Below are 230,686 nucleotides of genomic sequence, written 5' to 3'. Positions count from 1 at the left end.
TCTGATCACCCATCTCTTCTTGAAGTGCTACTGTATAATCCGTTACATTTTCGGCTTCCATTGTCTCGCTTTCTTCTACCATCGGACAGATCACATAGCACTGGCGTCCTTCTGCGATCTGTTTTTTCATGAAATTATAGGCTTTATTGCGATATCCGGTATCTACCACACAGTTTTTAATCGGAAGACGGTTCGCCGGAAGTTCGTCAATCACTGATATATCCAGATCACCATATAAAATAATCGCAAGCGTTCTTGGGATCGGCGTCGCACTCATAACCAATACGTGAGGTTCTCCACCCTTTAATGCAAATGTTTCCCGCTGTTTTACTCCAAATCTGTGTTGTTCATCAGTTATGACAAGCCCGAGGTTATCATAGCTTACAGCCCCCTGGATCAATGCATGCGTTCCGATAATAATTTTCGCCAGTCCGCATTCAATCCGGTCATATGCACGCCGTTTTTCTTTCGCTGTCATAGAACCCGTAAGCAGTTCAACCTTGATCGGGATATCATAATCTTCGAACATCTTCGTTATATTCTCATAATGCTGCCTTGCAAGCACCTCTGTCGGTGCCATCATTGCCCCCTGATAACCATTGAATGCCGCATTCATCAGCGCAAGTACCGCAACAATCGTCTTACCGGAACCGACATCCCCCTGTACCAGTCTTGACATTGTCTTGTCCGAACCAAGATCTTTCTCAATCTCTTTCCAGACTTTTTGCTGTGCACCGGTCAGTTCAAAAGGCAGATTTTCCAAAAATTTCTGTACCTCCGGCCGGGACTGCATCGGATAATTATTGTCCAGACGTTCATTTTTCTCCTTTAGTCTTCGGATCGACAAAATGAATTCCAGAAATTCTTCGAATACCAGGCGCTCTCTTGCATGATAAAAAACTTCCTTATCTTCAGGAAAATGTATTCCTCTCACCGCATAATTGTATTCTGCCAGACCATATTTCAAACGCAGTGAATCCGGCAGGATCTCTCTTGTAAGATCCAGACCATCCAGTGCCTGCTTCATGGCCTTCATAACCATGTTGTTGGATAATCCGGCCGTCAGACCATATACAGGCTGTAATGTATGCAGCTTCTCTTCGTATTTTGCAGAAGGATAGAACATCTCCGGATGTTCCATGACCAGATCGCCTGTTTTCTTACGGACGACTCTTCCACGCAGTGTGATCACGCCTCCGCCGGATAACGTATTTCTAAGGAAGGGCATACGGAACCAGATTACTTTTAACGTTCCGGTAAGATCTTTTACATGAAGTGTCGTTACCTGCATCCGGCTGCTTCCGGATACCTGTACACGTCCATAGATCGCACCAGTAACTGTTTGAATCTTATCCTCCTCCAGCTCACTGATGGGTACTGCTTCCTCATATACATCGTATCCATGCGGATAATAGCGGATCAGGTCGCCTACTGTATGAACATTAATCTTTTCAAAAAGCTTCTTCGTCTTCTCTCCGATTCCTTTTAAATCTCCGATGTCTGTCTTTTCTATCATACCCTTCTTACTTCTCCTATCTTATAACTACAATCTCACATTGCAAAATCATTTCCGGTTCATGTATGCAGAGAACCGAACCCATACACCTAAAGCATTGTCACTTCCGGTATATAAATTCGGTTCTATACATATCTGTTCCAATTGTAAAACTGAACAGATTTTGTTCATTTATAATTCTGCACCTTGTTTACTCTACAGCAAGAACATAATAATAGATCGGCTGTCCGCCAAACTGAATATCCACATCTACATCCGGATACAGTTCTGTGATCTCTTCTGTAAATTTCTCAGCATCTTCTTCTGATACTTCTTCACCATAATAGATACTGATCAGTTCTGAATCTTCATCTACCAGATTAGCGATCAATTCTTTTGTAGTCTCTTCCAGATCTTTTCCAACTGCAAGAATTCCGCTGTCACCGATACCCATGATATCTCCTTCATGGATCTCTTTATCATCAATGTGTGTATCTCTGACTGCGTATGTTACCTGTCCGGTCTTTACATTCTTGATCTCTTCCAGCATTGCCTCTTCATTTGTCTTGGCATCTGCGTCCGGCATGAAATTAATGATTGCCGTAATTCCCTGTGGAACTGTTTTTGTAGGGATTACAATAATCTCTTTTTCTTCTACCAGTGATTTTGCCTGGTTCGCTGCCAGTACAATATTCTTATTATTCGGGAGAATAAATACAGTGTCAGCATTTACCCGATCGATGGCATTTAACATATCCTCTGTACTAGGGTTCATGGTCTGTCCACCTTCGATGATATAATCTGCTCCCAGTTCTTTGAATATCTCATTCATACCTGCTCCGATAGAAACTGCGATAAATCCCATCGCCTTTCTCGGCTCTGCAGGCTTCTTTTCTTCGTGTGCTGCTTCTTCATTTGCCTGCTGTTCGGCAAGTTTCTCTGCATCACGGATCAGCTTCTCCTGATGTTCTTCACGCATATTATCAATCTTCATCTTGGAAAGCTGTCCATAAGTAAGTGCCTTCTGGATCGCAAGTCCCGGATCATTCGTGTGTACATGAATCTTGACCACATCATCATCTGCAACACATACGATAGAATCTCCGATAGAACTTAAGAATTTCTTGAATTCACGCTCATCGTCCTCCGTAAATTCTTTCTCTGTCAGAATGATAAATTCTGTACAATAACCGAATTTGATATCTGCGGTATCTTCTGCATTTGCTTTATTTACCGTTACACCTGTGCTTGGTTCAATTACACTGTAATCAATCTCTTTACCAAGGAATGCATCATATGCTCCTTTGATCACTTCCAGAAGTCCCTGTCCACCGGAATCTACTACACCTGCTTCTTTTAATACCGGAAGCATCTCCGGTGTCTGGTTCAATACATCCTGTGCATGCTCAATAACAGCCGGGATAAACACTTCCAGATCATCTGTTTCTTCTGCCATCTCTGCTGCCTTTGTCGCAATTCCACTGGCAACAGTAAGAATTGTTCCCTCTTTCGGCTTCATAACGGCCTTGTAAGCTGTATCTCTTGCTCTCTGGCATGCTGCTGCAAGTGCAAGTACATCAATCTCTTTTTCTTCTTTGATTGCTTTTGTAAATCCTCTTAAAAGCTGTGAAAGGATAACCCCGGAGTTACCTCTTGCACCACGCAGAGATCCTGAAGAAATCGCCTTTGCAAGATCTTTCATAGCCGGTTTGTTTAATGCTGTTACTTCTTTTGCCGCTGACATAATCGTCATAGACATATTGGTTCCCGTATCACCATCCGGCACCGGGAATACATTTAATTCGTTAATATAATCTTTTTTCGCTTCAATGTTCTGAGCACCTGCAAGAAACATCTTTGCAAGTATGTCCACATTAATCGTTTTCGTAGCCACTTCTTACGTTCCTCCTTAAATCCACAAACTAATCAATGACTCTGACGCCTTCAATATAGACGTTGATCTTATCTACCTGCATGCCGGAGAATTCTTCCACTCTGTATTTTACATCACTGATCAGATTATCTGTTACAGCGGAAATACTTACGCCGTATGCCACAATAATGTGGAAGTCAATACTGATATGGTTATCATCACTTATATTTACATGGATTCCTCTTGTCAGGCTTTCCTTCTTTAACAGATGAACCAGTCCATCTTTCATATTCACAGCTGCCATTCCTACTATACCAAAGCATTCTACAGCTACTGTTCCTGCATATTTTGCAATTACTTCAGGATCGATCGTAATAATTCCTAAATCTGTACTCATACATCCTTTCATAGCCAAAACCTCCACTTCTTTCATTATCTATCAAAATCAAAACACAATATATTTTATTATACCCTGTTCTATCTTCAATTACAATAGTTCTTGTTGCGCAAAAAAACTCAGATTCCACACAGCGAAATCTGAGTTTCAATACATCTTATGCACGCTCAACTTTTCCTGATTTCAAACAAGAAGTACAAACATACATCTTCTTTGTAGCTCCGTTTTCTGTTTTCACGCGAACAGATTTTACATTTGATTTCCACATCTTTGGTGATTTTCTATGAGAGTGGCTGACATTGTTTCCAAAGTGAGCACCCTTTTCACAAATAGCACATTTTGCCATGACTGCACCTCCTAACGCTCATAATAAGTTCTTTGTCCGAACTCGCAACAATAGTTATTCTAGCAGACTGTTGCAAGAATTGCAAGAGTTATTTAATATTTTTTTGTTTACATTTTATTTTTAGCAGCAAAACAGGCAATATCCCACCGCAATGCACAGAATAATACACAGGATCTGGCAGAATAAGCCCGGTAAGACCAGAGCCAAAACCATTCCTGCTGCCACCCAGAACAACGCAAATCCTACGATTCTCTTCACAGACACACACCTGCTTTTTATACATTATATGTATGCTGCTTCAAAAAATTCCGGTTATTTTTCTGCTTCGTCCAGGATCTTATTCACATCGTCTTCTGTAACATTGTCTTCTTTTCTGGATGTGAAACGATCCATCACATCCGGAACCATATCCAAAAGCTTAGTGATCGTATCCTGATTCTTGATATTCACAAGCTTGGTGTGACCATTCTGAATCACCAGCACTGCACTTGGTGTCATCTTTCCACCGATACCTCCGGCACCTTTTTCTTTCTTATCTGCATTGAACGCGCCCGCACCTACCGCAAATGACACATCCACCAGCGGTAAGATGATCGTATCTCCGATATGGATTGCATCTCCTACTACCGTCTTGGATGACACAACTGCGTCCATCCCATGGAACAGCGCCTCTACGGTTCCCTTAAAATTATTTTCAGCCATCTTTTTTCCTCCTCGTACTATCGACTTGCACTGTCTAATCTATACTTGTTCTGTTTATATTCGTCTGATCTATCATCGGATTATAATTGAAACTCCCGGATATCATGGTAAGTCTTTCGGATTTCCCTGCACCACACCAGATTCCACAGGAAACAAACCAGAGGCACCATGCGGAATCCTCCGCGGACCTTTATATCCCCTTTCAGAATCCTTCTTTCAAAATTCGGTTCTATCGATAAAAATTCTCCGATAAATGGGTAGATTATACTGAAAGCTGCAAGTGCCTGCCCTGTATGGCATGGATCCTCGAATCCAAAACGAACGGTACCTTTTATCACTTTTGGTTTCCAGCGTTTCAGCAGTTTCCCTGTTTCTTTTTTGGCCTTTGAAAAAGCTTTCTGATGTACCGGATCTTCCAGTTCTTTTATGATCTTATCTTTCTTTTCCGACAAACTCTCCAGCTTTTCTTCCGCATGTCCGACTGTATGCTTTATCTTATCACAGAACTTTACAATTGTACATTTGATCTTCTCAAATCTTCCGGTTTTTTCTTCCTTTTTTTCTATCTTATCCGTCTTCTCCGGTTTTTCACTGTTTTTTTCCGGTTGAACTTTTTCAGGTCTCTCATGAGTTTTTTGTAAAATGCTTTCTGGGCTTTTTTCAGTCTTTTTTCCGGACCTTTCTTCCATATCCTTCGAAGCTGCCTGGCCGCTTTCCACAATTGTTTTTTCTTCTGCAGACTCTTTTTCCACTTTCGGTAGTCCGCGACTGCTTTCCACTCTCTGTTCTTTCCGAGTCTCTTCCCGATCTGTATTTTCTTCTCCATGAGTTACCTCCTTTTTAGGTTCACTTCCAAAAGATTTCCATGCAATTCTTACACGCCATTTTAGTTCCTGTTCTTCAAAGGATGCATCTATCCGTATCAGGCGCAAAAGCCACGTCACGCGCCCGCGTACGGTACTTTCTTTTATCTCGCCGGGCATCGACGCCTCCATGCGGTATCTGACCGGAACACACAAAAGAATCACCAGAAGTAAAAGTATCAGTCCGAGAAGCACCGCAATTATGATCCCTATTATTTTTAAAATGATCAAAAGAATATGTAACACCATCTTATCTTCCCTGCTCTTTTTCTAATATATAAGACCGTATATCGCATGTACCTGTCTGGTCATATACTTCCTGTACAATCTGTTCTACCAGTTCCACCGCTTCATCATATCCTTTCGTGATCCCCACCACGAACAGTTCCTGCTCCGGGAATGCAGGCTGCTTAAACTGAATCGTCGGATAGATCTCGAGTTGGTTTCTCTCGCTGACTGCCAGTGTGATCACATGCACACCTGGCTGCAGTTTACCGGCTTCCAGCTTACGGATGATTTTTTCTTTTTTCTTTTCCAGCCCTTCTGTCAGGTACAGATGCTTATAGTATCGCATATTTTCCGTCCTTCTATACATTTCTTTTTAACTATATCTCTCATGATATCTGACCGATACCAGATCCTAACTCTAACGATAATACGAATCAAAAATCTCTTTTGCAACATTTACCGCTTTAGCAGTTCCATCCGAAGATTCAATAATCACGCTGACAACCAGTTCCGGATCTTCTACATTCGACATTCCAATGAACCAGGAGTGATCTTTTTCTTTATCCGAACTGTATTCTGCGGTACCTGTCTTTCCTGCCGCCGTATAACTCTGTCCACTTAATACAGATGCCGTACCGTAATCTACTACACTCTTCATATACTCTTTGATCTGAGACGCTTCTTCTTCGGTCATAAGCTGCTTATACTCTTCCTGATCCGTCTCTTTCATAACTGCACCCGATGCATTCGTTACCTTGTCAACCAGATACGGTTTCATCAGCTTTCCACCATTTGCGATTGCAGATGTAATCAACGCCATATGATACGGACTCACTTGCGTCTCTCCCTGTCCCATTGCCGTCATCATCTTCGTGCCATTCCCGGCTGAACCATCCAGTGTGAAGCTGCTCTTACTGTATGGAAGATCCGAAGGCAGTTTAGAATCAAACAGAACTTCCTCTGCCGTCTTTTTAAACTTCGACGGGTCTAACGAAAGACCAATATTAGAAAATGATGTATTACACGAATATGCCAGACTGTCCTGCAGATTTACCTGTCCGTGAACATGTCCATTATAACAATGAATCTTAATTCCGCTGTTCTCGATCGAACCCGTACAGTTATAAGAATAAGAGCTGTAATCCGGATTCTCCCGCATAAATTCCAGAAGTGTTACAACTTTAAATGTTGATCCCGGTGCATACTGCCCCTGCGTCGCACGATTCAGCAGCACACTGTTCGTATCTGAACTTAAGCTGTTCCAGTTCTCTTCCACTGTATTCGGATCGAAATCCGGCTTGGATACCATGGCAAGAATCTTTCCTGTCTTTGGTTCCATAGCTACGACCGCACCTTTTTTATCTCCCAGTGCCTGATATGCTGCTTCCTGAAGATCCGCATCCAATGTAGTCACAACCGTGTTTCCCATATTCTTTTTATCCTGGAATTCATTCTTAAGCTTAATCAGAAAATTCTCATCCGATGTCAGAAGATCATAATTTCCCAACGATTCGATTCCTGATTTTCCCTGCACATTGTAACCAACTACATGTGCAAATGCGTTTCCGTATGGATACTCTCTTGTCTCACTTCCATCTGTAGCCGTATCTGTCTTCGCAAGCACATTTCCATTCTTGTCTACGATCATTCCTCTGGTCACGCGCTTTGCATTGGAATTCTGTCTCGCATTATATGGACTGCGTATGATATCCTGACTCTCTTTCACCTGAAAATATCCGATATATCCAAGTAGCACCAGAAACAGTCCCACAAACACATAAGTAACTCTAGCGAATTCTTTGTTTCTTGCGCGCTTTGCCTTGAGCCGCTTCTTTTCGCGCTTTTTGGCTTCTTTTCGCTCTTTGCGGGTCATATTCTGTCTCTCGATATCTTGCCGCATTCTCCTGTCGGCTTCTCTTTGCTCGTAACCGTTCTTTCTTCCTTCTCTCAATATCCTCTTCCTCGTCTTCTCTTAAAATATACAGTCCCTGGATAATTGCAAACATGATCAGTGTACTGATCAACGAACTTCCACCATAACTTACAAGCGGAAGTGTTACACCTGTTGACGGAATGAACTTCGTTGCCCCTCCGATTGTCAAGAACACCTGGAATATGTAACAGGTACCAAGTCCTAGTGCTACCATCTTATAAAACAGATTATGCAGCTGCATTGCAATATTTAAAAACATTACATAGCAGCTTACACAGATCAGAATCAGGCACATTGCATAGATCAGTCCCATCTCTTCCGAAATTGCAGAAAAAATAAAGTCTTCTGCAGATACCGGAATCGTATCCGGCTGTCCCTGATAGAGTCCCGCACCAAACCATCCACCGGTTCCAATGGCAAATAATGACTGTGCCACCTGATAGCCGCCATTATCATAAGTTCCGAATGGATCTCTCCACACATTGACACGCGTCTTAACGTGCGTAAACAAATGATATGCCGCAACTGCTCCCAAGCTTCCTGCGCCAAGTCCGGCAAGAATATACAGTGGTTGATGGGTTGCCACATACAACATAACCAGATATACCACAAATATGATCAGTGCCGCACCAAGGTCTTTCGATACCACCAGGATCAGCACATGAAAAGCAGCTACGACCGTCGTCACTACGAGATCTTTAAATTCCGTCGAACGCTTAAAACTGGATGCTACAAAGAACACAAATACGATCTTCACCAGCTCCGACGGCTGAATATTGATTCCCGCAACCGTAAAACCAAGCATCGCACCATAGGATACTCTTCCGACAACCACAACCACCGCCAGCGATACAATTCCGACAATTCCATAAAGGATTCTCCATTCTGATAAGAAGCGGACCTTCCGGATGATGATCGGAATTACAAGACAAAGCACAATTCCCGCTGCTGCGATCAGATACTGCTTCGCCGCTTTATCATAATTTAATCTGGTGATCATGATAAATCCAATACTCAAAAGCATGCACATATTATTTACAACCAGACGCGATACTTTTGGATAAATAAAACTATATAACAGGATGGTTCCTCCAAGAAGCGTTACCTGCATCAGATATAGCGCCAGAATCTTTGTGTCCTTTTTTTCCAGATACATCATGAGAAATGCTGTCAGATGCATCACGAACATCAACACATTCTGCTTTCTGAGACACCGTTTCTTTTTATCCGGATCATAATACCCGAAAATGCTGAAGCACAGATATGTATACACTGTGATCATCAGAATCATCAGATATTTTGATAACTGTACAATTATATTTACCAACTCTTCACCTACTTTACTCCTCTTTTAAAATGTCCTCTTGTATAGTCCTGCATCGGAGGTTCTGTCTTACACCCTTTTTCGAATGCGAGCGTATATGCATGACAGATCTCTTTCACCTGTCCGCTGCTTTCTGTCGTAAAGTCCAGACGTAATTCTGCGGGTGCCAATGCATGTACCTCTTCTGCCTTATCGGCTAGGAACAGCGGAGCCGAATTATACATCACATTATAGCAGTCTCTGCAATATCGTCTGACTGCAAACTTCTTCTGATAACGATCCGAAATCGAAAGTACACCGCCTTTTCCATCACAGGAAGCACTGGTCTTCTGGATACATCCTGCACTGATCATCACCGGCTGATAACCATATGCGATAAACACCTGCTCCTCTATTCCAATTCTTGCCAGTTCACGGTCATTCAATTCCACTGATGCCGTTCCCCGGGCAATTCCCAATCGTCTCAATTCCTCTTTTGTCTTCCGATTAAATATATAAAGGTTATAATCACTGCGGATTTCTTTCTGATATTCATGCCGTTTCAGCCACGCATAGCTTTCCCAGTTCCGGATCAGAATACCATCATATTTTTTCTCGATCTCTGTATACATTTTTTCATATCTTTTGATCGTATTCTCTCTGAAAATATATGGCATGGCAAGGAAATACTGTACACCGTCTTCCCGTTCAAATTCTACATCCTCCTCCAGATAGATGTACCGGATTTTGCTGTTTACCACTGTATCAAGCTGAGCTTTGTTCTGTACACTTGCAGATATACAGCATTCTTTTTTGCCTGCTGTTTCTGTTACACCATCCGCATCGCTATCGAATCCCGCTGTTGCTTTTTTCATTCCACAACCGGCTTCTTCCCGTCTATACTGCATCTGTATCTGCTCCGTCAGTTCTTCAATACCTTCTCTTCGCAGTTCATTCAATGCCTGCATCGGGAGGAATACATTTCCTTCAATCAGAATCTCCAGATTATCAAATGTAAACTCTGTATTACCGGTTTTGCGCATCTGCTTTTCGATTCTTGCCGGATCTAACGGTTGCTTCTGTGCCGCCTGCACTTCCTGTCCGATACATTCTACAGTAACATCACCGCATGATACTGTTAGTTTAGCACGGTTTCCGACAGAAAGTGTTAAAATACCATTAATTTTTTCTTGTACTTTTATATCCTGCCATGGCTTTTCCTCTGCACTTCCATCTCTTCCATTCTTTGGACGCTTCAAAGATACCATGTCCTTGCCGTTATGCTGATAATAGTAGCCTTCACAATAACCACGTCTCTGATAAGTTGCAAGTAACTCTCTTTTGTCTGCCTCTGATACATGATACGAGGATTTTCCTTTGCCTTCTTTCTGAAGTTTCAGATACTGATCTGCATATTTACGATACATTTTTACAACCGTATATACATATTCCGGCTGCTTCATTCTTCCTTCTATTTTAAACGAATCAATCCCGGCATCGATCAGTTCCGGTAAAATGTCAATTGTGCACAAGTCTTTCAGACTCATAAGATCCGCCGGTTTCTTTCCTTCTGTCTGATAAGGCAGACGACATGGCTGCGCACACTGTCCCCTGTTGCCACTTCGTCCACCAATCATGCTGCTTAGCAGACACTGTCCGGAATAACAATAGCAAAGGGCTCCGTGTACAAAACATTCCATCTCCAGTCCTGTCTGTTTCTTCATATCACGGATTTCCTTTAAAGAAAGTTCTCTTGCCGGTACAACTCTCGTAATTCCGTATCTTTTTAAGAAGTCTGCTCCAAGTGTATTGGTGATCGTCATCTGTGTACTGGCATGCACCGGCATTTCAGGGAAATATTCTCCTATAAACTTAACCGCACCGATATCCTGTACAATCACTCCATCCAGTCCTGCCTTGTAATAAGGAAGCAGGTACGCATACAGTTCATTCAGTTCCCTGTCTTTCAGGAGTGTATTCACCGTCATATAAATCTTTCTTCCATGAATATGCACATATTCAATTGCCTGCACCAGATCTTCTTCCGAAAGATTCTGTGCATATGCTCTCGCCCCAAATTTTGTACCGCCAAGGTATATTGCATCCGCACCTGCGGCCACCGCTGCCCGCAGACACTCCATCGACCCTGCCGGAGCTAATATCTCTACATCTCTATTCATAGTATCCTATCCTGTCTTTTTCAACTCTTTCTTTTTATTCCAAACTTGTAAAAAAGGCTGTCATACGACAGCCTAATTTTTACTTATTATTCTTAATCTCTGTTTCCAGCTGTACGATCTTCATCTGAAGTTCCTTATTCTCTTCCTTCAGCTTGTCCATCGCTTTCTCTGCATTCTCCAGCTTGATCTGAACGGATATCAGTTCATGCTTTAAGTCATACATCTCTTTATCTTTTGCCTCGATATCACTTTCCAGTGTACCGCCCTGCTTCTTCGCCTTAAAGTAATCATCCGCAATGTTCAGCGCCAACAGAATACTTCTGGTCTCTGCGCTCTGCTTGCGATATCCCTCACTATTGCTGCATTCGTCCAGCTTATGGTTCAGATATGTAGAAACTTTCTGTAAATAGTCTTCACTTTCAAATCCACTTAAAGTAAAAACCTTTCCTCCTATTAATACTTCTGTATAGTTTTTTGATGATGCCATAAGAAGCCTCCTCGAACTTTCATAATTTCTGATAACTATTATAAACTAATCTGTAAGAAAAACCAACTATTTTATTCATTTTCCTTACAAATTCCCAGATGGGCATATGCCGCATCCGTCACGACTCTTCCTCTTGGAGTTCTCTGAATAAACCCATTCTTCAACAGATATGGCTCATATACATCCTCAATCGTACCCGGATCTTCTCCGATCGATGCCGCAAGCGTCTCCAATCCGACCGGGCCGCCGCCGAATTTCTCAATCATAGCCAGAAGGATCCCTCTGTCCGTCTGATCCAGACCTTCCTTATCCACATCCAGAAGATCCAGTGCATAATCCGCCACTTCTTCTGTGATGTAGCCGTTATATTTCACCTGGGCAAAATCCCGGACACGCTTTAACAGACGATTGGCAAGTCTCGGAGTTCCCCGCGAACGTCTCGCCATCGCATATGCACCATTTTCATCAATCCCGACTTCCAGAACCTTTGCCGAACGTAAAATAATCATCTTCAGTTCTTCGACCGTATAATATTCCATCCTGGTCACCACACCGAAGCGGTCCCGCAAAGGCGCTGTCAGCATACCTGCCCTTGTCGTTGCCCCTACCAGGGTGAATTTTGGGAGATCCAGACGGATCGATCTTGCCGAAGCGCCCTTTCCGATCATAATATCGATCGCATAGTCTTCCATTGCCGGATACAGCACTTCCTCCACCTGACGGTTCAGGCGGTGGATCTCATCTACAAAAAGGACATCCCCTTCCTGCAGGTTATTCAGGATTGCCGCCATCTCTCCCGGCTTTTCGATCGCCGGTCCTGATGTGATCTTCATATTTACATTCATCTCATTGGCAATGATTCCCGCAAGTGTCGTCTTTCCAAGTCCCGGCGGTCCATAGAACAAAAGATGATCCAGTGCCTCGCCCCTCGCCTTTGCCGCTTCAATATAAATCTTCAGCATTTCTTTTGCTTTTGTCTGACCAATGTAATCTTCCAGAAGTTGAGGTCTTAAATGATTCTCGATCCTGACATCTTCTTCCAGATTCTCAGTCGTCATAATTCTTCTGCTCATCTGTCTGCCTTACCTTCTACAACATATATTTCAGAGACTGACGGAGAACATCTTCCACACTCATTTTTTCCGTAATCTCTACCTGTCTGACTGCTTTTAATGCCTCGGTATTGCCATACCCGAGTGCAACCAGTGCCTGTACCGCTTCTCCTGTCATCTCATTTGCCATGCCTGCAGATGTATCTGCCGTGTTCTGCACTGCATTCGCGGCATTCTCAAGCGCATCCTCCAGCTTCAACTTGTCTTTTAATTCCAGAATCAGCTTCTCCGCCGTCTTTTTACCGATTCCCGGTGCCGCCTGTATTGCCTTTACATCATTCGACGCAACCGCAAATCTCAGATCATCGGGTCCGAGTGCCGAAAGAATCCCAAGACCGCCTTTCGGTCCGATCCCGCTGACACCGATCAGAAGCCGGAACACACGGAGTTCATCCCTGGTAAGGAAGCCATACAACTGCATCAGATCTTCCTTAACATGCAGATGTGTGTGGATCTTTACTTCTTTTCCAAGAGCCGGAAGCCTGCCCATTGCGTTCCCTGCCATGTAGATTCCATATCCGACACCGCCGACATCTACAATGACTTTGTCTTCTTCCATTCCTTCCAGAATTCCACGTATATATGTAATCATAGTTCCTCCATCAAAACTGTATATTCTTAATTCTCTTCAACATTTCCGCCGACACGATCCCGATCACCAGTCCGGTAATCAGTCCTGCGACCAGAAGCACCGGGAAATAATAACCGACACTGAATGTCTCCACCACAAGCATTGCAACGATCAGCTGTCCCACATTGTGGAACACTCCGCCCGCCACACTGATTCCCATCACACTGAATCCTTTGCTCTTCTTCAAGAGTGCCATTACCGTCAGACTTAACAATCCACCGGCCAGGCTGTAAATGATACTGAAATAATTTCCAAATATGAATCCTGACAGTAGTACTCTGACCACAGACAACAGATATACCTCCGTCAGCTTCATCTTATATAACGCGATCACGATCACCAGATTCGCAAGCCCGAGCTTCACTCCCGGGATTCCGAAATTGATAGGGATCAGCGTCTCCACATAGCTGAATATCAGCGCCAGTGCCGTAAACACTCCAAAATATGCCACTCTATTCTTCACAATGTCCCTCCTAATTTGCCACTGCATCGAATTCACTTTCTTCACTTCCGTCTACCTCAACCACTACTTTATTCGGCAGACAGATAATGCTCTCATGATTCTTTGAAGCTGCTTTCTGATGTACACACAACTGATCCGGACAGTCTGCATCTGTCATCTTCGCTTTTCCGTTCTTTATCGTAAGTATATTCGTACCGCCATTGATCCTAATCTTTTGATCCTTTGCGAGCGGATAGGTTCCTGTCACCTTACCATCCACCTTCACAGTCACGGTATCAGCTCCATCCCCGCCGGCAAATTCATGTACACCGAAAGCTGCACCGGCAATCAAAAGAACTGTCAATATAAGAACCGCATCTTTTTTCTTCCAATTCATACGTTCTCTCCTTGTCTACTAACGGTACTATTCTATCACAAGAAATTGTCCCATTCAACAAAAAAGAAAATATGTTTGGTTTGCATCTGTTTTTTTTCATGTTATACTACAAGTTATGTAAATACATGATAGAAAATCATCAACTACGAGGTTATTAGTATTATGAAATGTAAAAAAAATAATATCATAAAAAAACTCAGTGCGGTTCTCACTGCCTCTGCTCTTCTCTTGACCGGATGCTCCGGCGCAAAAAGCAGTACACAGACCGATCAGGATCTTACTTATACCGACATGCTCTTTGACACTGTCATCAAGATCCAGATCCTTGATCCTGCAGATGAAAGTATTCTGGATGGTCTGAAGAAACTTTGCAAAAAATATGACACAATCTTCTCCACCACCAATACAGACAGTGAACTTTATAAATTAAACCACGCAAACGGTCAGCCCTTCACTGTCTCTTCCGAAACGGCCAATCTTATTCAGGAGGGTATCCATTACAGCGAACTTTCCGGCGGTGCCTTTGATCTCACCATTGAACCGGTATCGGCTCTCTGGGATTTCAAGGCAGATAAACCAACGGTTCCATCTTCCGATGCCATTGCCCAGGCCGTAAGCCACGTTGATTACACAAAGGTCGACATTCAGGATAACACCGTTACACTGGAAGATCCCGAAGCCGGCATCGATCTGGGAGCCATCGCCAAAGGATACATTGCCGACCAGGTGAAAACATATCTCAAAAAGCAAGGGATAAAACATGCGATCATCAATCTTGGAGGAAACGTTGATGTCATCGGCACCAAACCCGACGGAAGCAAATACAACATCGGAATCCAGAAACCTTTCGATGAATCCGGTGAAGCTATCACCTCTGTACAGTTAAAAGACCAGACAGTTGTAACTTCCGGAATCTATGAACGGTATTTTAAGAAAAACGGAAAACTATATCATCACATCCTGGATCCACGAACCGGATATCCGTGCGAGAACAATCTTTACAGTGTATCGATCATCACAGACTCTTCTACAAAAGCAGATGCACTCAGCACAACCTGCTTTCTACTGGGATACGAGAAAGGAATGGAACTGATCCAGAGTATGGATGGAGTGAAGGCGATATTTATTACGGATGATGAGAAGGTGCATAAAATTGGGATTTAATTCAGGAAGGCATGATTACCCGGACCTGCATAAAAAGTAGGAAGCTGTTCCTGTTCAGGTTCCGTCGGTGGGAAATACTAAAGCGTCAAAATTATGCTAAAAACGGGCTTCCGAAATTTGCAACTCGCCATTCGGCTCAAACAGGCAAATTTCGAAAACCCAACGCATAATTTTGACGCTTAACTATTTCCAACACCTTCTTCACATTCACTGGAACAGCTTCCTACTTTTTATTCCGTGGGTATCAAATGCCTTACGAATGAAATGGCAAATGCGTAACCGCAGTGGCTTACGCTGGGTTACACTTCCGGGCATTTCATTTATTAATATCCGCTGCCAGTCACGACTTGAAGGAAACAATAGATAAGGATTATTGTGAATGTGGAATGCCGTTAGAAACAATTAGAGAGTCAGAAGCACCGTTAAATGAACGAAGCGAACGTGTTTGAGGCGAACGCCGAGTTTGAGCGTAGTTCCTTTGCTTTTAGGTGATTCTGACTCTCTTAGTGTTTCTTATGGTATGGAACCTGAACAAGAAGCCTTATCTATTGTTTCCTTCAAGGACTGAGAGGCCGCTTCCCAGTTAATAAATTAAATCCCAAACAAATTTAATAGCCCACCACCTGGCTAAATGCAACCACGCCGAACAGCATAAACAACACCAGATAAATTCCCAGTAATACTGCGAATATGATCAGCTGTGCTCTGCAGAAGTTTCTCCGGTTAATATTACCGTTACTTTCGAATGCCCATACAAAATACATGACTATTCCAACACACGGGATCAGTAATACGATCAATGTCAGTATCCAGTCTTTTAGATCCATTGGAGAGTTGTCTGACTGCTCATTTCTGTTCTGGCTGTACTGCTGGCTGTAATCGTATTGATTGTCCTGATATACGAATTTATTATCCTGTGAATCCTCTGATCCGGTTGCTTCCGGTTCTGGTTCCGCCTTCTCTTCCGGCTCTCCTGCCGGTTCTTCTGTTGATTCACCGTAACTGTAGACCTCTTCAGCGGTTACCTGCTTATTTTCTTCATCCATCTGTCATTCTCCTTTGCCTTACTTATTTTTGCGTCTATCTTATCATTTCAGGGCTCCGAACGCAACATCCATGAGCAGTCGAAGCAGATTATAGTGGTAATAACTCATTGGCGGCTGGTCCGGAAAATACCGATACATACGCCACACGTAGTAAATCACCATAAGAACCACACACACGACACAGCCTGTCTTAAACCATTTTCCAATCGGCTTCTTACAGATATAGCGCTTCCATGCAAATATCACCACACCTGCTGCGAATGCATAGATAAACGGATGCATCTTCCATGCTCCCTTGAAGTCCAGATGCAAAAGCCGGATTCCTGCTCTTGTAAGTCCGCATGCCGGACAGGGAAATCCCGTAATCCAGACCAAAGGGCAGATACCCGGCAGAAATTGACTTCCAAATACAAAATAGGCGATTATAAATATAACCGCCCATTTTGCCTTCTTTATATCATTTTTTAATAATACAAATCCGTCTTTCAATATCTTTTTCATCCTGTTATGAGATAACTTTCTTCGGACATTTTACTGCACAGGCACCACAGTCTTTACATTTTTCGTAGTCGATGTGCGCAATGTTATTTTCCACTGTAACAGCTTCAAACTTACATGCTTTCTCACACATCTTACATCCGATACATCCGGCTGTACATGCCTGCATAACTGCTTTACCTTTGTCCTGTGAATTACATTTTACCAGATGTTTCTGATCGTATGGCACGATCTCAATCAGGTGTTTTGGACATACAGCTACACATTTTCCACATGCTTTACATGCTTCTTTATCTACAACTGCTACACCGTTCACAATATGAATTGCATCAAATGGACATGCCTGAACACAGCTTCCGTCTCCAAGGCATCCATAAGAACAGGCTTTCGGTCCTCCGTCCTGCATCATGTTGACCATAGTACAGTCGTTCAGTCCGTGATATTCATATTCCTGTTTTGCTTTCTCACAGTCTCCGCCACATTTTACAAATGCAACTTCGTGTACCTGTGCACCTGCAGCAACGCCCATGATCTCTCCGACTTTTGCTGCTACCGGAGCGCCTCCGACCGGACATCCGCCGACTTCAGCTTCTCCTTTTACGATTGCTGCTGCAAGTCCGGAACATCCGGCATAACCACAGCCACCGCAGTTATTTCCAGGAAGAACGCCCAAGATGGCTTCTTCTCTTTCATCTACCTCTACCGCAAATTTCTTACCGGCAACGCCGAGGAATACACCAATGAATAATCCGGTGCCTCCTACGATAACTGCCGCAAGAATAATACCTGTAACACTCATTGTCTGCCTCCTCCTAAATTAATCCTGAGAATCCACAGAACGCGATCGCCATCAGACAAGCTGTGATCAGTACGATCGGAGTTCCCTGGAAGGACTCTGAAATATCATTGTATTCCATCTTCTCACGAATACCTGCCATGATCACGATCGCGATCAGGAATCCGACAGATGTACCAATACCATTGACAACACCTTCGATGATAGAATATTCTTTCTGAACGTTTGTAAGTGCCACACCAAGTACCGCACAGTTTGTTGTGATCAGTGGAAGATACACACCAAGTGCTTTATACAATGATGGCATACTCTTTTTCAGGAACATTTCTACAAACTGTACTAAAGCTGCGATAAACAGAATGAATACGATTGTCTGCAGATATTCAAACCCCAGCGGAACCAGGATGAATTTGTAAATCAGTCCTGTAAAGAATGATGATAATGTAATAACGAATACAACTGCTCCACCCATACCGGTTGCAGTCTCAACCTTTTTCGAAACACCCAGGAACGGACAGATTCCGAGGAACTGGCTGAGTACAACGTTATTTACGATAGCTGAACCAATTGCAATAATCAATAATTCTTTCATACTATGTACTCCTCCTACTCTTCATTCCCTGTTGGGAATACTTTGCTTCCGCATCCGCCGCATGATGCACAGTCTGTACCGCATCCCTGTGGCTCGGCAATCTTCTTGCCTTTCTTTGCTGCGCGTTTCTTAAGCTTGTTCATACCTGCAACTAAGAATGCAAGAACAAGGAAAGCTCCTGCAGGCAGGATGAAGATTGTTACTGGTACATATCCGCCTTTTCCTGCTGCTGCGTCTGCAAGTGGAAGAATCTGAACACCGAAGATAGCTCCTGTTCCGATAAACTCACGAACGATCGCGATACAGGTAAGACCAAATGTAAATCCAAGTCCCATACCAATACCATCGAAGATAGATGGAAGTACCGGGTTCTTAGATGCATAACTTTCTGCACGTCCAAGGATGATACAGTTAACAACGATCAGTGGGATGTAAAGTCCAAGTGAATCATACAGACTTGGAACGAATCCCTCTAAAAGGAACTGTACAATTGTTACGAAAGATGCTACGACTACGATGAACGCCGGCATTCTGACTGAATCCGGAATCACTTTACGTAACATGGAAATCAACATATTTGACAGTACAAGTACGACTGTAGTAGACAGTCCCATACCTAAACCGTTAATTGCGGATGTTGTTACCGCCAGGGTCGGACACATTCCTAACATCAGAACGAAGGTAGGATTTTCTTTGATCAGACCGTTATATACTCTTTCAGTACATTTATTCATGATATACTACCTCCTAATTTACTTAAATGCATTCTGATAATATCCGAGTGCTGTATTGACAGCTCCTGTTACAGCTCTTGAAGTAATGGTTGCACCACTTAAGGCATCAATCTGTTCTCCGTCGCCACCGTCTTTGGAAACTACGAATTTATCAGCTTTTTTATTCACATACTGATTATAGAATGAAGGCTCTGTAGCTTTCATACCAAGTCCTGCTGTCTCACTGATAGAAAGGATAGACACACCATTGATGGTTCCGTCTTTCTTAATACCAACTGTGATCTGGATATTGCCGCCGAATCCGTCTTTATCTGTTGTTGTGATGACATATCCTTCATCACCTGCTGTACAGACTTCATCAACTGTTGCATTTGTACCCATATCTTTTACAGCCTTACTTGCTGCTTTCTGATCTACATCTTCTGCTTTAAAATCATCAAGCTTCACATCTGAAAATACCGCCTGCCATGCTTCTTTCTTTGTCTTTTCCTGAGACTGGGCAATCGGATCTTTTGTGATCTCATATACAGCTCCGAGTAAGAATCCGGCAATTACAGTAATCAATGTAAGGATCAGTGTATTCTTAACAATCTTATTCATTATTTTTCTCCTCCTTTACCGAATGGTTTTGGAAGAGTAACTCTTTCGATCAATGGCACCAGAAGGTTACTGATGATGATCGCATAAGAAACTCCTTCTGCGGAACCGCCAAACAGACGGAACAGACCTGTTAACACGCCAAGGATAATACCGTATACATACTGTCCTTTCGGTGTGATCGGAGATGTTACATAATCAGTTGCCATGAACCATGCACCAAGCATCAGTCCGCCTCCGCAGAGATGTGCTGTGATGTACTGTGGATCAAAGAATCCGACATCCGGATTTGCAATATGTCCGAAGATTCCGATAAAGATCACAAATGTAACAATATATGTTCCAGGAATACGAATATCGATCACACCCATCAGGATCAGGAAGATGGCTCCGATCACGATAGCGATTACAGATGTCTCACCGATGGTTCCAGGAATCTTACCAATCAGCATATCCATTGTATTTACTGCGTTACCAGCTTTTAACTGTGCAAGTGGTGTAGCTCCTGTCACACCATCATATACAAAGCTTGTCATCTGGCTTGTAAATGAAAGCAGAAGGAAACATCTTGCTCCGAGGGCAGGGTTCATGAAGTTCTGTCCCAGACCTCCGAATAACTGTTTTACGATCAGGATTGCGAACACACTACCGATCGCACCCATCCACCATGGTGCTGTAGGCGGCATATTCAGACCAAGTAACAGACCTGTTACAGCTGCACTCCAGTCGTTGATCGTAATCTTTTTATGCATTAATTTTTCATATATGTACTCCGTCAGTACTGCTACAACTGTTGTTGTAACCAGCATTCCGAATGCCGGCAGTCCAAAGTTCCATACACCAAATGCAGACGCCGGCAAAAGTGCGATGGCTACCAGAAGCATAATATTGCTGGTAGTCGCTTTGGAACGAATATGTGGTGAAGATGACATTTTCAAATTGTTCTCACTCACTTTTGTTCACCTCTTCTTCTTTCTAGTTTATTTTTTCTTTCTACGGTTCGCCAATGCAATCTTTCTCATAGATCCGATTGCCTGTTTCAGCGGACGTTTTGCCGGACATACGAAACTGCAGGAACCACATTCCATACATTCGAGTCCTTCGTGTTTTGTAAACTTCTCTTCGTCATGATGTTCTGCATAATCCGCCAGTCTCGATGGGATCAGGCGGCTTGGACAGGCTTCTACACAACGTCCACAGTTGATACATGCAGATGGTTCCATCTTAGCCACTTCATCTTTGGTAAATCCAAGAATAGATGAAGAAGTCTTTGTTACAGGTACATCTAATGAGAACATAGAGAATCCCATCATCGGTCCGCCGGAGATCAGTTTCTCAGGCTCTGTTTTAAATCCTCCTGCTGCCTCTACAAGCTCCTGCTGATTGATGCCAAATGGTACTCTGAAATTGCCTGGCTCTGCAACAGCGTCCCCACTTACTGTTACAACACGTTCCATTGAAGGCTTTCCTTCTACAACAGCCTGGTACACGCTTACCATTGTTGCCACATTATCTACAACACATCCTGCGTCTGCCGGAAGCATTGCGGAATTAATTGCGCGCCCTGTTGTAGCGTAAATAAGCTGACGCTCACCACCTTGAGGATACTTGGTCTTCAGTGCCAGAACTTCCATACGAGGTTCATCTTTTGTCAGTTCTCTTAATTTTTCGATACAGTCTGGTTTGTTGTCCTCTACACCAAAGATTCCTTTCGCGTTGTCGAACAGACGGAGGATAATCTTCATTCCTCCAACCAGCTTTTCCGGAGTCTCGATCATTGTTCTGTAGTCAGCTGTGATATATGGCTCACACTCCGCACAGTTTGCAATGATGTAATCAATCTTTTCCGGTTCCTTTGGTGAAAGTTTTACTCTCGTAGGGAAACCGGCACCACCCATACCTACTACTCCCGCTGTTCCAATCGCATTCAGGATATCTTCCTTGCTCATGTCTTCTAACGGAGTTACAGCTGGATATTCCACTTCTTTGTATTCGCCATCATTTTCGATCACGATACTGTTCACTCTTCCTCCTGTCGGATTCAGATGTGGTGCGATTGCTTTTACAGTTCCAGATACAGATGCATAAATCGGAGCAGATACGAATCCTCCTGCTTCTGCTATCATCTGGCCTTTTAAAACATGATCGCCAACGGCTACCACAGGATTTGCCGGAGCACCGATATGCTGTGATACAGGGTACACCAGATCGCCCTTAGGTTTTACATCGACAATTGCCTTATCTTTAGCCAGGCTCTTGCCGTCATCCGGGTGAATACCACCCTTAAATGTTAACAATGCCATCCTTTTTTCCTTCCTTCCTATTTACTCTTTATATAATATACAGGAAATATAGACAAATTTCTATAGAAAGTGACTAATTTCATTGTATATTTTCATGAACATCTTGTTGCATTTTTAACAAATGCACATACGCACAGAAAACCTGCCAATGGCAGGTTTCCTTCTATCCTCAGGCATAGAAAGGATAGAGGCTTTCCTCTATCCTTTCCTGTCTGTATATCTGATTTGATATTACTCAGCGTCTGTCTCTTCTGCAGCTTCTTCCGGCTGTTCTAAAGCTTTCATGCTCAGGCTGATCTTCTTCTCAGCTTCATTCAGATCAACGATCTTAGCTGTGATTTCCTGTCCAACTGAAAGTACATCAGACGGTTTATCAACATGTGCTCTTGAAATCTGAGAAACATGAAGTAATGCATCTACTCCTGGAGCCAGTTCAACAAATGCTCCGAAGTCTGTCATTCTTGCAACCTTACCTGTAATTACTGTTCCGACTGCATAATCCTCTGCTGCATTAGCCCATGGATTTGTCTCTGGGAATTTCAGGCTGAGTGCGATCTTTGTATCATGGATATCTTTGATCATCACTTCTACTTTATCTCCAACCTGGAAGACCTTCTTAGGATTCTCAACACGTCCCCAAGACATCTCAGAGATATGAAGAAGTCCGTCTACTCCGCCAAGGTCGATGAATGCTCCGAAATCTGTAACGTTCTTTACAGTTCCTTCCATTCTGTCACCTACGTTAATCTTAGCAAACAGTTCTTTCTGTTTTTCAGCACGTTCAGCAACAAGAAGCTGTCTTCTGTCACCGATCACACGATTTCTTCTAGGATTAAACTCGCTGATTACGAATTCAATTTCCTGTCCCTGATATTTGCTCAGGTCTTTTTCATATGTGTCAGAAACAAGGCTTGCAGGAATGAATACTCTTGCTTCATCAACTACTACGCTTAATCCGCCGCCAAGAATCTGAGTTACAGGAGCTTTTAATACTTCATGATTCTCGAATGCTTCTTTTAATCTTTCATTGCCTTTTTCTGCTGCAAGTCTCTTATATGTCAGCAGAACCTGTCCTTCTCCGTCATTTACTTTCAGGACTTTTGCGCTCATCTTATCACCAACGGATACAACTGTTGTAAGATCAACGTTTGCTTCGTTAGTATACTCATTTCTTGTAATGATACCGTCTGCTTTGTAGCCTATATTCAAGATGATTTCATCAGGTTTAACGTCGATGACTGTACCATCTACAACCTCTCCATTTCTTATTGTCTTAAAAGACTCTTCCAACATTTGTTCAAAAGTTAATTCTGACATTATTTTGAACCTCCTCAATTATTTTATTGGGCGTGGATGCCCCTGCTGTAATACCTACTGATTCCACGGACCTTAATTGATTAATATCCAAATCGTCAAGTGTCTGTATATAGTACGTATTCAAACATTCCTCTTTGCAGATTTCAAATAGCTTCTGAGTATTCGAACTACGCTTATCACCTATCACAACCATAGCATCTACTCTCGCTGCAATTTGACGAGCCTCAGTCTGCCTTTCTTTCGTCGCATTGCAAATCGTATTTAAAACAACTATATCATACCTCTTTTTTGAAATAATTTCAACTAATTCTTTGAATTTATTGTAGTTAAATGTCGTCTGGGCCACGATACATACTTTCTGTTCTTTTTCAGGCAATTCAAATCTTTCTGCATCTTTCGGAGTCTGTATCACAGTCACCTGTTCTCCTGCCCATCCGCGAATACCTTCTACCTCCGGATGTTCGCCATTTCCGATGATCACAATGTACGATCCTTTGGCACTTTCTTCTGCAACAATCTTATGAATTTTCTTCACAAAAGGACAAGTCGCATCTACACATGTAATCCCGCGTTCATCCATGATATCATAAATGTATTTTGCTACACCATGAGACCGGATCACAACCACATCCGCATCCACTGTTTTCAATTCTTCTTCATCACTCAGGACTTCTACTCCATGGCTTCTCAGATCTTTGATCACTTCTTCATTATGGATGATCGGTCCATAAGTGAATATCTTTTCACTTTGATGTTTTTCTATCTGTTTATACACTGTATCTACTGCACGCTTTACTCCAAAGCAAAATCCTGCTGTTTTTGCCAGTTCAACATTCATATAGTGTAATTCCTTTCTGTACCACAGCTCTTTTTCAAATATATTACCATTATCTTCGTCTGCCGCTTTGTGCCGGATTGTCTATTTGCACAAATCTACGATTGCTTTTACCACTTCTTCGATCGTCATGTGTGAGCTGTCTACCAGCACTGCATCCTCTGCCTGCTTTAACGGTGCGATCTCACGGGTCATATCTCTGTGATCACGTTCTTCGATGTCGTGTGCGATTTCTTCCAGATTGCAGTCCTCGCCTTTTCCCTTAAGTTCGTCATACCGTCTCTTCGCCCTGGTCTCTACACTGGCGGTCAGATAGATCTTTACGTCTGCGCCCGGCAGGACACATGTACCGATATCTCTTCCGTCCATAATTACATCCTGTGTCTTCGCCAGGTTCTGCTGCAGTTCCAGTAACTTCTTACGCACTTCCGGAATTGCAGATGTTACAGATGCCATGTTCCCCACTTCTTCATTTCTCAGACGTGATGAAATATCATTACCATTCAGGTATACATGCTGCACACCATCTTCATAGGCGATTGTTACTTCTGCATCTTTACATGCTTCGATCACTTTATCCGTCTCTCCCGGTTCAATGCCCTTATTCAGGAAATGAATTGCAAGGCCTCTGTACATTGCCCCTGTGTCTACATAAATGTATCCCTTTTCTTTTGCTACAAGTTTTGCGATCGTGCTTTTTCCGGCTCCTGCCGGTCCATCTATTGCTACGTTATATCCCATGATACGTTCTCCTTATTTCTATTTTTATCACTCTATATCTGAATCCCCGTTCCGGCCGCATATGCCGTAGACCACGCGATCTGAAGGTTGAATCCACCTGTTACCGCATCCAGATCCAGTACCTCTCCTGCAAAATGTAATCCCTTCACCAGTTTGGATTCCATCGTTCCAGGATCAACTTCTTTGATTTTAATTCCACCTTTAGTTATGATTGCCTCGTTATAATCTCTTAAATCTGTCAATGTACACGTCAGGCCCTTAATCAGTCTTACAAATCCAAGACGTTCTTCTTTCGTGATCACATTGACCTTCTTCTCGGGATCGATCCCGCTCAGTTCAATCATAACCGGGATCAGTTTCGACGGGAACAGCTTGTGCACCGCGTTCTTAAACTGTCGGTTCTGATTCTCTTCAAATTCCCGGAGCACTCTGTGATCAAGCTGTTCTTCCGAAAGAGCTGGTTTCAGATCAATCTTAAGTGTCAGTTCTTTTGCCTTCAATTTCTTTCCCACATAACTGCTGGCACTTAGGATCAGCGGTCCACTCACACCGTAATGCGTGAATAACATTTCCCCAAAATCATCATACAGCTTTTTCTTGCCGTCAAGAATCGTTACATTAACATTTCGAAGTGAAAGTCCCTGCAATTCAGGCACCCACTCCTCTTTGCATTCCATCGGCACAAGCGCAGGCATACAATCCGTCACCGTATGTCCGAGACTTTCTGCAAACCGGAATCCATCTCCGGTTGATCCTGTTGACTGATAAGACAGCCCTCCTGTTGCAATGATACAGGCATCCGCATGAATCTGTCTCTGATCTCCAAGTATGATTTTTTCAAAATGTCCGTCTTTTGCGACAACCTTTTTCACAGCTGTCCGCAGATGTACTTTCACACCCAGGCGGTCCATCTCCCGCTCCAGCCCGCGGATCACGTCCGAAGAATGATCCGACACCGGGAACACACGGTCGCCGCGCTCAATCTTTGTCGGCACACTGATTCGTTCAAAGAAATCAATCACCTGCTGATTCGTGTATCCATAAAAACTACTGTATAAAAACTTTGCATTTGTTCTGACCGCATCGAACAGGCCTTCCATATCACAGGCATTGGTAATATTGCATCTGCCTTTTCCCGTGATATAAAGTTTCTTTCCAAGCTTTTCATTCTTTTCATATACCACGACCTGATGTCCACACCCGGCCGCTGCAATAGAGGCAAACATTCCTGCCGCACCGCCTCCGATGACAACTACTTTACTCATCTTCTATTTGTCCTTTTCTATTTGTCTTTTTCTTCATATTCTTTTCTGCCGGTTCTACTCTTTCTCATTTCCGGAAAGTTCGACTCTGTCGTCCACCATATTCAATTCATCTTTGCTATACACCTGATACTCATCCCAGATCTGCTCCAATGTCTCAAGTGTTGTGATAACCTCTTTCTGTTTCTTCATACAAAGAGCTACCACCAGCGCATTGATCACACTCAATGGTGCTACCAGCGAATCTACGATTGACGCCATATCACTTCTTGCGATCAGATTGCAGGAAGAATACAGTGTCATCGGAGAATGTACACTGTCCGTCAACGTGATCACTGTTGCTTTTCTATTACTTGCAAATTCCAGTGCTTTCAAAGTACGCATCGAATATCTGGGAAAGCTGATCCCGATCACCACATCATCCTCGCTGACACGGATCAGTTGTTCAAAAATCTCACTAGAACTGTTCGTATTAACCGCTGTCACATTCTCACAGATCAGATTCAGATAAAAACTTAAGAAACTTGCAAGTGGCGAACAGCTTCGTATCCCGATCACATAGATCCTCTTTGCTTTCAGGATCGTATCTACCGCCATCTCAAATGCTTCATGATCAATTGCTTCCATCGTAAGCTTGATCTTCTCAATATCCGAATGCAGAACCGATGTCAGAATCTCCCCCTGGCTGATCCGTCCATACGTCACTTCCATACGCTGGATGGAATTCAGCTTCATCCTCACCAGTTCTCCCAGAGCTTTCTGAAATTCCGGGTATCCGTCATATCCAAGGGCCGTCGCAAATCTCACCACCGTCGATTCACTGACACCGACCTCTCCCCCCATCTTCGCAGCTGTCAAAAAAGCTGCCTTATCATAATCCTCACGGATAAAATCCGCCAGTTTTTTCTGTCCTTTGCTGAATTTGTGATATCTTTCATCGATCATCTTCAGCAGTTCATTCTTTGCGCTCATGCGATGTACCTCTTTTTCAAACAATGGTTTTATTATATAGCTTTGTGGGGGAATAGTCAATCGGATGTCGGGTGTGTGGGGACGGGAGATGTGGAGGTTTGGGTGGATGGGCGCTTATGGACGGGAAGAAGATGTAACAAAGAAAGCTTGGGTAAAATCAGGCACCGAATACATTCGGCGAGAAATCTGATGATTTCTCACCTCAGGTATTCTTTCGCTCTGTGCCTGTAGCACAGAGCAAATCCTGATTTTACCCAAACTTTCTTTTAACATCTTCTATTCCCGCCAACGGATGCCCATCCACCCAAACCTCCACATCTCCCTCAGCCATACACTCCGACAACCGAAAGTGAATTTACTGTTACCACCAAGCTATTGGGGCTCCGCCGGAAAACGTTTTTCAGCTCGCTTTTTCCACTACTTTCTGAGAAGCCATACTCCCCGCTATCCTCCGTATATTTTCGCGAACAGCCAAGTGTAGAAGTGCCTGGTTTCATGCATTCGCAGGGTGCTTTGCAAGGAGTTGGTGAAAAAAAGACGATAAAATAAGATTTGGGATGTGCTACAAGCACATCCCAAAAGAATACCTGAGGCGGAAAATCATCAGGATTTTCCGTCCGAATGTATTCGGTTCTTATCTTATCGTCTTTTTTTCGCTTACGCCTTGCAAGCACCCGAAGTCGCATTGAATCAGGAACTTCTACACTTGACGTCCTCTCGAAAACCTATACAGGATAACTACCGTTTTCCGTATCCGCTACTGTCGCATCCACCTTTGTCTGCTGTGCTTCTCTATACTTGAAGAAGTCTACAGCAACCTGTGGGAACAGTGCGTAAGACAGTACATCTTCATCCTGTTGGATCCACTGTTCACATTCTTTGCGGAGTGTGTCTAACTCATCCGGAATCAGATCTGCCGGACGGCATGTGATGATCTCAGGATCATCGCCAAGTACTTTCTTGATCACGTCCGGATTCATAGGTTTTACTGTCTGTCCGTATTTTCCACTTAAGAGGTCTTTTGTCTCTTTTGTAGCAACTTTGTAACGTTCTCCCATCAGTACGTTAAATACAGCCTGTGTACCAACGATCTGTGATGAAGGTGTTACAAGTGGTGGTTCTCCAAGGTCTTTACGTACTCTTGGCACTTCCTCAAGTACATCGTAGAACTTGTCTTCAGCACCCTGCTCTTTTAACTGAGATGTCAGGTTAGAAAGCATTCCGCCTGGTACCTGATACAGAAGAGTCTTGATGTTAACACCAAGGTTCTTTGGATTCAAGAGTCCGCTGTCAAGAGCTTCGTCACGGATCGGGCGGAAGTAGTCAGCGATCTCTGCCAGAAGTTTCTGGTCTAATCCTGTATCATAAGGTGTTCCCTTGAATGTCTCAACCATAACTTCTGTTGCAGGCTGAGATGTTCCAAGTGCGAATGGTGAGATTGCGGTATCAATGACATCTACACCGGCCTCTACTGCTTTCATGTAAGTCATAGAAGCAACACCTGATGTGTAGTGTGTATGAAGCTGGATTGGAAGATCTACAGCTTCTTTCATTGCTCCGATCAGCTCTGTTGCCTTATACGGTGTCAGAAGACCAGCCATATCTTTGATACAGATAGAGTTTGCACCCATCTCTTCAATCTTCTTGGCAATGTCTACCCAGTAATCCAGTGTATAAGCATCACCTAAAGTGTAAGATAATGCGATCTGAGCTTCTACTTTTTCTTTGTTTGCAGCCTTAACTGCTGTCTTCAGGTTACGAAGATCATTTAAGCAGTCAAAGATACGGATGATGTCGATTCCGTTGGCAGCAGATTTCTGTACGAAATATTCTACCACATCATCTGCATATGGACGATATCCTAAGATGTTCTGTCCACGGAACAACATCTGAAGTTTTGTATTCTTGAATCCATCACGGAATTTACGAAGTCTTTCCCATGGATCTTCTTTTAAGAAACGAAGAGATGCATCGAATGTAGCTCCACCCCAGCACTCTACGGAATGATACCCAACCTTGTCCATTTTATCAACGATCGGGAGCATCTGCTCTGTTGTCATACGGGTTGCGATCAGAGACTGATGCGCATCACGCAGGATCGTTTCTGTAATCTCTACAGGTTTTTTTACTATATCTGCCATTTTCTTTCCTCCTAATTATATATCGCTTAAATTCCTACGCCAAAGATTGCCATGAATGTTCCGGCAGCTACGGCTGTACCAATAACACCCGCAACGTTTGGTCCCATAGCATGCATCAGAAGGAAGTTTGTCGGGTCTGCTTCAGCTCCGACCTTCTGTGATACTCTGGCTGCCATTGGAACTGCAGATACACCGGCAGAACCAATCAGTGGATTAACCTTACCATGTGTTGCAACACACATCAGTTTACCGAACAGTACACCTGCTGCTGTACCGAATGCGAATGCGATCAAACCAAGAATTACGATCTTGATCGTATCCATATTAAGGAATGCCTCGGCACTCGTTGTTGCTCCTACGGATGTTCCAAGCAGGATAACTACGATGTACATCATTGCATTGGAAGCTGTCTCTGTTAACTGTCTTACAACTCCCGACTCACGGAACAGGTTACCAAGCATTAACATACCAACCAGTGGTGCTGTTGTAGGAAGGATCACGCACACAACGATCGTAACGATGACCGGGAATAAGATCTTCTCAAGCTTAGAAACAGGTCTTAACTGTTCCATCTTAATCTTACGTTCTTTTTCTGTTGTCAGAAGCTTCATGATCGGTGGCTGGATGATCGGCACCAGTGACATATAAGAATATGCCGCTACTGCGATTGGTCCAAGTAATGCTGTCTGCTGTAACTTACCTGCAAGGAAGATAGAGGTAGGTCCGTCAGCTCCACCAATGATCGAGATTGCTGCCGCCGCTTTGTCAGAGAATCCCATAGCCATCGCTCCAAGGTATGCTGCAAAGATACCGAACTGAGCAGAGGCACCAAGAAGGAAGCTCTTAGGGTTAGCGATCAGTGGTCCGAAGTCTGTCATCGCTCCTACACCCATGAAGATCAGGGAAGGGAGGATTGACCACTCATCCAGTTTATAGAAGTAGTAAAGCAGTCCGCCTGTTCCATTTGCCGCATCTTCTGCATGAAGCATGATGTCCGGATAAATGTTAACCAGTAACATACCGAATGCGATTGGAACAAGAAGCAGAGGCTCGAATCCGTGTCTGATTGCAAGATAAAGGAAAACACATGCAACCGCGATCATGACTACATTGCCCCATGTAAGACTGAAAAACGCCGTCTGATGCACGAGGTTTCCTAATGTTGTCGTTATATATTCCATTTTTTAACCTCCAGTCGTGTTAGATAAACACCATATAAATGATGTTAGTTCAATGTAGCAAGAACAGCGCCTGAATCAATTGCATCGCCTACTGCTACATCAATGCTTGCAACGGTTCCGTCTTCCGGTGCTACAACTGGGATTTCCATCTTCATAGCCTCGATGATGACAACTGCATCACCCTTCTTTACAGCCTGACCTACATTTGCTTCGATCTTGAATACCTTTCCTGCTGCTCCGGCTTTTACTTCGATGGATCCGGCTCCGCCTGCAGGTGCTGCCTTTGGTGCTGCTGGTGCTGCCGCAGGAGCTGCCTTCGGTGCTGCTGCAGGTCTTGCAACTGGTGCTGCACCTGCTCCGTTTTCTTCTACTGTTACATCATATACATTGCCATTCACTGTGATTGTATAATTTTTCATTGAATTCATCCTCCTAATTAATTATGCGTGCCACTTATTTGATGGACGACGCTTGATGCTTCTTACTACGAAGCCGTCTGTGCTTCCACCAGCTTCTGCTTCATAAGCTGCGATCGCTGCGGAAATAACTGCTGCCAGTTCATCATCGTTAGATGCTTCTTCTACTACAGGTGCTGCAACTGCTGCCGGAGCCGGTGCCGCTTCCTGTGTGCTTTCTGCTTTTCCTTTGTTCTTGAATTTTGCTTCAAGAGCAGGGATATATTTGAACAGAGAGATCAGAATAGAGATAAAGATCAGGATTACGAATACAGTTCCCATACCAAGGATTGTATTAAGTCCTGCTTTTTCCATGATCTCGCCGATGCTGTAATGTGCATCGATCGTTGTACTGTCCAGATAAAGGTTCTCATCAAAAACAAATGTAATGTCTGCATCACGGTCTTTGAATTTTGCACTGGTCGTTACTTTCAGTTCATCAGAGGATGGCTCGAATTTGTAATCACCATGACTTACATATTCTCCACACTCTTTTGTTCCCTGCTGCCATGCATCCAGAGCTGCAAGGAAACTATCCTGCGTAAATGGAACTCCTGCCTGATTCAATTGAGACTCGATCTGGAAATCTGTCATCTTGTTCCACTGTTCGATAGTATCTGCATCTGCACTGTTGCAATACTCGATCAGAAAATCCGTTGCCTGTGTGATGGTTGATTTATCATACTGAAGATTTTCTTTCTTACTTCCGCAAGCGGTAAAGCAGAGCATTGCGACAAGCACACAAAGTAATACGCTTAATTTTTTCTTCACTTTGCCTCACCTCTCTAAACCGTACCGTGTTTCTTTACCGGACGATCCTCTCTTTTTGTGAATAACATCTCGAATGCGCCGATCACATATTTTCTTGTATCTGCTGCTTCGATGATTGTATCCACATATCCTCTTTTCGCTGCTGATAATGGGCTTGACTGCAGATTCTTATATTCTGCTGCTTTTTCTCTGATTGTTGCTGCATCAGCGTCTGCATACATGATCTTGGCTGCCTGGTTTGCGTCCATCATTCCGATCTCTGCTTCCGGCCATGCATATACCATATCTGCTCCGACTGCTTTGCTGTTCATTGTCACATAAGCACTTCCGAATGCTTTACCGATCACAACATTTACCTTCGGTACTGTTGCATCTGCAAATGCATAAGTAAGTTTTGCTGCTGATTTTGCAATACGTTTCTCATCGTATTCGCTTGCTGTAAATCCGCTTACATTTGTAAGTGTCAGTACAGGGATGTTGAATGCATCACAGAACTGTACGAATTCTGCAGCCTTTTCAGCTCCGTCAGCAGAAAGAGAGCCGTCAAATTCAGCCTCTACTTCAGCTTCTTCGTTATATACTTTTGAACGGTTTGCAACTGCACCAACAGTCATACCATTCAGTTTGATGAATCCTGCCACCATATCTTTTGCATATGCTTTCTTCACTTCGCAGAAGATGTTGTCATCAGAAATCATTGTAAGAGCGATCGCTGTGTCTTCTTTTGCATTAGCAAGGTCTGCACATACACGGTTCAGATCATCGTTACATTCTTCATAAGAAGAATCCTCTTCGTTGTTGCTTGGTAACATGCATACGAGAGAACGGATATCTGCAAGAATCTCTTCTTCAGATCCGATTCCGTCTACAAGACCGGTTGTCTCACTCTGGAATTTTGCGGAAGATGTATCACATTTAGAAATGTCATTTCCCGGAATTGCATTTGGAGTATTGGTAAATAATTTACCATTCTTTGTCTCCATGAATGTGAAATCTGTCAGAGCAGGTACGATAGAAAGTCCACCGCCACATGTTCCGAAGATTGCTGTGATCTGAGGAATCACTCCGGAAGCCATTGACTGTTTCTGATAAAGTTTTCCAAATGCCTCTAAAGCATCTGTAGCTTCCTGCAGTCTGAATCCGGCGCAGTCAACCAATCCGATGACCGGTGCTCCCATCTTCATTGCCATATCGTAGATATTAGAAATCTTCTTTGCATGCATCTCACCGATCGCACCATTTAAAACAGTAGCGTCCTGGCTGTATACGTATACCAGATTTCCATCGATCACTCCATATCCGGTGATAACACCGTCTGCTGGAGTTTCTTTTTCCTGCATGTTAAAATCAGTTGTTCTTGCTGTTACAGCTCCACCGATCTCAACAAAACTGCCTGCATCAAGTAAACTGTTGATTCTCTTACCTGCTGCATTGTCTGCTGCCATGTTGCCCATAGTCTAGCCCTCCATTTTCATTATTTTAAATTGGGTTTTTCCTGATTCTTGTATCAAAAGTAAAACCAAATTTTTTCCAATTATATTATACTGTTTTTGACACTTTAGCGCAATACCTTTATATTGTTTTTTGTTAAATACTTGACGAGTCGTTTCTTCCTATTAAAATGGCATTAAAATCTTACATTTCCGTGTCAAAAGTCAACCTTTTTGGCATCTATGGTTAACTTTTAAATATGCATTTTTCTGAAATAATATACTGTATTTCAGTATCTGCAGAACCTGCCACTGGCAGCTTCTTCCGAACGCCTGGCGATTGAAAAAGGCCATGTGTATATCCGTACATCTATGTACACACATGACCTTTTTGTCTGTTTTATTTCTGTTCTATGTTCAAAAATCAGCTTTAAAACTTCTTTACTTTCTTCCGTTTCATATTCTTGCATCTCGTCAGAAGGAACTCCGCCAGTTCGTCCGTATTGTTTCCTTCCAGTGCAGTCTTTGGAAATCCGATCATCGCTCTCGCCGATCCGACCGTCTCGGGATCTGCCTTCACAACTACACCGAATGCCTCTTTCGTCTCCAGGATCTTGGTAACATCTTGGTACGAAAATGATCTTGTCTTTTTCGCAGTTACACTGTCAAAGTGATCATCAAAAAAGTGGATTTCGGAACTCACCGGTCCACCGTTTAATCTGCATCGTCTGTCAAACTGATCTTCTGCATCCCCGACCGCCGTTGTCGATAACACCTTTCTCCAGATTGTTCTGTTCAGTATCACTGCCGCAACAAATGCCAGTGCCCAGACTACAATATACTTAATGACAAAAAAAGTCATTCCTCCCGGCGTACCGCCTCCCGGGTTTCCATATTCCCACATAAAATAGAACACAAGCGGTCCCATCACTGTCATCACGAACTTAATCGTAATATCACTGCTGTCCACTCGGAAAAGTTCGCAGATCTGCTTCAACGTATTCTGTGACTCTTTATATGCCACACGGTAATAATTCGCCATATCATTTTCCCCTTTACAAAATCTGTGTCTTATTATATCCTTATATAGTTGATTATTCAAGAAAATACTTTATAATTATTTGTAAATTATCTATAAACTCTTCTATGTGTTCTCTCTATAGGGTTTCTCTATAACCGCTTCTGTTTATTTTTGATTCCTATTATCATTTAGTGATTTTTGCTTACATTTTCCGTCTATATAATATGGTCGTTTTATTACATATCAACATATATATTCCTAACAAAATATAAAAAACCTTAACTTTTTCTTAAACAATCAGTTGTACTTTAGTCTGGTTTGTGATAAGATTAACTACGTTGAGAGTTTTAAACATGAGAGGTTTTTCCTCGTATTGTTAAAACCAAAGAAAAATTTCATATTGGAGGGTGAATCTCATGGAGAACACTAAGAAAAAATTACCATTTGGTTTCTATGTGTGCTGTCTGACTTATTCTTTTGAAAGACTTGCATACTATGCAGCTAAATGGGGGCTTACGATTTTCATCGCAGCCACTGCAGCAAACGGTGGTCTTGGACTTGACAAATCCGTTGGTGCTGCAATGAGTTCTAACCTGGTAGCATTTACTTATATCACACCTATCATCGGTGGATATATCGCTGACCGTTGGATTAGTCCTCGTATTCTTGTTCCTGTTGGTGAGATCCTTATGGGTCTTGGTTATCTGTGTGCATGGAGAGCAACAGAGGCTAACGGCATCGCAATGTTATGGGCAATGATCATTCTCGTTTCTATCGGAACTGGTTTCTTCAAAGGAAACGTATCTGGTATCAACGGACGTCTCTTCCCATTAGCTGATCAGGACGAACTCGACACTGTATTCAACTTACAGTATATGTTCGTTAACATCGGTTCATTCTGCGGAACTACTTTCCTTTCACTGGTTGGTAAGAGCGCCGGATACCGTGCAATGTTCCTTGTCTGCGGAATCTTCCTGTTTATCGACTGTGTATGGTGGTTCATCGGAATGAAATCATTCGGCGATGCCGGAAAGAAACCATTCCTTGTTGACAACCGTACAGAAAATGTTGACAAAGCTGACAAAGAGAAAGACAACGCTCCTCTTACCAAGCTTGAAAGAAACCGTGTTATTGCTATCTGTATCGTAACACTCTTCTCTGGTATTTTCTGGCTGATCTGGTACATGGCTTACATGCCTGTTTACTATGAATTCGGTCCAGTATCAGAAGCAGGACTTGGATGGGCTAACTGGAACATTGGTTCCTTCGAGATGCCTACTGCATGGTTCGACTCAATGAACGGACTTCTTTGTATCATCCTTTGTCCTGTATTCGCAGGAATCTGGGCTAAGATGAGACAGCGTCCACAGGGTGACTGGGGAATGTTCACAAAGACAGCTATCGGTATTATCGTTCTTGGTCTTTGTACAGCATCCATGGTACTTGCAGCTATTATTTCCGGACAGGGAACAAAAGATCCAGTTGGTATCTGGGTAATCATCCTGGCTGCTGTATGTATGACAGTCGGAGAAGTTATCTTCTCACCACTTGGAAACTCATTCATCAGCAAATATGCTCCAAAGAAACTTCTTGGAACTATGCTTGGTGTATGGCCACTGATCATCTTCTTCTCTGGTAAAGCTTATGGACCACTTTATAACTGGCTCGAAAACTTTGATTTCATCAAAGCTTATGGTGCTGTTACAATCATCATCATTGCCTGCGGTGTTATCATGCTTGCATTTACTAAGAAGTTCGACAAGATGGTTGAAGGTAAATAATTCGTGAATTAAATACCGTACATAAAAATAAGACTTGCTTATGCAAGTCTTATTTTTTACGATACTTTTTATTCCCTGTACTGTAACTTCTTTTAATCTGATTATTATTTTTCTTCGTCTTCTTCGTGCTTTCTTTCTTATTTGCCTTCGCACTGAATGAATCTCCGGATCCACGTGGTGTAATATTCTTCTTTGTACCAATCTCTTTCTGGTCTTCGAATGCAGGCTTCAGAAGTAATTCCGCACCAATCACAAAGCAGGCAACTTCTACTGCCAGCTGGATCATCTCCCCGTTCTTTCCGAGTCCTTCAAAGAAAGGATCCAGAACTCTTGCCCCGGAAAGGATCACCAGTGTCAGTCCGGCATAAGTAAACAACGAATAGAACATCATCGTCTTCCCCCTGCCTTCATTCTGCTGCATGAAGTAGTATCCTGCGATAAAAATCACACCGCCAAGGATCATCAATATGTACTTTAACATTTCTATCTCTTCCTCCCAATCATGTTTTCTGTAAAGTCTATTACATATTATACATGAAATCTATCCCGATTCCTATCTTTTCTATATATATTTTCAATTTTCTTATATTGTTAAATTTTACAACTTCTATACATCCTTATTCCTCCATTCAAAAGCACACCATACCTTATACCTCAGAAAAAGGGATGCACCACCGGCACATCCCCGTCACTTTTCATTACATATTCTATTTCTGATTTCTAAACTGCATCGGAGTCATATTATAAGCTTTCTTGAACAGTCTGTTAAAATGTTCCACATTCTGATATCCTACCGACATTGCAATATTCTCAACCGTCATATTGCTGCTCTTGAGCAGTGCTTTCGCTTTCTTCATGCGGATCTTCTTCACCAGATCCCCAAATGTCATTCCGGATTTTTCCTTAATGTATTTTGACAGATAAGGTTTAGACAGGAAGAATTTTTCTGCCAGGTCATCTAATGTAATGTCAATATAATTCGCCTGTACATAATTCATGATCTCGATCATTCTTGCATCCGTACATGCATCAGCACTCCCGAGTTCTTCAATCTTATTTACCGCAACGATCAAGGCTTCAATGGACGCTCTGATGATATCCGGATCGATTCCTACACCCCAGAATGTCTTTCCATTGCAGATAATTCCCACATAAGCCACAGCCTTAGAAGAAGATCCCTTTGTAAGCGAATGCTCCTCATAGAAGGATAATTCATAGCTGATGTTAAAATACTGCTTGATCGCATTACTTACTGCATCCAGACGTCCGTTTCCATTCGAAGTGATCACTTTGCTCTCTCCTGCATGATTGATCGTCACTTCCGCAGTGATTCCATCTACCTGTTTAAAATGGCACTCGTCGATGTGGAAGATGGATTTTGTATTAATATAATGATCTGAGAAGATCTGGTATACCCAATCTGGTGTCAGCTCTTTGTGTGCTTTATCCGATACATCTTTTACCATATATCCTACTTCTTCACGCATTGCCTTTGGAAGATTGATTCCGTGGCTGTGCATTAAGATGTAGTTTACGCCGCCCTTACCGGACTGGCTGTTGATACGGATAACGTCTGAATCGTATTCTCTTCCGACATCCTTCGGATCGATCGGCAGATATGGAACCGTCCATTTATCACATTTCTTCTCATCTCTCCATGCCATACCCTTGGCAATCGCATCCTGATGTGATCCGGAAAATGCAGTAAATACCAGGTCGCCGGAATATGGCTGACGGTCATATACCTGCATTCTGGTCAGACGCTCATATGTCTCGCGGATCTTTCTCATATTAGAGAAATCCAGTCCCGGATCTACACCCTGGGAATACATATTCATTCCAAGTGTGATGATATCAACGTTACCGGTACGTTCTCCGTTTCCAAACAATGTACCCTCGATACGATCAGCTCCTGCAAGAATACCCAGTTCTGCAGTTGCCACTCCGCATCCTCTGTCATTATGTGGATGAAGTGAAAGTACCACATTCTCTCTGTGTTTCAAATGCTTATGTACATACTCTAACTGGCATGCAAATGTATGAGGCATTGCATTTTCTACAGTTGTAGGAATATTAATGATTGCTTTATTATCAGCTGTCGGCTGCCATACATCCAGAACAGCGTTACAAACTTCTACGGCATAGTCCACTTCTGTTCCGTGGAAACTTTCCGGACTGTATTCAAATGTGAAGTTACCATCTGTCTCATTAGCCAGCTTCAGAAGTAATTTTGCCCCGTCGATCGCAAGTTGTTTTACCTGTTCTTTATCTTTTCTGAACACCTGCTCTCTCTGTGCAACAGAGGTAGAATTGTATAAATGGATCACTGCGTGAGGTGCTCCTTTTACAGCTTCAAATGTTCTCTTGATGATGTGTTCTCTTGCCTGTGTCAGGACCTGAACGGTTACATCATCCGGAATCATATCTTTCTCAATCAAAGTTCTCATGAACTGATACTCTGTCTCGGAAGCAGCCGGGAATCCAACCTCAATCTCCTTAAATCCGATATCAACCAGCATCTGGAAGAACTCCAGCTTTTCATCCAGACTCATTGGTTCGATCAATGCCTGGTTACCATCTCTTAAATCTACACTGCACCATTTCGGCGGCTGTTCTACCGAATCTTTTTTTGCCCAGTCATATGTGACCTCAGGCGGCATGAAATAACTTTTCTCATATTTCTGATAATTCTTCATAATTAAAAGCCTCTCCTTTTACCCAATATTTCAAATCTTATCATCTTGCAATAATAATCATCAATTTTGTTGTTCATTTTTAATACTTTTATATCCTAACATATCCCTACGCAAAAGGGAAGTGATAAATTTAATCACTTCCCTTGATGTTTTTTAATATGTTCGATTTTTCAGATTATTTCGGTTAATTCTGTTCCAGAGAACGTTTCTTGGTGATTGTAACCTTCTCATCATAGCAGGCAAATATCTCATCCACCCTGTCTTTCTTAAGTTTTGGTGTAAGTACACTCACTACCGGCACTACGATCAGTCCTGCTACCATCGCAATTGCTCCTGCATTAATCGGAGATGCAATAAAGTGGAAGAAGAGGTTCAAAACCGTAATTCCGACACCTGCCGCAAAACTTGCCCAGACCGCGGCTCTTGTCACACCTTTCCAGTACAATCCATACATGAACGGTGCAAGGAATGCTCCGGCCAGTGCACCCCAGGAAATTCCCATAAGCTGTGCAATGAATGTAGGTGGATCCATTGCAATCACTACTGATAATACAATGAAGAATACTACCATCACCTGCATGGTTCGTACCTGTTTCTTCTCACTCATATCTTTCATCACATTGTCTTTTAAGAAATCCAAAGTCAATGTCGAGCTGGATGTCAGTACCAGCGAAGCCAGGGTTGACATGGAAGCCGATAATACCAGCACTACTACGATACCGATCAGGATATCCGGAAGTGTTGATAACATATGTGGAATGATTCCGTCGAAGATCATATTGCCCGCCTCATCATGTAATTCCGGTGCATCAAACAATCTTCCGAATCCTCCGAGGAAGTAACATCCTCCGGAGATCACGATCGCAAATAATGTAGAGATCACCGTTCCCGTATTGATAGATTTTTCATCTTTGATCGCATAGAATTTTCCAACCATCTGCGGAAGTCCCCATGTTCCAAGAGAAGTCAGGATGACCACTCCAAGAAGATTCAACGGATCCGGCCCGAAGAATGAAGTAAATGCCCCCGGCTGTCCCATTGTCACCGGCACATCACTTGGGATCTCTGCCATGGTCTTAATTGCCTGAATAAATCCGCCCTGACCATTTAATACTGCCAGGATGACTGCAACAATGCCGCCCAGCATAATGATTCCCTGAATAAAATCATTGATCGCCGTAGCCATGTATCCACCGAGAATAACATAGATTCCTGTAAATACTGCCATTCCGATTACACAATATTTATAAGGAATGTTAAATGCCATTCCAAACAATCTTGACAATCCATTGTATACAGAAGCTGTATACGGCACCAGGAATATGAATACGATCGCTGAAGCCGTAATCTTCAGCGCCTTACTTCCATATCTCTCACCAAAGAAATCCGGCATCGTCTTGGAATTCAGATGCTGTGTCATTACCTTGGTACGTCTTCCAAGTACCACCCATGCCAGCAGACTTCCGATGATCGCATTTCCGATTCCGATCCATGTCGACGCAAGACCGTATTTCCATCCGAACTGACCTGCATATCCTACAAATACAACCGCAGAGAAGTATGACGTACCATACGCAAATGCCGTAAGCCACGGGCCTACCGATCTCCCCCCTAACACATAACCGTCTACACTTGTCGCATGCTTTCTTGCATAGATGCCAACCGATACCATAATTGCAAAAAATATCACCAGCATCAATAATTTCATCGCCATAACTTTTCTCCTCTACTTTCCTCATTTCTTTTTACTTGTTTTTGCTAATCCGCTTTAAAGCGTTGCGCTTTAAAGTATTAAAGTTTACGGTGTAAGAATAACACAGATGATACGGTATGTCAATCTTATTTTGCAGAAATATAAAAGGCAAAAAAACAGCTGCGATTCCTTTTTTTGCGGAATGTGCAGCTGCTCTTTTGCTTCTATTTCATCTTCTCCACTCTGTCCTGAATGGTCTTGTTAAAGTTTTCTACCTTTCTTTCATATGTAGAATTCATAAATTCAGACTTCAACATGAAATCTGCTGTTGCAAGATTGTTAGCTGTAGGGATATCGTAAAGAACGGCAATACGGGACAATGCTCTTACATCCGGATCGTGCGGCTGTGCCTCTAACGGATCCCACAGGAAGATCATAAAGTCGATCTGTCCTTCTACGATCTTCGCTCCGACCTGCTGATCTCCTCCGAGCGGGCCGCTGTTATATCCCTTTACCGGAAGCCCGGTCTTCTCTGCGATCAGACGTGCGGTTGTACCTGTACCGCATAAGAAATGACCTTTTAAGATTTCCTTATTCTTGTCGCACCATTCGATCAGTTCTTTTTTCTTACCATCATGGGCAACGAGTGCGATATGCTTTGCTTTTCCAATTTCAAATGTTACAAAATTATCGTTTAACATCTGTTGAATTCTCCTTCCGTTTTAACTCTCTTCGTTATCTTTATATATCAAACTTATATTTATAATAAAATGTATTTTATTATCTGTCAACTTTAAACTGAAAATTAAATTGTATTTTAGTTACAACAATTTGCCCTTCACTTTCAGAACGTCTCAACGATTTCCTGCATCTGATCAAACTGTTCTTCCATCTCTTTTACAAGCCTGAACTGTGTTCTTGCCCGAACAAGATTGTGTTCCGGATAAGTTGTTTTGAAATATACATCGCCCTGGAGGAAGTCAGCAAGAAAACGCATGCCGCATTCCAGTGTCATAAGTCTCGCTCCCCACGGAAGACTGGCGTTCTCCGCCGGTGTCAGTACATCCTTCGCCATCTCCAGATACCCTTTCACGTAGATGCGGTAAAGCTCTATATCAAAGTGTACCTTGTTCAGATCCTTCTCATCTTCTTCTGCTGTCGATGCCCCGAACCGGATGGAGTCACCAAAGTCATTTGCCGCAAGTCCAGGCATGATCGTGTCCAGATCGATGATGCACAGTCCCTCTCCTGTATTCTTATCAAACAAAATGTTATTCAGCTTTGTATCGTTGTGCGTCACACGGAGCGGAAGTATTCCCTCCTCAAGCTGCTTCATAAGGACACCGCAGTCATCCTCGCGTGCCAGTACAAACTCTATTTCTTCACGGCAAAGTCTTGCCCTGTTCTTCACATCTTTCCGCAGTGCGTCTTTGAAATCATGGAAACGCTTCACCGTATCGTGGAACTTCGGGATCGTCTCATAGAGGCTCTCAGCCGGATAATCCCCCAGCTGCTTCAGAAAATGGCCAAAGCTGAGTGCCGACTGATAGAACTGTTCCGGTCTCTCCACCATCTGATAGCACACAGAATCCGGTACATAATGCAGGCAGCGCCATGGCTGTCCGTCCGCATCTTCAAAATAGCTCTCTCCTGATTTTGTCTTAATATAAGATAATGCCTCTCTGTCCAGATCTCCGCCTGCCTCACGGATCATACCGCGCAGATACTCCGTAACGCCGAATATATTCGCCATTACCTGATCCGGGTTCTTGAATACATTAATATTGATGCGCTGCAAAACATAAAGCGGCGTATCCTTTCCATCTGCGCCCGGCATATAGACTGCATAAGTCTCATTGATGTGTCCTTCTCCGAATGGCTTCACATAACTGCACTGCTGCCCGAAACCAAATGCGTACACGGCATCTTCCAGACTCCGGCTGTCCACGCCCTCGATCTTCCTTCTGGTTGAGAAGATCACTTCTCCTGCCTCCACTTTGCGTCCGCTCTCGATCGTACAGTCTGACTTTACAACACTTCCCAGTCCGACATGCGCTCCGGCACATACCACTGAATTGTGATCTACGATTGCCCCGCTGTTCACCAGCACCGCACGCCCGATCCGGGTATTGGTATTTACCACCGCTCTCTGCATCACAAAGCAGCCCGGCTCCAGCACCGCACTCGGACTTACAACTGCAGACGGATGCACGATTGCCGGTACCTCATACCCCTCTTCCAGCAATTTGTCCGTCCAGTACAGACGCATCTTGTTATTTCCAAATGCTGCTACTGCCACCGGATACTCCTTATGCCTGATCTCATAATCACAGCACATTCCGATGACCGCTTCATCCTTCACCGCATCATCCAAAAATACAACCTTTTCATACCCCAGTGCCTGCGCAGTCTCCGCTACCATCCGGCCGAATCCGCCTGCACCGAGAATCAGCAAACTTTTCATTACGTATTTCCCCCAATTGTTTTTTTATTGATCAGTTATACTATATCATATCATAGAAGTGGACCCGGAGATAGTTATTTTCACAAAAAGCTTCGGAGAATCACAGGTAGCAGGATTCTCCGAAGCTTCTTTGTATTTATATTTATATTGGAAAGGGATTCCCTTTTAGGGACATATTTTAAAGATAGTTTAATCTTTCAAGGGTATTCAATACCATATAACGTCCGGCATCCGTTCCGTCAATGATACGTCTCGCACGTACAGAAGCCCTGTGCCGCCACGTGCACGCAGCTCATAATATTTGATATGTTCGTCGCTCAGTTTCCCATCATGTCCGGCGAAATCACTTCCCATAGGCATCATTACAACACGGTTTTTGAGTGTCATACCTCTGATCGTAAGAGGGCTGAATACGTGTGGAAAATTGTTTTTCATAGTTTACTAACCTCCATAAAAATATAATTGTATTTGTTTGCATTTCTCTATAATTTGATTATATGATTTTGTTAAATAAAAGACAAATTAGTATTTTTATGAAAGTTGATAGATTTTGTCCATGAATTTTAATCATAAAAAATGGCCGCTGCGCCAGCAGATTATTCACTACTGGTACAGCGGCCATTTTTCTTAACTTTTTTATTCTTTCTGATTTTTTTCAGGTATTAATTTCCCGGCGATCAGACACAGGATGATCGTGATCACCATATCCGGCAATGTATTTCCTACCGGCATATCTACATTCATAAGAATTCTGTACACAACGAATCCAATCACCCAGATGATCATATTCGGCACATATACTGCCCGACTGCTCTTGTCTTGTTTTAACAAGAAAAAGTCAGCAATCTGGATAGCGATCATCGGTGCAAATACAGAACCGATCAGATACAGGAAATTCGTTATATTATCCATCGGATATACAATTGCTGCGGCCGTTCCAATCACTGTCACAACGATAGCAACATGCTTTCCGTTCCATCTGCTTACAACCGTCTCACTGGAGATTCCAGCAGAGTATGCATCCAGGAAAGTGGTTGTAACTGTTGAAAATACAATGATCAGAAGTCCCAGGATGCCAAGACCTGCCTTTAACATGATCTGTGCAATGTCATACTCTCCGGTAATGATAGCAGCTCCCATACCAATCACATACATCCAGCAGCTTACAATTCCATATGTAACCGCACTGACTGCAGTTGCTTTCACAGGCTCCTTCGCCTCTCTTGTGTAGTCACTGATCAGCGGCAGCCACGATAATGGCATTGCAACCGCAAGCTCTACTGCTGCTCCAAATGTCATACTGTCGTCAGACGGTGTTCCCACCCCGCTTCCCGTAAATATCACCTTGCACAGAATCAGTGTCAGGATAAATAATGCTGCCATCGCAACGGTATTGATCCTGCCCAGATTCGTAATTCCAATCACAATCCACAGAATGATCAGTGCTCCGATCACCAGACACCAGATCCATCTACCGGTATGCATCACACCGTCTGCTGCCAGTGCCCCGTCATAGATCATGATCGCAGTCCAGCCGACAAGCTGCAACACATTCAGGACCGCAAACAGAACACTTCCTTTCTGTCCAAAGCTCATCTTTACAGTCTCCATTGCACTCTTTCTGACTTTTCCGCCGATCACTCCTGCCAGGAACAGCATCAGACAACCAATGATGTGTCCTACTATGATTGCCGCCAGTCCTTTTCCCATGCCAAGCGGGGCCAGATATGTTCCGGTCAGGATCTCTGCGATCGAAACCCCTGCGCCGAACCAGATCAGACCGTTTTCAAATAAGCCGGTACGCTTCTCTTCCATAATGTTTATTCCTCCTCGTCTTCCTTTGTAGTCTTATATAATAGTCTTTTTCAAAGCCTGTTCCAGCAGCTGCGTCTCATCATCGCTTAATTTCCACTCAAATACCTTGCAGTTCTCCTCAATTTTATCGCGGCTCTGCGCTCCTATAATACAAGAAGAAATAAAAGGTCTCTGCAAGGTCCAGTTCAATGCAATCTGCGACAATGGAACATTTCGTTTCTCACTGATCTGATCCATTGTTCTTAAAAGAAGCATTACTTTTGAAAACAACGGTTCTTTAAAATATGGGTAAAACCGGTTTCGGTTATCATCCACACCATATTCCTTGAGTTCTCTGTATTTTCCGGTTAAAATGCCTCCTCCGAGTGTTCCATAAGTCATAACTCCCATTTCCTGAGCACAGGCCCACCGGATCAGCTGCTCCCATTTCCGATCTACCATAGAATACTGTGGCTGATATGCTTCTATAGCACAATATTTTTCTGCTTCTTCCATCTGTTCTTTTGTAAAATTCGATACTCCGATATGCAGAATCTTTCCTTGCTTTTTCAATGTATTAATCGCATCCATTGTCTCTTCCATCGGAACATTCGGATCCGGCCAGTGGACCAGATATACATCGATATAATCTGTCTTCAGATTACGGAGTGATTCTTCGCATTCCCGCATGATCTTATCTGCCGACCCGCAGCGTACATATTTTCCATTAATAAATTCATTTCCACACTTGGTAGCCAGGATCACTTCTTTCCTGACGCCAAGTTTGTGCACAACTTCTCCGATATACTGTTCTGCCCTGCCTCCGTTGTAGGCGGGTGCCGTATCAATAAAATTGATTCCACAATCTACTGCTGCCTTGATCGCATCCATCCGGCTTTCGTCGGAATAAGAATCCCATCCGGCACCTCCGATTCCCCATGTACCAAGACACATCCTGGATACACGAAGCTGTGTCTTTCCAAATTCTGTATATTCCATTTTCTTCATCTCCGTTTCACTTTTCGCTCATTTTGTCAATCTATCATTTTTATATTTAGAATAATGATATCAGAAACTTTTTATGACTCAAGAGCTGAATGCTTTCTTCCAAGCTTGCCCGTTCCCGTCTCCAACGACTGTCAATACCGCAGCGGAATCTCCGACTTTTTCACACGCATTTCCAGATCTCTGCTTCCAAAATAATGCCGCAATCCCTTAACCGCCAGATCACTTATATTCTTCGTCCCAACGCAAACAAATTTTAAACAACTTATATCTCCAAGCTTCATTCTTATAAACGGAATAAATACTTCATCTTTTATCCGATATTCCACCGGAATGCTATTTTCCGGCACTTGATGCTCTCTTTTATGTACACAGAGGAACACCATGCGATATTCCTGTTCCTGTGCAAAACATTCCTTTTTGAAGAACATATTATACAACAGGCAGATCACTGAGATATGATCTACAAATAATTTGACATCCTCTTCTTCTGCGCTATCCAGATCATCCCAGCCATGAATGGTTTTATAATCTTCTCCATCCGATAACAGCCGCCGTTCTATGGTAACATGTTTTATACGTCCATCTCTTCTTCGTAGTACTTGATCAGTGCCTGAGTGCCGAGATCTCCGCAGCCTTCTGCCTGAAGGAGTTCGTAGTTGGCAAGCACCTGGCTTAATACGTCCAGATTGAGATTGCTCATGTTCGCTTCGGTAAGGGCGATCTTCATGTCTTTGACGAAGTGCTTCAGGAAGAATCCCGGTGCGTAGTCTCCTGCCAGAATCTTCGGTCCGAAGGTATCTAACTGCTTGCTTCCTGCCGCTCCGGTCGATACGGAATCGAGGACCGTCTGAAGATCCAGGCCTTTTGCCTTCGCATAGGTGAGTGCCTCGCAGACTCCAGATAAGGTGCCGGCGATCATGATCTGGTTCGCAAGCTTGGCGTGCTGGCCGCAACCGGATCCTCCCTGGTAGTTGATGTTGGTTCCCATCGCCTCGAATAACGGCATGCAGGCTTCGTAGTCTTCTCTGGAACCGCCGACCAGGATGGAGAGTGTACCGTTCTTCGCTCCGGTGTCACCGCCGGTGACCGGTGCGTCCAGTACATGGAAGCCTCTTTTGGTTCCTTCTTCTGCGATCTTCTGGTCCAGCATCGGGCTTGTGGTCGTCATGTCGATCAGGTATGTGCCTTCTTTTGCGCTCTCTAAGATGTTGCCTGCATCGAAGTAGACTTCTTCTACGTCGGTCGGGAAGCCTACGATGGTGATGACTGCTTCTGCGTCTTTTACGCAGTCTGCAATGGTGTCGTGGAAGGTGGCTCCTTCGCTGATCACGTCTTCGACTTTGGATCTGGTTCTGGCGTAGATGTGTAATTCGAATCCTGCTTTCATGAGATTGCGGACCATGGATCTGCCCATGATGCCTACGCCAATGAATGCTATTTTGTTCATTGATTTTTCCTCCGTGGTCTGATTACTCTTCTACTTTCTCCACTACTTCACCCTGTCTCTTGTAGATGCTGTGTGCCGGTACGAATCCTCTGACGCTTGACAGTGGGTAGATGTTGCTGTGGCTTCCGATCACGGTTCCCGGATTCAATACGCTGCCGCAGCCGACTTCTACTTCGTCTCCGAGCATGGCTCCGAATTTCTTAAGACCTGTCTCGATCCTTTCGTCTCCGGCTTTTACTACGACGAGTTTTTTGTCGGATTTGACATTGGATGTGATGGATCCGGCCCCCATGTGGGATTTGTAGCCGAGGATGGAATCGCCCACGTAATTATAGTGCGGCACCTGTACTTTGTTGAACAGGATGACGTTCTTAAGTTCTGTCGAATTACCTACGACTGCACCTTCGCCGACGATCGCATTTCCGCGGATAAATGCGCACTGACGGACTTCTGCGTTCTTTCCGATGATCGCCGGTCCGTGGATGTAGGCTGTCTGGAATACGGTTGCGGATTTGGCGATCCAAACGTCTTCGCCGACCTGATCGTATTCATCTGCCGGAAGGGTCTTTCCGAGTTCTTTGATGAAGCCGCTGATCTTTGGAAGGATTTCCCATGGGTAGGTGGCTCCTTCGAAGATGTCTTTTGCGATGGTTTCATCCATGTGGTTGTAGAGGTTTTTGATGGTTAATTGTTCTGACATATTGGTTCTCCTTTTTTATTTTTTAGTTTTTCCGGTCTTTCTCACCGGCTTCTTATAAAACTGCGCTGCCTTATCATAGCACGCCCGCATCTGATACTGATTGTTCAGACCTTTGACTGCAAGTGTGCGTCTTGATACAAAATCATCCAGCTTTTTCATATATTCATCTGATGTGATATCTCCATCTGCCACATACGTCAGACCTTTTTCCCAGCTTGCCGTAAGTTCCGGGTTCAGGAGCGGCCGGATGGAATGGTCTACGACATCGTAGATCATTTCCCCTAACATCGTCGGCGTGACGATCTGGGTCTTTTTATTGAGCGCCAGATATTTATTATTGAATAATTTCTTCAGTATCTCGCCTCTGGTGGCACTGGTGCCGATTCCGCTTCCTTTGATCTGGGCGCGGAGTTCTTCGTCTTCGATGAGCTGTCCTGCATTTTCCATGGCAAGGATTAGTGAACCGGAATTGTAGCGCTTCGGCGGCGAGGTCTTGCCTTCTTTGATATCCAGGGACTGTACCGAAAGGGTCATGCCTTTCTTGAGGCTCTGGATCCTGGCGAAGAAGGCTGCATCAGTGTCTTTGTCCTCGGTACTGTCTGCTCTGCTGTCTGTATTGTCGTTATTATCGTTATTGTCGTTCTTCCTGCCCGGCACGCCTGTAACTTTCAGATAGCCTTCTTCTGCCAGTACTTTGAAGCTTGAGAAGAAGGATTCTTCTTTGATCTTCGTCACGATCGATACTTTCTGATAGACAGCCGGTGGATAAAAGATGCTTAAGAATCGTCTTACGATCACATCATACACCCTCTGTGACAGATTCGGAAGTCCTTTTAGTGCTCCCATACCCTGTCCTGTCGGGATGATCGCATAGTGGTCTGTGATCTGTTTGTCGTTGACATATCTCGTCTTCTCCAGTCCTTTGTGGCTGCCGAATTTCACGATATCCTGAAGATATGGCTTTGCCGGTTCGTACTGCATCAGACCGTTTAAGTTCTTGTGGATCTCTTTTGCCACTGCTGTCGATAGGACACGGGCATCTGTTCTTGGGTAGGTGACGAGCTTTTTTTCATATAGTTCCTGGATGATCCGGAGTGTCTCATCTGGGCTGATCTTGAACCGCTTGGAACATTCATTCTGAATCTCGGCCAGGTTGAATAATAACGGCGGGTTCTTCTTTTCTTTCTTCTTTTCTATGGACACGATCTGGCAAGTCAGGGGCTGGCTGGCGTCTGACTCGCTGTTGCTTAGGAAGCGGATCAGTTCTTCTGCCTTTTCCTTTTCTTTGAATCCATTTTCCTTATAGAGATCGAAGGATTCGAACCATTTTGATCCTTTGACTGCCCGCCATTCGCCTTCGAATGTTGCCCCTTTCTCTCCGATGGTGCTTAGGACTCTGTAGAACGGGGTCTCTACGAATTCCCGGATCTCCCGTTCTCTGCGTACGACCATACCGAGGACGCAGGTCATAACACGTCCTACGGATACGACGGAATATTTCGTATTCAGGTAATTGGAGATGCTGTTGCCGTATTTTAACGTCAGGAGACGGGAGAAGTTGATTCCCATCAGGTAGTCTTCTTTGGCTCTTAGGTAAGCCGATGCTGCCAGGTTGTCGTATTCTTTTAAGTCTTTTGCTTCTTTGATCCCGCGCAGGATCTCTTCTTCTGTCTGGGAGTCGATCCATACGCGGCGGCGGTTCTTGCCTTTTACGCCTGCCTGCTGTTCGACCAAACGGTAGATGTATTCTCCTTCCCGTCCTGAGTCGGTACAGACGTAGATGGTGTCTACGTCTGTACGGTTCAGAAGTCCCGATACGATTCGGAACTGCTTAGATACCGCCGGGATGACTTCGTATTTGAACTCCTGCGGGATAAAAGGCAGAGTCTCAAGACTCCACCTTTTTAATGCCGGATCGTATTCTTCCGGATAGCTCATCGTGACCAGGTGTCCGACACACCAGGTTACGATTGCTTCTGCTGATTCGAGATATCCGTCTTTTCTCTGTGTATTGATATGCAATGCCTTAGCGAACTCCTGTGCTACACTGGGTTTCTCGGCAATGTATAATGATTTTCCCATGTTACTCCTTCCAGTAGGGTGAAACAGCGGCTTTTTCTTTTATCTTTTTCTGTGCCAGAGAGACCGGAAAAAGGTTATCACTCTTCCGCCGCCACAGTTCTCACGGGCACGCTGCTGACTTTTGTCGACTTCTTCTGCTGCTTTTAATGCTTCTTCCATGAAAGCTGCCTGAGAATCCACCGCTTTTATGCCGCCGGTCCGTTTCATATATGTGCCGTCTTTCTGCATGATCCTTGCTTTCACGTTATCATTTAACATAATCTTCAGATCATGGTTGATCTGACGTCTGATCTGCCCGTCTAATACCGGGCAGGCTACTTCTACTCTTTTTTCTGTATTTCTTGTCATCATGTCTGCGGAGCCGATATAAATCTTCTGTTCTTTTCCGGTTCCGAAGCTGAAGATACGTGGATGTTCCAGATAGCGGCCAACCACGCTCATCACCCTGACATTTTCTGTAAATCCAGGCACTCCCGGTAGTATACAGCAGATTCCTCGAACAATCAAGTCTACCCTTACTCCGGCGCAGGAGGCCTCGGATACTTTCTTTATGAAGTCCACATCTGTCACGGAGTTCATCTTCATAATGATGCGTCCTTCGCTTCCTTTTATGATTTCTTCGTCCATCATCTGTAAGATACGGCTCTTTAAGCTGACCGGTGATACGATCAGGTATTGATAGCTGCCCTGCAGATTGCCGATGGACATATTCTTGAAAAATTCTGCGGCGTCCTGTCCGATTCGCGGATCAGCAGTCATCAAGGACAGATCGGTATACATGGCAGCTGTCTTCTCGTTATAATTGCCGGTTCCGACCTGTGTGATATACTGGATGTCATTGCGGTTCCTGTATGTGATCAGACAAATCTTGGAATGCACTTTGTAACCGTCGAATCCATAGATCACACGGCATCCTGCTTCTTCCAGACGTTCCGACCAGTCGATGTTGTTCTGCTCGTCAAATCTTGCACGCAGCTCGATCAGCACGGTGACTTCTTTTCCATTTTCCGCAGCTGCGCACAGGTATTCTACCAGTCTTGCCTTCTTCGCCAGGCGGTAGATAGTGATCTTGATCGTCATAACGTTCGGATCTGCCGCGGCATCTTTGATCAGCTTCAGGAACGGATCCATGCTTTCGTATGGGTAGAACAACAGGATATCATTCTTTTTCACCTGTTTTAACATGTTTCCGTCCTGTACATGTGCTGATTTTTGCGGGGAGAATGGTTCGTAGACCAGTGCTTTCTTCATAGACTCCGGGAGATTTCCTGCGATGGAGAACATATAATCCAGTTTCATCGGCATCTTCGTGCGGAAGATCTGCTCCGGTGTGATCTTGAATTTCTTACAGAAGTATTCCTGCATTTCCGGTGTCAGTTTCTCCGCTGTTTCTAATCTTACTACCGCCATCCTGCGGCGTTTGTGCAGGGTACTCTGCATGAGTTTCCGGAAATCATCGGTAACCTCCAGTGCTTCATCGTCCGGAGATACGTCTGCATTTCTTGTCACGCAGATGTAGTTCGGGTCGGATACTTCGTACTGGTCAAATACCAGATCCAGGTATTCCATGATGACTTTCTCCATGCGGATATAACGAATGTCATGTCCCGGAAGCATCAGGATATCGGATACATAGGTCGGAACCGGTACGATTCCGAGGATTTGTTCTTTTTCTTTGTCGTCTTTATTCTTCCTGCTATTGATATGCTTCAGATTGGCTGTTACGTAGATATCTTTATTCATAAGATGCGGGAACGGGTGGCTGCTGTCTACGATCTGCGGTGACAGTACCGGCAGGATCTGCTCTTTGAAACATTTCTTAACATATTTCTTCTCGTCTGCCTCCAGTTCTTTAAAGTCCAGTCCGCAGACTCCGTATGGGGACAGTTCTTTCTTGATCCCGGCGTAGGTCTTGTCACGTTCTTTATATAACGGGGCAACTGCTGCGTAGATCGCATCCAGCTGCTCCTGCGGTGTCATTCCCGACCGGCTGTCTCTGTGTCTGTCGTCTGTCTGCACCATGTCATAGAGACTTCCGACACGGATCATGAAGAATTCATCTAAGTTACTGGTGAAGATGGCCACGAATTTCATACGTTCCAGCAATGGCACGCTCTTATCTCTTGCTTCTTCCAATACACGCTGATCGAATCTCAGCCAGGAAAGTTCTCGGTTCTGTGTGTAGTTTAATAGTTCTCGGTCCATAGGGTCTGCCTCCGTTTCTTGCCGGTGCCATTGGTGCCATTGGCACTTTGTAATCAGCGAATTTATTGTATACTTTATTATAGCAAAACCATCTTTTATTCTCAACACTGAGATGTATTGTGTTCAGATTTGTAATCTGATTTATAATCTGATTGATATCGGTAAGCGGGGTCGAATTTGCTGGATGTATAATGAAAAAAAGCGAGAACTACGCCTTTTCACATGTTGCAGTTCCCACCTTTTTATTATTATTTTATGCTCTCACCTTATGAACGATAAACAGGTGAGTATGAGTGTGCCACCAGGGACACTAAAAGAGCCTGTTTTCCCGTCCCCTGGCTACTTTGCCTGAATATATCCCTTGGCAGTCAGTGCTTCGGCGCAAAGTACGGCTCCGCCTGCTGCACCACGTACTGTATTATGAGAAAGTCCGATGAATTTGTAATCATACATGCTGTCTTCTCTCAGACGTCCGATAGACACACCCATTCCGTTCTCATAATTTACATCCGCTTTTACCTGTGGTCTGTCATCTTCTGACAGATACTGGATGAACTGCTTTGGAGCACTTGGAAGTTCTGCTTCCTGTGGGAATCCCTTGAAGCTTTCCAGTTTCTCGATCAGCTGTTCTTTAGTTGGCTTCTTCTCGAAGTTGATGAATACAGCTGCTGTATGTCCGTTGAGTACAGGAACTCTTAAGCACTGGCATGTGATCTTTGGTTCTTCTGCAAGTTTGATTTCTCCGTTTTCCAGTGTTCCGAGTACACGAAGAGGTTCTTTTTCACTCTTTTCTTCTTCTCCGCCGATGTATGGAATGATATTCTCGATCATTTCCGGCCAGTCTTTAAATGTCTTTCCTGCTCCTGAGATTGCCTGGTATGTTGTTACAACAACTTCTTTTGGTCCAAATTCTTTCCATGCTGCAAGTGCAGGTGTATAGCTCTGGATTGAGCAGTTTGGTTTTACTGCGATAAATCCGCGTGTTGTTCCGAGACGCTCTTTCTGAGTCTTGATAAGGTCAAAGTGTGCTGCATTGATCTCCGGAACTACCATCGGCACGTCTTTTGTCCAGCGGTGAGCACTGTTATTAGATACTACAGGGGTCTCTGTCTTTGCATATTCTTCTTCGATCGCTCTGATCTCATCTTTTGTCATATCTACGGCACTGAATACAAAATCTACAGTAGAAGCAACTTCTTCTACTTCATTTACATTCTTTACGATTAAGTTCTTTACACCTTCCGGCATCGGTGTATCCATTTTCCAACGTCCGCCTACGGCTTCTTCATATGTTTTTCCTGCTGAACGTGGGCTTGCTGCTACAGTTACAACCTCGAACCAAGGGTGATTTTCAAGCAATGAGATAAAACGCTGTCCAACCATTCCTGTTGCTCCTAAAATACCTACTCTTAATTTCTTATCCATCTTTGTTCTCTCCCTTTCTTTTTATCATTCCTTAATACAGCCTTACGCTACCTTCATCCGTATGACATGTACTAGTATTTATAAATGTATATTTTAATATTCTTCCATATATTTCTGATAAGCCGCAATTGATTTTGCCATAGCATCTTTTCCTGGTGCTCCTATGGTGACACGCTTATTCACACATGTCTCAAGATCGATTGCTTTATAGATATCTTCTTCAAATACCGGCGAGATCTTTCTGTACTCTTCCAGTGGAAGTTCATCTAACGGAATCTTCTTCTCAATGCATGTCAGTACCAGTTTTCCCACGATACCATGTGCATCTCTGAATGGTACACCGTGATTTACCAGATAATCTGCTGCATCTGTCGCATTGGTAAATCCGTGTTTTGCACTTTCTTCCATGCGGTCTTTATTAAACTGCATCGTCTTTAACATTCCGGCAAATAATGTGATACATCCTTTGGCTGTATCCATAGCATCAAATGCCCATTCTTTATCTTCCTGCATGTCTTTATTGTATGCAAGCGGAATTCCCTTCATCGTAGTAAGGAGTGCATTTAATGCGCCGTATACCCGTCCGGTTTTTCCTCTTACCAGCTCTGCGATATCCGGATTCTTCTTCTGCGGCATGATACTGCTTCCTGTACTGTACGCATCATCAATCTCTACAAACTGGTATTCATTCGAATTCCAGATGATGACCTCTTCACAGAATCTGCTTAAGTGCATCATCATAATGCTCAGTGCAGATAACAGTTCCAACAGATAATCTCTGTCTGATACACCGTCCATGCTGTTCAGTGTCGGTCCGTCGAATCCAAGTAATTCTGCTGTATATTCACGATCCAGTGGATATGTCGTTCCAGCAAGTGCTCCGGAGCCAAGCGGACATGTATTCATTCGTTTGCTAATATCCTTCAGTCTCTCATGATCTCTTCGGAACATTTCAAAATATGCCCCCATATGATGAGCCAGTGTGATCGGCTGTGCTTTCTGAAGATGTGTGAATCCTGGCATATATGTCTCGACATTCTCCTCCATTACATGAAGGATTACTTCCAGAAGTTCTTTTACCTGAGCATCAATCTCCTGAATCTCATCTCTGGTAAAAAGTTTCATATCTAATGCAACCTGGTCATTTCTGCTTCGTCCGGTATGGAGTTTCTTTCCCGGATCTCCGATGCGGTCGATCAATGTTGCTTCCACAAAACTGTGAATGTCTTCATATTTGTCTGATATCTCTAATTTACCGGATTCTACATCTTTCAGAATGCCATTTAATCCGTCTGTGATCTGTTCTTTTTCTTCTTCCGTTAAGATTCCCTGCTTTGCAAGCATAGCTACATGTGCAAGACTTCCTCTGATGTCCTGCTTATAGAATCTTTTATCAAATGTAATGGAAGCATTAAAATTATATACTAGCTGGTCTGTCTCTTTTGTGAAACGACCTCCCCATAACTGTGCCATATGGATTCTTCCTTTCATTTTTAAGTTTACTGTTTTCGATTTTAACACATTTCCGCATAAAAGCAAATATTATTACAGGAATTTACATATTTATTCATCACAAAATGCAGTTACTTACATGAATCCATGCAATTTCTTCTTACTTTTTATGCATTTTTATTACTATGCTTTTGCCCGTTGCTCTTCCAGACGCTGCCACATCGAGAATTCACATCCGCAGTAATCCTGCCTGTACAGGCCATACTGTGCGGATAACTCTACAGATCTTTTATATCCGTTCTTTTTCTTGAAATCGGATGTAAGATATGATACGCCATACTCTTCTGCAAGTTTTAATCCGATCTCATTCAATTTGGCTGCATTTTTCAAAGGACTGATGCTGAGTGTCGTCGTAAAGTAATCATACCCGCCTTCTTTTGCAATCTCAGCGGTCTCTCTTAATCGAAGTTCATAACATTTAAAACAGCGCACGCCGCCTTCTTTCACTTTTTCCAGTCCCTTTGCCATCTCATAAAACTTTTCTTTATCATAGCCGCCTGCAATAAACTGTACCGGATATTTTGTATCCATCTCTCCAATCAGTGTCTGCTGTTCAATGATACGTTTGCTGTATTCACTCTCCGGATAAATATTCGGATTATAGTAAAGTACTGTGATCTTAAAATAACTGCTCAGATACTCCAGTACATAACTGCTGCACGGAGCACAGCAGCTGTGAAGGAGAAGGGTTGGTACCTTTTCTTCTTTTTGCAGATGATCGATCAGTTTATCCAGTTCTTTCTGGTAATTTATCTTTGTTAACATCTAATTATCCTCTCTTCTCTACATATCAGCATTTTATCACACCCGCCCTTTTTATTCACCTATTTTCTGTTCCGGTCATATCATATTATATACTTCACATCCAGGAGGTTCCTATGGAACAGATTTTGAACCTACAGCATATTTCTTATACGTATCATACTTTAGAAGGGGAAACCCCGGCCCTGTCTGATATCTCATTTTCTTTGAACAAAGGGGAATTTGCCGCCATCGTGGGACCTTCCGGCTGTGGAAAATCCACGCTGCTTTCTCTGATCTGCGGTCTTTTGCCTTGCAGTGACGGACAGATCACAATCAATGGCAGACACCTGAAAGAGAGTACAACTAATGTAGGATATATGCTGCAACACGATGAATTGTTTGAATGGCGCACGATCTATAACAATGTGATCCTTGGGCTGGAAATCCAGCATGCTCTGACGGCCCGGACGAAAAAGCGGGCACATGAACTTCTTAACATCTATGGTCTGAGTGATTTTGAGAATTCCAGGCCTTCGGAATTATCCGGAGGAATGCGCCAGCGTGCTGCCCTGATCCGTACATTAGTTCTGGAACCGGAACTATTACTTCTGGATGAACCTTTTTCCGCCCTTGATTACCAGACCCGGTTACAGGTTGGCGATGATATCGGACAGATCATCCGAAATGAGAAGAAATCCGCGCTTCTTGTAACACACGATCTTTCGGAAGCCATTTCTCTTGCCGACAGGGTAATTGTTCTTTCCCGTCGTCCGGCAGCCATCATTCAGACTATTCCGCTTATCTTTCATCTGGAAGAAGATACTCCTATGAACAGACGAAATGCACCGGAATTCAAATCTTATTTTAATCTGATATGGAAGGAGCTAAATCAGGATGAAAAATCTTCATAAAAGCCCAGGTACCGGTGCTCCGGCGGCACTTTCCACCGGACACCGGCACTATCTCAGACATTATCATTTTCACAGACTGCTGGTTATATTCTTCCGGATCTTCCTTTTAACGGGATTTTTATTCCTTTGGGAATTTTGTGCGTCACACCAGATCATAGATTCTTTCATCTTCAGCAGTCCCTCCAAGATCATGAATGCTTTACTCTTAATGATTTCGGATCATAGTATTTTTCTACATCTCGGCGTCACCTTATACGAAACTTTCGTCAGTTTCTTTCTTGTTATTTTCGTCAGTATATTATTTGCAATTCTTCTGTGGTACAGTAATAACCTTTCGGAAATCCTGGAACCTTACCTTGTCGTATTAAACAGCCTTCCGAAATCTGCACTGGCCCCTCTTCTTATTGTCTGGCTTGGCGCTACAAAAACCACGATCATTGTAACCGGAATGTCCGTCGCTATCTTCGGCAGTATACTCAATCTGTATACCAGTTTCCGCTCTACAGATCCCGGAAAGATTAAGTTAATCTATACCCTCAGAGGGAACCATCTGCATGTACTGACCAAAGTAATCCTTCCTTATTCTATTCCGGCTATTATCAGTAACATGAAAGTTAATATCGGATTATGCCTGGTCGGCGTCATCATCGGTGAATTTCTGGCCGCCAAAGAAGGCCTTGGATATCTTATTATCTACTCAAGCCAGGTCTTCAAAATGGATTGGCTTCTTATGAGCATATGTATTCTCTGCGTCTTCGCGATATTTTTGTACGCTCTGATTGATTTCGGAGAAAAACTTTATTTTAAACATTTTTAAACCTCCGCATCAGATTCCCTGCCAAAACCATAAGATCAGCTGATCTCCTGCAAATAAGGTCATCATAATTCCCAGCACCAAAAACGGGCCAAATGCAAATTCATCCTTTCTGGTCAGCTTTCCACATTTCAACATAATAAGGCAATATCCTCCTGCAAGCATAACCGCACATGCCATCGAACAAATGATTTTCTCTTTTCCAAGCAGAAATCCGGAAACTGCCATGAATTTGATATCGCCTCCTCCAAATGCCCCGGGAATCAGAATGGATAAGACCAGCATCGGTCCTGCCACAGCTGCTGCCCCGGGGATCCGGTTGTATAAATCACTGTTCCCTGTCAGGACCATATCTGCTGCTGCGATCAGCAATATATAAATATGATATCTGCCGGGGATCTTACGGGTACTGTGATCCGTTAATGCCACCCGGCATAAGATTCCGAGATAACATAACAACCGTATCCCGTTCAAAGATATTTCAGTGGCTTTCGTATAGTTAAGAAAGCCATCTGCTATTGTTCTTACTTCTACCATCTCCTGATTCATTTACTGTTATTCTTTTCGGGCCATTTTTTGTATCAATAACATTTCCCGCAAGGTTTAAGGCCCTGTGCCTCTGCTTCTTCCTTTGTCTCTTTCTTTGCCGTATCCGGATTCATATTACCGCAGTGGTTCGTTTTATGGTATTTTGAACCGGTTGCCGATACCCATACCTGGTCTTCGGTTACTTTCTGCGTTGTCTGTTTCGTTACCGTCTGTTCCGTCACAGTCCCCTTATCTGATTCATCTCCCGGTGTATAATCATTACACGGTGCCGCACTCCAATTCAGATTTTTACCGTCACTTGTTACTGTGACCGTTCCCTGTTTGTCGGTTCTGTACACCTGGATTTCCATACTCTGAAGTTTATCCATCGTATCTTTGTCCGGGTGTCCGTATTTATTATCTTTCCCACAGCTGATCACCGCATATTCCGGTACGGTTTTCTGAAGGAAATCCCAGGATGTTGCCGTTGCTGATCCATGGTGTCCGGGTACCAGTACATCACAGTTTAAATCTATACCGGAATTGCACATCGCCTTTTCGCTTTCATGCTCTGCATCTCCCGTAAAGATAAAACTGTTCTCTTTATTTGTAAGTTTTATTGCAACGGAATTATTGTTACTTCCCTCAGCTTCTATCGTCTCCGGTGCCAGTATTTGAAACGAAGCACTTCCAAGCCTGTAAGATTTTCCTACCGGCGGATGCTTCATTTTCAATCCGTCTTCTTTCACAGCTTTTACAAACGACCGGTATAACTTACTGGTATGTACATAGTTACTGGATATAACATTTTTCACCTTAAAGCTCTTCAGGCATCCGATCAGACCCGCCATATGATCTGCATCATAATGGCTGCTGATCAGATAATCAATCTTCGTAACGCCCTGTTCTTTCAAATAAGCTACAACAAATCTTGAAGTCTTTCGATCTCCTCCATCATAGATCAGATTTTTCCCATCCGACTGAACCAGAATAGATAATCCCTGTCCTACATCAAGGAAATGCACTTTCACTGTCCCAGATGGAACAGTTGAGTTATTTTCCGCAGCCTGCGTCCGTACACTCACAGACACCCCTGTCATTGCCAGTACCATAAAGATCGAAAGCAGTGCCGATAACAGTCTTTGCCTCCATATTTTTTTCATTTTTCTTCTCCCCTTTCACACCCACAATTCTATTATACACGAAAAAAAGAATCCCTACATCAAGGATTCTTCTTTATATCTCATTCTGTATATAAGCTGGAAATCGGACTTGAACCGACGACCCCTTCATTACGAGTGAAGTGCTCTACCAACTGAGCTATTCCAGCATGCTCTTATAACAGGCACGAATATAATTATACCGTATTTTCACATATTTGCAAGTACTTTTTTAATTATTATACGTTCTTTTCCGAAAAAGATTTTAACAGATTCTCATATGCAAACCAGAAATTCTGCCACGACCGCTTAGGATTCTCTCTTCCATGCACGTCACGGCAGATCTGCCTGGCCTTACATATTTTCATCCAGCTATTTATCCTCTTTCATGTGCACCGTCACTTGTGGATATGGAATCTCAATTCCATTCTCATCCAGTTCCACTTTAATTTCTTCCAGCAGTCTCCATCTGGTCGCCCAGTACTCTTCGTTCTTCACCCAGGCACGGATACCGAGCACGACTGCACTGTCTGCAAGATCATTTACAAAGACATTCATCTGTTCTTCTTTTAGAATACTTGCATCTTCCGACAATAGCTTTTCGATCATTGATTTTGCCTTTTTGATATCGGCATTATAAGAAATGCCTACCCGCAGATCCAGTTGTCTTTCGTCTTTTGCCGTTGCATTGGTGATACTGTTATTCGTCAGCATTCCATTCGGGATTACGATGGTCTTATTGTCAATCGTACTTAATTTTGTATAAAAGATCTGAATTTCTTTTACTGTTCCTTCTTTTCCATTCGTATCTTCAATAATATAATCCCCTACCACAAATGGCTTTAACAGAAGAATCAGCACGCCTCCCGCAAAATTGGAAAGACTTCCCTGTAACGCAAGACCGATAGCCACACCACTGGATGCCAGTAACGCCGCCACCGATGTAGTATCAAATCCAAGACTGGAGATCAGGCAAAAGATCAGAATCCCGTACAATCCATATTTCAAAAGTGAGTCTACAAACTGTTCAACTCCTTTATCTGCTTCCGAACGTTCAAATGAACGCCTCACAATCTTCCTGATCCACTTTATCACCAGTCTTCCGATAAAGAAAGCAACCAGTGCCGCCAGCACTTCCAGTCCAAATGTAATCAGTCCCGGAATACTGTCCTGCAGATATTGGGTAATCTGATTTACCTGTTTTACCGCCTGCTGGGTAGCTTCGGTCACTTCCTGAGTCGTATCTGCGATCGTTGTTGTATCTGTCATATCGTTTGCTCCTCTTATTTCAGTGCCAGAAATGCACTTAGATTTCCTCTTTTATTTCCCGTTGTGCGATGTGAAAACAGAATATCCGGGTTACAGTGTGTACACACATTTGTCACAGCAATATGCTTCTTCAAAATTCCGGCTTCCTCGAATACCAATTCATTTGCTTTCCACAGGTTCAACTGATATTTACCGTTTTCTTTCTGATAGAATAATTCTGGCCAGTATTTTTCTTCAAAGCTTTTCTGAAATTTTACAATTACATCTTCACTTACCTCGTAACAGTCCTGACATATAGACGGACCAATGGCCGCAAGTATGTCTTTAGAATCCGAACCATATGTTTTTTGCATCAGTTCCACTGTTACTTTTCCGATCTTTCCAACCGTTCCTCTCCAGCCCGAATGCGACAGTCCGATCGCTTTTTTCACAGGATCTACAAAATACAGTGGTACGCAATCCGCATAAAATGTCACCAGACAGATTCCCGGTACATTTGTGATCATTCCGTCCGTTTCCATAAAACGTCTTCCCTTGTCCTCTGCTCTTACTACCGCCACATTTGTTGTATGTGTCTGGTTGGTAAACGTCATATCTTCCGGCTTTACTCCGATGGCTCTTGCAATCCTTCTCTGGTTTTCCTCAACATCTTCCGGATCATCGCCTCTTGTTGTGCTGATGTTCATAGTTGCCCAGCATCCCTTGCTGACACCTCCGAGTTTTGTAGAAAATCCATGATGCACGATTCCCGTTTCTTCTAACATTGGATAACTCAGAAACGGAACCCCATCTACTGTTTTTTCATCAAATATATGTTCCTGATTTTTATACTGTAATCCAAGACTCATTCTCTTCTCCTATATTTCCACATAATCAAATGCATTCTGATATAAAATGATCCTGTCATCTTCTATACTTACTACATCAAACCTGCACGGGATTTCATCTATTCCATTCACCGTCATATAATAAAGTGCACTTTTTGAGATAACTCTCTGTTTGGCATAATCTACCGCCTCTGCCGGAGTTCCTTTCCGGTCATCTGCCCGGTACTTCACCTCGCAAAACACCAGATAATCGCCATCTCTGGCTATTATATCGATTTCTCCGAGTTTGCACCGATAATTATATTCCAGAATTTCATATCCTTTTTCTGTCAGATATACTCCTGCCATTCTTTCATAATAACTTCCGGTTTCACGGTTATTTCGTCTTTGTCCTCTTTTCGACCCTGCCATTCTTTCATTCCTTTACACTGCTGATTCCATGCCTGGATACCGATTTTCCGCACTGTCTGCATCTTTATATATATTTCTTTATAAAAGTCCTTCTGTGTATCGGAGATGGTCCCAGTTCTTTCAGCCCCTCAATATGCTTCTTCGTTCCATACCCTTTATTACTTGCGAAATCATACCCCGGAAGTACTTTATCATACTCCACCATCAGCCGGTCTCTTGTTACTTTTGCAATGATACTTGCCGCCGCAATAGACACGCTCTTGGCATCACCTTTAATGATCGGCACCTGTGGGATCTCTACCTCCGGTATTGTTACTGCATCATTCAACAAAAGATCCGGCTGCACCTTTAGATTGCCGATTGCCATACGCATCGCCTCATAAGTAGCCTGCAAAATATTGATCTCATCAATTCTTGCCGGACTTACAACACCGATTCCCGTTGCAACAGCACGTTCCATAATCTCATCGTACAATGCCTCTCTTTTTTTCTCTGAAAGTTTCTTTGAATCATTCAGATACAAAATCGGGTCATCCTTTGGCAAGATAACCGCACCTGCCACCACCGGACCTGCAAATGGCCCACGGCCTACTTCATCAATACCGCAAATATACTGGCAGTCGCTGTGTTCTTTTTCATAAACACTCATTGCTTCTGTTCTTTCCAGTTCTTTTTTCAGTTTTTCCTGTTGCCTTTTTAGTTTTTCTTCTTCTCGTTTATTCATGACGGATCACTCCTATATTGTCAAATGGATAAATTCTTACCCATGCCCTGCCAATCAGATCTTCTTTTGTCAGTACGCCTACACTTGGATCCCTGCTGTCCATACTATGGTTACGATTATCTCCCATAACAAAATACTCATTTTCTTTTAATGTAATCGGATCTGCGGCAGTCTGTGGATCTTTGATCAATTCATTTCCATAGATATCGCTCAAAAGCCTCTCTCCGTCAATGTATACATATCCGTCTTTTATCTGCACAGTCTCTCCCGGCATTCCGATGATACGTTTGATATAATATGTATTTTCTTCGTATTTGTACGGAAATACAATAATGTCATAACGTTTCGGATCACGGAAGCGGTAACTGATCTTATCCACGATCAGATTATCCCCGTTTTGCAACGTTGTCTCCATGGAAGATCCACTCACTCTTGTTCTCTGCCCTACAAATGTTATGATAAAATACGTTAACCCTATGATCAGCAGAATATAGACAATCCATCCTCCAAGCTCTCTCAAAATGCTTTCTTCTGCATCTTCTCTTGAACGTCTAGCCATGTTCTTTTGTTGTTTCCCTTCTATACTTTCTGCCTCTGTTTTTAATATGCATCCGGGTACTCCAGTGTCAGTTTGCCCAAACGTCCGTTGCGGAAGTCATCCATCAGAAGAACCGAAGCTTTTTCTGTATCCAGTTCATTTCCACGAACCAGACAATGTCTGCTCTCTGCAATTTTTTCCAGCATTCCGTATGGATCCGTGTCTTCTTCTACATTATATTTATTCTCAAGTACTCCCGGATAATTTTCATTCATAAACTTTACAAGTTCTGCCGCAAGTTCTTCTGTCTGAAGGATCTCATCTTTGATCGATCCGATAAATGCCAGTTTCAGGCCTACTGCCTGATCTTCAAATCTTGGCCACAGGATTCCCGGTGTATCCAGAAGCTCCACATTTTTATTCAGTCTGATCCACTGCTTTCCTTTTGTCACTCCCGGTTTGTTACCGGTTTTTGCACATGCCTTTCCCGCAAGTGCATTGATAAATGTTGATTTTCCTACATTCGGAATTCCCACTACCATAGCTCTGACCGGACGATTCAAAATCCCACGCTTTCTGTCTCTTTCAATCTTTTCTTTACATGCTTCCTGGATCACACCATTGATAGATTTGATCCCGCCGCCTTTCTTGGAATTTACCTTCACAACAGAGAATCCTTTTTCACGAAAATATTCTGACCAGGCATCATTCCACTTATCTTCTGCCAGATCTGACTTATTTAAAAGGATCAATCTTGCTTTATTCTTTCCCAGTTCATCAATATCCGGATTTCTGCTGCTGATCGGAACTCTGGCATCAACCAGTTCAATAACCAGATCTATTAATTTGATATTTTCCTGCATCATGCGTTTTGCTTTCGTCATGTGCCCAGGATACCATTGAAAATGCATATATTATTTCTCCTTATCTTCTATTTCACAAATCCCCAGTCTTTTTTCGGGGATGCCACAAACCATGCCTTTCCATATATATAAGAACGTTTTACTTTTCCTATATCGGCACTACGGCTGTCCTCACTGTTTTTTCTGTTATCTCCCAGAACAAAATATTCATCACCGCCAAGTTTCAACTTCTCACCGGCAATTCCAGCTGTATCTATTTTTGTTGTTTTATAATCTTCTTCCAGTTTTTTACCGTTAATATAGACCTGATTCTCCACAATCTGTACCGTCTCGCCCGGAAGTCCGACAATCCTTTTGGTATAATAATGCGAATTCTCATTGCCTTTCGGTTTGAACACGATAACATCTCCCCTTTTCGGTGAAGAAGCATTGTACACAATCCGGTTTACCAGTACTACATCTGCATTCTTAAGCACCGGACTCATGGAATCTCCTACCGTACTGACCCGTTGTCCCCAGTACCACACAGCAACAAATGCCACCAGACAGGTGACCACGATCTTAAAAATCCAGGTAAATGTAGAAGCGATCATTTCAAGATTAAGATGTATCTTTTTCTTTGCTTTTGGAAGATTTCCGAAGCCTTTTTTCTTTGCTTTGCGTCTGCGATAACCGGTTTTCCGGGATCTTCTTCTTTTTTCAAAATCCAGATTACTTCTGCGTCTCATAAAATCCCCTTATACTGAAAACTTGCCACTGGCAACTTTTCTTACATACTTTGATATATCAGAAAAAGGACAATTACATTATGTAGTTGTCCTTTTTCTCATTTTGTTACATTTTCGATTATTTTACTAATTCTTTAACTTTAGCTTTCTTACCAACGCGGTCTCTTAAGTAGTTCAGTTTTGCTCTTCTTACTTTACCTCTTCTTACTACTTCGATCTTCTCAACGTTTGGTGAGTGTACCGGCCAAGTCTTCTCAACACCGATTCCGTTAGAAAACTTTCTAACTGTAAATGTTTCTCTTGCTCCGCCACCCTGTCTCTTCAGGACTGTTCCTTCGAAAACCTGTACTCTTTCACGGTTTCCTTCTTTGATCTTTCCGTAAACTTTAACAGTATCTCCTACGTGAAATTCTGGTGCTACTTCTTTTAACTGAGCAGCTTCAATGTTCTTAATAATATCGTTCATTATGTGTGACCTCCTTGTTTACTTGGATGTTCTTAATACATTCGTACCAGAGGACCATCTATTTCTTCACAACATGCTACATTTTATCATACCCTGCAACAAATTACAAGGATTTTTTTACTTCTTTTTGCACTTCTTCGGCCAGTTTTTTTTCTTTTTCTGTAAGTTCGGCTTTTTCAAGCAGATCCGGCCGGTTCTTTGCAGTGCGGATCACAGACTGTTCACGTCTCCATTTTTCAATATTGGCATGATGCCCGGACATCAGTATCTCCGGCACTTTTCTGTCATGCCATACTTCCGGTCTGGAATATTGCGGATATTCCAGCAGATTATCCTGAAAGCTCTCGAACTCGGCGGACACATCATTATGAAGTACCCCCGGAACCAGCCGGGATATCGCATCGATCATGATCATTGCCGGAAGCTCACCTCCTGTCAGGACATAATCTCCGATAGATACATAATCTGTAACGATCTCTTCCAACACACGTTCATCAATGCCTTCGTAATGACCGCACAAAAATACCAGATCTTCTTCCTGTGCAAATTCCTCTGCCATGGACTGGTTGAATGTCTTTCCCTGCGGAGACAGATAGATGACTCTGGTACGCTTCTGCTCTCCTGACATCTCTTTCTTCTCACCAGATGCCAGCTTTTCTTCTGTGGCTTTTGCCTTTCTTTCCGTAATCTGCCTTGCCAGTGCATCATAGCACTGATACACCGGTTCTGCCTGCATCAGCATACCTGCACCTCCGCCATACGGATAATCATCCACGCTGTGATGCTTGTTAAATGCATAATCTCTGATATTTAATGCCTCTATAGACAGAAGCCCTTTATTTACCGCACGTCCGATGATGCTGGTATTCAATCCATCCATAACCATCTCCGGAAATAACGTCATAATATAAAAATTCATAGATTATCCTCTTTCTAGATCAGACCATCCATCAGATGGATCTTCATCTTCTGATTTTCTATATCAACATCCAGGATACATTCGCGGATCGCCGGAACCAATACCTCGCCGTGTTCATCTGTATCGATCACATAGACATCATTTGCACCGGTCTCCATAACATCTTTTAATGTTCCGAACGGTTTATCATCCTCTGTTACGACCTCGATTCCGATCATATCGGCGATAAAGTATTCATCCTCTTCCAGTTCCACCGCATCTTTACGTTCTACAAGAAGTGGACATCTTTTATAACGCTCAATATCATTAATATTATCAATTCCCTTGAACTTCAGGATTACAAACTGCTTAAAGAATTTGACACCCTGGACTTCCAGAGATTTTTTCTCTCTTCCGGTGTCTAACAGTACATGTTTTAACGATTTAAAACGATTCGGGTCATCTGTGGTCGGAAATACTTTAACTTCCCCACGCACTCCGTGTGTCGAAGTAATGACACCTACCTGTAATAATTCTTCCATAAATACTCCTTTTTCACTTTCTGCGTTTCCGACGCTCCAGCGGCTTCTTTTGTACATATGATTCTGCCGTATAAGATAAGCGGGACAGACCACAAGCGGGCCTGTCCCGGGACAAAATGGGAATCCCCATTAGTTATTTAGTCCATGATATCTACGATAACTTTCTTATCTTCCTTTGCTGCTGCGGCTTTCACGACTGAACGGATTGCCTTTGCAATGCGGCCCTGTTTTCCGATTACTTTACCCATATCAGATTCAGCAACTCGTACTTCCAGAACTGTCGTCTTCTTCTCTTCGCGTTCATTTACAACAACGCTTTCTGGATCGTCGACTAATGCTTTCGCAATTACTTCAACTAATTCCTTCATAAATGCACACCTCCAGTGGCATAATTATTTTTCGATGCCTGCTGCCTTTAAGATCTTTGCAACTGCTTCTGTAGGCTGAGCTCCGTTAGCAAGCCATTTCTTAGCTGCTTCTTCGTCAACTTTGATTGCACTTGGATCACAGTTCGGATCGTATGTTCCGATCTCGTCGATGAATCTTCCGTCTCTTGGTGATCTAGAATCTGCTACGATGATTCTATAGAAAGGAGCCTTCTTCTGTCCCATTCTTCTTAATCTCATTTTTACTGCCATGTTAGTTTACCTCCGTAAAATTATAATATTTTCATAGTTTATTTTTATCTATATAACGCGGAATTCGCGGTATATCATGTTTAGAACGGAAATCCGAATTTCTTCTTCTTTCCCGGCTTGCCAAATTGTTTCATCAGTTTTTTCATCTCGTTGAACTGCTTGATCATACGGTTCACTTCGCTGATGTCCACCCCTGCACCTTTGGCAATTCTGTGCTTTCTGGATGGAGAAAGGATATCCGGATTGGCTCTTTCCGCCGGTGTCATGGAATGAATGATTGCTTCCATTCTTCCCATCTTCCTCTCGGCTTCTGCCGTCTGCTCGTCGTCTAATCCCTTCATCTTACCGCCCATACCTCCAAGGCCCGGCAGCATGTTCATAATATTTCCAAGACCACCCATGTTCTTCATCTGCTTGATACTTTCCAGATAATCGTCAAAATCAAACTGGTTCTTCTTAAGCTTCTGGGTCATCTCTCTGGCTTTTTCTTCATCGATCTCGGCTTCCGCCTTTTCGATAAGCGACAGGACATCTCCCATTCCCAGGATTCTCGATGCCATACGATCCGGATAGAACTGTTCCAGATCTGAAAGCTTCTCTCCCATACCTACATACAGGATCGGCTTTCCGGTAACTGCCTTTACGGACAGCGCCGCACCACCTCTTGTGTCACCGTCTAATTTCGTAACGATCACACCATCGATGCCGACCTTTTCATTGAACTCTTTTGCCACATTTACGGCATCCTGTCCGGTCATTGCATCAATGACGAGTATGGTCTGATGTACTTCTACTTCTTCTTTGATCTCTTCAAGCTCAGCCATCATGTCTTCATCAATATGAAGTCGTCCGGCTGTATCGAGGATCACGAGGTCGTTGCCATTCTTCTGCGCATGTTCGATCGCTGCCTTGGCGATGTTCGCCGGCTTGTGGTTTTCTCCCATGGAGAAGACTTCCACACCCTGCTTCTCACCGTTGACCTGTAACTGCTTGATCGCAGCCGGTCTGTAGACATCACATGCGACCAGCAGCGGTTTCTTGCCCTTTAACTTGAACTTTCCGGCAAGCTTTGCTGTCGTGGTTGTCTTACCTGCTCCCTGAAGACCTGCCATCATGATAACTGTGATGGCTTTTCCAGGCTGAAGCTTAATCTCTGTGGTCTCAGATCCCATCAGATTGATCAGTTCTTCATTTACAATCTTGATCACCATCTGCCCCGGGTTCAGACCGTTCATGACATCCTGACCGATCGCGCGTTCCTGTACGCTCTTAATGAAGTCTTTTACCACTTTAAAGTTAACATCCGCCGCAAGTAATGCACGTTTGATCTCTTTTAAAGCTTCTTTGACATCATCCTCTGTCAGACGTCCTTTGCTTCTCAGGTTTTTAAATACATTTTGAAGTTTTTCTGTCAAACTGTCAAATGCCATGCTATAACTCCTCTATAATTTCATCGGATATCTTCCGGATGTCTGCAACTAACTTTTCCGCATTCTCCTTTTCATATCCGTCCAGCAATTCATCAATCTGCTTTACTTTTTCTCTGATCGACACGAACTTCTCTACCAGATGAAGTTTCTCTTCGTAGCCTTTCAGTGTCTGGGAACATCTCTTTACCAGATCATGTACGCCCTGTCTGCTGATTCCCTCTTCTCTCGCGATCTCGCCAAGTGATAGGTCCTCAAGAACAAACTGTTCATACACTTCTTTCTGATGATCGGTAAGTAGTTCTCCATAAAAATCATATAATAATGCCTGTTCTAATATTTCATTCATGTCTTTCACCTGTGATATCATATAACACTTCTGTGCAGGTGTCAAGTATTTTTTCTTTACACCTTAATTTTTTCAAAATAAAATTGATTTCCCCGCAACTTTGTCGTAATATATCTGATGGAAGATATTGCCGTCTGCAGTATCTTCTAATCAGGTCCATATATTATAAGGGGAGAATATAATGGCAAAAAAGAATTATTACAAGATACTTGGTGTGTCACGAACAGCTTCTCCTGAAGAGATTTCTGCTGCCAAGAACAGACTTGCAAAAAAATATCATCCCGATGCCAACATGAAGGATGGTATCGATACAACTAAGAAAATGCAGCGTATTCTGGAAGCTTACCGCATACTTTCCGACCCAAAGAAGCGTGCTTCCTATGACCGCAAAGTATTCGGAAAGCCATCGTCAGACTCTGACCGGAATTTCGATCTGTTCAACCTGCATAATAATATAGAAGAAACAGATCCGGTCATCGGTACACCATTCGTGAATTACTGGCGGGCGGCAGACTCCTTATACGATATCACTTTAGAAAGCGAACAACTTTTCAAAGATAAGAATAAAGAAAATACACGATCGGCCCGCTTGTCAGACCTGGCAGCCCAGGCACTTAGCTATGCCGTAACCCTGCGCGAAGCCGAGATTCCTGAAAAGTACTGGCTGCCCGCGATCATGGACTGGCTGCTTTTCACCTGGTACAAGAACAGAAATCTTCCGGTATCTTATTTATTGAAACTTTACGATGAATATTCAAAAAAAGAACTCAACGGATTCAAACGTGTAAAAATCCAAAAAGAGCAGCTTCATTTCCAGCATTCTTTAAAACGGCTGGTTAATTACGGATAATTTTCATCTCACACATTTACACCATCTGCATATTATGTACTGTAAACATCATTATTGGAGGATTCAATATGAGCGATTTAGGTACAGCAAACTGTGGATGTGGCTGCGAAGGACGCGACAGATTCGGCGGAGACTGTGGATGTGGTGGATGTAACGGCGGATGCGGATGCGGCAACAACGGATGTGGCTTCGGCAATAACAGCTGCCTGTGGATCATCCTTCTTCTCTGTTGCTGCGGCGGTTTCGGCAACGGCTGTGGATGCGGCAACAACGGATGTGGCAACGACAGCTGCCTGTGGATCATCCTTCTTCTCTGCTGCTGTGGTGGTTTCGGCAACGGATGCGGATGCGGCAATGGCTGTGGATGCGGATGCTAGACAACATAATATTTCCTGCATAGGACTTAAGAGACGGAGTCATTTTTCCGTCTCTTTTTTCATATATATTTATAACGCTGATCCCGGGAGGAGTCACTATGGCCGGAAAACCTTCAAAACCAATGACACCATTTGATAAATTTGTCACACCCTCCTATTTATATAAATTGAAGCTGTTTCTTTCCTTTCTGCCTCCTTCCACTCAGCGCTTCCTTGCCGTCTATATCAAATTTTCCGAATTCCGGTATACGATGGATTATTTCCGCGGACTGCCGTTTCATGCATTTTCTTTTCAATCTATCGGTGAACTCGCACCCTATATGGATGAAAACGAACGGAATATGATGGACCAGATGACTTCTATGCTGCAGATAATGGAAATGATGGTGATGGCACAGACCGATTCTACGTCCGGAGGTTCCGATTCTTGCGGTCCTGCAGGACCTGTTGATCTTATGAAGACAATGATGTCCGGCGAAGATATGGAAATGTTCCAAAATTACATGGACCTGTTCGACCAGGAACTTTCCTCGCCTGGAACCTCTGCCATGAAAGGAGACTCTTCACATGAATGGAACAACGAATCATACAGCGAATGAAAACACTTCCGAAAACAATTTCTCAAACAGTTGGATGGATCATCCGTCCATGAAGGGAATGGACCCGGTCAAACTGGAGTTGATCCGGCTTGCAGCCAAACAGACCGCCGGCAAAAGCGGGAGATCTCTGGCTCCCGTTATGATGGCGCTCATCACCAGTGCAAACAAGAAAGGGATCCAGTTCACTCCACAGGAAATGTCTCTCATCCTCGACATTCTGAAAGAAGGACGTTCCAGAGAAGAACAAAATCAGATCGACCAGATGGTGCAGATGGTCCGTACACACATGAAAAACAATACTTAATTCCTTTTCGTTCTCAGATATGCACAAAGAAGAAGGACAGTTTAAAGCCCTTCTTCTTTGCGCATCATACGGAGTTCTCTTCTCTTTTCTCCCTTTTCCCATTCTTCTTTTTCTTCTTCCGTCTCAAGTTCCAGTCTTGGCGCCCTGACCGGTTTGTCATTCTTATCCAATGCTACCATTGTAAAATACGCATGATTGATCGGTGTACGCTCCCCACTTAACGCTTCTACATACGTATCCACCTTTACTTCCATGGATGTATTACCGACATAGGTTACCTTTCCTATGATCACAACTGTATCTTTGACATATGCACCGCGCAGGAAACTTAAGCTGTCTACAGATGCCGTAATTACATTTCTTCTTGTGTGACGTTTTGCCACCATACCCGCCACTTCATCGATCCACTGCATAAGCGCTCCTCCGAACAAACGGTCTGACGCATTCAAATGTTGCGGCCTTACCATATGGACTGTCTCCACGATTGAATCCGATACCTTTCTACTTTCTATTTCCACAAAAAACACCTCTCTTTTTCTTTTTAAGCTCTTTTATTATAGCACCGGATTTGTTATACTTAAACTAATTTCAATGTAAGTATTCTGAAATTCATGTATTTAGTTATATACAACATCAATTATTAGACAGGCTGCATTTCGCAGCAGAATGGAGTTTTCATGAGAAATATAAAATTAACGATCGAATACGACGGAAGCCGTTACCAGGGATGGACCAGACTGGGAAAAGATGAATCTGGCAATACCATCTCTAATAAAATTACTGAAGTTTTAAAAAAAATGACTGAAGAAGATGACCTGGAACTTTTCTGTGGATGCCGCACAGAAGTCGGTGTACATGCCTATGCACAGATTGCCAATTTCAAGACTTCTTCTTCCACAACGACACAGAACATCAAACATTACCTGAACCGTTACCTTCCGATGGATATCGCAATCATCGATGTAAAAGAGGTTCCAGAACGTTTTCACGCACAGCTGAACGCCACATCCAAGACCTATGTATACCGTATGACGATCGACGATGTACCGAGCGTCTTTGATCGCAAATACACTTACCATTGCTACCGTATCCCGGACAAACGTCTGATGCAGCAGGCCGCCGAGAAACTCACAGGACGTCATGATTTCCGCAACTTCTCCAGTGCAAAGAAAACGAAATCTACGGTCCGCGAGATCTTTGATATTGATATCTATGGTGACATTGAAGAAATGCAGATCCTGATCCATGCGGATGATTTTCTTCATAATATGGCACGTATCATTATCGGAACGCTAATGGATATCGGACTTGGCAACCGATCTGTGCAGGATATTGATGATATCTTTGCGGGAATTCTCGAAGCAAGTGCGCCTTGTGATCCGAAGGGATTGTATTTGCAGGAGATTACGTATTAAATTTAATTACTATTGAATGCATGAAGCGGTCGTTACCCGGACCTCCATAAAACTTAGGAACTCTTTCCTGTTCAGATTCCGTCGGCGGGAAAGAGTTCCTAAGTTTTATTCCGTGGGTATCGCATGCTATAATGATTCAACAGCGGAGCCGTAACCGTTGTGATACCGGAAGTATACAAAAAGCCGGAAAGTCAAGGTTTTCACCACAACTTTCCGGCTACACACAAAAGTTACAATTCCGCTGTTGAATTTTCAGTAGCATTGGCCAATCACGACATGAGAAAGACTTGGCGTTCTCATGGACCGAGAGGCCACGATACTGCATTAAACAGGATTATACAACAATAATCCGCACTCTTCTCGCCTTCAATACCTCTACTTCCTCCGGCAGAAATTCACGATCCGTAACCACTCCTGTATAGTCTTCCAACTGATTGATCCAGGTCATGGATTGTTTTCCGAATTTTGACTGGTCTACTGCCAGATAGGATCTTGCGCACTGCTTCGGAACCTGGCGTTTCAGCCACATCTTTTCATGTGTCGGTGTTGTTACCTGGAATTCTTCGTTGATGGAAGCTGCTCCAAAGAATCCCAGATCAAACCAGAAATCCTTCAGCATCTCTGTCGCATATCTGCCAAACAGACTTCCCGTCTCTTTCTGTACCATACCGCCACATATGTATACTTTCGCATCACTGTTTTTTAATACCTGTGCAATCTCCAGATCATTTGTCACAATGATAATATCTGGGATGTCCCGGATTAATTTTGCGATCTCGCAGGTTGTCGTCCCCGCATCCAGAAATACTGAATCTTGCGGATGTACAAATTCTACACATTTTCTTGCAATTGCTTCTTTACTGTTCTTATTACTGGTCTGCTTTGTCTCATAAGCAATCTCTTGTTTCGCGACCGCACCTCCATGACACCGTTCGATCATATTACCGCTTTCCAACTTCATCAGATCTCTCCGAATTGTCATGGAACTTACATTCAATTCTTTAGCCAGCTCATCTACCTGCACACTTCCATTCTCTTTGATCAATTCAACGATCATTGCCTGTCTTTCTGCCGCAAGCATATTATCTCCTCCCACATTACGCCAGATCTGCGATCTGCAGTCTTTTCATTTTTTACTTTATAAATAAATTTATAGAAATTATACAAATTCTGTCTCTATTGTCAGTGATATCTCATATTCCGGATACTGTTTCTTCATATAGTCTGTAAATGATTTTCGCAGTCCCTCCCAGTCTCTGAGCGCATAGTCCACAATAAAATCACAATAAAGAGTATTGGTTCCTTTGCTCAGATATAACGCATGAAAGCTCTTCACGTGCTCATTTACACGTACAAATTTTCCAATGTATCGACGGATATCAACGACACTTGAAGTATCCTCATCGACTGCATAGATTCCGAATACCATCGTCACATGATATTCTTCCATGATCCGAAGCTGCAGTCTGTGAATCTCTTCATATACCTCTCCAATGCTTCTTTTATGATCAATTTCGATATTCACCGAGCCCGAATAGCGATCCGGTCCATAATCGTGCAACATCATATCTATCGCACTGATCACCCCGTCTGTTGCACGGATTTCTTTATATAACTGTCTTGCAAGTTCTTCTTTTCCTGAACGGCCGATCAGATCCGACGCCGTATTCTTAAGCGCATCTACCCCACTCTTTATAACTACAAAGGAAAATACAATACCCGCATATGCATCCAGTGAAAATCCTGTAAATAAAAATATTACAGATGACAAAATCGTAAGTCCCGAGAAAAACGAATCATTCCTTCCGTCTTCTCCCACTGCCAGAAGTACTTCCGATTCCACTGATTTTCCTATCTTTATTGTATACATTCCAAGGCAGAACTTCGTCACAGCTGTTCCCGCCACGATCAGAACCATCAACATACTGACCTTCATATCCGATGGATGTAAAATTCCATCTATCGACTCTTTCAACATACTGATCCCCGCATACAAAATCAGAATACCGACCACCATGCCGGTCAGATACTCAATTCTTCCATATCCAAATGGATGCTTTTCATCCGGATGTTTCCCGGAAAGCTTTGTTCCTACATATGTCAGAAACGAAGATCCTGCATCCGTTGCATTATTGATTCCTTCCGACACGATTGCTATTGACGATGCCAGCGTTCCGATCACAATTTTCACTGCCGCGATCAGTAAATTAACTAAGATTCCTATCAAAGACGTTCTTATTATCCGTTCCTGACGGCTTGATTCCTTCATAATACACCTGTTCCTTCTTTCTTTTTCCTGTGTTTATGATAACATGTCGTTATTTCATTTACAAGATATTGCAGGTGCAGGGCACTCTGCCAAAGCTGTCACTTGCCAAAACATACAAAAGAAACGGCTGTAAGAGCCGACACGCATTCATTAACCTCCCAATGAAGCATATCCGTTCTTCCAGCCGTCTCAGGCTTTTCTTATTATACGATTCGTCTCAGATTACATAAATATATTAAGTATCAACACTTCAACCACACCGACAGCCCATGCTACCGTTGATGTTACAGACCAGATCGTTAACTGATCTTTCGCCTCGCTGACACCTAAGGTTCTGTTTACTACCCAGAAATAACTGTCGTTGAAGTATCCGAAGAATAAAGATCCTACGCAGCATGCCACTGCTCCAAGGATCGGGCTTACGCCTGATGCTGCGATGATCGGTGCTGTGATACTTGCTGCTGTCGTCATTGCTACAGTTCCTGATCCCTGAATGAATCTCATTGCTGTCGCGATCAGAAGCGGCAGGATAATGATCGGGATTGCTGTCTTTGCAAGCCCTTCTGCCATAAATGTTCCAAGTCCGGAGTCTTTGATGATCTGGCCGAGCGCTCCGCCGCCACCTGTTACTAACATGATGATTCCGGCTGATGCCATTCCTTTTTCCATCTCTGCAAGGGCTTCATGTCTGTCAAGGCTTCTTCCCAGTGTCAGGATTGCCACGATCAGTCCGAGTCCGACTGCTACGATCGGCTGTCCAAGGAATACAAGGATATTCATGAATCCTTCTGTCTTGCCCATTGCTGTTGCTACTGTGTTGATCAGAATCAGGATGATCGGGATGATCAGCGGCATGAAGGATTCCAGTGCTCCCGGAACTCCTGTCATATCCATTGCAAATGCTGCCTCGTAGTTAGGCTCCTGATAAGGCATCTCTACGATCTCGCCTTCGTCGTTCGGAATTCTGTAATATTTCTTAGAAAGGAATAATCTTGAGTATGCGATACATGCAATTGCCATCGGAAGTGCAAGTACCAGTGTCAGTAAGATGAATTTTCCTACGTCTACTCCGAAGATTCCGCAGACACCTAACGGTCCCGGTGTCGGTGGTACTAAGGAGTGGGTGATTACAAGTCCTGCTGCCAGGGCTGTTCCAAGTCCGATCACGGATTTCTTCGTTGCTTTGGAGATTGCCTTTGCGATCGGTGCCAGTACAACGAATCCGGAATCACAGAAGATCGGGATAGATACCAGGAATCCTGTCAGTGCAAGAGCTTCCTCTTCTCTCTTCTTACCGAACAGTTTTAAGAATGTATGTGCCATTCTCTTGGCTGCACCTGTTACTTCAAAGATCTGGCCCATCATAACACCAAATCCGATAATGATTCCGATACTTCCTAAGGTTCCGCCAAACCCGGAAGTGATCGAATTTACAATACCAAATGTCTTCTCAACACCGTCTACTTCGATTGTAATGTTTGTAAGTGGCATGCCGCCAATCACGCCAACTACAACTGTACTGATGATCAAGGCAAGAAATGCCTGGATTTTTGTCTTTAATACAAGGAATATCAGGACTGCGATACCTACCGCCAGACCAATCAACATCCTTTCCCCACTAAGTCCGTTTACCATAATGCAGACCTCCTATGTTCTCTCTTTTTATTACGGCAGTTATTTACCTGCCGCAATTCCTTTTCGTTTTATTTCTTAATTTTATTTTTCATGTTTTCCCGTGAAATTCGGTGCATATTTTGCTGCAAGTCTGATTGCTTCGATCATGCTGACCGCACTTACGATTCCTTTTCCTGCGATGTCAAATGCAGTTCCGTGATCTACCGATGTACGAAGGATCGGCATACCATTTGTGATTGCGATCGTCTTTTCGAAGTCCAGTGTCTTGGTTGCGATATGTCCCTGATCGTGATACAGCGATAATACACTGGTATATTTTCCCTGCGCTGCCTGATGGAATACTGAATCCGCCCCGATCGGACCTGCCACATCATAACCTTCCGCTTTCAGTTCTTCGATTGCCGGCATGATCTCTTCGACTTCTTCCCAGCCAAAGAGTCCATGTTCTCCGCTGTGTGGATTTAACCCTGCAATTGCCATAGTTCCTTCTTTCACACCGAGTCTTTCCAATGCCTTAGTACAGCGTTTTACATAATCAATGATCCTGTCTTTTTTGATCATATCCAGCATCTGCCTTAACGATACATGACGTGTCAGGAAGAATACTCTCATTCCATTCGTCTCGAACATTGTCAACGGATCTTCTGTATGTGTCAGTGCTCCAAAGATCTCTGTATGTCCGATATACGGAACTTCTGCCGCATGAAGGGATTCTTTGTTGATCGGAGTAGTAGCCACTGCATCGACCTTTCCCGCATTTGCCAGTTCAATACTCTTTGCAATGTATTCATACGCTGCTTTTCCGCACATAGCGCTGACTTTTCCATAGGCAAATGTATCCATATCCACGTTGTCAAGATTGATCAGGTTCAGGACTCCTTTTTCATCGACTGCCTCTTCCGGCTCTTTGATCTCATTGATCTTCAAATTCTCTCCTGTGATCTCGATTGCTTTTTCTACGATCTTCCGATCTCCGACGATGACACACACCGCAATCTGGAACACCTCATCGGATGCAATGGATTTTGCTACAATCTCCGGTCCTACTCCCGCAGGATCTCCGATTGGAATTGCAATAACTGGTTTCTTCATTTCTCTCACCCTTTCTTAGATATATAATTTTTCTTTCAAATAAGTAATACACTTATTGATCGCATCTTTATTTCCCTGACTTCCACCCTTGGTAATGATATGTACACCTTCAAACTCTCCTTTTAAGAATTGTCCGTAAGCTGCAAGTGGAAGTACTTCATCCAACAGACTTAAGCCTGCGGTATCGAACTTTTTACAGACAGCAACTGTGATATCCCCGCCACTTGTATACAGTCCTTTGAATGTATCTTCTGCCTTGAAGATACGATACGTGATCTCCGCGAATCCACTATTGATCATTTCTGTCACTTCATCCAGTGAACACTGATATCGCTCCATATACGGTGTAAAATCAATTCTGTTCTCCGGATAGATTCCGTCTCCTGTTACGGTTGATATATTATTCCTGTCACATTCACCCAGAATGGAATTGACCACCCTTCTGATCTCCAGTTCTCTGCGTTTTTCACCTTCCAGAAGTTCTCTTGTATGAACGAATTCATTATGCGTTCTCTGTGAAAGCCACAATTCTTCCATCTGGGCCGTGGTATTGGCATTCACGCTTCCTACCACTGCAAGGATCTTGGTCTTCTGTTTTTTCTTATTCGGCGTGATCAGCTTTCTGGATAACGTTGCGGTAAATACTCCCGGATCTACGGCAATCACTTTTAATCCGCTGGTGATCACTGCATCGGCGATCAAGTCCAGATCTTCCTGTGTAATACAGTCTAAAGTGATGATCCGGCTTCCTTCCTCCACACATTTTTTCATCAAATCAGCAAGATAATGCTTTCCATGCATCAGATCTTTCATATAGATCGTGGATACCTGATATTTACTCTGCTGCTTAAAAAGTTCTCCTACTTCTGATATCTTCACCGGTGTCTTCGGATCAACTGCAATATTCGTCTTATGTAACGGCAGTCCGTCCACCAGCATATATCCGCCACAGATAATTCTTCCCGAAGCCGGAAAACACGGTGCCACAATTGCTATATAATCCTCTCCCAGGCTGTCCAGCATCGCATCGGTCTCACTTCCGAGATTTCCGCGAAGTGTACTGTCAATCCGGTTGGCATATACTTTGACATCGTCATCCTTAAGCAGATTGCAGACATTGTATACCCGGTTATATGCGATTTTTGCATCTACTCCTCTGCTGTCTGTCGGGTATAATACACAGTCACAGTCCGACAAAGTAGACAGTTCGATCCGTTCTGTGTTCATAACTGTGTATGCTTTATAATTCATCTTTTTCAGTAATACTCCTGTTGCATTGGCCCCTGTCAGGTCATCTGCGATTACAACACACTGCGGCATAATTATTCTCCTTTTTTCACATTTTCAAACGTTTTATACTGTTCGTTTATGTTTATATATTATCTCTAATGTTTATTTTTGTCAATATAATCTATTTTTTATCAATCTTTTTGTTTGTTTTCACAATATATCATGTTTATTTTTGTTTATTTTTATTTAGCTAGCCACCAATACATTTCCTTACATACTTTGATATAAAAAAGCCGATCGGAAATTATGGGGCACTACTCATTCCACACTTTCCGGTCAGCTCATTTTTGTATATCAAAGTATACAAGAATTTCTGATATTCTTTACATAAATATATTAAGTATCAACACTTCAACTACACCGACAGCCCATGCTACCGTTGATGTTACAGACCAGATCGTTAACTGATCTTTCGCCTCGCTGACACCTAAGGTTCTGTTTACTACCCAGAAATAACTGTCGTTGAAGTATCCGAAGAATAAAGATCCTACGCAGCATGCCACTGCTCCAAGGATCGGGCTTACGCCTGATGCTGCGATGATCGGTGCTGTGATACTTGCTGCTGTCGTCATTGCTACAGTTCCTGATCCCTGAATGAATCTCATTGCTGTCGCGATCAGAAGCGGCAGGATAATGATCGGTTGCGTTTTGTCTATTTCGTCTTGTCTGTTTTTGACATGTTTTGTTATTTATTTTGCTGTCAGCACTTCCACAGCTTCTCTTAATGTTGTGATCTCACCTACGTTTCCAGGGAAGATAACGTATGGTGTCAGAGGGAATTTACTTTCTTCTCCTGTCTGCCATACCGGGATTCCAGGCTTGATCTGACCAAGAACATTCGCTTTCTTTACCGCCAGAGCTTTTGTTCCTACATCACTGGATGTAATTCCGCCTTTTGCGATTACAAAGCTTGGTGTTACACTTAAACGTCCAACCAGTGACTGTACTGCATCGGAGATCTTTACAGATAATCTTAACTCATCCTCTTTATCACCTGTATCAGCAGTAATCAGTGCTCTTGTTGTATAACAGCAGACTGTCTTTCCGGCTTTAATGCAAGTCTCTTCCAGATCCAGACATCTCTTTACTTCTTTTTCAAATGCTTCGTCATCTTTTACAAGTGTTGCATCCAGTTCGATGAATTCAATGTCTGTCAATTTCTTCAGTTCTTCCACCTGTTTTGTAGTCTTATCTGTATGAGAACCTACAACGATGATTCCTCCGTTGTCTGTCTCTTTTACCACCATCTGTTCTCTGCTAAGAAGCGGCTGATCGGTTACTCCGCCCATAACCTTTACGATAGCTGCCGCCGTACGGAACATGAATACTTTTCCCTTTGCCATTGCTCTGTACAATGCCACACAGAATACTTTTACATCTGCATAATCCACAGCATTTACAATGATCTTATTGAAGTCTTTCACTTCCATCAGCGCTTCTTCGATCTTGTCGATGTTCATATCGTGGATATCTTCCAGTGAAATGCAGGTAACATCGGAAGCTTTGTATGCCCCTTTTGTCTTCTCTTCTACATACTCCGGCATTGTCGCTGCACTGTAGCCAAATGTCTTATCTTTGGCAAACTCTGTCTCATTCGCAGGAATCAACTCTTCACCGTATTTTACATAATGTACATTATCAATCGTATATCTTCCGCCTTCTTTGAAGAACGGGCAGAGGATCTCACCGTCGATCGTCTTTCCTGTATTGGTTTCATAGTTCTTCTTCAGAAGCTCTGTCTCCAGTGGATAATGTCCACGAAGAGTAGAATCACTTCTGCTGATGAATATGTATTCTTTTCCGGTCTCTTTTGCGACTTCGTCAACCACTGCAGCGATCTCATTGTGTGCCTTGGTTGTCTGTTCCGCTGTAAATCCTCTGGAGTTGGTCAGGACATAGAATAAGTTATTCTCCTCATCAAATCCCTGACGGATTGTATCTTTTTCCCAGTTTGTGTATACGGAAATGTCATGTACCGTCTGAACTCCTGTCGGGTCATCGTCTAAGACAACGATCTTTTTATTATTCTTTTCAATTTCTTTCTTTAACAGTTCATCGATATAAGCTTCGTCAATCTTCTTATATGAAGTTAATACTTCTGCATTCAATGCCATGTTCATTCTCCTTTACTCTTCCGTCTTTTTTACTTCTACGTCAGCAAGTTTTTCGAAATACTGAACAATTCCGCCATGATCATCATTCATATGTCCGTGGATCTTCAGTGTCTGAAGGATTTCATAAAGCTGTGCTGTATATGGAATCGGTACATCGATCGAATGTGCTGTATTTACTACGTTCTTGATATCTTTATGGTTGATTCTGATCGGTCCGCCTGGTTTGAAGTTACGCTCGATGATCATCGGGATCTTGGCATCAAGTACTGCGCTTCCTGCAAGTCCTCCGCGGATCGCATGATATACTTTTTCCGGATCTGCTCCTGCTTTTGTAGCAAGTACAAATGCTTCAGATACCACTGCAATTGTGTTATTAACGATTACCTGGTTTGCAAGCTTTGTAACACTTCCGCTTCCGCTTCCACCAATCAGTAACGCAGAAGATCCAAGAATGTCAAAATACTCTTTCATTGCATCGAAGTCTTCCTGATCTCCTCCGGCCATGATTGCAAGTGTTCCTGCAACAGCTCCAGGCTCTCCTCCGGATACCGGTGCATCTACGAATCCTACACCTTTATCTTTCAGTCCTTCGTAGCATTCCTTTGATTCTACCGGTGTTACAGAACTCATATCACATACAACGGTTCCTTCTTTGATGGTCGATGCAACACCGTCTTCATCAAATAAGATAGATTTGGAAATTGCTCCGCTTGGAACCATGATGATAATTCTTCCACACTGCTCACCAATTTCTGCGTATGTTGCTTCTTTTGCTCCTGCTGCTACAACATCTGCAACTGCTTCTTTATTTAAATCAGATACCAGCAGCTCTACACCTGCATTCAATAAGTTCTTTGCCATCGGTCTTCCCATGATACCAAGTCCAATAAATCCTACTTTCATTTTCATACATCCTTTCTCTTTTTCACTCCACATGATCGTTTACTTTCACAACATAGTTTACACTTGTTCATTTCCGTTCGGATCAGTGAAATGTGTCGTTCTTTTTTGTTTCTGACTACACTTTACTACATACCGGTATACCGGTCAAGACGTTATTTTTCTTTCTCTTATTTCACCAGTTTTCCGCCTCTATTTTTGTCTATTTTTAACATATACATCGCTTTTCTTTCGTTATTTTCTTAACATTATAGACAACTTTTTTCACCCTTGTTTTCCTTTTCACTTGACCGATTTCAGCCCGTATTGTATGATATTTATAGCGAAAAACGCATGAATTTTGTTAAATAAATAATTATCGTGAAATATAAGGAGTTACTATGACACCACTCAATGAACAAGCTTATAATTATCTCCAGAAATTGATCATGGAGAATCATTTTTCCTATCAGGAAGTCTATTCCGAGACAAAATTATCAAAAGAACTTGGAATTTCGCGCACCCCGCTAAGAGATGCCGTGCACAGACTTGCACAGGAAGGTTATATTGATATTATTCCCAGCAAAGGATTTATGTTGCATCAGATGAACCGGAAGGATGTAAATGAAACATTTCAGGTACGTTCTGCACTGGAAACATACTGCACCGTTCAGATCAGTAAAGCTTCTTCTACCCGCAAAGCGAAAAAGCTTTTTAAAGAGCTAGACTGGATCATGGAGTGCATGAACGATATTATGGAAACTACACATTCTATCAAAGAATTTTCCGAATATGATTTTCAGTTTCACACAAAAATCATAGATTATCTGGAAAATGAACAGTTTTCAAATGTATTCGCCATGTTCATGTACCGCATGAAACGGCTGGCTGAACTCTCCCTTGCACATAAAGGCCGTATGGAACAGACTTACGAAGAACATATGGCAATTTTGGATTGTATGAAGAATGGCGATACTTCCCACATCTATGAGATTACATTGAAACATATGGAAACGCCCCGCGATATTAACCTGGAAGATCTATAGATATCAGAAAATCCTGAATACTTTAGCCTTTTCCTTTTGAACCAAAAACCGTGTAGCTATTTTTAGCCACACGGTTTTTCCATATATATTTCTTCTGTTTTCTTTGTATTTCCTATTTCCCGGAACCCATATCTTTCATAAAATGCTTTTGCAGTTTGTGTATGAAGCATACCATACAGATGCCCGTTTTCCTTCATGATCTGATTCATCATGATTGTTCCAAACCCCTGCCCACGATACGCTTCTTCTATGACCAGATCCATCAGGTAAAATGTCGTCACACCATCCGTCAGAACTCTCGCAAATCCGATCTGCCTGTCTTTTTCGCCTTCACTGATGCAGTCACTCAGAAATAATCCATACGGACAGGCATTCTCCATACTTTTTCTGATCAGCTCTTCCGTTCTGTCTTTTGCCCAGTCCGTACTGTGCAGAAGTGCTGCCACTTCTTCCAGATGCATATTCTCCACACCTTTTCTTATATAGTAAGACTGTCCCCTTTCTTCTCCCTCTGAGGCAATCTTATCTGCCGATATCCGTCGGATCACTTCACGCAGCTTCGCAAGATACGGATCTGCCTTACATTCTTTTTCTCCATAAGTCATCTGAAGATCATATTCTAGTGGAAGCCACGTTGCAATATCTGCCTCATTATGTTGGATCAATGCTTCCATCTTATCCAGTGCATGTACGATTTTCGCTTCCATCGTCTCTGCTTTTTCCAGTTCATCAAACAGCGCATCCAGTTCTTTTCGTTCCCTTTCCGGGAGCATCGCTGTCACATTGCTGATTGCACTTTCTTCTACTTCTCGGTCAGAATCTGTCTTCACAAATACCGGAATATCTCCGGTCACTGCTTCTCCCAGATCATGGAACAGGCTCATCCTCATCACCTTGTCCATATCACAATCCGGGAATTCTTCTTTTACCAGCCATGCAAACACGCACAGACGGTAGGTATGTTCTGCTACACTTTCCCGTCTGTTCTCTGCCGTTCTGGAATGGCGCATATTACATTTCAGGCGTTCTGCCACGCCCATAAAATCTAGTAATGTTCTTGGTTCCATTCTCTGTCTCATCCTGTTTTTATTTTTCTTACTCTGTTTATTTCCATAAACATTATAATCTGCTTTTATATTTATTCGTTCAGATACTCCAGCAGTCCCTGATATTCTTTCTTCATCAGTCTGTTTCCATGCATATAGAAATGCTGCAGCTTGTCATAATCCTTTTCCATACGGGACACAGTCGGGATCAGCGGACGGATCACGAATATCTTTCCTTCTTCTTCCAGCTTTTCGATCAGTTTCATCTGCTTGTTGTATACAGCATTTCTTGTCATGATCGTACGTACCAGATTCGGATATTTCTTATAAGCTCTTTTATAAAGCTGTTCCGTTGCTTTTACCGCTCTCTTCTTGCGGTAGCCCGGATTTCTCGTCAATACTACAACAATCTTGTCATTTCCTTTTTCCAATGCATATTCAATTGGAATGGAATCAGCAAGGCCGCCGTCCATATACGGGATTCCGTCTACATTTGCAATCGGTGCCGCAAGCGGCATACTGCTCGATGCACGGCAGATCTTCATCAGACGTTCCGCATCTTTATCTTCCGACAGATATTCTGCATCTCCCGTGATACAGTTCGTAACCACCAGCTCACATTCCATCTCAGATGCAAAATAAGTCTCAAAATCAAATGGATAAATTTCGTTCGGAAATTTATCGAACAGCATATCCATATCCATCAGGGCTTTTTCTTTCAGGGTCTTCTTTAAACCATATACATAATCGTATTCTTTCTCACGATGGATCACACATTCCCGGCTCCGCCCAGCCTGTTTCGACACATAATCAACCGCATTACACGCACCTGCCGATACGCCGATCACATTGGACATATACATGTCCTTTTCCATCAGATAATCAAGAACTCCAGATGTAAATACTCCGCGGTTTGCCCCGCCTTCCAGTACTAATGTTGCTTTTACCATAAGCCTTACCTCTCTTTAGCTTTATAATCTTCGTAAATTTGTCTGCGCATTTTTATCGTTTATCTACAGAACCTGCCACCGACAGCTCTGCGCATGATACTGCTATCATTATATACCCTTTTTCATAGAAGGAAAAGAGGAACTTCCCTTGCTATTTTCCTTTATCTCTGGTACTATATGCTAGTCAGCGTCTGCAAATCCGGGCGCAGTCACTATCAACGAAGATTCAAACGACAAGGAGAATACAAACCAATATGATTAGTACAAGTAATGTAACATTACGGGTTGGTAAAAAAGCCCTGTTCGAAGATGTTAATATTAAATTTACAGAAGGAAACTGCTACGGTCTGATTGGAGCAAACGGTGCGGGTAAATCTACATTTCTTAAGATTCTGTCCGGACAGCTTGAGCCGACGAACGGAGAGGTCATCATCACACCGGGTGAACGTCTTTCTTTCCTGCAGCAGGATCATTTCAAATACGACGAATATCCGGTTCTGGATACCGTTATGATGGGAAATGCAAGACTGTATGAGATCATGAAAGAAAAAGAAGCCATCTATGCAAAAGAAGATTTCACCGATGAAGACGGTATGAAAGCCAGCGAACTGGAAGGTGAATTCGCAGCCATGAACGGATGGGAAGCGGAATCTGATGCTGCCACATTATTAAATGGTCTTGGAATTCCGGTTGAAATGCATTATGAAATGCTGAAGAACTTAAATGGTCCGGAGAAGGTTAAGGTCCTGCTTGCACAGGCACTGTTCGGTAATCCGGACATTCTGCTCCTCGACGAGCCTACTAACCACTTAGACCTCGATGCGATCGCATGGCTGGAAGAATTCTTGATTAACTTTGACAATACCGTCATCGTTGTATCCCATGACCGTTACTTCCTGAATAAGGTCTGCACACAGATCGCCGATATCGATTATGGTAAGATCAAGCTCTATGCCGGTAACTATGACTTCTGGTATGAGTCAAGCCAGCTTCTGATCCGTCAGATGAAAGAAGCCAATAAGAAAAAAGAAGAAAAGATCAAAGAGTTACAGGAATTCATCTCACGTTTCAGTGCCAATGCTTCAAAGTCTAAACAGGCTACTTCCAGAAAACGTGCCCTGGAGAAGATTCAGCTTGATGACATCCAGCCATCCAGCCGTAAATATCCTTACATCGACTTCCGTCCGAACCGCGAGATTGGTAACGAAGTACTGACGGTAGAAGGATTAAGCAAAACAATTGACGGCGAAAAGGTTCTGGATAACATTTCCTTTACTCTGAACCACGATGACAAGGTTGCATTCGTCGGAAGCAATGAGCTTGCCAAGACAACGCTCTTCCAGATCCTTGCAGGAGAGATGGAACCGGACGAAGGTACTTATAAATGGGGAATCACTACAACTCAGGCTTACTTCCCACTCGACAGCGGAAGTGAATTCGACAACGATTACAGCATCGTAGACTGGCTGACACAGTATTCGGAAGAAAAAGATGCCACTTATGTACGTGGATTCCTTGGACGTATGCTGTTCTCCGGTGATGACGGTGTGAAGAAGGTACGTGTTCTTTCCGGAGGAGAGAAGGTACGCTGTCTGTTATCCAAGATGATGATCAGCGGTGCCAATGTACTGATCCTCGACGAGCCTACCAACCACCTGGATATGGAAAGCATCACCGCACTCAACAACGGAATGACAAAATTTCCTGGTGTACTGCTCTTCTCTTCCAGAGACCACCAGATCGTGCAGACCACAGCCAACCGTATCATGGAGATCGTACCGGGCGGTAAACTGATTGATAAGATTACGACTTATGATGAATATCTTGAAAGTGATGAGATGGCTCGTAAGAGACAGACTTATACGGTTCAGGAGGAAGATAATTAGATTGCTGTTAAATGCATAAAGCGGTCGTTACCCTGACCTCCATAAAACTTCCCAGCTACACACAAGGGTTATAATTCCGCTATTGAATTCATTATCATTGGCCTATCACGACATGAGAAAGACTTGGTATTCTGGTTCTGGCGTATATGGAGCGATGTTAGAACCAGAATACCAAGTCTTTCTCATGGACCGGGGTAAGCCACGATGATGAACTAAACAGCAAGCCGATCATGCAATCTATAATACACCTGATCAAACGCTTCCTGTCTTCCATCCCCCTTAGTTGTCGACAAAATGGCATGTCTTTTTCCATTTGGTTCTGTCAGGAACAGGGTTTTCTTCACATTTCCTTGTTTTCCCACTTCTACTTTTTCCATATGATGCAGATCGTATATCCATACATCCGCATCAACTACAATGACATAATCTTTTGCAACCAGAAGCTGTTCTTCTTTCAATTCAAGTACATCTGGTGCCACAATCTGGCGGTAGAATTCATTTTTATCTTCTATTTTATCCAGTTTACTGTTGAATGCTTTTCTTCCCTTTGTATTGACCACTGCATAGACTACCGCTACAATTCCCACAATGATTGCAAGCAGATTATTAGAGAAAGAACAGATCAGTGCCAGACAAAAAAGGCTGATCCAGATTATCATCCCCGTCTGCAACGACTTAATTCTTTTTGCAGTCAAATCTGCATACTTCTGTTGTCCCACTGTTTCAATTGCCATATTCATTCTCCTTTTGCTCTTATGATATCATGATTTTTATAACTATTTTTATTTATCAGCCCATGGTCTTACTGTTTCCTCGTAATATGTAACATTTTCAGAAAGAATCGTCGCCTCTCCATTCTTCATTTCTACTTCTGTTACTCCGCAGTTACTGTGTACCCCGATTCCCCAGTACTTCTCTAACGGCTCTTTTCGGATATTATTCAGCATTCCGGCCAGTGCCGCACCATGTGTGGTGATCAGAATATTTTCATATACACCCTCAGTCTTTTTATACAGACTCTTCAGAAATTCTCCGGTTCTCTTCTTCACATCAGCAAATGATTCTCCGCCTTTCCCAGGTACGAATCCTGCCGGATCATTAAAAAATTTGTGAAAATCCTCCGGGAGTTCCCAGTTATCTCTTGCACAGCATTTTCCTTCATATTCACCAAATGCCATTTCCTCAATTCTGGCATCTTTGATGATCGGGATATCTTTCCCATACAATATAATTCTCGCCGTCTCATGTGCTCTTGACAACGGACTTGAAATACACAGATCAAACGGGATATCCCGCAATCCTTCCGCTGTTTCTTCTGCCAAACGCTTGCCAAACTGATTCAGCGGGATATCTACCTGCCCCTGAATCCTTTTTACTTTATTCCAATCAGTTTCTCCATGTCTTACCAGATAAAGCTTCATTCTCCTAATTTTTCCTCCTAAAATACCCTTTTCCATCCATGAATACACTCCACAGACACTGTTAACCGCATTGACCTCTAATGCCAATATAAAACTCAGTATATCACACCTTTTCATCTTTTTATAGTCAAATTCTGCTGAAAATGCTATAATATTTCTGCATAATATTTTGAAAAATTTTGAAAAAAAAGAGGTGTATCAATTATGGAAAAAATTGCAAGTTTTACAGTAGATCACCTGAGACTTGTTCCGGGTGTATATGTTTCCCGTGTCGACCAGGTAGCCGGTAATCCGATCACAACTTTTGATCTGCGCATGACCCGTCCCAACAAAGAACCAGTAATGAACACAGCTGAGGTTCACACCATCGAACATCTTGCCGCAACATTCTTACGCAATCATGCAGAATATGCCGACAAAACGATCTACTTCGGACCAATGGGATGCCGTACCGGATTCTATCTGATCCTCGCCGGAAGTTATGAATCCAAAGATATCGTGCCGTTATTAAAAGAAATGTATACATTTATGGCAGAATTCGAAGGTGAAGTTCCCGGAGCCGCTGCCAAAGACTGTGGCAACTATCTGGATATGAACCTTCCGATGGCGAAATATCTGTCTAAGAAATATCTTACCGAGGTTCTTGAGAATATTACTGATGAACAGTTAAATTACCCGGCATAGTATTCTTTGGTATAAAAAAACACGCAGGATTTTCCTGCGTGTTAAAATTCTCTATTAAAATTAAGCTAAAGCAGCTTTTGCAGCTTCTGCAAGTGTTGCAAATCCTTCTGCATCATTTACAGCCATCTCTGCAAGCATCTTTCTGTTCATCTCGATGTTAGCTACTTTTAAGCCGTGCATGAACTTGCTGTATGACAGACCGTTCATTCTTGCTGCAGCGTTGATACGAGCGATCCAGAGCTGACGCATCTGACGTTTGCGCTGTTTTCTTCCTGCGTATGAAGATGTAAGAGCTCTCATTACAGACTGTTTTGCAACTCTGTACTGTTTAGAACGTGCTCCTCTGTATCCTTTTGCTAACTTTAATGTTCTGTTATGTCTTTTTTTAGCGTTTAATCCGCCTTTAATTCTTGCCATGTCTTATTCTTCCTCCTTCACAAATTGAACCTTATCTTAGAGATATGGTAATACCTTCTTCATGTTCTTTACATTAGTAGCATCAGCAATTGTTGCTTTTCTAAGATTTCTTTTTCTCTTTGTAGATTTCTTAGTTAAGATATGGCTCTTGTAAGCTTTATTTCTTTTTAATTTTCCTGTACCTGTCTTTTTGAAGCGCTTTGCAGCTGCTCTATTAGTTTTAATTTTTGGCATGATATGCTCCTCCTTCAACTTGTATTGTATTTTTAACGTTTTTCAGTTAAAACCATGCTCATGCTTCTGCCTTCCATCTTAGCCGGTTTTTCAATGACTGCGATGTCACCAAGCATCTGAGCGAAATCGTCCAGAATGTGTTTGCTCTGCTGAACATGTGCCATCTCACGACCTCTGAAACGCAGTGTAACCTTTACCTTGTTACCTTTGCTGATGAACTTCTTAGCATTATTCACTTTGGTATTAAGATCGTTTGTCTCAATATTTGGTGAAAGACGCACTTCTTTTACTTCAACGGTCTTCTGTTTCTTTTTAGCCTCTTTTTCCTTTCTTGCAAGTTCATATCTGTACTTACCGTAATCAATAATCTTACAAACAGGTGGCTGAGCCTTTGGAGCAATCTTCACAAGATCCAGATCTGCTTCCTGAGCAAGCTTCATAGCTTCTCTTGGACTCATGATACCTAACTGATCTCCATTCTCTCCAATCACTCGAATTTCTTTGTCTCTAATCTGCCCGTTAATCATTAAATCGCTAATTGTCGTGCACCTCCATCATAAAATAAAATAAGTGAATAGTTCGAGACTATCCACTTGCATATCTGTATCATCAGATCTATAATCAAATCTGTATTATACTCAATATCAAACCATTAGACACCCGATTGTGCTAAGGTGAGAGTGGATACTCTACTTTCTTTTTTGCCTTACGCAACATATAATTTACCATATGTATCTGCATCTGTCAATATCTTTTTTCAAGTTTTTTATTCTCAAGTTTTTTATTATCTCAGTTTTTATATGCTACATTCTGAAATTTTATTATCTGTGCACTCCCATGCAGACTACCGCAACCATTCCCGGCCCCGTATGACCGCCGATCACAGTGCCGATATCATTCATCATGATATTCGTTACTCCCATTTTCTTACGCACCAGCTCCGCTACATACTCTGCATCCTTCGGACAATTGCCGTGCGGAATCATCACCATGTCCGGCATCTTTCCTTCGCATGCATCGATTGCCATATCCACGATCTTATTCATTGCTTTCTTTCTGCCACGTTCTTTCTTGATGATCTGAAGTTTTCCTTCATTATCCAGATAAATGATCGGCTTGATCTGCACCATCGTTCCAAGAACTGCTGCCGTCTTCGAGATACGTCCGCCTTTCTGTAAATGATTCAGATCTTCTACCATAAAGAAATGGCAGATTTTTAATTTATTCTCTTCCACCCACTGTGCAACTTCTTCCAGACTCTTTCCTTCTTTCTGAAGTTCCAGTGCTTTATAATCAATCAGTCCTTCTCCCAGACTTGCACAGAGCGTATCGATCACAACGATCTTTCTTTCCGGATATTTTTCCTGCAGTTCCTCTGCTGCTATACACATGCTGTTATATGTACCGCTAAGTCCTGATGAAAAACTAAGATGCAGGATATCTTTTCCTTCTTTCAGGATTGGTTCCAGCATATCGATTGCTGCCTGCGGACTTGGCTGTGATGTCACTGCCATCTCCCCGGCCCTTAACATGCCGTAGAATTCATCTGCGGACAGATCATACATATCACGGTAAGTATTCCCGCCGATCGTACAGTTCAGAGGAACTACCGGGATTTTTCTTTCCCACACCCACTCTTTTGGCAGATCGGATGTACTGTTGATGGTTATTACATATTCACTCATATTGAACCCCTCCTCATCCTCAAGTCTCTTTCATCTTACCACTGTCTTACATATTACGCAAAACTTTTTTCATCGTATAGATAAATACAACACTTGTCGTCACAACAGAGATTACATCTGCGATTGGCTCCGCACGGTAGATTCCCATCACCCCCATGAATTTTGGCAAAATAATTGCAAGCGGGATCAACAGAATAATCTTTCTGAGAAGCGCAATGAACAGCGACACCTTTGCCTGTCCCAGTGAAATGAACGATGTCTGGCACGCACACTGGATTCCAAAAATAGAGATTCCCAGAAAATAAACCGGCATAACCTGGCATGTCAGTTTCAACAGTTCCTGATTATTCGTAAATAATCCGGTATAAATCTGCGGTGCAAGGATTGCAACGCCTGCAAGTAAAAGCGTTCCTGCCAGACATACCAGGATCATCCGTTTCATCGTATCCTTCACACGTTCCTTATTTCCTGCGCCGTAATTATAACTGATGATCGGCTGGATTCCCTGTGTAATCCCCTGCACCGGAATTGTGATCAACTGCATGATACTCATCAGGATCGACATCGAACCAACATACAGGTCTCCGCCGTATCTCTGAAGTCCTGTATTCAGCGTGATCGTCACAAGACTTTCCGTACTCTGCATGATGAACGGCGAGATTCCAAGCCCGGCGATCATCTTGATCACATCCGCTCTCAGGCGCATATTCTTTAGCGACAGGTGCATCACAGTCTTTTCTGAAGTCAGGAAATGTACCACCCATGCCGCGCTGACCGCCTGCGACAAAATGGTTGCGATTGCCGCCCCTCGCACACCCAGATGCAGCACGAAGATAAACACCGGATCCAGACAGATATTCAAGACCGCTCCGATCAGTACCGACAACATCGCCGTCTTCGCTTCTCCCTGTCCACTGATGTAGGCATTCAACCCAAGTGCCAGCTGTACAAAGATCGTTCCGATCAGATAGATAGATATGTAATCTCTTGCATAGACAATCGTTGCATCACTTGCTCCGAATGCATAAAGGATTGGTGTCTTACATATCGAAAAGAACGCCGTCAGAATCACAGAAAAAAGGATCAGCAGTCCTGCCGAATTGCCAAGGATCTGCTCCGCTCCCTGTTTATTCTTTTTTCCAAGCTGGATTGACGCAAGCGGTGCGCCTCCCATTCCGGCAAATGCACTGAATGCCGAGATCATCGTAAGGATGGGAAATGTTACCCCAACGCCGGTCAGTGCCACATCTCCATATCCCGGAATATGACCGATGTAAATTCTGTCTACTATATTATAAAGCACATTGATAAGCTGTGCCGCCACAGAAGGAACCGCCAGAGAAAACATCAGTTTCCCCAGCGGTGCACTTCCGAGTCTTTCGTCTCTGTGATTCATTTGTATCGCTGCCTTTCTCTTGCATATTCTTTTGTATACTTGTTCTCTTATATACTCACTTTAGTATAAAAATTATTATATCATTTTCTTATTTTTGTGTACACATTCATTGCCACTTTTCACATTACACTATTTCAGGCTCACATGCAGATAACTTCTTCCGGAAAGCGTCTTATTAAAGCAGATACTGCACACCACCAGAATACAGCCCAGTGCGAATCCCCACCAATTAAATAATGCGGTCAATACCAGTAATGCCAGACGCATGAATTTTAACGCATAACCAAGTTCAAAATTCGGCTGTGTATAATTGGCTACTGCCACAAAGGCCATGTATAACATGACTTCGCTGTTAAACCACCCCGATGCTACCGAAAATTCTCCCATAACCAGACCTGCGATCACACTGAGCGGAGTGCTTAACATACTTGGCGTATTCAGTGCCGCAAGCCTCAGACCGTCGATCGCTACTTCCAGCATCAAAAGCTGATAGATCAACGGTATATTCACTGTATCCTTCACCGCCACAAAGGCAAATACTTTCGGCAGCCAGTTCAGGTTCTGCATAAAAAGCAGAAAGACCGGCGTCAGAAATATCGTCATCAGATTGATCAGTGTTCTGGATATTTTCAGATAGACACTGGTCAGTGTCGGAAAATAATAATCATTGGCCTCTTCGATCATGTCGAAGATCGATGTCGGAAGTATCATCGCAGATGGTGAATTGTCTACCAGAATTACGACTTTTCCCTCCAGAAGACATGCCGATGCCGTGTCCGGACGCTCGGTGAACTTGAACTTCGGGAATGGATTGTACCATTTCCGTCTGAACAGACATTCCGCCAGACTCTGCTGATTCATCCGCAGATCATCCGTATCCACACTCCGGATCTTGTCACGTACATTTTTCAACAGTTCCTTGTCTACCCTGTCTCCCATGTAGCAGAGTGCCACATCCGTTCTGGAACTGTCCCCGACTTCCATCATCTCCATGATCAGCGCCGGATGACGGATTCTTCTTCTCATCATTGCCGTATTATATACGAGTGTCTCTACGAAACCGTCTCTGGAACCTCGGAGGGACTTATCTTTATCCGGTTCTTCCACACTTCTTACCGGATATGTCCTGCAGTCGATCACAATACATGCCCGGTATCCATCAATGAACACACACGTTTCACCAGACAGCAGGCTTTTCAGTATCTGATCAAAATCAAACAACACTTCAACCTCAACGTATGGAATGCATGCGTTGGCAAACTCCCACACATCCTCTGGCATCTCTTCTTCCTTCACCTTCAGAAGTGCATCCATGATCTTCAACATCGTCTCTTCGCTCGTAAAACCATTTACAAAATAAAAAGAAAAAACCCTTCCTCCGATCAGCAGATCTCTTTGAATGAGGTCAAAGCTTTCCTGGATTGGAAGTGTTTCATTCATATATGCTACATTTTCTTCTCTTGTCTTAAAAACCGGGATTTCCTGGCGCGTCATGTCCTTCTCACCTCTTATATACATAGACTATACTTTCCAGTATGCCCCGGTTCTTAATATTTCATGCAGAATCCGTCATTTCCGGCTATTTTGTCGTGCTGCCAAATCCACCGTTCCTTATCTCTTCCACTTCATCATCTACCGTAATTCCATATTCCATGAAGATTCCCTGCATAAATCCCGTTCCTGCCGGAATTTCCACTGTTTTCCCTTCATTTGTATCATTGGTGATCTTTGCGAAAATATGCCCCTCATTATCTGAATAATAATAATCGCTGTCGATGATTCCTACTGTATTATTCAACTGCAGGCGGAATTTGAATCCCAGACCGCTTCTTGGATAGCACTGAAGCACCCAGTTATCTTCCATCTTCGCACGGATTCCGGTTGGAATCTTAGCCGTTTCTCCCGGTTTTAAAGTGATGGCTGCCGGCGCATAAAAATCATATCCTGCGGATCCTTTTGTTGCGCGTTTTGGAAGTTTTAAGGAATCATAGACTTCCCTGATCTGCTCATCGGAAGCTTCTCCGATCGCATCTGTGTATCCTCCTTTAAACTGTTCAAAACTTACCTTTTCAAATTTCGCAATTCTTTTTGCCATGTGTATGTCCTCTTTCTTATATTCTTTGTATTTTTATACATTTCTTTTTTATCACCGGATCCTTCTCTTTTGTATCCGGCAGCCACAAAAGAAAGCACAGCCTTTAAAGCTGTGCTTTTTACTGGCATATTCAGTATAACATCTTTTAGTTGCCACACTCAATACTGATTTCATTAAATAACGCCAGGATATCATCTACCGACATCTTGTCTTTTTCTTCTCCTTTTTTATCCAGGATCGCATTTCCCTGATGCATCATCACAAGACGGTTGCCATATTCGATCGCATATCTTAAGTTATGTGTAACCATGATCGTTGTAAGATTCTTTTCTTTTACGATCTTATCGGTCAGCTCCATGATCAGTTCAGCGGTCTTCGGATCCAGTGCTGCCGTATGTTCATCCAGGATCAGGAACTCGATCGGTGTCATGGTAGACATCAGAAGTGCCATTGCCTGACGCTGTCCGCCGGATAATGCACCGACTTTGACGTCCATCTTATCTTCCAGACCGAGTCCGAGCTGGCTTAACTGTTCTCTGTAATACTCAATTCTTGCCTTGTTCGTTCCTCTGGAAAGGCCGAATACCTTTCCTTTATTGTCTGCCAGCGACATATTTTCCAGAATGGTCATGCTCGGGCAGGTTCCCATTGCGGGATTCTGATAGACACGGCCGATTCTCTGGTTCCTTTTAAATTCTTTCTGCTTTGTAATATCCGATCCGTTGATCAGGATCTGTCCGCCTTCTACCGGAATACTTCCACAGATAATATTTAACATCGATGTCTTTCCGGAACCGTTACTTCCTACAACAGATACGAACTCCCCTTTGTCGATCGTCAGGTTGAAATTCTGGAACAGACACATCTCATTTACGGTTCCCGGATTGTAATATTTATGAATTCCTTTTAACTCAAGCATTGGTGTTCACCTTCTTCTTTCTCTCCATACTGATGATAAGTACAATCAGAAACAGAACTGCTGTTACCAGTTTCATTGCCTGCGGATCAAAATTACGGAGTGCAATTGCCACACAGGCTTTATAAATGATTGAACCGATCAGTACCGCTGTTGTCGTACGCAGCAGCGTCAGTTTACGGAAAATGCTGGTTCCAATGATCACACTTGCAAGGCCGATGACCATTGCTCCGGTTCCCATTGAAATTTCAAATACTCGCTCCTCCTGTGTAAACACACATCCGGCCAACGCTACCAGGCCGTTTGAGATTGCAAGTCCAAGGATCTTGATATTGCCTTTATCTTTTGCAAGAGACACTACCAGTACGTCATTGTCACCAACGGCTCTTAACAGAAATCCGGACTTTGTATTCAGATAAAGGTCCAGCAATACTTTACAGATCACTGCCAGCACCAGGATAATGATCAATGTTGAATACAGTACAAGTGCATCCGGGATGATCTTATCCATCAGGTCATTTTTGAAAATAGTCTTCTGTGAAAACAACGGCACATTGGCCGTTCCCGCTATGTAAAGATTGATCGTCCACAGTGCTGTCATCATAATGATTCCCGAGAGAAGATCTCTGACCTTACATTTCACATGGATCAGTCCGGTGCAGATTCCTGCGACTGCCCCTGCAAGAAACGAAAGGATCAGTGTGATGTATGGATTCATTCCTCTTGTAAGAAGGGCAGCCGTGATTGCTGCCCCCAGAGGGAAACTTCCATCCACCGTAAGATCCGGAAAGTCCAATATTTTGTATGTGATATAAATCCCCAGTGCCAGGATCCCATAGATCAGACCCTGTTCTAATATCGATATGATGAAATTCATGAAAAAATGCCTCCCAATTTTTGTCTGTCTCAGACGTTTCTCTTTTTGTACTTTGCCCTTTCCGGCTTATTCTGCTGTAATCTCGTCAAAACTTTCTACTGCGTTATTTGCAAGATCATCCGGAACCGTAATTCCAAGATTCTCTGCTACTTTGTTATTTACATAGAATCCAGGCTCTGTGATCGTCTCAAAGTTCTGTTCAGAAGCCTTTGCTTCGCCTTTTAATACTTTTGCTGCCATCTTACCTGTCTGTTTTCCAAGAGCAATATAATCTATTCCTTCTGCTGCAAGACATCCGATCTTTACCTGTTCAATTTCACTTCCGAATACCGGGATTTTCTTTTCATTTGCCTTATCCAGGATAGTCGGAAGAGATGCAACTACGGTGTTGTCTGTCAGGTTGGTGATGCAGTCTACTTTGCTTAACAGATCATCTGCCGCAAGGGATACATCTGCCGTTGTTGTGATTCCTTTTTCTACAAGTTCGAAATCATATTTCTTAACCAGACTCTTATATTCTTCGATTGCTGATACAGAGTTTGCTTCGCTTGTTGTGTACATGATACCAATCTTCTTTGCATCCGGAAGCATCTCGCGGATCATCTTAAGCTGTTCTTCTACCGGAAGTTTGTCAGATGTTCCGGTTACTTCTCCTACTGGCTTTCCATCTTTATCTGCAAGTTCTGCTGCTACAGGATCTGTAACTGCAGTGTAGATAACCGGGATATCTGCTTTCATTGCTGCATTGTATGCACTCTGTGCACTTGGTGTTGCGATCGCACATACCAGATCTACTTTATCAGATACCAGACTGTCGGAAATCTGTTTTGCAGTTCCCATATCTGCCGCTGCATTTTTATATTTTACTGTCAGGTTGTCGCCTTCTTTGATTCCTTCGTCCTCCAGACCTTTTAAGAAACCTTCTCTGCAGTTATCAAGAGAACCATGCTCTGCAAACTGCTCAATTCCGATGGTATAAGACTCTTTCTTGTCACTTCCGGAATCGGATGATTTGCCACATCCTGCTGCCATTGCTGTTACCATTGCTGCTGTTAATAATACTGTTACCATTTTCTTTTTCATAATCTTTTTTCTCCTTTTCCTGTATGAAATATTGTTGTTGTCTACAGATTGCAATTGCCAGCCCTCTGTAACTGCTAGGAGAGAAAATCTTTCATCGATAACGTCTGTCATACCTTTTTTTGATAAAAAGAAAACCGCCCCAAACCAAAAGGTTTGAGGCGGTAATAAAATCTATTATTATCGCGGTACCACTCAAATTGACGAATCGTCCACTTTCTCATGTACTAACATACACTCCTGATTGATAACGGGTTCGGTTCCCGACAAGCCATACTCTCTTGAATTACATATATTCATAAATTCTTGATTTCAGACTGCCCTCGAAAGTCCATTCACTTATCAACTTCATACAGCAATCACACCACCTGCTGCTCTCTTGGATGTCATTGTATAAGCTACTCCTCTTTCTCAACGGTTTTGCTTTGTTATGGTTATACTTTACTGTATCAAAGTTGTTTTGTCAAGAAGTTTTTTACTTGTTTATCATTTCACTACCGGTACCGGTGTGTCATCTTTTGCATCCAGATTATGAATATATTTCTTCGTATCTTTTTCCACAGACAGTCTGATTCCTTTTGTAATGGTAAAACGCTGGATAAATCCTGTCTTGGCTGTCATATAAATATGTGTACCAAGCAGCAGAATGATCATTGGCCATCCCCAAACGACTCCATTTACGGTTATGACGATTGCATTCAATAACTCCATACCCTCTTTTCCTCCTTATTCCTTTATATGCAAAAAGACTCCGGGGATATTCCATCCTCGGAGTCTTTTGCCTACAATATTTTTTTGATATTATAACGCTCTGTGTAATGAACTTCAAGTTAATCTTGGTTCCTGCCTTGGTATTTTCTGCTTTCTGGCTAATCCTTATTTAATACCGTCTGCTTTTCCTGCTGTCATTTCATTTCTTCAACCTGACTCACAATTCCCTGAAAACGCCCTATTTCCAAGTAAAATCCGGTGTTCCTTCAAGGTCATATGGCGTAGCCTGATACACGTAATAATTTAACCAATTAGTATATAAATTATTAGCTGTTGCTCTCCATGTAAGTAATGGCCCATTCTCCGGATCATCGTCCTGATAATAATTCTTCGGAAGTTCAATCGGCAGTCCCTTGCTCTTATCGCGCTTATACTCTCCATCCAGTGTCACACGATCATATTCCGGATGTCCCATCACGAATATCTGACGTCCATTCTGTGCCATCGCAAGGAAGAGACCCACTTCATCCGATTCTGCCAGAATCGTGATTCTCTTATCTGCGCGCACTTTATCCAGTGGAGTCTCTGTGTGACGGGAATGTGGTGCCAGGAATACATCATCAAACCCACGTACCAATGGAATCTTACGGTTTAGCACTTTGTGCCAGAACAGACCGAACGCCTTCTTATCCAGCTGGACTTTATCGATTCCATAATGATAATACATTCCTGCCTGAGCTCCCCAGCAAAGATGCAATGTTGATACGACATTTGTCTTTGTCCAGTCCATAATGCGTGTCAGTTCGTCCCAGTAATCCACTTCTTCGAACGGCATCTGTTCTACCGGTGCCCCGGTGATGATGAATCCGTCGAATTTCCGGTCTTTGATTTCATCAAACGTCTGATAGAATTTGTTCAAATGACTCTTTGACGTATTCTTTGACTGATGTGAAGCTACTGCAACAAATGTCACATCTACCTGAAGTGGTGTATTAGACAGTGAACGTAATATCTGCAGTTCTGTCTCTTCTTTTAACGGCATCAGGTTCAAAAGTCCAATTTTGATCGGACGGATATCCTGATGTGTTGCACGGTGTTCATCCATTACAAATATATTTTCACTCTCTAAGATCTCCTTGACCGGGAGATCATTCTGCACTCTGATCGGCATAATCTTATTCCCCTTTTTCTTCTTTATTTTTTTCTATTTTCTGTTCTTCTGTTTCTGCCCCGTCATCTCTTTTTTGAAAATATGTACCGTCATTGTCTACATAACTGTCCCCGTTATAGCAGTCCGAATCTGTCGGCAGTTTCTTTTTCTCCAGCTGGTTATCCAGAAGGAGTTTTATAATATAATAGACAACCGCAAACGTCGGCACTCCAAATAACATACCAAGAATTCCGAACAATCCGCCCCCAAGAAGGATTGATACGATTACCCAGAATGCAGACAGTCCCGTAGAATTGCCAAGGATCTTTGGTCCCAGGATATTTCCGTCAAACTGCTGTAACAACAGTATAAATATCAGGAAATATATCCCTTTCATCGGATCTGCCAGCGCAATCAGGACAGCACTCGGGATTGCTCCAATATACGGTCCGAAGAACGGAATCACATTGGTCACCCCTACAATTACACTGACAAGCATTGCATACGGCATCTTTAAGATCGATGTACCAATAAAGCATAAAATTCCGATAATGATCGAATCTATCATCTTTCCAATAATAAATCCACCGAATATCTCATTCGTCTTTACTGCGATATGAATCAACAGGTTTGCACGTTCTGCAGGAAAAATCGCATAAGCTGCTTTTTTACTCTGATTAATGAACGTCTCTTTTCCAAATAAAATGTACACCGATACGATCACTCCGATCACCGCATGGAACATTTCCATAATCAATGTATACAGACCAACCGTCAGATGCGTCATCACTTCATTTACCTTATCCAACAGATCCGTACGCATCCACTTCTGAAGACTTGCCGAAGCTTCGTTCATTGCATTTTTCAATACTGCTGTCGCGGTCGAATCATCCAACTGTATATTATTGATCTCTTTTACCAGCTGATTGATCTGCGCCGGCAGTGTAAATATCAGATTACGGATACTTGTGATCAGTTCCGGTATCAGCATATTGATCAATGTCGATACAACCGTAATCAATACAACCAGCGCCACGATCACTCCTATACTTCTGGAAACCTTCTTCGCTTTTTCTTTCTTCTTCATGTGCTTTTCCAGCACTGGCACCAGATATGCATCTACGCTCTTCACGATTGGATTCAGAAGATACGCAATCCCGCATCCATACAATACAGGCTTTAAAATCGACAGGATCTTTGACAGTGTATTTGAAATCGCTTCTACCCTCAGCATGGCAAAATAAACCAGAATACAGGCAACAATTACCAGGAAATAGGTCATTCCACGGTTAAATTGCTGTCTTAATTTGGACGGTCCTTTTCTGCCAAACTTGGGACTGTTTTTATAGTATGTATTCTCTTCTTTGTTCATGAAATCCTCTTCTTCCCTGCCAGTTTTGGCATATAAAGCTATTATACCCTCACTGTAAATCTACGTCAACATACTTTGATACGACAAAAACCGGAGTAAAAACTTATTCTTAAGCTTTATTCCGGTTTTTCACACTTTTTTCTTTATCTGTACCTTTTATTCACTGATCGTATACATATGACTTGCGCATCTTTTCTTCCAAAGATTACGCACATCCACATTTGAACGTCGCGCATTCCGTCTCTTGACAGTGACAGGCATTCCCGCCTTCTACACTGATCTTTCCTGCATGACACTGACATTCTTTGTTATACATACAGTCTGTTGCCTTACAATCCACGTCACTTTTGGCAGATGCTTCTTTTCCCGCCATGTCCGAGTATGCATTCGAATAGGAGCTTCCACCTTTTCGCTCTTCAAAACTGTCACAGCTTGTCTCATCTGCTTTTTTTGCAGAATTTCCTCCTACTACGATACTGTCAAGATTACAGTAATAATTCTGGTTGTGTGTACAAGTCTGTACGGTACATCTTAAATCTGGCATAATATATCCTCCTTTCAAACTTCAAGATATATTATGCCAGTTCTCTTTATTTTTTATACATTTGTAAAACTAAATTAGTTTTCTTCTTTTACGACTTCACGTCTTGCTCTTGTTGCAATCTCTTCTGTAACAGATGCTACGAACTCATCCAGGCTCTTCTGTCCTTCGTCTCCTGCGAATCTGCTTCTTACAGATACCAGATTTTCTTCCTCTTCTTTTGCTCCTACTACAAGCATATAAGGAATCTTCTGCATCTGAGCCTCACGGATCTTATATCCGATCTTCTCTGCACGTGTATCGATTTCTGCACGGATACCTGCCGCATTCAATGTATCCAGTACTTTCTGTCCATATTCCAGATGTTTATCTGAGATTGGAAGTACCTTAACCTGTACCGGTGCAAGCCATGTAGGGAATGCTCCTGCGAAATGCTCGATCAGGATTCCGATAAATCTCTCGATAGATCCAAATGCTACACGGTGGATCATGATCGGACGGTGTTTCTCACCATCTGCTCCTGTGTATTCCAGTTCGAATCTCTGTGGAAGCTGCATATCCAGCTGGATAGTTCCGCACTGCCATGTTCTTCCGATAGAGTCTGTCAGATGGAAGTCGATCTTCGGTCCGTAGAATGCTCCGTCTCCTTCATTTACCACATAGTCAAGACCAAGGTCATTAAGCGCACCACGAAGACCTTCTGTTGCAAGTTCCCAGTCTTCATCACTTCCCATGCTGTCTTCCGGACGTGTAGAAAGTTCTACGTGATATTTGAATCCAAACAGCTGATATACCTCATCGATCAGAGCTACAACACCTTTGATCTCGTCACGGATCTGTTCCGGCATCATGAAGATATGTGCATCATCCTGTGTGAAACAGCGTACACGCATCAGACCATGTAACTGTCCTGATTTTTCATGACGGTGAACCAATCCGAGTTCTCCGACACGAAGCGGAAGATCTTTATATGAACGCGGTTCTGCTTTGTATACAAGCATTCCACCCGGACAGTTCATTGGCTTAATTGCAAAGTCCTCTCCATCGATCTGTGTTGTGTACATATTCTCTTTATAGTGATCCCAGTGTCCGGATGTCTCCCAGAGGTGTCTGCTTAAGATAATTGGTGTAGATACTTCTACATAACCTGCTTTTTTGTGAAGTTCTCTCCAGTAGTCAAGCAGTGTATTCTTAAGAACCATTCCCTTTGGAAGGAAGAACGGGAATCCAGGACCTTCTTCGCACATCATGAAAAGTCCAAGTTCTTTACCAAGTTTTCTGTGGTCACGTCTTTTTGCTTCTTCAAGCATGGTCAGATATTCGTCTAACAGTGCTTTCTTCGGATAAGAGATACCGTAGATTCTTGTAAGCATCTTGTTCTTTTCGCTGCCTCTCCAGTAAGCACCTGCAAGGCTTGTAAGCTTGAATGCTTTTACAGGCTTTGTTGTCATCAGGTGTGGTCCTGCACATAAATCAACAAATTCTCCCTGCTGATAAAAGCTGATCTCTTCTCCTTCCGGGAGATCTTCGATCAACTCTACTTTATATGGTTCGTCTTTTTCTTTGAAATATGCGATTGCTTCTTCTCTTGTCTTTGTAAATCTTTCGATCGGAAGAGCCTCTTTGACGATCTTCTTCATCTCTTTTTCAATCTTTTCCAGATCTTCTGCTACAAATGGTGTCTCGCGGTCTACATCATAGTAGAATCCATTCTCGATTGATGGTCCGATTGCAAGCTTTGTATCTGGATACAGACGTTTGATCGCCTGTGCCATGATGTGAGATGTTGTATGCCAGAATGCACCCTTTCCTTCTTCATTATCAAATGTAAGAATCTCCAGTTCACAATCTTCGCTTACAATGTGTCTGAGATCTACTACTTCACCATTAACTCTTGCAGAAGTCGCCACTCTTGCCAGACCTTCGCTGATATCTTTTGTAATATCCAGTACTGACATACTTCCTTCATACTCTTTGAAAGATCCATCTTTTAATGTAATTTTCATAATTATCATGTCCTCTCTTTTTATTTTTATATCCTATCCTCGGGCATGTATCTTCTTTCCTGCCCGTTCAGCAATCATCCGTAATCTGCTGCTTTTTTCTAAACGCATGGCATCTACAGGACCTGCCACTGGCCACTCCTTACGAACGCGTGGCGAAAAAAAAGCCCCTTACAGATAATCACTGTAAGGGACGAGTTATCTCGCGGTTCCACCCTGTTTGAACTGACACTTCACAGTCTCTATATTATTCACCAAAGACTTTTATGCCAGAACCTCTTAATTATGACGATAACGGAATCACCGGACTGTTTTGCAGCCACTCAGAGGTAGTTTTCAGAAGGTTCCAAAATAAGAAGCTTTCAGCCCGTGGCTTCTCTCTCTGGCATTTCTTTCCCAGCCTACTCTTCTCTTCAACGTGTTTTCTCATACATTTTCATTATAACACGGCATTTTGCTTTGTCAATATTTTTTCAGCCACAGCTTCCAGACCGCAAAACATTCCCGCACAAAATAATTTGGGAATAATAATGGATGGCAGCTTGCCGGTATCGGAAACGGCTCCTTAAATCCTGCACGTTTTGCATATACACACCCTCGATATACATGGAAATTATTTGAGACAATTCCTACCGGTGTATCTACATCTGCAATAAGGTTTCTGGAAAACTTCAGATTTTCCAGTGTGTTTACCGACACATCCTCCTGCACAATACGCCTGCGGTCAAGCCCTTCACACTCCAGATAACGTGCCATTGCATACGCTTCTGTTACTTCTTCATCTTTTCCCTGTCCTCCGGAGACGATCACATGTACTTCCGGATGCTCTTTCAGATACTCTGACGCGCAGTCCAGTCTTCGTTTCAGTGAATCGGTAATCTTCCGGCCTCTTACCTGCGCTCCCAGTACAATGATCCATCTTGTAGCGGATCCTGTTTTTGTGTCTTCTTCAAAGTGTTCTTTTCTTTTTCCCAAAGGGTTTCTGTGCATTCCTTTTATGATCTTTATCTCTGCGATCAGAAGAAAACATACCGAAATACCAATCATTGCTTCTACGATACACGGCATTCCATATAAACGGATCAGCGCACTCCCTGCAATTCCCACTATTCCGGTCGCCAGCCAGAATCTGGAAAAAGTAGAGTCCCATTTTTTCAGTGCGATACAGACCGCACTGTAATAAATGAGACTCAGGATACCTGTAACCAGAAATATTATCTGCCACAGCATTTTTTATATTTTTTTCCTGATCCGCACGGGCATGGATCATTTCTTCCGATCTTTTTAGGTTTGCGGATTGTTGTAGATTCCTTCTGTTCTTTGTAGAATTTCTTCAGTTCTTCTTCTGAGAAAATCTCTTTCCACTGTGGAAGTTCATACAACCAGTCAGCTTTTGCCGCTACCATATTCTTATACAGTCTTTCCTTGTCAAATGCAAGACTTACTACTGTATCTTCTTCTACTGTATCAAGATCGATCTCGATCAGAAGACTTTCATTGATACCATCCAGGAAACCGATCATTGTCAGAACTTCCTGTCCGAATTTCTCAGCCAATTCTTTTACTGTTCCTTTTACAACTTCATCCGGATTAGAAAGAAGCTTTTCATAAATTTCTTTCTCAATCTGGAAATAAGTTCCCCAGAATTTTTCTAACTGACTTCTGTCTGCAGTTTCGTCATAAGCGATGTTCTGCCACTGCTGATATAATGTACTCATATTTCTATACTCCTTTGTACGATATTCATTTGCAATTTTTCACTGCTCTCTATATAATATACTAAAGTCTTGATTCATTGTAAAGGATGATTATTATGAAAAATGCAAAACGTATTCTGGCACTTGCTGCCGCCATTTTATTATTTGGTATGTATCTCAGTACATTAATATTTGCCCTGATCGGGAGTCCGCATTCCATCGACCTTCTCTGGGCCTCTATTGCATGTACGATTGTGCTTCCGGTACTTCTCTATGGTTATATGCTGGTATTCAAGCTTACCCGGCATAATACTCCATCTGATGATTCAGCTGACAGCTTTCACAGCCACAGCTCGGATGATGTATCTAAGTTGTCACAGTCTCATGACCAGGCAAGCGATGATACCATATAAAACTCAAAGGGCATCAGACTTTCTTCGCGATCGTCTGATCCTTTTTTCTTATGTTTTCTTTCATCTTCTCTGATTTTCTTTCTCTTAGCAAGGTATTCTTCCATTGAAATCACTTCTGCTTCCTCTTTTGTCCAGTCTCTCGTATTCATAGTGCATACCTCCATCTTGATTATTTTTATCCCCTCTTACGTCTCTGGTGTCTGATTACACCGACGTTATTATTATATTTACGATGGTTTCATTATATGCATAGAATGTGTCAACATTATGGAAAAAATCTGAATAAAGCATAAGAAATTTCTTAAGGAAAACATAACAATCTACAGAACTTGCCACCGGCAACTTCTCTTTCATACTTTGGTATTAAAAAACAGAGATAGAGCAGCTCTCCTGTCTTCAAAAGACACATGGCCTGCTTTATCCCTGTTTTTCATCTCATGATTCGAAATATTTTATCTTATTTGGAAAATTTTGACTCTCTGTAAATGATATCATGTCTTTCCGGACCATTCGATACCATTGTAATTGGGTATCCAATCTGCTCTTCTACAAACTCAATGTAGTTTCTGCAGTTTTCCGGAAGGTCTTCGTATTTCTTAATTCCACGGATATCACTCTTCCATCCCGGAAGTTTCTTAAGAACCGGTTTTGCCTTCTCTAACAGATGTGTGGTCGGGAAGTCTGTTGTTACTTCTCCATCGATATCGTATCCTACACATACCGGGATCTCGTCCAGGTATCCAAGTACATCTAATACTGTAAATGCAACATCTGTGGTTCCCTGCATTCTGCATCCATACTTAGAAGCTACACAGTCAAACCATCCCATTCTTCTCGGACGTCCTGTTGTTGCTCCGAATTCTCCACCGTCACCACCACGGCGTCTTAATTCATCTGCTTCATCACCGAAGATCTCGCTTACGAACGCTCCTGCTCCTACTGCGCTTGAGTATGCTTTACATACAGTTACGATTTTCTTGATCTCATATGGAGGGATTCCTGCTCCGATTGCTCCATATCCTGCTAATGTAGAAGATGAAGTAACCATTGGATAGATTCCGTGATCCGGATCTTTCAGTGATCCAAGCTGACCTTCTAATAATACTTCTTTTCCTTCTTTGATTGCATTGTTCAGGAAAAGAGATGTATCACATACGAATGGTTCGATCATCTTTTTATATTCTTGAAGTTCATTATATAAATCATCAGGATTGATCAATGGTTTATGATAAAGGTGCTCCAGTAATACATTCTTCTGTTCTGCCACACGGACAACTTTCTCTTTTAACAGTTCATCATCAAATAATTCACTGACCTGGAATCCAATCTTTGCATATTTGTCTGAATAAAATGGTGCAATACCAGATTTTGTAGAACCGAAAGATTTTCCTCCCAGTCTCTCTTCTTCGTATGCATCAAAATTCTTATGATAAGACATTACCATCTGGGCACGGTCAGATACCAGAATCTTCGGCATCGGAACTCCCTGATCGATAATAGACTGCACTTCCTTGAATAACACCGGTACATCCAGTGCTACACCATTTCCGATAATACTGGTTGTATGACCGTAAAATACTCCTGATGGAAGTGTGTGTAATGCAAATTTTCCATAATCATTGATAATTGTATGACCTGCATTCGCGCCTCCCTGGAATCTTACGATGATATCTGCCTGCTCAGCCAGCATATCTGTAATCTTACCTTTTCCTTCGTCGCCCCAGTTGGCACCGACTACTGCTTTAACCATATCCATTCCTCCTGCGTTATTAACATGACTTATCAGTCTACTTTAGCGAGTCTAATCAAACCGCCTTAAGCATTATACTATACATTTTATCTTGGTTCAATAATATTTTTACAGAAAATACATATGATTTCCTGTATTCTTTACATTAAAGGCGCAACCAGTCTTAACACCTGCCCGGCTACCTTCATAAGAACTCCTCTGTTTCTCACCTCGGTCACTGTCACTTTGTGACATTTTGCCAGGGTATTCTGGAAGTCTTCTTCTACTTTCTGAACCTCCGGATTATCATAAATAAATACTCCGTTTTCAAAATGCAGATAGAGACTCCGGAAATCCAGATTGATACTGCCTACTGTTGCCGTATCATCATCAGATACAAATACTTTCGCATGTACAAATCCAGGTGTATACTCATAGATCTGCACTCCGCCTTCAATCAATTCTTTATAATATGTCTTTGCTACCGCGAATGCATACCATTTATCCGGAATATGCGGCATGATGATGATCACTTCAATACCACTTTTGGCTGCACGTATAAGTGTTGTCAGCATCTCATTATCCAGTATCAGATACGGAGTCATGATATGCACATACTTCTTCGCATGATTCAGGATATGGAAATACACCTCTTCTCCTACGTTCTCATGGTCAAACGGACTGTCCGCATATGGGATCACGTATCCCAGTCTGTCATTCAGTGATTCCGCTTTTTTTGTAAGATATTTTCCATAAGGCTCAACACCACGCATATCTACATCCCACATCTGCAGGAATATCATTGTCAGGCTCTGGACCGCATCTCCTCTTAACAGAACAGCTGTATCTTTCCAGTGACCGAATCGTTCTTTTTCATTGATATATTCATCAGCCAGATTCACACCACCTACATACCCTGTCTGCCCATCGATCACACAGATTTTTCTATGATCGCGGTTATTCTGGATTGTAGACACAAAAGGCCGGATCTTATTGGACATTTTGCACTTGATCCCGAATTTCTGAAGTTTCTTAGGGTAACTGTACGGCAGCAGATCAAATGCACACATTCCATCATACATGAACCTGACTTCTACACCTTCGTTCACTTTCCGTTTCAGGATCTCCAGGATTGTATCCCACATAATTCCTTCCTCTACAATGAAATATTCCATGAAAATGAACTTCTCTGCTTTTTCCAGCTCTTTAATCATAGAAGCAAATTTATCCTCTCCCACCGGGAAATATTCGACTTCCGTATTGCGGTAGGTCGGAAATCCAAGTTGATGTGACAGATAATAAGACAGCTGTGCATTTGCCGATTTGCTTGCCCAGAGTGCCTCTGTAACCTTCTCATCCTGATCCATATAAGGTTCTGTCTCCATACGAAGTGCCGCAAGTCTGTTCTGTACAAATCTCGTCTCCAGCTGCAGATGTACATAGATATAAAATACCGTTCCTATAACCGGAAGTGCCATCACACACAGCATCCAGGTCATTTTAAATGCCGGGTTCCCTTCTGTATTAATGATATATACAAGAACAACGATTTCCATCACGCTCATCGCACTGTATATAAAGGTTGCATACTCTTTCAGATAGTATGGAATTCCTAAGAATACCAGTAACTGTATCAGAATCAATATGACAAAAATCCCGGCACGGCTGAACACCATTTTAAAAAATTTCTTCTTTGCCACCGTCTTTTTGCTTTGTTCTTTCATACTTTTTCTCTCCTTTATCCAGGACCATACAATTCTCACCGGGTTTTTCCGTCCCAGGCTCCCTTCAGGTACTGATACAGCCAGGATATGATACAGTGTATCATATTTTTATTTTCTTCTCAACTTGCAATAATTTATTTTAATTTAATGGAAAAAAGCATATAATATGTGCTATGATAAGGAAAAGAACGGAAAGGAGTCAGATTATCATGGCAAAATGGAGCAAAAAATTATTAGGTCTTGCAGCAATCGGCAGTGCCGCAGCAGGTCTGGTTTATTATTTAAAGAAGTCAAAGAAAAATGAGGACGATGATTTCAACGATGATTTTGAAGACGAAGACTTCGATCTGGATAATGACCTCCAACCGGTTGACCGTGGATATGTCGATCTGAATGCAGCCAAAACAACTACCGAAGAGGACAATGCAGCAGATGACAGTACAGAAGATACCTCTGCGGACAACACAGAAGATACTTCCGAAGATGCTGATGCTAAGGACACTCCGGATACTTCCGAAGACACTGACGAAGACGACGGAGATGACGAGGATTAATCGGTATTTATTACCTTTACTGCAGAAGACATTTCTGTATCCAATAGTCTTTTTGCATACACAAGTATAAAAGAGCAGTATATGATATCAACAGGGTAATCTTTTTATTCTCCCCGTTTGATATTATATACCGCTCTTTTTTCTTTCTAAAATGTTGGAAACACTTTCTATTTTCTCCAGCATTGATTCAGAATTGCCACAGCTTCTTTGATATCTTCTTCTCTCATATTCGCATATCCCAGAAGGATGGTTGCTTTTTCCTTTTCATCTTTGCGAATCCGGTAATCAGAAAGCCCATATACCCGGATATCTGCTTTTTTCGCCTTCTCGATCAGATTTCTTTCTTTTTGTCCGTTTTTAAATGTTAACAGGATATGAACCCCTGCATGTTCCCCCGATATCTCACAGATATCTCCCAGTGGTTTCAAAGCTTCGATCAACACATCATGCCTGTTTTTATATAACGCCCTGGTCTTATTCAGATGGCGTTCATAATATCCTTCTTCAATAAAGTGCTGCACGATCGTCTGATCCACTTTTGATACCGTAGAATTCACAAAGCTTCCCTTCTTCCGATATGCTTTCAGAATATCTTTTGGCAATACCATATAACTCAGACGTATTGCGGGTGCGATGGATTTGGAGAATGTTCCAAGGTAAATGACTTTATCTTCCGCATCATATCCCTGTAATGCCGGAATCGGTTTCCCTTTATAGCGGAATTCACTGTCATAATCATCCTCTATAATATATCTTCCGTCTTTTTCATATGCCCATTTCAAAAGCTCCATTCTTCTTCCTATCGGCATAACAATCCCGGTCGGATACTGATGGGATGGCGTTACATAAGCAATATCAGCTCCCGTACTTTCAAGATCCTGTATTTTCATACCATGTCTGTCCATCGCCACAGGAACCGTCTCATACCCAAGTGTATGGATCACTCTGTATGCCTGTTTATAAGTCGGATCTTCAAATGCGATCATATGTTCTGTTCCGAGGATCATACCAAGCAACATCAGAATATAATCACTCCCCGCGCCGATCAGAACCTGATCCGGTGTACAGTCCACTCCCCGCGCCTGATACAGATAATTACTGATAGCACTCCGGAAACCATATTCGCCCTGCGGATCCCCTGTACGGAATAATTCTGTCCTGTCATCCATCAGGATATCTTTTGACAGTTTTCGCCACACATTATACGGAAAGCTGTTCAGATCAACTCCATTCGGCGTGAAATCATATTGATACACTTTTTTCTTTTCTATTTTCCGTTCGGACTTCTTTTCTTCTTTTTTCAGTTGATATAATTCATCAATCTGAGCCACGAAAAAACCGCGGTATGGGGCAGATTCAATATATCCTTCTGATAATAATTGTTCATATGCCAGTTCAACCGTACTGCGGCTGACTTCCAGATGCTTTGCCAAAGCCCTGGTAGACGGGAGTTTTTCCCCGTAAGGAATCCTCCCGTTCTGGATATCAGACTTGATATAATCATAAATCTGCTCATACAGCGGCTTCTTCGAACGACTGTCTAGATTTATCGTTAATTCATTCATTTTATTTTTCCATCTTAATCACAGTATCTTTATTAATGTATTCTACTGTTCATTATTTCTTATTTTTTAGGCAGCTTAAATGAACTCTTCAGCGATACGATACGGTTAAATACCAGATTCTCCGGTGTAGAATCTTTCGAATCGATACAGAAATATCCGTTTCTTACAAACTGGAAGCTGTCGCACGGACCTGCTTCGTTAAAGCTGTCTTCTACATAGCACTCCTTTAAAATCTGCAGTGAATTCGGATTCAGATTCAGGGAACCGTCTTCTTTATTATATACACCCTTCTCTTCATCGATCAGATTCTCATATAATCTTACTTCTGCTTTCTTTGCCTGTGGAGCACTTACCCAGTGGATTGTTCCCTTCACTTTACGTCCGGTAAATCCTGTTCCACATTTTGTCTCCGGATCATAAGTACAGTGAACAACCGTTACATTTCCTTCGGCATCCGTCTCGTAACTTACACATTTTACAAAATATGCATGCATCAGACGTACTTCATTGCCAGGGAAAAGACGGAAATACTTCTTCGGCGGCTCGATCATAAAATCATTACGCTCAATATAAAGCTCACGACCAAATGGCACTTTTCTCATACCAAGTTCCGGATTCTCCAGGTTATTCTCTACATCCAGATACTCAACTTCTTCCTCCGGATAGTTATCAATTACCAGTTTGATCGGATCAAGAACTGCCATCATACGAGGCTTCTTCATCTTCAGATCCTCACGGATACAGTACTCAAGCATTGCATAGTCTACAGAGCTCTGGCTCTTGGATACTCCACACATCTCAACAAACATCTTGATAGATTCCGGTGTGAATCCTCTTCTTCTGAGGGCTGCTATTGATACCAGTCGCGGATCATCCCATCCGTCTACGATACCATCCATAACCAGTTTCTTAATGTATCTCTTACCTGTAACGACATTTGTCAGATACAGCTTTGAAAATTCAATCTGTCTCGGTGCCGGATCAAATTCACATTCTTTCACAACCCAGTCATATAATGGTCTGTGGTCTTCAAATTCCAGCGTACAGATAGAATGTGTGATATGTTCGATCGCATCTTCGATTGGATGAGCAAAATCATACATTGGATAGATGCACCATTTATCTCCGGTGTTATGGTGTGTCATATGAGCCACACGGTAGATGATCGGATCACGCATGTTAATATTCGGCGATGCCATATCGATCTTTGCACGTAAGACTTTCTCTCCGTCCTGATACTTGCCGTCTTTCATCTCTTCGAAAAGTCTTAAGTTTTCTTCTACCGAACGGTCACGGTACGGACTGTTCTTTCCAGGCTCTGTCAGCGTTCCACGGTATTCACGCATCTCTTCTGCCGTCAGATCACAGACAAATGCTTTTCCCTTCTTAATCAGTTTTACGGCACACTCATACATCTGATCAAAATAGTTAGATGCAAAATAGAGATGATCTCCCCAGTCAGCGCCTAACCATTTTACATCTTCTTTAATAGACTCTACGAATTCCATATCTTCTTTCATCGGATTCGTATCGTCAAATCTCAGATGAAATGTTCCATTATACTTCTTTGCAAGTCCTGAGTTCAAAAGAATAGACTTTGCATGTCCGATATGCAGATATCCGTTTGGTTCCGGTGGGAATCTTGTACATACTTCACTGTACACTCCTTCTGCAAGATCTTTATCTATTTCCTGTTCAATAAAATTTTTGGAAACTGTTGTTTCTTCTCCCATGGTATCCTCCTTAGGTTTTAACTATACATTATGCTCATTATCTTATCATAAAAAATATGATGAAACAAGGGAAGATACTTTATTTTATCCCAATTACCTTTAGCGCAAATGTACGAATTTTAGAACAGACGGATTTTGCCCGGCCTTACAGATCCATCCATTTTCCTTTCCATACATACAAAAGCATCAGTAGCATTCCCAGAAGCCAAGACGTCGGATAACACATCATCACATGTCCGAGACTTCTTGTCCATGCCATTGTTCCCGCGATCCACATCACACGGAATCCACACAAAGATACCAGAAATACGACCATTGCCTGCATCGTCTTGCCTGTTCCTCGTATCGTTCCTCCCAGCACATGCAGAATTCCAAGCATCCAGTAAAACGGACAGAAATACCTCATAATATATACACCATACTCCACAACCTTCTGGTTCGTCGTAAAGACACCTATCACCTGTGGAGCAAATATCAGCAACATAATCCCGGTTAACACCGAATAGCCAGCCCCCATCACAGTAGATATATACATTCCTTTTCTGACCCTGTCCGGCTTTCTGGCGCCAATATTCTGTCCCGCAAATGTAGTTGCGGCCATACTGATGCTCAATACCGGAAGAATGTTAAATCCATCAATCTTTATATATGCCGCAAATCCGGCCATAACCGTTGCCCCGAAACTATTCACGCTCGTCTGTACGATCAGATTCGAAAGTGAAATTACAATATTCTGGATTCCCGTCGGGATTCCGATACGGATGATTTTTGAAAGCAGATGGTCATAGCAGCGGATTTCTTTAATCTTCAACTTATATACATCTTCACTTCTGATCAGAAATCCCCATATAAAAATGCATGATATCAACTGACTGATATCCGTAGCCAGTGCCGCGCCAACGATTCCAAGCTTCAGTCCGACAACCATGATCAGATCCAGGAATATATTTGAAATCGCCGCGATCATCAGGTATACCAGGGAACGTCTGGAATTGCCCACGGCATTCAGAACACCCGCCGACATATTGTAAACTACCGAAAATAAACTTCCGCCAAAATATACCTGCAGATAGATTACCGACTGTTCAAATACCTTGTCCGGTGTTCCCATCAGGCGCAGCATCGATGGTGTCATTGTAATTCCGATTACAGTCAGAAGCACTCCTGCTACCAGCGCGATCGCCATCGTAGTATGTACGGCCTTCCTCACGCCTTCTGTATTTTTGGCCCCATAAAACTGCGAGATCACAACACCTGCACCAGTCGATGCTCCTATGCAGAAACCGATCAGCAGGTTAATAATCGCACCGCTGGATCCGACTGCTGCCAGTGCGTTACTTCCCACATAGTTGCCGACAATAATCGAATCCACCGTATTATATAACTGTTGAAACAAATTCCCCAGAATCAGCGGGATTGCAAAAAAAAGTATTTCTTTCCAGATCACGCCCTCTGTCATTGTCTTCATCTTTTTCATGTTTCTCTCCCTCTTCTGTCTACCATGTTCTAAATTACTATTCTATTCCTATTTTCATTTTCCGGCAATATGTTTTCTTTATATTTCTTTTGATTTTCTCCCGGTATCACAAAAAATGTATTGACAAAATCACCTGATTCATTGTATAGTATCAATGTTGCATATCACTTATGCATGCTGCCTTGGCTCAGTCGGTAGAGCGTCGCCTTGGTAAGGCGGAGGTCGGCGGTTCGATTCCGCTAGGCAGCTTAAAAGAAAAGCTCTGTAAATCATGATTGATTTACAGAGTTTTTTATTTTTTAGTTCTTCTTTTCTTTTGCTTTCATTCTGTTCCTTCCGCTTTAACGATTGCCTTCGGCGTACTATACCACACTTTCTGATATGATCCTGTATCCTTTTTCAAAATTGCCTGCATCAGCCGGCATATTTCCATTACCTGATCTTCCATCTTATTGTCAATCGTTCCATACATTTCGCCCGACATAATCTTCTGGTGCATTTCTTCACTGTTATTAATCCCGATGATCACTGGAAGTTTCAGATTTTTTTCTTTGTAATAATCATACACCCCAAGTGCCATATCATCGTTATTGCAGATAACAGCCTCTACGTTCTGTACTGCCTCGTCATCTAATGCCGCAAACTTTTCATAAGCCAGCTCTCTCTTCCATTCAGCCAGGATATTTCCCTTCTGATTCAACGGAAGTTCTGCACCCGTTTCCAGGAATCCGCTTGTTCTGCGGATTGCATCAAAATGTGATTCTTCTCCTTCTACCAGTACATAATCCAGCATTCCATTTCCATTCCAGTCGAGTATTCTGCTTTGTTTTTTCCAGAGATCTTTCAACAGTTCCCCCTGCATCACACCGGCCGCTCTGGCATCCGTTCCTACATACCAGACATTTTTCGATATTTTCAAGTCCTTTTCATCAATCTCCCTGTTAAATAAGATGACTGGTATGTCTGCATCTTTGGCGTCAGTCAGTACACTTGCCGCCGATGCCGGTTCTACAAGATTTACAAGCATCACATCGTAAGCCTGAGCATACATCTCCTGCAACTGTTTTTCCTGACGGCTGCCGATCCCTTCTGCATCATAGATTTCATAAGATACTTTTTTCCCAAGTATTCTCGTCTGTCCTATCTTATCTTCCAGTTCTCTGATATAACTTTCCATAAATGTATCGCTACGGTCATATACTGCAATTCCGACATGTATATACCGGTCTTCTTTTTGCGGCAGTTTCCATGCGATCACAAGTCCGGTCAGAAGAAGGAGCAAAACGATCAGTATGAGGGTGTATTTATCTATCTTGCATTTTTTACCGTGTTTCATCTTCCGATCACCTTGAAAGCAGCGCATCATATTCACCGCTTTCCATCCTTTCTTTATCCAGTCTTACCGGCTTCAGACAAATATTCTTCATATCTTTTGTCTTTCCTTTCTTTTCTAACATCTGCATGCTTTCATAGCCAAGTCTGTATGTATTTTCTACATAAATGAATGGTTTTTCCCCATTTCTCACCTGCTCCAGCACTGCATCTTCTACCGGCAGACGATATTGTTCTTTCTTACTTTTTAAAGTAGCTGCATAATACTTAAACTCACTCTGCATCGTATCTGTCACTGCCAGAAGATTATTTTTCTTATAACCGCCTTCCTTTTTCTCCAGATACATTTCCGGATATACAAGAAGGATCCCTTCAGAGCCATTCTCCATTTCTTCTTTCACAAGTTCATCAAACGCTTTTTCCGTCAGTCTGCTTTTATACCATACATCCAATTTCACATGGTCATCATAAGCCTGGTCCCGTATTCCATCTAACAGGCCATACAGCTCATTCTGACTGTCTTTCGGTAAGATCACCGTAATCCTCGTCTTTTCCTCTGTGTAATTCTGGCCTGCCATCATCTGCATGGATACAAATGCGATCAAAAGAAGTAAAAGGATCAGCAATATATGTTTTTTTCTACCTTGCATCATCGGTTTCCTCCATCTTTGGAATTGTAATGGTCGCTGTCGTTCCTTCATCCAGTTCGCTCGTGATGGTTACGCCATAATCCTCTCCGTAGATCAGCTGGATCCGTTCGTTTACATTCCGCACACCAATCCCCGATCCGCGTTTGCTCGAAATTACTTTGTTGTGCATGATATGATCTATGGTTTCCTGTGTCATTCCAGGTCCGTTATCTGCTACATCAATTCCAATATCTCCATCCCTATCATAGATCCGGATGGTAATCTCTCCGTCCTCATACATTCCCTCCATGCCATGATAAATCGCATTTTCAAGCAGCGGCTGAATGGATAATTTCGGACACAAGTATTTTAACAATGCCGGATCTGCCTCTATCTGAAATTCAAATTTATCCTTAAATCGGATATTCTGAATTGCGAGATAACTGGATGCATGTTCCAATTCTTTCTCCAACGGAATCATATCTTTTCCCTGACTTAGAGAGATACGGAAAAACTTTGCAAGCAGAGATACCATCTTTCCTGCCCCTTCATATTCCTCACTTCGTATCATCCAGATGATCGAGTCCAATGTGTTATACAGAAAATGTGGATTAATCTGAGACTGCAGCAACTTCTTCTCCATCTGCTGACGCTCGCGTTCGTTCCTTCGGATTTCTTCCATCTGTTCCTGCAGCTTATCTGCCATGATATTAAAATGTGCGCTGAGATTTTTCAGTTCTCCGATTCCCTCTTCTTTTGCCTTAATATCATAATTGCCTTTTCCAAATTCCTGCATCGTCTGAAGCAGACGATAAACCGGATCCGTAAAGCTTCTAAAAAGTAAAATATCCAGGAAAATTAATATCACGCCAACCAGCAGCAGAGTAAACCATGCAACATAGTGCAGATTATAACTTTCAAAATCCAGACTGGACATCGAGTTTACGAGTACCACATTCCATCCGGTATATCCAATCTGCTGGCGCTCAATCAGCCATTTTCCTCCGCTTTGCTCTTCTATTTTATAATTCTTACAGGCCATTGCCTCTTTCACCGTTTTTTCCTGATACATTTCCGAAGCGATCTCTTTTTCAAATGGATGATACAGTAATCGCCGGTTTGTATCCAGAAGGTAACAGTATGCCGATTTTTGACTCTTATAATGCAGCAATACCTCATCTATCGAATCCGTATAATACTCCAGAAGCAGTACTCCGGACTTCATATTGCCATTTTCCACATATTCTATGTAACGGCTGATTTCATAAACGTATCTTGCCTTGTCCGGTTGTACCAGTTTCTTCTCTCCGTAATGAATCGTCTCTATATTCTTTTGTGCATTTTGAAACCAGGCTTCCTGTTTTACCTCTGCTTTATTCCTGTCCGGTAATTTTTCCGAATGCCACAGACTGCTTCCATCTGCATCGTAAATTGCAGCGCTATAAAGCACCTCTGATTCCCGCACCATGCGTTGTTCCATTTCTCTTTGAAACATTTCTGTTGCCGTATCATAGGTCCGGATATCCTGATAATAAATCGAGTTGATCAGTTCATTGATATTCTCTATCTCCGCTTCTAAATCCTGGGCCAGCGTTTTTTTCTGTTTTGATACTTTCTCAATAGTATCTCTTTGAAAATATCCCGAAAAATAATGCGAAAATAAAAACATACAGCTTATAATACAGACCGCAATGGAAACAGACATCACGAACGGGAACACAATGCGGATACTTACTTTTTTATCCTTCATCCGCATCTCCCCCCTGTTTTCTGTATTTTACCGGAGACATTCCACAATTTTTCTTAAATACATAGCTGAAATAATTCGGCTCCGGATATCCCACCATATTTCCGATCACCTGACTCTTATAATCTGTCTGTAAAAGCAGTTTTTTCGCCTCTTCCATCCGACGTCCGGTCAGATAGTTCACAAATGTTCCACCTGTTTCCTGTTTGAAGATTTTCGAAAAATACGATGAACTGACATGAAGCTTTCCACACACGGTCTCTACACTTAAGTCAGGATCCGGAAACCTCTCTTCTACGATCTTGCGCGCATGTTCTGCCAGGATGACATTATTATCAATCTGTTTTTTCTGAATCAGCGACCGGATCAGTTCACAGTAATTGACCAGCCAGTGATCCAGCTCTTCCCCTGTACTTAACGAGAGAATCTTCACTGCCATTTTCTTCGTTCCTGCAAATTCCATATCCGATGTGATCTGATATTTTTTGTAAAATCTAGAGAATGAAAATGAAATTTCCAGGATCAGAACCTGATATTCGTTTAACGAATACTGTCTCCTATGAAGCCATGCAAGCAGACTTTCCACCTGACTTTTTAACTCTTCTTCCGTATAATGTGTGATATTTTTCCCTATATTCTCTACTTTTGTATTCCAGTCTTCTTTGACATCCTGCACCGGCATGATGTCATTATAATACGTATAACTTTCTTCTACCGTTACCAGATTGTAATCCAGTGCCTCAAGTGCCTGTTCATACAATGACGGCATATCCTCAATTTTCTCCCTGCTGACACTGATTCCGCAGGAAATCCTGCTTTGGAAAATACGTTCGATCAAAACAACTGCTTCATCAATCGTCCTTGTGATTCTTCCGACATCATGCTTTTTATTACTGCCCAGAATGAATATCTCATTATCACTCATACCAAATTCGTATACACGTGCGATCTTTTCCAATGCCTCTTTTATGGTCTGCTTCACTGCCAGTTCGCTCAGTACATCCTTTTCATCCCTTCTGCCCACTTTCATGGCAACAACCGAATATACTGCATCTGTAAATTCCAGCTTCAGATTATCAATCTGACTTTGCAACTCATTTTTATTCATTTTTTCTGTTACCAGGCGAGTAAAAAACTGTTGCCGCAAAAGCGGAAGGCTCTCCATATAGGCATGTTCCAACCGGGCACGGTTCATTTTTTCATTGTATTCTTTATCGAGTTCTTCGTGCATCTTCATAAGAAGATTCTGCATCTCCTCATAGTTGATGGGTTTCATAATATATTCCGATACCCCATAACTGATTGCGAGTCTTGCATATTCAAAATCATCCCATCCGGAGAATAAGATTACTTTCGTGTTCATATAATCCTCATGGATATGCTTTGCCAGTTCCAGTCCATCCATAAATGGCATCTTAATATCACTGATCACCAGATCCGGATGCACCTCTTCCATCAGTTCCAATGCTTCTTTCCCATTCTGTGCCACTCCGGCCACACGAAATCCAAGTTTTTCCCATTCAATTCCTTTTTTCATTCCATACAGGATCTGCTGTTCATCGTCTGCCAGAATAATACTAAATACCCTCACGGTTCCTCTCCATTTTCCAACTTATTTTTCATGTCTTTCTTCTGTTTCTTCTCAATCAATGTATTTATTTACTGTTGCTTTTGTAACCTGTTAAGTATTCTTAGATTATATAATGTACCTGCGTATACAGCAATAAGGCAAGCCGATTTTAATTTAAAATCCAGCTTGCCTTATGATTATGTATTTCGCCTTTTATGCTTCCTCTCCGGAGCCATTAATCTTAGCCACTACTTTTTTCATAAATTCATCGCTTAATTTATATTTGTTCTTATATACGATGTATGCCAGAATGACTCCGATTGTCGGTACGATACACATCAGTACACGGATAGAATTCTGTGTTGCCAGCGACTGTACTGCATTCGGTACATATCCGGTAAGTTCCAGTACAAATCCGATTGCCAGTGAAGTAAATGCTGCGGTCAGTTTTACGATCAGTGTCTGTAAAGAGAATACCACTCCTTCATTTCTCGTTCCAAGAACATACTCACCATAATCAACAACATCTGCAAGGAATACAGTCGCACATCCAAGTTCCAGACCAGTTCCTGTCTTAACGATCACACCTGCAACTGCTGTCAGCGCAATGTTATTCGGGCATGCAATACCAACGATCAGTAATAAGATCAACCCGATTGGCGGGAGTACACATGCCATCAGGAACGCTTTCTTTCTGGATAACACCTTTGTTACCTTCGGAAAGATCAGAAGTCCGACTACTTCTGCAACCGATGCACTGATCATAAATGCAGATAACATTCCCGCATTATTACATACATAACTGAAGTAATAAGTTGCAACTCCCATGATTGCCTGAATTGCCACGTTATATAAAAGAATCAGTAATACTGCCCATCTTAACTGATCATTCTTCTTAATGACAGTAAAGAGGTCTTTGAATTTCATCTTGTCCTTTTCCTCAACATCATGCTGGATCTTCGGCAGATTGATCACACATACAGCCATTGTAAAAATAAATGTTGCTGCAATGATCAGTGCAAATCTGTGATATCCTGTGTAATCACCACCAAGTCCTTTAATAATCTGCACACCGAAGCCTGCAATGATCAGTGACTGTCCGATACTTGCAAAAATTCTTGGCAATACCGATACTTTTTCACGTTCCTGTGGATCAGAAGTCAGATTCGGAATCACTGACCAGTATGGAATATCCATGATGGTATAAGTCATTCCCCATAAAATATATACAACCGTCGCAAAGACGCAAAGCTTCACACCTGTCAGATGAAAATCTGTAAATACAGTTACAAATACGAACGCATTGATCAGCGTTCCGATTACAAGCCACGGAACAAACTTTCCAAAACGGCTTCTCGTATTATCCACGATCATTCCCATGAACAGATCATTGAACGCATCCCAGATCTTCGCCACGAAGAACATCGTTCCAATAAACGCCGGTGCAACTTTAATGATATCTGTAAAATAGATCATCGAAAATGTTGCGATCATTCCATAAATCAAATCCTTACCCAATGCCCCAAATGCAAATGTATACTTTACTCTTCCGGGAATCTTTCCCTGGTATACTACACTGCTCTTACTGTTATTTCCCATTCCTCTTTACTCCTTTTTACATTTTTCTGCACAGCTCTTTAGCATGAATAAAGTTTAACATTTGGGAATGCATATGAACATTTGATATTCTATTCAAAAAATATGAATTTCTATTTGGTATCTACCGAACCTGCCACCGGCAACTTCTCTTGCATACTTTGATATCTACAGGACCTGCCACTGGCAGCTCCTTACGAATACATGGCAATAAAAACAGGGCAGCCTGCGAAAAGACTGCCCTGCATATAAATTGTATTTCCACCTTATTAAAAATTTCTATTTTTCATATCCGTTTGGATTCTGTGACTGCCATCTCCATGTATCGGCACACATCTCATCCAGCCCTTTTTCAGCCTTCCAGCCAAGCACTCTTGCTGCCTTGGCAGGATCTGCATAACACATCGCGATATCTCCGGCTCTTCTTGGTTTGATCTCATATGGAATCTCTTTTCCACATGCTTTGCCGAATGCTTTTACCATATCAAGCACGGAATATCCAACACCCGTTCCAAGATTGATCACATCAAGTCCCGGATTGCTGAAGATATAGTTAATTGCTTTTACGTGTCCTTTTGCAAGATCTACTACATGAATGTAGTCACGGACTCCGGTTCCGTCCGGTGTGTCATAGTCATCTCCGAATACGCCGAGTTTTTCAAGCTTTCCTACTGCCACCTGTGAAATATATGGCATCAGGTTGTTCGGGATTCCCTTCGGATCCTCTCCGATACGTCCACTTTCATGTGCTCCTACCGGGTTGAAATAGCGAAGAAGAATAACATTCATATCTGGATTGGCCTTCTGTACATCCGTCATGATCTGTTCCATCATGGATTTTGTCCATCCGTAAGGATTCGTGCACTGTCCCTTCGGGCACTCCTCTGTGATCGGCATCTCCTCCGGACTTCCGTATACAGTTGCAGATGAGCTGAATACGATATTCTTAACCCCTGTCTGTTTCATAACATCCATAAGTGTCAGGGTTCCTGTTATATTATTACGGTAATACTCTAATGGCTTCTGTACAGATTCTCCGACTGCCTTCAATGCTGCACAGTGAATCACCGCATCTACACCCTCTTTTTCCATCATTGCCTTCAATGCAGTTTCATCCATTACATCTCCTTCATAAAATGTAATGTGCTTTCCAGAAAGCTCTTCTACTCTCTTTAAAGATTCTTTTGACGAATTGCACAGATTGTCATATACAACAACTTCATATCCTTCATTCAAAAGTTCCAGTGCTGTGTGACTTCCGATATAACCGGCGCCTCCGGTGATTAATATTTTCTTTGTCATTACGATACCTCCTATTTTTACCTTTACTGCATATATCATTATAAGAATCTGTAATTTTCCTGTACATACAAAAAACTCTACAAAATATACACTTTTTTTCTTCTGGACATATCGTATTTTAATTATATCTATTTTTCCTTTTCCAGAATCCTCTGCATCTTCCCTTTGATCCTCTGAAGTGCATTATCAATCGTCTTCGGACTCCGGTTCAGAAGCTTTGCAATTGTCTTATAATCGGTCCCCATCAGGTGTAAATACAAGACTCTGCGTTCCAGTTCACTTAAATCCTTTTCCAGCCGTTCTTCCAGCGACTTTGCATGTTCCTGACTGACAAGCAGTTCTTCCGGATTTGTCTCATGTTCTGATTCCATCATATCGATCAGAGAACCTTCGCCATCTTCCCTTTCATACAAAGAAATGTAACTGTTAAGCGGGCTGTGTTTCTTTCTGTTCGAAGCTTCGATTGCCGAATAGAGCTGTCTCGTCACACACAGTCTTGCAAAACTGAAGAAAGAAGCTTCCTGATCCACATCATAATCCTGAACAGCTTTGAAAAGACCGATCATTCCTTCCTGGATCAGGTCGTCTGTCTCTCCGCCGAGCAGATACATTGCATTGGCTTCTTTTCTGACCAGATTCTTATATTTTTCCATCAGATAATCTATAATCCCGGTTTCTCCCATGCGGAGTCTGCGGATCAGTTCTTCGTCTGTTAATTTTTTATACTCTGTCATACTTTCCTCCGAAGTCCACATTTCACTCTATACTTATCTGCTTATGGCAATCGCCTGTACTTCACTTTCTTACTGCATCCGCTGTCTTACGATCTCATATGCCAGCACACCTGCTGCTACCGATGCATTCAGGGAATCGATGTCCCCCTTCATCGGGATTCTGGCGGTAAAATCGCAAGTGTCTTTGACCAGACGTCCCACGCCTTCGCCTTCATTACCGATTACCAGACCGATCGGCCCCTTCATATTGACATCATACATGACATCGCCGTCCATATCGGCACACACGAACCACAGACCCTTCTTCTTCAGATCTTCCATCGTCTTTACCAGATTCGTTACTTTTGCAACCGGCGTATAATTCAGCGCACCTGCGGAAGTTCTTGCCACAGTTGCCGTCAGTCCGACTGCACGTCTCTTCGGAATGATCACGCCATGTGCACCTGCCTGATTTGCGGTACGGATGATCGCACCAAGATTGTGCGGATCTTCGATATTATCCAAAATGATCAGGAACGGATCTTCCCCTTTTTCTTCTGCAAGCTTTAACATATCTTCTACTTCTGCATACTCATATGCGGCAACACTTGCGATCACACCCTGGTGTTTTCCGGTCTCTGACAACTGGTTTAAGCGATCCTTTTCCACAAAGTTCAGGATCGTGTCATGCTTTCTTGCCTCACGGATGATGGATCTGACTGCGCCGTCCTGACATCCGTCCAGTACATACAGCTTGTCTACCGGTTTTCCGGAACGAAATGCTTCCATGACGGCATTTCTTCCTTCTATGATATTTTCATTTTCTTTCTTATCATACGATTTTTTATCGTGCATCTTCTTATCATGTACATTCTTATCGTGACTCATATTCGACACTCCTTATTGTTCTTTGATACTGTCCAGACCTATTTTAACCAGTTCCAGCATTCTTTTCCACTCTTTTTTCAGATACAGATAACCAAGCAGGGCTTCGAATCCCGTCGCACGTCTGTAATCTGTGATCGACTGGTTCTTCGCCGGCGATACACTCTTGGCATTGCGGCCTCTTTTATAGATGGCATGCTCTTCTTCTGTCAGATGTTCCTGCATCGTACGCATCATTTTCGACTGTGCGGATGCCTGTACATAAGAGCTGGTCTTCTGGTGCAGTTTCTGTACCTGACGGTTTCCTTCATTGATCACCAGCGTTTTGATGATCAGATCATAAATGCAGTCTCCGATATATGCCAAAGTAAGAGGTGAATATTCTTTGATATCCACCTCTTTCATCTGGAAAATCTCCTGCATATAAGTGTCAAATTCCCACTCTACGCTCTTTTCCATTGTACTCCTTCTCTGGTATCCTTTAAGATGATACCCTTCTCTAACAGTTCATCACGGATTGCATCGGCTCTTGCAAAGTCTTTAGCCTTACGTGCTGCCTGACGCTCCTCGATCAGTTTCTCGATGTCTTCGTCCAGAATCTCTTCTTTCTTATCTACGATCAGTCCCAGAACTCCTGTTAACTTCACAAGCAGATCGAATAATTTCTGAAGATATTCTTTGGAACTTTCTGCATCGGTTGTTGTATTGATATATTTTACAAGGTCAAAGATTGCTGCAACGGCATCTGCTGTATTGAAGTCATCGTCCATTGCCTTTTCAAATCCTGCAACAAACTCTTCTGTTTTTGCAAAGTTTTCTGCTTCTGCATCTGTGATTGCTTCTGCTTTTGCATTTCCCATAAGGAACTTCAGATTATCTGCTGCATTTACGATACGCTCCAGACCATTCTTGGATGCTTCCATCAGATCTGCACTGAAATTCAGTGGGCTTCTGTAATGTGCACTCAGCATGAAGAAACGAAGTACCTGCAGATCGTACTGTTCGCTGATCTCACGTACGGTACGGAAGTTTCCGAGAGATTTACTCATCTTTCTGTTATCAATGTTCAGGAATGCATTGTGCATCCAGTATCTTGCAAATTCTTTGCCATTGGCAGCTTCGCTCTGTGCGATCTCATTTTCATGATGTGGGAATACAAGATCCTCGCCGCCGGCATGAATGTCGATCTGCTCGCCTAAGTATTTCTTAGACATCTCTGAGCACTCGATGTGCCATCCCGGACGTCCCTCGCTCCATGGAGACTCCCATGCTGGCTCTCCTTCTTTTTTCGGTTTCCAGAGCACGAAATCCAGTGGATCTTCTTTTTCATCTTCTCCTGATACCAGAAGGGAACGCTCACCGGAACGCAGATCATCCAGATTCTTGTGTGAAAGTTTACCGTAATCTTTGAACTTTCTTGTACTGTAATATACGGTACCGTTCTTCTCGTAAGCAAATCCTTTGTCAATCAGTGTCTGGATCATATCTACCATACCACAGATTTCTTCGGTTGCCAGAGGGTTCTTGGTTGCCGGCTTGATGTTCATACCATCCATATCTTTTTTGCACTCTGCAATGTAACGTTTGGAAATCTCGTCGGCTGTTACGCCTTCTTCAATGGCTTTCTTGATAATCTTGTCATCTACATCCGTAAAGTTTGATACGTAATTTACATCATATCCTTTATATTCAAAATATCTTCTTACAGTGTCGAATACGATCATCGGTCTTGCATTACCGATGTGGATGAAATTGTATACGGTAGGTCCGCATACATACATCTTTACCTTTCCTTCTTCCAAAGGTACAAATTCTTCTTTTTTCTTTGTCATTGTATTAAATATCTTCATTTTCTGATATTTCCTCCTTTTTTTCTTCCGGTATCGGATTCTCTTTTAAGCACTGCATACATTTTTCCATCTCCTGGATCTGTCTGTGCATTCTTAAATTATCTTCCTGCAGGGCTCTGATATCATTTTCAATTGGATCCGGCAGATGTACCTGATCCATGTCGAGTCTCGGTATCTTCTCATCATTCATTTTAACAACTCTGCCCGGCACACCTACGACCGTACAGTTCGGCGGTACCTCTTTTAATACGACAGATCCTGCCCCGATCTTGGAATTTTCTCCAATGGTAAAAGAACCAAGTACTTTTGCCCCTGCGCTGACCATGACATTATCTTCTAACGTCGGATGTCTCTTTCCCTGTTCCTTTCCGGTTCCTCCAAGTGTGACTCCCTGGTACAGCGTGATATTATCTCCAAGTTCTGCGGTCTCACCAATGATCACTCCGCTTCCGTGGTCGATGAATAATCCTTTTCCTATCGTCGCTCCCGGATGGATTTCAATCCCGGTCTTTCTTGCTGCCCGTTGCGATACCCATCTTGCAAGGAAATAATGTTTCTTCAGATAGAGCTTATGTGCGATTCTGTAATGAAGAATCGCTTTAAAGCTGGAATACAGAAACACTTCCATATTTGACTTAATTGCGGGATCCCGCTCCCGTATTACCTGGATTTCTTCATTGACATATGATATGATGCCCATCTATGATCTCTCCTTTTTATAAGTTTACCGCCCAACCTGCATGCTTTAACATACAAGAAACAAAAAAACTTCGTCTCCTGCTTTACACAAGAGACGAAGTATATCCGCGGTTCCACTCTTTTTAAAGAATACAGTTATATTACCCGTATCCTTCCCTCAGTACACGTAACGTGTGTAATCCCGGATCCGGCTATGACACTTTTCATCTTTTTCACCGGACCGACTCCCGGACGCACTTCACAAAAGCTGTAATCCAAAACTGCTTTCAGCCGGTGACAGTTTCTCTCTTTCGACACATCGCATCTGCTACTCTTTCCGTTCAAAGTCTTTCTCATATAGAATATATATTATGCGATATCATCCTTTTTGTCAACCAGTTTCCAGCGAATCTCCGCTTTAAAAAGATCCGCCTCCGTCTCGATCCAGAATTTTCCTTTCTGAATCTCCACGAAACTTTTGACGATTGCAAGTCCAAGTCCAGATCCTTCGGTATTTCTTGACGAATCCCCTCTGACAAAACGTTCCGTGATCTCCTCTGGGTTAAATGTAAGCTCGTTTGCCGATACATTTTTCATCTGGAACACCGCATCCCCGTCTTCTGCCGCAATTTTCACATATACCCTCGTATGAGGCATTGCGTATTTTGCTGCATTTCCAATCAGATTTTCAAAGATCCTGTATGTCTTCTGTCCGTCCAGTGCCACGATCACTTTATCCTCCGGAATATCCAGCCGGAAGTCCAGATTCGCTTCCGTGATCTTTTCTTCCATTTCCAGCTTCACCTGTTTGAACAGATTCACAATGTCAATGTTGGCAATGTTCAGATTCACGGATTTGCTGCTTGCTTTACTGATCTCAAACAAATCTTCAATCAATGCTTTCAGTCTGAGAGACTTTCTATCCAGCACATCGATATATTCCTTCTGTCTCTCCGGATCCTGTTCAATCTTCAGAAGATTCACATAGGTGATGATCGCCGTCAGCGGCGTCTTAAGGTCATGCGAGACATTCGTTACCAGTTCAGTCTTCATACGCTGGCTTTTTACTTCCTCATCTACCGCCTTCTTGAATCCGCTCTGGATCTTCTCGATTTCTTCTTTAAATGGCTCGAATACACCCAGATTCTCATCGATTTCTACATCCAGATTGCCATCTGCGATCTCATTTGTCGCTTCCAGAAGTCTGTGATAATTCCGTTTCACCTCATTAAAATATTTTTTTAAAACAAAGTACAGGATTGCAGAATAAATGATCAGTGCCATAATTCCATATACCCAGACACTCGTCACAGCAAGGATGATAAAGTTCACCAGTACGATCCGCAGGATTGCCTTACTTCCTTTATCGGTAAAATCAATGTCTGTAACAATCTCATATACTCTGTTGGCCAGTTTTTTCACCTTCCGGTACAGTCTCCCACCGTCCCGTCCGACTCTTTCTGCGGCCGCCGGAGCTTCTTCCCTCAGCGCCTTCCACAGCCGCCATACCAGCGTCCGTTCCGTGACATACTTTCTGAGCCCAATCTTCTGAACCGCACTGATACACGTTGTCACCCAGTATGTGACCGCAAATACACCGACCCAGATTGCAAAATCCATTGGCTGCGGCAAGCCTTCTTCTCTGGTTATGATCCAATTCAGTTTATCATCCAGAATCCCAAGAGTAATTGACGCAACAACAAAAACAACCTCGAATGGCTGCCGGAAGATCTTTCCGTCACCAATTTTCAGTGTCTCGCTCTGTGCAAAAATCCATGCCGCCACGCATACTGCTGCCATGCAGGCAAGCATCATATACCATGCATCATTCGGAGCTTCATCCCCGAACCAGTACCATTGATTCAGATACTGTTCAATGCTGCTTTTCTTCATTCCGTAGATGTATGTGCGGTTTTTCGGCGTCTTCAGTTCTCCATGCGTAGCGTCCTCAACCGTCTCGCTCCAGTTGTCAATGATCTTTCTGAGAACAATACTCTGCGCTGTCTTTTCGCCGCTCTTTACAACTTTCACATCCGGGTTGCCATGCTCATCGTAAGTCAGCACCATACCAAATGCATATTCTTTAAAGCTGTCATCTGTCAGACCATTTCCGGTATTCGCCGTACTTCGTCCCAGAACCGTTCCCGATCCATCCTCGATCCGGTAATCCAGATAAGGATATAATGCTTCATAATCCTCCATCCACACATCTGCCACATCATTGATCTCATCCTGTGACATCTTGGCTTCTCCTGTCTTGGATGATATCTCCTGATTATAAAGGATATAACTGAATTCCAGAAAGCTTTCCAGATATTCCCTGTCCGAAAGCGACGTCGTATAAGTCTTCTGTGCTTCCTCGACCGCTTTTTCATAAATCACATCATAATTATACAGCATGACATATGCTGCACTTAATATTGTTACAATTATCAGAAAAATTCCCAGTTTACGCCTGCTTTTCAATTTTGTATCCAACGCCCCACACCACCTTTAAGTATTTTGGTTCTCTTGGATTTACTTCTATCTTTTCACGGATATTTCTGACGTGCACCATAATCGTATCGGTGTTGATCGCACGTTCATTCCATACCCGCTCATAGATCTCCTCCGCAGAGAACACCCGTCCCGGATTCTTCATCAGAAGCAGCAGGATCTTGTACTCGATCGGAGTCATCTTTACCGGTTCGCCGTCAACGGTCACTTCTACATTATCCTCATTGATCTCCAGTCCGCCGATCGTATGGATTCTGGAATTTTCTTCTTTATCTCCCAGCCTTTCCATAAAACGGCGGTATCTGCGAAGCTGTGAGTTGACTCTGGCGAGCAGTTCCATCGGGGTAAATGGTTTCGTTACGTAATCATCGGCTCCCATATTCAGTCCCATGATCTTATCCACTTCTTCTGATTTTGCGGAAAGAAAGATCACCGGGAAATCATATTTTTCCCTGAGCTTTACCACCATAGAGATTCCGTCCATCCTCGGCATCATGATGTCCACAATTGCCAGATGGATGTCTTCTTTTTCAATGACTTCCAGTCCTTCTACACCGTCAGCTGCCTGGAATACTTCATACCCCTGACTTTTCAGATATATCTCTACACCTTCTCTGATCTCCTTGTCGTCTTCTACAACCAGTACATGATTCATCTCCATCTTATTTTTCATCCTTTTTCCTAATTCCAGCTGTTTCCTCTGTTGTTATTATATTACCCGGCATTTCTTAAGGGGGACTTCAGAAAATTCTAAAGAAAAACGAAAGACACTTCCTTTTTTACACTGTCTCGTTCAGATAAACCCTTGACAATGGTATGATCTTACCAAGTTCTTCTTTCATACGTTCCGACATGACTGCATCACCATCCGCACAGATTTCTTCTGCAGTCTTTACACCGAATACAAGGCTTGCAAGTGCTCCCACTGTGATCGTTCCTTCACTGTTCTCCGGCTTTCCATCCATCAGCATCACACCCGAGAATTCTGTTCCCGTGATCATCACACAACGATTGTTCTCTTCGATAATTGGATCCGTTACAGTAAAGCATGTACCCATAAATGATTGCAGGCGCAATGACATCAGCATTCTTCTGACATCTACGATACGGATCATGATCTTTGGTTTGCCGCCGTCTACCTCTTCCGCTTCTGCCGCGATCTTGATATCTGTAATTTTACCGTCTTTTTTGTAAATCTTTAATATTCCGCCATCACTTGCATATTCCTTGATCAGGCGTTCATAATACGCTGTGCTTCGTTTTGCATAAACCTGATATGACTGTGTCAGTTGTGCTTCCATATAAGCCGCCATCTCTTCTGCATCCGCATTCACTGCATCCGTTATGACCACGCCTTCTTCTGTTTCCTCCTCCGGATCATAATATGACCGGTTCTGTTCACATACCGTTCGGAAATCAAAGGGCAGATAAATGCTCTCTGATGCAGGCATCAGGAATGTAAACGTCTCTCCGTCTGCGTACATATCATTCAATGCCTGTTTCAACAATCCTGCCATATATCCACGTTTCCTGTAAGATTCTCTCGTTGCAACGGCGACGATATAATTCACATCTTTTTTACTGCCGTTCACCGCGAGTTCATATGGATTCAGATGCAGCATGGCCTGTATTTCTCCGTCCTCTTCTACTGCATAAATCTGATTGTCTTTTAGTTTTTCTTCATAATAATAATCAACAAAACTTTTGCTGTCTTCTGAAAACACTTCTTCATACAGCTTTTTCGTATTCTGTTTTTCTTCTGTTCCCAGCTTTCTTATCTCCATTTTGTTTTTCCCTTTTTCTCTTATTTTTCTATCTGCTTCTGTGCATTTGCTGTCTATCCGCCTGCTTTTATCATTTTTGCGTTATCTAACTTTCCTGCACTTTCATACATCCGCCACAGCCGGCACATCCACCTTCTGAAGGTCCGACTCTGTAACTGTAATTAGCGATCGTATCCAGACTTGCAATTGCCTGTGAAGAAATCCCTTCTCCCGTTCCAGTAAAACCAAGTCCTTCTTCTGTCGTTGCCTTGATATTCACCTGATCCACCTCGATATGCAGTGCCTCTGCCACATTTTTCCGCATCTGTTCAATGTGCGGCGCCATCTTCGGCCGCTGTGCAATGATCGTTGCATCGATATTACCGATCACATATAATTTCTCGTCGATCATTCTTCCCACTTCTTCCAAAAGCCTGATACTGGACGCACCTTTGTACGCCGGATCTGTATCCGGAAAATGCTTTCCTATATCACCAAGCGCTGCAGCCCCCAAAAGCGCATCCATGATTGCATGTAATAATACATCTGCATCCGAATGACCAAGAAGTCCCTTCTCGTAAGGGATCTTCACCCCACCAAGGATCAGATCTCTTCCTTCTACTAACTTGTGTACATCATATCCCATACCTACGCGCATATATTCTCCTCCTTATTTTTGTTTATCTTTTTGTTAATCTTTTATCTCACTAGTTTGTCATTTTCTGGCGTAGCGCTTTCTTCTGTTTCTTCCATCGGTTCTTCTGATTCATTTTCTTCTGTTGCTTTTACTTCTTCCGTCTCATTCTCAGATTCATTCATACGGCCCCTAATGCTGTCGTCCCGGTATTCCTTTTTCACCATCTTGATTCCGGATCCTACCAGCCAGTAAAGACCAATCAATGCGAATATTACGCCTGCCGCTATATAAAGTATATAATTCTCCGGTCTATCCGCAAGTGAACTGTTGATCAGCTTTTCTCCTAAATATATTACATATGCACCCGCAACAATGCGAATGAATAAACTACTCTTTGGTACCATCTTCGTTAACCTCCTGTTCTTACCATATCTGTAGAATCCGCCAAAGCATCCGCAATGAACTGGCAGTGACAGTTCCTGCAGGCAGCAGTTTCTTTCGAACGCATGGCGATGTAAAATATTATAAACGATTTTACTTTTCTTGTATACTTTGTTAGGTAAATTGGGCATAAAAAAAGAACCGGATTCTTTTCCGACTCTCTTGCTGTGTATACCAATATACTTAGAACCTGCCACCTCCGAAAGCTGTCACTGGCAACTTTTACAGATGTATGGCAAAAAAAATAGCGGGAACTGGATTTGAACCAGCGACACCACGGGTATGAACCGTGTGCTCTAGCCAACTGAGCTATCCCGCCATAATGAGTAGCGGGAACTGGATTTGAACCAGCGACACCACGGGTATGAACCGTGTGCTCTAGCCAACTGAGCTATCCCGCCACAATCAATTTAGAAAATGTATGGGACCAATAGGGCTCGAACCTATGACCCTCTGCTTGTAAGGCAGATGCTCTCCCAGCTGAGCTATGATCCCATATATTTTGTCGTCTCTCTCGAACCGACTTCGTTAGTATAGCATTGGTTTCGTGGAAAGTCAACACCTTTTTTCAAATTTTTTAAATAATTTCTACAATTGATATTTAATTTATTAACTGGGTTGACCTCTCGGTCCTTGAAGAACGCAGTATAAGGCACTTAATTCTTCAGGCATCCGATACCCACGGAATAAAAGTCGGGTATCCTTTCCAGTGAATGTGGAGAAGGTGTTGGTAATACTTAAGGGGCAAAATTCTGCGTTAGGTATTCAAAATTTGACTGTTTGAGGCGTATGCCGAGTTTCAAATTTTGAATGCCTGCTTTTAGCAGAATTTTGCCCCTTTAGTATTACCCGCCGACGGAACCTGAACAGGAAAGGATTCCTAACTTTTATTCCGGTCCGAGTAGCCGTCGCCTGATAAATTAAATACCAATTCTATACGATTCCCTGAGCTGTCATAGCATCTACAACTTTTTCAAATCCTGCAATGTTAGCTCCGGCAACATAGTTACCTTCCATTCCGTAACGTTTTGCAGCATCGTCCATGTTGTGGCAGATGTTTACCATGATGTTCTTCAGTTTTGCATCTACTTCTTCAAATGTCCAGCTAAGTCTCTCGCTGTTCTGTGACATTTCAAGTGCAGATGTAGCAACACCACCAGCGTTTGCAGCTTTACCAGGTGCAAAGATCACACCATTCTCCTGCAGATACTGTGTTGCTTCTAATGTAGTAGGCATGTTAGCACCTTCGCATACAGCTACGCATCCGTTAGCAACTAACTGTTTTGCATCTTCAAGGTGAAGTTCGTTCTGTGTAGCACATGGAAGAGCAAGGTCAACCTTAACAGACCATACACCGCGTCCTTCATGATATTCTGAATTAGGACGGTAGTTCTTGTACTCTGTCAGTCTTGCACGTTTTACTTCTTTGATTTCTTTTAATGCTGCAACGTCGATTCCGTCCGGATCATATACCCATCCTGTAGAATCACTTGCTGTTACAACTTTAGCTCCAAGCTGCTGAGCTTTCTGGATTGCATAGATTGCAACGTTACCAGCTCCGGAAACTGCAACTGTCATTCCCTTGATGTCTTTTCCGTTGATCTTTAATAATTCTTCTGTTAAATAGAGAAGTCCATATCCTGTAGCTTCTGTTCTTGCTAAAGATCCGCCGTAGCTTAATCCTTTTCCTGTCAGAACACCTTCATACAGGCCTCTGATTCTCTTGTACTGACCGAACATGTAACCAATCTCTCTTGCACCTGTTCCGATGTCTCCTGCAGGAACATCTGTGTCAGCTCCGATATATTTGCAAAGTTCTGTCATAAAGCTCTGGCAGAATGCCATTACTTCTCTGTCTGATTTTCCCTTAGGATCGAAGTCAGAACCACCTTTACCTCCGCCGATTGGAAGTCCTGTCAGTGAGTTCTTGAAGATCTGCTCAAATCCAAGGAATTTGATGATACCAAGGTTTACAGATGGGTGCAGACGTAATCCTCCTTTGTATGGTCCGATTGCGCTGTTAAACTGTACACGGTATCCTGTATTAACCTGAACCTGTCCTTTATCGTCTACCCATGGAACACGGAATTTGATCTGTCTTTCAGGTTCAACAAGTCTTTCAAGAAGAGCGTCTTTTCTGAATTTCTCCTCGTTAGCCTCTACAACAACTCTTAATGACTCTAATACCTCTTTTACTGCCTGGTGGAATTCTGGCTCTGCAGGATTCTTAGCTACTACTTTCTCCAGTACTTCATCAACATATGACATAGCTTTCTACCTCCTAAAATAATATACGTATCCTTTTCAAAAGCGTCCCTGTCCAACAATTTGTCCAAATGCTGCGATCCAGCCGCCGGCTGTTTTTTCTACACGCTTTGGAATAAAAAAGCAGATGACTTACGCCATCTGTTTTTCTCTGACGCCTTTGTCCTTTACTATTGTAAAGCAAACAAGTGTATCTGGCAAGATTTTTTTTACAGTTTTTATTATTTTTTGCAACTTTTTACAAAACCCTTGCAGATTTTGCAAGGGTTTTGTGCTTTTTCTCATGTTTTATTCATTTTTATGAAACAGATTGTGCTCTAAATTGCATTTATTATAACACAAGGATGCCAATTTTCATCTCATTACCGGAAGTCTCAGACACCTGAACATTCATTATTTGAAGTATTTTACTCCTGATTCGAAGATCTTCATATCCTGTTCTCCGTAAATGTTCATTGCCACACTTCTGTTTCTTCTTTCTGAATGCGCCATCTTACCAAGTACACGTCCGTCCGGGCTTGTAATACCTTCGATCGCACAGTAAGAACCGTTGACATTCCATTCTTCGTTCATTGTGATATTTCCTTCCGGATCACAGTACTGTGTTGCAACCTGGCCATTTGCGAATAACTTGTCCAGCCATTCTTTATTTGCAACAAATCTTCCTTCACCATGAGATGCAGGGTTGGTGTATACTCCGCCAAGTTCTGCTTCTCTGAGCCATGGAGATTTGTTCGTTACTACTTTTGTATAGACCATCTTGGAGATATGGCGGCCGATCGTGTTGTATGTAAGTGTCGGTGAATCCGGCTGCTGTCCTGTAATCTCTCCGTTTGGTACCAGACCAAGCTTGATCAGAGCCTGGAATCCGTTACAGATACCAAGTGCCAGTCCGTCACGCTCATTCAATAATTTTTCTACCGCTTCTTTCATCTTCGCATTCTTAAATGCTGTTGCGAAGAATTTTGCTGATCCGTCCGGTTCGTCACCTGCACTGAATCCACCTGGGAACATGATGATCTGTGACTGTTCGATCGCTTTTTCAAATACTTCTACAGAATCAACGATATCAGATGCACTCATATTTCTGAATACTTTTGTGATCACCTTTGCTCCTGCTCTTTCGAATGCTTTCGCACTGTCATATTCACAGTTTGTTCCAGGCATTACCGGGATAAATACGGTCGGCTGAGCGATCTTGTGGTCACAGATATAAATATCAGATGTATCATATAATCCTGTCTCCACCTTCGCATCCTGTCCTTCCGCTCCGGAATTGGTCGGGAATACTTTTTCCAGTGTTTCTTCCCATGCAGATACTGCTTCGTCTAACGCAATCTTCACATCGTTATATTCAATAGCTGCGCTGTCTGTTACTTCACCAATTACAGTATAAGTAATTCCAAGTTCAGATACCTTATCAGCCGGTACTTCTGCGATGATATCTCCGAATGCCGGTGCAAATAAGTCTCTTGCGTCTACATCGTGCTCGATCTTCACACCCATGCCGTTACCGAATGCCATCTTGCTGACTGCTGCCGCAATACCATGTCTGTCCAGTGCATAAGCTGCTACGATCTTACCGCTGTGGATATCTTCTGTAAATTTACCGTACTGATCCATAACTTTCTCGTATACAGGAATGTCGTAATTATCTGTCTCAATACGAAGCCATACCAGTTTATCTCCGGCTTTCTTAAGTTCCGGTGTGATAATGTCTTTCTCTTTTGCAATGTCTACTGCGAAAGATACCAGTGTCGGTGGTACATCGATGTCTTCGAATGTTCCTGACATACTGTCCTTTCCACCGATGGATGGAAGTCCGTATCCAAGCTGTGCACTGTAAGCTCCGAGAAGAGCTGCGAACGGCTGACTCCATCTGTGTGGATCTTCTGTCATACGACGGAAATATTCCTGGAATGTGAAACGGATCTTGCTGTAATCGCCACCTGCTGCAACGATCTTTGCGATAGACTCTGTCACTGCATAGATTGCTCCGTGATATGGGCTCCATGTTGACAGATATGGATCAAATCCGTAACTCATCATACTTACGGTATCGCAGTCTCCTGTTAATACCGGAAGCTTGGCAACCATTGCCTGCGTCTCTGTCTTCTGATATTTTCCACCATGCGGCATGAATACAGAAGCTGCTCCGATGGATCCGTCGAACATTTCTACCAGACCTTTCTGTGAGCATACATTCAGGTCTTTTAACATATCAAGCCATTTTTCTCTTACGTCTTTTACTTCTTCTCTTACGAGGATGCTGTCTTTTCTGTTCGGGATATCAACCGCTACGGTTGTCTCCTGGTGTGCTCCGTTGGTATCAAGGAATGCACGTGAAAGATTTACGATCTCTTTTCCTCTCCATGAAAGGACCAGTCTTGGATCTTCTGTTACGACAGCCACCTTTGTTGCTTCCAGGTTCTCTTCGGATGCATATTTCATAAATTCATCTACATCTTTTGGATCTACAACAACTGCCATACGTTCCTGTGATTCAGAGATTGCAATCTCTGTTCCGTCAAGGCCGGCATATTTCTTAGGTACTTTATCAAGGTCGATCTGAAGTCCGTCTGCAAGTTCTCCGATAGCAACAGATACTCCGCCTGCTCCGAAGTCGTTACATTTTTTGATCAGCTTGCTGACTTCTTCTCTTCTGAATAATCTCTGGATCTTTCTTTCTGTAGGTGCATTACCTTTCTGTACTTCTGCTCCACAGGTCTCGATAGACTCTTCTGTATGTACTTTGGAAGATCCGGTTGCTCCACCGCATCCGTCACGTCCGGTACGTCCGCCGAGAAGGATAATGATATCTCCAGGATCTGAAGTTTCTCTGATGACTGCACGTCTTGGTGCTGCCCCGAGTACTGCTCCGATCTCCATACGTTTTGCAACATAATTCGGATGATAGACTTCTTTTACTGCTCCGGTTGCCAGTCCAATCTGGTTACCATAAGAGCTGTATCCGTGTGCTGCTTCTCTAACCAGTTTCTTCTGTGGAAGCTTTCCTTTTAATGTATCTTTTACAGATACGGTTGGATCAGCGGCTCCTGTAACACGCATTGCCTGGTATACATATGTACGTCCTGACAGTGGGTCACGGATGGCTCCTCCGAGGCAGGTAGCAGCTCCACCAAATGGCTCGATCTCTGTCGGATGGTTATGTGTCTCGTTCTTGAAGTTCACAAGCCACTCTTCTTCCACACCGTCTACTTCGATCGGCACAACGATACTGCATGCATTGATCTCATCGGATTCTTCCTGATCCTGTAATTTTCCTTCACGTTTTAATTTTCTCATTGCCATCAGTGCAAGATCCATCAGGCAGACAAATTTGTCTTCTCTTCCTTTGAAGATCTCGCTGTGATCAGCGATGTACTGTTTGTAAGTCTCTTCCATCGGCTCTCTGTAATCGCCGTCGCCGAATGAAACGTCTGTAAGTTCTGTCGAGAATGTTGTATGACGGCAGTGATCTGACCAGTATGTATCCAGAACGCGGATCTCTGTCATGGAAGGATCTCTGTCTTCTTCTGATTTAAAATAATTCTGGATATGCTGGAAGTCCTTAAATGTCATGGCAAGTCCGAGAGAATCATATAATTCTTTTAACTTCCTTTCTTCCATATCTTTGAATCCGTCAAAGATTTTTACATCTGCCGGCTCATCAAATACGGTAACTAATGTCTCCGGCTTTTCGCCCTGTGCTTCTCTGGAATCTACAGGGTTGATGCAGTGTTCTTTGATTGCTTCAAATTCTTCATCTGATAAGCTGCCTTCTCCTCCATGGATCACATAAGTTGTCGCGGTACGGATGACCGGCTGCTCGTCTTCTTTGATGAACTGAATACACTGAACAGCGGAATCCGCTCTCTGGTCAAACTGTCCCGGAAGAAATTCTACAGAAAAGATTCTGCTTCCTTCTTCTGCCGGAAATTCTTCTTTATATAATGTATCTACAGGTGGTTCAGAAAAGATGCCATTACATGCTTTCTCAAATGTCTCATCGGATACATTTTCCACATCGTAGCGAATCAGTACACGAACACTGTCCACGTCTTTGATTCCAAGATAGCTGCGGATCTCAGTCTTAAGCTCCTTGGCCTGTACATCAAATCCTGATTTTTTCTCCACGTACACTCTTTTTACATTGCTCATAAGTAATCCTCCATAAATGAATTTTTACACATTTTCTATTGTTAGTATAACACAACAATCATTATTTAATACAATTAATATATCTAAACACTTTTATAATCTGTACTTATTAATCCTTTATCATTTTCATTCCCATCAATCCATTTTTACAGATTTACGATTCCTCTGGCTTTTTATAATATTTTTTAATAACGAACAATACGATCCATATCACTACCAGCACCGCTCCAAATACCTCACTGATACGGATCACCATATCAGAAAAGAATCCTTCCGGCAGCATCCGGATCATATAATCAGTCTCCGGATTGAATATCCATAGATTATTGGTAAAAAACAGTTTATGAAAAATCGTAAAACACGTCGTAAAATCTATACTGAAAGCAATGCCAAGCAGTACACCTATGACCAGCCATACACCAAGTGCAATCGAATATGCCCTGCAAAAAAGTCTCTTCCAGTCTTTTTCCCGCTTTTTAAACATCATCAGTATGGCTGCAGCTACAATCAGGCAAACTCCCCCGACCTTAATACCTCCCAGGAATAGATTCCTGACATCTCGCATATGCAGCCGGTCTCTTTCATTGAAGAAATCCTGCTCTTTTCCTTCCACCGTTGTTACAACTGACAGCTTCTCTTCTTTTCCGATCAGATAGTTCATCATATGTTCTGTCACGTACATGACATGGTCGATGTTCATATCCAGATCTTCTGTCACTTCATATTTCTGGTATTCTTTTTTGTAAAATCCATAATGACTGTCTCCATATACTGCCGCCCAGATACTGAATGCAAGTGCTGCGATCACTGCACACATCATGGCCACAACCGATATGAGCGTTGTTAATTTCTTCAAGTTTTTTTCCTCCTGTTCTTCATTATTATAACACTTCTATTGTAAATACGGTTGTAATTTTCTTTCATTTCACTTATAATACAGTTAAGATTCATTAGGAGGACTTATCATGGATATTAACTATGAGTTATATAAAGTATTTTACTATGTAGCTTCCACCTTAAGCTTTTCGGAAGCTTCCAAGCAGTTGTTTATCTCGCAGTCGGCTGTCAGCCAGTCGATCAAGGCATTGGAGAAAAAGCTGGATCAGACCTTATTCATCCGAAGCACCAAGAAAGTACGTCTTACTACCGAAGGAGAGATTCTTCTGCGCCATATCGAACCGGCGATCAGCCTGATCAAGCGTGGGGAAAGCCAGCTTCTCGATGTCGGCGCACGCGGAGGACAGCTTCACATCGGAGCCAGTGATACGATCTGCCGTTATTTCCTGGTGCCTTATCTGGAACGCTTCCACCGGGAATTTCCGGGAGCGCATATCAAGGTTACGAATGCGACATCGATCCGCTGCGTAGAACTCCTGGAGACCGGGCAGGTGGATCTGATCGTTGTCAATTCACCGAATTCCTATCTCGGAAATGTTCCGAATGTGAAAAAGATCAAAGATTTCCAGGATGTGTTCATTGCCAATGAAGCATTTAAAGAATTAAAAGGAAAGAAGGTTTCTTTCAAAGAACTTCTGGACTACCCGATCCTTATGCTGGACAGAAAGAGTACAACCAGTGAATATCTGCACAACCTGTTTCTTCAGAATCAGCTGGATCTGGTTCCGGAGATCGAACTCAGCAGTAATGACCTTCTGATCGACCTTGCCCGCATCGGACTTGGAATCGCATTTATTCCGGATTTCTGTCTTTCCCAGACAGCCGATTCGGATTCTCTGTTCATTGTTGAGACGAAGGAATCGCTTCCGGAACGCGAACTTGTCATTGCGCATAACGAGAAGGTTCCGGTATCCAAAGCCGCACAGGAGTTTTTATCTTATTTTTAATATGTTTACAAACTCTTTTTCCTGCCAAAGTATCCCTGGAGAACTACCGGTGGCAGCTACTTTTATTTACTTTCGTATAAAATACCATGTGGCATATGTCCCTCATGGTATTTTTTTCTATCATATTGTTCTATAATATATTTTTCTATAAATAATATTTTTCTGATTCTGCTTACCTCTTATCCATCTGTTCTTCCTTCCAGAACCCTGCTATCTTTTCTTCGATATTTTCACTGTTACAGATCTGGAAATCATTCCACTCCCTCGGAAACACCTCCTGGCACCGCTGGTCCATAAAACGTTCATCCAAAAGTGCAATCACCCCTCTGTCCTGATCAGTCCGGATGACTCGTCCTGCCGACTGTAGCACCTTATTCATGCCCGGATACAAATAAGCATAATCGAATCCATTCAGATTCTTCCGGTCAAAATAATACTTTAAAAGTTCCCGTTCCAGACACACCTGCGGAAGTCCTGTCCCGATGATCATTGCCCCGATCAGTTTATCTTCCGTCAGATCAATTCCTTCTGAAAAAATACCACCCATCACACAGAAGCCGATCAGGCTGTGTGCTCTTTCCTGTTCGAATTTTTTCAGGAATTCTTCCCGTTCCTGCTCCGTCATATATTGGGACTGTACTGCAACTTCAATCTGTTCCTGCGGCAGTTCCATGAATGTTTCCCACACTTCTTCCAGAAATCGGTAAGACGGGAAAAAGGCAAGATAATTTCCTGTTCTTCCTTTTATCACACGCATCATATATTCTGCATACTTACGGTACATCTCCGGTCCGCGTCTGGTATACTTCGTGCTGACATCATTTCCCAGAAGCAGTAATCTTTTGCTTTGTTCAAATGGAGATTCTGCATAGATCGCATAATCATCCTTTGCCGCAGATAACAGTTTCTTATAATAATTGATTGGAAGAAATGTTGCCGAAAATAATATCGTACTATTTCCTTTTCCCATATATTCCTGCAGGCATCCCGCCGGATTGACACAGAACAGATGCAGGTAAAACTTTCCTTCTTCACTTAGTTCTGAATAAATCAGATAATTTTCATCCAGCCGGTCATGAATATATATGAAATTACGGATACCAAAGTAAAACTCCAGTACCCCTTTCCGTATTACTTCATCTTTACAGTCTTCTATAAACTCTTCCAGCTTTGTCATCAAAGACAATAGCTTAATATACACATGTGACACACTATTCAGTATCTGGCAGCCGTCACATTCTCTTTTTAACTCCAGAAGCTGCTTATTGCAGTTCTCCAACGCCGAGACAAGTTTCGGTTCTCCGTATTTTACCAGCTTTTTGATTTTCAGAAAATCTTCCTTGCAAATACTGGTGCTGTACATGGTTCTCCCACGTTCGACCAGATTGTGTGCCTCATCGATCAGAAACAGATATTCTCCTTTGACGCCGTCTCCGAAAAAGCGTTTCAGATGTGCATTCGGATCAAAGACGTAATTATAATCACATATAACCGCATCTACCCACTGCGATACATCCAGTGCCATTTCAAACGGACACACATTCCATTTCCTTGCCTGTTCTTCCAGTACTTCCCGGCTCATCTCATCTGTCGATGTGAGCAGTTCATAAACAGCAGCATTTACACGGTCAAAATGTCCTTTGGCATATGGACATGCATCCGGATTACAGATAGTTTCCTCACAGAAACAGATCTTTTCTTTTGCCGTCAATGTGATGACTTTCATCTTCAGATCCTGCTTCCTCAGGATCTCGAATGCCTGACTTGCCACCGTTCTGGTGATTGTCTTCGCCGTCAGATAAAAGATCTTTTCTCCCAGTTCTTCCCCGACTGCTTTCACCGCCGGAAATACGGCCGCCATTGTCTTGCCGACTCCGGTCGGTGCCTGAATAAATAATTTCTTTTTTCTCAAAATTGTCCTGTATACCGACGCAACCAGTTTCTTCTGTCCGTCTCTATATTCGAATGGGAATTCCACTGTTTTGATTGAAGCATTTCTCTTGGCTCTCCATTCCATCTGGTATCTTGCCCATTTTTCATATTCTGATACAAGTTCTTCGAACCATTTCTTAAGTTCTGCCCGGGTATATACCTCCTGGAATCTCCGGATTTCTTCGGTATCTAAATTACAATACGTCATCTGTACTCCGATTTCTTCCAGATTTTTCTGTTCTGCATAGATATAGGCATAGCATTTTGCCTGAGCCAGATGTAAAAGCTGCGGTTCTTTCAGACGTTTCAAATCCTTAAATACTCCTTTGATCTCGTCGATCACCACACGCTTCGGAAGTTCTATGATCCCGTCCGCTCTTCCTTCTACACTCAGGATAAATCCATCGCACGCTATCTGATACTTTAACGAGACCTCTGCACGGTACTCTGCCCCCTGCTGTCTCTGGATTTTCCGGTGTATCCGGCCGCCCTGCTGCATAGCCTCCTTATCTGCCCCGCCGGTCCGGTTGTCAATGTCTCCATGTCTCAATATAAATTCCACCAGATTCCGCACCGAAATGCGGATACACGGTTGTTCCAGATTCATGATCTGCTCTCCCCCAATCGTTCTTCATACATCGGTCGAACCGCTCCCGTCATCCCTGCGATCACATCGATCACCGTCATGATATCTCCGCTCCGGTTCTTCTGATAAGCATGGTAGCTTCCCTGAATGCAAAAACTCAACATCACGTTCATCGCCGTATCTTCTTCAAACTCCGGATATTTTTCAAAAATCATCTGCTTGATACTCCGCTCAATACTGTCCGCGAAATGATTTGCCTGACTGCCGGAAAATAATATTGCCGTCAGAGAATTCTGAGATATATAGGCCATCAGAAGTTCCCTTGCGAATTCTGCCGGATGCTCCAGAAGATATTCCGGATGCTGAATACTGTTCGCAATCGACTGTACCACTTCTTCTTCCATCGCATCTGACAGATCGTAGATATCTTTATAATGTGCATAAAAGGTAGACTTATTGATCCTTGCACTTTCACATAATTCTTTTACTGTTATCTTTTCCAGAGGTTTTCTGGAACGCAGTTCGATAAATGCATTCTTGATTCCCCGCTCTGTTTTCTCAATCCTAAGATCCATTTCATTTTCTCACTTTCCCGACACTTTTTCCCATTCGTCGGTTATCCACCCATTCGTCGGTTTTGTCGGTGGATACCTTCTCGCATTTCTCTTATAATATGATTATAGATCAAAAAAGCAACTACTGTCCATTATCTTTTCGGCAGTTAATTATTTACGTTGCATTTTTACGGAGGTTAATATGGATTTTTACGGATTTTACACAGGAAAAATATTCGACGCCTATGAATTTCTCGGCGCACACCCGGACAAAGACGGAACCACATTCCGTACCTTTGCACCTGCTGCATCACGCATTACAGTCATTGGGGAATTTAACGACTGGCAGGAATGGGAACTTAATAAAACTTATGACGGAAATTTCTGGGAATGTTATGCCAAAGGTGCAAAGCCGGGCATGATGTACAAGTACCGCATCTACAGACAGGACGGAAACTGCGTAGAGCACTGCGATCCTTACGGCTTCGGCATGGAACTCCGTCCGAACTTCGCGTCTATCATCCGCGACCTGTCCCATTACAAATTCAAAGACAGCAAATGGATGCAGAAGCGTTCAGTATGCAAGGACAAACCACTCAATATCTACGAACTGCATTTCGGCTCATTTAAGAAGCCTTCTGAAAAAGCAGACGACTGGTACACTTATGTAGAAATGATCGACATCCTGATCCCTTATCTTAAGGAAAATGATTATAACTATATCGAGATCATGCCGCTCAGCGAACACCCGTGTGACGAATCCTGGGGATATCAGAATACTGGATTCTTCAGCCCGACATCACGCTATGGAACTGCCGAAGAACTGATGAAATTCATTGATGCCTGCCACAAGAACGACATCGGTGTGATCATGGATTTCGTGCCGGTACATTTTGCCGTTGATCATTATGCACTGGCCGATTATGACGGAACTTCACTTTATGAATATCCACATCAGGACGTTGGTGTCAGCGAATGGGGAAGCTGCAACTTCATGCATTCCAGAGGCGAGGTCCGAAGCTTCCTGCAGTCTGCTGCGAACTACTGGTTAAGCGTATATCATGTGGACGGAATCCGTATGGATGCAATCAGCCGTATCATTTACTGGCAGGGTGAACCGGCAAGAGGTGTCAACAATAATGCAGTAGACTTTATTCGTGAAATGAACCGCGGATTAAAAACACTGCACCCGACAGCTATGCTCTCTGCCGAAGATTCTACTTCTTTCGAAGGCGTAACAAAACCTGCTGATCAGGGCGGACTTGGATTCGATTACAAATGGGATATGGGCTGGATGAACGATACACTTGACTACTTCCGCACCGCACCGGAATACAGAAGCCGCGATTATCACAAGCTTACGTTCTCCATGATGTACTATTATAACGATGTTTTCCTTCTTCCGCTTTCACATGACGAGGTGGTTCACGGAAAGGCAACCATCGCCCAGAAAATGCATGGAGAATACGAAGAGAAATTCCCACAGGCACGTGCCTTCTATATGTACATGTATGCACATCCTGGAAAGAAATTAAACTTCATGGGGAATGAGATCGGACAACTCCGTGAATGGGATGAAAAACGTGAACAGGACTGGGATATCCTGAAGTATCCAATTCACGATGCATTCCATCACTTCATGCAGAAACTGAATCATCTGTATATGACAACTCCGGCTCTTTCCGCAAAAGACTATGAAAACGCCGGCTTCCATTGGCTGGACTGTCATCAGGAAGAACGCTGTATCTACGCTTTTGAAAGAACGGATGGCAAAGAACGTATTGCCGCTGTCTTTAATTTCTCGGATGAGGATCAGAAAGGGTATGAACTTCCGGTGGAAGATGCGAAAGAACTGGAAGTGATTCTGGCTAGTGATGATGAAACTTTTGGAGGATGTAAGAAGTATACGAAGAAGAAAGTGAAGGTTACGGACGGGAAGGCTGTGCTGGATCTTTCGGCTTATTCGGCGGTGTATTATTCGATTGCTGTTTAATGCATTAAGCGAAGGCTGCCCGGACCGGAATAAAAGTTAGGAATCCTTTATTCCGGTCCGCGTAACCGGTCTGATGAACTAAATAACAATTTACTTCTTCTTCGGCTACGACTTTGATGAAGCCGCGCTCTTCCTGTGTAATGATAGATTTACCATTTGCGCTCATGATGAATTTACCACATTTTACGGCAATTCCTTTTTCTTTCGCCTTGTCTTCTGTCATTCCGGCAGATGCAATCTCCGGATCTGTATAAACGCATCCTGGAACGATACTCAGATCTATGGATGGTTCTTTTCCGGCAAGCTTTTCAGCTACAACCATTCCCTGTGCGCTTGCCGCGTGTGCAAGCTGTGCACCAAAGATCAGATCACCGATTGCATAGACTCCCGGGATACTGGATTCGAAGTTTTCGTTCATCAGCACACGTCCGCGTTCCATATCCGGTTTTACATTTTCTCCAAACAGTCCATCTGTATTCGGACAGCGTCCCACTGCACACAACACATACTCTGCTGTCACTTCCTGTTCCTTTTCTTTCTCTATATAGTGACAGGTACAGGTCTCTCCTTCTACTGTTACGCCCTGTACTGCCGCAGAAGTATGGATATCAATGCCTCGCTTTTTCAGGATCTGTTCCTGCCAGTTCGTATAACTTACGGAATACTGCGATCGCATTATCCAGCGTTTCTTTCGATTCGGTCTCGGTTGGCTCTACCATCAGTGCTTCATCCACGATCAATGGGAAATACATTGTAGGCGGATGAATACCATTGTCCAGCAGACCTTTTGCGATATCCATTGCCGAGATTCCGGATAAATTCACCGGTGAACCATGTGTCAGGTGTCCGCCATGTGCAAGGTTCAGGCCCATAACGGTATCGCCTGGTTCGAGAAGTGCCTGATACACTGCAGTATTGGCATTGGCTCCGGAATGCGGCTGTACACATACATGCTCACATCCGAATAATTCTTTTGCTCTTTCAATTGCCAGATTCTCCAGAATGTCTACATCTTCGCATCCGCCGTAATATCTCTTTCCCGGATAACCTTCTGCATACTTATTGGTCGGTACGGTTCCCATTGCCAGCATCACTGCCGGGCTTACAATATTTTCAGATGCAATCAGCTCCAGATTTCTTCTCTGTCTGCCAAGCTCTAATGCAAGTGCTTCCCCAACTTCTTTGTCACATTCTGTGATGTAGTTTGTTACATCTTCGATTCTGTTCATTTGTTTTTACCTCCTTCGGAATCTGCCTGCTTTTCGCGCCCATTCCCTATTTTGAGCACTAAAAAAGCAGGCAAAAAATACTTTCTTTTCAAAAGTGTTTTTTGTCTGCCTCTGTCCTTTTACCTGAAAGATTACTTCTTCGGTACAATTCTTATTGTTCTCCAGAGCGTCGTCCGAATTCGTTCCCTTTTACCTGAGAGTTTCTGCATGCCCCTTCAGCTCCTATGCTGCATGATATCTTTGCTTCCTTCTACGCATTTTATTAAAATAATACGTTTCACTTCATTTATGCACTTTGCACATATGTATCTCACAAATCCACCCATCAACCATGCAATTAGCACAACAAGTTATGTCCTTTAAGTCAACAGTAAATCCATAAGTTAATTATTTATCACAAAAGATGGTACCTGTCAAAGCATTTCAACTCTGCCAAATACCATCTTCTTATCTCCATCTCTTAAAGCTTATTCACTGCTTCCGCAAGATAATCATTGCTTACTTCTGCAAAGTTCTCATTCTCCACTGCCTCTGCAAGACTTGCATCGATCGGCATCTTACCGATGACCGGAACGCCGAGTTCTTCTGCCACTTCGTCGATGTGGCTCTCGCCGAATACGGAGATCTTACGTCCGCAGTCCGGACATACCAGATAACTGTAGTTCTCGACGATTCCGAGTACCGGGATATCCATCTGTCCTGCCATATTGTAGGCTTTCTTTACGATCATGCGTACCAGATCCTGCGGGGAAGTTACGATCACGATGCCTTCTACCGGAAGGGACTGGAATACGGTAAGCGGTACATCACCGGTTCCCGGCGGCATGTCTACGAAGAGATAATCCAGTTCTCCCCATGCAACATCTGTCCAGAACTGTGTGACAACACCTGAGATGACCGGACCTCTCCAGATAACCGGATCATCTTCTTCCGGAAGTAAAAGGTTGATGGACATAATCTTCGTTCCATCCTTTGCCTCACATGGGAAAATATTTTCTCCATCCCCTTTTGCTTTTTCATGGATTCCATACATCTTCGGAATGGATGGACCTGTGATATCTGCGTCCATGATACCTACAGAAAATCCCTGTTCTCTCATCAGCCTTGCAAGCGATGCGGTAACCATAGATTTTCCAACGCCGCCTTTTCCGCTGACAACTGCGATCACATGGTTGATGTGTGATTTTTTATTTTCCGGTTTGATCAGACTCTGCGGTTTGCTTCCGCATTCACCTGCATGGGAACAGCCCGCACAATCGGACGGGCTGCAGCCTGTTTTTTGTTCTTCTGCCATTTATCTTACTCCTCTACAGCCGCAATAAGTTCTACTTCACACAGAACTCCCTTTGGAAGTGTCTTTACTGCAACACAGCTTCTTGCCGGTTTTGATGTAAAGTATTTTCCATATACTTCGTTGAATGCTGCAAAGTCACTCATATCTGCAAGGAAGCATGTTGTCTTTAATACCTTGTCAAATGATGTTCCAGCTTCTTTTAAGACCTCTCCTAAGTTCTTACATACCTGCTCTGTCTGTGCTTCAATTGTAGTTGCTTCTACATCATTCACTTCCGGATTGATTGCGATCTGTCCTGCTGTATACAGTACTCCGTTGTGTACATATCCCTGTGAGTATGGTCCAAGTGCCTTTGGTGCTTTTTCTGTTGCTACGATTTTCATAATGTTATTTCTCCTTTGCTACTTCATATAATTTCTGTGCGATACACACATCAAATAATCCCATTCCAACCGATTTGAAATATGTTGTCTGACCTTCTTTGATCTCTTTTTCCCCCGATACGAGATATTCATGCATCAGTTTTACCCGGTCTTTTGTAAGTTTTCCACTTGCCAGAGGCTGGCTTAGATCTCCGCTTTCCTCACATGCGTATGGCAGTTCAATGTATACATTGTCCACCAGATCCAGTACTGCATCCGGGATTTCCCTCATTTCCGGCATATAAGAGCCGATCGCAATGATGCATTTTCCTCTCAGAAGTTCTTTATCATCCGGAAGAACAGGTGTGGTAGAAGGAGTTGTTGTACAGATGATATCACTGTTTCGTACAAGCTCTTCCACTGCTTTACATTGTACTACCTTTACGTCTTCCTTATCAATAGCTTTTTTCAGTCTTTCCAGATAATCTGTCAAATCACGGTCACTGTGGTTGAACACATATACGGTATGGATATCTCTTGCCGCACATGCATACACAGCCTGATGGAATCCCTGCATTCCTGCTCCGATGATTCCTACGGTGCGACAGTCTTTTCTTGACAGATGGCGGATCCCCACACCGCCGACAGCTCCGGTTCTCCATGCCGTTACCGATTGCCCGTCCATAACAGCAAGCGGCGCGCCTGTCGTATAATCATTCAGTAACACGATACCATCTATCGACGGCAGTCCCAGTTTGGAATTCTCCGGGAAGATCGACAGGATCTTTGTCCCTATGATATCCTTTGTGTAACATGGCATATACATGAGCTGCTTATTTTCATGTTCTACCGTCGGTCTTGGCGGCATATAGAACTCACCTGATCCATAGATCCGGTATGCCTCTTCGATCTGATCCATCATCTGATCCGGATCAACCATTTCTTCGATCTGCTCCTTGCTTAATACGATCATTTTACATTTCCTCCAGTTCTTTTTGTTCCCTTGTGACATCTCTCAGCCACTTGTATGTCAAATACCGCTTTAAAGTAATCGGTACTTTGATCAGTTCATCACTCATCAGTATAACATAGACGACCGGCACACTGGCATGCAAAATAAATGCCGCCACTGCCCCGAGTAAAATGGAGAATCCCCACATCGTCGATACATCCATGATCAATCCGAATTTCGTATCTCCGCCTGCACGGAATACCCCCACTACCATTGTGGTATTAAATGCCTGTGCCACAGTAAAATACGACATAACGAAGAACATGAAACTTAAGTAATTCTTTGCCGGTCCGGTCAGTGCCAGATTCGCATTGGCGATTGGTGCCGAGATCAGTATCAGCACACCACCCAGGATTCCAAGAATCAGACTTAACCACACGAAACGTTTTCCGTATGCTTTTGCCAGTTCCATCTTGCCTTCCCCGATCGTCTTGCCGAGATAGATCGCCGTTGCATGGGAAATCCCGAATGTTACGACTGTTGCCAGCTGTCTTGCCACCTGCGCAACCGAGTTGGCTGCCACTGCTGCGCTTCCAAGATGCCCGATCACCGCCGTATTCGCCGACGTTCCCAGTCCCCACATCAGTTCATTTAATACCACCGGCATAGAATAAACTGCGAAATCTTTTAACAGAACCTTATCGATCTTCACCATATCTTTAAGCCGGATCCTTACTACTTTATTTCGGAAGATGGCATAAACGAGAACCATCACTGTCTCGGCTGCTCTGGCACACAGCGTACCGATTGCCGCACCTCTTACTCCCATTACCGGGAATCCAAATAGTCCGAAGATCAGAACCGCATTTACCACAATATTCATCAGCAATGAAATCAGATAAATAAATGTAGCCACCATTACCCTCTCGATACTGCGCATAATATTCAGATACACCTGTGTCACCGCCATGAACACATAGGAAAATCCTACGATTCTTAAATACTTTACTCCTTCTGCAATAACTTCCGGATCAGAGGTATAGATCCGCATCAGTGTCTCCGGCATGCCAAGGGCTGCTCCTGCGAATACTACTGCAACGATGAGTCCGGCACTTAATCCCATACCCAGGACTTTCTCTATCGTTCTGGTGTCTTTCTTCCCCCAGTACTGCGCCGTCAGAACCGTTGCTCCGGAGGTCACTCCGTAAAAGATCAGTGTCATGATGTATTGGATCTGTCCTGCAAGAGATGCCCCGGATAACACTTTCTCTCCAACCTTTCCAAGCATGATCACATCCGTCGCCGTAACTCCGACATTGATCAGATTCTGGATTGCGATCGGGATGACCAGAGCGAATACATTCCGGTAGAATTGCTTCCAGTTGATTGTTTTTGTATATTTACTTTTTTCTTCCATTTATTTTTTCTCTGCTCCTATTTATTCTTATCACATTTTCTGCTTCTCTGCAGATAATACACCGCAAGCTGTGTCCGATCTCTTAATTCCAGTTTCTCGAGCACATTGCTGATATAATTCCGGACCGTTCCTTCGCTTAAGCAGACTTTCTCCGATATCTCTTTGTTACTGAGTCCCTCAGCAACCAGTGCTGTGATCTCCAGTTCCCGTTCTCCGATTCCGTAACTGTTCCAGTCAAATGTCTGCTCTTTTTCTTTCTGCTCTTTCTGAAGCAATCCCGGGATTCTGGACATAATCTCAGTTCCGAATACGGTCTGATTCATCTGCACCGCCTGCAATGCCGGAAGGATACTGCCGTAATCCTGTTTTATCAGATATCCTTTCACACCATATTTTAATGCTTTTACGATGTACGCATCATCGGAAAACGTGGTAAGCAAAAGAATCTTTGCATCCGTATGCCTTTTCAAAATCTGTTCTGCGGCATCCAGACCGTTCATGTCCTTCATACGGATGTCCATCAGAAGAACATCCGGCAGCAGTTCATCATATAACCGGACGGCATCTTTTCCATCCTGTCCGGTGCCGGTTACTTCTACTTCTCCTCCTGCTTCCAGAATTGTCTTTAACGCACTGGATACCAGGATATCGTCATCTACAATTACTATCTTCATCTTTTTCCCTCATTTTTAGGAACCGTAATAAATATACGGAAGCCATTTTCTTTCTGGATCTGCATGGTTCCGCCAAGCATGCGGACACGTTTTTTCATATTCTCGATCCCGATTCCGCTGCTTTCTGTATTTTCTGTTTTTCGAGCGTTTTCGGTCTTTCCGGCACTTTCCTTCTCGGCATATTCTTCCCAGTCTCCATCTGGCCGGATCCGCTCATCTGACGTTCCATTATCTTCTATGATCAGCTGATATAGTCCGGGATGTTCTCTTGCCAAAATCTTCACCTCATTTGCATTGCTGTGGCGCATCACGTTATTCAGTGCCTCTTTCGTAATGGCTATAAAGCTGTATTTGATCTCTTTTGGAATATCATATCCCATATCATAAGTAAGCTGTACCGGACAAAAACGGAATTCTTCTGCCAGCGATTCCATCACTTCTTTTAAATTTACCGACTCATCATGCAGATCGTGCACGCTCTGTCTTACATTCGTCATGGCTTCGTTCAACGTCTGATCCAGCTGCTCCATCGGGACTTTCAGATTCTCAGCCTGATTAACAGTCTTTAACGCTCCCACCATCAGGATGGATCGCGACAGCATATGTCCCACATTGTCATGGATTTCTCTGGCGATACGATTCCTTTCTTTCAGTGTGGCCAGATATACTTCTGTGTCCTGCTTTTCCAGCAGATCCTGATTCTTCTTTTCCAGCATCAGTGTCAGTTCTCTGCTGTCATCTCTGGCCCTTTTATATTCCTGCTCCAATTCATTTAGCCTCCTGGTCCGTCCATATAACAGAACTGCTGCTGCCAGCCCGGCAACAATAAGCATCTCTTTTTCCAGCCCGTAATATTCCCGGAACGCCGGCGCCTCACAGGCCACGATTATACCACCAACCCCTATATAAACCGGAGAATAAAAGCATAGCATATTATATAAAACTACCGGAAGAAACATCCACATTTCTTTAAAAACAATTCCGACTGCCACGAAAGCAATCGTCATAATGTAATGCAGATACTTTTCTTTCCCTACCAGATTCACACAGGTATAGATACACGCAAACAGAATAATGATAACCGCCGGAATCCCTGTTTCCGCTGTTACCAGAAGTCCTGCTCCGTAAAGGAACAAAAATCCTTCATCTGTTATCTTTCTCATTCTTTTCTCCTATATTACATTTGTCACATTCAATTTATGACCGGTGACACTACCATTATAATCAGCCATCCGCTATACTACAAGTAACAAATCATCAAGGAGGAAATCTTATGCTTGTACATATAGAAAATCTTGTAAAACGTTACGGTGATCTGTTAGCGCTTGACCACCTGTCACTCGACATCGAAGAAGGTGAGATCTTCGGACTGCTCGGACCAAACGGTTCCGGTAAAACCACCGCCATCAACTGCTTGCTCGCACTGTTAAAATATGACAAAGGAACGATCACGATCTTTGGAAAGGATATGAAGCCGGACAGCTACGATATCAAGCAGGATATCGGTGTTGTCATGCAAAACATTGCCGTCTTTGAGCAGATGTCCGTCTATGAAAACATCGATTATTTCTGCGGACTCTATATCAGAGACAAACAAAAACGAAGAGAACTCGTGGAAGAGGCCATCGCATTCACCGGTCTGTCCGATTTCCGTAAGATGCGCCCGAAGAAACTCTCCGGCGGACTTCTACGAAGACTGAATATCGCATGCGGCATTGTCCATAAGCCCAGACTCATCATCATGGATGAACCGACCGTTGCTGTAGATCCTCAGAGCCGTAATAAGATTCTGGAAGGGATTCTGGAACTCAACCGTCAGGGATCTACCATCATCTATACCTCTCACTACATGGAAGAGGTGGAACAGATCTGTACCCGTATCGCGATCATTGATCATGGCCGTGTACTTGCTTCCGGCACAACCGAGGAACTAAAAAAAATGATCAAGACCGGTGAGACGATCACGATCGAAGCGGTTGCGTTAACGAAAAACAACCTGGCAGATATCCGCTCCCTTTCACATGTATTTGACTTATCATACAAAGATCAGACAATGATCCTACGCTGCAGCGGTGCAAAACACAATCTGATCCGGGTACTGAATTACCTGCAGGAACAGGACATTCCATTCGGACGCGTCTTCTCCGAGCTTCCGACTCTCAATGATGTCTTCCTTGAGATCACAGGAAAAGAACTCAGGGATTAAAGGAGGGACACTTTATGTTACATTTATTAAAATATCAGTTCTTACAGACAATACGTTCCCGCTCTATCATGTTCTGGGCTCTCGCATTTCCGCTCATCCTTGGAACCCTGTTCTATGTGTCCTTTGGAAATACCGGTCTTGCAGGAACCGGAGAGACCGACTGGGAACCGGTTCCTGTTGCCATCGTCACAGTGGAAAGCAGTTCCGCAAATGCAGCATCTTTCCTGACATTTCTGAATGAAACGGATCAGGACATGATCGATATCCATTCTTACAAGACAGAAAAAGCTGCCAAAAAAGCGCTCCGGCGGGAGGAAATATCCGGCATCTATTACGTGAAGTCGGTTCCTTCCCTTACCATTGCTTCCAATGGCATTAACCAGAGCATTCTGTCTTCCCTTCTGGACAGCTATGAAAAGAATGCTGACATGATCCGGGATATTGCCACACAGCATCCGGAAAAGCTTTCGGACGCCCTTGCCTCTCTGAACGACTATCAGACACTGGTGAAAGAAAAGTCCTTAGGCAGACATTCCTTAGATCCGACACTGACTTATTTTCTCGCACTGATCGCATTTGCCTGCTTAAGCGGAGTCTACTTAAGCATCCATTCCACGGTTCAGCTTCAGGCGAACTTAAGTGCACTCGGAGAACGGCGCAGCATCACACCGACCCACAAACTTTCCCTGATTCTCGGCGATCTGCTGGTACTGGAAAGTATTCATTTCGTCAACATCCTGATCCTGGAGCTTTACCTTACCCAGGTACTTCATATCAGCCTTGGGCATGACATTCCGAAACTTCTTCTCATTACATTCATGGGAACCCTGATCGGTATCTGTCTCGGAATTCTGATCGGATGCGCCGGCAAACTGTCCTACAGTGTCAAATCCGGAATCGGTGTCCTCGTTACACTGTTACCGAGTTTCCTTGCAGGCCTGATGTTCGGTGGAATGAAAAATGTGATCGAACAGCACTGCCCGGTCATCAACCGGATCAATCCTGCCAGTGTACTGAGTGATGCATTCTACTGCCTCAGTGTCTATGATGATGCTGTCCGCTACCGCAGGTGTATCCTGATTCTTGTAATCATGTGTCTGCTTTGTATCAGCTTCTCATTTCTTATGATAAGGAGGGAACGTTATGACAGTATTTAAAGGATTTTTAATCATAACCAAACGCAATCTCCTGATGGTATTCATGTATCTGGCAATCTTCCTTACGATCGGAATCCTTGCCTCCGGCAGCGACAGCAATACTTCCGGCACCGGGTTCCATGCCCAAGCACTCACGGTAGGTGTGGTAGATCATGATGGGGGCGTACTTTCCAAAGGGCTTTCCACATATCTATCACAGTATCATACCATCAGGCAAATGCCGGATGACACTGCGAAACTCCAGGACGCACTCTTTAACCGGAATGTCTCTTATATCGTGACCATTCCGAAAGATTTTAAAGTCTCCTGTCTCCGTGAACATCAGGCATTGCCAGTATCCAAGATTCCAGGAAGCACAGACGGGTACTACGTCGATCAACAGATCAACACCTATCTGAATCAGGCACGTGTCCTGACAGACAGTGGTTATTCCGATAAAGAGGCAGCTGCATATATTCTGAAACATACAGACAGTTCTTCTCATGTTACAATGTTAAAATCTGCTTCTTCCGAAAAGACGCCGGGTTATGGTTACATGTATCAGTATCTGCCATATGTGTTAATCTCCATACTGTGCTATGTAATGGGACTGATCATGATCGCATTCCATCAGCCGGATCTGCAAAAGCGAATCCTTTGCTCGGCTGTGTCCATCAGAAGCCAGAACCTGCAGCTTGCACTGGGATATCTGGCAGTCGGATGCTCCGTCTGGATGCTTACAACATGGATCCCTGCTTTCTTCTTTTACCGGAAAGCATTTTTCCAGTCGCCAAAGATGCCATATTATATACTCAACAGTCTGACCCTGCTTCTGGTCGGTCTTGCTCTTTCCTTCCTTCTTGGTACATTTATCACCAAAGAAGATATCCTGACCGCCCTCGTAAATGTTGTCACACTTGGCATGAGCTTCCTGTGCGGCGTATTCGTTCCACTTGATATCATGGGAAAAGGCGTGAAAACTGTGGCTCATTTCCTTCCGGTCTACTGGTATGAGATCAGTAACAATCTGCTGAATAACTCTGCTGTTCTCACTCAGGCACAGAAACAACTCTTATACCGCAACTATGGAATCCAGTTACTTTTTGCCGCTGCGATCTTTTGTATTGCACTGGTAGTCAATAAAAGAGCAAGGCAGACAGCATAATGCTGCCTGCCCTGCTCTTTTTTTCTATCTCTATTTTATCTTTTTCTTCTGTATCCATTCCACAATCTTATAGCCCAGATATCCGGAAAGGCTTCCGAATACCACACCACCAATGATGTCCGTTGGATAATGCACATACAAGTACAATCTTGATAATGCGATCAGAACCGCAAGTACAAGAGCCGCTTTCCACATCTTCTTCTCTCCGGCAAGATACAATGCCGTAACCGAAGCAAATGAAGCCGCCGTGTGTCCCGACGGGAAAGAGTAATCCCGCGGCTTTGCGACCAATAATTGTACTGCTGTATTGACATCGAATGGTCTGGTTCTTGCCACCAGATTCTTTATGAGCACATTGCAGAGCAGCACATCCACCAGCAATGCCGCCATCATGATCACCCCTGTCTTTCTTGTCTTCGGAATGATCAGTAATAATACCGTCAGAATGATCCATATGATTCCCGCATCTCCAAGTCTGGTAATGAGCGGAACAACCACATCTCCTATTGGCGTTCTTAAATTCTGGATTATATCAAGAATATGTATCTCCATCTATCTTATCCTCTCAAATTGATTTTTCTTATTATTTATATTTTTTATATTTTCCCTCTATATTTTTCCATCTGTCTTTTCTGTCCTGAGTACCGGCATCCGGAATGTCTGGATCAAAAGCGGGATTACCATAATGAACCACACAATCGGTTCACAGATGATCACACCCGTATATCCAAGCCACGGAACCAGAGTGGCCGCAATCACAATCTTCCCTGCCATCTCAAGGCCGCTGGAGATCAGTGGTGTAATATGATCCCCTAATCCCTGCATCGCATTTCTTAAAATACAGATCAAGGTAGTCACAATATAAAACAGCGTATCAAACTTCAGATAATTTGTTGCATTTAAGATTACTGTCTTATTATGACTTCCGGTTACCAGATATACCAGCCATCCTCCGATCGTATAACTTGCAATGATCGTAAGTCCTGACCAGATCGCAGTGTAGACAATCGCCAGCCAGATGCCTCTCTTCACACGGTCGATCTTCCCTGCTCCCATGTTCTGTCCACAGTAAGTTGCCATCGTCTGTCCGAATACACTGAACATGATCATGAATATCTCCGTGATCTTTCTCGCCGCTGTATGGGCAATGATAATGTCTTTTCCAAGCTTATTGATCGCCGTCTGTAATGTCAAAGTACCGATATTAACCAGAGAACTCATAAATCCCATCGACATTCCGGCACTTATCATCTCTTTTACCATGATTGGACTTGTATCTTTAAATTCCTCTTTCTGAAGCCTTAATATCTCATATTTTCTGATCATATAGATCCAGCAGATCACAAATGCAATGATCTGTGCCAGTACAGTTGCAATTGCTGCTCCTTTTACGCCAGTCTTCAATACCACAACGAAGAACAGATCCCCCACGATATTCAGTGCTACAGATATCGCCAGAATGATCAATGGTGTTACTGCATCTCCGATTGCACGAAGCGTCGCCGCACAGGCATCATATAAAAATGTTGCAAGCAGTCCTGCTATGATGATCGCGATATATCCTTTCGCCACCGGAACCAGATGCTTTGGCACATTTAAGAAATGTAAGATCGGTTTCAAAAATAGCAGTCCTGCTATCGTAAATAAAATGGATATTCCAGTCCCGATCACAAGCGACATTGCAAAGGACTTTTTCATATCTGCGATGTTCTTCGCACCAAATTTCTGTGCGGTAATAATCGCAAATCCGTTGGATAATCCCAGTAAAAATCCGATAATCAGACCGCTCAGTGTGCTAGTCGCACCTACTGCTGCCAGTGCATCTTCTCCCAGAAATGAGCCGACAATCCTGGTATCTACCAGACTGTAGGTCAGCTGTAATAAGTTTCCTAAAAATATCGGTAATGCGAAACTTAGTATCAGTGCCGAGGGCTTTCCCTTCGTTAAATCTTTCATTCTTTCTCAATGTCCTTCCTTTTTCAGTATGATTTTCTCTTTACAAGAAAACATGCACCGCTCATTATAGATCATACTTCCGAAGAGAGCAATCTCTGAAAGAATTTTTTCCGCTTTCTTTCTGTCACCGGACTTCCGCTGCGGATAACCTGTGAACGGATTCCGATGTTGGTCAGTTCCTGCTGAAGCTTAACGGCTTTCTCCGCATCCATACCATCCCGAATCAGAAATGGTGCCATAGACAGGTCTTCCTTCGTTTCAAAATTATATTTTTTCGCAAGCTGTAAGAAGCCATTTCTCTGACCATAATATTCTACAATTCTCCCAAGTACAATGACCTGTCTGGATGGATAGCAGCACACCTCACATGTTTCTTCCAGTGGTGTGATCTCGTATTCTACTTCATAAAAATCAAACGCCTCTTTAAAATATTCCATGCCTTCTTCGTCCAGATTATCAAACAGTGTAGCTGGAAGGTTCGATACGATGCGGTTAGCCATCACTTTATCGAGGCCTGTCAGAAGCTGCAGATAAGCGGATATCTTCTGGTCTTTTCCGCTGCATTTTAATAAACGTATTTTATATGTTCTCATGTAATTTTTATCCTCTTTCTGTTTTCAGATATTTTTCGGTTATGCTCTGTTCTGACGCCATAATATCCTCTGGCGTGCCTGCTGCTACAATCGTTCCCCCGGCATCTCCACCTCCCGGGCCCATATCAATCATGTAATCTGCATTCTTCACCACATCCAGATCACGCTCGATCACAATGACAGGTGCTACATTTCGCTGTAGTTACCTATCATGTCCAGCTCTACCTGAACCTCCATGAAAGTTGTTCTTTCGGGTGGGTGGGGTATTGCTTTTGGATGTATGTGAATATTTCTTGTTGGTTCATGGGGGATTCCTTCTTTTTGTCAATAAAATAATCTCCCCGTTGGACACATCACTTGAGTTTGTGAGAGGTGTGGGGAAATCTGGGTTTGTGATTTTTTATGTTTTATATACTGTATTTTTCAATATGTTATAAATACATTTAATTAAAGATTCTTCTTTAAAACAGTTGCAATATACTCCTGATATCCCGCTTCTAAAATACTAAATGCACAACTGTTATCTGTTAATATCTGCTTACGATTTGTTGTAACCATCTCATATATCTTATTTGCCTTTTTCTGAATCCGTTCAGCATTGTCCATACAAAACTGATATTCTTTATTTAACAGCATACGATACTTTTCATCTTTAATATCTTTAATTACAAGTTTTTCAATGCTCATCCGGAACCGGAACCATATAATTAAATCTTAATGAACCTTTTACCTCTTTTTTATCTCCAGGTACACGAATTAAAATGTTCGCTTCCTGCTTCTTATCAAAAGAAGATACAGACACATAATAGTTCATTCCATTTATCTGCATAACCGCACCAAAAGCAAATTTATTACGATCTGTATATCTGATATTCGGTACTTTTGTAACTCCTCTTTTCTCTTTTTCATAATTTTACAGAAACTGATTGTATTTCTCATTTATATGATAAAAATCCATATTTATCCTCCGTAGCAAAGCAAAACAGGGAGATAAACACTTATCTCCCTGATAATTAACGGTTCGCATTCAAAGCTGCGAAGCACTTAAATTAAAGGTTCACATTCAAAGTAGTGAAGTACTTAAATTAAAGGCTTGCACTCAAAGTAGCAACGCACTTCAAATTAAACAAATCTCTTTGTTCAACTATATTATATTCAATTTCTGTAAAAAATCAATAAAATTTTTTCTTTATATTCGCTCTTTCCTGTTTGCAAGGATATTATTTTTCAATCTCTTTTACATTTTTTATTCGTGCAAGACTCATTTTCCAAATTTCGCCACTATAATAAACTTTTATATTATCTCCCGGCGATATAACTGAATAATCATATTTTTCTGGCCAATAACAGATTATTTCTTCTTGTATATCTGTTTCTAGTATTTAAAACTGCTCATTTTTTTCATTCTATTGCTCCGCTTTATTATTGAATCATTTTTTATTTGTGCTTTTTATTTCCGCTACCAGTTCTTCATACTTACGTTCGTCAATAATATTTTTCTGACTGATTGCATAGATATTGCTTATAATCAGTATCAACGCAACAACCGCCTGATCAACTGCACTGGCCAGCTTTGTTGCAAAAGATCTTACTGCTGAGATAATACTGTCATATCGTTCATGAAACCGGACTTCATCATACTCTATGGTATTATTTAACATGACAATCATCGTCATATTGAATGCTCCCTGCGAAAAGAAGATCAGGAAACCGATGATATTCAGTAAAACAATACTCTTTGGTAAAATGTAGCCTACACTCACAAAAAGCATATACCCTATGACTGTAATGATGGTAGCTGCAGTTATAATCTGATTTCGTGTGAATTTTGAGGAAAGCCACGCAAAAGATGCCTCTGATATCAGCGTTCCTAATCTACACGGACGGTACTTGACGATCTGATGTATACACAGTCGCAGGAATCACATTGTCTCACAATCCGTCAGCAGAATCCGATCACCAAACTCTGGTCCCTGTGCGAGATCCATTCCTTTAGTTCAAATGATGGTGCCAGAACTTCCGTATGGGTGCAGTGGAATGAAGTAGATGTCAGCTACGAGGTCCCTACCTCCTGATATCCAACAGCTTCCTCTAAATGCATAGTTCATATACATGGATATCGGCAAAAAGCCGGAGAATGTCTGTCTTACAGACACTTTCTCCGACTTTTATGCACTCTCTAAATATTTTTTTCAACTTTCACCAGCTGACAGATTGTCTCAACGGTACTTTCATTGTCCCAACAAAGTTCCTGTGTCTCCCGGTCTCCGAAATACACCGGAAAACGGAACTTTATGTGCTTCAGAAATCTGCCATCTGGCTGCTCCTGCTCATAAATATCCACCTGTTCTACAAAACTGTTAAGAAATTCTTTCTTCTCCAGGTCGGTGAACTTATCATATAGTTTATCAAAATACAAAAGAACTTGATAGACGTTTTCTTCTAATATTTTCTGTTGCCGGATATTCAGCAGGCGATTCTTAACTTCTTCTATACTGTTCTCCACGCCTTCAATTTCATCATACAGACGATATAAGCGTGTCTCCATATCCTGATATTTCTTTTCATAAAATTTATCCATGATGTCCAGGCTATCCATCTGCTGTCCAAGTCTTGCTTTTGCTCCGGTCAGCTGCCTGTGCTGTTTTTCCAGTCTTTCAATCTCTTTTTCTATTTCTTCTGTATCTATTCTTGAGCCGATTTTATTCAGAATGGCTTCTTCAAATTTAGGATTCTTCACCAGTTTCCGAATGACCTCTTCCACTGCATTGTTAATCTTCTCTTCGCTCCATTGTTTACGATATCCACATTTATGACCATCTACAAGGCGACGATGTTTGCAGGCATAATAGAAATAATCCTTATATAAAGTTCCGTCTTTCTTTTTCTTTCGATTCACGTTCCCATACATACCGCTTCCACATAACGGGCATCTCAATATTCCAGATAAAATATGCTCATGATCGAGACTATGTGTCTTTTCATATTTCACACCTGTTTTTTCTCGTTTTTGATGAGCCAACTCCCAGTCTGTTTCTGAAATAATCCCTTCATGGATACCATCGTGCAGCATATAATTTTCCTGTTTTACAATGCGATATTCATTTCTTGTTCCAGAAACTTTCTCGTTCTTCCTTCGTCCATAAGCCAACTTTCCGCAGTATACCGGATTATCCAGAACGCCTTTTATAAAGGAAGAAGCAAATGCGTCCAGTGTGTTATTTTGTCGCTTTTTCTTTTTATATCCATGCTGGTTCAGCCATGCAGCAATCGCAGAGATTCCCATATTAGTATGAATAAATTTGTCATAAATCAGACGAATAATCTCTGCTTCGTCCTCTGCGATCTGCAATTCTCCATTTACCAATTCATAACCATATGGTGCAAACCCGCCGTTCCATTTTCCTTCCCTGGCTTTCTGCTTACGGCCTTCCATTGTTTGAACAAGGCTATTCTCTCGTTCAATCTCTGCCACCGCAGACAGAACAGAAAGTTTCACTATCTCTTAGAGGATATTTCTTTAATTTAAATGGTATCTGGTAATATTTTTCCAATTTTTCGGGAAACCCATTTTATTCAATAATTCAACTTCACTTATATGCTCTACTTCTCTGTTTACTCGGTCAATCTCTTTTATGAGCTTTCTTTTAAATTCCAGAAAATCTTTTCCAGGTAATAGATATCTAAAAGCAATCACCACAGCAAACAAATCTTGTTTTCCTTTTTCGTACTGATTACCGCTCTGTGGTAATGAAAGTTTTTTATGAAGCGGTGTATCCGCAATAGCATCTACTGTTCTGTATGTAAACAGTCGTTCCCCATGGGCACATACATTCCTATACTTAGTGAGAACAGATAGAAACTGTTCCATCTGATGCTGATTCAAAGGTTCAAAGTTTTTTGATACTTTTGATTTTAAGGACTGCGGAAACATTCGGAACATTTTTGATAAGTTTCCAAACGTAAGTACATTTGCCAAAACCCATAATGGAATTTCACCATATGTCTTGCGGTAATAGTTGATATATGTATAATCTGTGGTCGTTGTTGCCCGTTTCAAGGTCGCTATCAACTTTACGATTGTTGCATGATTTCTTTTTGTATTATTATAATTATTAGCATCCAGGTACTGCTTCTGCTCTGCTCCATACATTTCAGTAAAATAGTATGACATCAAAGAACGCATCTGTCGCTCAATCTGCAGTAAATATTTAAAGAACAACTCTCTAAGCTCTGCATCAAACTTATACAGACTGACTATTTCTTCAAAACTTGTTCCTACTTTATATTTCTTTGTATTCGATATTCTAAAAAGATGTTTATATCCTCCCATAAGAGGAAAATATCCTATTTGACGTAACATCTCTTCCGCATATTCTCTGTCTTTTATTTTTATTCCCTTTTCATCACTGATCCAAGAAACCTGGTCACTAAAAGAAGAGAATTTTTTCGGTGTCTGCATATCATTTCTCCTTAAAACAAAAGAGGGAGAGACCCGCAGGCTCTCCCCCGCCTGTAGGCTTCGCAAGTTTCTACAGAACGATCACTGAGCTTAGTATACGTCATTTTAAATGTCCTGTCAATACGCCAAAACATTCTTAGCCATACCCGCTCAGAAGTATTCTATGCTGTTTTTTCTTCCTTATTCTGTTTTTCTTCCTCCAACTCCCGGAGGACTTCATCGCCGTACTTATCAATCATCCGTACTAGAAAATCAATGCACCGCTCAAATTCAATATTCTGTTGCATAAGCTCCTCCCGTTATTGTTTGATCTGAGCTTATTTTACAGAACCTGCCGGAAAACCACATTGAATAGAAATCCGAAAGAGGAATCTCCGAATTGCAAAAATTATCCAGCATCATCAAGGAATACCATTCCGATGACTGTCTGGATTATGCCAAAGTACAGGAAACCCTTGGAACCATTTATCTGATGACTGCCAATCTTCCGCAAGCCAAAACACATTTTAAAAGAGCTTTCAAAATATATGAAAAGATCTGGACTGATGAACCAGAAATGATTGAAGCAAAATATCAGGAAATCCAAGAGTTATATCCACAGATTGGATTTTGCATTGGAAAAAATCTATCCGGTCTTTTAACAAAATAAGCATAATTTACGGCGGGCAACTTGCCCGCCGTTATATTCAACTATTCGTCAAATAAATATATGCATCTTCCAAAGTGATATCATTATCCAGGACACAATTCTCATTTGGCTTTCCTTTGCTTAATACTTTCATATGAATTCCATTTTCTACATACTGCTTAGATGATATAGAATAATTGGCTTCTAACAAACGGGCTTCTTCTGCATTTTGTACCGTACAATTCCAAACACAGCCCTTTGCATTTTCCAGCAATCCACTCACGCTTCCGGAATATAAAAAATTCCCTTTTTTCATAATGGCAAGCTGTGTACAGGTTGCTGCTAAATCTTCTACTACATGAGTGGAAAACAGCACAGTTCTATCCTTTGAAAAATCAACCAGAAGATTGCGGATCCTAATTCTTTCTTCCGGATCTAACCCAGTTGTTGGTTCATCAATAATCAAAAAATCCGGATTATTAAGAAGTGCCTGTATGAGTCCGACACGTCTCTTCATACCACCAGATAATTGCCGCATTTTTTTATTCTGATGCTCTGTAAGAGAAGTCTTTTCCAGATAATAAGTAATTCTTTGTTCGAGGTCATTTCTGGATACTCCTGACAGTCCCCCCATATATACAAGACATTCTTTCACCGTAAGATTCGGATATAAGTCGATTTCCTGTGGAAGATAACCAATCTTTTTCTGTATTTTCTCATAATTTCCCTCGTTATACAGAATTCCATCAAGGGAAACCATTCCTTCCGTTTGTTTTAAAACAGTTGTAAGAACCCTCATCAAAGTGGTTTTTCCAGCACCATTCTCACCCAAAAGTCCGTAAATTCCCTTAGGTATTTCAAGAGATGCCTTATTTACTGCAACTACACCATTTTTAAATCTAACTGTTAAATCATTTATTCTAATACTCATAATCTATCCTCTTTTCTTTAAAGCCATTGGTAATACTGCAAATAAAAACAGCCCTGCTATAAAAGACACAAGCGTTCCATAAATCCAACTCTCGGACATTAATTGAGTAGGTTCACAAAAGCTGAAAGAAAACAATCCCAGATTTCCGAAAAATGAACTTCCCGCTTTTGATATAAGTCCAATGACAATTCCAAATAAACATCCAATACCTGCCCACATATTTCGAAGCAATGTACACAAAATCACAGAGCATATACTCCAAAGCCAGATGGTTCCGAACATTGCAATGGAAAACAAAAGGAATGTCTGAGTACCCGAAACGCATTTGTTTACACTGCCCGGTTTTTGCCAGAAAAATAAAACATATCCAACACAGGAAAGTATTAATAAATATAATATTTGAACGCACACTCTCTGTGATATTACTTTTAACTGCTTTTTTTGATTATACAAATGAAATACATCGGCACGCTTACTTTTTACTTCCATCAAATATGTGTCACTACAAAAAATAATTGTTAAAAATGCTATTGGCGACTGAATCGCTGAACCGATTTCTTCATAGTATATAATCGGATGAATAGCACACAATATCAGTATAAATGCACATGAATAAAAAATCTTATATAACGACAGGCAGTTTTTTAGTTCCGTTTTCAATGAACCCTCCTCCTTTTCCAGATTGTAACAGAAATACATACTAATATAACTGATGAAATTACAAGAATAATCTGATTTATGTTTGACATTTTGGCTACATGTGTTTCAAAAAATCTGCCAGGGAATCGCACCATAATAGAGAACGGTCTCATATAATAAATATCATTCTTCATGGTCAGCATATTTGAATATATAATGTGTAAAAACAAGATTGGTGCTGCCGGAAGCGGATTTTTAAATATTAATGCTGTAATTGTATAGACACAACATATCATCAAAAGATTCGGCACAATATAGATCAGAGAATTCACGCAAAAATCAATTGGTGTTACCGGAAAGCCCGATTCTAAAGACGTTTTCAAACACAGCATAAAGAATATAACATTCAAAATCACTAATACGCCCAACATACTAATGAATCCGCTTATTACTTTCCCGCATATGTATTGGATTGCCGTAACAGGCTTTGTATGTAATAATTCATAGGTATTTTTTCGTGTATCCTGAATAAATAAAAATGATAGCAATACGGTTGCAAAAAAGGCCATATGCAATCCTGCAAAATCCGTGAACTTTTTGGCAAAGTACCAGGAAAAAGAATGTTCGGATAATTTCCGCTCGATATAATGATTGATTTCTTCTGCTGTCCCCTTATGAATTTCAAGGTCCTCATAAGCATATATTGCATTATAATAGCCATATTGGGATTCCAAAAACTCAGAAGCAGTCTTTACATCCATATTCTGAATTTTTTTCACTACATCATCCGCTTCCTGCCTGCTAAATCCAAAACCATTTTTGGAGGTGTCCATTAACGTCTCTTTGATCGTATCTTCCCACTCCCTTCTTCTTTCTTTATCATCAGATGTGGGAATGTAGCCATCCATGACATCAGCATCTTCCAATGCTACGTCATTTTGTGTGATCTGTTCATTCTGTTTGATATAATGAATTTGCAAATACGATGACAGGCATTGATACATACTGGCAACTATAATAATCAAGCCAATCCACAAAACAGGGTTCTTTAAATAATCAAGTATACTTCTTTTTATGATTGTTTTCATTGTATCTCTTCCTTTCTTTATTTCTTTAACAACATCATACAAATCAATTCTCAATAAATTCACAACAAAAAAGACTAAAACCACTTTATTTGTGATTTCAGCCTTATAAAGTATTTTTATTCAGCTTTGAAAAGAGCTTCTACATGAGCACCGCCTTGTCTGGCATTATATATTTTCAAATTTCCTCCATGTTTTTCACAGAAAATACGAGAAATATACATACCAAGGCCAAAATGCTTTAAATCATCTTGTGGATTCTTATGATAAAATGGCTCTGTTACTTTTTCCTCAGTATCCACAAATCCTATTCCATCATCTTCAACAGAAATTATAAGAAAACCATCCTTTTTCTTTATCTGCAAAGCAATACTTTTTTGTGCATATCGAACCGCATTTTCCAGTAAATTGTCTGTCACTTCCATGACAAGTTCCTCATCCACTTTCACAATGTTTTGTTCCTGCACTCTTTCTACCTTACATAATTTACTTTCCTTCTTGGACAGCATGGCAGCTTCTGCCTCAATCTTTTTTGCCAGTTCCGATAATTCTATCTCTGAGCATTGCAGTTCCCTCTGTTCTAAATGGGACATTTTTCTCATGTTTTCCGTGAAATGCTCTATACGGTCAATCTGATACATGCCTGTTTGTAAGATATCAATAACATCCTCTGTTTTTATACTCTCAGCAGAAACAAACTCTAAGAGCATTTCCTGATACCCACGCAATATGGAAAGTGGAGAACGTATATCATGTGCAATTGCATTCCGCAAAGCCTTCTCGTCATCAATCATTCGCCACATCTTTCTGTTGTTATCTGCTAAATCACTTCGCATCATTTCAAATTCTTTACACAAAGTTCCCATCTCATCTTTATTTTCATAGGACACATGAAAATCCAGTTCATTATCTGCAATCATTTGTGAGGCATCTTTTAGTTCCTGTAGAGGTGTCTTTAACTTATTTTTATAAAAAAAGAATACCGCAGCAACACTCCCAACAATCGAAAAAATCAGTACCGAATATGTTTCCATAAAGTCACACATTTCCGAAAGATGATAGTCCAAACGATTCATCTGCGATTGATTAGGTCTTGATATCTCAATCTCGTATTTCTTTCCATATTGCTGAAACACGTCCGTATAATCTGCATAATCAATATATTTTTCCCATATTTTATTCTGCATATTTCTTGCAAAATCAACTGTAAATCCAGATAACAGAAATGCTGCCGTTAAGCTGATCACAAAATAAAGCAGAATTGTTTTTTTCAGTGACAAGTTTCTTATTTTTTCCATCGGTATCCAATCCCCCATACAGTTTCTATGTATTCTTTTTCTGAATAATCCGCTATTTTTTTCCTTATACGCCGTACTAATTCCGTTATCGTTCTACTGTCCCCTTCCGCATCATATCCACAGACTTGTACATATATACGTTCTTTATCAAACACCTGCCCTGGATGCATGGATAAGAATTCAATAATCTGATATTCAATTTTTGTGAACTCCATCTTGTGTCCAGCTATAGCTACTATTTTTTCAGAATAATCAATCAGCATTTCATCCATGAAACGGTATTCCGTTTTTTGTTGATGCCTTTCTTCTCTCTTTATGTTTGTGACAATCCTTGCTTCCAACTCCCGAAGACTAAATGGTTTCGTAATATAATCATCCCCACCTGAAAGCAACCCATTAATTTTATCATCTTCGTCAACTCTTGCTGTCAGAAATAAAATTGGACATAACACTTTACTGCGTATCAGACGACATACTTCAATCCCATCCATGCGTGGCATATTGATATCCAACAAAATAATATCCGGTTTCATTTTCATTTTATTTAATGCTTCCATTCCATCTGTAGCCGTAATGGTTTCATATTGTTTCATATTAAAATAACTACAAAGCATTTTCACCAATTCTTTATCATCATCGACAACTAAAATCTTGTATTTCATCCAAACCACCTCCAGTATCCATATTATACGATAAAAAACAATGAAATCACAACAAGAGTACATGAAGAACGTAAGCACAATATGACTGGATGAATCATTTTAATCCAATACTGAACAAATACAACACCGTTAAAAAGAAACTCAAAGCTAAAGTTACGGAACGGAAAGAACTGAATGTGCAAAAGGATAAAACCAGTATTTTGAATCCCATGTTTTCTCCCATCGTGCATGGGAACTTGAATATCAGAGGAAACAGGAAGTTTGATACCTTGTTTCTATTCCTTGCGAATTCTTTCAACAACACTTTCCCGACTCATCTTTTCAAACTGATACTTTGGTATCACATACGCAATCCCAACCAAAATTGGAATCATACGCACACATGGCACTATCGTAAGATGCGGCCGGAAGAAAAATGCCGTACCAAGCGTATTTATTAAAATCTGCTTTGCTCCAACCACAACTAACAATACTGCAATCATAAATGCGCCTCCCAAATATAGGAATCCCTCAGCCACTAGCATTTTCGATATCTGTTTTTTCGTCATTCCAACAACTTCCAAAAGTGCCAGTTCTTTTTTTCTGCTAATTACAGAAGTTGCTGTTGTATTAAAGAAATTCATAATGCCAATAAAGGCTAAAATAACGACAAGAAAACTACCGATCATATAATATTTACTGACAAACCGCCTAAAGCTCGCCTTCATATCCAATACAGAAAAAACATTTATCATATCATTTTCTTTCAAAACATTTTTATCAATATATTCTTTTACTTGCTTATCCTCTCCCTTCTTGGCATCAATAGCAGCATACATTGCTGATTGATTTTCTGTCTGGGTGATATACTCTTCTTCTGGGACCATTACTGTAATATAAACAGAATCTGCATACGGATAATCCAGGGAATATGGCATCATAGCTTCTCCGATCACCCCATAATCTTTCTGCTTTCCGTTTCCGTACTCCATTTTAAAAGTCTCGCCAGACTGATAATAAGAAACTGGTTGTTCTGTATATTTATCACTATAGTCCACAATCACATAATCCCCTCTTTTAAACGTATCCCAGGAACATTTTTCCCCTTTCCATTCTAACATATCAAACACCGCTTCACTAATTCCGAGGAAATGAACCTTTACAGTATTATCCGCTTTTGTTTCCTCCCAGATTTGCTTTTCATAATCTGTCCAGTTTTCTTTGTTTTTTTCTGCCAATGTCTCCCACGTTTTCAAAAGTGCCGGTTCCATCTTATGTCTTTCTTCCGAATAATACACATATCCTGTTTTCTCACTTTCCGGACACTTATTCAGAATCTCTTTGATTTCAGGTGTAATACCGTTGAAATTTGTATTCGATAAAGTGTCGGTCATCTGATCCAGTTGAAAATCAGATGCTAAAAATATATTCTGGTAAGACTCAAAATCATATCCCTGCACCAACATCACAATACAGTTGACCACTACCATAGAAAGAGCGATAGAAAGCATAACAATCAATCCCTTTTTCCAGTTACGGAACACATTTTGAACTGCCATTCCCCACCAGGTTACAGAAGTATTCTTTTTTATTTTCTTCTGTGACTGCTCTCCTTCTGCCAAATGTAGGGCTTCCACAGGCGAAACTCTTTCCACCATTTTACAAGCCTGTAGACTGGATAAATACACCGTTAAAAGTGTCAGAAGAGCTGCTGCAAAAAAAATCAAAGGATTAGCTGATACTACTGTCTGTGTAGTTTGTCCTGCCTGTGCACTGATTTGGGCATCTGCTGTCAGAGCCGGCGACATACAAAAACCTGCAAGATAACCGAAGATCAATCCGATTGGAATCCCCACTGCTGACAATTTCCATGCCTGCATACGTACAATTTTTTTCAATTGTTTTCCTGTTGTTCCCACGTTCTTCAATAATCCGTAGGCTCTAATATCCGTTTTCACGGATATATTAAAAATATTATAAATAATTAAGTAACCAGCCAATATCACAAACAGTACCATTACAATAAGGGAAGTGAATGAAAATGAATCCTCTTCAAAAAGATTATATGCCGGATTGATCTCCAATCCTGTCCCTGCTTTCGTAAATCCTGCTGTCTTAGATATATTTTCTGTTTTCTTTTCCAGATTCCAAAGATTCTTGTACCAGACAGAATACTCCTTTCCCCCATTATAGATACCATTTTCTAATTCTTTCTGTGTAACAGGATAACAATTCTCCTTCGCATAGGCTTCAGATACCCAGACCATCTGACCTAAAACAGCCTTATCACCCTGCCAAAATCCACATATCTGGAATGTATCTGTTTTGTATTGTTTCAGCATTGGATTTACTTCCCACGTCAGCGTGACTTCTTCCCCAATCTTTGGTGTAACTCCCAGTGCTTCCAGTACCAAGCTGCTGACTGCTACTTCATTTTCCTTCTCTGGCAGTCTTCCTGTAGTTGGCAGACAATTAAAGCTTTCTGCCATATTTTTATCTGCATATCTAACTTCTACTGAAAAACCAAAATGTTTATCTCTTCCTGCTCCCAGAAAAATGCCTGTTCCATATCGTTCCACCTCATCACTTTGTTCTATTGTTTTTTGCAATCTCTCCGCATCTTCTTCTGACAAATTCTGCGCAATAGCATGGGATGAATCCATAAATTGCTTAATTTCCGTTGCTCTTTTGGAAAGTATCATGGATACGCTCCCCACAAAGAGGCTTGTAAATAACAGTGATGTCAACATGATTGCAATAACGGCAATAATATTTCTTGCTCGGTTCATTTTCATAAAACGTTTCGTCAATAATCGTAACGTTTCTTTATTCTCTACTTTTACCATATAATCGCCCTCACTATACCAAACCACTGTCCGAAACAATTTTTCCGTCTTCAATCTGTAAAATCCTGTCAGCCATCTGGGCAATCTCCTCATTGTGAGTAATCATTACAATCGTTTGATGAAAACGCTTACTGGTGACTTTTAAAAGTCCCAATACATCCTGACTCGTTTTGGAGTCCAGATTGCCTGTCGGTTCATCTGCCAGCAAAATAGCAGGTTTTGCCGCTAATGCTCTTGCGATTGCCACTCTTTGCTGCTGACCCCCTGACAGTGCACTTGGAAGATTTCCCAGTTTTGTCCGAATACCCAGTGTATCTATGATTTCATTTACATAACCTTTTTCAATCTTTTTTCCATCCAGTTTTACAGGAAGAACAATATTTTCCCATACATTCAGCATCGGAACCAGATTATACTGTTGAAATACAAATCCAATATTTCTACGCCTAAAAATAGTAAGCTCTTCATCTGGCATATGGCTTAAATTCTGTCCGTCAACAATGACCTGACCGGATGTTGGATTATCCAAACCACCAATGATATGAAGCAATGTAGACTTTCCACTTCCAGAGGTTCCAACAATCGCTACAAACTCCCCTTTTTCTACTTCCAGGTTTATACCATCAAGAGCCCTGACTTCTGTTTCTCCCTGCCCATATATTTTTCGTAAATTTACTGCTTTTAATATATTCATGCCATCCTCCCATCAAAAAAGCCTGTATTGATCTTTACAATACAGACTTTATCATAACAATGTCTCCATCTGGTTTCTGAAATGTCACAGTTTTGATACTATTCCTTCTTTGCTATCGGAAGAAACACAGAAAATGTAGAACCCTTTCCTCTCTTTGATGTCACTTTTATATACCCCTTTTGTGCCTGAATGATCTCTCTTGCAAGGAATAAGCCAATTCCTACTCCTGGCTGGTCTGCCACTGACAGACTCCGATAAAACCTTCCAAATATCTTTGGTATTTCTTCTTTTTCTATTCCGATGCCATCATCAATGATATCAATCTTTACAAAAAAAGAATACTGCTCGACTTTTATCTGAACATTTCCCCCACATGCTGTGTATTTAATCGCATTGTCTACAATATTTCCGAGTGCCTCCACGGTCCATTTTGCATCACACATAGCATGTAAATCCGTGTCAAATAGACTCAGGGAAATATCCTTCTCCATTGCTTTTACATTAAACTGCTGCTGTACGGATGCAAACATCTGTGCAATAGCAGTATCCTCCGGATGTACTGCTATAATTCCGCTCTCCATTCGTGATAATTTGACCAGTGATTGTATCAGAAAATCCAATTTCTCCGTCTGCTCCAAAATGGTAGCTATCTCCTCTTGATTTTCATTACTCACTTCAGAGAGTATTTCTCCATAGACTTTCAGATTTGAAATGGGAGTCAGTGTCTGATGCGCAATATCTGAAATAAGTTTTTGTATCACTTCTTTCTGTTCCTGTTGATTTCTTTTTGCCAGAAAACTACTGTCTATATATTGTTTCATGCTGTTTTCAAGAGCAGAATACTTTTCTTCTGATATTTCTGTCCGTTCCAGTTCTCCATCTATTGCACAATCCAGCATTCGCTGCAGCCGGTTAAAAAGCTTTTTTTCTTTCTGATAAAAAAAGCTGTACCAAAAAACTCCGCTCAGGACAAATATAACTACAATCAACATAATTGTTTCTATCATCCATTCACCGCCCATGTATAACCAATTCCATAAACCGTCTTGACATATTCAGGCTTCTGCGTATCATCTTCTAATTTGTCTCTGAGGCGTTTGACTGCAACAGTCAGAGCATGAGCATCCACAAACTCTGTATCTCCCTGCCATACCTCGTCAATCAGATATTCCCGTTTCAATACTTTTCCTCTGTTTTCACACAGCACTCTAAGGAGCTTTTGTTCTGTCTTACTAAGTTCAATGGGTTCTCCATCTTTGAAAAATTCCATTTTATCGAAATAGAACTCAAATCCATTAAGCTCCATAGAATTATTAGCTGTTGCCTCTTTATTTCTAAGCTGCACAGACACTCTTGCACGCAAAACCATCAAGCTAAACGGTTTCGTAATATAATCATTTGCCCCAGCTTCCAATCCTGTTACAATATCTACTTCCATGTTATTTACTGTAATCAGAATAATCGGCACCTGACTGTTTTTCCTTATTTCTCTTACAAAATCAATCCCATTCCCATCCGGCAAGTTCACATCTAACAAAACCAATGTGATATCTTCCTTTTTCAAGATCTCTCTAGCCTCCTGCAAAGTTCTGCACTGATAAAAGAAATAAGCATCATTTTTTAAAGCCAGACGAATTCCATCATTTAATTTTTTGTCATCTTCAACAATCAGTAACTTTTCACTCATATTTTCTCTGCTTTCTTATAAATTACGCTAATTGTATCATTGTCAGTTTTATAAATCAAATCATTAAGTCAAAATCTCCGACAGAATTTATCTTATAAACAGCCAAAAGCTCCCGAAGGAGCTTTCTACGCTTTAAATATACACTTTTTCCATATATCTCATCCGTTACTATTTCACACCATTCGGATGATGTTTTTTCTCCCGGTACTTCAATTGCCAGATGTGAAAACCATTCATCTGGTGCTGCTCCATGCCAGTGTTTTACTTCTGCCGGAATATTGACACAATCTCCAGGTTTCATTTCTACTGCTTCTTTTCCTTCTTCCTGATAGTATCCACGTCCTGCAATGCAGATAAGAATCTGTCCGCCTCCGCTTTTTGCATGATGAATATGCCAGTTATTCCTGCAACCAGGTTCAAAAGTCACATTGAAAATTCCAACCTGTGACGTAGATACAGGAGCCAAAAAACTTTTCCCTGTAAAATATTGTGCAAATTTATCATTTGGCTCTCCAATCGGGAATATCATCTTTTTAGCATGAGCTCTCATTGCTTCATCTTCATATGAAAGATCACCTTCGTCTATACTCCAGACATCTTTTGCAAGATTGAATGCCGCCCATCCTTTCGGCCACCCTGCATAAAATGCTATATGGGTAATCACGGCTGCAATTTCTTTCTGAGTCACTCCATGAGCTTTGCATTTTCAAAATGATGTACTAAAGATGTATTAATCATTCCTGAAGCGATAAGTGCTGTGACTGTTATAATACATCTTGTCTTTACATCAATATCCTGATTATTCCAGTTTTCTCCAAACAAAACATCATCATTAAAATGTGCAAACTGTGGTGCAAATTCATTCAGCGCGTTTCTTCCTGCTGTCTGTACAATTTTTTCACTTTAATCACCTGTCCTTATTTTAACTTTGCTCCATCCTTAAAAGCATTTCCCACACGTTCTCCAAGTCTGTAATATCCGTGATGTACCGGATCATATGTAATTGGTGTAAACTTACTAAGATCAATTTCTCCGTCATCACCGAGATATTTCTCATCTGCACTTACATTTTTAATTTCCGCAAGATACTTGCTGCCATCAATGACTTTTACAAGTTCACACTCAAGAGTCAATGGAAGTTCATTGATGATTGGTGCATTTACAAATTCACCTTTCGTTGTAGTAAAGCCTGCTTTTTGCATCTTATCTGCTTCTTTATTTGCAGAAACAATTCCCACATAATCGCAGGCAACCAGATGTTCAAGATCTGCCACCCCTACTGTAAAAGCCTTATTTTTTATAATATTGTCTGTTGTCTTATGGGCAGACAAATCTACAATAATCTCATTTGCACCTACAATTCCGCCCCATGCAGCGTTCATTGCATTTGCCTTTCCATTTTCATCATAGGTTCCCAGAATCATAACCGGCTGTGGATATAAAAATGGCTTTGCTCCAAAATTTTTTCTCATTGTTTTATCTCTCCTTATGGTTATTTGTTTATATCAGTATTTATCTGCCCAATCCATTCTGTAATCACCTCTTCTGAAGTTTCCAGATGATCTTTTCCTTTGGAATCAAACTGAATCTGCATCTCATGTGCAAAGGCAGCTCCTTTGCAATTTTCCTTCATATCTTTTATAACATGCCCCGGCCATCCACCATTTGTCATAAATGGAATCACTGTCTTTCCTGTAAAATCATTTGTTGTCAAAAATGTAAGCACTGCAGGTGCCATCGTATACCACCACGTTGGAGTTCCGATAGCAATCACATCATAATCAGCAAGATTTACAGATATCGGATTGATCTGAGGCATAAAGCCTGCCTCTACCTCTCTTTTTCCCTGTTCAACCACATCTTCATGACTGCCGCTGTATGGCTCTGCTGTTTCGATTCTCGCAATATCTGCACCTGTCCCATTAGTCAGCTGCTCTGCAATTCTTTTCGTGTTTCCATTTGACCAGGAATAATATACAACTAACATTTTCTTCATTATCTCTATTCTCCTTTACTTATTTTAGCCCCTGTAAACAGATAGATATAACCCACCATGACTACCGCTAAGAAAGCCACTATTACCCCGATGGTTACCTTTTTCCTTGTTTTCATTGCTCACCTCTTTTATTTCTTCTGTATTTTTGAACCTCCAAACACCTGCGACATCGGCATATGGGCAAGCATCTCATCAATAGATTTTACTTCATCCTGAGTCAGCTTTATATCTGCTGATTCCATATTTTCTTCCAGTCTATTTACTTTTCTTGTTCCCGGAATTGGTACGATATATGGTTTCTTTGCAAGCATCCAGGCAAGAGAAATCTGTGCAGGCGTGGCATTTTTTTCTTCTGCAATCACTTTCATCCAGGACATAAATTCATTATTTTCCTTTAATCCTTCTTCTGTAAACTGTGGCATTGCGCTTCGATAATCTCCCGGCTTTTCAAATTCCCCATGGGAATGATATGCTGCTGTCAGTAATCCATTTGCAAGCGGCGAAAATGCAACAAATCCTATTTTCAATTCTTCAAGCACCGGGAATAATTTCTCATAATCCCTGTACATCATGGAATATCTGTTCTGAATCGCTGTAACCGGGCATACTTTATGTGCACGTCGAATAATCTCTTCACTGGCTTCTGATAACCCCCAGTGTGTGATTTTTCCCTGCTCCATTAACTCCTTCATAGCTCCTGCCGTCTCTTCAATCGGTACAGTCATGTCAATACGATGAATATAATATAAATCAAGATGGTCTGTGTTAAGTCTCATTAAAGATCCCTCAATCGATGCTTTAATCGTCTCCGGTCGTCCATCAGGAATCAAAGGTTTATTTACAGTTGTTGCAGTTTCATCAAAACGTATCCCACACTTTGATGCAAGGACAATTTTTTTTCTATATGGCCTTAACACTTCCCCAAGCAGTTTTTCATTGTGATGAGGGTCTTCTGTTGTTCCGTATATCTCTGCCGTATCAAAAAATGTGCAGCCTTCATCGATCGCTTTTTCAATCAATTCTTCTGCTTCTTTCTGTGTTGAAACAGTTCCATATGCATGACTCATTCCCATACATCCAAATCCGATTTCTGATACTTCTAAGTCTCTTCCTAAAATTCTTATCTCCATCTTTATCTTCCTTTTCTATATTTCAAACTTTACTGTAAGTATAAGAAAAAGAGACTCCGGACAGAAGTCTCTCTTTGTTAGGCAGTTTAAACCTAAAGGTTATGTCTTACTTATTACGATTCCTCCAAATATTTTTATATTCTTTTATAATCCAAGACTGTCTATCCATGAACTGATATCTGATTCAGACGCTCCACCATGGAATCGTTCCCCTTCTTTCCAGTCACCTGTTCCTGTCATCTCTTCCAGAAGATTACCGCTGTCACCGATTCCCGAAGTCGCTGCTGTACAGAATGGGATGACTGTTTTTCCTGTAAAGTCATTCTCTTTTACAAAGTTATCTACTGGCCATGCTGCAATTCCCCACCAGATAGGATAGCCAATGTATACCGTATCATATGAATCCCAGTTATCAACTGTTGTAGACACCAGTTCCACATCTCTTAAGCTCTCATCATCATGTTCTCTTGATACCCGGCTGTCATCATCTGTCCAGTCAAGGTCATCATCTGTATATGGCTCCACAGGCTCTATTTCAAACAGATCTGCCTCTGTAATTTTTGCTATCTTTTCAGCAACATCTTTTGTATTTCCTGAAGCTGAATAATATACAACCAATGTTTTTCCATTTCCTGTTGATGTATTTTCTGTATTAGAAGCAGACTGGTTTGTATTGCTTGCTCCACATCCTGCCATCAAACCGATTGCCATGATGCATGTTAAGAGTACTGCTGCTATTTTCTTTGTTTTCATTCTAAGGTCACCTCCTGTCGTATAAAATGTTTGTCACGCTAATTTCTATCGGATGAAATTGGTAAATACAAAATCCGGTGCCTTTGGCATTTCAATTCCCATTTTTGTCGCAACATTTTTACAGTTAATGAAATATGCCATATTGTTTCCAAGGATCTGCATAACCTGCATTCCTTCGAGATCCTGTTTTACTTCATCCGGATTCGTCCCATGTACCATATTCCAATATCTCGATGTGATAATCGGCATCTGCATAAGCCCCAAATATTTATTTACCTGATCCCACGTTGCAGTTGTTCCGGCCCTTCTTGCTGAAATTACCACAGCGGCAGGTTTCAGGCGGAATCTGTCGCCGCCACCGTTTAAATCGGCATAAAAGACTCTGTCCATAAAGGATGTGATTGCACCGCCTGCACCACCCCAGTGTACCGGAGTTCCAAATACGAATCCGTCATAATCCCCTGCTATTTCCAGAAATTCATTCACAATATCATCCAGGATGCATTTATTTTTTTCCTGACATTTTCTGCAGGCAATACACCCTGAAATCGGCTTGTTTCCAATCCAGAAAATATCTGTACTTATGCCATTTTCGTTTAATGCACTGGATACTTCACAAAGAGCTGTATAAGTACAGCCATTTTTGTGTGGACTGCCATTGACTAGTAATACTTTCATTGATTTTTCCTCTTATGCTTACCAGTTCCTTTTTTCTTTTGAACTGTCATTATTCTTTTTTCTTTCCTCAACCATCTTCACGAACCATTCCACCATATTCGGATCCTGATGCGAGAAGAAGGAGCTTGTCTTCTTGTCCAGTTCTGCAATAGTCTTCATATCTTCATCAGAAAGTGTGAAATCAAAAACATTAAAGTTTTCTTCCATTCTCTCAATGTGTGTTGATTTCGGAATAACCACTACCCCTCTCTGAATATGCCAGCGAAGCATAACCTGTGCCGGAGTCTTCTGATATTTTTCTGCAATCTCTGCGATGACAGGATTCTCAAAGGTGCCTCCTCTGCCCTCACCGAATGGTGCCCATGCTTCTAACCGGATATCATATTTGTCTGCCCATTCCTTCATCTCTTTCTGCTGATTGAAGATGTGGGTTTCCACCTGATTTACCATAGGTTTAATGCGGTTGAAGGATGCAAAATCAACCATTCTGTCTACATAAAAGTTGGAAATTCCGATTGCTCTGATTTTTCCCTCATCGTACAGATCTTCCAATGCATGGTAAGCACCGTAAGCATCTGAAAACGGCTGGTGAAGCAATACCAGATCCAGATAATCTGTCTTTAACTTTTTCATGGATTCAAGAACTGATTTCTTTGCTTCTTCATATCCATAATGTTCAATCCACACCTTTGTTGTAAGGAAGATTTCTTCTCTTGGAATGCCTGACTTTTGGATTGCATTCCCAACCTCTTCCTCATTAAAATAACTCTGTGCTGTATCAATCGCCCGGTATCCAACTTTTAAAGCGTCAAGCACACATCTTTCACATTCCTCTTTTGTTACCTGATATACGCCATATCCCAGTATTGGCATTTTTACACCATTATTTAATGAAACATATTCCATTGTCGTATCCTCCTTGTTTTCTTTCATTCATCTTACATTCATACTATAATACTGATAGATTCCTTTGAGAAGTTTCGATAAGTTTTTCAGTCTTAACCTTTCGGTTTATTCTGGTTCTTACTGATTGAACAGCCATCCCATAATTTCTTTGTCACGACAAAACAGATAGCCACCGCCATGCTGATAAATGACCGGTGTGAATAACATTCTTTATATTACTCTCTGCATTAAAACTTTCTTTTTCATTCATATTGATATCCTTCTCTGTCACGCTCTCTTGCTCTGTTTTTCCTGTTTCCAGCGTTTTTTCTTCCCCGATTGCCAGGTTCCGGACTGTTGTGCTACACCCACTGAATATGATAACAGTCATGATGATTCCTCCAAGAGCTATCCTCTTTATCTGCATATAGTATCCTCCATTTTCACTTCAGCTAAAGTATAACAAAACGAGACTCCATTAGAAGTCTCGTTTTGTTATTCAGTATTAACCTTTAGGTTTCTACTCGCATGTATTCAATTTTTATTTTACCTTGTTAATAGCATTTATCAGCCGCTTAACCTTAATGGACGGTTTTTTCGAATGAAGAATTCCAAACGGCATAGTATAATCCCACTCTACTGGAATGATTCTGATCAGTGGATGAACACTTTCCCAGCTCTTGAATGCCAGTAATACCTCATTATTGTTTTCGCATCGGTTAAATGCTTCTACATTGTACAGATTAAAGTCTACAATATTGATTTCAGGATGATTTTTCATCATATCATCCCTTAGCATATCGCCATAATAACTCCATCCTCTTCGCATGAGCATAAGATTTTCTCCAGCCAGATCATCAAGTGTAATTTTTTCTTTTTTTGCCAGCCTGTGATGAATTGATACCGCCACACAAAATGGTTCTCTTGAAATCTCAGTGCCATCACAGCCTCTGAGTTCAAGCATTGTTTCATCAAAGATTCCAGCTATCACATCAATATTCTTTCCCATATTAGCCAGTATCTCTCTTGCATTCTCTGGTGTATTTTCAAATGTAATCAATTTAAACTTCATCTCCGGATATATTTTCTGTATCTTAGGCCAAAGTTCCACAAAAACTTCCGGTGGCGTCATCGGAGATATTCCAACACGAATGATTTCTTCATTATGATTCATTGCTTCCTGCGCCCGTATCAACGATTCTTTTGAATATTGAATCAGATATTTTGCATCCTGATAGAGCGATTTACCAGCTTCCGTAATAATAAGACCTCTGTGTGTTCGTTCAAATAATTGCAAATCTAAGCTGTTTTCCAAAGAATTTATCTGTTTAATAACCGCAGGTGCACTTATATATAATTCTTCTGCCGCTTTACTAAAGCTTCCAGCTTCGACAACGCAGATAAATGTATCAAGTTGTAGATTATACATCATGTAATTCACTCCTCTTTGTGATTTTAAATCATCTGAAATGCTTTCAGTGCCCCAATAATTGCCTCTTCTTTCTCCTTCGGACATTGTGGTTGCTTTGCTCCCTCTGACCTAGGAATATTAAAATTCTCCGCTAATTCAATTCCACACTTTCTCTTTACCTGTGCAATATACAGATTAGATACCTTCATCCCATCATTATGCTCTGCCACATACTTCTTTATCTCCTCATAAGCAGCCTGTCTACGCTCCGCTTCGGTCCGCGCTGGGCAAAGGTCCCCTGGACCTTTAGCACCTCTCAGCCGCCGTTAAATCCATCTCGTCCATGTCAAGTCTCACATTCACATGATGCTTCGCTTCATGGAGTTTGGACAAAATGCATACCGTCTCCACGTGCGGTGTCGTTTTTCACTGCTTTAACAGTACGCGAACCCGCATAGTTACTGAGTTTTTACACCCTTTGACAGGTTGCTAATATCTGCAATCATAAGGTTAAGACATGGCGTACAGACCGTTTGACTTTGTAAACGTGTGGCGGGTACGCCGATATTTTGTAACACTTTTATAATACAAAATTATTCTAAATACTGCTACCAAATTTGGTAATATATCAGTACGCCGATTTGTTTTGGACATTTTTGCGAATGGCATTAACACTCTTTCAATGTTCACTTTTATTGAAACCGATATTTTCCTTTTCCATGTCCTGTTACAGGTACGATTACCTCACTATCAACCAACAGTTTTATTAACTTGGAAGCTCCTGATGGCTTTAATCCAGTAATTTCTTCAACTATCGTTCTTCCGAAACAATTTTCTTTTCCACATTTTGAAAATATTTCTACTGTATGATTTATTGTTTTTTCTGAAATCGTATCTGAGAAAGAAAGTAATTTATTTCGAATGTCCACTTTTGTGCTTTCAATGTCCACTTCTCCACTCTCAATGTCCACTTCTCCACTCTCAATGTCCACTTCTGCAAACCTTCCACTAATGTGCATCGTACGATTATGAAGTTCATTCTTCTCATCCAACAATAAATTTCTTAAAAACAATTCCAAATACTCGGTTGTTTCATGAACACCATTTTTCAAATCGTTATAATTGGCCCTAACAAGTGCATTTCTAAAATACCATGCATTCTCCGCAAAAATATCGTTAGTTGCATCAAATCCAAGTGTTCTAAGATACTTAATAAAAAATACTGCCGTAGTTCGTGTATTTCCTTCTCCGAATACATGTATCTGCCATAATCTTGATACAAAAAACGCCAGGTGGTGAATAATTTCTTCCATGCTCAAGTTTTTATAACTAAACTTCTTTTCCTCTGCAAAATCATAGTCCAGGGTTGCACGAAGTTCTGATGCACTTCCATAAAGAATCGTTGCTCCATTCAGCACCCACTCTTTTTTTGTAATATTATAATCTCTAAGTTTTCCGGCATGTCCATAAATCCCTGTAAATAACTTTTTATGAATAGAGATATACTCATTCGGAGTAAAACTAAATGCTTTCTCCGACAAAATTTTTGCTATTCTAACGGCAACTTTGTCGGCCTCTTCCGTACGGTCTTCTATATCTGCTTTTGGATTTTCTTCATAATACGTGTTGAGAAGTTCTTGCGCTTCATCAATCGAAATATCGCCTTCAATATTCTTTATTGCAGTATCAATCAAATACTTCGAAGTCTTTAATCCATCCACTGCTTGAAGTCCGATAGCTGTATGCCAGGCATAACCTTTGTCTCTTTTATTCGGTTCTGATTGTTTCATATACTCTTTAAAGGGATCTTTATCCATCAAATTGCCTCCATTCATTTTTACCAATACCAGCTCTTTCTGATACTGTCTTGTAAAGATTTTTCCTTTTCTTCAGCACTCTTTTCATGCTGACGTTTTCCCAGATATTCATCCTCAGTCGCTATAGACGGATCATACCAGTCAGCTTTCTTCAGAGCCCATTCAATCCATTCTGGAGTAATATCTTCATTTCCACTATCTATCATAGCCTGAATATATTCTCTTATTTCCTTTGCAATTCTATAGTCTTCAGCTTTGTTTACAAGTTCTTTTACAAGACGAATTTCTTGTTCTTTTCTTTGTCTATTTTCTTCTCTGCGTCTCTCTTCTTCAACTCTCTTACGTTCTGCCTCTTCACGTGCTTCTCGTACAATTCTATTCTCTTCTGCCTTCTCATACAGGGTAACCAAAATATCACCCAGTCTATCTTCTAATTTTTCAGAATCGTTATCTCTTATGTAGCTTCGCGCCCCAAACACAATACGAAGTTTACCATTATATACCTTGTCATACTTTCTAATTTGCGGTTTTGAAGCCCATCTATGATTTTTGATATCATCATTATATTTTACGAGCGCCTGTGCCTCTTGCTTAGTCATTTCATGCTTCACTTGGTCTTGACTCTCAACCATACAAAATCTAACAATATCTCCTCTAATTTTTACAGACAAATCACTATTAATACTTCCACCTAAAGATTCAATTGTTTTGAATACGGTATCTAATATTGCAATTGCACGTGACATACACTCATCAGACATTTCCTTAAAGAATTCAGGCTCGTTTTCTGGTTTGTTATGTCTTGAATTATAGTATGGTCTACTCTGTACTTCTTTCAGCTTTGACTTATAATCAGCAATATCCTTCTTGTATTGGACCAACATTTTATGCAATCGTGTATTTTGACTTATCTGCAGATTGCATGCATATTCTAATACTTTATTTCTTTCCGTCTCATCCAAATAATCAAGAATTCCATCCGGCCACTCAGGTATGTTGTCCGTTTTTTTCTGCGGTAAATCCTCCTCGGTTACTACGTCCAATTCTTCTGTTACGTCAGTATGCACTTTCTCTACTACTTCTGCCTTAGCTTTCCGAATACGCTTAACAACCGCGTCTTTCGTTATCAATGAAATTTCTGTATCTTCCAATCCAGAAAATTCTACAATCTCATTCGATACATCTTTTCCCATATTCTTCTTAGTCCAATAACCAGAAGAAGGAAAAGATATATTTTCTACTTTACAAGTTGCTATCAGTTTACCATAATTCAAGTTATATTTTCTGGCTACCCCTGCAACTGAAAGAGCCCATATTTCATCATAGAGCTGCTTACGAGTCAATTTAACTATTCCTTTTTCATTCTCCATCCTGGCAGCTCCTTTCCTGCATATTTTTTGTCAACATCTTTGTATTTTCCCAGCGAAAACGCATATTCATAAAGCTCTAATTCTGCTGATCCTCGTTTTCGCTTAATAGAAAAACCAAATCTTTTTTCATTTCTTCAAACTGTTCTATTATAGTATTTAGACTCTTTTCTATATTTTGAACTTGTACTTCTGATGTTTTCCCATATTTATATGCAATCAATCTCTCACCAATTATGTGATAGGACCAACTCTCAGAATATGTTCTATCTCTTTCTTCATTGTGAATTGCAAAACCGATCGGTAAAAGATCATTTCTCATGCCGATACTAACCGCCATAGGGGATATGCCTAGGTAATCTGCCGCTATCTTACATGTTATTTTACTCATATTTCTAATATCTTCATCTGTGTATTTAGGCATAATTTATCTCCTTTAATAAAAATATTTTTCCGCCCTGAACAAGAAAAACTTTTTAAGCTATAAGTAAGTCGCCTTAATCTAAAAAATCAAACTGAGATGCTTTTGATGCAGTTTTGAACCCATCATTTCTATCATGCTTTCCTTCTTCGTTTATTTCTGTTAATATATCTTTAATTTTACTTAAGCCACTTATCTTAAATTGAATTCTTATAGCAGTTCCATCAATACTAGTCCTATTTGAATTATAAATAATTTTCCCTTTAGAATCATTTGATAATTTTACAGCAGTATCACCACTAGCTAAAACAAAGCTCCCTCCGGTTTTCGCACAAATTCTACTAACCATAAATAAACCATAACCTGAGTTCTTCCAAACATTCCCCGTTCCAGCAAATATCTCATCATCAAAACTATTGTCAAAAGTTCTAGAAACACCTGGTTGCAACGCTTTAATTACAGCCTCCTCATTTGTAAGCCTTTCACTGGCGTAATTATAATTACTATTTATACTTTCCAATATTCCTCTTCCATCGTCAATTATCGCCAATTCTACTAAATCTTTTGTTGGCCAATACTGCGCACAATACCATCCGTTTAATGAATTACTATGTTCTGGAATATTTCTTATTATCTCTCTCAAGCAAAAAGTCATTGTTTTTTTTACTATTTTATCGTCTCTAGCAAGTACCGTAGCTAATTTTTCTGAAATATTTGTCACCAATTCTCCTACCGGTTTATTCAATTGGCGACTTTCTTTTAACACATTTAACAAATTAAGATCTGATATTGGTTGATAATTTCCATTTCCATATTCAAGGTCTAACTGTCTTCCCTTATCGATTCCAATAAATCTATAGAATCGCATATTTGTGGCATAATCATTATGTAAGTTTTGGGCCTTACAAGCCAATTCACTATGTTCAATTCTTCTTTTTCTTATTTTACTCCCGACACATAACATTGGAAACGGATCACAATTGTATACTTTTTTAAAATCAAATATATTTTCCTCATCCCACTTGTATGTTTCAAACTCCCTACAAAAAGCCAAGGCACTTCCATAATCCAAATTAGGGACAGATACTAAACCCATATTCATTCACCATCTTTCCATGCAAACTGTAACGCAGCACCAATTTTTTCAATTAATGATTCATCCGCAGGTAACCATTGAATACTATCCAATTCATCTCTGATAAGCCACTTCGCAGACTCTGCCTCCTTTAAGACAATTTTGCCAGATATAATTTCCGCCCAAAAACAATCCATCGAAAGGTGAAATGTCGGATAATCATACTCAATGGTATCAATCAAATCACCCACACGTATTGATGCTTCCAGTTCTTCTCTTATCTCTCTAACAAGGGCCTGCTGCGGTGTTTCACCTTCCTCTATCTTTCCTCCTGGAAATTCCCACTGACCCTTGAATTCTCCATATCCTCTCTCTGTAGCAAAAATCTGTTTCTTTTATAGAATCTTGACATAGGACCACTCCCATCAAAGCTTCCATAACAGCAGATGTGTTATTAGGCAGATATTCATTTCGAGCCACTATATCCCAGCCGGCATTTCTTAATTGCTTATCAATTTTTACACGAGCTTTTTCTTCCGGTAACATAGGCATACTCTTCCTTTCTAATCCATTCTCCCATATCTGTTGTCCCAAAATCAGGACTTGATATACTTCCCGGACTTAATTCTTTTATCCGCTGGTTTTACAGCATTCTTTGGAATGGCCCAAGTATTACCAAACTTCATAGCCCCTTCTATCATTCCTTCATTGCAGATTGTCTGCACTCTTCTAACTGATAGGTTCCACTTTTCTGCTGCTTCTTTAATAGTCATAAACTCCATATTTTCTTACCTCAATAAAGTTATAAAATGCGACATTTTATCCTAATTTCTATTATAAGCGCCAAGACGCCGAAAATCAATCTAAACCTACATAACTTTCGGCGTACAGTCTATTACTTCTCCGCGTACAAAATCCCATAAAAATAACCTTTCAGCGTACTCTATACGAACTACGCCAAAAGGTTGATTTTCACTACACCCGTATTCTATTTTTCATTTCATGCACATATTTTATAGGCTTATTTTCATAATATGTTCTAGCAGATATACCCCTCAACCCCGCTTAAACTAGGCATTTCTTAGAGAGGAGACAGACCGTCTCAACGGTATTCCCTTTGTCCCACAAAAGCTCCGTAACTTCCCCGCCATCCTTGAACACCGGAAAATTCAGACCAATCCGCTTTAGCGGATATTCAGACTCGTCATTCCTGTAAATTTCAATTTCCTTAATCAAGGCTGTGACCACATTTCTCTTTTCTTCGTCATTTATTATATTATAAACGCAGTCGAAATTCACCATGATTTTGTAAATATTCTCAAGAGTAATTGCCTGCTGCTTAATTGCATCTCGCCGAAGTCTGGCATCTTCGATTTTTTCCTCCAGCTCAACAATGACATCATATAGGGAATCTAACCGCAAGGTCATATCATGGAGCTTTCGTTCCCGGTATTTGCATCAGCAGGGAGACTGTCAATTTCCCGTTCCAATCTTGTTTTATTCAGATCAACTTCCTTCAGCTTTGCCTGATAGCCCTCCAGTTCTTTATCCACTGCTTTCGTGTCAATCTGAACACCAATCCGTTTTTTAATGGCCTGGGCATATTCCTCATTCCTTACGATCTCACGAATTGCCTCAATGACCATCGGTTCAATATCGGTCTTTTTCAGCATTGCCTTATATTCACAATGCTTACCCCGGACCATCCTATTCCGACTACATACATAATAGTAAATTTCTTTGTAAGTGCCATCTTTATTTGTCCATGCGTGTTTATTCGTATACATGGGACTTCCACAAACCGGGCATTTCAGCAGACCGGATAACAAATGAACTCGATCCCGCCCAATTTTTGACGGTTGCTTTACTCCGGTTCTAAGACGCTTGGCATGAGCCTTTTCCCATACCTCCTCACTAACGATTCCTTTATGCTGTCCCTCTGTCAGAATGTAATCGTCATTTCTTTTCATCTGGTAATCGTTTTTTGTGCCTTTGACTTTTTCCTTCGTTCTCCGTCCATAGGCAATTTTACCGCAATAAACCGGATTATCCAATATCAGTTTAATAAAATGTCCTGTCCAATCCTCTAATGTGCCATTCTGCCTCGGAATTTTCCGTATACCTTGTAAGTTCAACTGATTCGCAATACCACCCAAACCGATTTCCGATGAAGTATATAATTCAAAAATCTTCCGTATTGCCACAGCCTCTGTTTCTTCAATCATCAGCTTGTTATCTTCCAGTGTATATCCGTAGGGAGCAAAGCCACCATTCCATCCACCCTGCCGTGCCTTTTCGCGCCGCCCGTTCATCGTCTGCTCGATAATATTCTCACGCTCAATCTCAGCCACAGCAGATAGTACAGAAATCAAAAGTTTTCCGCTTGTCTGAGAGGAATCAATCCCTTCTTCTATGCAAATCAGATTTACACCATAAGATTGAACCAACTCCAAAGAGTTAAGTATATCTGCTGCATTACGACCAAACCGTGACAGCTTATACACTAAAATATAGTCAATGTCCAAGCCATCCTCAATATCTCTGAGCATTTTTTGAAAGGCAGGCCGTCCCTCAATGGATTTACCGGATTTACCGGCATCTTCATAAGTATCAACAACGATCATTTCCTCACGATCCGCAAATCGTGTCAGCATATTTTTTTGACCTTCCAGGCTGTATCCGTCCACTTGCATCTCTGTGCTGACCCTCGGATACAAAACACAGCGTTTTCCATATCGGTTCATAATTCATACCTCCAAAATTTACTTTTGGAAAATATCCTATGTAAAGCTGCGATTCTCACGCAGCTCCGTCAACCTCGCCCAGCACTCTCATACCATATTTCTCGATGATATGTGCCAGCGAAGTGATAAACGCTTCAAATTTTTGTTCCGCCAGAAGTTCTTCTGACCGGATTTCATCTGAAGGAATCAATGCGCTTTTATTCTGGATATTCTCCATTCAGAATCACCTCCGCAATTCCTAACGAAATTATAACTCTACTTGCACAGCCTGAAAATGATACGGCCTTTCGGCACTTTTATGTAATCCCCAGACTGCACAAGAGCGTCTTGTTTATATTTTCCATGTCATCCTTGTTTAGATGACCAATATATTTTTTTAACCTCGACTTGTCGATTGTTCTGATCTGTTCCAGCATAACAACAGATGGTTTCACCAAACCGCATCTGTCATTTAAGTGGTAATGCGTGGGGAACTTTCTGCTTTTTTTGCTTACACTGGTAATTGCTGCAATAATAATCGTAGGACTGAAACAATTTCCCACATTGTTTTGAAGAATGAGTACAGGACGAGAGCCACTTTGTTCGGAGCCGATACCAGGGCTTAAATCAGCCGAATATATGTCACCTCGATGGAATTTTTCAAACATCACTCTCGCCTCCTTAATATCTTAATACTTAAACAGCCGCACCAGTCTGAAAGAAATCTTCGGATAAAAACCTGGTGCGGCTACTGTTATTCTGTTCGGATTACTCGTCATATTTGCCACGCCCCCTGACGATGGGAACACAACAGGTCTCCGCTGGCGCGGCTGTCATAACTCCGCAGCATCGTTCGTATCGTGTGCCGCAGGGTTCCCCCCAAGTCTTTGGCGGGCCGTGAGGAAGTATCTTTAAGCCCCCGCGCCCTCATCGCGCCGGATGTGCCACCATCCTGGTCACAGGGACGTTGATCGCTCCGAAACAGCTTGTCCATCACCTCCTGGCTGCTCCATCTTCGCGGCGTCCTGCACTCGCTCATGCGCGGGTTATGTACCTGTTCTGCCGTGTATTCAGTTGTCAAAGGTCAGCGAAAGAAAAGCTCCTTCTTGACAGCCATGACAAAAACAGGCGATTTGTCCTGTCTGTACTGCGATTTATTTGAAAAAAATATTTTGCCTTGTCCCTTCATAGAAGCTGCGGACAGCGCAAGCTCCTTACAAGCACAATAAAATAGGTACTATCGTACCCAAAAACGCCTTTTATGAGGTTCTTCCCGCAAGGAAATGGGCACGATAAAATATAATTAAGGAGACGATAGTGCCTATGGAACTGATAAAAGAGCTGGGACGAAGGATACAAAAAGCGCGTAAGGAAAAAGGATTGACGCAGCAGGAACTCGCAGATCTGAGCCACGTTTCTCTAAAGCACGTTCAAGGCTGCGAAAGAGGGGTGAAGAATCCTTCTTTTGAGGTTCTGCGCGCTTTTTGCAAAGTCTTGAATTTATCTTTAGATTCCCTGATGAATCTCGATCTGCCTGAAGATGAGCAAGCCGCCAACGATATGCGGCAGCTTTACCTTTCGTGCCCTCCGGCTGCCAGAAAAGTGCTGTTAAACTCGACCCGTGCGTTGACTGATGAGCTAAAAGAGATGGTGCAGACGGCTGGGGTTGACCCAGATGAACATTTAGAGAATAAGTAAGCCGGTGGAGGAATAAAAACCCCCACCGGCTCTCTTTTTGCCGCTATGCGGCGGTCAGGTTATTGGGCCGTATCCAGCAACCGCGCCAGCTTCTTCAATCCGCGCCGGATGCTCTCCCACACGCGGCGGCGGTCAGCCCCCTCGATCCGGGCGATCTCGGCCACCGTCATGCCCAGGTAAAACCGGGCGTAGATACGCCGGGCCTGGATGGCGGTCAGCTGCATCAGCGCGGCATACACTTCCTCCCGCAGCAGCTTCTGCTCCAGGACTTCCTCCGGGGTGAGTGACCGGTTGAGGGCATCGTTTTCAATGCCATCCTCCCGGTTCAGAGAGTAGTGAGCCTTGTGCCGGAACTTCCGGCGTTCATAGGCGGCATCGTCCTGCTCCTGGCCCCGGATCGCGGCCACGATTTCCTCGGCCACGTCTACAAAGACATCGGTTTTATACACATCGGGATACAGTTCCCGAAGATTGATCTTCTGCATTATGTACCTCCATTTCGATTCACGGGTTGACGGGTGAACCGAAATGAAGGCGGTGAGCGACACCTTTCGGGGAAATTCCCGAAAAAACGACAAACAAAAGCGCCAGCATCCGAAGAACGGCGGCTGGCGCTGCTAAAAGAGGACTTATGACGCTTATGGACCAGCCACGATAGTGCCTGTTCATAAACAGATGGGGGCCGATTGACGGTCAGGCTTTTTTTGACAGGTAAATTCCTGCCGAATTATGTCGAAGCGGTCTTTGCTTCACGGCGGCTCCCTCCTAAAGCCGCCGTGTCAGCGTGTAGTCGTCACTCCTTTGTCGAGGGCATAAGGAACGGCGGCCTTGATGTTACTCAAAACCGCCGCAGTACCCTGAAAATCCATTATGGGCGCACGAAGCTACCTGCCCTGCAACGGTTTTTTTCTTTCCCCGTCTGGCGGGGCAGGATCGCTTGGCTTATTCGGTTTATTCTTGCTCTTGTGCGGCTGCCTCTTTCAGCCGCGAAAAGCTCTCATCGCTGATGATGTGTTCAATCCGGCGGGCGTCGGCCTCCGCAGTTTTTGGGTCAACGCCTGCGGCGATGATAAGCTGCTCGGTAAAAAAGCAATGGCGCTCGTAGATTTTTTCGGCAACCTCGCGGCCCACATCGGTCAGATGGAGAAAGTGATCTTCGTCCATTGTAAGAAAGTCGCCGTCCCGTAAGGTAGCCACTGCATGGCACACGCTGGGCTTTGACATCTCCATGTGCCGGGCCACATCTACGGAGCGTACCATACCGAGTTTCTTTTGAAGAACAAGGATGGTTTCCAGGTAGTCCTCCCCGGACGCATGAAGTTTCATCAGTACCTTTTATGAATTAAACGCTTAACTTCCAATTTGCAGAAGCTGTCTGCAAATCGACCAGCCTATGATAGAGGCCATTTTCTTTCATAAGTTCTTCGTGAGTTCCGTTTTCGGCTACAATACCATCTGACAATACAACGATGTTATCGGCAGCTTCCACCGTCCTCATTCTGTGAGCGATTATAAGAACTGTCTTGCCTTTTACCAGCCTGGATATTGCGTTTTGAATTTCAGTTTCGTTATCTACATCAAGAGAAGCAGTAGCTTCATCCAGAAGAATAACAGGAGCGTCTTTCAAAAGAGCACGTGCGATAGAAAGGCGCTGGCACTCACCGCCAGATAGTGTTGAACCATTTTCTCCGATCACCGTCTGATAGCCGTCCGACAATTTTGAAATAAATTCATCACACTGCGCTGCTTTAGCTGCGGCAATCACTTCTTCATCCGTCGCGTCCTTTTTACCGACACGAATATTTTCCATGATGGTGTTATTAAACAGCACAACATCTTGAAAAACGATAGAGAAGTTTTTCATCAACATGGTTGAATTTAGCGGAGCAATATCGGTTCCGCCCAACAGTATTCTTCCTCCGTCCAGAGGATAAAATTTGGCTGCCAGTTTTGCGACTGTACTTTTGCCGCCGCCGGACGGGCCAACCAATGCAGTGACCTGTCCCTGTTTTGCAGTAAACGAAACATCCCTCAGTACCGGTTTGCCCTTTTCGTAAGAAAACTGGACATGATCGAATGTAATATCGTACCCGTTTGTATGGATATTCTTCTCACCGGTTTCTTCCGGGTATTCCTCTATTTCTTTCAAGCGGTTCACCTGAAGCTGTACAGAAAACAGCTCTGCCATATTTGACATCGCCCCGGAAAGCGGATCGTACAGGCGGGAGGCAGCAATCAAAAACAGAATATAGGTAAACAGAGAGGTATCTCCACTTACCACAAGACTATTACCTACTACAATCACCGTTGCCAAACCGAGCCGTAAAAACATCTGGCCGGTTGTCAGCAGACTTGCCGTTGTCATTTCGGATGAAATCTGTGCTTTTTCCGCAGCATCCATCTTTGCGTCCAATTTGTGAAGATAATCTTCTTCCTGATTGCAAGCCTTTATATCCTGTACGGTTTCCAAGCATTCCTGAATGCCTTCTGCAAGCTCCAGTCTTGCGTTCATGTGCTTTTTGCTGAGTTTTTCCTGCCATTTCCGTGACAGAATAACGATTGCAAATGAAATCGGAGCTACCCAAAGAAGAGCCAAACCCATTTGCCAGTTGAAAATCAGCAGGCCGATACAAACAATCCCCGTAGAGATAACTGCTCCAAAGAATTGTGGAACCGTATGAGAAAATGCGTGTTCAAAGTTTGCACAGTCGCCCATAATTGTGCTTGTCAGGTCAGCAAGATCACGCTGGTGGAAGAAGGTCAGCGGAAGGGTACGCAATTTTTCCGCAAGCCCGATACGCCGCCTTGCGCTTTCATCATACGTTCCGAGATATGTCGCGGTGTACTGACAATAATGAAAAATAAAAACAACAGCTAAAATCACAATTCCAATCACAGTGTAAACGGCGGCACTGATCTCTGGCGCACTCGCTCCCAAAACAGGCGCAAGAAGCTGATTGAGGACGATAGCCAGAAGAATAACAGGAAACATAAGGCTGATATTGGCCAGCACCGAATAAACGATCCCTTTTAACAGGTCTTTTGCACCCTGATCGCTTAACGCATACTTCTTTTTTAACGCCTTAATCATGCTGCTCATCCTCCTTTCCGACCTTCCAGGCAATCGAGGTCTGGTAATCCTTCCACATAGAAGAATAAATACCATTTAAGGCTACCAATTCTTCATGCGTACCTCTTTCTGCAATCTGCCCCTCCTTGAACACCAGGATAAGGTCTGCGTCTTGTATCGTAGAGAGCCGGTGGGCAATCATCATAACCGTTTTGTTTTGGGTCAGCCGCTCAAAAGCGAGCTGTATCTGATGTTCATTTTCGGCATCTGCAAATGCTGTGGCTTCATCCAGTACAATAATAGGGGCGTCTTTTAAAATTGCCCTTGCAAGAGCAATCCTTTGATTTTCACCTCCTGAGAGATATGTGCCTCCTGTTCCAACGAGCGTATCAAGCCCATCCGGGAGGCGGTCAATAATATCTTTGCATTGTGCTTCATCAGCCGCTTTCAGGACTTCTTCCCTGGTAGCGTCCGGGCGGGCCGCCTTAATATTATTCAGCAAGGTGTCCTTGAACAGACAGGTATTCTGAAACACGAAAGCAACTCTTTTCATCAGTTCCTGCTTCTCAATATTGCGTACATCCACGCCGCCAATCGTAACGGAACCTGACTGAACATCATAAAATCGGGGAATAAGGCTTGCCGCTGTACTTTTACCGCTGCCGGAGGCACCAACAAGCGCCACTGTTTTTCCTGCCGGAACCTCAAAGCTGATATGGTCTAAGGCCTTCTCTTTGGCCCCTGGATAGGCGAAGGAAACATCCGAAAACACAATCGAAGCATCTGCCGGGATCAGGGGATGTTCCGGCTCCTTCAAGGGCTTTTCCTGCAAAATTTCATCCACTCGGCTGACTGCACTTTTAGCCGCCATAAGCTGCTCGCTGGCAAACATGATACGGTTCATCATAGTTGCACAGACCGGAGTAAACAAACTGTAAAACAGAAAATCCAGCACAACATTTTCATAAGCCGCCTGGCCGCTGACCCCGGACAAAATAAACATGGCGACTGGAATAAGTAAAACAAATGTGCCGTTCAGTGTTACTGTAAATCCCGTAAGAGGAATACGGCATTTTAAGGCATACCCGGAAGCAAATTTTTCGTATTCTTCTATTGCATCGTGAAAATTTTTGAAGGAATAAATAGTTTGCTGAAATACTTTTACAACAGGAATACCGCGAATATATTCCACAGCTTCTTTATTCATTGTTTCCAGTGCAGTCATATACTTGCCCATAAACTGCGCATTATCTCCGCCCATCATCTGTTTGAGAAAGATGACACTGATTCCCATAGGTATCAGGCAGCAAATTCCCAGCCGCCAGTCAAAAAGGAAAATCAAAATAATAACGGCAACCGGCATAACTGCGGCTCCGGTCAGATCGGGAAGCTGATGGGCCAGAAATCCTTCTGTAAGCCCTGCATTATCATCAATGATGTTTCTGAGCCGTCCGCTTGCATTTTGGCTGAAATACCCCAACGGCAGCGTCACGATATGATGAATTGCAGATTTTCTCATATTGGTGGCTGTACGAAACGCCGCCAGATGAGTACAGTTCAGGGCGATAAAATAAATTAAAATACTTGCCGCTGCAAACACAACCGCCATCCACGCATAATGGGCGCTCCCCGTTGCAAGAGATATATCCCCGGCAGCAAAAGCGTGGATTAAATCGCGGATGACGAGCCAAATGCAAACAAAAGGCAGCATAGATAAAATGGTACTGATTCCGGAGAGAACACATCCTAAAACAGTCAAAACATGGAATTTCCCTGCATATCCGAACATTCTGGACAGTTCTCCATTTTTTTGCTTCTCCATAAGCAAGTCTCCTTTCGCAATAATAGACGGGTTAGCATTTTATAACCCGTCTATTATCATAAAATCATTCAGTTGTTTCTGCCACTCCATACAGAGCGTATCTATCCAATCGGACACATAATTCATTGACACATAAGGCAGGAGTATAAGCGGGACAAATTTTCCTGTAATGGAAATGTTTCTACATGACCTTCATCAACGAAATGCAGAACCCGATTGCAAGTCATAGCGGCAAATTCATAATCGTGTGTAATGATTAAAATGGTCTTTCCTTTTTGCGCCAGAGCTTTCAAATGCTCCGATATTCTCATCATATTTTTGAAATCAAGACCGCTGGTAGGCTCATCCAAAATCAAAACGGGGGTATCTATCCAATCCGATACTGCGAGAGTGAGTCGTTGTTTCTGCCCGCCGGAAAGAGTAGCGGGATGCCGTTCTTTCCATTCAAACAAGCCATATAGTTTTAGCAGATCATCGCGTTGCTCCTGGGTACTGCCTTTTCCGTTTAATAGCAGTTCTTCTTCTACGCTGTCCCCAAACAACTGGCAATCTGTATTTTGCATAACAAAGTAGGCAAAATTCTTCCGTTTGCCTTTAGATACCTTTGTCCCGTTATATATGACCTGACCCTCTTTTTCCTTTTGCATACCACAAAGAATATTCGACAAAGTAGTTTTTCCTATTCCGTTATGGCCTACAATCGCAATCAGATCACCAGCATACGCCTGAAAAGATACATCATGGAAAACCGGATGTTTGCGATAGGAAAACGCCAAATCCTTTACCTCCATCGTCATATCTTTTTCTTTTACAGGGGAAATATCTACTTCAATATGGTGCAAATCTGCCGCTCGTATTCCTATGGCTCGTCTTTTTTCTTCTGGAATAGAGCGCAGTTCTCCCGCCGTCCATTCTTCTTTTATGCTCCCGTTTTCCATATAGAGAAAACGGTCTGCAAGGTCAGTAAGATAATAAAGCCGGTGTTCAGCAACAATGATTGTGTGGCCTTCCGCTTTAAGTCCACCCATCAAATTTTTAAGCGCCTCAACGGAATACATATCCAAATTGGCCGAAGGTTCATCAAACACATAAATTTCCGGATCAACAGCATTGACGGAGGCCACCGCTATTTTCTGTTTTTCCCCGCTGGACATCGGATAAATTTCTTTCCCTCGCAGCATATCTCCGTTAATACGCTTGATTGCACTTGAAACCCGCCTATCCAATTCTTCATACGGAACGCCATAATTTTCACACCCAAACGAAATCTCATCCTCTGTAATACTGGCAAAAAACTGGCTCTTTGGATCTTGAAAGATTGAACCTACTTTTTTCCCGATTTCATACAGAGGATATTCCGATATGTTGCGTCCCAACAGTGTGATGCGCCCTTTCAGTGTCCCTTCGTAAAATTGTTCGCCTAACCCGTTTACCAATCGTGTTAAAGTTGTCTTTCCGCAGCCGCTCCCTCCAGTCAGAACAAGAAACTCGCCCTCTTTTACATCGAGGCTGATATGATGGATACTATCTGTTTCGGCTCCCGGATATTCAAAAGATACATCTTCAAACTGGATAACGGATCGCCTTGCTTTATCATTTACCATTATGCTACCGTCCTTTCCAGCACAAAATAGAATGCAGTTACACAAACAGCAATCACGCACATAATCCAATCTCTTTTTTGAAATTCTATTTTTCTGCGGCAGGTATGTTTCCCAGGATTGGAAATCCCCCTGCTTTCAGCAGAAGCAGCAAGTTCTTCGGCTATTCTGGATGAACGGAAAATAACAGGCGTAACAATATACTCCATTGCGTCCAGAGGGTGTTTCCATGACAACAGCTTTCGCAGTCGAAGGGAGGAAAACACATCAGAAAATTCACTGCGCACAGTAGGGAAGAAACGCAGCATGAAGGTTACGGGCAGGGCAATTCCATTAGGCGCGTGGATTTTCTTAAAAACTGCTACAACTTCTCCCGGCGGCATACCAATCACGGGCTGCGCAGCCATAACCATCATCAAAATACGCAGCACCATGAACAGGAACATTTCCGGCATAAGAATGGTAATGCCCTGTCCTCCTGAAAGCAACCTCAACACGATAAAAATACCGCAGACGATCAAATATTTTATTGTCTGCCTGCCAAAGCCCTGAATAATCAGATACACGCTCAAAACGCCAAAAAGTGTGTATATCAAAATGTCGCTTGTGAGCACCGCCACAAGCGACATAGTGAGAACTATGACAAGCAATTTGGTTCGAAAATCAAATTTCATGCTCATAGTTTATTTAATCGCACCACTCTTTCTGAAATGCTTCACAATCAGTTTGTTACTAATCATGCAGCCAAGGACGGCCAGGATAGCGGTGACAGCCAGGCTCAAAAGGACGTACTTCGGATCGGTGTAATACTGGGTCTGAACCTGAACCTGCTGCTCGCTGACGCCGGTGGCAAGAAATGCGTCTTTGAAAAACCAAATTTCTGACATACCATGTGCAGCGCGAACCAGTGCCGTGATTACCCACGAAATAGACACACGCTTAATGTCATGGTAGGCATCCTTTCCGCACATGGAAAGCTCTGCGATGATACCGCCGCCCAAAAACCACGGAATCATAAATGGCCCCATCATCAATCCGGCGATAATCGCCCACATGATATTGTAGACAAGAGCGGGGCCATGCTTGCCGACTTTCATGCACATATAAACATAGAACGGTGCGAGGATAAGTGCCGCACCAGCGGCGTTAAAAATCATGGAATAGAACAGTGAAGCGCCGGTCAGGATCGAATAGACCATAAATACAACGAACATGACCGCACAGAAGATACCGATGATTGCCGCGTCTTTGACAGTGTACTTGTTACCTGTCGATTTTTCATTTTCCATTTGGAAATCCTCCTTTGTCTTGCAGAAAGTTAGCAACATCTAACCCGCTATTCAAAAAACAGGCCAGCTTCAAGCGGTCTTTCTGCTTTTATCTGACAAAGGATATTCTAATACAGCTCAGATTTCTTCGCCACTCCATACGGACCCGCTTCTATCCAAACGGACACTCTTTCTGAATTCCGTTGGAGAGCTGCCATACGTTTCTTTGAAGGCAGAAGTGAATTTATTCGGATTTTCATATCCGATTTTACTTGCAATCTCCGTTACTGACGACTCGGTTTCCAGCAACAATTTTTTGGCGACTTGAAGCCGATAGGTACGAAGATAAGAATAGACAGAGGTTCCATAGACGCCTCGAAAGCACTTTTTCAATGCTGTTGTAGAAATCTCGAATTTCTGGGAAAGCTGTTCAATCGTATGATGTGCTGTCAAGTCCTCCGTAATATAGGACGCTACTGCTTTAATCAATGCGACCTGATTTTGATTGAAATAATCCGTCTGTAAAACTTCTTCTGCCGTATTGAGATCACTTAAGAACAGAAGCAGTTCCAGCATTTTGACTTTCATGTATCCTGGTTTTCTTTTTTCCCGGACATGATAGAGTTCCGAAAAAATATGTTCAATAGACGGATTGGCCCGCATGATGCAGCAACGGTTTCCTTCGCAAATATATTTTTGTATGTAGTGCAAATCAATATTCAATAGCTCCATGATTTGCCGTACTTCCGGCAGCAATTCATCCAGATTGATGACGATAGAAATACCGTGATAGTGGTTCAGCGGAAAACACGAATTTGACTTTTTCTTCATCATGGAGCTGATCGACAAATCGCCTTCCGCCATATAGCAGCAACTATTTTCACCAAAGCTACACTCAAAACGTCCTATCAGACAATGGTTAATCTCTATCATGTTTTTAGCTGTGGCTTGATTTTGATTGCAATATCCCATGTGCATATCGTTATAGTAAAGCTCAATACCAGAAAAAACCTGATAGACTGTAATGCGTCCATGCCCTGTTTCATTTGACAGCCGAAAAATTTTACAGTCCTGCCGTAGTTCATCTTCTTCGAGAGAGCCGTATAACTTTGTCCCTTCAAATTCGTCTGGCAATTCAGACCGCAATAATACTTCAATCGTACCAGAGAGTGCTTGTTTTTCATAGGTCAGCACCACCCATTCCTCCTTTCGGTTCGTTATAGCTAACCATTCTAAGTATAGGCGCGAATAATGGCAGTGTCAAATGGTTTTCTGACAAAAAGAAAAAGTTCTAAATATAAATAAACTCTTGACAAATCATTTCCTCCACCTGTGCTTTCAGCGTGTTCATCAGCCCCACCCAGCGTATGGGGTCATGGGCTTTCAGTTCCTCGGTGACGCCCGCTGCCTCCATCATGCGGAATAGCGAGAACGGTGGTTATTCCGAAATTATTCTGATTCGGGATAATACTGGCAAGCAATGCCTGTGTTAATACACACAGGCCCGCAGAGAAGAAAATCCCTCCGTGATTTTCCTCTCCGCTTGCTTGTTGAGGGCAGCGCCCCCAAGCCCCTTTGAACACAGAATTTCATTCTGTGGCTGCGCGTTCTGCGAACGCTTTTGACCAGGACCAGCTTACCGCTGGCCGTGGTCTTTTTCTTTTTCAACATCCTGTTCTACCTCCATTTTCAGCACTCGATCTACATTTGCCTTTGCCGTTAAAAGCTCCCGCATTTCCTCACGGGAACGCCGGTACTCGGCATAGGTCTTTTTCTTTTCTTCCAGCAATTTCGCGTACTCCGTCTGCAACTCTTTGACCTTGGGGAGCTTCTTGACGCCCATCTCATCAAAGGCATTCTTAGCAGCTTGGTGGAGCAGAATTTCTTCCTCATGTTCCTCCCGGAATTTCTTAGAGTAACCCGCTTTGCGGTATGCTACATAAACCTCACGGGTCTTGGCATAATTTACGATGTGAGTACGCAGAACAGCAATCTCTGCCATGCGCTTTTCAGCTGCTTTGATCTGCGCCGAAAGTTCATTGTGATGTGCCGTGGCAGCCGTAGCCTTTTCTTCCAAAACCGCATACTCCAGCAGGTTATTCTCTGACAGGTAATTCATGGTCTGCGCCATTTGCTTCAGATTGAAAACTTTAGCCCATCGCGCATAGCCAGCACCTTTTCCAGCTTGCAATTTTGCCTGAATGTCCACCAGCAGATTGACCTTCGGCGGCTCTGCCTGTGTGACTGTTTTCTTTCGCGGGGTATGTGCTTTCTTCCCTAAGAGAACTGCCCGCAAATCTTCCAATCCATATCCTTCGCCCAGACTGTCCATGCGGGCGGCTTTCTCCCAAGCAGAGAGCTTCAGTCGATACGATTTTCCGCGCTTTGAGACTTCACAACCATACTCTTGCAACAGCTTCAGCAGTTCTTCAAAGTCAGCAGGACTTTGTGATAATGCGTTGTCAATTGCCACACGAAGCAGCTCTCGGTGAGAGGGCTTTGCCTGATCTCCCAGCCACTTGTTATAGCTTTTTCCGTGAAGTTTCGGATTCTCTACAATGGACAGTCCGTTTTCAATGCAGATGGTATCACTTAACCGGCGAACCGCCTTGGTGCTGCCCCAAAAGTTTCGGAATTTCCGGTCATATTCTAAGCTGACCGATGACCAGATAATGTGATTATGAATGTGCGACTTGTCTATGTGGGTGCAGACCACAAAGGCATGATTGCCCTTGGTAAACCGCTTGGCAAATTCTACACCCAGACGGTTGGCTTCTTCCGGCGTGATTTCACCGGGTTTGAATGACTGGCGCACATGGTAAGCGATCACATCGTCCGCACCGCGCACCCGCCCGGTGGCGGCGATATACTGCCGCTTCGCCAGCAGAAACTCTGCATCGGCGGTCCGGCTGTCACAGCCATAGCCGGTAATTAGTTTTCCGTTGTCGGTCTTTTGCGGATTTGCCACATAATCAATGATGTCGCTGATTGCCTGACTTTCGGTGCGGCCCTTGCCGATATGCAGGGGCATGATGCGTGTGGTTGCCATAGAAGGGCCTCCTTTCTAAAAAAGAAACGGCCTGCATGGTGCAGACCGCTTTCGTTATTCTATAAAATCATTCTCATCAAGAAAATCAAAATCGTCATCGGTGTCCTCTAACTGTTTTGGAGGAAACCTCATCTCGTATTGTTCTTTCGCCAGCGCACGGACTTCCGGGCGCTTATCTTCCATTCGGTTTTTCAGCCAGGAAATTTGTTCCTTTGATAATCGCCAGGGGAGATTTAGCAAGCGATTTATTGTCATTTGCTCCGCTTGTTTTTCCGGCGGCAAAGAAGCACAGGATTTACAGATATGAGCCGCATGGCCTTTGCCGGAAAATTTTTCGTTAGCCTTATATTCTCCGCAGACTTTGCAATAATGACCGTGTTTTTTCATAGGCTCGATCCCTTTTCACATAGAGCGTATAAACTGCGAACCGCCCCCATGATGATGCTCCACTCCAGATCTGCCGCATAGGAAAACTTCCTGCGGTAAGATTCCCAAAGTTTCTGCATCACAGGACTGCTTTCCACTTCATTCAAAACATCCACAGCTTCTGCAAGATGCCGTTCGGTTCCGCGTTTTTTGGCAGTTGCCAACAGTGCATCATAGAGCGTCTGCCGGTTCAATGTGTTCCCGTGGAGCTGATCCAGAATATAAATGTCATAGAAATCTCTCATGCGGGTGTTGGTGGTGGTTCTGGTGATGATTGTTTCCAGCTTTTCAGCCAGAACGGTTTCCAGGTTGTATGCCCAAATGTCAATGGAGCGATCTTCCAGCATCAGCTTGAAAGAGTAGCGTACCTCCCTGGGGGTAATGGCATCCCCTGTGGAAATGTCAATCTTCAAAGGTGTCACCACACCGTCAAAGGTTGTAGTCATGCTGACCCGAATCCCAGGATACTCCGCTTCATCCATAATCTCTGAAATGCTTTTCAGCTGAAATTTGACGCCATCATCAATCGGCACACTCACAATAGCAGAAATCAGGTTCTCGATCTCCTCTACATTAACATTGGCTCCTTTTACAGTAGCGTCCAAGTCCATCGTGGAACGGGCATCCAGTCCAACCATTGCCGCTACCAGCATCCCGCCTTTCAGAATAAATTTATCACGATATTCAGAAAGGGAAATACGCTCCAGAAAACGCTCCATCATATAGTTTCGCATTAAAAGCTGTGCATCCGCAGATTTTTCTCTGGAAAGATTGCGAATCAAATCTTTTAGCTGCCTTGCTGTTTTTATCATAAAAGCACCTCCAAATACTGCCGTAAAATTTTTTCAACCCGGAACATACCGGCATACCGCATCAAAGTCCGCAGATCCTTGTCCTTTCTTCTGGCATACATCTTCAGCGCACCTTGAAAAGTCTGTATTTCCATGCTGCTTCGGCTGCGGAGCAGATCGCAGATGGTGCGCTCCATATCATAGACAGGAACCGTATGCCCAAAAGGTGTTTGGCCAGTTGTCAGCCCTACCTCATATAGTTCTGGTTTGATGGTGTAAACAGAAAGGCCCTCTGCCTTTAAGCGAGTGGTGCTGTACCCTCTGCGCACCGTGATAGCGTATGGAGATGGTTCCCGGTCTGTCAAGTCATGGAAAAATAGCGCTGATTCATGGGAAAATACTGCCTGACCACATCGCAGATGTAACAGAAACATCGCATCAATCCAGGTGTCCTCGGAGACATAAATTCCGTGAGCAACCTGCTGAAGATTTTTCTCTTTGACATATTCATAAAAAATGGGTTTTACAATTCCGCTGGCGATTACCTGTGCGGTTTGCAGCATCCCATCATGCTCGGTCAGAAGTCTGTCTAATTGCTCAAACCGTTCTGATTTGGTCACATCCATCACTTCCTTTCGTGCTACTATTATACACGGATGTAGCACAGAAGTAAATACAGCAATTTAACAGACACTGTCTGGCATTTTTGTGACCGCACATTTTATCCATAAACCAAATCCTGAATGGCAAACTTCAAGTCCTGCACCTTGCCCAGCAGCCAGATGGCAGCCATCGGCAGACCATAGGGACTAATAAGGAATGCCATCACCAGCAGGATAATGCCGTTTTGCAGGGAACAGGTCAGCAGGACCGCCACGCCCAACAGGGCGATCACCATGCTGATAAGCCCCAGCACCAGACCGGAAACATAGACGATCCCCACACAAATCCAAACGAACAGGGTCAGCGCCAGAATCACCGGAACCATCACGATCTTCAACAGCAGTTTCAACAAAAATACCAATGCCCTCATTGTTATGCCTCCTCTCAAAATCACAGTTCCTGTTCCTGATTCCATTATCCCTGTCTCACAGCCAAAAGACAAGGATATGGGCAAAAAGAAAAAGCGGAGGAAGGCGCGGCGAAGAAACGCCGTTCCTCCCTCCGCAGATGGGGTATTTGTCCCGGTTACGAAAGTTTGGAGAGTTGTGTCAGTATCTCTTTAACTCCGTCCCATAACTGTTCCTGCCGCTGGGATATATCCTCCAAATCGACATCATAAATCCGCCCGGTCTCATGCACCTTGCGGGTCAGCTGGTTCAAGTTGTTGCTGCTTCGGCGCAGCAGGGATACCAGTTCTTTCAGTTCCGGCAAATCCAGCTGCACCACATAGCCGTCCACAGCCATTTTCCGCAGATAGGCGCTCAGGTTTTTTGTCCCAAACTGTGCCATTTTCTGCTGAATCAACTCCATTTCGTCAGCGGATACCCAAAACAGAACCGGCACATCCCGCTTGCGCTTGGGGCTGCTCATCGCTCCGGCTCCTGTTTCTTCGGGGCGGCAGGCTTATGGGCAGGCGGTTCCTGTTTGAGCTTTTGCAGGACAGAACTTTTCTGCTGTTCCTGCATGGTTTTTCTGGCCTGCCTGGTAAACAGGTCGGTCAGACCGGGATTGACCCCATCCACAACCAGATAGGCGCAGTGGCGGGAAGCGCCGCTGTCCTCCGGCATGGGAATGGTTTTTGCCCAGGCTTTATTGTCCTGAGAGATACGCCCGTCATGGTTCTTGTGCTGGATGGTGTTTGCAAGAATGAACTGTACCCGTTCCGTCCCGAACTTTTCCAGCACATCTTTGACCGCCGCCTCCGTATCCAGCCGGTTCTCTGCATAGTGGGCGCTGATGGTCTGCTCAATGGCTTCTTTGCAGGCGCTGTTCGCCTGATACGAACGGTTATATTGTGCCATCTCTCCATGCTCGGACGCATAGGCGGCAGAATGGGGGTAGAGAGGGGCAGTTCGTAATTCTTCCTGCGCCTTGCACACATCATCGGCACGGTTTTCAATGCTGTCCCGGATCACATCCATGTAGCCGGTCTCCAGCTTTTCAAAATAACGGTACACATCAGCCAGCGGCGAGGGGGAATCCAAAAGCGCCTGGGTCTGTGCGTCGGTCAGCTCCAGCTCCTCCATCGCCATCACGATGTCCTCCCGGACGGTGTACTCATAGGTGTGGTGCAGGATTTCTTCTGGGGGCTGGCTTTTCAACCAGTCCCTATATTTTTCCTGCTCAGTGGCCATCTTTTCATAAAGGGCCGTATTCAGATTATTGGTATTCATGTTATCGCACCTCCTCATGCTGTTTTGGTTTCTTGTCTATACTGCGGGGCGTCACCGGGCGCTTCAGGCTGTCCAGCACCGAAGGCCGTGTGCTTTTGGCAACAACAGCCTCGGCGTGTGCCTGTCCCTTTCCGTCGATGTTCAGCAAAGTATCCAGCTCCACCAGACGGTCATTTTTGCTTCGCAGTTCTTCTTCATAAAGGAATGGCTTTCCGACTTCCTCCTTTGCGGCAGCCTGCTGCTGATAGAGGTTATCCAGCTGGGCCTTTGCCGCCTCCAGACGCTGGGGCATCTGGGCGAGGGCATTGTCGATACGGGTAAGATTTCCGCGAGGGTCTGTACCAAGGGTTGCCCGGTGGGTCATCTGTCCTTTCAGCAGGAGCGTATACTCCTGTTTCCATGCGGAAAATTCCACGGATATGGCATAGCCCCGGTAGCTGCCGATCTGCACCGGATCGGAGGTTTTGACCTCCTTGCAGGCATCCAAAAGGGCTGCGCCGGCGTTCTCCTTATCGGTCAGCAGATCGCCGCGGATTTCCATACCAGCAAAACCGTCCTCCGGGTGCAGGTGCGCTGCCAAAACCTCCAGATCGGATTCAAAGCCCTTGATAAAGCCTTTGTGCTTTTCAATCTCCTCCGGGAAGTATTTGAGCAGCTGATCCTCCAGACGATACTGCTTGCTCTGGTGGTCGGCTTTCATCAGCTTTAGGCGGGATACCTCCACATCCAAATCCATACGCTCTTTGATACGGGGGTCTCCGGCACACAAAGCCTTGATCTCTGCAAAACTGAGGGCGGTTTCATCCACATCATCGCAGGAACGTACCGGTGATTTAGAAGTCATGATCTGACTGATGAATTTTTGCTTATTCTCCACCGTCTGCCAGAGGTATGCGTCAAAGGTTCCTTCGGTCACATAGCGATACACATGGACAAGAGGATTCTGGTTACCCTGGCGCTCGATACGGCCCTTGCGCTGGGCAAGGTCAGTCGGTCATTTTTTGCGGACAGTTCATACATGCTATCCTTTTCTGTTCTCTGCTCCTGCGTTTGCTCTCGTTTGATTTCTCCCTCCGTATCTTCTTGGCACAAGCAGGACAATACCTTGATGCACCAGAGCCCGGGACATATTCAACGCCGCACACCGTACAATTTTTAGCGGGCATTGCTGCCCACCGTTTTGTAGGTATGATATGTAATTCATCGACAAGCGGTGCAATGCTCCATAGCGGCGATTTGGTAAAAATTGAACTCATACTCGTAGTAGAGCAGGAAACGCCGCCTTTGTATCTCTGGAAGGCTCCCAACCGCCTTATAGAGCGTTTCATTCCGTTCTTCCTCAACCATGCGTTCATCAAGGCTCTTAGGCACACGCAACGCCCGTCTGTAAAGGGTTTCGTCCCATACCTCGTTAAACTCCCTGTGCCGCTCGTCCCATTAGAAAAGATTCCTGTTCCTGCGCTCCATCTGCCGAAACTCCATAAAGAACTGTTCCGACACTTCCAACTCGTGGGATTTGCCCTGCCCGTCCTTAAAGCTGATAAAATACCTTGTGCCGCTTTCCGTGGATTCCTCCCGAAGCGTGTATGCCTTAACCCTGTATGCCATCCTGTTGTCCTCCTGCAAAAAATGAGTGAGGGGATTTCCATCCCTCACCCAGTAGCCCGCAGGATGGCAGGCTGTTTTAGAAGCTATAAAATTTTCCGCAGCTTCTTCCGCAGATGGTCTAACCTCGCATAGATGGCACCAGTCGTCAAATGCACAAGCGGGGCAATCTCCTTTGTGGAATACCCCTGCATTTTCAGCAGGACGATTTTCAAGGTACGCCCGTCCACCGTGACTAATACTTGATAGAGATTTTCGCTCTCAATCTCTTCCAGTAACTCCGCAACCGTACCCACTTCCGCCTGCCGCTCCCTGCCTGCCATGTCCTCAAGATATTCCGCAACGTCATTCGTCCATCGGTAAAACCGCCTGTTGGAATTGAAGTCTGCCCTGTCCGCCATGCGTATCTGCTCAATGGTCGCTTCATCAACGCCGCACTCACGCAGCAGCTTTTCCTCCGCTTCTTTCCAGATACGCCATTTCCTGTCCTCCCGTCCGTGGTTGTATGCCATTCTTACTTCCTCCAATCAGAATTGATTGAGAGGGCAGAGAAAAGCCCCCTCATCTTCCCAAAGGAAAAAACAAGGGGGCTGAACGCCTTAAATTTTAATTTTCTATTATCTTTCTTAGTTTTATTAGGATTCTGGCTTTGCGTTTGTTTACAACGCTCTGGGTTATGCCCAACCTCGCCCCGACTTCACGCTCGGAAAGTCCGTCAAAAAAGATTGCCTGTATCAGCTCCTGTTCACTATCCGACAGCAAAGGCAGGGCGGCTTTCAGCCTGTCCACCATGACCGCATTGACAACGGTTTCTGCAATGTCCACCGCTTCATCAGTGATAAAGTCCAGAGGATTCCCCTCGCTGTCCGTAAATCCGTCGAGAGATAGCAGTCTATTCTTTGTATCTAATTTTTGCAGATAACGCCACCGTTCCTTGTCACGGTAGAAGTCTGTGTATTGCTCCCTCACGACTTCAAGCAGACAGCCTTGAATGGGGATAAACAGCTTGTCCATATAGGTCTGGTCGGATTCCCTGCAACGGCAGAACTCCGTGTAGGATAATTCCACATAGCCGCCACTTTCTCTGATATATACCTTTCTTGGTGCATATTTCACCATAAATACCTCCCATCTGAATTTTTGAAATGTAAAAAATCCAGATGGAGAGGCGGAGAACGACACCGCATATCAGAAACAGCCCTACGGCACTTTCCAACAAAAATCGACAAAAGAAAAACCGCAAAGGCTCTGTGACCTTTACGGTTATAGGAAATAGTAATTCTATTGTATGGAGATTGTACTTCTACTTTCAAGGTGAGAAGTACCGTTGCACTGGCAGAAATTTTTTTAACTGGTTTCCTGCCGTTCTCTGATATGCTATGTATTGATAAATTTTGCTTCGTATGAGCAGATAGATAACTGCCCGAAAAAAGGACATAAAAAAATCCCTCCAAATTTAAAAACAAATTCAGAGGGTAATTTAGGGTATAACAAAATAACCCACCCGAATATCGTTTTTTTTATTTGGTGAGTTTGTTCTTTCAAATACGAAACAAAAAGAGCCGATGATTCGTGAATTGTTCCACAATTTCATCGGCTCTGCGTCTTAAGCGTCTGGCTCTTTGATGACAGTTATCTTCAAGTTGTCAACTTTAATCAATCTTTCTTGTCTGCATTTTGGACAATAAAGGGGATAATTCTCCAAAACAGTGTCCTTCCTAATTTTATTACGGGTTTTGCTCCCACAAACAGGACACAATATCCATTCGCATTTCATCATAATTAGTCTCTAATCCTTTCAAATCTCATTTTATATGACTTTTGCAAGCTGTTAAGCTAACTTGTGGAACATATGCCGAACCTTATCTATACGGCTATTCGGGCGGCGGGGTTGGCAAATAAATTTACCAATAGCTGGCTGGTATCCTTTTAACTCTGTCAAGCAGACTCCCTGCCCATTTGTGAAATAAGTTAAATCGTTCCTGTATTCTTGAATACATCTAGCAGGGATTTCTCCTTTCAGAATGACCTCGTCATTCTTTATCTGAGTACTTACAATATCTGCACAATACCTTGGAGCATCATGATACGCCCGTGAGAGATATTCCTGCGGTGCATAAATTTCAAAGTGGAGATATGGCTCTAATAGTTCTGTCCCTGCTTTTTTTAAAGCCTGCTCCAATACGATAGGGGAAAGCAGCCGAAAGTCTGCGGGGGTACTTACAGGACTATAATACAATCCATATTCAAAACAGATTTTACAGTCTGTCACTTTCCATCCATACAGCCCCTGCTCGCAGCCATAAAGAACCCCCTCCATAACCGCATTTTGGAACGATTGATTTAAATATCCAAGTGAAACTCTGCTTTCATACTGCACTCCGCTTCCAATAGGGAGCGGCTCTATGGACAACCCGACAGAAGCCCAGAAAGGATTTGGCGGGACTTCTATGTGGATGGTATATTCTGCTTTTCTAAGCGGTCTTTCCATATATATAACAGTAGGCTCTTTTATTTCTGCCTCCACATGATATTTTTCCTCAAGGATGGCACAAATGACTTCCATCTGCACATTCCCCAAAAAAGAAAGTATAATCTCATGCGTTGTAGTATCCACATAATATTTTAAAAGAGGGTCGCCATCTGAAATTTCTGTAAGTGCCCCAAGCAATATTTCCCGCTGTTCAGATTTCTTTACTGCAATCGTTGTTTGGAGCATAGGGAGAGGATTTTCAATAAATTTTCTCTGCGGCAACAGTATTTCGTTCCCCAAAATACTGTTTAGCTGCAAAACATCATTTGGTAAAATTACAATATCACCAGAGCAGGCTGTATCGGATGAATATAATTCACCGTTTGTCGGAACACACATCTCTGTGATTTTTATTTTCTCTTTTTCAGATATTCTAATAACATCCCTCAAATGCAATGTTCCGCTATATATACGCACATAAACAAAACGCCGCCTTTTCTCTGAATATTCAATCTTAAAAACCTGCCCGCATAGTTCAGATTGACCTTCAGGCGTTGATGAATAAAATTTACTGGCAATTACTTCTATAAGCTGCCGAATCCCCAGATTGTTTTTAGCGCTTCCGTGATAAACGGGAAATAACGTTCCGTTTTGGAATCTCCTGTTTTCTTCCTGTTCCAGTTCTGACATTTTAAACGGTTTCCCTGACATATATTTCTCTAATAGTTCATCGTTTCCCATAATTACCGCATCCCACTGTTCCATATCGTCATTGTCCGTTACATTTATATGGGGATGCTGCCCAACCTTTTGCTTCACTATAATTTCCGAAGAAAGCTTTGCTTTCATTTCCCGATATACCATTGGCAAATCAATCCCCTCTTGGTCAATTTTATTGATGAAAAAAATTGTCGGAATCTTCATTATCTGTAGTGCATGAAACAGTATACGGGTCTGTGCCTGTATGCCATCCTTTGCAGAAACTAATAATACTGCTCCGTCTAATACGGATAAAGAACGGTATACTTCCGCCAAAAAATCCATATGGCCTGGCGTATCTATAATGTTGACTTTTACATCCTCCCACTGAAAAGATGTCACTGCTGTCTGGATAGTGATTCCCCTTTGACGCTCCAAATTCATTGTATCTGTCCTTGTTGTGCCTTCATCTACGCTCCCTAGTTCTGCAATTGCACCACTGGTATACAATAAACTTTCCGTTAATGTTGTCTTTCCTGCGTCAACGTGAGCCAGAATGCCTAAGTTAATTATTTTCATGTGATTTTCCTCCTATCAACACCCAAAAAAGGGCATAAAAATACCCAGTGATAAATACTCCTATCACTGGGTAAATAACTCCAATAGCCCCAAAACACTTATATGTTTTCGGGCATATAAAATTACATGATAAAAGTATTCTTAAACTGGGTACAAAAAACTAAGCCCCATATTAAAAGTGAAACGGGACTGCTACTTTTTGTTCCCACTATCAAATTGACAGTTTATTTAAGAATACCTTGCCGCATATTTATTAACTCCTTGTATAATACTGAATCTAATTATATTCCTTAACCCTTTATTTGTCAAGCTGACAAACTAAAGCAGAAAAAGCGGCAGGATTTCCCCCTGCCACTAATCATCTGTTTATGCAAAAATAATTTCCTTTTCCACAATCTCCCTCGCACAAGCCCTTATGTTATTGAGGCATCCTGTCCATTCTAAGGCGTTTTCTGCCTTTAGCTGTTCCGTTATGCCCTGTGCCTGTTTCATACCCTCTATGAGCCTTTCAAAGCGTTCCTGTGCCTGTCTGTTGATGTCGGCAAGGTAGGCGTTTAGCCTGCCGCTTGTAAGAAGATTGGTGTATGTAACTTTACGGTACTGTTTTAGATAATCTAAATGCCGTTGCCCCCAGATGCCTATTGCCTGTTCTTCTTCGGCGGGTACAGTTAAGCACGGTATCAAATAATCCCCTTGCCTTTCGTATTTGCCGCCCAGTTCCTCAAATAATGATTTGTTGCTCACTTTTCGTATTCAAATTATACCATAAAACTTGTGAACAATTCTACCGCAACTTTGGAATATATGAGAAAAGTCCGGACAGTTTTCTGCCCGGACTTCCTCGCTCAATCATAAATCAATTCCGCTTTCACAATCTCCTCTGCCTGTGCCTTGCAAGCGTTCATCTGCCGCACCCATTCCATTTGATTATCGGCTTTCAGTTGCTCGGTCACGCCGTACTGCTTTGCCAGTTGCGGCACGATCAGCTCCATTCGGTTTTGTGCCGCTTCGTCAATCTCGGCGCAATGCTCAAAGAGCCTATCGGATAGCACCAGCTCATTGAACAGTATCGGGCGGTGCATTTCCAGATACGCCTTGCGGAGTCTGCCGTAGTGTCCGAGGGGCTTTGTCTTGCGGATAATGATGTTCGGGATAAGATAATCACCGTTCTGTGTGTAAGTGATATTCATGCTGTTTGTACTCCTTTCATCGGCTCTCTCTGCGGTAAACTGCTGACGGGAACGAACACTCCCTTTGCAATGTCCTCTGCACGAATGGCGGCTTTCTTGGCTTCGATTTCCGCCTTTTTTCTCCCCTTGATTTTGTCCTCGTATCGCTTCTGTGCTCCGCTGGCTTTCCGTTTCAAGTAGTTCTGATGAAGCCTGTCCTTGCGTTCCTCACGCTTGCGGATTTCCTCCAATTCCTCCGGGGTCAGCTCCACTTCTCCAAACGTCGGGGGAACGAATCGCCCAACGAAATTGAAGTAAATCTCGACCTCCTGTGTGGTCTGTATACTGCCTTTACGGTCACGCTCATGCACAAGGATTTTCTCGATGAACTCATTGAGCATGGCAATGGTCAGCTTGTCGAAGTTCTCGTATTTGTCAATCAGAGCGATAAAACGGTCAGCGTTCTTTTCGTGCGTTTCATAGCTCTTGACTGCCTTTTCCAGAGCAGAGATTTCAGCGGTAAGCTCGGACTGTTCCTTTGCGTATTGAGCGTCCAGAGTGGCGTATCTGCTGTCGGACAGCTTTCCTAAAATGTTGTCCTCATAGATTTTGCAGAGCAGGACTTCCAGCTCGGAAATCCTCTGCTTAGCGGCAGCAAGGCGTATGCGCTGTTTCTTAACTTCTGTTGTTTGCTGGCTGGACTGCGCTTCCTGCACCACACGGACAAACTCGGCTCGGTCGAGCTTTGCATATTCGGCAATGGCTTTGAGCATTTCGGAAACAAGGGACAGTACCACATCTTCATTGATACGGTGCTGGGTCTTGCATAGCGTTCCGCAAGGAACTTTGGTGTACTGTGAGCAGGTGTATTGAGAAATGCGCTTGCCGTTGTTGGTGCGGTGGACATACATCTTGCCGCCGCAATCGGCACAATAAAGCAAGCCTGTGAGGGGAGCTGCTTCGCCCCAGCCGTCCGGGTAGCGTCTGACATTCCCACGGATTTTCTGCACAAGGTCAAAGGTCTGCTGGTCAATGATAGGCTCATGGGTATTCTCGAAAATTGTCCATTCGTCCTCCGGGACATAATGGCTTTTCTTGTCCTTGAAGTGCTTTCGGGTCTTGAAATTGATGGTGTGTCCCAGATATTCACGCTTTTCAAGAAGGTTGCAGATGGTGGAAGAACCCCAGCCGTACACATCTTTGAAAGTCTTATTCTTGTTCACGCCCTCGCCGTGCTGGGCAAGGTAAGCGGACGGAATGAGGACTTTTTCTTCTTTCAGCTTGCTGGCGATCTGATACGGACCGTAGCCCTCAATCGTCATGGCAAAGATGCGCTTGACCACATCAGCGGCTTCGGGGTCAACCAACCATTGGTCTCTGGCTTCGTTCCAGAGATAGCCGTAAATGACCGTGCCTGTAAGGTGCTTGCCGGACTTGCCTTTGGACTGGAAAGTGGAACGGATTTTACGGCTGGTATCTCTGGCGTAATACTCGTTCATAATGTTGCGGAAAGGGGTAAAATCATCGTCCCCTCTGGCACTGTCTACGCCGTCATTGATGGCGATAAGGCGAACGCCACGCTGACGCAGGATTTCCATAATCTGACCGACTTTCAGATAGTCACGACCCATGCGGCTCATGTCCTTGATACACAGGTACTCCACATTCCCGGCTTCCACTTCTTTCATCATTGCCAAAAATCCGGGACGGTCAAAGCAAGTACCACTAATGCCATCGTCCGTGAAATGGACAATGTTCGTAAACCCCTGCCGTGCGGCGAACTCCTCCAACATAGCTTTTTGATTGGAAATGGAATTGCTCTCACGCTGTTGGTCATCATCTTTGCCGAAGTCATCACGGCTCAGTCGTTCGTACAGAGCTGTGATTTTCTCGTTTTTTCTCATAACTTGTGCTCCTTTCTTCGGTTTTAGGTTGTGTGTTCTAAGAGACTTCCCAACCGCTTGATTAAGAAGTCTTTTAGAGCATACAACACCGGCGGCCAGCTTATATTTTTTATACTGACGCACCGCAAAGTGGTTTGGCTTCTCGGCTTCCAGTGCATCAAACATCAGGTCTACGGGATTTTTGAACTCCTCGTCATCCTCCCGGACTTCCATGGCGTTGATGAACTCGATGAGGGTGGAGAAGTTTTGCTCCTCCACTGGAGCTTCATAGTGGATATATCCAATCAACGCGCAATACAGCAATGTTTCCGCCTTGACCCAGAAATCGTCTCCGGCCTTGCCTTCGCCTTTGGTATTGGCAATCAGCGTTGTTACCAGCTTCAAGATGTCCTTTTCGCTATGGATATAGGCGAAAGGGTTATAGTGCATGGACTTCTTGAAGTTGATGGTATTTAGGACCTTGATTCGGTACGGCTCATAAATGACCTTGCCGCGCTTATCCTTCATGGGCTTTCCGTCCTTCCCCAGCTTGGGCGCACCCCTTTGGAGCATTTTTCCGCACTCCACCAAAATGGTTCCCTTCGGGTCAGTCACGACGTAGCTGCTGTGCATCTGCATCAGATTTGGTTTGAGCCAGAAACGGGTCTTACCGGAACCGGAGCCGCCGATCACCAGCACATTTTTGTTTCTGGCGGTCTTTGGGTCCTTGGGGCGGCTGTTCATGGTCAGGCTCTCGGTTTTTGTGAGAATGACATTGTTCTGGAACACCGGGTCGATGTAGGGAGCAATATCCTCACGGATTCCCCAACGGGCAGAGCCATACTCCATGCCGTGACGGTACTTCTTGGCGTTTTTACTTTTGAGATACACCGCCAGACGCAGGCCAGCACCGCAGCACAGCCCCGCCAGCAGATCCAACGGGTGCAGGCTGGGCCAGAAACTTTGCAACGCCCCAGGCAGGACAGCAAACAGGGAAAGGAATTTCTCCGAAGCATTTGCCCCCTGAGCCAGTCGCCATGCCTCCCCGAAGTTGGTAGCAAACAGCCCCATCAGGAGATAGGGCAGGTTCAGCAAAACGAGCTTTTTGATGTCAAACTGCTTTTTCATCGTTCCAGCTCCTTTCGCTTGGTGCGGTCCACCACGGCATTTTTGACCATCTCTTTGAACTGACTGAGTTTTGCCAGCACAGACGGGCGTTCCGTTTTCTCGGCCTTCTTGACCTTTTTGCTGGTGTACTCGGTAAATGCAGCAGTCAGCGCATCGGCGTCACGGCCTTTGAAAAAGATCAGGTACTTGGGTGGGGAGCTACTGCGGTCTTTCTTCACCGCATAATCCACACCATATTTCCGGGCGATTTTCTCAAACTCCTTGATAGAGGGGTCTGTGATCTCAATGTTGGATATTCCCTGATTCTGACCAATGAGCTGCTTAACGGTCTGTTTGCCGTGAGGTGTCACAGGAGCGTCACGGCTTCTCTGCTTTTGCAGCTTCTTTTCCTTGCAGTGGGCCATGTACTTGCTAATGGCGGCTTTGAGCAGCCTGCCAGTGAACTTTGTTCCGCTAACAACCAGTGTTAAAGTCCTATTTTCCACTTCTTCCTGCATTTTCATCGCCTCCTTTCCACAAAATGTGCAGGGGTGGTGCATTTCTTTCTAAGGCGGGACCACCAGCCGCCGGAGGAGGTATTTTTTCATCGCTCCATCCCGCGGCTCTTTTTCTTTACCGGCTTCTTATCCGGCAGATTCCACTCTTTCCGGAACTCTGCCACACCTTTGGGGTCAAATGCCTTCAGCTTCTCCAGATCAAAGGCAACAGCAGAATATTTTCCATAACCGGACTGAACCTGATAGGGAAGCACCTTCCCCAATTTGTTCTCTTTGATGAATCGCAGCAAATCCTTGCTGATGTCACCGGAAATAAACGCCTCTCCGGGGTCCAGGGAATATCCTGGTAGGTTCACCGTCATATCTGCAAACGCCTCTGCTCCATCTTCTGTATGGGTAATCATGCCGATATAAAGCCGCTGATTATTCGCATACATTCCAAGTTGCAGCGATATGGTTTCTTCCCCATATTCCCACTTAAAGGGTACTTTCTTTTCCTCATTCATATCGGATTCCTCCTATCGTATCTGTTCTTTGTGGTCATAAAACAAATCTCCATTTCTGACCTTTGCATGGCTGAGAATCTTGATCTGCCCATTTGCCTGACTGTCCAGAGCTTTTTCATAGCCTATATCTGACAAAAACAGGCGGGTGCGTTCTCCTTTCCAGCCAACCGGGGAGTCATGCGTCAGTACATCAAAAATAATCATGTGCCGGGTGTTCTCCGCAAATCGCTGGAGATCCATGTAGTCATGACCGTGATAGTTCTGCGCCCCGGCTTTCTGGCGCATTTCCTCCATCAGCTGCCCGATTGTTTTGCCTTCCTGCATAAAACCCACTTCCTTTCCGTTCTTATGAGACCAGCAAGATCATCTCCCGCAGCTGAGCAAAGTAGAGCTTTCCCTTTGGCGTAACCAGCGTGTAGGAGCCGGTATGCCCGTGATTGCAGTAGTCTTTCACACAGAACAGCCCCGTATTTTTCACATTGGCATAGGGCAGCACATTGCCGGATGCTGTGCGGTACACAAACCGTCGTTCTATCAGAAACCGAACAAACCGGCGCTCCGGGACATCCAACTCTTTGGCGGTTGTCCTGAGATTGGTGCTGTACTTTAAGTCGATGAACAGGTCATAGAAAGCGGCTTTGCCCTCCAGCTGTGCATTTTCCTTACGCAGAGAAATATTTGCTTCACGCTCAGCCAACAAGTCTGAGCAGAGCTTCATCAGAGCCTCCGGGGAAGTAGCTACCTCCCAAAGCTTCTCTCTTGTGAGATAGGCCCCGTGCTTGCGAATGGTAGGCAGAACCTCATCGAATACCCACTGTTCAAACTGTTCTGCCGATGGCAATTTGCTGTGAACAATCAGGCGGTACAAATCTCCTTCGGGGATAAAAGTCATACTGATTTTGCGGTCGGGGCTTTGTGGGTGAGGTGCGTCGCGTTTCACGACATACCTACAATGGCGGATAATTGCATCGCGGGAATTGCTGTACCCCAGCGCAGCGGCCACATCCGTTCCGCAGAACAGGTATTTGCCGTTTTCTTCGATGACCCGGATACTGCCAAACTCCGGGTTTTTGAAAATTTCCATCTGGTTCATGTCGTGCCTCCTTTGGCATGATAAAAGGCGGCCTTTACCAGCCGCCTGCGTGCATATCGTGGTTGACCAATGAAGTGAAGTGATTATTCATGGTGGTAGGCGCATTGAACAGCACCGCAAGCAGGTACTGCTTCATGTTGCGTACCTGGGTGGTGTTCTTTTGCAGACAGTCCATGACAAACTCGATGTGGGAGCTGTCCAGTTTCAAAAAACGGGAACGCACGATCTCGTGAGGAAAGTCTGCCCCAGAGATCCGGGTGGTCTTTCGTCTGGCACAGACCGTTTCTACCAACAGCTCTACGATCTCATTCAGGTCATCCAGGTAGAGAGGATAACGCTGCTTCAGACAGTCATACTCGATATTCTCCAAAATCAATTCCCGATAATTTTCTATCTCTGTGACAGACATCGCATCTCTTCCTTTCCGTTCCGGCGGTCTTGCCGCCGCTGTTTCCCGGAAGGGAATGGAATCGGTACTTGATCCATAAGTAATTGATTTTTCTGTATTTGATTTCTCTATATTTAATTCTGCGGGCTTTTCCGTATCCGGTTTATCCATATACGGGTTTTCCGTATCTGGTGAATCCGTATCCGGTTTTCTAAGCTGTGGCTGCTCGTATATGACATACTCTGTATCGCTGATGCGTCCCTGCCGGTCACGCAGCTTGTGCCGCACAATGTAACCGGCAGCCTCCAATTCCCGCAACGCAGCGCCTATGGCATCCACGCCCTCCTTACAGATCTTTGCAAGACCACGGGTGGTGTAATTCCAGTCTTCTGGCAAAGACAGCATCATGGAAAGCAGCCCCTTGGCTTTTAACGACAGGTTTGCATTTCGTAAATGATGATTGCTCATCACGGTATAATCACGGGTCCGTTCAATACGAAAAACGGCCATCGACCTCACTCCTTCCGAATTTTGGGTACAAAAAAACCGCAATCCTCATTCCAAAGAATTGCGGTGTTCAACACTTTTCAAATTTTCTTGCATAGAACCAAAACAGCGGCTTTCGAGGACGCGCCTCTGTAAATGGCTCCTCCTGGGCGAAAGGAAGTGTTTGCATCACTCGGTCAATATCCGTTGAATCCATGTCATGCTGAGATTTGCAATCTTCCCGGATTGCTTCTTGAATTTCCTTTACCGTACACATAGTCATTCCTTTCCTTTCGTTGTATGGGTTTATGAGCGGCGGCGTTTTCCCGGTTTGAAATCGAGGATATGTCCCTCAATCACACGAGCGTGACGCTTGATCTTAATCTCCCGGCGCTGCTGGCTTTGCAGGGCAGCCTGATACCCGTCCTCGGTCAAAAACAGCCGCATTTCCTCTCCGGGGCTGCCGTAAGCTGTGCTGGGACGCAGGACGGAAAACTCAATCATCCAGCGGGTGTTATCCCAAAACCTCTCTACGGCGAGAATGTTGTGTCCTTTCAGCTCACGGGCTGAAATATCCCTCATAGGCGGCTCCTTTCATCGTTCCTGATCTCTCTGACGCTTTTTCTGCCATGCCTCCAGCAGCTTGATGATGGTTTCCTGCATCCGCTGGGGCGTATAGCTTTTAGGGAAATACTTTCGCAAGGTGTCAGAGGTAAATGTCACTCGGTCCAGATCGCTTTTCTTTTCCTCACCCATGATGACACGCATCATATCGAGGGTCAGATGCCCCTCCTGACTGTATTTTTTGAGCCGCTGAGCTTGAGAAAGAGAAGGGGTAGCCTGTTCGCTGTCCATGGCATCCAGCAGGTCTACCTGTTCCTCCTTTTTGAGAAAGGACAGCTCATAGGCAGGGTTCAGGGCAATCTTCTTTTCATCCACCATATCCATCAATTCAGGAATCAGCTCTGTCAGACGGATATAGCGCTGAACTTGATTTCTGCTTGAACCAGCCTGCTGAGCCAATATTTCATCGGCTCTCAACTTCGTCCCAACTTGGGACGAAGTTAAATCAACTCGCTCTCCCTGATGTTTCATGGCATCCAGCTTCATCTTGTAGGCAAATGCTCTTTCACTGGGGAGCAGACTTTCTCGTTGCAGGTTGCTGTCAACCATAATGATCGTGGCGGCATCATCATCCAAATCCCGAACAATGACCGGCATGGTCTCCTTTTCTGCCAGCTCACTGGCTCTGTGCCGCCTGTGTCCGGCTACCAGCTCATAACCGCCCTCCGGGTCCGGTCGAGCAATCGCCGGAACCAGAACGCCATACTGCTTGATACTGTCTGCGGTCTCCATCATGGCTTCGTCATCCTTGACTTTGAATGGATGCCCTTTGAACGGATGCAGTTCCGACAGCGGGATTTCTACTACTTTTTCTCTCTGAGCATCGGCACGGCTCTCCTCCGTAGAAAACAGATCATCTACCGATGCCAGTTCTACTTTTTTCGCGCTGCTTTTCAAGTTTCAACACCTCCTTCGTCAGATTTCGATACCCCTCTGCCACCTTACCGCCAGGGTCATGGACGAAAATGCTTTTTCCCTCTGCGCTAATTTCCTTTGCACGGACAGAGTGTGGAATCTCCGTTCCAAAGACTTTGATTTTACTTCCATAGGTGTCCCGCAGCAAAGCAGCAATCTCTTTGGCAAAGTTGGTGCGGTTATCCACCATCGTCAGCAGTATACCGTCAATCTGGAGCTTTGGATTGATCTGCCGTTTTACCTTGCTGACCGTAGATAAAAGCTGTTCCAGTCCTTTGGCGGGCAGATACTCTGCCTGAACGGGAATTATGATCCTGTTCGCAGCCGCCAGCGCATTGACCGTAAGCATCCCCAACGAGGGCTGACAGTCAATCAGGATATGGGAATATTGTCCCTTCAGTGTGTCCAGATATTGCCGTAAAACCGTTTCACGGCTCATGGCGTTTACCAGAGAAACCTCCATACCGGAAAGCTGAATATCCGCAGGCATCAGGTCAACGCCTTCTGCATGATGCAGAATACCTTCTCCGGGGCGTATAGGCTGATCCATCAGAATTTTGCCCATTGCATCCGACAGTGTAAATGGCAGCTTGTCCGGTTGCGGATTTCCCAAGCTGATTGTCAGACTTCCTTGTGGGTCCCCGTCGATCAGAAGCACTTTCTTTCCGGCCTGTGCCAGACCTATTCCCAAGTTCGCACAGGTTGTTGTTTTGCCAACGCCGCCTTTCTGGTTGGCGATGGCGATGATTTGCGTGTTCAAATAAACCTCCTCCTTCTACAAAAAATATCCCTATTCCGAAAAATAGGGATGAAAAAAGCCGCTTACTCAAATAAATGAATAAACGGCTATGTAAGAAATATTCGATTGTAAGTAAAGTTTTATATCACTGCAAAATAACGAAGTGCATCTTTGATTGCTTCTACCTTTTCTGGTGTCGGATGTTTCCTCGGCTGTTTCAATTCTTCTACCGCATTAGGAGCATCATACATCGGCAATCCCAAATTTCGCTTTACCTCTGCGATATATGCGGTATGTACCTTGAAGCCGTATTTCGCTTCTATGTACTCCTTAATCATTTTGTAGGTCACTTTTTCTTTGGGCTTGTACGCTTCGGCTCTTTTAGCAATACTATCTACCGGAATCTTGCCCTCGCCCTCTCCAAACTCCACATCAATGTGGATATAACTGTCGGCTTTTTTGTGGGACAAAAGAACTACCGTCTCCACATGATAAGTTCCCGGGAACAAATCCACCCCGCTGATCTTCTCCACTTTATATCCACGTCCCTGTATCATCTCCAGATCCCGTGCCAGACTGGTCGGTTTGCATGCAATATATACCAGACGTTCCACGCCGAAATTCAGGATCTTCATAAGTGCCTTCGGATTCACGCCGTCTCTCGGTGGATCGAGCATGATCAGATCCGGAACTTCGCCCAGTTCATCAATGACTTTCAATACATCGCCTGCCCAGAATGTACAATTGTCCAGATTATTTAACTTCGCATTTTCTTTTGCTGCCTCTACCGCTTCTTCTACAATCTCCACACCAACCACTTTCTTCGCAACCGGTGCGAGGATCTGTGCGATCGTTCCTGTTCCACTGTACAGATCGAAGACAACTTTTTCATTCGTATCTCCGATGTATTCTCTGGCTGTCTCATACAAGACTTCCGCTCCCAGCGAATTAGTCTGGAAGAATGAGAATGGTGTGATCTTGAATTTTAATCCAAGTAATTCCTCGTAGAAATAATCCTGTCCGAACAGGACTTCTGTTCCTTCGTCTTTTACGACATCTGCAAGGCTGTCGTTCTTTGTATGCAGGATTCCGACCAATGTTCCATCAAAGTTCATTGCTGTCATCTTTTCCAGCCATGCATCCTTAAATGTCTGGATTTTTTTCATTGCCTCTGCTGGGTCAACTCCGAGTTCTGCCGTATCGGATGCTGTGACCAGATCCACCAGGATTTCTCCTGTCTTTACTGCTTTTCTTACCAGCAGGTGGCGGAAATATCCGACATGACGCATGCGGTGATAATATGGAAGGCCTGATTCTCTGGCACATTCCAGTGTACATGCAAGAATTTTCCTGTAATCTTCATCTACAATCTGACAATCCGTTACATTAACAATATCATGAAAACTTCCTCTTTTGTGCATGCCAAGTGCCAGCGGTCCGTCTTTGTATTCATCTCCGAATGAGAATTCCATCTTGTTACGGTATTCGGATCTGACCGGACTTGGTTTGATGCCTTCCCAGATATATTCACCATTTACCGCTTCATCCATCATCTTTTTCACCTGCTCATTTTTCATCGCAAGCTGCTCCTCATATGGAAGATTCTGGTACGTACACCCTCCGCACTGACCGAAATGTGGACAGGCTGACGGGATCTCGCTTGCTGACGGTTCCACCACTTCTAAAAGGCGTCCCTCTGCCTTTCCTTTCCGGATCTTATTCACAGAAAATCTTACTTTCTGTCCCGGCACGCCGTTCTTTACGACTACCCATCTGTCTTCTTCCGGCACGTATATGCGCCCTTTATTTGGAAATTCCACGGATTCTATAATTCCTTCGTATACCTGTCCTTTTTTCATATATATCCTTTCTGCTGTAACTCTTTTTCTATTCTCTTATTTCAAATCATCTACTGTTCCGGTATTCTATAAAAGCTTCCATATTATCCTTTATACACGGCCTTCAGTATCGTTCCTTCCTGCTCTACCCGTACATGTTTCAGACTCTTCACATACTGGTTAAACTGGGAATATCCATAATCGCGAATTTTAAAATCTTTGTATTTCTCATACATTTTATTACCAAGTGTACTGAGTTCTACTCCTGCTTTTCCGGCTTTTTTTACGATCTGCACAACATAGCTGTCAATATTTTCCTTCAGATCCTGATCTTCTCTTAAAGTAACAGACACAATGTTGCCATGCTTTACCATCTGTATCCTTGTAAATTCTTCTAGGAATTTGGACAACATATTATATCCGTAACTACGTACATCAAAATCCGGATACAGACTTACCAATCGGCTTCCAACTTCGCCCAGTCCAGTCGGCTTGTTAATATCCTGGTTTTCAATGATCATCTTGATGATCGCATCTTCAATCTTCTCCTTGCTACGTTTGTCATGTGATGTCTCATTCTTTGTGGTTCCAGGATTCTGTTCACTCATCAGATTTTCTAAGATTGTAAATTTATCACACGCTTTTCGAAATGGCTCCGGCGTCTTATTCTCTCCCATACCGATGACCATCTTTCCACTTTCTCTTAATCTGCTTACCAGCCTTGTAAAATCGCTGTCACTGGATACGATACAGAAACCGTCGACATCATTGGTATACAAAATATCCATTGCGTCAATGATCATAGCCGAATCAGTTGAGTTCTTCCCCTGTGTATAGCTAAACTGCTGGATCGGCGTGATTGAATTCGTTAAAAGTTCATCCTTCCAACTCGAATGCTGCGTGCTGGTCCAGTCTCCATATATTCTTTTGTATGTAATAATCCCGTATTTTGACAACTCTGTCAATATTGGTTTGATGTATTTTGCTGATACATTATCCGCATCGATCAGCAGTGCATAACACTGTTCTTCCATTCTTTCCCTCCCGTTACTTATTTATATATCTATATAACCTTGCCTTTTATTTTATATGTTCATAGATTTATATCTTCGGATTGTATTGGATTGCACTCGAGACCGCAAGAGAAAAGCAGGCCAGTCGCCTTTCTTATATCAGATCGGTTTCTAACCTGCTTCTTTCTTCACTTATTCATTCGCCCGGTTCTTATACCTGATCGTCATCATCGAAAAAGTCATCGTCGAAATCATCATCATCGAAATCGTCTTCGAAATCTTCCAGATAATCCGGGGTGAAGAAACAATATACTGCATAAGCGATTCCTGCAACTGCAGCTACAGCTCCAACTAATGCCAGGATCCAGAGTACGGTCTTGCCGTGTTTGTCCTCTTCTTTTTTATTCATCAGTTCGCTAAGCTTGGATGCTGCAATAATATCTTCTACTTTACTCATGCTTCCACGTCCTTTCCTCTGCTCTTTTGGCAAATCAATTCTGCGTTTATTATATCACTTTACATGATGTATTACTACTTATTTTTTTTAGATTTTTATTCTGAAATCTATACACATTTTTCTAATTGTATGTAATATTTTATCTGATTTCTACACTTTCTGAAGTCTGGCAAATGCTGCAAACATCTTTTTCGTTCCCGGTCCGTCAAAATCAACGGTGACTTCATAATCTCTTCCGCCTTCCGTGATCGCAGTCACGGTTCCTTCTCCGAATTTGATATGTTTCACACGGTCCCCGACTCCGTAAGGAAGCTTTCCGCCCTTCGGTGTACCGAACTGCTGTACCGGCTTCGGTGCGGTAAATGCTTTGGTCTTGAAAGCTTCTTTTGCCTGCATGAAAGAAGTCTTCACTCTTACCGGTTCGCTTTCTTCTTTCTTCTCTTTCTTTGTGGACGGTCCTGTTTCCAGAAGTTCTAACGGAATCTCTTTTAAGAAACGGGACATTTTCTTATACTGCGTCTCGCCATGCACCATACGTTTTCTTGCGCAGGTCAGAGTCAGATCTTTCTCAGCTCTTGTGATTCCCACATAGCAGAGACGTCTTTCTTCTTCCAGTTCTGCCGGATCGTCGGCTGTGATCGTCATGTAGCTTGGGAACAGACCATCTTCCATCCCTGCCAGATATACATGTGGGAATTCCAGACCTTTCGCACTGTGCAGTGTCATCAGTACTACATAATCCGTACTTTCGTCCAGACTGTCGATATCTGCCACCAACGCTACATCTTCAAGGAAACCGCTGAGTGTCGATGCCTCATTCTGTGTCTCACAGTTTTCTTCGTAAGCTGCAATCTTGTTACGGAGCTCGTCTATGTTTTCGATTCTTGATGTTGCTTCTTCACTTTCACATTCATGGATCAGCGCATCGATATAGCCAGTTTCTTTGATGACTTCTTCCATCAGTTCGGATACACTCATATCCTGTACATCATTTTTGAAATGCTCAATCATCGCAACAAATGATTCCAGTTTTGCCTGTCCTCTTCCGATGTTCGGGATCAGATCTACAGCCCGGAGTGCGTCATAGAAACTGCATTCTCTGGATGATGCATATTCCTGCACACGGTTGATACTTGTCAGTCCGATACCGCGTTTTGGAACATTTACAATTCGTCTGACAGCCAGATCGTCTCTTCCGTTATCAATCGTCTTAAGATACGCAAGAAGATCTTTGATCTCACGTCTCGCATAGAAGTTCACGCCGCCGATGACTTTATATGGAATACTGTCACGGACGAAACGTTCCTCGAACATACGGGACTGTGCATTGGTACGATAAAGTACTGCATTATCTTTGTAACTGCAAAGTTCTTTATTGACATGACGTCTGATGTCCCCGGCTACATATTCTGCTTCTTCATAAGCAGAATCGAACTGGCGGAACTGGATCATATTTCCATCTTCGTTCTCTGTCCAGAGAGTTTTTTCTTTTCTTCCATGATTGTTCCGGATCACGGCATTGGCAGCATTCAGGATATTGCCGGTAGAACGGTAATTCTGTTCCAGTTTGATCACCTTGGTATCATCAAATACATGTTCAAAATCCAGGATGTTCTTAATGTTCGCACCGCGGAATTTATAAATGGACTGGTCATCGTCGCCAACCACGCACAGGTTACGGTACTTGGATGCCAGCAGATGGATTAGTTCGAACTGTACTGTATTCGTATCCTGATACTCGTCTACCATGATATAACGGAAACGCTCCTGATAATATTCCAGTACATCTTTCTGCGTCTGGAAAAGCTGCACCGTCTTAAACAACAGATCGTCAAAATCTAACGCATTATTTGAACGGAGCTGTTTTTCATATTCTTCATATACTTCTGCAATTTTTTTCCGGCTGTAATCCCCTTCTGCACGCATTCTGTATTCCTGCGGTGTCACCAGTTCATCCTTTGCTTTGGAAATCTCTGACAGCAGTGCTCTTTCCCGGAACATCTTCGTATCAACCTGCAGAAGCTTGCAGACTTCACGCATCAGTGTCTTCTGATCATCACTGTCGTAAATCGTGAAGTTGGTATCGTATCCAAGCAGATCAATATGGCGTCTTAAGATACGCACACACATGGAATGGAAGGTACTTACCCAGATGCTTTCGGAACCGTAGCCGACTAATTTATCGACACGTTCCCTCATCTCTCCTGCTGCCTTATTCGTAAATGTGATCGCCAGGATATTCCATGGATTCACCTGCTGCTCTTCGATCAGATAAGCAATCCTGTGCGTCAGCACTCTGGTCTTCCCGGATCCCGCACCAGCAAGGATCAGAAGTGGTCCTTCGGTATGGAATACGGCTTCTCTTTGTTGTTCATTTAATGTATCGTATATACTCAATCTTATAGTTTCCTTTCTTTCCGGTTTTCTATTCTTCTTTTTTCTTTCCGGCCTGTTCTGCTTTCGTCATGGATTCATGTTCTCTTTTTACTTCTTTATAAAGAGCCGTTGATGTCCAGTTCTGGTTCTTTGCAGTAACGATTGCCTTTAGCGGAATCTGTACTTTTTCTTTTCTCATCTGGAATAATAACTTATCCAGTGTCTGATTGTCTGCCAGCAGCATGACAATCATCTCTTCTTCAAAATCTGTCATTTCTTCATTTTTTGCATTGTCTGTCCCGGAAGTTTCTTCCACAGATGCTTCTTCCGCCACTTCTTCTTTCAGTCCGGTCAGTACTCCGATTGTTTTAGAATACTCTTCTTTTTCTACATATTTTACACGAAATCCAAGAAAGCTTCCCAACATCCCGATCTTTCTGCCTTTTTTCGTGCCTTTCAGATTATAACATAACATGATTGATCTCATATGCATTCTACCTCTTTTCGAATGTCTGTTTCCATTATAGTGATTTTAGGTGTGTTCTGCAAGGCACATTTTAAATCCTTACGAATACATGACACTACAGAAAACCTGCCCCTGGCAGCTCTTTATGAACGCATGGCGATAAAAAGCTTCCTTCCGGATCATAAGATTTTTCTTATTTTCCCAAAGGAAGCTCTTTTATTTTTCTTTATTTTTTTATGTTCTTATGCGCTGATCGCATTTCCCGTATACAGCTGATAATATCTGCCTTTCTCTTCGATCAGCTCATCATGTGTACCTCGCTCTATGATTCTTCCCTGCTCCAGTACCATAATGCAGTCGGAATTGCGGACCGTTGATAATCGGTGGGCAATGACAAATGTTGTTCTTCCGTGCATCAGCTTATCCATACCATCCTGTACGATCCGTTCTGTTCTGGTGTCGATGGAACTGGTCGCTTCATCGAGGATCAGTACCGGCGGATCGGCGATGGCTGCTCTCGCAATGGCAAGAAGCTGGCGCTGTCCCTGGCTTAAGTTCGCTCCGTCTCCGGTCAGCATCGTATCATAACCATCCGGAAGCCGGCGGATAAAGCTGTCGGCATTGGCAAGCTTTGCTGCTGCCACGATCTCTTCATCGGTCGCATCCAGTTTGCCAAAGCGGATATTGTCACGCACCGTTCCGGTGAATAAATGTGTATCCTGCAGAACGATTCCAAGTGAACGCCTGAGATCTGCTTTCTTGATCTTATTAATATTAATTCCATCATAGCGGATCTTACCGTCCTGAATATCGTAGAAACGGTTGATCAGATTGGTAATCGTCGTCTTACCTGCACCGGTCGAGCCGACGAAAGCAATCTTCTGTCCCGGTTTCGCATACAATTTGATACCATGCAATACAATTTTCTCATCATTATAGCCGAAATCCACGCCATTGAATACAACTTCACCTTTGACTTCCACATAATCCACACTGCCATCATTCTGATGTGTATGTTTCCATGCCCAGCGCTCGGTTCTTTCTTCACACTCTGTGAGCTTTCCGTCTTCTTCTTTCGCATTGACCAGTGTTACATAGCCTTCATCCAGCTCTTCTTTTTCATCCATCAGACGGAAGATACGATCAGCCCCGGCCATTGCCATAACGATTGCATTCATCTGCATACTGATCTGATTGATCGGCATACTGAAGCTCTTATTAAATGTCAGGAAACTCGCCAGTCCTCCAAGCGTAAATCCTCCGACTTTTCCAAGTGCCAGCACACCTCCGACGATCGCACAGATTACATAACTGATATTTCCAATCTGTGCATTGATCGGTCCTAAGAAGTTGGCAAATGTATTCGCTCTGTCTGCGCTGATATATAACTCATCATTCAGTTTCTTGAAATTCTGCATATTCTCTTCTTCATGACAGAACACCTTTACGACCTTCTGCCCGTTCATCATCTCTTCGATGTAACCGTTCACAGTTCCCAGGTCTTTCTGCTGTTTTGCAAAATATGCCCCGCTCTGTCCTGCAGATTTCTTCGAACAGAATACCATGATTCCGACCATGACCATCGTTACGACAGTAAGCGGGATGCTTAAGATCAACATACTGATAAATACACTGACGATCGTAATCCCACTGTTTAAGAGCTGTGGCATACTCTGGCTGATCATCTGTCTCAATGTATCGATATCATTCGTATATACCGACATGATGTCACCATGTGCATGGGTATCAAAGTATTTGATCGGCAGCTTTTCCATATGTGAAAACAGATCATTTCTTAAGTTACGGAGTGTTCCCTGTGTCACATTTACCATCAGACGGTTATAACCGAACGTTGCAAGTACACCCAGCGCATAAAATGCTGCCACTTTGGCGATCGCATGTGCAAGCGGTGTAAAGTTCGGATTATCCGATAATAAAAATGGTGTAATATATTCGTCGATCAGGTTCTTCATGAACATCGTTCCCTGCACATTACAAAGTACGCTGACAACGATCAGTACTACGACACTGATGCAGTGGAATTTATAGTCTTTCAATACATATTTCATAAGGCGGAGGAATAATTCACCCGGATTTTTTACCTGTGATTTCATTCCTCTCGGCTGTCTTCCCGGTCCCGGCATCTTATTCCCCCTCCTTCTCGTCAAAATCGCCACCACTGGTCTGTGATTCATAGACTTCACGGTAGATATCATTCTGTTCCAGTAATTCTTCATGTGTACCGAATCCATTGACCTTACCGTCTTCCATAACGATGATACGGTCCGCATCCTGTACACTGGAGATTCTCTGTGCAATGATCAGTTTCGTCGTATCCGGAATCTCTTCACGGAATGCTCTCCGGATCTTCGCATCCGTTGCGGTATCTACCGCACTGGTACTGTCATCCAGGATCAGTACTTTGGGCTTCTTAAGTAATGCTCTTGCGATACAAAGTCTCTGTTTCTGACCTCCGGATACGTTGCTTCCGCCCTGCTCGATATAGGTCTCATATCCTTTCGGGAAACGGTCGATGAACTCATCCGCACATGCAAGTTCACACGCGTGTCTGCATTCTTCCAGAGTTGCCTCCTTGTCTCCCCAACGGAGATTATCAAGGATTGTTCCAGAGAACAGCACGTTATTCTGTAAGACTACTGATACCTGATTACGAAGCACTTCTATATCATAGTCTTTGACATTTTTGCCACCAACCAGTACTTCGCCTTTCGTCACATCGTAAAGACGGCTGATCAGGTTAACCAGACTCGTCTTGGCACTTCCTGTTCCTCCGATGATTCCGATTGTCTCACCGGAACGGATCTTCAGATCAATATCTTCCAGTACCGGTTCGTCACTGTCCTTTTTATACGCAAAGTCCACATGACGGAATTCAATACTTCCGTCTTCCACTTTCATGAACGGATGTTCCGGATTCTTAAGATCACTCGTCTCATTTAACACTTCGGAGATACGTTTCGCACTTGCCATACTCATTGTGATCATAATGAATACCATGGAAAGCATCATCAGGCTCATCAGGATATTCATACAATATGTAAGAAGACTCATCAGTTCTCCTGTCGTCAGGGAATTACTTGCGATCATCTTTGCTCCGAACCAGCTCACTAACAGGATACACGTGTATACCGCTGTCTGCATCATCGGGGCATTGAATACCAGGTTTGTCTCTGCTTTTACAAAAATGTTATAGATATTCTCACTTGCTCTTCTTAACTTGGATGTCTCCTGTTCCTCTCTTACATATGCCTTTACGACACGGATCGCAGATACATTTTCCTGTACAGACTCATTCAGGTCATCGTACTTTGGAAATGCCTGCTGGAAATATTTTGTCGCATGGCTCATGATCAGGAATAACAATATTCCAAGAATAATAACCGCTACAAGATAGATGCATGCAAGTCTTGCATTGATCGTAAATGCCATGACCATCGCACAGATCATACTTGCCGGTGCTCTGGTGAACATACGCAGAATCATCTGGTATGCATTCTGTATATTGGTTACATCTGTTGTCATTCTGGTTACAAGTCCCGCCGTGCTGAATTTATCAATATTCGCAAATGAAAATGTCTGAATATTGTTAAACATCGCCTCTCGTAAGTTTCTTGCAAATCCTGCCGATGCTTTTGCACCGTATCTTCCGCCCATCATTCCGGCGAATAATCCGATGGCCGCTGCAACGACCATGATCCCGCCGACCTTGTAAATATGCTGGATGTCCCCGGCATTGACACCTTTATCGATGATCGATGCCATCAGAAACGGGATGATCATCTCCATCAATACCTCAAGGATCATAAAGAGCGGAGTTGCAATGGATGCTGCTTTGAATTCTTTGATCTGTTTTGCTAATGTCTTAATCATTCCATTTACGCCCTTTCTGTTTCATTTATTGTTTTATAGTTACATTTATAACTCCGATTTTCCGGATTACCTGACTTCATATTTCTTCACATTCTGATTGATCCGGTCTAATACCTTATAAAAAATATGAAGTTCTTCTTCTGATATTCCTTCGGAAAGCTCTTCTTCGATATGCTCCACAATATCTTCAAAAGATTCCTGGCTTGCAATCCCTTTTTCTGTCAGGATTACTTTTTTTAACCTGGCATCCTGTTTTACCGATTCTCTTTTTACGAATCCCTTCTTTTCCATTAATTGGATCAGATTCGTAACCGTAGATCTCCCTACTGCAAATCTTTGTTCAATATCCTTCTGAAAAATATCCTGCTCCCGGTTCTCATACAGATACCGTATGATCCAGCCATGCATCATCGTCACTTCATCCACTCCGGATTTTCTGACATGTGCTGACAGATTTCTTGACAGTTTCAGATCCGTACAATGAATTTCCGGGCCAATCTTTCTGTCTTCTTCTTTCACATTACCATCCTTTCTCTATTTGTCAAAAAATGTTTGCTTTCGAATTGTTCGTTATCAAATTGTTTGCTTTCAAACATATTTTATCATCATACTTAAGAATGTCAACACTTTCCACAAATTTCAGAAAATTTTTTCAACATTTTTCCCTTTCTGTATTCAAAAAAATGCTTGCTATCTAGTTTTCAAAACTATATAATAATTACATTGAGGTGATAAGAATGACAATAGACACAAAAGATATGCTGAACAGCATTTTATCAAGCATCTCACGAATTGATTACGTGAGGCCGGATGACATTCCGAATATAGATTTGTACATGGATCAGGTTACTACCTTTATGGAAAAAGAACTGGCATCCAGTAAACGCCACGAAGATGATAAGATTCTTACCAAGACAATGATCAATAATTACGCCAAGAATAATCTTCTTCCACCACCGGTGAAGAAAAAGTATTCCAAAGAACATTTACTGGTAATGATCTTTATCTATTATTTTAAGAATTTTCTTTCTATTAAAGATATTGAAACCATGTTAACACCTATTACAGATAAATACTTCGATACCGACAAAGATTTTGATATCACTTCTATTTATAAAGAAGTATGTGAACTGGAAAAATCACGGATTCCGGAATTCGAAAAAGAAATCATCCGTTCCTATAATACTTCAAAAAAATGCTTTGTCGAGGTCCCGGAAGATGACAGAGATTCTCTTCAGTTATTTGCATTCATCTGTAATCTGAGTTTTGATATTTACGTAAAAAAACAGATTGTCGAAAAATTATTGGATAATTTCCCCGATCTGCTTCATTCCGAAAAGAAAAATTCAAATAAAGACACGAAAAAAAAGAAATAGGGCACAAGGTCCTATTTCTTTTTTTCACGTCTTATTCTGCTTTTTCTTCTTTGGCTTCCCCAAGTCCAATTCTTTCAAAGACCATATCATATCCGTCATTTCCATAATTCAAGGAACGATTCACACGACTGATCGTTGCTGTAGAAGCACCTGTCTTCTCTGCAATCTCAAGATAGGTTTTGTGTTCTCTTAACATCTTTGCAACTTCAAATCGCTGTGATAATGAAAGTAATTCATTAATCGTACAGATATCTTCAAAAAATGTATAACACTCCTCTTTATCTTCGAGGCTTAAAATTCCCTGAAACAGATAGTCAACTGCCTCTGTTCTGATTTTCTTACTCATAGCATTATCTCCTTTTGTAGCAGATTCATTACTGTTACATTTTAACACACTAAATTCATAAAATCTATAGCTTTTTGCCATATTTTATACAAGCTTTCAATTTTTCCAGTGAAAGATTGGCAATCAGTTCCTCCGGAAAATTTGCTTTCTTCAAGATTTCTTCCGCGTATGGATATTCTGCAATATCTGCATCCACATGAGAATCACTTCCGAGTACGATCATTACTCCCTGTTCTTTACACTCCTTTACCATTCTCAGACAATTCTCTTTCGTATTCTCTCTAAAGCCATCCGGACGCAGTGACGAATTATTTACTTCCAGTAACGTTCCTGTCTTTTTTGCTTTACTTACCAGACGTTTCATATCTACAGGAAATCTTCCGTCATCCGGATGTCCAATGATGTCAACATATGGATTTTCCATAACATTCTCATATGCGGCAGTCACATTCTCTACAGTTCTTTCATCTCTGAAACATGGAATATGAATACTTGCAATTGCGATATCAAGTGTCTTAAGTACATCTTCAGAAAGATCCACTTTACCCTCCGCATTCATAATATTCAGTTCGGTTCCTAATAAAAGTTCAATTCCAAATCTCTTTCTCGGAACAATCTTTAAATTCTGAAAATAGTATAAATGACAGGTCCCTGGCATCTCCGGTGCATGTTCCGTAATCGCAAGGCCTTTTAATCCCTTATCTGCCGCTGCTTTTGCCATTTAGTACCATAAAAGTGTAGTTGTTAGAGAGGAATTAACTCTAACATCTACACTTATTTTATTATAATAAGGGAAGTAGTTGGTATGACATATTGCCATTAGGATTTTCACATCCGT

230 protein-coding genes, 5 tRNA genes, 11 pseudogenes, 1 riboswitch and 2 other annotated features (1 of these 249 cut by a window edge) are annotated in these 230,686 nt (G+C 42.7%); of the genes and pseudogenes, 23 read left to right on the top strand and 223 right to left on the bottom strand.

The annotated features are described in order from the left end of the window. The 16 genes from recG to NCY30_RS01135 all read right to left on the bottom strand — a co-directional run. On the bottom strand, window positions 1–1,516 hold the 5' portion of the coding sequence (recG, locus tag NCY30_RS01210; RefSeq protein ID WP_250818404.1) for an ATP-dependent DNA helicase RecG. 518 nt of this gene lie to the left of the window's left edge; the window shows 1,516 of its 2,034 coding nt (coding positions 1–1,516); the start codon lies at window positions 1,514–1,516; its stop codon lies beyond the left edge, outside the window. A gap of 190 nt (window positions 1,517–1,706) precedes the next feature. After that, complete coding sequence (locus NCY30_RS01205; RefSeq protein WP_055302812.1) at window positions 1,707–3,389, bottom strand: DAK2 domain-containing protein; 1,683 nt, start codon at window positions 3,387–3,389, stop codon at window positions 1,707–1,709. A gap of 28 nt (window positions 3,390–3,417) precedes the next feature. Further along, window positions 3,418–3,777 carry an Asp23/Gls24 family envelope stress response protein gene (locus tag NCY30_RS01200; RefSeq protein ID WP_022415555.1) on the bottom strand — a complete coding sequence of 120 codons (360 nt, stop codon included), beginning with the start codon at window positions 3,775–3,777 and terminating at the stop codon, window positions 3,418–3,420. Window positions 3,778–3,922: 145 nt separating this feature from the next. Then, window positions 3,923–4,111: a 50S ribosomal protein L28 gene (gene rpmB, locus NCY30_RS01195; protein ID WP_022415556.1), complete on the bottom strand. Its 189-nt coding sequence runs from the start codon at window positions 4,109–4,111 to the stop codon at window positions 3,923–3,925. Window positions 4,112–4,231: 120 nt separating this feature from the next. Next, window positions 4,232–4,369 carry a hypothetical protein gene (locus NCY30_RS01190; protein WP_167528850.1) on the bottom strand — a complete coding sequence of 46 codons (138 nt, stop codon included), beginning with the start codon at window positions 4,367–4,369 and terminating at the stop codon, window positions 4,232–4,234. Between the two features lie 54 nt (window positions 4,370–4,423). After that, the gene (locus NCY30_RS01185; protein ID WP_006427633.1) at window positions 4,424–4,813 is read right to left on the bottom strand and encodes a GerW family sporulation protein; all 390 of its coding nucleotides are present in this window, start codon (window positions 4,811–4,813) and stop codon (window positions 4,424–4,426) included. Between the two features lie 80 nt (window positions 4,814–4,893). Beyond that, the gene (locus tag NCY30_RS01180; RefSeq protein WP_173784645.1) at window positions 4,894–5,925 is read right to left on the bottom strand and encodes a DUF2953 domain-containing protein; all 1,032 of its coding nucleotides are present in this window, start codon (window positions 5,923–5,925) and stop codon (window positions 4,894–4,896) included. A gap of 1 nt (window position 5,926) precedes the next feature. Continuing rightward, window positions 5,927–6,250, bottom strand: a complete 324-nt coding sequence (locus tag NCY30_RS01175) for a hypothetical protein (protein WP_055182491.1) — start codon at window positions 6,248–6,250, stop codon at window positions 5,927–5,929. 72 nt (window positions 6,251–6,322) lie between these two features. Next, a complete protein-coding gene (locus tag NCY30_RS01170) occupies window positions 6,323–7,777 on the bottom strand; it encodes a peptidoglycan D,D-transpeptidase FtsI family protein (protein WP_243864613.1) in 1,455 nt (484 codons plus the stop codon). Then, window positions 7,692–9,164: an FtsW/RodA/SpoVE family cell cycle protein gene (locus tag NCY30_RS01165; protein ID WP_246945110.1), complete on the bottom strand. Its 1,473-nt coding sequence runs from the start codon at window positions 9,162–9,164 to the stop codon at window positions 7,692–7,694. The genes NCY30_RS01170 and NCY30_RS01165 overlap by 86 nt, the downstream gene beginning before the upstream one ends. 8 nt (window positions 9,165–9,172) lie before the next feature. After that, the gene (locus NCY30_RS01160) at window positions 9,173–11,320 is read right to left on the bottom strand and encodes a peptidase U32 family protein (RefSeq protein ID WP_173784644.1); all 2,148 of its coding nucleotides are present in this window, start codon (window positions 11,318–11,320) and stop codon (window positions 9,173–9,175) included. Window positions 11,321–11,399: 79 nt separating this feature from the next. Then, window positions 11,400–11,807: a cell division protein ZapA gene (zapA, locus tag NCY30_RS01155; RefSeq protein ID WP_006427639.1), complete on the bottom strand. Its 408-nt coding sequence runs from the start codon at window positions 11,805–11,807 to the stop codon at window positions 11,400–11,402. A gap of 71 nt (window positions 11,808–11,878) precedes the next feature. Next, entirely contained in the window at window positions 11,879–12,880 is a 1,002-nt protein-coding gene (ruvB, locus tag NCY30_RS01150; RefSeq protein WP_173784643.1) for a Holliday junction branch migration DNA helicase RuvB, read from the bottom strand. Between the two features lie 16 nt (window positions 12,881–12,896). Further along, window positions 12,897–13,511, bottom strand: coding sequence for a Holliday junction branch migration protein RuvA (gene ruvA / locus NCY30_RS01145; protein WP_173784642.1), 615 nt, complete (start codon window positions 13,509–13,511; stop codon window positions 12,897–12,899). A 10-nt stretch (window positions 13,512–13,521) separates the two neighbouring features. Beyond that, a complete protein-coding gene (locus NCY30_RS01140; protein ID WP_028085834.1) occupies window positions 13,522–14,013 on the bottom strand; it encodes a Gx transporter family protein in 492 nt (163 codons plus the stop codon). A 10-nt stretch (window positions 14,014–14,023) separates the two neighbouring features. Beyond that, on the bottom strand, window positions 14,024–14,389 hold the full coding sequence (locus tag NCY30_RS01135; protein WP_022415565.1) for a NusG domain II-containing protein: 366 nt from the start codon (window positions 14,387–14,389) through the stop codon (window positions 14,024–14,026). Window positions 14,390–14,551: 162 nt separating this feature from the next. On the opposite strand from NCY30_RS01135, the gene NCY30_RS01130 reads away from it, so the two are divergent. Continuing rightward, window positions 14,552–15,553, top strand: coding sequence for an FAD:protein FMN transferase (locus NCY30_RS01130; RefSeq protein ID WP_250818403.1), 1,002 nt, complete (start codon window positions 14,552–14,554; stop codon window positions 15,551–15,553). Window positions 15,554–16,161: 608 nt separating this feature from the next. Here the strand turns inward: NCY30_RS01130 and NCY30_RS01125 are convergent. From NCY30_RS01125 to NCY30_RS01035, 19 genes are all read right to left on the bottom strand, one after another. Then, window positions 16,162–16,599 carry a hypothetical protein gene (locus NCY30_RS01125; protein WP_055180404.1) on the bottom strand — a complete coding sequence of 146 codons (438 nt, stop codon included), beginning with the start codon at window positions 16,597–16,599 and terminating at the stop codon, window positions 16,162–16,164. A gap of 42 nt (window positions 16,600–16,641) precedes the next feature. Next, window positions 16,642–17,088, bottom strand: a complete 447-nt coding sequence (locus tag NCY30_RS01120) for a DUF2752 domain-containing protein (protein WP_226853708.1) — start codon at window positions 17,086–17,088, stop codon at window positions 16,642–16,644. Between the two features lie 16 nt (window positions 17,089–17,104). Beyond that, entirely contained in the window at window positions 17,105–17,896 is a 792-nt protein-coding gene (locus NCY30_RS01115) for an RnfABCDGE type electron transport complex subunit B (protein WP_022415659.1), read from the bottom strand. A gap of 13 nt (window positions 17,897–17,909) precedes the next feature. Beyond that, window positions 17,910–18,485 carry an electron transport complex protein RnfA gene (locus NCY30_RS01110; RefSeq protein WP_022415658.1) on the bottom strand — a complete coding sequence of 192 codons (576 nt, stop codon included), beginning with the start codon at window positions 18,483–18,485 and terminating at the stop codon, window positions 17,910–17,912. Window positions 18,486–18,499: 14 nt separating this feature from the next. Next, window positions 18,500–19,219, bottom strand: coding sequence for an electron transport complex subunit RsxE (gene rsxE / locus NCY30_RS01105; protein ID WP_250818402.1), 720 nt, complete (start codon window positions 19,217–19,219; stop codon window positions 18,500–18,502). Window positions 19,220–19,237: 18 nt separating this feature from the next. Next, complete coding sequence (locus tag NCY30_RS01100; protein WP_006427342.1) at window positions 19,238–19,819, bottom strand: RnfABCDGE type electron transport complex subunit G; 582 nt, start codon at window positions 19,817–19,819, stop codon at window positions 19,238–19,240. Beyond that, on the bottom strand, window positions 19,819–20,748 hold the full coding sequence (locus tag NCY30_RS01095; protein ID WP_044919926.1) for an RnfABCDGE type electron transport complex subunit D: 930 nt from the start codon (window positions 20,746–20,748) through the stop codon (window positions 19,819–19,821). The genes NCY30_RS01100 and NCY30_RS01095 overlap by 1 nt, the downstream gene beginning before the upstream one ends. Before the next feature lie 48 nt (window positions 20,749–20,796). Further along, entirely contained in the window at window positions 20,797–22,119 is a 1,323-nt protein-coding gene (rsxC, locus tag NCY30_RS01090) for an electron transport complex subunit RsxC (RefSeq protein WP_006427340.1), read from the bottom strand. Window positions 22,120–22,350: 231 nt separating this feature from the next. Then, entirely contained in the window at window positions 22,351–23,436 is a 1,086-nt protein-coding gene (gene rpsA, locus NCY30_RS01085; protein WP_006427339.1) for a 30S ribosomal protein S1, read from the bottom strand. Beyond that, the gene (gene ispH / locus NCY30_RS01080) at window positions 23,417–24,274 is read right to left on the bottom strand and encodes a 4-hydroxy-3-methylbut-2-enyl diphosphate reductase (protein ID WP_055302803.1); all 858 of its coding nucleotides are present in this window, start codon (window positions 24,272–24,274) and stop codon (window positions 23,417–23,419) included. The genes rpsA and ispH overlap by 20 nt, the downstream gene beginning before the upstream one ends. A gap of 81 nt (window positions 24,275–24,355) precedes the next feature. Beyond that, entirely contained in the window at window positions 24,356–25,012 is a 657-nt protein-coding gene (cmk, locus tag NCY30_RS01075; protein WP_055302801.1) for a (d)CMP kinase, read from the bottom strand. 32 nt (window positions 25,013–25,044) lie between these two features. Beyond that, the gene (locus tag NCY30_RS01070; protein ID WP_250818401.1) at window positions 25,045–26,277 is read right to left on the bottom strand and encodes an NAD(P)/FAD-dependent oxidoreductase; all 1,233 of its coding nucleotides are present in this window, start codon (window positions 26,275–26,277) and stop codon (window positions 25,045–25,047) included. Between the two features lie 54 nt (window positions 26,278–26,331). Beyond that, window positions 26,332–27,246 carry a MurR/RpiR family transcriptional regulator gene (locus NCY30_RS01065; protein WP_022415652.1) on the bottom strand — a complete coding sequence of 305 codons (915 nt, stop codon included), beginning with the start codon at window positions 27,244–27,246 and terminating at the stop codon, window positions 26,332–26,334. Between the two features lie 725 nt (window positions 27,247–27,971). Next, window positions 27,972–29,387, bottom strand: coding sequence for an oxaloacetate decarboxylase subunit alpha (locus NCY30_RS01060; RefSeq protein WP_117597378.1), 1,416 nt, complete (start codon window positions 29,385–29,387; stop codon window positions 27,972–27,974). Window positions 29,388–29,413: 26 nt separating this feature from the next. Further along, complete coding sequence (locus tag NCY30_RS01055; protein ID WP_117597377.1) at window positions 29,414–30,568, bottom strand: sodium ion-translocating decarboxylase subunit beta; 1,155 nt, start codon at window positions 30,566–30,568, stop codon at window positions 29,414–29,416. Between the two features lie 44 nt (window positions 30,569–30,612). Continuing rightward, the gene (locus NCY30_RS01050) at window positions 30,613–30,987 is read right to left on the bottom strand and encodes a biotin/lipoyl-containing protein (RefSeq protein ID WP_006427330.1); all 375 of its coding nucleotides are present in this window, start codon (window positions 30,985–30,987) and stop codon (window positions 30,613–30,615) included. A 21-nt stretch (window positions 30,988–31,008) separates the two neighbouring features. Continuing rightward, window positions 31,009–31,794 (bottom strand): OadG family transporter subunit, encoded by a 786-nt coding sequence (locus NCY30_RS01045; RefSeq protein ID WP_044919903.1) that lies wholly within the window; start codon window positions 31,792–31,794, stop codon window positions 31,009–31,011. Between the two features lie 14 nt (window positions 31,795–31,808). After that, window positions 31,809–33,248, bottom strand: a complete 1,440-nt coding sequence (locus tag NCY30_RS01040) for an acyl-CoA carboxylase subunit beta (RefSeq protein WP_006427328.1) — start codon at window positions 33,246–33,248, stop codon at window positions 31,809–31,811. A gap of 406 nt (window positions 33,249–33,654) precedes the next feature. Beyond that, window positions 33,655–34,266, bottom strand: a complete 612-nt coding sequence (locus NCY30_RS01035) for a hypothetical protein (protein WP_055180383.1) — start codon at window positions 34,264–34,266, stop codon at window positions 33,655–33,657. Between the two features lie 395 nt (window positions 34,267–34,661). Between NCY30_RS01035 and NCY30_RS01030 the strand changes: the two genes are divergently transcribed. After that, complete coding sequence (locus NCY30_RS01030) at window positions 34,662–36,026, top strand: peptide MFS transporter (RefSeq protein WP_250818400.1); 1,365 nt, start codon at window positions 34,662–34,664, stop codon at window positions 36,024–36,026. Between the two features lie 49 nt (window positions 36,027–36,075). Here the strand turns inward: NCY30_RS01030 and NCY30_RS01025 are convergent, their stop codons facing one another. From NCY30_RS01025 to NCY30_RS00950, 16 genes are all read right to left on the bottom strand, one after another. After that, on the bottom strand, window positions 36,076–36,507 hold the full coding sequence (locus NCY30_RS01025; RefSeq protein WP_028085856.1) for a hypothetical protein: 432 nt from the start codon (window positions 36,505–36,507) through the stop codon (window positions 36,076–36,078). A 226-nt stretch (window positions 36,508–36,733) separates the two neighbouring features. Further along, window positions 36,734–38,722 carry a 2-isopropylmalate synthase gene (locus NCY30_RS01020; protein ID WP_250818399.1) on the bottom strand — a complete coding sequence of 663 codons (1,989 nt, stop codon included), beginning with the start codon at window positions 38,720–38,722 and terminating at the stop codon, window positions 36,734–36,736. A gap of 184 nt (window positions 38,723–38,906) precedes the next feature. Beyond that, a complete protein-coding gene (locus NCY30_RS01015) occupies window positions 38,907–40,436 on the bottom strand; it encodes a sodium:solute symporter family transporter (protein WP_250818398.1) in 1,530 nt (509 codons plus the stop codon). A gap of 203 nt (window positions 40,437–40,639) precedes the next feature. Then, window positions 40,640–41,116, bottom strand: a complete 477-nt coding sequence (locus tag NCY30_RS01010) for a methylglyoxal synthase (protein ID WP_006427320.1) — start codon at window positions 41,114–41,116, stop codon at window positions 40,640–40,642. Between the two features lie 143 nt (window positions 41,117–41,259). Then, window positions 41,260–42,879: a PglD-related sugar-binding protein gene (locus tag NCY30_RS01005; RefSeq protein WP_144101042.1), complete on the bottom strand. Its 1,620-nt coding sequence runs from the start codon at window positions 42,877–42,879 to the stop codon at window positions 41,260–41,262. Between the two features lie 207 nt (window positions 42,880–43,086). Further along, entirely contained in the window at window positions 43,087–43,314 is a 228-nt protein-coding gene (locus NCY30_RS01000) for an oxidoreductase (RefSeq protein ID WP_250818397.1), read from the bottom strand. 201 nt (window positions 43,315–43,515) lie between these two features. After that, window positions 43,516–44,694 (bottom strand): putative hydroxymethylpyrimidine transporter CytX, encoded by a 1,179-nt coding sequence (gene cytX / locus NCY30_RS00995; RefSeq protein ID WP_250818396.1) that lies wholly within the window; start codon window positions 44,692–44,694, stop codon window positions 43,516–43,518. Between the two features lie 33 nt (window positions 44,695–44,727). Then, on the bottom strand, window positions 44,728–45,672 hold the full coding sequence (locus NCY30_RS00990; RefSeq protein ID WP_250818395.1) for an aldo/keto reductase: 945 nt from the start codon (window positions 45,670–45,672) through the stop codon (window positions 44,728–44,730). Between the two features lie 140 nt (window positions 45,673–45,812). Next, window positions 45,813–46,028: a hypothetical protein gene (locus NCY30_RS00985; protein WP_250818394.1), complete on the bottom strand. Its 216-nt coding sequence runs from the start codon at window positions 46,026–46,028 to the stop codon at window positions 45,813–45,815. Between the two features lie 224 nt (window positions 46,029–46,252). Continuing rightward, the gene (locus tag NCY30_RS00980; RefSeq protein ID WP_195369731.1) at window positions 46,253–47,128 is read right to left on the bottom strand and encodes an NAD(P)-dependent oxidoreductase; all 876 of its coding nucleotides are present in this window, start codon (window positions 47,126–47,128) and stop codon (window positions 46,253–46,255) included. Between the two features lie 22 nt (window positions 47,129–47,150). After that, on the bottom strand, window positions 47,151–47,828 hold the full coding sequence (locus NCY30_RS00975) for an acyltransferase (RefSeq protein ID WP_055193692.1): 678 nt from the start codon (window positions 47,826–47,828) through the stop codon (window positions 47,151–47,153). Between the two features lie 15 nt (window positions 47,829–47,843). Next, window positions 47,844–49,910, bottom strand: a complete 2,067-nt coding sequence (locus tag NCY30_RS00970) for a DNA topoisomerase (RefSeq protein ID WP_055193690.1) — start codon at window positions 49,908–49,910, stop codon at window positions 47,844–47,846. A gap of 39 nt (window positions 49,911–49,949) precedes the next feature. Beyond that, on the bottom strand, window positions 49,950–52,115 hold the full coding sequence (gene ppk1, locus NCY30_RS00965) for a polyphosphate kinase 1 (RefSeq protein WP_173818591.1): 2,166 nt from the start codon (window positions 52,113–52,115) through the stop codon (window positions 49,950–49,952). A gap of 339 nt (window positions 52,116–52,454) precedes the next feature. Beyond that, window positions 52,455–53,540, bottom strand: coding sequence for an aspartate-semialdehyde dehydrogenase (asd, locus tag NCY30_RS00960; protein ID WP_006427276.1), 1,086 nt, complete (start codon window positions 53,538–53,540; stop codon window positions 52,455–52,457). Between the two features lie 93 nt (window positions 53,541–53,633). After that, entirely contained in the window at window positions 53,634–55,013 is a 1,380-nt protein-coding gene (gene argH / locus NCY30_RS00955; RefSeq protein ID WP_022415021.1) for an argininosuccinate lyase, read from the bottom strand. A gap of 162 nt (window positions 55,014–55,175) precedes the next feature. Beyond that, window positions 55,176–55,817 (bottom strand): epoxyqueuosine reductase QueH, encoded by a 642-nt coding sequence (locus NCY30_RS00950; RefSeq protein ID WP_055193684.1) that lies wholly within the window; start codon window positions 55,815–55,817, stop codon window positions 55,176–55,178. Between the two features lie 113 nt (window positions 55,818–55,930). On the opposite strand from NCY30_RS00950, the gene NCY30_RS00945 reads away from it, so the two are divergent. Both NCY30_RS00945 and NCY30_RS00940 read left to right on the top strand, forming a co-directional pair. Continuing rightward, window positions 55,931–56,707, top strand: a complete 777-nt coding sequence (locus NCY30_RS00945) for an ABC transporter ATP-binding protein (RefSeq protein ID WP_006427273.1) — start codon at window positions 55,931–55,933, stop codon at window positions 56,705–56,707. Continuing rightward, entirely contained in the window at window positions 56,691–57,524 is an 834-nt protein-coding gene (locus tag NCY30_RS00940; protein WP_055193682.1) for an ABC transporter permease, read from the top strand. Before NCY30_RS00945 ends, NCY30_RS00940 begins: the two co-directional genes overlap by 17 nt. A gap of 9 nt (window positions 57,525–57,533) precedes the next feature. Here the strand turns inward: NCY30_RS00940 and NCY30_RS00935 are convergent, their stop codons facing one another. The 18 genes from NCY30_RS00935 to ylxM all read right to left on the bottom strand — a co-directional run bounded on the left by NCY30_RS00935 (window position 57,534) and on the right by ylxM (window position 68,889). Then, window positions 57,534–58,070 carry a prepilin peptidase gene (locus tag NCY30_RS00935; RefSeq protein WP_250818393.1) on the bottom strand — a complete coding sequence of 179 codons (537 nt, stop codon included), beginning with the start codon at window positions 58,068–58,070 and terminating at the stop codon, window positions 57,534–57,536. Between the two features lie 32 nt (window positions 58,071–58,102). After that, a complete protein-coding gene (locus tag NCY30_RS00930) occupies window positions 58,103–59,212 on the bottom strand; it encodes a ComEC/Rec2 family competence protein (protein ID WP_130096259.1) in 1,110 nt (369 codons plus the stop codon). 94 nt (window positions 59,213–59,306) lie between these two features. Continuing rightward, a tRNA-Thr gene (locus NCY30_RS00925) sits at window positions 59,307–59,379 on the bottom strand. A 69-nt stretch (window positions 59,380–59,448) separates the two neighbouring features. Continuing rightward, window positions 59,449–59,577 (bottom strand): hypothetical protein, encoded by a 129-nt coding sequence (locus NCY30_RS15030; protein ID WP_276325796.1) that lies wholly within the window; start codon window positions 59,575–59,577, stop codon window positions 59,449–59,451. A 4-nt stretch (window positions 59,578–59,581) separates the two neighbouring features. Further along, a complete protein-coding gene (locus NCY30_RS00920) occupies window positions 59,582–60,478 on the bottom strand; it encodes a mechanosensitive ion channel family protein (protein ID WP_022415025.1) in 897 nt (298 codons plus the stop codon). Between the two features lie 14 nt (window positions 60,479–60,492). After that, window positions 60,493–61,326 carry a peptidoglycan editing factor PgeF gene (gene pgeF, locus NCY30_RS00915; RefSeq protein WP_055193678.1) on the bottom strand — a complete coding sequence of 278 codons (834 nt, stop codon included), beginning with the start codon at window positions 61,324–61,326 and terminating at the stop codon, window positions 60,493–60,495. A 9-nt stretch (window positions 61,327–61,335) separates the two neighbouring features. After that, window positions 61,336–61,716: a YraN family protein gene (locus NCY30_RS00910; RefSeq protein ID WP_044919891.1), complete on the bottom strand. Its 381-nt coding sequence runs from the start codon at window positions 61,714–61,716 to the stop codon at window positions 61,336–61,338. Between the two features lie 64 nt (window positions 61,717–61,780). Then, window positions 61,781–62,440 carry a ribonuclease HII gene (locus NCY30_RS00905; protein ID WP_022415027.1) on the bottom strand — a complete coding sequence of 220 codons (660 nt, stop codon included), beginning with the start codon at window positions 62,438–62,440 and terminating at the stop codon, window positions 61,781–61,783. Beyond that, entirely contained in the window at window positions 62,433–62,999 is a 567-nt protein-coding gene (gene lepB / locus NCY30_RS00900) for a signal peptidase I (RefSeq protein WP_006427263.1), read from the bottom strand. The genes NCY30_RS00905 and lepB (NCY30_RS00900) overlap by 8 nt, the downstream gene beginning before the upstream one ends. 41 nt (window positions 63,000–63,040) lie before the next feature. Continuing rightward, a complete protein-coding gene (gene ylqF / locus NCY30_RS00895; RefSeq protein WP_006427262.1) occupies window positions 63,041–63,889 on the bottom strand; it encodes a ribosome biogenesis GTPase YlqF in 849 nt (282 codons plus the stop codon). 20 nt (window positions 63,890–63,909) lie between these two features. Continuing rightward, the gene (lepB, locus tag NCY30_RS00890; RefSeq protein WP_006427261.1) at window positions 63,910–64,569 is read right to left on the bottom strand and encodes a signal peptidase I; all 660 of its coding nucleotides are present in this window, start codon (window positions 64,567–64,569) and stop codon (window positions 63,910–63,912) included. A 118-nt stretch (window positions 64,570–64,687) separates the two neighbouring features. Beyond that, entirely contained in the window at window positions 64,688–65,035 is a 348-nt protein-coding gene (rplS, locus tag NCY30_RS00885; protein WP_006427260.1) for a 50S ribosomal protein L19, read from the bottom strand. Between the two features lie 103 nt (window positions 65,036–65,138). Next, on the bottom strand, window positions 65,139–65,954 hold the full coding sequence (gene trmD, locus NCY30_RS00880; RefSeq protein ID WP_006427259.1) for a tRNA (guanosine(37)-N1)-methyltransferase TrmD: 816 nt from the start codon (window positions 65,952–65,954) through the stop codon (window positions 65,139–65,141). 14 nt (window positions 65,955–65,968) lie between these two features. After that, window positions 65,969–66,475 carry a ribosome maturation factor RimM gene (gene rimM / locus NCY30_RS00875; RefSeq protein WP_022415030.1) on the bottom strand — a complete coding sequence of 169 codons (507 nt, stop codon included), beginning with the start codon at window positions 66,473–66,475 and terminating at the stop codon, window positions 65,969–65,971. A gap of 137 nt (window positions 66,476–66,612) precedes the next feature. Next, window positions 66,613–66,843, bottom strand: coding sequence for a KH domain-containing protein (locus tag NCY30_RS00870; protein WP_006427257.1), 231 nt, complete (start codon window positions 66,841–66,843; stop codon window positions 66,613–66,615). 24 nt (window positions 66,844–66,867) lie between these two features. Beyond that, on the bottom strand, window positions 66,868–67,113 hold the full coding sequence (gene rpsP, locus NCY30_RS00865; protein WP_022415031.1) for a 30S ribosomal protein S16: 246 nt from the start codon (window positions 67,111–67,113) through the stop codon (window positions 66,868–66,870). 80 nt (window positions 67,114–67,193) lie between these two features. Next, window positions 67,194–68,543: a signal recognition particle protein gene (gene ffh / locus NCY30_RS00860; protein ID WP_006427255.1), complete on the bottom strand. Its 1,350-nt coding sequence runs from the start codon at window positions 68,541–68,543 to the stop codon at window positions 67,194–67,196. 1 nt (window position 68,544) lies between these two features. Then, complete coding sequence (ylxM, locus tag NCY30_RS00855; protein WP_237998623.1) at window positions 68,545–68,889, bottom strand: YlxM family DNA-binding protein; 345 nt, start codon at window positions 68,887–68,889, stop codon at window positions 68,545–68,547. Window positions 68,890–69,070: 181 nt separating this feature from the next. Between ylxM and NCY30_RS00850 the strand changes: the two genes are divergently transcribed. The 4 genes from NCY30_RS00850 (at window position 69,071) to NCY30_RS00835 (ending at window position 71,019) form a co-directional block, all read left to right on the top strand. After that, window positions 69,071–69,739, top strand: a complete 669-nt coding sequence (locus tag NCY30_RS00850; RefSeq protein ID WP_006427253.1) for a DnaJ domain-containing protein — start codon at window positions 69,071–69,073, stop codon at window positions 69,737–69,739. A gap of 68 nt (window positions 69,740–69,807) precedes the next feature. Further along, window positions 69,808–70,116 (top strand): hypothetical protein, encoded by a 309-nt coding sequence (locus NCY30_RS00845; protein ID WP_055180351.1) that lies wholly within the window; start codon window positions 69,808–69,810, stop codon window positions 70,114–70,116. A 98-nt stretch (window positions 70,117–70,214) separates the two neighbouring features. Continuing rightward, the gene (locus NCY30_RS00840) at window positions 70,215–70,715 is read left to right on the top strand and encodes a hypothetical protein (protein WP_250818392.1); all 501 of its coding nucleotides are present in this window, start codon (window positions 70,215–70,217) and stop codon (window positions 70,713–70,715) included. A 34-nt stretch (window positions 70,716–70,749) separates the two neighbouring features. Then, window positions 70,750–71,019, top strand: a complete 270-nt coding sequence (locus NCY30_RS00835) for a hypothetical protein (protein ID WP_250818423.1) — start codon at window positions 70,750–70,752, stop codon at window positions 71,017–71,019. Between the two features lie 41 nt (window positions 71,020–71,060). On the opposite strand, the gene NCY30_RS00830 is transcribed toward NCY30_RS00835, so the two are convergent. Next, window positions 71,061–71,537, bottom strand: a complete 477-nt coding sequence (locus tag NCY30_RS00830; RefSeq protein ID WP_139009487.1) for an acyl-CoA thioesterase — start codon at window positions 71,535–71,537, stop codon at window positions 71,061–71,063. Between the two features lie 159 nt (window positions 71,538–71,696). Between NCY30_RS00830 and truA the strand changes: the two genes are divergently transcribed. Beyond that, window positions 71,697–72,434: a tRNA pseudouridine(38-40) synthase TruA gene (gene truA / locus NCY30_RS00825; RefSeq protein WP_055193676.1), complete on the top strand. Its 738-nt coding sequence runs from the start codon at window positions 71,697–71,699 to the stop codon at window positions 72,432–72,434. A 334-nt stretch (window positions 72,435–72,768) separates the two neighbouring features. On the opposite strand, the gene NCY30_RS00820 is transcribed toward truA, so the two are convergent. From NCY30_RS00820 to garR, 8 genes and pseudogenes are all read right to left on the bottom strand, one after another. Beyond that, complete coding sequence (locus tag NCY30_RS00820) at window positions 72,769–73,515, bottom strand: DeoR/GlpR family DNA-binding transcription regulator (protein ID WP_139009486.1); 747 nt, start codon at window positions 73,513–73,515, stop codon at window positions 72,769–72,771. A 78-nt stretch (window positions 73,516–73,593) separates the two neighbouring features. Next, window positions 73,594–74,703: a cation diffusion facilitator family transporter gene (locus NCY30_RS00815; RefSeq protein ID WP_006427247.1), complete on the bottom strand. Its 1,110-nt coding sequence runs from the start codon at window positions 74,701–74,703 to the stop codon at window positions 73,594–73,596. A gap of 222 nt (window positions 74,704–74,925) precedes the next feature. Continuing rightward, a complete protein-coding gene (locus NCY30_RS00810) occupies window positions 74,926–76,338 on the bottom strand; it encodes a GntP family permease (protein WP_022415973.1) in 1,413 nt (470 codons plus the stop codon). Between the two features lie 81 nt (window positions 76,339–76,419). Further along, window positions 76,420–77,430 carry a 4-hydroxythreonine-4-phosphate dehydrogenase PdxA gene (gene pdxA / locus NCY30_RS00805; RefSeq protein WP_006428014.1) on the bottom strand — a complete coding sequence of 337 codons (1,011 nt, stop codon included), beginning with the start codon at window positions 77,428–77,430 and terminating at the stop codon, window positions 76,420–76,422. Window positions 77,431–77,445: 15 nt separating this feature from the next. After that, a complete protein-coding gene (locus tag NCY30_RS00800) occupies window positions 77,446–78,750 on the bottom strand; it encodes a four-carbon acid sugar kinase family protein (RefSeq protein ID WP_044920258.1) in 1,305 nt (434 codons plus the stop codon). Between the two features lie 293 nt (window positions 78,751–79,043). Continuing rightward, window positions 79,044–79,361, bottom strand: a pseudogene (locus NCY30_RS00795) (GntP family permease); the annotation flags it as partial. A 48-nt stretch (window positions 79,362–79,409) separates the two neighbouring features. Then, entirely contained in the window at window positions 79,410–80,834 is a 1,425-nt protein-coding gene (locus tag NCY30_RS00790) for a four-carbon acid sugar kinase family protein (protein ID WP_250818391.1), read from the bottom strand. A 12-nt stretch (window positions 80,835–80,846) separates the two neighbouring features. Beyond that, the gene (garR, locus tag NCY30_RS00785) at window positions 80,847–81,737 is read right to left on the bottom strand and encodes a 2-hydroxy-3-oxopropionate reductase (RefSeq protein WP_171054387.1); all 891 of its coding nucleotides are present in this window, start codon (window positions 81,735–81,737) and stop codon (window positions 80,847–80,849) included. A 377-nt stretch (window positions 81,738–82,114) separates the two neighbouring features. Between garR and NCY30_RS00780 the strand changes: the two genes are divergently transcribed. Next, the gene (locus tag NCY30_RS00780) at window positions 82,115–82,759 is read left to right on the top strand and encodes a GntR family transcriptional regulator (protein ID WP_006428019.1); all 645 of its coding nucleotides are present in this window, start codon (window positions 82,115–82,117) and stop codon (window positions 82,757–82,759) included. A 62-nt stretch (window positions 82,760–82,821) separates the two neighbouring features. Here NCY30_RS00780 and NCY30_RS00775 read toward each other — a convergent pair whose 3' ends face one another. Both NCY30_RS00775 and NCY30_RS00770 read right to left on the bottom strand, forming a co-directional pair. Beyond that, a complete protein-coding gene (locus tag NCY30_RS00775; RefSeq protein ID WP_022416012.1) occupies window positions 82,822–83,826 on the bottom strand; it encodes a bifunctional HD family hydrolase/N-acetyltransferase in 1,005 nt (334 codons plus the stop codon). A 71-nt stretch (window positions 83,827–83,897) separates the two neighbouring features. After that, window positions 83,898–84,755 carry a patatin-like phospholipase family protein gene (locus tag NCY30_RS00770; RefSeq protein WP_022416011.1) on the bottom strand — a complete coding sequence of 286 codons (858 nt, stop codon included), beginning with the start codon at window positions 84,753–84,755 and terminating at the stop codon, window positions 83,898–83,900. 254 nt (window positions 84,756–85,009) lie between these two features. Here NCY30_RS00770 and NCY30_RS00765 point away from each other — a divergent pair, with 254 nt between their 5' ends. Beyond that, on the top strand, window positions 85,010–86,641 hold the full coding sequence (locus NCY30_RS00765; RefSeq protein WP_130096255.1) for an ABC-F family ATP-binding cassette domain-containing protein: 1,632 nt from the start codon (window positions 85,010–85,012) through the stop codon (window positions 86,639–86,641). Between the two features lie 212 nt (window positions 86,642–86,853). Here the strand turns inward: NCY30_RS00765 and NCY30_RS00760 are convergent, their stop codons facing one another. Next, window positions 86,854–87,375, bottom strand: coding sequence for a hypothetical protein (locus NCY30_RS00760; RefSeq protein WP_055180338.1), 522 nt, complete (start codon window positions 87,373–87,375; stop codon window positions 86,854–86,856). A gap of 48 nt (window positions 87,376–87,423) precedes the next feature. Continuing rightward, window positions 87,424–88,062: a histidine phosphatase family protein gene (locus NCY30_RS00755; RefSeq protein WP_173787755.1), complete on the bottom strand. Its 639-nt coding sequence runs from the start codon at window positions 88,060–88,062 to the stop codon at window positions 87,424–87,426. Window positions 88,063–88,266: 204 nt separating this feature from the next. Here NCY30_RS00755 and NCY30_RS00750 point away from each other — a divergent pair, with 204 nt between their 5' ends. Continuing rightward, window positions 88,267–88,746 carry an S-ribosylhomocysteine lyase gene (locus NCY30_RS00750; protein ID WP_006427928.1) on the top strand — a complete coding sequence of 160 codons (480 nt, stop codon included), beginning with the start codon at window positions 88,267–88,269 and terminating at the stop codon, window positions 88,744–88,746. Window positions 88,747–88,806: 60 nt separating this feature from the next. On the opposite strand, the gene rplT is transcribed toward NCY30_RS00750, so the two are convergent. From rplT to NCY30_RS00665, 17 genes and pseudogenes are all read right to left on the bottom strand, one after another. After that, window positions 88,807–89,163: a 50S ribosomal protein L20 gene (gene rplT / locus NCY30_RS00745; RefSeq protein WP_006427929.1), complete on the bottom strand. Its 357-nt coding sequence runs from the start codon at window positions 89,161–89,163 to the stop codon at window positions 88,807–88,809. 36 nt (window positions 89,164–89,199) lie between these two features. Next, complete coding sequence (gene rpmI / locus NCY30_RS00740; protein WP_006427930.1) at window positions 89,200–89,397, bottom strand: 50S ribosomal protein L35; 198 nt, start codon at window positions 89,395–89,397, stop codon at window positions 89,200–89,202. Between the two features lie 32 nt (window positions 89,398–89,429). Further along, complete coding sequence (gene infC, locus NCY30_RS00735; protein WP_006427931.1) at window positions 89,430–89,924, bottom strand: translation initiation factor IF-3; 495 nt, start codon at window positions 89,922–89,924, stop codon at window positions 89,430–89,432. 294 nt (window positions 89,925–90,218) lie between these two features. After that, entirely contained in the window at window positions 90,219–91,082 is an 864-nt protein-coding gene (locus tag NCY30_RS00730; RefSeq protein ID WP_006427932.1) for a DegV family protein, read from the bottom strand. A gap of 46 nt (window positions 91,083–91,128) precedes the next feature. Further along, on the bottom strand, window positions 91,129–92,478 hold the full coding sequence (locus NCY30_RS00725; RefSeq protein WP_006427933.1) for an MATE family efflux transporter: 1,350 nt from the start codon (window positions 92,476–92,478) through the stop codon (window positions 91,129–91,131). A 129-nt stretch (window positions 92,479–92,607) separates the two neighbouring features. Then, window positions 92,608–93,972, bottom strand: coding sequence for a spore germination protein (locus NCY30_RS00720; protein ID WP_022416006.1), 1,365 nt, complete (start codon window positions 93,970–93,972; stop codon window positions 92,608–92,610). An 85-nt stretch (window positions 93,973–94,057) separates the two neighbouring features. Further along, window positions 94,058–94,573, bottom strand: a complete 516-nt coding sequence (locus NCY30_RS00715; protein ID WP_006427935.1) for a deoxyuridine 5'-triphosphate nucleotidohydrolase — start codon at window positions 94,571–94,573, stop codon at window positions 94,058–94,060. A gap of 145 nt (window positions 94,574–94,718) precedes the next feature. Continuing rightward, complete coding sequence (locus NCY30_RS00710; RefSeq protein ID WP_022416005.1) at window positions 94,719–95,492, bottom strand: ABC transporter ATP-binding protein; 774 nt, start codon at window positions 95,490–95,492, stop codon at window positions 94,719–94,721. Beyond that, window positions 95,485–96,366, bottom strand: a complete 882-nt coding sequence (locus NCY30_RS00705; RefSeq protein WP_022416004.1) for an ABC transporter permease — start codon at window positions 96,364–96,366, stop codon at window positions 95,485–95,487. The genes NCY30_RS00710 and NCY30_RS00705 overlap by 8 nt, the downstream gene beginning before the upstream one ends. Window positions 96,367–96,432: 66 nt before the next feature. Then, window positions 96,433–97,449, bottom strand: a complete 1,017-nt coding sequence (locus tag NCY30_RS00700) for an ABC transporter substrate-binding protein (RefSeq protein ID WP_022416003.1) — start codon at window positions 97,447–97,449, stop codon at window positions 96,433–96,435. A gap of 151 nt (window positions 97,450–97,600) precedes the next feature. Continuing rightward, window positions 97,601–97,870: a binding site (T-box leader), on the bottom strand. A 125-nt stretch (window positions 97,871–97,995) separates the two neighbouring features. After that, a pseudogene (locus NCY30_RS00695) lies at window positions 97,996–98,157 on the bottom strand (sodium:alanine symporter family protein); the annotation flags it as partial. A gap of 238 nt (window positions 98,158–98,395) precedes the next feature. Beyond that, window positions 98,396–99,328 carry a homoserine O-acetyltransferase MetA gene (gene metA, locus NCY30_RS00690; protein WP_006427941.1) on the bottom strand — a complete coding sequence of 311 codons (933 nt, stop codon included), beginning with the start codon at window positions 99,326–99,328 and terminating at the stop codon, window positions 98,396–98,398. Window positions 99,329–99,332: 4 nt separating this feature from the next. Then, entirely contained in the window at window positions 99,333–100,679 is a 1,347-nt protein-coding gene (locus NCY30_RS00685; RefSeq protein WP_055193660.1) for an AI-2E family transporter, read from the bottom strand. 205 nt (window positions 100,680–100,884) lie between these two features. After that, the gene (locus NCY30_RS00680) at window positions 100,885–101,223 is read right to left on the bottom strand and encodes a DUF1540 domain-containing protein (protein WP_055304080.1); all 339 of its coding nucleotides are present in this window, start codon (window positions 101,221–101,223) and stop codon (window positions 100,885–100,887) included. A gap of 74 nt (window positions 101,224–101,297) precedes the next feature. Further along, window positions 101,298–103,226: a threonine--tRNA ligase gene (gene thrS / locus NCY30_RS00675; RefSeq protein ID WP_055193656.1), complete on the bottom strand. Its 1,929-nt coding sequence runs from the start codon at window positions 103,224–103,226 to the stop codon at window positions 101,298–101,300. A gap of 459 nt (window positions 103,227–103,685) precedes the next feature. Further along, window positions 103,686–104,453: a YdcF family protein gene (locus NCY30_RS00670; protein WP_006427945.1), complete on the bottom strand. Its 768-nt coding sequence runs from the start codon at window positions 104,451–104,453 to the stop codon at window positions 103,686–103,688. Then, the gene (locus tag NCY30_RS00665; protein WP_006427946.1) at window positions 104,438–104,941 is read right to left on the bottom strand and encodes an SEC-C metal-binding domain-containing protein; all 504 of its coding nucleotides are present in this window, start codon (window positions 104,939–104,941) and stop codon (window positions 104,438–104,440) included. Before NCY30_RS00665 ends, NCY30_RS00670 begins: the two co-directional genes overlap by 16 nt. A gap of 95 nt (window positions 104,942–105,036) precedes the next feature. On the opposite strand from NCY30_RS00665, the gene NCY30_RS00660 reads away from it, so the two are divergent. Continuing rightward, the gene (locus NCY30_RS00660; protein WP_022415997.1) at window positions 105,037–105,333 is read left to right on the top strand and encodes a hypothetical protein; all 297 of its coding nucleotides are present in this window, start codon (window positions 105,037–105,039) and stop codon (window positions 105,331–105,333) included. Here NCY30_RS00660 and NCY30_RS00655 read toward each other — a convergent pair. The 3 genes from NCY30_RS00655 to cls all read right to left on the bottom strand — a co-directional run bounded on the left by NCY30_RS00655 (window position 105,303) and on the right by cls (window position 108,786). After that, the gene (locus NCY30_RS00655) at window positions 105,303–105,482 is read right to left on the bottom strand and encodes a hypothetical protein (RefSeq protein WP_022415996.1); all 180 of its coding nucleotides are present in this window, start codon (window positions 105,480–105,482) and stop codon (window positions 105,303–105,305) included. The genes NCY30_RS00660 and NCY30_RS00655 overlap by 31 nt on opposite strands. 308 nt (window positions 105,483–105,790) lie before the next feature. After that, on the bottom strand, window positions 105,791–107,083 hold the full coding sequence (locus NCY30_RS00650) for an adenylosuccinate synthase (protein ID WP_022415995.1): 1,293 nt from the start codon (window positions 107,081–107,083) through the stop codon (window positions 105,791–105,793). Window positions 107,084–107,223: 140 nt separating this feature from the next. Then, window positions 107,224–108,786, bottom strand: coding sequence for a cardiolipin synthase (cls, locus tag NCY30_RS00645; protein ID WP_006427951.1), 1,563 nt, complete (start codon window positions 108,784–108,786; stop codon window positions 107,224–107,226). Between the two features lie 209 nt (window positions 108,787–108,995). Here cls and NCY30_RS00640 point away from each other — a divergent pair, with 209 nt between their 5' ends. Then, window positions 108,996–109,340, top strand: a complete 345-nt coding sequence (locus NCY30_RS00640; RefSeq protein WP_022415994.1) for a hypothetical protein — start codon at window positions 108,996–108,998, stop codon at window positions 109,338–109,340. A 167-nt stretch (window positions 109,341–109,507) separates the two neighbouring features. On the opposite strand, the gene pdxR is transcribed toward NCY30_RS00640, so the two are convergent. The 3 genes from pdxR to NCY30_RS00625 form a co-directional block, all read right to left on the bottom strand. Further along, the gene (gene pdxR / locus NCY30_RS00635) at window positions 109,508–110,905 is read right to left on the bottom strand and encodes a MocR-like pyridoxine biosynthesis transcription factor PdxR (RefSeq protein WP_006427953.1); all 1,398 of its coding nucleotides are present in this window, start codon (window positions 110,903–110,905) and stop codon (window positions 109,508–109,510) included. A 59-nt stretch (window positions 110,906–110,964) separates the two neighbouring features. Continuing rightward, the gene (locus NCY30_RS00630; RefSeq protein WP_055215352.1) at window positions 110,965–112,638 is read right to left on the bottom strand and encodes a glutamine--tRNA ligase/YqeY domain fusion protein; all 1,674 of its coding nucleotides are present in this window, start codon (window positions 112,636–112,638) and stop codon (window positions 110,965–110,967) included. Window positions 112,639–112,783: 145 nt separating this feature from the next. Next, on the bottom strand, window positions 112,784–114,115 hold the full coding sequence (locus tag NCY30_RS00625) for an MATE family efflux transporter (protein ID WP_022415992.1): 1,332 nt from the start codon (window positions 114,113–114,115) through the stop codon (window positions 112,784–112,786). Between the two features lie 176 nt (window positions 114,116–114,291). Here NCY30_RS00625 and NCY30_RS00620 point away from each other — a divergent pair. Continuing rightward, window positions 114,292–114,364, top strand: a tRNA-Thr gene (locus NCY30_RS00620). Between the two features lie 73 nt (window positions 114,365–114,437). Here the strand turns inward: NCY30_RS00620 and NCY30_RS00615 are convergent. From NCY30_RS00615 to NCY30_RS00510, 22 genes are all read right to left on the bottom strand, one after another. Beyond that, entirely contained in the window at window positions 114,438–115,451 is a 1,014-nt protein-coding gene (locus NCY30_RS00615) for a galactose ABC transporter substrate-binding protein (protein WP_243260023.1), read from the bottom strand. A gap of 7 nt (window positions 115,452–115,458) precedes the next feature. Next, window positions 115,459–116,100, bottom strand: coding sequence for a hypothetical protein (locus NCY30_RS00610; protein ID WP_006427957.1), 642 nt, complete (start codon window positions 116,098–116,100; stop codon window positions 115,459–115,461). Further along, a complete protein-coding gene (locus tag NCY30_RS00605; protein ID WP_006427958.1) occupies window positions 116,087–117,826 on the bottom strand; it encodes a cache domain-containing sensor histidine kinase in 1,740 nt (579 codons plus the stop codon). The genes NCY30_RS00610 and NCY30_RS00605 overlap by 14 nt, the downstream gene beginning before the upstream one ends. Then, a complete protein-coding gene (locus tag NCY30_RS00600) occupies window positions 117,816–119,414 on the bottom strand; it encodes a response regulator transcription factor (protein WP_022415990.1) in 1,599 nt (532 codons plus the stop codon). The genes NCY30_RS00605 and NCY30_RS00600 overlap by 11 nt, the downstream gene beginning before the upstream one ends. A 192-nt stretch (window positions 119,415–119,606) precedes the next feature. After that, window positions 119,607–120,992, bottom strand: coding sequence for a melibiose:sodium transporter MelB (melB, locus tag NCY30_RS00595; RefSeq protein WP_006427960.1), 1,386 nt, complete (start codon window positions 120,990–120,992; stop codon window positions 119,607–119,609). Window positions 120,993–121,268: 276 nt separating this feature from the next. Beyond that, a complete protein-coding gene (gene galE, locus NCY30_RS00590) occupies window positions 121,269–122,291 on the bottom strand; it encodes a UDP-glucose 4-epimerase GalE (RefSeq protein ID WP_055193641.1) in 1,023 nt (340 codons plus the stop codon). 128 nt (window positions 122,292–122,419) lie between these two features. Then, window positions 122,420–123,025: an RNA polymerase sporulation sigma factor SigH gene (sigH, locus tag NCY30_RS00585; RefSeq protein WP_250818390.1), complete on the bottom strand. Its 606-nt coding sequence runs from the start codon at window positions 123,023–123,025 to the stop codon at window positions 122,420–122,422. Between the two features lie 69 nt (window positions 123,026–123,094). Beyond that, window positions 123,095–123,859 (bottom strand): 23S rRNA (guanosine(2251)-2'-O)-methyltransferase RlmB, encoded by a 765-nt coding sequence (gene rlmB / locus NCY30_RS00580; RefSeq protein ID WP_044920247.1) that lies wholly within the window; start codon window positions 123,857–123,859, stop codon window positions 123,095–123,097. 45 nt (window positions 123,860–123,904) lie between these two features. Next, window positions 123,905–124,348, bottom strand: a complete 444-nt coding sequence (locus tag NCY30_RS00575) for a Mini-ribonuclease 3 (protein WP_006427964.1) — start codon at window positions 124,346–124,348, stop codon at window positions 123,905–123,907. Then, window positions 124,333–125,739 (bottom strand): cysteine--tRNA ligase, encoded by a 1,407-nt coding sequence (cysS, locus tag NCY30_RS00570; protein WP_022416338.1) that lies wholly within the window; start codon window positions 125,737–125,739, stop codon window positions 124,333–124,335. Before cysS ends, NCY30_RS00575 begins: the two co-directional genes overlap by 16 nt. Then, entirely contained in the window at window positions 125,726–126,439 is a 714-nt protein-coding gene (gene epsC / locus NCY30_RS00565) for a serine O-acetyltransferase EpsC (protein ID WP_022416337.1), read from the bottom strand. The genes cysS and epsC overlap by 14 nt, the downstream gene beginning before the upstream one ends. Window positions 126,440–126,525: 86 nt before the next feature. Further along, window positions 126,526–126,771: a binding site (T-box leader), on the bottom strand. A 15-nt stretch (window positions 126,772–126,786) separates the two neighbouring features. Then, window positions 126,787–128,817: a sensor histidine kinase gene (locus NCY30_RS00560; protein WP_431833744.1), complete on the bottom strand. Its 2,031-nt coding sequence runs from the start codon at window positions 128,815–128,817 to the stop codon at window positions 126,787–126,789. A 49-nt stretch (window positions 128,818–128,866) separates the two neighbouring features. Then, on the bottom strand, window positions 128,867–129,574 hold the full coding sequence (locus NCY30_RS00555) for a response regulator transcription factor (RefSeq protein ID WP_044920248.1): 708 nt from the start codon (window positions 129,572–129,574) through the stop codon (window positions 128,867–128,869). Window positions 129,575–129,692: 118 nt separating this feature from the next. Further along, window positions 129,693–130,697 (bottom strand): GNAT family N-acetyltransferase, encoded by a 1,005-nt coding sequence (locus NCY30_RS00550; protein ID WP_250818388.1) that lies wholly within the window; start codon window positions 130,695–130,697, stop codon window positions 129,693–129,695. Between the two features lie 85 nt (window positions 130,698–130,782). After that, window positions 130,783–131,334 (bottom strand): 2-C-methyl-D-erythritol 2,4-cyclodiphosphate synthase, encoded by a 552-nt coding sequence (ispF, locus tag NCY30_RS00545; RefSeq protein ID WP_006427971.1) that lies wholly within the window; start codon window positions 131,332–131,334, stop codon window positions 130,783–130,785. A 41-nt stretch (window positions 131,335–131,375) separates the two neighbouring features. Next, complete coding sequence (locus NCY30_RS00540) at window positions 131,376–131,717, bottom strand: hypothetical protein (protein ID WP_250818387.1); 342 nt, start codon at window positions 131,715–131,717, stop codon at window positions 131,376–131,378. A gap of 282 nt (window positions 131,718–131,999) precedes the next feature. Further along, window positions 132,000–132,073 (bottom strand) — tRNA-Met (locus NCY30_RS00535). 8 nt (window positions 132,074–132,081) lie between these two features. Next, window positions 132,082–132,155 (bottom strand) — tRNA-Met (locus NCY30_RS00530). A gap of 21 nt (window positions 132,156–132,176) precedes the next feature. Continuing rightward, window positions 132,177–132,249, bottom strand: a tRNA-Val gene (locus tag NCY30_RS00525). 438 nt (window positions 132,250–132,687) lie between these two features. Continuing rightward, window positions 132,688–134,022 carry an NADP-specific glutamate dehydrogenase gene (gene gdhA, locus NCY30_RS00520; protein ID WP_006427973.1) on the bottom strand — a complete coding sequence of 445 codons (1,335 nt, stop codon included), beginning with the start codon at window positions 134,020–134,022 and terminating at the stop codon, window positions 132,688–132,690. A 390-nt stretch (window positions 134,023–134,412) separates the two neighbouring features. Then, complete coding sequence (locus NCY30_RS00515; RefSeq protein ID WP_250818386.1) at window positions 134,413–138,180, bottom strand: phosphoribosylformylglycinamidine synthase; 3,768 nt, start codon at window positions 138,178–138,180, stop codon at window positions 134,413–134,415. A gap of 154 nt (window positions 138,181–138,334) precedes the next feature. Then, complete coding sequence (locus NCY30_RS00510; RefSeq protein ID WP_431834223.1) at window positions 138,335–139,000, bottom strand: TIGR01906 family membrane protein; 666 nt, start codon at window positions 138,998–139,000, stop codon at window positions 138,335–138,337. A gap of 145 nt (window positions 139,001–139,145) precedes the next feature. On the opposite strand from NCY30_RS00510, the gene NCY30_RS00505 reads away from it, so the two are divergent. After that, a complete protein-coding gene (locus NCY30_RS00505) occupies window positions 139,146–140,024 on the top strand; it encodes a LysR family transcriptional regulator (protein WP_022414968.1) in 879 nt (292 codons plus the stop codon). 172 nt (window positions 140,025–140,196) lie between these two features. Here NCY30_RS00505 and NCY30_RS00500 read toward each other — a convergent pair whose 3' ends face one another. Both NCY30_RS00500 and NCY30_RS00495 read right to left on the bottom strand, forming a co-directional pair. Beyond that, window positions 140,197–142,563 (bottom strand): helicase C-terminal domain-containing protein, encoded by a 2,367-nt coding sequence (locus NCY30_RS00500; protein ID WP_250818384.1) that lies wholly within the window; start codon window positions 142,561–142,563, stop codon window positions 140,197–140,199. Then, window positions 142,560–143,117: a TetR/AcrR family transcriptional regulator gene (locus NCY30_RS00495; RefSeq protein ID WP_006427979.1), complete on the bottom strand. Its 558-nt coding sequence runs from the start codon at window positions 143,115–143,117 to the stop codon at window positions 142,560–142,562. Before NCY30_RS00495 ends, NCY30_RS00500 begins: the two co-directional genes overlap by 4 nt. Before the next feature lie 181 nt (window positions 143,118–143,298). Here NCY30_RS00495 and glgB point away from each other — a divergent pair, with 181 nt between their 5' ends. After that, complete coding sequence (gene glgB / locus NCY30_RS00490) at window positions 143,299–145,089, top strand: 1,4-alpha-glucan branching protein GlgB (protein ID WP_173819414.1); 1,791 nt, start codon at window positions 143,299–143,301, stop codon at window positions 145,087–145,089. Between the two features lie 94 nt (window positions 145,090–145,183). Here glgB and NCY30_RS00485 read toward each other — a convergent pair. The 9 genes and pseudogenes from NCY30_RS00485 to NCY30_RS00450 all read right to left on the bottom strand — a co-directional run. Beyond that, window positions 145,184–145,720: pseudogene (locus NCY30_RS00485) on the bottom strand (FAD-dependent oxidoreductase); the annotation flags it as partial. Further along, window positions 145,698–145,856, bottom strand: coding sequence for a hypothetical protein (locus tag NCY30_RS15280; protein ID WP_442873327.1), 159 nt, complete (start codon window positions 145,854–145,856; stop codon window positions 145,698–145,700). The gene NCY30_RS15280 and the pseudogene NCY30_RS00485, both read right to left, overlap by 23 nt. Next, a pseudogene (glyA, locus tag NCY30_RS00480) lies at window positions 145,857–146,318 on the bottom strand (serine hydroxymethyltransferase); the annotation flags it as partial. 101 nt (window positions 146,319–146,419) lie between these two features. Beyond that, window positions 146,420–146,493: riboswitch (glycine riboswitch) on the bottom strand. Window positions 146,494–146,778: 285 nt separating this feature from the next. Continuing rightward, window positions 146,779–147,612: an Mrp/NBP35 family ATP-binding protein gene (locus NCY30_RS00475; protein ID WP_118224492.1), complete on the bottom strand. Its 834-nt coding sequence runs from the start codon at window positions 147,610–147,612 to the stop codon at window positions 146,779–146,781. Between the two features lie 5 nt (window positions 147,613–147,617). Beyond that, entirely contained in the window at window positions 147,618–147,995 is a 378-nt protein-coding gene (locus tag NCY30_RS00470; RefSeq protein WP_006428875.1) for a RidA family protein, read from the bottom strand. A 4-nt stretch (window positions 147,996–147,999) separates the two neighbouring features. Then, entirely contained in the window at window positions 148,000–148,947 is a 948-nt protein-coding gene (locus tag NCY30_RS00465) for an ornithine cyclodeaminase family protein (RefSeq protein WP_022415643.1), read from the bottom strand. Window position 148,948: 1 nt separating this feature from the next. Beyond that, entirely contained in the window at window positions 148,949–150,343 is a 1,395-nt protein-coding gene (locus NCY30_RS00460; protein ID WP_022415644.1) for an MATE family efflux transporter, read from the bottom strand. 17 nt (window positions 150,344–150,360) lie between these two features. Continuing rightward, window positions 150,361–151,017 (bottom strand): response regulator, encoded by a 657-nt coding sequence (locus NCY30_RS00455; protein WP_022415645.1) that lies wholly within the window; start codon window positions 151,015–151,017, stop codon window positions 150,361–150,363. Further along, a complete protein-coding gene (locus NCY30_RS00450; RefSeq protein WP_250818383.1) occupies window positions 151,014–152,180 on the bottom strand; it encodes a sensor histidine kinase in 1,167 nt (388 codons plus the stop codon). The genes NCY30_RS00455 and NCY30_RS00450 overlap by 4 nt, the downstream gene beginning before the upstream one ends. Window positions 152,181–152,290: 110 nt before the next feature. Between NCY30_RS00450 and NCY30_RS00445 the strand changes: the two genes are divergently transcribed. The 3 genes from NCY30_RS00445 to NCY30_RS00435 are packed head-to-tail and all read left to right on the top strand — an operon-like array spanning window position 152,291 to window position 155,524. Further along, window positions 152,291–153,223, top strand: a complete 933-nt coding sequence (locus tag NCY30_RS00445; RefSeq protein ID WP_250818382.1) for an ABC transporter ATP-binding protein — start codon at window positions 152,291–152,293, stop codon at window positions 153,221–153,223. A 14-nt stretch (window positions 153,224–153,237) separates the two neighbouring features. Beyond that, the gene (locus NCY30_RS00440) at window positions 153,238–154,380 is read left to right on the top strand and encodes an ABC transporter permease (RefSeq protein WP_250818381.1); all 1,143 of its coding nucleotides are present in this window, start codon (window positions 153,238–153,240) and stop codon (window positions 154,378–154,380) included. Further along, window positions 154,367–155,524 carry an ABC transporter permease gene (locus tag NCY30_RS00435; protein ID WP_250818380.1) on the top strand — a complete coding sequence of 386 codons (1,158 nt, stop codon included), beginning with the start codon at window positions 154,367–154,369 and terminating at the stop codon, window positions 155,522–155,524. Before NCY30_RS00440 ends, NCY30_RS00435 begins: the two co-directional genes overlap by 14 nt. Before the next feature lie 30 nt (window positions 155,525–155,554). Here the strand turns inward: NCY30_RS00435 and NCY30_RS00430 are convergent, their stop codons facing one another. From NCY30_RS00430 to NCY30_RS15025, 10 genes and pseudogenes are all read right to left on the bottom strand, one after another. Next, entirely contained in the window at window positions 155,555–156,076 is a 522-nt protein-coding gene (locus NCY30_RS00430) for a phosphatase PAP2 family protein (RefSeq protein ID WP_250818379.1), read from the bottom strand. Between the two features lie 57 nt (window positions 156,077–156,133). Then, entirely contained in the window at window positions 156,134–157,480 is a 1,347-nt protein-coding gene (locus NCY30_RS00425; RefSeq protein WP_250818378.1) for an MATE family efflux transporter, read from the bottom strand. A 71-nt stretch (window positions 157,481–157,551) separates the two neighbouring features. Beyond that, window positions 157,552–158,073 carry a hypothetical protein gene (locus NCY30_RS00420; RefSeq protein WP_250818377.1) on the bottom strand — a complete coding sequence of 174 codons (522 nt, stop codon included), beginning with the start codon at window positions 158,071–158,073 and terminating at the stop codon, window positions 157,552–157,554. Between the two features lie 7 nt (window positions 158,074–158,080). Continuing rightward, window positions 158,081–158,248, bottom strand: coding sequence for an excinuclease ABC, A subunit (locus NCY30_RS00415; RefSeq protein WP_250818376.1), 168 nt, complete (start codon window positions 158,246–158,248; stop codon window positions 158,081–158,083). Window positions 158,249–158,520: 272 nt separating this feature from the next. Continuing rightward, a complete protein-coding gene (locus tag NCY30_RS00410; protein WP_250818375.1) occupies window positions 158,521–158,760 on the bottom strand; it encodes a type III toxin-antitoxin system ToxN/AbiQ family toxin in 240 nt (79 codons plus the stop codon). Continuing rightward, window positions 158,750–158,902, bottom strand: a complete 153-nt coding sequence (locus NCY30_RS00405; RefSeq protein ID WP_250818374.1) for a type III toxin-antitoxin system ToxN/AbiQ family toxin — start codon at window positions 158,900–158,902, stop codon at window positions 158,750–158,752. Before NCY30_RS00405 ends, NCY30_RS00410 begins: the two co-directional genes overlap by 11 nt. A 601-nt stretch (window positions 158,903–159,503) precedes the next feature. Next, window positions 159,504–159,935 carry an MFS transporter gene (locus NCY30_RS00400; RefSeq protein WP_331476438.1) on the bottom strand — a complete coding sequence of 144 codons (432 nt, stop codon included), beginning with the start codon at window positions 159,933–159,935 and terminating at the stop codon, window positions 159,504–159,506. Window positions 159,936–160,252: 317 nt separating this feature from the next. Further along, a pseudogene (locus tag NCY30_RS00395) lies at window positions 160,253–161,566 on the bottom strand (recombinase family protein); the annotation flags it as partial. A gap of 27 nt (window positions 161,567–161,593) precedes the next feature. Further along, window positions 161,594–162,535, bottom strand: coding sequence for an Abi family protein (locus NCY30_RS00390; protein WP_250818372.1), 942 nt, complete (start codon window positions 162,533–162,535; stop codon window positions 161,594–161,596). Window positions 162,536–162,696: 161 nt separating this feature from the next. After that, on the bottom strand, window positions 162,697–162,822 hold the full coding sequence (locus NCY30_RS15025) for a hypothetical protein (protein ID WP_284709541.1): 126 nt from the start codon (window positions 162,820–162,822) through the stop codon (window positions 162,697–162,699). A gap of 74 nt (window positions 162,823–162,896) precedes the next feature. Here NCY30_RS15025 and NCY30_RS00385 point away from each other — a divergent pair. Beyond that, a pseudogene (locus NCY30_RS00385) lies at window positions 162,897–163,184 on the top strand (tetratricopeptide repeat protein); the annotation flags it as partial. Window positions 163,185–163,221: 37 nt separating this feature from the next. Here NCY30_RS00385 and NCY30_RS00380 read toward each other — a convergent pair. The 30 genes and pseudogenes from NCY30_RS00380 to NCY30_RS00240 form a co-directional block, all read right to left on the bottom strand. Beyond that, entirely contained in the window at window positions 163,222–164,094 is an 873-nt protein-coding gene (locus tag NCY30_RS00380; RefSeq protein WP_195370817.1) for an ATP-binding cassette domain-containing protein, read from the bottom strand. Window positions 164,095–164,097: 3 nt separating this feature from the next. Then, window positions 164,098–164,754: a transporter gene (locus NCY30_RS00375; protein ID WP_250818370.1), complete on the bottom strand. Its 657-nt coding sequence runs from the start codon at window positions 164,752–164,754 to the stop codon at window positions 164,098–164,100. After that, window positions 164,751–165,821 carry an ABC transporter permease subunit gene (locus NCY30_RS00370; protein ID WP_250818369.1) on the bottom strand — a complete coding sequence of 357 codons (1,071 nt, stop codon included), beginning with the start codon at window positions 165,819–165,821 and terminating at the stop codon, window positions 164,751–164,753. Before NCY30_RS00370 ends, NCY30_RS00375 begins: the two co-directional genes overlap by 4 nt. A 116-nt stretch (window positions 165,822–165,937) precedes the next feature. Then, window positions 165,938–167,116, bottom strand: a complete 1,179-nt coding sequence (locus tag NCY30_RS00365; RefSeq protein ID WP_334303052.1) for a HAMP domain-containing sensor histidine kinase — start codon at window positions 167,114–167,116, stop codon at window positions 165,938–165,940. Further along, window positions 167,104–167,778 (bottom strand): response regulator transcription factor, encoded by a 675-nt coding sequence (locus NCY30_RS00360; RefSeq protein WP_250818368.1) that lies wholly within the window; start codon window positions 167,776–167,778, stop codon window positions 167,104–167,106. Before NCY30_RS00360 ends, NCY30_RS00365 begins: the two co-directional genes overlap by 13 nt. 275 nt (window positions 167,779–168,053) lie before the next feature. Then, window positions 168,054–170,603, bottom strand: coding sequence for an ABC transporter permease (locus NCY30_RS00355; protein ID WP_250818367.1), 2,550 nt, complete (start codon window positions 170,601–170,603; stop codon window positions 168,054–168,056). A gap of 13 nt (window positions 170,604–170,616) precedes the next feature. Beyond that, window positions 170,617–171,297, bottom strand: coding sequence for an ABC transporter ATP-binding protein (locus NCY30_RS00350; RefSeq protein WP_250818366.1), 681 nt, complete (start codon window positions 171,295–171,297; stop codon window positions 170,617–170,619). A gap of 98 nt (window positions 171,298–171,395) precedes the next feature. Beyond that, window positions 171,396–172,304 (bottom strand): sensor histidine kinase, encoded by a 909-nt coding sequence (locus NCY30_RS00345; protein WP_250818365.1) that lies wholly within the window; start codon window positions 172,302–172,304, stop codon window positions 171,396–171,398. After that, complete coding sequence (locus NCY30_RS00340) at window positions 172,301–172,984, bottom strand: response regulator transcription factor (protein ID WP_250818364.1); 684 nt, start codon at window positions 172,982–172,984, stop codon at window positions 172,301–172,303. The genes NCY30_RS00345 and NCY30_RS00340 overlap by 4 nt, the downstream gene beginning before the upstream one ends. Before the next feature lie 145 nt (window positions 172,985–173,129). Continuing rightward, a pseudogene (locus NCY30_RS15275) lies at window positions 173,130–173,878 on the bottom strand (carboxymuconolactone decarboxylase family protein); the annotation flags it as partial. Between the two features lie 23 nt (window positions 173,879–173,901). Further along, a complete protein-coding gene (locus NCY30_RS00330; protein ID WP_250818363.1) occupies window positions 173,902–174,456 on the bottom strand; it encodes a flavin reductase family protein in 555 nt (184 codons plus the stop codon). 20 nt (window positions 174,457–174,476) lie between these two features. Beyond that, window positions 174,477–174,980: a flavodoxin gene (locus NCY30_RS00325; protein ID WP_006426949.1), complete on the bottom strand. Its 504-nt coding sequence runs from the start codon at window positions 174,978–174,980 to the stop codon at window positions 174,477–174,479. A 128-nt stretch (window positions 174,981–175,108) separates the two neighbouring features. Then, window positions 175,109–176,110 (bottom strand): aldo/keto reductase, encoded by a 1,002-nt coding sequence (locus NCY30_RS00320; RefSeq protein ID WP_250818362.1) that lies wholly within the window; start codon window positions 176,108–176,110, stop codon window positions 175,109–175,111. A 144-nt stretch (window positions 176,111–176,254) separates the two neighbouring features. After that, the gene (locus NCY30_RS00315; protein WP_195389640.1) at window positions 176,255–176,863 is read right to left on the bottom strand and encodes a flavodoxin; all 609 of its coding nucleotides are present in this window, start codon (window positions 176,861–176,863) and stop codon (window positions 176,255–176,257) included. A 45-nt stretch (window positions 176,864–176,908) separates the two neighbouring features. Further along, a complete protein-coding gene (locus NCY30_RS00310; protein ID WP_250818361.1) occupies window positions 176,909–177,541 on the bottom strand; it encodes a flavodoxin family protein in 633 nt (210 codons plus the stop codon). Window positions 177,542–177,559: 18 nt separating this feature from the next. Continuing rightward, window positions 177,560–178,447: an aldo/keto reductase gene (locus tag NCY30_RS00305; RefSeq protein WP_195255959.1), complete on the bottom strand. Its 888-nt coding sequence runs from the start codon at window positions 178,445–178,447 to the stop codon at window positions 177,560–177,562. A 151-nt stretch (window positions 178,448–178,598) separates the two neighbouring features. After that, entirely contained in the window at window positions 178,599–178,853 is a 255-nt protein-coding gene (locus NCY30_RS00300) for a hypothetical protein (RefSeq protein WP_250818360.1), read from the bottom strand. 114 nt (window positions 178,854–178,967) lie between these two features. Next, a complete protein-coding gene (locus NCY30_RS00295; RefSeq protein ID WP_250818359.1) occupies window positions 178,968–179,858 on the bottom strand; it encodes a LysR family transcriptional regulator in 891 nt (296 codons plus the stop codon). A 23-nt stretch (window positions 179,859–179,881) separates the two neighbouring features. Then, window positions 179,882–180,067 (bottom strand): RNA methyltransferase, encoded by a 186-nt coding sequence (locus NCY30_RS15140; RefSeq protein ID WP_242998907.1) that lies wholly within the window; start codon window positions 180,065–180,067, stop codon window positions 179,882–179,884. 462 nt (window positions 180,068–180,529) lie between these two features. Continuing rightward, the gene (locus NCY30_RS00285) at window positions 180,530–181,654 is read right to left on the bottom strand and encodes a Fic family protein (RefSeq protein ID WP_250818358.1); all 1,125 of its coding nucleotides are present in this window, start codon (window positions 181,652–181,654) and stop codon (window positions 180,530–180,532) included. 20 nt (window positions 181,655–181,674) lie between these two features. Next, complete coding sequence (locus tag NCY30_RS00280) at window positions 181,675–183,024, bottom strand: hypothetical protein (protein WP_250818357.1); 1,350 nt, start codon at window positions 183,022–183,024, stop codon at window positions 181,675–181,677. 76 nt (window positions 183,025–183,100) lie between these two features. Beyond that, complete coding sequence (locus NCY30_RS00275) at window positions 183,101–183,445, bottom strand: hypothetical protein (protein ID WP_005339644.1); 345 nt, start codon at window positions 183,443–183,445, stop codon at window positions 183,101–183,103. Window positions 183,446–183,518: 73 nt separating this feature from the next. Next, entirely contained in the window at window positions 183,519–184,544 is a 1,026-nt protein-coding gene (locus tag NCY30_RS00270) for a hypothetical protein (RefSeq protein WP_250818356.1), read from the bottom strand. Next, on the bottom strand, window positions 184,541–184,903 hold the full coding sequence (locus tag NCY30_RS00265) for a (deoxy)nucleoside triphosphate pyrophosphohydrolase (RefSeq protein WP_250818421.1): 363 nt from the start codon (window positions 184,901–184,903) through the stop codon (window positions 184,541–184,543). The genes NCY30_RS00270 and NCY30_RS00265 overlap by 4 nt, the downstream gene beginning before the upstream one ends. After that, a complete protein-coding gene (locus tag NCY30_RS00260; RefSeq protein ID WP_250818355.1) occupies window positions 184,827–185,063 on the bottom strand; it encodes a hypothetical protein in 237 nt (78 codons plus the stop codon). The genes NCY30_RS00265 and NCY30_RS00260 overlap by 77 nt, the downstream gene beginning before the upstream one ends. A gap of 50 nt (window positions 185,064–185,113) precedes the next feature. Then, window positions 185,114–185,299: a helix-turn-helix domain-containing protein gene (locus tag NCY30_RS00255; protein WP_005339647.1), complete on the bottom strand. Its 186-nt coding sequence runs from the start codon at window positions 185,297–185,299 to the stop codon at window positions 185,114–185,116. A gap of 283 nt (window positions 185,300–185,582) precedes the next feature. Next, the gene (locus tag NCY30_RS15425) at window positions 185,583–185,939 is read right to left on the bottom strand and encodes a hypothetical protein (protein WP_331476434.1); all 357 of its coding nucleotides are present in this window, start codon (window positions 185,937–185,939) and stop codon (window positions 185,583–185,585) included. 2 nt (window positions 185,940–185,941) lie between these two features. Further along, on the bottom strand, window positions 185,942–187,261 hold the full coding sequence (locus NCY30_RS00250) for a recombinase family protein (RefSeq protein WP_331476433.1): 1,320 nt from the start codon (window positions 187,259–187,261) through the stop codon (window positions 185,942–185,944). A 55-nt stretch (window positions 187,262–187,316) separates the two neighbouring features. Next, window positions 187,317–187,478: a hypothetical protein gene (locus NCY30_RS00245; RefSeq protein ID WP_004797315.1), complete on the bottom strand. Its 162-nt coding sequence runs from the start codon at window positions 187,476–187,478 to the stop codon at window positions 187,317–187,319. A gap of 79 nt (window positions 187,479–187,557) precedes the next feature. Next, entirely contained in the window at window positions 187,558–187,908 is a 351-nt protein-coding gene (locus tag NCY30_RS00240; RefSeq protein ID WP_250818354.1) for a type II toxin-antitoxin system PemK/MazF family toxin, read from the bottom strand. A gap of 655 nt (window positions 187,909–188,563) precedes the next feature. Between NCY30_RS00240 and NCY30_RS00235 the strand changes: the two genes are divergently transcribed. After that, on the top strand, window positions 188,564–188,938 hold the full coding sequence (locus NCY30_RS00235) for a helix-turn-helix domain-containing protein (protein WP_004797313.1): 375 nt from the start codon (window positions 188,564–188,566) through the stop codon (window positions 188,936–188,938). A gap of 59 nt (window positions 188,939–188,997) precedes the next feature. On the opposite strand, the gene NCY30_RS00230 is transcribed toward NCY30_RS00235, so the two are convergent. The 43 genes and pseudogenes from NCY30_RS00230 to NCY30_RS00020 all read right to left on the bottom strand — a co-directional run bounded on the left by NCY30_RS00230 (window position 188,998) and on the right by NCY30_RS00020 (window position 228,645). Continuing rightward, window positions 188,998–189,423 carry an RNA polymerase sigma factor gene (locus tag NCY30_RS00230; RefSeq protein ID WP_186935197.1) on the bottom strand — a complete coding sequence of 142 codons (426 nt, stop codon included), beginning with the start codon at window positions 189,421–189,423 and terminating at the stop codon, window positions 188,998–189,000. A 466-nt stretch (window positions 189,424–189,889) separates the two neighbouring features. Then, on the bottom strand, window positions 189,890–190,264 hold the full coding sequence (locus NCY30_RS00225; RefSeq protein ID WP_186935196.1) for a metal-dependent transcriptional regulator: 375 nt from the start codon (window positions 190,262–190,264) through the stop codon (window positions 189,890–189,892). Window positions 190,265–190,280: 16 nt separating this feature from the next. After that, window positions 190,281–192,029, bottom strand: coding sequence for an ABC transporter ATP-binding protein (locus tag NCY30_RS00220; RefSeq protein ID WP_250818353.1), 1,749 nt, complete (start codon window positions 192,027–192,029; stop codon window positions 190,281–190,283). Next, window positions 192,022–193,830 carry an ABC transporter ATP-binding protein gene (locus NCY30_RS00215; RefSeq protein ID WP_250818352.1) on the bottom strand — a complete coding sequence of 603 codons (1,809 nt, stop codon included), beginning with the start codon at window positions 193,828–193,830 and terminating at the stop codon, window positions 192,022–192,024. The genes NCY30_RS00220 and NCY30_RS00215 overlap by 8 nt, the downstream gene beginning before the upstream one ends. Before the next feature lie 122 nt (window positions 193,831–193,952). Then, complete coding sequence (locus tag NCY30_RS00210) at window positions 193,953–195,434, bottom strand: ABC transporter ATP-binding protein (protein ID WP_015535773.1); 1,482 nt, start codon at window positions 195,432–195,434, stop codon at window positions 193,953–193,955. Next, complete coding sequence (locus NCY30_RS00205) at window positions 195,434–196,111, bottom strand: energy-coupling factor transporter transmembrane component T family protein (RefSeq protein WP_186935194.1); 678 nt, start codon at window positions 196,109–196,111, stop codon at window positions 195,434–195,436. Before NCY30_RS00205 ends, NCY30_RS00210 begins: the two co-directional genes overlap by 1 nt. 3 nt (window positions 196,112–196,114) lie before the next feature. Then, on the bottom strand, window positions 196,115–196,720 hold the full coding sequence (locus NCY30_RS00200) for an MptD family putative ECF transporter S component (RefSeq protein ID WP_005423602.1): 606 nt from the start codon (window positions 196,718–196,720) through the stop codon (window positions 196,115–196,117). Window positions 196,721–196,837: 117 nt separating this feature from the next. Continuing rightward, the gene (locus NCY30_RS00195) at window positions 196,838–197,893 is read right to left on the bottom strand and encodes a helix-turn-helix domain-containing protein (protein ID WP_202195977.1); all 1,056 of its coding nucleotides are present in this window, start codon (window positions 197,891–197,893) and stop codon (window positions 196,838–196,840) included. 97 nt (window positions 197,894–197,990) lie between these two features. After that, window positions 197,991–198,116, bottom strand: a pseudogene (locus NCY30_RS00190) (TnpV protein); the annotation flags it as partial. 219 nt (window positions 198,117–198,335) lie between these two features. Next, entirely contained in the window at window positions 198,336–199,748 is a 1,413-nt protein-coding gene (locus tag NCY30_RS00185; protein WP_250818351.1) for a relaxase/mobilization nuclease domain-containing protein, read from the bottom strand. Between the two features lie 54 nt (window positions 199,749–199,802). After that, entirely contained in the window at window positions 199,803–200,135 is a 333-nt protein-coding gene (locus NCY30_RS00180) for a hypothetical protein (RefSeq protein WP_195256796.1), read from the bottom strand. Beyond that, a complete protein-coding gene (locus tag NCY30_RS00175; RefSeq protein WP_195256795.1) occupies window positions 200,132–200,986 on the bottom strand; it encodes a nucleotidyl transferase AbiEii/AbiGii toxin family protein in 855 nt (284 codons plus the stop codon). Before NCY30_RS00175 ends, NCY30_RS00180 begins: the two co-directional genes overlap by 4 nt. Then, window positions 200,983–201,528 carry a type IV toxin-antitoxin system AbiEi family antitoxin domain-containing protein gene (locus tag NCY30_RS00170; protein ID WP_227097388.1) on the bottom strand — a complete coding sequence of 182 codons (546 nt, stop codon included), beginning with the start codon at window positions 201,526–201,528 and terminating at the stop codon, window positions 200,983–200,985. The genes NCY30_RS00175 and NCY30_RS00170 overlap by 4 nt, the downstream gene beginning before the upstream one ends. A 158-nt stretch (window positions 201,529–201,686) precedes the next feature. Then, a complete protein-coding gene (locus NCY30_RS00165; RefSeq protein WP_002576210.1) occupies window positions 201,687–201,998 on the bottom strand; it encodes a CD1845 family protein in 312 nt (103 codons plus the stop codon). Between the two features lie 155 nt (window positions 201,999–202,153). Then, window positions 202,154–202,498, bottom strand: coding sequence for a plasmid mobilization protein (locus NCY30_RS00160; RefSeq protein ID WP_002576211.1), 345 nt, complete (start codon window positions 202,496–202,498; stop codon window positions 202,154–202,156). Continuing rightward, window positions 202,495–203,301, bottom strand: a complete 807-nt coding sequence (locus NCY30_RS00155) for a DUF3849 domain-containing protein (protein ID WP_250818350.1) — start codon at window positions 203,299–203,301, stop codon at window positions 202,495–202,497. Before NCY30_RS00155 ends, NCY30_RS00160 begins: the two co-directional genes overlap by 4 nt. A gap of 1 nt (window position 203,302) precedes the next feature. Continuing rightward, window positions 203,303–204,295: pseudogene (locus tag NCY30_RS00150) on the bottom strand (SNF2-related protein); the annotation flags it as partial. After that, window positions 204,214–204,509 (bottom strand): annotated as a pseudogene (locus tag NCY30_RS00145) (recombinase family protein); the annotation flags it as partial. The pseudogenes NCY30_RS00145 and NCY30_RS00150, both read right to left, overlap by 82 nt. 1 nt (window position 204,510) lies before the next feature. Beyond that, window positions 204,511–204,909 (bottom strand): annotated as a pseudogene (locus NCY30_RS00140) (sigma-70 family RNA polymerase sigma factor); the annotation flags it as partial. An 83-nt stretch (window positions 204,910–204,992) separates the two neighbouring features. Beyond that, a complete protein-coding gene (locus NCY30_RS00135) occupies window positions 204,993–205,418 on the bottom strand; it encodes a sigma-70 family RNA polymerase sigma factor (protein WP_000323895.1) in 426 nt (141 codons plus the stop codon). A gap of 94 nt (window positions 205,419–205,512) precedes the next feature. Next, window positions 205,513–206,022 carry a sigma-70 family RNA polymerase sigma factor gene (locus NCY30_RS00130; RefSeq protein WP_105116765.1) on the bottom strand — a complete coding sequence of 170 codons (510 nt, stop codon included), beginning with the start codon at window positions 206,020–206,022 and terminating at the stop codon, window positions 205,513–205,515. 490 nt (window positions 206,023–206,512) lie between these two features. Continuing rightward, entirely contained in the window at window positions 206,513–206,683 is a 171-nt protein-coding gene (locus NCY30_RS00125; RefSeq protein WP_004614788.1) for a cysteine-rich KTR domain-containing protein, read from the bottom strand. Between the two features lie 54 nt (window positions 206,684–206,737). Then, a complete protein-coding gene (gene tet(O) / locus NCY30_RS00120) occupies window positions 206,738–208,657 on the bottom strand; it encodes a tetracycline resistance ribosomal protection protein Tet(O) (RefSeq protein ID WP_000691758.1) in 1,920 nt (639 codons plus the stop codon). A gap of 366 nt (window positions 208,658–209,023) precedes the next feature. Next, the gene (locus NCY30_RS00115; protein WP_055182591.1) at window positions 209,024–209,401 is read right to left on the bottom strand and encodes a TnpV protein; all 378 of its coding nucleotides are present in this window, start codon (window positions 209,399–209,401) and stop codon (window positions 209,024–209,026) included. A gap of 101 nt (window positions 209,402–209,502) precedes the next feature. Beyond that, entirely contained in the window at window positions 209,503–209,847 is a 345-nt protein-coding gene (locus NCY30_RS00110) for a TnpV protein (protein ID WP_055182593.1), read from the bottom strand. After that, window positions 209,844–212,837 carry a DUF4368 domain-containing protein gene (locus NCY30_RS00105; protein ID WP_250818349.1) on the bottom strand — a complete coding sequence of 998 codons (2,994 nt, stop codon included), beginning with the start codon at window positions 212,835–212,837 and terminating at the stop codon, window positions 209,844–209,846. The genes NCY30_RS00110 and NCY30_RS00105 overlap by 4 nt, the downstream gene beginning before the upstream one ends. Further along, complete coding sequence (locus tag NCY30_RS00100; RefSeq protein WP_002570687.1) at window positions 212,834–213,334, bottom strand: PcfB family protein; 501 nt, start codon at window positions 213,332–213,334, stop codon at window positions 212,834–212,836. The genes NCY30_RS00105 and NCY30_RS00100 overlap by 4 nt, the downstream gene beginning before the upstream one ends. A gap of 86 nt (window positions 213,335–213,420) precedes the next feature. After that, a complete protein-coding gene (locus NCY30_RS00095; RefSeq protein ID WP_055658165.1) occupies window positions 213,421–213,840 on the bottom strand; it encodes a DUF4313 domain-containing protein in 420 nt (139 codons plus the stop codon). A 12-nt stretch (window positions 213,841–213,852) separates the two neighbouring features. Then, on the bottom strand, window positions 213,853–214,164 hold the full coding sequence (locus NCY30_RS00090) for a DUF5720 family protein (protein ID WP_025487374.1): 312 nt from the start codon (window positions 214,162–214,164) through the stop codon (window positions 213,853–213,855). Between the two features lie 22 nt (window positions 214,165–214,186). Continuing rightward, entirely contained in the window at window positions 214,187–214,933 is a 747-nt protein-coding gene (locus NCY30_RS00085) for a BRO family protein (protein ID WP_250818348.1), read from the bottom strand. A gap of 34 nt (window positions 214,934–214,967) precedes the next feature. Further along, complete coding sequence (locus NCY30_RS00080; protein WP_055194503.1) at window positions 214,968–215,831, bottom strand: DUF6017 domain-containing protein; 864 nt, start codon at window positions 215,829–215,831, stop codon at window positions 214,968–214,970. A gap of 67 nt (window positions 215,832–215,898) precedes the next feature. Beyond that, window positions 215,899–216,090 (bottom strand): hypothetical protein, encoded by a 192-nt coding sequence (locus NCY30_RS00075; protein WP_005335946.1) that lies wholly within the window; start codon window positions 216,088–216,090, stop codon window positions 215,899–215,901. 23 nt (window positions 216,091–216,113) lie between these two features. After that, complete coding sequence (locus tag NCY30_RS00070; RefSeq protein ID WP_250818347.1) at window positions 216,114–216,389, bottom strand: DUF5720 family protein; 276 nt, start codon at window positions 216,387–216,389, stop codon at window positions 216,114–216,116. A gap of 12 nt (window positions 216,390–216,401) precedes the next feature. Further along, window positions 216,402–217,328 (bottom strand): ParB/RepB/Spo0J family partition protein, encoded by a 927-nt coding sequence (locus NCY30_RS00065; protein ID WP_055290218.1) that lies wholly within the window; start codon window positions 217,326–217,328, stop codon window positions 216,402–216,404. Then, window positions 217,285–218,106, bottom strand: coding sequence for a ParA family protein (locus NCY30_RS00060; RefSeq protein WP_055228680.1), 822 nt, complete (start codon window positions 218,104–218,106; stop codon window positions 217,285–217,287). Before NCY30_RS00060 ends, NCY30_RS00065 begins: the two co-directional genes overlap by 44 nt. A gap of 119 nt (window positions 218,107–218,225) precedes the next feature. Further along, window positions 218,226–219,944, bottom strand: coding sequence for a 23S rRNA (uracil(1939)-C(5))-methyltransferase RlmD (gene rlmD / locus NCY30_RS00055; RefSeq protein WP_250818346.1), 1,719 nt, complete (start codon window positions 219,942–219,944; stop codon window positions 218,226–218,228). 83 nt (window positions 219,945–220,027) lie between these two features. After that, the gene (locus NCY30_RS00050) at window positions 220,028–220,957 is read right to left on the bottom strand and encodes an NYN domain-containing protein (RefSeq protein ID WP_006428897.1); all 930 of its coding nucleotides are present in this window, start codon (window positions 220,955–220,957) and stop codon (window positions 220,028–220,030) included. A gap of 190 nt (window positions 220,958–221,147) precedes the next feature. Further along, on the bottom strand, window positions 221,148–221,393 hold the full coding sequence (locus NCY30_RS00045; RefSeq protein ID WP_006428898.1) for a hypothetical protein: 246 nt from the start codon (window positions 221,391–221,393) through the stop codon (window positions 221,148–221,150). Between the two features lie 150 nt (window positions 221,394–221,543). Further along, window positions 221,544–223,790: a DNA helicase PcrA gene (gene pcrA, locus NCY30_RS00040; protein ID WP_044920762.1), complete on the bottom strand. Its 2,247-nt coding sequence runs from the start codon at window positions 223,788–223,790 to the stop codon at window positions 221,544–221,546. 28 nt (window positions 223,791–223,818) lie between these two features. Further along, entirely contained in the window at window positions 223,819–224,256 is a 438-nt protein-coding gene (locus NCY30_RS00035) for a DUF3783 domain-containing protein (protein WP_044920765.1), read from the bottom strand. A 221-nt stretch (window positions 224,257–224,477) separates the two neighbouring features. Beyond that, window positions 224,478–226,379: an ABC transporter ATP-binding protein gene (locus NCY30_RS00030; protein ID WP_006428901.1), complete on the bottom strand. Its 1,902-nt coding sequence runs from the start codon at window positions 226,377–226,379 to the stop codon at window positions 224,478–224,480. Between the two features lies 1 nt (window position 226,380). Beyond that, window positions 226,381–228,126 carry an ABC transporter ATP-binding protein gene (locus tag NCY30_RS00025; protein ID WP_250818345.1) on the bottom strand — a complete coding sequence of 582 codons (1,746 nt, stop codon included), beginning with the start codon at window positions 228,124–228,126 and terminating at the stop codon, window positions 226,381–226,383. A 66-nt stretch (window positions 228,127–228,192) separates the two neighbouring features. Continuing rightward, entirely contained in the window at window positions 228,193–228,645 is a 453-nt protein-coding gene (locus NCY30_RS00020) for a MarR family winged helix-turn-helix transcriptional regulator (RefSeq protein ID WP_022415378.1), read from the bottom strand. Between the two features lie 218 nt (window positions 228,646–228,863). Here NCY30_RS00020 and NCY30_RS00015 point away from each other — a divergent pair, with 218 nt between their 5' ends. Then, on the top strand, window positions 228,864–229,502 hold the full coding sequence (locus NCY30_RS00015; protein ID WP_055180155.1) for a DUF1836 domain-containing protein: 639 nt from the start codon (window positions 228,864–228,866) through the stop codon (window positions 229,500–229,502). Between the two features lie 31 nt (window positions 229,503–229,533). Here NCY30_RS00015 and NCY30_RS00010 read toward each other — a convergent pair whose 3' ends face one another. Both NCY30_RS00010 and NCY30_RS00005 read right to left on the bottom strand, forming a co-directional pair. Continuing rightward, a complete protein-coding gene (locus NCY30_RS00010; RefSeq protein WP_022415376.1) occupies window positions 229,534–229,848 on the bottom strand; it encodes a YerC/YecD family TrpR-related protein in 315 nt (104 codons plus the stop codon). A gap of 64 nt (window positions 229,849–229,912) precedes the next feature. Next, on the bottom strand, window positions 229,913–230,569 hold the full coding sequence (locus tag NCY30_RS00005) for a phosphatase (RefSeq protein ID WP_250818344.1): 657 nt from the start codon (window positions 230,567–230,569) through the stop codon (window positions 229,913–229,915). Window positions 230,570–230,686 lie beyond the last annotated feature (117 nt).

The sequence above is a fragment of the Dorea sp. MB18-49 genome, assembly GCF_023669465.1.
GTDB lineage: Bacteria > Bacillota > Clostridia > Lachnospirales > Lachnospiraceae > Dorea_A > Dorea_A longicatena.
This window is presented reverse-complemented; position numbering and strand designations above follow the sequence as displayed.

Bases quoted from the DNA above. Each gene is read 5' to 3' on its own strand.
- NCY30_RS01200 (WP_022415555.1), bottom strand. From the start codon at position 3,777: ATGAAAGGATGTATGAGTACAGATTTAGGAATTATTACGATCGATCCT.
- rpmB (WP_022415556.1), bottom strand. From the start codon at position 4,111: ATGGCAAAATGTGCTATTTGTGAAAAGGGTGCTCACTTTGGAAACAAT.
- NCY30_RS01185 (WP_006427633.1), bottom strand. From the start codon at position 4,813: ATGGCTGAAAATAATTTTAAGGGAACCGTAGAGGCGCTGTTCCATGGG.
- NCY30_RS01180 (WP_173784645.1), bottom strand. From the start codon at position 5,925: ATGGTGTTACATATTCTTTTGATCATTTTAAAAATAATAGGGATCATA.
- NCY30_RS01175 (WP_055182491.1), bottom strand. From the start codon at position 6,250: ATGCGATACTATAAGCATCTGTACCTGACAGAAGGGCTGGAAAAGAAA.
- NCY30_RS01170 (WP_243864613.1), bottom strand. From the start codon at position 7,777: ATGACCCGCAAAGAGCGAAAAGAAGCCAAAAAGCGCGAAAAGAAGCGG.
- NCY30_RS01160 (WP_173784644.1), bottom strand. From the start codon at position 11,320: ATGAATAGAGATGTAGAGATATTAGCTCCGGCAGGGTCGATGGAGTGT.
- zapA (WP_006427639.1), bottom strand. From the start codon at position 11,807: ATGGCATCATCAAAAAACTATACAGAAGTATTAATAGGAGGAAAGGTT.
- ruvB (WP_173784643.1), bottom strand. From the start codon at position 12,880: ATGAGCAGAAGAATTATGACGACTGAGAATCTGGAAGAAGATGTCAGG.
- ruvA (WP_173784642.1), bottom strand. From the start codon at position 13,511: ATGATTACATATATACGTGGAATTCTGGAAGGAATGGAAGAAGACAAA.
- NCY30_RS01135 (WP_022415565.1), bottom strand. From the start codon at position 14,389: ATGAATTGGAAGAAAAAAGATGCGGTTCTTATATTGACAGTTCTTTTG.
- NCY30_RS01130 (WP_250818403.1), top strand. From the start codon at position 14,552: ATGAAATGTAAAAAAAATAATATCATAAAAAAACTCAGTGCGGTTCTC.
- NCY30_RS01125 (WP_055180404.1), bottom strand. From the start codon at position 16,599: ATGGATGAAGAAAATAAGCAGGTAACCGCTGAAGAGGTCTACAGTTAC.
- NCY30_RS01115 (WP_022415659.1), bottom strand. From the start codon at position 17,896: ATGAGTGTTACAGGTATTATTCTTGCGGCAGTTATCGTAGGAGGCACC.
- NCY30_RS01110 (WP_022415658.1), bottom strand. From the start codon at position 18,485: ATGAAAGAATTATTGATTATTGCAATTGGTTCAGCTATCGTAAATAAC.
- rsxE (WP_250818402.1), bottom strand. From the start codon at position 19,219: ATGAATAAATGTACTGAAAGAGTATATAACGGTCTGATCAAAGAAAAT.
- NCY30_RS01100 (WP_006427342.1), bottom strand. From the start codon at position 19,819: ATGAATAAGATTGTTAAGAATACACTGATCCTTACATTGATTACTGTA.
- NCY30_RS01095 (WP_044919926.1), bottom strand. From the start codon at position 20,748: ATGTCATCTTCACCACATATTCGTTCCAAAGCGACTACCAGCAATATT.
- rsxC (WP_006427340.1), bottom strand. From the start codon at position 22,119: ATGGCATTGTTAACATTTAAGGGTGGTATTCACCCGGATGACGGCAAG.
- rpsA (WP_006427339.1), bottom strand. From the start codon at position 23,436: ATGTCAGAATTAACTTTTGAACAAATGTTGGAAGAGTCTTTTAAGACA.
- ispH (WP_055302803.1), bottom strand. From the start codon at position 24,274: ATGAATGTTGAACTGGCAAAAACAGCAGGATTTTGCTTTGGAGTAAAG.
- cmk (WP_055302801.1), bottom strand. From the start codon at position 25,012: ATGGGATATAACGTAGCAATAGATGGACCGGCAGGAGCCGGAAAAAGC.
- NCY30_RS01070 (WP_250818401.1), bottom strand. From the start codon at position 26,277: ATGAGTAAAGTAGTTGTCATCGGAGGCGGTGCGGCAGGAATGTTTGCC.
- NCY30_RS01065 (WP_022415652.1), bottom strand. From the start codon at position 27,246: ATGAGCGCAAAGAATGAACTGCTGAAGATGATCGATGAAAGATATCAC.
- NCY30_RS01060 (WP_117597378.1), bottom strand. From the start codon at position 29,387: ATGGCAGATATAGTAAAAAAACCTGTAGAGATTACAGAAACGATCCTG.
- NCY30_RS01055 (WP_117597377.1), bottom strand. From the start codon at position 30,568: ATGGAATATATAACGACAACATTAGGAAACCTCGTGCATCAGACGGCG.
- NCY30_RS01050 (WP_006427330.1), bottom strand. From the start codon at position 30,987: ATGAAAAATTATACAATCACAGTGAATGGCAATGTATATGATGTAACA.
- NCY30_RS01040 (WP_006427328.1), bottom strand. From the start codon at position 33,248: ATGGGCAACATGGCAGCAGACAATGCAGCAGGTAAGAGAATCAACAGT.
- NCY30_RS01035 (WP_055180383.1), bottom strand. From the start codon at position 34,266: ATGGCGAATTATTACCGTGTGGCATATAAAGAGTCACAGAATACGTTG.
- NCY30_RS01030 (WP_250818400.1), top strand. From the start codon at position 34,662: ATGGAGAACACTAAGAAAAAATTACCATTTGGTTTCTATGTGTGCTGT.
- NCY30_RS01025 (WP_028085856.1), bottom strand. From the start codon at position 36,507: ATGTTAAAGTACATATTGATGATCCTTGGCGGTGTGATTTTTATCGCA.
- NCY30_RS01020 (WP_250818399.1), bottom strand. From the start codon at position 38,722: ATGAAGAATTATCAGAAATATGAGAAAAGTTATTTCATGCCGCCTGAG.
- NCY30_RS01015 (WP_250818398.1), bottom strand. From the start codon at position 40,436: ATGGCGATGAAATTATTGATGCTGGTGATATTTTTTGCAATTATGGTA.
- NCY30_RS01010 (WP_006427320.1), bottom strand. From the start codon at position 41,116: ATGTTAAACGATAATTTTGTAACATTTGAAATTGGAAAAGCAAAGCAT.
- NCY30_RS01005 (WP_144101042.1), bottom strand. From the start codon at position 42,879: ATGAAAAGTTTGCTGATTCTCGGTGCAGGCGGATTCGGCCGGATGGTA.
- NCY30_RS01000 (WP_250818397.1), bottom strand. From the start codon at position 43,314: ATGAAAAACAATTTTCCACACGTATTCAGCCCTCTTACGATCAGAGGT.
- cytX (WP_250818396.1), bottom strand. From the start codon at position 44,694: ATGGAAGAGAAGCGTACCGGCTTATTTGAAAACGGTCTGATCTGGTTC.
- NCY30_RS00990 (WP_250818395.1), bottom strand. From the start codon at position 45,672: ATGGAATATACAGAATTTGGAAAGACACAGCTTCGTGTATCCAGGATG.
- NCY30_RS00980 (WP_195369731.1), bottom strand. From the start codon at position 47,128: ATGAACAAAATAGCATTCATTGGCGTAGGCATCATGGGCAGATCCATG.
- NCY30_RS00975 (WP_055193692.1), bottom strand. From the start codon at position 47,828: ATGTCAGAACAATTAACCATCAAAAACCTCTACAACCACATGGATGAA.
- NCY30_RS00970 (WP_055193690.1), bottom strand. From the start codon at position 49,910: ATGGGAAAATCATTATACATTGCCGAGAAACCCAGTGTAGCACAGGAG.
- ppk1 (WP_173818591.1), bottom strand. From the start codon at position 52,115: ATGGACCGAGAACTATTAAACTACACACAGAACCGAGAACTTTCCTGG.
- asd (WP_006427276.1), bottom strand. From the start codon at position 53,540: ATGGATAAGAAATTAAGAGTAGGTATTTTAGGAGCAACAGGAATGGTT.
- argH (WP_022415021.1), bottom strand. From the start codon at position 55,013: ATGGCACAGTTATGGGGAGGTCGTTTCACAAAAGAGACAGACCAGCTA.
- NCY30_RS00950 (WP_055193684.1), bottom strand. From the start codon at position 55,817: ATGTTAACAAAGATAAATTACCAGAAAGAACTGGATAAACTGATCGAT.
- NCY30_RS00945 (WP_006427273.1), top strand. From the start codon at position 55,931: ATGGAACAGATTTTGAACCTACAGCATATTTCTTATACGTATCATACT.
- NCY30_RS00940 (WP_055193682.1), top strand. From the start codon at position 56,691: ATGAAAAATCTTCATAAAAGCCCAGGTACCGGTGCTCCGGCGGCACTT.
- NCY30_RS00935 (WP_250818393.1), bottom strand. From the start codon at position 58,070: ATGAATCAGGAGATGGTAGAAGTAAGAACAATAGCAGATGGCTTTCTT.
- NCY30_RS00930 (WP_130096259.1), bottom strand. From the start codon at position 59,212: ATGAAAAAAATATGGAGGCAAAGACTGTTATCGGCACTGCTTTCGATC.
- NCY30_RS15030 (WP_276325796.1), bottom strand. From the start codon at position 59,577: ATGAAAATATGTAAGGCCAGGCAGATCTGCCGTGACGTGCATGGAAGA.
- NCY30_RS00920 (WP_022415025.1), bottom strand. From the start codon at position 60,478: ATGACAGATACAACAACGATCGCAGATACGACTCAGGAAGTGACCGAA.
- pgeF (WP_055193678.1), bottom strand. From the start codon at position 61,326: ATGAGTCTTGGATTACAGTATAAAAATCAGGAACATATATTTGATGAA.
- NCY30_RS00910 (WP_044919891.1), bottom strand. From the start codon at position 61,716: ATGGCAGGGTCGAAAAGAGGACAAAGACGAAATAACCGTGAAACCGGA.
- NCY30_RS00905 (WP_022415027.1), bottom strand. From the start codon at position 62,440: ATGAATAAACGAGAAGAAGAAAAACTAAAAAGGCAACAGGAAAAACTG.
- lepB (WP_006427263.1), bottom strand. From the start codon at position 62,999: ATGGCTAGACGTTCAAGAGAAGATGCAGAAGAAAGCATTTTGAGAGAG.
- ylqF (WP_006427262.1), bottom strand. From the start codon at position 63,889: ATGCATTTTCAATGGTATCCTGGGCACATGACGAAAGCAAAACGCATG.
- lepB (WP_006427261.1), bottom strand. From the start codon at position 64,569: ATGAGACGCAGAAGTAATCTGGATTTTGAAAAAAGAAGAAGATCCCGG.
- rplS (WP_006427260.1), bottom strand. From the start codon at position 65,035: ATGAACGATATTATTAAGAACATTGAAGCTGCTCAGTTAAAAGAAGTA.
- trmD (WP_006427259.1), bottom strand. From the start codon at position 65,954: ATGAATTTTTATATTATGACGTTATTTCCGGAGATGGTTATGGATGGA.
- rimM (WP_022415030.1), bottom strand. From the start codon at position 66,475: ATGGAAGAATTATTACAGGTAGGTGTCATTACTTCGACACACGGAGTG.
- NCY30_RS00870 (WP_006427257.1), bottom strand. From the start codon at position 66,843: ATGAAGGAATTAGTTGAAGTAATTGCGAAAGCATTAGTCGACGATCCA.
- rpsP (WP_022415031.1), bottom strand. From the start codon at position 67,113: ATGGCAGTAAAAATGAGATTAAGAAGAATGGGACAGAAGAAGGCTCCT.
- ffh (WP_006427255.1), bottom strand. From the start codon at position 68,543: ATGGCATTTGACAGTTTGACAGAAAAACTTCAAAATGTATTTAAAAAC.
- ylxM (WP_237998623.1), bottom strand. From the start codon at position 68,889: ATGAATGAAATATTAGAACAGGCATTATTATATGATTTTTATGGAGAA.
- NCY30_RS00850 (WP_006427253.1), top strand. From the start codon at position 69,071: ATGGCAAAAAAGAATTATTACAAGATACTTGGTGTGTCACGAACAGCT.
- NCY30_RS00845 (WP_055180351.1), top strand. From the start codon at position 69,808: ATGAGCGATTTAGGTACAGCAAACTGTGGATGTGGCTGCGAAGGACGC.
- NCY30_RS00840 (WP_250818392.1), top strand. From the start codon at position 70,215: ATGGCCGGAAAACCTTCAAAACCAATGACACCATTTGATAAATTTGTC.
- NCY30_RS00835 (WP_250818423.1), top strand. From the start codon at position 70,750: ATGGATCATCCGTCCATGAAGGGAATGGACCCGGTCAAACTGGAGTTG.
- truA (WP_055193676.1), top strand. From the start codon at position 71,697: ATGAGAAATATAAAATTAACGATCGAATACGACGGAAGCCGTTACCAG.
- NCY30_RS00820 (WP_139009486.1), bottom strand. From the start codon at position 73,515: ATGCTTGCGGCAGAAAGACAGGCAATGATCGTTGAATTGATCAAAGAG.
- NCY30_RS00815 (WP_006427247.1), bottom strand. From the start codon at position 74,703: ATGAAGGAATCAAGCCGTCAGGAACGGATAATAAGAACGTCTTTGATA.
- NCY30_RS00810 (WP_022415973.1), bottom strand. From the start codon at position 76,338: ATGGTAAACGGACTTAGTGGGGAAAGGATGTTGATTGGTCTGGCGGTA.
- pdxA (WP_006428014.1), bottom strand. From the start codon at position 77,430: ATGAAGAAACCAGTTATTGCAATTCCAATCGGAGATCCTGCGGGAGTA.
- NCY30_RS00800 (WP_044920258.1), bottom strand. From the start codon at position 78,750: ATGCCGCAGTGTGTTGTAATCGCAGATGACCTGACAGGGGCCAATGCA.
- NCY30_RS00790 (WP_250818391.1), bottom strand. From the start codon at position 80,834: ATGGCATTGAATGCAGAAGTATTAACTTCATATAAGAAGATTGACGAA.
- garR (WP_171054387.1), bottom strand. From the start codon at position 81,737: ATGAAAGTAGGATTTATTGGACTTGGTATCATGGGAAGACCGATGGCA.
- NCY30_RS00780 (WP_006428019.1), top strand. From the start codon at position 82,115: ATGACACCACTCAATGAACAAGCTTATAATTATCTCCAGAAATTGATC.
- NCY30_RS00775 (WP_022416012.1), bottom strand. From the start codon at position 83,826: ATGGAACCAAGAACATTACTAGATTTTATGGGCGTGGCAGAACGCCTG.
- NCY30_RS00770 (WP_022416011.1), bottom strand. From the start codon at position 84,755: ATGGTAAAAGCAACATTAGTACTGGAAGGCGGGGCAAACCGCGGAGTA.
- NCY30_RS00765 (WP_130096255.1), top strand. From the start codon at position 85,010: ATGATTAGTACAAGTAATGTAACATTACGGGTTGGTAAAAAAGCCCTG.
- NCY30_RS00760 (WP_055180338.1), bottom strand. From the start codon at position 87,375: ATGGCAATTGAAACAGTGGGACAACAGAAGTATGCAGATTTGACTGCA.
- NCY30_RS00755 (WP_173787755.1), bottom strand. From the start codon at position 88,062: ATGAAGCTTTATCTGGTAAGACATGGAGAAACTGATTGGAATAAAGTA.
- NCY30_RS00750 (WP_006427928.1), top strand. From the start codon at position 88,267: ATGGAAAAAATTGCAAGTTTTACAGTAGATCACCTGAGACTTGTTCCG.
- rplT (WP_006427929.1), bottom strand. From the start codon at position 89,163: ATGGCAAGAATTAAAGGCGGATTAAACGCTAAAAAAAGACATAACAGA.
- rpmI (WP_006427930.1), bottom strand. From the start codon at position 89,397: ATGCCAAAAATTAAAACTAATAGAGCAGCTGCAAAGCGCTTCAAAAAG.
- infC (WP_006427931.1), bottom strand. From the start codon at position 89,924: ATGATTAACGGGCAGATTAGAGACAAAGAAATTCGAGTGATTGGAGAG.
- NCY30_RS00730 (WP_006427932.1), bottom strand. From the start codon at position 91,082: ATGAGTGAATATGTAATAACCATCAACAGTACATCCGATCTGCCAAAA.
- NCY30_RS00725 (WP_006427933.1), bottom strand. From the start codon at position 92,478: ATGAATCACAGAGACGAAAGACTCGGAAGTGCACCGCTGGGGAAACTG.
- NCY30_RS00720 (WP_022416006.1), bottom strand. From the start codon at position 93,972: ATGACGCGCCAGGAAATCCCGGTTTTTAAGACAAGAGAAGAAAATGTA.
- NCY30_RS00715 (WP_006427935.1), bottom strand. From the start codon at position 94,573: ATGGCAAAAAGAATTGCGAAATTTGAAAAGGTAAGTTTTGAACAGTTT.
- NCY30_RS00710 (WP_022416005.1), bottom strand. From the start codon at position 95,492: ATGCTTGAGTTAAAAGGAATTCATAAATATTACAATCCGGGAACCGTA.
- NCY30_RS00705 (WP_022416004.1), bottom strand. From the start codon at position 96,366: ATGAATTTCATCATATCGATATTAGAACAGGGTCTGATCTATGGGATC.
- NCY30_RS00700 (WP_022416003.1), bottom strand. From the start codon at position 97,449: ATGAAAAAGAAAATGGTAACAGTATTATTAACAGCAGCAATGGTAACA.
- metA (WP_006427941.1), bottom strand. From the start codon at position 99,328: ATGCCGATCAGAGTGCAGAATGATCTCCCGGTCAAGGAGATCTTAGAG.
- NCY30_RS00685 (WP_055193660.1), bottom strand. From the start codon at position 100,679: ATGAACAAAGAAGAGAATACATACTATAAAAACAGTCCCAAGTTTGGC.
- NCY30_RS00680 (WP_055304080.1), bottom strand. From the start codon at position 101,223: ATGCCAGATTTAAGATGTACCGTACAGACTTGTACACACAACCAGAAT.
- thrS (WP_055193656.1), bottom strand. From the start codon at position 103,226: ATGAAAATTACATTAAAAGATGGATCTTTCAAAGAGTATGAAGGAAGT.
- NCY30_RS00670 (WP_006427945.1), bottom strand. From the start codon at position 104,453: ATGCTGTGGCAGATAATATTTCTGGTTACAGGTATCCTGAGTCTCATT.
- NCY30_RS00665 (WP_006427946.1), bottom strand. From the start codon at position 104,941: ATGAGTACATTATATCAGCAGTGGCAGAACATCGCTTATGACGAAACT.
- NCY30_RS00660 (WP_022415997.1), top strand. From the start codon at position 105,037: ATGAAAAATGCAAAACGTATTCTGGCACTTGCTGCCGCCATTTTATTA.
- NCY30_RS00655 (WP_022415996.1), bottom strand. From the start codon at position 105,482: ATGAATACGAGAGACTGGACAAAAGAGGAAGCAGAAGTGATTTCAATG.
- NCY30_RS00650 (WP_022415995.1), bottom strand. From the start codon at position 107,083: ATGGTTAAAGCAGTAGTCGGTGCCAACTGGGGCGACGAAGGAAAAGGT.
- cls (WP_006427951.1), bottom strand. From the start codon at position 108,786: ATGAAAGAACAAAGCAAAAAGACGGTGGCAAAGAAGAAATTTTTTAAA.
- NCY30_RS00640 (WP_022415994.1), top strand. From the start codon at position 108,996: ATGGCAAAATGGAGCAAAAAATTATTAGGTCTTGCAGCAATCGGCAGT.
- pdxR (WP_006427953.1), bottom strand. From the start codon at position 110,905: ATGAATGAATTAACGATAAATCTAGACAGTCGTTCGAAGAAGCCGCTG.
- NCY30_RS00630 (WP_055215352.1), bottom strand. From the start codon at position 112,638: ATGGGAGAAGAAACAACAGTTTCCAAAAATTTTATTGAACAGGAAATA.
- NCY30_RS00625 (WP_022415992.1), bottom strand. From the start codon at position 114,115: ATGAAAAAGATGAAGACAATGACAGAGGGCGTGATCTGGAAAGAAATA.
- NCY30_RS00615 (WP_243260023.1), bottom strand. From the start codon at position 115,451: ATGAAACACGGTAAAAAATGCAAGATAGATAAATACACCCTCATACTG.
- NCY30_RS00610 (WP_006427957.1), bottom strand. From the start codon at position 116,100: ATGATGCAAGGTAGAAAAAAACATATATTGCTGATCCTTTTACTTCTT.
- NCY30_RS00605 (WP_006427958.1), bottom strand. From the start codon at position 117,826: ATGAAGGATAAAAAAGTAAGTATCCGCATTGTGTTCCCGTTCGTGATG.
- melB (WP_006427960.1), bottom strand. From the start codon at position 120,992: ATGGGAAATAACAGTAAGAGCAGTGTAGTATACCAGGGAAAGATTCCC.
- galE (WP_055193641.1), bottom strand. From the start codon at position 122,291: ATGACAAAGAAAATATTAATCACCGGAGGCGCCGGTTATATCGGAAGT.
- sigH (WP_250818390.1), bottom strand. From the start codon at position 123,025: ATGACAGAGTATAAAAAATTAACAGACGAAGAACTGATCCGCAGACTC.
- rlmB (WP_044920247.1), bottom strand. From the start codon at position 123,859: ATGCACGATAAAAAATCGTATGATAAGAAAGAAAATGAAAATATCATA.
- NCY30_RS00575 (WP_006427964.1), bottom strand. From the start codon at position 124,348: ATGGAAAAGAGCGTAGAGTGGGAATTTGACACTTATATGCAGGAGATT.
- cysS (WP_022416338.1), bottom strand. From the start codon at position 125,739: ATGAAGATATTTAATACAATGACAAAGAAAAAAGAAGAATTTGTACCT.
- epsC (WP_022416337.1), bottom strand. From the start codon at position 126,439: ATGGGCATCATATCATATGTCAATGAAGAAATCCAGGTAATACGGGAG.
- NCY30_RS00560 (WP_431833744.1), bottom strand. From the start codon at position 128,817: ATGCTGTATAATTATGATGTGATTTATGAAAAAGCGGTCGAGGAAGCA.
- NCY30_RS00555 (WP_044920248.1), bottom strand. From the start codon at position 129,574: ATGGAGATGAATCATGTACTGGTTGTAGAAGACGACAAGGAGATCAGA.
- NCY30_RS00550 (WP_250818388.1), bottom strand. From the start codon at position 130,697: ATGGAGATAAGAAAGCTGGGAACAGAAGAAAAACAGAATACGAAAAAG.
- ispF (WP_006427971.1), bottom strand. From the start codon at position 131,334: ATGCGCGTAGGTATGGGATATGATGTACACAAGTTAGTAGAAGGAAGA.
- NCY30_RS00540 (WP_250818387.1), bottom strand. From the start codon at position 131,717: ATGGTACCAAAGAGTAGTTTATTCATTCGCATTGTTGCGGGTGCATAT.
- gdhA (WP_006427973.1), bottom strand. From the start codon at position 134,022: ATGTCATATGTTGATGAAGTACTGGAGAAAGTAGTAGCTAAGAATCCT.
- NCY30_RS00515 (WP_250818386.1), bottom strand. From the start codon at position 138,180: ATGAGCAATGTAAAAAGAGTGTACGTGGAGAAAAAATCAGGATTTGAT.
- NCY30_RS00510 (WP_431834223.1), bottom strand. From the start codon at position 139,000: ATGATGTGTGCAGTGATCGCAGCACTTGCATTCAGTATCTGGGCGGCA.
- NCY30_RS00505 (WP_022414968.1), top strand. From the start codon at position 139,146: ATGGATATTAACTATGAGTTATATAAAGTATTTTACTATGTAGCTTCC.
- NCY30_RS00500 (WP_250818384.1), bottom strand. From the start codon at position 142,563: ATGAATCTGGAACAACCGTGTATCCGCATTTCGGTGCGGAATCTGGTG.
- NCY30_RS00495 (WP_006427979.1), bottom strand. From the start codon at position 143,117: ATGGATCTTAGGATTGAGAAAACAGAGCGGGGAATCAAGAATGCATTT.
- glgB (WP_173819414.1), top strand. From the start codon at position 143,299: ATGGATTTTTACGGATTTTACACAGGAAAAATATTCGACGCCTATGAA.
- NCY30_RS00475 (WP_118224492.1), bottom strand. From the start codon at position 147,612: ATGGCAGAAGAACAAAAAACAGGCTGCAGCCCGTCCGATTGTGCGGGC.
- NCY30_RS00470 (WP_006428875.1), bottom strand. From the start codon at position 147,995: ATGAAAATCGTAGCAACAGAAAAAGCACCAAAGGCACTTGGACCATAC.
- NCY30_RS00465 (WP_022415643.1), bottom strand. From the start codon at position 148,947: ATGATCGTATTAAGCAAGGAGCAGATCGAAGAAATGGTTGATCCGGAT.
- NCY30_RS00460 (WP_022415644.1), bottom strand. From the start codon at position 150,343: ATGGAAGAAAAAAGTAAATATACAAAAACAATCAACTGGAAGCAATTC.
- NCY30_RS00455 (WP_022415645.1), bottom strand. From the start codon at position 151,017: ATGAAGATAGTAATTGTAGATGACGATATCCTGGTATCCAGTGCGTTA.
- NCY30_RS00450 (WP_250818383.1), bottom strand. From the start codon at position 152,180: ATGAGAAAGATAACAGATGAAGGATTTTTGTTCCTTTACGGAGCAGGA.
- NCY30_RS00445 (WP_250818382.1), top strand. From the start codon at position 152,291: ATGCTTGTACATATAGAAAATCTTGTAAAACGTTACGGTGATCTGTTA.
- NCY30_RS00440 (WP_250818381.1), top strand. From the start codon at position 153,238: ATGTTACATTTATTAAAATATCAGTTCTTACAGACAATACGTTCCCGC.
- NCY30_RS00435 (WP_250818380.1), top strand. From the start codon at position 154,367: ATGACAGTATTTAAAGGATTTTTAATCATAACCAAACGCAATCTCCTG.
- NCY30_RS00430 (WP_250818379.1), bottom strand. From the start codon at position 156,076: ATGGAGATACATATTCTTGATATAATCCAGAATTTAAGAACGCCAATA.
- NCY30_RS00425 (WP_250818378.1), bottom strand. From the start codon at position 157,480: ATGAAAGATTTAACGAAGGGAAAGCCCTCGGCACTGATACTAAGTTTC.
- NCY30_RS00420 (WP_250818377.1), bottom strand. From the start codon at position 158,073: ATGAGAACATATAAAATACGTTTATTAAAATGCAGCGGAAAAGACCAG.
- NCY30_RS00410 (WP_250818375.1), bottom strand. From the start codon at position 158,760: ATGAGCATTGAAAAACTTGTAATTAAAGATATTAAAGATGAAAAGTAT.
- NCY30_RS00405 (WP_250818374.1), bottom strand. From the start codon at position 158,902: ATGCAGATAAATGGAATGAACTATTATGTGTCTGTATCTTCTTTTGAT.
- NCY30_RS00390 (WP_250818372.1), bottom strand. From the start codon at position 162,535: ATGCAGACACCGAAAAAATTCTCTTCTTTTAGTGACCAGGTTTCTTGG.
- NCY30_RS15025 (WP_284709541.1), bottom strand. From the start codon at position 162,822: ATGCAACAGAATATTGAATTTGAGCGGTGCATTGATTTTCTAGTACGG.
- NCY30_RS00380 (WP_195370817.1), bottom strand. From the start codon at position 164,094: ATGAGTATTAGAATAAATGATTTAACAGTTAGATTTAAAAATGGTGTA.
- NCY30_RS00370 (WP_250818369.1), bottom strand. From the start codon at position 165,821: ATGAAAACAATCATAAAAAGAAGTATACTTGATTATTTAAAGAACCCT.
- NCY30_RS00365 (WP_334303052.1), bottom strand. From the start codon at position 167,116: ATGGAAAAAATAAGAAACTTGTCACTGAAAAAAACAATTCTGCTTTAT.
- NCY30_RS00360 (WP_250818368.1), bottom strand. From the start codon at position 167,778: ATGAAATACAAGATTTTAGTTGTCGATGATGATAAAGAATTGGTGAAA.
- NCY30_RS00355 (WP_250818367.1), bottom strand. From the start codon at position 170,603: ATGGTAAAAGTAGAGAATAAAGAAACGTTACGATTATTGACGAAACGT.
- NCY30_RS00350 (WP_250818366.1), bottom strand. From the start codon at position 171,297: ATGAATATATTAAAAGCAGTAAATTTACGAAAAATATATGGGCAGGGA.
- NCY30_RS00345 (WP_250818365.1), bottom strand. From the start codon at position 172,304: ATGATAGAAACAATTATGTTGATTGTAGTTATATTTGTCCTGAGCGGA.
- NCY30_RS00340 (WP_250818364.1), bottom strand. From the start codon at position 172,984: ATGAGTGAAAAGTTACTGATTGTTGAAGATGACAAAAAATTAAATGAT.
- NCY30_RS00330 (WP_250818363.1), bottom strand. From the start codon at position 174,456: ATGAGAAAAAATTTTGGAGCAAAGCCATTTTTATATCCACAGCCGGTT.
- NCY30_RS00325 (WP_006426949.1), bottom strand. From the start codon at position 174,980: ATGAAGAAAATGTTAGTTGTATATTATTCCTGGTCAAATGGAAACACG.
- NCY30_RS00320 (WP_250818362.1), bottom strand. From the start codon at position 176,110: ATGGAGATAAGAATTTTAGGAAGAGACTTAGAAGTATCAGAAATCGGA.
- NCY30_RS00315 (WP_195389640.1), bottom strand. From the start codon at position 176,863: ATGAAAACAAAGAAAATAGCAGCAGTACTCTTAACATGCATCATGGCA.
- NCY30_RS00310 (WP_250818361.1), bottom strand. From the start codon at position 177,541: ATGAAAGTATTACTAGTCAATGGCAGTCCACACAAAAATGGCTGTACT.
- NCY30_RS00305 (WP_195255959.1), bottom strand. From the start codon at position 178,447: ATGGAATATGTTTCATTAAATAATGGTGTAAAAATGCCAATACTGGGA.
- NCY30_RS00300 (WP_250818360.1), bottom strand. From the start codon at position 178,853: ATGCAGATAAAGAGGATAGCTCTTGGAGGAATCATCATGACTGTTATC.
- NCY30_RS00295 (WP_250818359.1), bottom strand. From the start codon at position 179,858: ATGATGTATAATCTACAACTTGATACATTTATCTGCGTTGTCGAAGCT.
- NCY30_RS00285 (WP_250818358.1), bottom strand. From the start codon at position 181,654: ATGGATAAAGATCCCTTTAAAGAGTATATGAAACAATCAGAACCGAAT.
- NCY30_RS00280 (WP_250818357.1), bottom strand. From the start codon at position 183,024: ATGGAGAATGAAAAAGGAATAGTTAAATTGACTCGTAAGCAGCTCTAT.
- NCY30_RS00275 (WP_005339644.1), bottom strand. From the start codon at position 183,445: ATGCCTAAATACACAGATGAAGATATTAGAAATATGAGTAAAATAACA.
- NCY30_RS00270 (WP_250818356.1), bottom strand. From the start codon at position 184,544: ATGAATATGGGTTTAGTATCTGTCCCTAATTTGGATTATGGAAGTGCC.
- NCY30_RS00260 (WP_250818355.1), bottom strand. From the start codon at position 185,063: ATGTTACCGGAAGAAAAAGCTCGTGTAAAAATTGATAAGCAATTAAGA.
- NCY30_RS00255 (WP_005339647.1), bottom strand. From the start codon at position 185,299: ATGGAGTTTATGACTATTAAAGAAGCAGCAGAAAAGTGGAACCTATCA.
- NCY30_RS00250 (WP_331476433.1), bottom strand. From the start codon at position 187,261: ATGAACCGATATGGAAAACGCTGTGTTTTGTATCCGAGGGTCAGCACA.
- NCY30_RS00245 (WP_004797315.1), bottom strand. From the start codon at position 187,478: ATGGAGAATATCCAGAATAAAAGCGCATTGATTCCTTCAGATGAAATC.
- NCY30_RS00240 (WP_250818354.1), bottom strand. From the start codon at position 187,908: ATGTTTGAAAAATTCCATCGAGGTGACATATATTCGGCTGATTTAAGC.
- NCY30_RS00235 (WP_004797313.1), top strand. From the start codon at position 188,564: ATGGAACTGATAAAAGAGCTGGGACGAAGGATACAAAAAGCGCGTAAG.
- NCY30_RS00230 (WP_186935197.1), bottom strand. From the start codon at position 189,423: ATGCAGAAGATCAATCTTCGGGAACTGTATCCCGATGTGTATAAAACC.
- NCY30_RS00225 (WP_186935196.1), bottom strand. From the start codon at position 190,264: ATGAAACTTCATGCGTCCGGGGAGGACTACCTGGAAACCATCCTTGTT.
- NCY30_RS00220 (WP_250818353.1), bottom strand. From the start codon at position 192,029: ATGATTAAGGCGTTAAAAAAGAAGTATGCGTTAAGCGATCAGGGTGCA.
- NCY30_RS00215 (WP_250818352.1), bottom strand. From the start codon at position 193,830: ATGGAGAAGCAAAAAAATGGAGAACTGTCCAGAATGTTCGGATATGCA.
- NCY30_RS00210 (WP_015535773.1), bottom strand. From the start codon at position 195,434: ATGGTAAATGATAAAGCAAGGCGATCCGTTATCCAGTTTGAAGATGTA.
- NCY30_RS00205 (WP_186935194.1), bottom strand. From the start codon at position 196,111: ATGAGCATGAAATTTGATTTTCGAACCAAATTGCTTGTCATAGTTCTC.
- NCY30_RS00200 (WP_005423602.1), bottom strand. From the start codon at position 196,720: ATGGAAAATGAAAAATCGACAGGTAACAAGTACACTGTCAAAGACGCG.
- NCY30_RS00185 (WP_250818351.1), bottom strand. From the start codon at position 199,748: ATGGCAACCACACGCATCATGCCCCTGCATATCGGCAAGGGCCGCACC.
- NCY30_RS00180 (WP_195256796.1), bottom strand. From the start codon at position 200,135: ATGAAAAAACACGGTCATTATTGCAAAGTCTGCGGAGAATATAAGGCT.
- NCY30_RS00175 (WP_195256795.1), bottom strand. From the start codon at position 200,986: ATGATAAAAACAGCAAGGCAGCTAAAAGATTTGATTCGCAATCTTTCC.
- NCY30_RS00170 (WP_227097388.1), bottom strand. From the start codon at position 201,528: ATGCTGCAAACCGCACAGGTAATCGCCAGCGGAATTGTAAAACCCATT.
- NCY30_RS00165 (WP_002576210.1), bottom strand. From the start codon at position 201,998: ATGAGGGCATTGGTATTTTTGTTGAAACTGCTGTTGAAGATCGTGATG.
- NCY30_RS00160 (WP_002576211.1), bottom strand. From the start codon at position 202,498: ATGAGCAGCCCCAAGCGCAAGCGGGATGTGCCGGTTCTGTTTTGGGTA.
- NCY30_RS00155 (WP_250818350.1), bottom strand. From the start codon at position 203,301: ATGAATACCAATAATCTGAATACGGCCCTTTATGAAAAGATGGCCACT.
- NCY30_RS00135 (WP_000323895.1), bottom strand. From the start codon at position 205,418: ATGGCATACAACCACGGACGGGAGGACAGGAAATGGCGTATCTGGAAA.
- NCY30_RS00125 (WP_004614788.1), bottom strand. From the start codon at position 206,683: ATGAAATGCGAATGGATATTGTGTCCTGTTTGTGGGAGCAAAACCCGT.
- NCY30_RS00110 (WP_055182593.1), bottom strand. From the start codon at position 209,847: ATGAATATCACTTACACACAGAACGGTGATTATCTTATCCCGAACATC.
- NCY30_RS00105 (WP_250818349.1), bottom strand. From the start codon at position 212,837: ATGAAAAAGCAGTTTGACATCAAAAAGCTCGTTTTGCTGAACCTGCCC.
- NCY30_RS00100 (WP_002570687.1), bottom strand. From the start codon at position 213,334: ATGCAGGAAGAAGTGGAAAATAGGACTTTAACACTGGTTGTTAGCGGA.
- NCY30_RS00095 (WP_055658165.1), bottom strand. From the start codon at position 213,840: ATGAATGAGGAAAAGAAAGTACCCTTTAAGTGGGAATATGGGGAAGAA.
- NCY30_RS00090 (WP_025487374.1), bottom strand. From the start codon at position 214,164: ATGCAGGAAGGCAAAACAATCGGGCAGCTGATGGAGGAAATGCGCCAG.
- NCY30_RS00085 (WP_250818348.1), bottom strand. From the start codon at position 214,933: ATGAACCAGATGGAAATTTTCAAAAACCCGGAGTTTGGCAGTATCCGG.
- NCY30_RS00080 (WP_055194503.1), bottom strand. From the start codon at position 215,831: ATGGCCGTTTTTCGTATTGAACGGACCCGTGATTATACCGTGATGAGC.
- NCY30_RS00075 (WP_005335946.1), bottom strand. From the start codon at position 216,090: ATGACTATGTGTACGGTAAAGGAAATTCAAGAAGCAATCCGGGAAGAT.
- NCY30_RS00070 (WP_250818347.1), bottom strand. From the start codon at position 216,389: ATGAGGGATATTTCAGCCCGTGAGCTGAAAGGACACAACATTCTCGCC.
- rlmD (WP_250818346.1), bottom strand. From the start codon at position 219,944: ATGAAAAAAGGACAGGTATACGAAGGAATTATAGAATCCGTGGAATTT.
- NCY30_RS00050 (WP_006428897.1), bottom strand. From the start codon at position 220,957: ATGGAAGAACAGTGTTATGCACTGCTGATCGATGCGGATAATGTATCA.
- NCY30_RS00045 (WP_006428898.1), bottom strand. From the start codon at position 221,393: ATGAGTAAAGTAGAAGATATTATTGCAGCATCCAAGCTTAGCGAACTG.
- NCY30_RS00035 (WP_044920765.1), bottom strand. From the start codon at position 224,256: ATGAGATCAATCATGTTATGTTATAATCTGAAAGGCACGAAAAAAGGC.
- NCY30_RS00030 (WP_006428901.1), bottom strand. From the start codon at position 226,379: ATGCCGGGACCGGGAAGACAGCCGAGAGGAATGAAATCACAGGTAAAA.
- NCY30_RS00025 (WP_250818345.1), bottom strand. From the start codon at position 228,126: ATGATTAAGACATTAGCAAAACAGATCAAAGAATTCAAAGCAGCATCC.
- NCY30_RS00015 (WP_055180155.1), top strand. From the start codon at position 228,864: ATGACAATAGACACAAAAGATATGCTGAACAGCATTTTATCAAGCATC.
- NCY30_RS00010 (WP_022415376.1), bottom strand. From the start codon at position 229,848: ATGAGTAAGAAAATCAGAACAGAGGCAGTTGACTATCTGTTTCAGGGA.
- NCY30_RS00005 (WP_250818344.1), bottom strand. From the start codon at position 230,569: ATGGCAAAAGCAGCGGCAGATAAGGGATTAAAAGGCCTTGCGATTACG.